This is a genomic window from Streptomyces lunaelactis, from assembly GCF_003054555.1.
GTDB classification, from domain to species: domain Bacteria; phylum Actinomycetota; class Actinomycetes; order Streptomycetales; family Streptomycetaceae; genus Streptomyces; species Streptomyces lunaelactis.
Genome location: NZ_CP026304.1, coordinates 115,344 through 346,029, shown reverse-complemented (window position 1 = coordinate 346,029; position 230,686 = coordinate 115,344). Strand labels below are relative to the sequence as shown.

The following is a 230,686-nucleotide window of genomic DNA, read 5'->3' as shown; positions in this document are numbered from 1 at the left end:
GCGACGTCACCGCTGGGCCCTTCGGGGTGTCAGCGGCGTTGACCGCCGCGCGCAGCGCCGCTTCGCTGTCCGCGCCTGGCCTGCCCTGGAGCACGTCGCGGAGCCTCGTCTCCGCCGGTGGGGGTGGGGGAGGAGAACCCGACCGCCACCGCAGCAGGTGCGGCGGTTGCGGCGGGTGCCGGAGCGCGCTGCCCGGCCCGCTCACTGCGCTCTAGTCGCCGCTCCGGTGCCGCTATGGCCGGCCGGGTGGTGGGTGCGGGCAGGCCGACGACGCGGGTGTGGGTCATGAGTTTCGCGCAGGCGGCGCACACTTCGGCGAGGTGCCACACGCATGCGACGGCCGGGTCGTGCCGCAGAACGAGCACGGTGCTGCCGGAACAGTGAACGCGCATGCCCTCGTGTGCGGCGCAACTCTGTGTCCAGCACTGGCAGGAGGCCCTCTCCCGCACCTGGGCGGCTTTGGCGTGGGAGGCGGCGTGCAGGGCGGCGAAGCGGCGCAGTGCGGCGACGTCCCGCGACCGCGGTGGCATGGTGCAGGCGCCTGTGGAGCAGGAGACGGTGGCTGTCCGGTCGGCGTGCCCGGTCAGCCGCACCGTCCAGGTACGGCCCGGCGTACGCCCGGTGGGGAGTTCGGTTGGGGTAGTGCTCACACGCAGCCATCCGTTCAAGGAGGTCGGGGGTCGACACATCATGACTTCCCCGCCAGGTGATCGTCAGCACCTGGCCGGGGCAGATGATCCGAGTCCCGCCTGGTGGCGCGCCGACCCGGGCCGCCTCCTGTCGTATGGCCCCATCCGCGCCCCGCGACCGGCTCCGCGGGGGGTGGGCTCAGGGTGAGCCGTCAGCAGGTGAGGACACCGGTCCGCATTGGCCGACCGGGCAGCGGGAGAAGAGGAATATGGTTGCCCGCGGCCAGAGCGCTGTACCGCGGGCACTGGCACTGTGCCAGATTCCGCGTGCCCGGCACCTCGCCTCCCGTGGAGCGGGGAGCCTTCCACGATGGTCCGTGGGTTGTCAGTGGTGGTCGGGACGCTTGTATGCGCTTGTGCGCGACGGCGGCTGAGGGGCCCTCGGTGTGGCTCGTATCGCCCGCCCAGCTCCGCGACTGGACCATCAGCAACTGAGCCCCTCGCGCCGCCGCATCAGGGTCGTTGTGCGTTCCGCAGCCGCTCGACCTGCCGGTTGACGAGATCGGCGCGGAAGGATGCGCTGCCGCCGATGTTCAGCTTCGTGAACGTCACGATGGTGTTCCCGGCCCGCACCACGGTGAACTGCTCGTTGCGGTCCCCGGGGTGTTCAGGGCCCATGGGGATGGTCTCGCGGAATCGCACGGCTTCGTCTCCGACCCCCGGGGCCTGTTCCATCGTCAGGGTTGCCTTGAACATCCCCACCCAGCCTGTGCCCTCGTACGAGCGGCAGGAGCCAGGTTGTCTGACCCGGGTGCCATGCTGTGCCGTCATGGACATCGAACACTTCTGGAACCTGATTGACCAAGCTCGCGGCAAAGCCGTCGACTCATCCGATGCCGACATCGCAAACCAGGCCACCGTACTGCTGGCCGCCCAGGAGCCCCAGCAGATCCTCGACGCCCAGCAGATCCTGTGGGATCTCATGGCCGCCTCCTATCAAGCCCCCCTCTGGGCTGCGGCTTACCTCATCAACGGCGGATGCTCCGACGACGGCTTCGACTATTTCCGCGGCTGGCTGATCACCCAAGGCCGCACAGCCTTCGAACAGGTCATCGCAGACACCGACCGTCTCGCCGACCTACCCGCAGTCCATGCGGCAGCGGTCGAGGGAATCGATCTGGAAGGCGAACAAACACTGAGCATCGCCTGGGACGCCTACGCGAGGGCAACCGGGACAGAACTCCCCAGCGACGCCTTCACCATCAACTACCCCAACCTCGATCCCGCCTGGGACTTCGACTTCGACGACCACAGCAGAATCGCCGCCCGACTGCCGCGGATCGCGGCGCTCTACCCAGAGTGATCGGCCAACCAGACACCTGGTACGCCCCACCCCCGGCCATGCTCATCGAGGACGGCCCCCGCGATTCACGGAACTCCGGTCGGAGCCGATGTCAAGGAGCCTCAACAACCTGCCTTCCGCAACCTGGACGCCCGACTCTCACCATCCGTGCCGCAAGGTACCCAGGGCCTCGGCGACGACGCGCACGCCGACGCCGAGGCTGAAGATGACCCCCAGATCCTCCTTGCATCGAACGCGCTGCCGAGGGGTTTGAAGTGGCCGGCGAGGGTGCTCTCTTCGAAGGACTCCAGGACATGCCACGGGGCACGGTGAGCGCGCCGTTCCACAGCCTGCGTTCCGAATGCGACTGCGTACGCGATGACGGCCGGCCACAACTCTGGAATCAGATAGTCCTTCGCCTCCCCCTGTCCGTCCTCCTCGGATTCCTCATCCTCGGCCAATACTCGCGGAGCGTGGCACGGTACAGGTCCTGGAGTCCGGGGTGGGCGCGCTCGACCGCGTCAACGACCGCGGCCAGCGAGGCGCCGGCGCCGAGCCCGTCCAGCGCCCATGGGCGCGAGACAGGAGGCAGCCAGATCCACAGCATGGCATCGCTCCAGTGCGCCCCAGGCGCCCACAACACACGCTTCCAAGCCTCGTTCACCACTGGCCCCAACTGTGCCGCTCCGGCGCATGCCAGCAGTGCCGCCACGGCTGCCCAACCCGCGGGAAGCGCCAGGTCCTGAAAGAGGAGTCCGTCGAACTCCACCGTCAGCTGCTCGGGGAACGCCCCGTTGACCAGGTCACCGGCGAACACACACGCCGGGCACACCCGCAGGGCCTCCGAGTCCGTCGCCATCAGCAGATGTCCCCTCGGGTAGGCATCCCCGCAGATCGCGCACTCGCCGTCACCCACCAGTGTGGCGACCAGCTGCGCCCGACCCTCGGCAAGCGCCGCCTCGACTTGCTCGACGATCGCCACAGGCTCCTCGGTCCCCAGTACCTGCAGGTAGACCGAGGGCTCAAGCAGGCTCGGGGCACTGAAGCCGATCGTGGGGACCTCGTACAGATCCGCCTCATCCGGGTCGCCGCTCCCGCAGCCACTGTGGTTGTGGCCGGGACGTCCGAGCAGTACCGCCGCCGGGCCAATCCACGAATTCCACAAACCCGACTCCGCGAACCTGCGCTCGGCATGGGTCGGCCACCCCGAGGCCGCGAACGCGGCGAGCATCCTCCGGTTCACGTCAGCCGTCAGCACCGGCCGCCGCTGCTCCTGCTTCGCCATCCGCTCGGCGCGGGCGTACTCACCCGGCGCCGCCACGGCCCGAACGTCCCGCTTGCGTGCACGATTACGCGTCATCCCTGATCCTCCCGGCGTACGCCCCCGTCACACACCACGGCAAGACACAGAGACGGCAGCATGCATCACGCGCGATTCGGAGAACCTTGTCCGGTCTGCCGGGACGACGTGGGCATCCAGGCGCGGAGGCTGGCAGACGCGACTGCCAACGCCAGCTTTAGCCCGTGACTGACCCGGAAGCGCAGAGACCGCCACACCCACGCTTCCCTCCGAGGAGGTAGCCTCACGGCCGAACCCGGCTGAGCACCTCTGTTCGGGGAACCTGGGAAGAGCCAGCACGGCAACTGACTCTGCTGCTCGTGGGGGTGACTGGCCCTCGGTTCCGCTTGGCTGATGCCAACCTTGTGGTATCCCCTTGATCCCCGGTGCGCTGGCCGGCAGGCCAGGGATGGGTTCGCTGCGGCCGACCAGCGGGAGAGAGGGAAACGGCAGCGAGCGCACACCAGGGTGCGCCGGGGACGGGTTCGTGCCCGAAGGTCTCTGTGTTCGTTATGGGGGTCCTTCACTCTGTCCGCTGTCCATTCTGGGACGCGACCGACTCGCATCGATAAGGACCCGCACCGACCTACGGCATAGGTCCTCCGATACTTCTTATCCGTTTCTTCTCACTTACCGTGACCACAGAGAGTACCTGCGGCTCGTATTGAGCCGAGAGGCACGCAAAATGGACGGCATGGACGGCACGCTGCACCTAGCCCACAGGGCGGGCCGACATCGGCACGGCGGTGGCTCACTGATCTCGCCGCACGCGCGCCGCCCGGAACGAATCGGCCAGCATCCACACGGGCGGGAGCAGCAGGAGAACGACAACTACGGTCCACACCCAGGCATGATCGCTCAGATACGGCACAACCGTGTCGCCGAGCCACGGGAAGAGATGGTCCCCTGCTGGCCGGATGAATCCGGCCAAGGCGAGCACCGCGACCGCCGCGACGGCCACGCTCGCGACAAGGGTTCTGATGTGTTTCGAAGGGGCGGTGACCGAGAGTAGGACGACACCCCCCAGCACTGCCGCGAGGCCAAGGAAGCCGATCAGCGTGAAGGTGCTGGTGGCGGCGATCGCGCCGGTGCCGATGAGGAGCAGCCCGGCGGCCAACGGCTTGCCGCCGATGGCTTCGGGGCGGAGTACCTGATGGGTGAGGACCAGGGTTCTGCTGACCGTGCCGAACAGCGGCCGGAACGACTTCCACTGCGCGGTCCCGTCCTCGACGGCGTTCGAGACCACCGCGGCGCTCTGCACGATGCTGCGGGTCAGCAACTTGGTGCCGCGCTCGTCGGCAAACGTCTCCTCCGAGATCTGGCAGGTGCCGAGGAGGTCGGCGGCGCGGTCCGGCGGAAGCGGTGTATTGCCCGCCGGGCCGTTGGTCGCTTCCTCGTACGCGGCGAGAAAGGTGATGGCGGTGTCGGCGGTCCCCAGCTTCGTATCGAGCTTGGCTTGCCGCGCTACGCAGCCCAGTTCCTCCGCGGCGATGAGCCGCTGCAATCCGCTCGCCAGCCACAGCGAGGTGACGGGGAGGCTGGCAGGTAGGTCTGAGGGGCTGCCGGTGGCCGCTGTGAGGAAGGCCAGTTCTGCTGGCTTCCCGTCGGGGAAGGGGGTGAGCACGCCGGCGGGGGGCTCTCGGCCCGCGATGTCCCGCAGCGTTTCCTCAAGGATCGCCATGAAGGAGTCCCCTAGGTCATTGGCGAGCCGCGCCAGCAGCCGCGGGGACAGCAGTACGTGAACGAGCCAGCCAGCTCCGTCCAGGCGCCCCCACATCCAGTCGTTGGCGCGCCATGACCTCTTGTAGAAGGCGCCGAAGTGGTGGAGCTGGAGCCCGGTGAGCTTCTCCTCGGCCAGGCTGCGCGTGTCGAGCAGGGTCCTGGTGTCGGCACTCATTTGGACGAGCTCCACCACCTGCCGGGCAGCCGGTTCGTCCGGGTACATGACTTGCTGCGCCGCCTGTAGATCGAACAGCCGTCGGGCTACTCGAGCGACGGTCTCGTCCGACAGCGAGGCTTCGGGGGCCGCATCGGTCAGGTAGACCAGGACTCCAGTGATGTCTGCGGCGGCCGCGCTGTCCGCTGGCAGGAGTTGCACGAGAAGTTTACGCGCTTGCAGGACGACATCCGCGAGCGCTCGCCACGCGTCCGCCGCCAGGGCCAGCTGCTTGTCCGCCGAGGGCAGCTGGCTGCAGACGGCCTTCTGCCATTCGCCCGATGCCACCAGCTGGGAGATCTCGTCTGCCGGCACCGTCGCGTCTGCTGGCAGTGTCTTGCCGGCGGCGAGCGCCTCGCTGAGCTGTTCGCGCAGGTTTGTCGCCGCCGAGTCTGCGGGCATCGCAACGTGCACCGGCTGCATCGCGTCGTGTACCTGCGCGATGAACGCTCCCAAGGACCTGCGGGCGTCAGGCTGGGGGTTCGCCGCGAAGCCGCCGCGTACAAGCCTCAGCACGGTGGCCTTGGCCCCATCGAGCGCTGGCCGACCGAACTGGGCCAGCCCGTTGAAGAGGTTGTCGCCAGCGAGATCACTCGGAAGACTCTCGGTGATCGCCGTGGCAGCCGCGGCGGTGAGCCTGTCGAGGTCGGCGCCGAAGCCGACGGGGCGGCCGTCCGCCGCGAGGCTGCCGTTCGAGGCAAGTTGGCGCAGTGTCTCGTTCGCGGCGGCACCGGCCAGTGTCTGGGCGCAGACGGCGCGGTATTCGGCGTCGAGTCCCCCTGCGGCCAGCTCTCCGTCCGGGCCGGCGAGAAGGGCCAGGCGGCTCTCGGCGCGCTGCCGGGTGCGGGCTCGTTCGTTGTGTGCGGTGAGAGCTTTCAGTTCGGCGGTGATGGACTGTGACTGGAGGGCGTTGACGTCCGCGAGCAGCGCGGGGCCCATGGCAGGGATGTCGTCCTGACTGGGAGGTGGGGCCGTCGAGGGGGCTGCCAGACCGGGGGACGGCACCACGTAGGCCAGAACCCTGCGCACCTCCTGGTGCGCGGGCCGCTCGAACACGGCCTGCAGCGCCGGGCCCAGCGGGCGGTTTGCCAGCAGCCCACCGTCCGCACAGAACTGGGTCCGGGTATCGGTGCCCACGTAGGGGAACATGTCCGGATGGCCGTCCACGCCCGCCTCGCCAATCGGCACGAACGCCGGCTCGAAGGCGCCGGGGAAGGACGCGCTGCTGCGGGCCGCAAGCGCGAGGGCATCCACCACCGCGTCGGAGCCGAGCTGGTGGGCGGTGAAGGTGAACAGGCCCTGATGGGTGGTGTCGCGGATTGCGGTGCCGTAGTCGTCTCTGAACGGGCTGTCCACGCCGGCAAGGAGCGTGGTTGTGATGAAAACACGCGTAGGGTCATCGTCCGCGGTGCCCGAGGCACCCGGGGCGGCCGGAGCACCGTTCACGAGTCCCCTCAGCGCGTCGCGCAGGCCTTTGAGTAGGACGCCGTCACCGTGCAGCAGGGACGGCGGGGCCTGTTCGGAGGGATCGCGCAGCAGGGACCTGAGCGAGCCCTCGTCGAGCCAGAGGTCGCGCAGCCCGCCAATATCGCGGCGCTGGACGTTCGCCAGTCCGAGGAACGCTGCGTTGATGCCGCCCGCGCTGGTGCCCGACAGTACGTCAATGCTGACGTCCAGCTGCAGGAGGTCGAGAAGCTGTTGGTACTTCGCCCTCACCTGCTGGTCCGTGGATGCGGCGGGTTCTTGCACATCTCGTCGACCCGCCCCGGCCAGGAGGTTCATCTCCCGAGCGACGCCGCCCATCCACACTGCCAGGCTCACCCCGCCAGTGAAGGTGGCGGCCAGCCGTAGCTCGGACCGTTCTTGAGGGCTCTCGCCCTGCTCGGTTGCGTCGTCCCTGCTCATGCTCCCATGGGATCTCTGACCAGCGGCGGTCGCACCTGGGGCGCGGCCACGTGAGCGGTTCGGGTCTCTCACCCACCGCGCCGGCCGAGGCCACGGTGCGCCGGGTTCTGCAGCGCATCGACGGCGACGCCCTGGACGCCGCGATCGGCACCTGGCTCGCCGCCCGCGACCCCGACAGCCCGCCAGTCGCACCGAGCAAGCCCGAGCGGCCCCGCCGCTCGCTGGCGGTGGACGGCAAGACCGTGCGCGGCGCCCGCCGCGCGGACGGCACCCAGGTCCACCTGCTCGCCGCGATGACCGGCGCAGGCCTGGTCACCGCGCAGCGCGAGGTGGACTCCAAGACCAACGAGATCACCGTCTTTCGGCCCCTCCTTGCCCCGCTCGACTTGACCGACACCGTGGTCACCTTCGACGCGCTGCACTCCCAAGTCGCCCACGCCCGCTTCCTGGTGGAGGACAAGCAGGCCCCCGCTGCTGGGCAAGACCCGCGCCACCGCCCACGGCCGCGACGAGATCCGCCGCGTCAAGACCTGCACCGCCACCCGCGGCCTCGCCTTCCCCCACGCCGTGCAAGCTGTGCAGATCGTGCGCCGCCGCCGCATCGTCACCACCGGCAAGGTCGCTCTGGAACGCGTCTACGCGGTCACCGACCTGACGGCCGACCAGGCCGACGCTCCCGAGATCGCGCACCGCGTCCGCGAGCACTGGGGCATCGAGAACAAGATCCACCATGTGCGCGACACCTCGTGGGCCGAGGACGCCTCCCGCGTGCGCACCGGCACCTCACCCCGGGCCATGGCCGGCCTGCGTAACCTCGCCCTTGGAGCCCTCCGCCTCGCCGGACATATCAGCATCGCCGCTGGCCTCCGGCACCACGCGCGGGACGCCACCCGACCTCTGGCCACCCTCGGCATCACGTGATCAAACCGAACATCCCCCTGAGCGACGCGATCCTGGGGTCAGACTGTGGAGTCGGTGATAAGTCCCGGTCGAAGACGAAACGGAGGGCTGCCGTAGCACTGATTGGGCGATATCGGGAGCCGTCCCCGCGGCGGACCCAGATTGTCACCGCCCCCGTATACGGTGTGGCCGTCCGCATCATTCGAAATCTTGTTCAAGGGAGAGGCGAAGCCGTGGAACCCTGGTTCAAGGGCATCGGCCCCGTCACGTTGTTCATCGAAGATCTGGTGGAGACGAAGAAGTTCTACGAGGACATCTTCGGCCTGACGGCGGTCTTCGAGGACGCGGACTCGGTCGTTTTCAACTTCGGCAACACCCTGGTCAACCTGCTGAAGTCTTCCCAGGCCAGTGAACTGGTTGAGCCCTCGAAGGTCGCGGGGCTCGAGGCCGGCGTGCGCTTCCAGATCACGATCGAGGTGGAGGACGTGGACGCAGTGTGCGAGAAACTCGCGGAACGCGGTGTGAAGCTCCTCAACGGTCCCCAGGACCGGCCCTGGGGCATCCGGACCGCCGCCTTCGCCGACCCGTCGGGCCACGTCTGGGAGATCGCCAAGTAATGGCCAACACCGAGATGATGACGCTGTTGGGCTTCCTGAACGGCAAGCGCAAGCACGTCCTGGGCATCCTCGAGGGCCTCGATGACGAAGCGCTTCGGCGCCCGGTGCTTCCGTCCGGCTGGACCTGCCTGGGCCTCGTGCACCATCTCGCCCTGGACGACGAGAAGTTCTGGTTCCGCGCCGTCGCGGCGGGCGAGCAGGCCGCGATCGATGAGATCCTGGGCTCCGAGGACGACGCTTGGAAGCCTGCGCCGGAGAAGTCGGCACAGGAGATCTTCGCCTTGTACCGCAAAGAGAGCGAGCTCTCTGACGCGATCCTCGCCGGTGCCGACCCGGACGCGCCCACGCCCTGGTGGCCGGACTTCTTCGACGGCTGGCGCTACGACAACCTCCGCGATGTCGTCCTGCACGTCATCACCGAGACCGCGACCCACGCCGGGCACCTCGACGCCGTCCGGGAGCTCATCGACGGAAAACAGCGGCTCGTCATCACCTGACCGCCGCCACTCCTAGCCACAGAGCCGAGGCAGGCGAGTGTGAAACAGGCCCGCGGGGGAGCAGGGCCAAGGCCCGCGGGACAGAATCACTGAACGACGCCGCCCTGGCTCCGGGATGGATGTGCGTACGGAGCCGACCTGCGCAGAGGCTTCGTGTGGGTCAGCATCTACATATGGAGTACTTCTCCGTCGAGGGCTCGTGGTGGCTGCCAGGGATAGACGCTCCCGACATCCCTGGAACCCTCACGTTCGATTCCGGGGGCTTGACCCTGGTTCTGCGTGGTGGATCCTTGGAGCCTTCCGACGCAGCATTCGGGGAACCGTTCGCAGTGCCGGTCGTGCATGGCCGAACCGGCGATCGGCAGCAAGTATCCCTGCTCGACGCAGACGGCCTTGCCCTGGGTATAGGCCCAGCGGTGAGGGAAGCCGATTACCGGGTGGACCTCGCCCTACTGGGATGCCACGCAGAGGGCAATGCGATTGTCCAGGCCGAAGCCGAGTTCGACTACCTCGATGCCTGGCTCGCCCCGTCGCCCATCCGGGAAGACGGTGGCGGCCCTGATCTCATCACTGTCCGCCCGGGCCGTACTGAGTTGGCATTTGCTGCGGTGGACAATGACAACGTCCAGCTCGTCGCCCGGGTCTGTGGCAAATGGAACGACGCCAGCGTGCATCTCGACCGCAGTTGCGCGTTCTCCGTCGGCTGCGCCCAGCCCGTGCGGTGGCAGGAGATCATCAACCGGCGTATCCGCCCCTTCCATGACCTTCTGACTTTCACGCTCGGACGCCCTGTGCGGATGACGGGACTCCGGTTGAAGCCCGACAGCGCGAGTGGCTCAACCACAAGGGGCTGTGAAGCGTACTTCGCTGCCGTACAACCCGCGGCAGGTTCAGCCGTTCGCTCCGTGAAGGGGGCGAACGCGCCCACTCTTCTGACTGCCGCGTCCGCGCCTATGGGTCTTGGGACTCTCCTCGAGCGATGGTTCGCCCTATGGAATGAGCTGCAAGAAGAGATGGCCTTGCTACTCGCACCGGATTACGCCCCTTTCATGTACAGCGTGCACAAGTTCCTCTGTACCTTCCAATGCGCCGAGTCCCTTGCCAAGAAGCGGTTCGACACTCGGGAGCTCGACACAGGAATCTACACGGAGCGCAAGCGCGCCGTCGAAGAGGTCATCACAGACCTCGACCACGAGACCGTTGCTTGGGCGAAGAGAAAGCTCGAAAGGAACGACAAGCTCCTCAAAGACCTAATCACAGAGCTCGTCCGGTCGACCGGCGCTGTGGGAGACGCAGTTTTCGCTGCAGTTCCAGACTTCGCCGCCGCCGTCACCCGCGCCCGCGCCGGCAGGGCGCACGGAGGTTCGGGGGCGGAGGCTGTTGAGTTGGTTAATCTCCACTGGCTTAGCGAAATCCTGCGATGGGTCATCCGGTCACGGCTACTGGCAGAGCTCGTTTTGACCGACATCGAGCGTCGCGTTCTGGAGCGGGAGCCGTTCCGATTCGCGGTCGAACAGGTGCAGCGCTAGGGGGTGTCTATAACGTCGTCGGGGCATACGGGCAGGTAGCGGGGTGGTGGCGCACTTTCGGGGGCTGGGGTGTGCGGGTCGCGCGCCCGGGAGAAGCTGCGACCGCTGGTGCCAGCGGTGAAGCCTGGTGGACGACCGGCCAAGGACGCGCGGCGGGAGATCGTCTTGCGCCGACTCGTAAGAACAGCCCGCTAACGATCTTCTCAGACGCTCTAACAGCACGATGAGACCGCTGCCAGTAGCTGGGCGACGAGATGGACAATGGATATGAAGCACCACCACAACCCGTCTTTCGAACGGGAGACGGTCAGTCCGTCTTCAGCAGGTGTCGCACGCCCGCCACAAGCGCGACGCCCAGGATCCACCCCAAAGTGATGTACACCAGGGAAATGACGAGATAGAGCCAACCCCATCCGACGCCAAGGCTTGGCAGCCAATAGCTCACGAGCCACAAGTTCAGCACTGGCATTAGGAGCGCTAGCGGATAAAGCCAGAAAATATAGCAAGGGTAGTCTGTAGTGCAATTATCTGCGATATAGGGATGGCCTTTATCCGGCGAGGTTCGAGTAGCATGCATGATGCCCATATCTTGGGCGAAGTAGAATACTAGGATTCCTACCCCCCAGAGGCCGAGCACCCAAATGAAGGGCCTGTACAGTTTGTAGCCGTAGCCAGTCATTGCGCCGATAAAGAAATTCCACGCCCGGGCAGGGCCCGCTAGCTCTCCTCGCATCCTACTGTCCTTATGCGAAGAGATGATAACCCTTCTAGCATCTTCCTCCTGGCCGATTTTTCGATAGTGGGAAGCGAGCTGCTGCCAGGGGAGAGGCGAGAAATGCGCTGTCCATTTAAGCCAGTCCACGCGTTTTTTGCAGGGCTCCTCGGTCAAATTCACGTAGGTGAAACCTGTCAGGTCGTACTTCCCGCCCATCGACTCCCTTACCACCGCTCCTCTCGCTTCCTTCCAGGCTCTTGCCCTGACATTCCAACGCCATCGCTTGCCAGCACTCGCTTTGAGCCTCTTTTTTTCCTCCCTTACCTTCTTTTTGGCCTGCTTTCTCTCTTGCCTCCTCTTCTGATCTTCTGGCAACCCAGGCCAACTGCCTCGGTTGTCATCCAAGGAGGTCGCGTAGGCGAACCCAAGGTCCACCAAGCCAACACAACGTAGAGGTTTCCATGTAAACGTGCCACCAACACGCATGCCGACTGCCTGAAATGCCGTGCCGGGAGTGTTGCAGCTGAGGAACGCATCCTGGCAGTTCAGGTTGCGATCGATGGATGCTCCCGATAGGGAAACTCCGCCAATTACTGCGGCTCGGGTAAGCAGCGTATCGCCCTTGCCAACCATTCCGGCCAGGTCCAATGCAGGTTCCTCCGGAGATTTCCGGGTACAGAAGAAGCCTCGGACGCAGTCAAGTTGGCGGCCCACAGTCGCTCGCGCGAGCCGAACCTGTCCCATGGCCACAAATCTCTGCCGCGTTTTCCCGGAAATATCATTATCGATAATGTCCTCATTTAAGAATACGCTCCCCTCCGTAGTCATTCCGTCAGCGTTGAGAGCGATTCCGCTCGGGCGAATGAAGCGGCCTCCTGTGCAGTTGAGTTCCCTACCAATCGACGCGCCGACGAGTCGCACTTCGCCGTCCGCCAAGAATGTTCCGTTCAGGAAGACATCTCCTCTTACTGCAAGGTCGTCAGCGTTTAGTGCATAGTCAGCGAGTTCGCTGTGGAATTTCCCGCCTGTACAATTGAGTTGCGTTTCTAGTTGGGCTCCCACAAGACGCACCTCGCCATGTGCTTTAAAGCCACGATCGAGGTAAATATCGTTTGCCTCGATTCGCTCCACGTCCAGAGCTCGGCCTCGAAGATTGGCCTCGGTCGGTGGCGTGCGGTTGTCGAACGTTGCGTCTGTGCAACGCAACTCGTCTCCGAGTCGGGCTCCCACCAGGGTCACGGCTCCAGTCGCCTTAAAGCCCTCATCGAGAAAGATGTCCCCGGCGACATGGAGGCCATCCGCGCGCAGCGCACACCCACCGGAATTCACCAGTGTCGCACTGGTTGCCCTGAGCGACTCGGCGTGCGCCCACTGCAAATTGACCTCACCTCGGTTGAAGATGCTGCCTCTGAAGATGATCTCGCCACTGACATGGAGATGCCGTCCGTTCAGGCATACAAGGTCATGCGCAGTGATTTCTGTCGCCGCACAGTTAAGATCTCCGCCAATCTGTGAGGATTCGAGGTCGACGTCATGCAGGGTGCTGCCAGTCAGTTGGAGAGAGCCGCCGATTCGTGATCTCCCGAGCGAGATAGCTTCTGCTACCCTGCAGTCTCGAATCACCAGGTCACTCGTGCTGATCAACTCCTCGCCCAGGAGAGCCAAAAACGCAGTGTTGTCGAAGACGATCGCTTGTGTGGTACGCAGACGGGTGAGGTTGACCGCCTTATTGAACTCACATGCGGAGAAAATTACTTGTCGGCCGATGTTCCTGCCGCGCAGGTCCAACTCTTCAGTGATCAAGGCATTCCGGAGATGAACTGGGGCATCCGGTTGCTGGCCAGGGATCTGACCAGTACAGAACGCACGTACGTCCACAGCGGAGATCGTTCCCTTATCGGCAGCCGTTTGCAGATCTACTACCTCGCCGGTGGCGATGCGCCTGCGGATCTCCGCCTCGTTCATTTCTGCCTGTCACCTCATACCGGGCCTCGGCAGGCACCAACCACGCGTGCCGATGGCTGGCCACTGCTCTGTAGAAGGAGGGCCCCGGCCTCACGGGAGAGATGACCGAGCTTTCGATTGAGCGCTCAGCCGAACGTCCGCCGTCAGCCGATGACCCATCTATGCCTCCTCAACTGTGAGGATTTCACCTAGCGAAGCCGAGCAGGGGAAACTCACCTCATCGGAGCACAAGCCAGCGTGTCGACTCCGCAGCGATGACGGTGTCGACGACTGCCGATCGGTGCGGGACCGCGCGAGAGAGCTGGGTTGTCGACGGAGCGGACCCAGGGAAGCTCTGCAGGGAGAAATGCCAACGCCCCTCCTGCAGTCCCTGCGCGGCGTTCCGCGACCCTCCCAGCACCTGATGAAGGGGTCTCCAGCCGCCACTACGAAGGATGGACCGGGCTCCGTCACACAGAGTTACGGCAAACGAGGCGTTCACTGCTCGCACCAGCCATTCCTTCAGTCCATCCCAGCGCAGTGGACAACTCACTCAGGCCCCGTTGAACATGTCCACACCCGGATAATGGCCGGCATCTGTTCCGATCCCCACTTCGTACGCCGGTCTGCTTGGTCTTCTGTGTCCAACGACCTGGCACCGGACCGGTGGTGGCGTGCGGGCACTGCCGGCGGCCTGGCTATTGCGATCATCGCAAGAAGTTGCGATGATCGCATCATGCATCAGATTCTCGAACTCGCCGCCGTGATCAACCCGATGCCCGCGCCGGGCAGCGTGAGGCCGGACGACTTCTTCGACGACGCGTGCGAACAGGTTGAGCAGCAGCGCAAGGACTACGCCGACAACCTCGAAGCCGTCAGCTTCGGCATGGAAGCCGATCCGCTCATCCTGGCCCTCGAACAGGCCCGGGCGGAGAAGACAGCGGCCGACGCCCGCATCCGCCGACTCCTCGCCTACGCCCGGGAGTTCCACGCATCCCGCCGCTACCCCCTCCACGAACTCGCCCAGGCCTCCGGCTACACGAACTCGGGGGTGCGCACCGCGTACACGGACGAGGTGGTCAGCCTGGTGAAGAGCCAGGTCAACCGGGATCCCAGGCGCGCGGCCGAGACCGCCGCCGACGAGGAGCAGTTGTGAACGGCAGCCCTCAGCCCCGGGGCGACAGATCGCACCAGGCGTTCACGCGAGGCCGCCTGCCGCAGAACTCTCATCTCCCGCCCTACCGACTCCTCGCGGACGACCTGCGGCGACAGATCCTCGACGGTCACCTCAAGCCCGGCGAACAACTGCCGCCCTCACGGGCCCTGCAGGATCAGTACCGGATTGCCAATATGACCGCCCGGTCCGCGGTGCGGATCCTGCGCGACGAAGGACTCGTCTACACAACGCACGGGCGGGGGTCGTTCGTCGCGGATCCCCTTCCCGCCCGGCCCGTTCCCGACCACACGCACCCGCACAGGAGGGATCCGGCACCCCGTATGCCCACGCAGGAGTACACCGAACTGTCCTGCCGCATCCAAGAGATCGCGGACCGGCAGAACACGCTGCTGCGCTATCTGCGGCAGGCGGGCAGCACCGACCGGCTTCATCCACACCTTGCCTGAACCAGAGGCGCCTCAGCGCTCGGCCGAGTGTGTGAAGGGACCCGCCGCAGCGCTTCAGAAGCTGTGCCAACGGTCTCCCACACGAAGCAAAAGATCGCCGTCGGGAGTCCCCCACTGCGACACTAGCCACGGTTCGAGTCATAGCCCCACCGAGCCCGACCGTCCTTGCCCATGAAGCATTTGGCGGGACGTCCATCCCCGGCAATGCCGAGAGCGCCGACAGGGGAGCATGCATATCCGAACTGGATGCCCATCTGGCCGTCGAAGTCCTGGTCGCCCGTCCCGCCGTTGTCATCTGGCTCCGCCTCTTCCTCTGTCTCCGGGGCGACGGGTTCTTCTGCTTCCTCCGTCTCTGAGGCGTCAGGTGGAGTAACAGACTCGGTCGCCGCTGCGGTGGGCCCTGACTCGGACGACAGCGAAGGTGCAGGCGACACAGCAGGCGGCGCGGTCTCATCCTGGTTCGATGGCTCGCTCTGTCCGAAAACCCCGGCTGCAACGAAGTAGACCACCGCCAGAGCGGTGACCAGCCAGACCGCGGCTGACACGCCACCGGTGCGGACACTCTCCGTGCGCGGAGTACGGACACCAGCCAGCACACTGCCGCCCAGCATCAACGTCAGCAGCACCATCCAGATGGCAACGCCGTTCCCCCCGCTGTAGCTGTAAGCCATCGCGCAGATCACCGTCACGAAGAAGACCGCCGCAAGGACGGCATCAGCGAAAGAACGCTGACGCACCGCCGTCCAGGCAAAAGGCGCCCAGGAGAAAATCCCTACCGACACCAGCGGCACAAGCACCCGGCCAACACAGCGACGTGCATAGCCCGGTATCGGCACACCTGTCAGCGGCGGCAGTGTAGACACGTTTCTCCCCGAGATCACTGCGGTCGGGGCGCGCTCCCCGCCAGCGCTTTTGCGCGTCAATGTAACGATGGCAGCAGACTTCTCACATGTCAGACGCCCATCTGTTACCCAACGAAGGACCCCGGCCACCGGGCGGTCCTGGTCCACCGGCTGGAACCTCCGCCGGGCGGCCCTGCCGCGCCCCATCGGAGATTTCACCGGCACCTCATGGCCCACGCCCCGCCAAAGGGCGCCCCGGCTACTCGTCCTCGTTCCAACCGCCGGCTTCGCATCCCGCGATCCTCCCGGGGCAGCCCGGCGGCGGCCAGAGAGAACTCATCGGCCCGATCAGCCCCGGCGGATAGACGTACATGCGGTCGCCGGCCTGCCGGATCGCCTCCAAGGAGCGGCGCATGTGCCGCTGTAAATGTCGTCGGGCTCGGCAGAGTCCACATCGGCCTCCGACGCCCACAGAGGGTCCCCTGCGCGACTAGCCTCCAACCCGGCGCCGCGGCGCCGGGTCCGCTCCGCCCGCGCCCAGGGATGGTCGGACAGCAGCCACTCACCTTCCAGCGGGTCGGCCAGGTCCAGGCAGGACAAGTCCGGCGCCGGGCCCCACTCGTGCAGCGGAGGTCCCTCGCCGGCATGCACGTCATCGGGATCGTTCAGGGTACTCATGGGTTCCAGTGTGACGGCACGCGCAGAGCGGGCTTCGTAGGACTCGGTTCGCTCTGCTGATGCGCGCGCTCCTGCAGGGGGCGCGGAGCTACCGGTGGCCCGACGTGAACGGCCCGGCAGGCTGGGGGAGTCCACCTGTCCAAGGCGTGCCCGGGCGGATGACCTGTTCCAGATGTCGTACGCTGCGCTCGGCCTCGCTGCGCACCTGTGAGGGAATACCGCCGAGCTCCGTGACGAGCTGGTCGTAGATCGGCGCTTCCTGCCACACCGTCAATCAGTCCTCTCGAATTGAGTGCCGCTCCCGCTGGTCCGGAAGCGGCTGCCGAGTGTAGGCCGGATCGACAAGCCCTGAGGTCTGTGGCCGAAGCGCGGACGACGCCAGAGCCACGACCAGTGGCCCACCTTCGAGTTCCTCGCCTCCGCACGCGAACCACCGGGACTGACCGGTACCGCCGAGCCACGGTGGCCTGGGCCGAGGGCAACGAGCCCCACTCCTGTTCTCTGGCCCGGCCCCACCCGGCGCAAAGCGCCTCCTCCGCAGGACGGTGTCAGAAGCTGTGTCACATCCTCTTTCTGCAGGTCATGGCATTGTGAGGCGTGGTCATAATCTTCTCTGCCGTTCGGCTGGGCGTCGATGGACGGGCAGTCGAATGCCAGCAGGTGGGCTTTCAGGCTGCTGTCGCGAGGGTGGGGGGCAGTGGGCGTCACGTACTCCGTCTGCCCCGGCGCATCTTGGCGATGCGGTGCCATAGTCCGCCTCTCTCGGCTGCGGGCGGCAGAGCGCGGGTGATTTCGGTCAGCGCCGCGGTCTCCTCGGTATTCTCACCGAGCCGTGCTGCTAGTGCCATCGCCTGTGCGTGGAGTTCGCGAGCCTCCTCGGTGTGCCCGACGGCGACGAAAGCGAGCCCGAGCCGTGCGAGGGCGTCGCAAAGGGCGTGCTCGTGCGTGACTGGGTCCTCGGCCGCGAGCCGCCGGAAGACCTCGACGCCCTCTTTGGCCTGTACGACGGCTTCTTCGAGGTGGCCGGTCGCCAGCAGCTGGGTGCTGAGATGGATCAGCAGATCGGCGAAGTCCTTCTCAAAGGCACCGGGTGCCGACAGGGCCTGCTGTCTGCGGATCTCCAAGGCCTCCCGCGCCGGGGCCACCCCATCCGCGTGGCGCCCGAGGTCCGTGAGCGCCAGGCTGAGATTGTGCAGGGCTCCCGCAAGCTCCACACCAGGATCCGTAAGGTCGCCGTCCTTGGTCCAGCGGCGACCGATGGTGATGGCCTCCTCGGCGACCACCCTGCACTTTTCCGGATCGCTTTCTTGATTGGCCAAGTTGGCGAGGGCCCGCCCCAGATCAGACTCGAATTCCGATTCCTCCTCAGCGAGCGCACGAAATCGCCGGATGGCCTCTTGGGTGACGGCCACCGCCTCCGCCTTGCGCCCGGCAAGGTTCAGGGTCACGCCGAGGTTGTTCTCCAAGCCGGCCACGATCCATACGGAGCCCAGATGCGCAGCGGCGGCCAGGGCCGCCTTCCCCACGGTGACGCCGTCGTCGAAGTACCGCCATAGGCGGAGCCGCCGCGAAAGACGGAACGCGATGCCCACCACGATCTCGGGGTGGCTCTCCGAAAAAGCCTCCGTTGCGGCAGTGAGGTTTGCACGTTCAGCCCTCAGCCAGTCAAGCGCCTCCCCCCGGCTCTGGAACCGCCCGCCGCTCTGATCCTCAGGTGAGTCCTTCAGCAACGTGGTCGCGGCTGCGAGGGTGGTCTCATAGTGCTCCAACAGCCGTTCGACCGGCTCAGCGACCACGCCGACGTCGTCCTGCTCCGCCAGCTCCGCCGCGTACAGCCGGATCAGGTCGTGCATCCGCCACCGCCCGGAGCCCACTGGCTGCTCTCTCAGCAGTGCCGTACGGGCCAGGCCCGCAAGGAGGCTCCTGACCGGGCGCCCGATCAGCGCTCCTGCCGAGTCGGTGGCCACATCGGGGCCGGGATTGAAGGCCAGCAGCCGGAAGAGAAGGGCTTGTTCGGGGTCCAAGCGGCGGTAGGAGCCTTCAAAGGCGGCCCGCACAGCCAGCGAGTGGCCGCCGTCGTCGTAGCGCAGGGCTCCCGTCGGCCGCGGGCGTCCTCCAGTTCGGCGGCCAGGGCGGCAGGAGAGAAACCTGGGTCTCCGGTCAGTCGGGCCGCGGCGATCTCCAGGGCGAGCGGGAGCCTGCCGCAGTGCCGTACGACCTCGTCCAGCGCTTCCGGCGCGAGCGAGGGCCGGGGGTCGTCCGGGCGGGCGAGGGTCAGCCTGTCGCAGATGAGTTCGCGGGCCGGGTCCGGGGCGAGTTCGCCGAGACTGAGCTGGCGGGCTTGGAGCGCTGTCAGGATGTGCCGGGAGGTCACGAGCACTCGGTGTTCCCTGCGGGCCGGGATGAGCGGTTCGACCTGGGCCGCCGTGGAGGCGTTGTCCGCCACCAGCAGCACGCGTCGGCCCTGGTCGGCCATGCGGGCCAGCTCGGAGCGGTAGACGGCCGCCTGCTCGTCCGTCGTGGGGGGCAGGTTCTCGTCCCGTACGCCGAGTGCCCTCAGCAGCTCGGCGAGTGCCCTGGCCGCCCGTGACCTGGCCTTCGGGGTCGTAGCCGCGGAGGTTCACGAACAGGACCCCGCCGGGGTACCAGTTGCGTACGACCGCTGCCTCGTGGGCGACATGGAGAGCGAGTGCGGTCTTGCCGATCCCCGCGAGTCCGGAGACGGCCGAGACCACAACTGCCGCGGGGCCCTGCCCTTCGGGATCGAGGAGTTCCAGCAGTTGTGCGGCCTCGACCGTGCGGCCGACGAGATGCGCGGGTGCGGCGGGCAGGGCGGCCGTGGCCCGCGGTACGGGGCCGGTGCCCGCGTCGGTGAGGTTGTACAGGTTTCCCATAATCTGCTGCACGTGGCTCGCGCCCTCGGCGCTAGCGTGCTGCCTCGGCTGTGTTTCCCCCGCCATCCCGCTACCGCCCGCCGGTCTGCTGATCGCCGCCGATCTGCGTAATGCGTGCAGTGCCCGACGATTCGGCCTGCTGCTCCACATCACCAGAGGGCGCGGAGGCCGTGCCACCTCGGCTGCCGCCGATCTGTGTGGTCCGTGAGGCCTCCGTCGCCGTCGCCCGCTGGACCACCACCCGGCCGCCGCCCCGCGTCTCGCGCCCGGCCCACCAGCCGAGCGGCGCGCCGACCGCACCTGCGGCGACCGTCGCGAACGCGGCGGCGACCGCCCAGCGTTCAGCCTCCGCACGCGGCAGCCAGCCGGAGAACACCGATCCGGCCAGCCACAGACCGACTCCGAAGGCCACGACCGGTGCCATCACAGCCACTGCCCACCGACCTGTTCGCGCCACAGCGGAACTCCCCTCGTGGTCCCCGTGGTTCAAGCGTTCCAGGCTCAGGCCGCCGTGGGAACACGGCACAGGCCCCCGGTTCTCCTCGCGAAACTCCGGGGCCCTGCCCTCGCGTCAGCGGCTACGCGCTCAGGAGTCGTTGTCTTTCCGGTCATGACCGTTGGGTTTCCGCTGGTCAGGAGTGAACTCGGCGTTGGTGCGGGAGCGTTGGGGCGTCGGGTTACTTCTTGATCGGTGGGGGTGGCTGGTGCCGTCGGTGCTGGGTCTGCTGGAGGCGAAGGAGTCGGCCGCGCGGGAGGCGGTCGAACGGGCGCGGGAGGAAGCCGCAAGGATCGCGGCCGTGCTCGAAGAGGCCGAGCGAGTACTCGAACGGCTGGTCATCGCCCGTGAAGCGGTGGTGGAGGTGCTGGCCGAGCCGGGTGGTCGGGCTGTGGACGTGGTGAAGGAGGCCGTGGTGGCCGCCGCGGTGACGGGATCACCGGTTCCCCGTCAGAGCGGGCAGCTGGCCAGGGCCGTCCTCGCGCCGGAATACCAGCGGGTCATCTCGGTGCTGGAGACCGAGGCCGCGGCGGGCCGGGACAAGGTGCGGGCCAGGGAACTCGCGGCGGCTCTGGGACTGGAAGCGGTGCCCGCGAAGATCGAGGGAGTGCGTTCGCGTGCGAAACGCCTGGCCGAGCGCGGGTGGATTGCCCGGCACCAGTCCGGGGAGTTCAGCATCCTGACGGTATGACGGTGCGGTTCAGGCTGCCAAAGACATCGCCGTCGTGGTCGCATGGGTGCGGCGGGCGAGGCGGCGGCTCATGAGCATGGCCATCGACCACAGGATCATGGACTCGCTGGTCGCGGGCAGCGTCTCGTAGTCGCGGACCAGCCGACGCGAACGCATCAGCCAGCTCAGTGACCTCTCGACCACCCACCGCCTCGGCAGCACCACGAAGCGCGGCTCGTCACTCCGCTTGACGATCTCCAGGACGATGTGGAGTTTCTCCCTCGCCCAGTCGACGAGCATGCCGGTGTAGCCGCCGTCCGCCCAGATCAGACGGAGCGAGCGGTGCGCGATGTGCACCCGCTCCAGCAGCGGCACGGCGGCTTCGCGGTCGCCGACGATCGCGGCGGTCACCGCGACCACCAGCAGCAGGCCGAGGCAGTCCGTGATGACGTGCCGTTTGCGGCCCGGCACCTTCTTCCCGCCGTCAAAGCCGCGTGAGGCAGCGGGCACCGAACTGGCCGCCCGCACCGACTGCGAGTCGATGATCCCCGCCGTCGGCTCGGCCGCCCGGCCCTCGCTGACGCGAACCCTGGCCCGCAGCCGGTCGTGGAACTCCACGTCCAGGCCCTGGTGGCGCCAGCGGCGGAAGAATGCGTAAACCCGGTCCCAGGGCGGGAAGTCGGCAGGAACCGAGCGCCACTTGACGCCGTTGTCGACGACATAGCGCACCGCGTCGAGCATCTGCCGGTGGCAGTAGCCCTCCGGCCGCCCGCCCCGGCCCTCCAGCCAGGCCGGCACCGGCAGCAGCACCCGAACCTCGGCCCACTCCGCGTCCGTCATATCCGACGGATAACACCGCACCCGATCCGGCTGATCCGCCGCGTTCCCGTACGCGTGCGCGAGGCAATCGCACGACACGACGGGCGAGTTGAACTCCGGGCCCTCAACCGCATACAACTGCGACAAGCAGGGCCTCCTGGCGATCGGTGAGACTTCAACACCTTCCGAATCGCCACGAGGCCCTGTCCTCATGCATGAGCCACCCCAAGATCATTCGATCAGGACCCTTGTTCGATCCCCAAGCTCGATGACCGGTATGAATACGGCTTCTGAGATTCCGCCCGTGATGTCGCATGGCGGCTGGGCTTCTGACCTGGGGTCATTGCCGACCGCCAGACGACACCACGCGGAGATCATCAGTAACCCTGGCGTGTCCGGGCCCTGCGGCAGGTTGCGACCCTCGGCCGTCCGCAGGACGACCGCTACGCGCATCGTCAACCTTGACGGCGGGGAGCTTGATGCGGTTGCGATCCTCGGCCGCCCCGAAGGACGACCGCCACCACACGGTCCACACCGTGTCGCCCGGTGCGGCGAGCCGATTGCGATCCTCGGTCGCCCCAGAGGCGACCGCCACCCCTGACTTGTGGCTGCGTGCGGTCTCGTGCGCTGCTGTTGCGATCCTCGATCGCCCCGAAAGGCGACCGCCAAATGTGATGCTGGGAGGCGGCTGGCCGGGAAATCAGTGGTTGCGATCCTCGGCCGTCCCGGAGGACGACCGCCACTTGCCGATCTCGACGCAATGCAGGTAGCTGCGGTGGTTGCGATCCTCTGTCGCCCCGGAAGGCGACCGCCACGCGCAGCTCCCGCGCGCAGTGCTTCTTTCAGGTCGAGTTGCGACCCTCGGTTGCCCGCGGAAGGCGACCGACACCAGTCTTCTGAGCCTGCAGGGCCCCGGCGATACCGACGTTGCGATCCTCGGTCACCCCGGGAGGGAACCACCACGGCACGAAGGCCGTGCTGCTGCTGGCACTGTCCACGCTGTTGCGATTCTCGATCGCCCGGAAGCGCGACCGCCACGGCTACCGCTGGTGCTGCGCTTACGGCTATCGGTGTCCAATTGCGATCCTCGGCCACCCCGGAAGGCGACCGCCGCGCTGGCCCGTGTGACCCAGAAGGCCGGGGAGACGGCGTTGCGATCCTCGGTCGCCCCGAAGGATAACCGCCACGTTCACGTACCAGGGTTAAGGAACTCTTCGATCTCGTTGCGATCCTCAGTGGCCCGCAGCGACCGCCATGATCAACCCGAACACCTCCGCTGGGTCGCGAAGCTGTTGCGATCCTTTTCGCCCTGGAAGGCGATCGCCACGTACTACACGATGTGGTGGGGCGAAACGGACCCGTTGCGACCCTCGGTCGTCCGGGAAGGGGACCGCCACTTCTAGACCTTGGCAACAAACCCGTCCATGTCGCCGTTGCGATCCTCGGTCACCCCAGAAGACGACCGCCACGGGCCGACCGTAGAGCCGGTCTGTGCGGAAGTGGTTGCGATCCTCGGTCACCCCAGAGGACAACCGCCAAGTTCCTGGTGGATGAGCAGCCGTCCCTCCATTTTGCGGTTGCGATTCTCGGCCGTCCCGGAAGACGACCGCCACTGGACATGCGCCGCTCGAACTGGCCGAATTGTTCTTCGTTGCGATTCTCGGCCGCCCCGAAGGACGGCTGCCATGCGTAGGCCGTGTTGATCAGCGTTGTCGGCGCAGAGGTTGCGATCCTCGGCCGCCCCCGGAGAACGACCGCCACATGCAGGAGTTTCGGCTTGCAAGCCTAGACGTCGGGGTTGCGGTTCTCGATCGCCCCGAGAGGCGACCGCCACTTCAAGTCGACAGACCTGAAGGTCACGGCTGCGGCGTTGCCATCCTCGAACGCCCCCGAAGGCGACCGCCACACCGGCAGCGCCGGCACGCACACGATGACCACGGTGTTGCGATCCTCGGTCGCCCCCCAGAGGCAACCGCCACACGCAGGCGTTTCGGCTCGTAAGCGTAGACGTCGGGGTTGCGATCCTCGGTCGCCCCGAAGGGCGACCGCCACCTCGGTGGTCTGGTTCATACCGGTGTCGCTGCCGACGTTGCGATCCTCGATCGCCCCGGAAGACGACCGCCACCTTCAAATCGCCGTTGTCGTCGATCTCCCGACGCGGTTGCGATCTTCGGCGGCCCCGAAGGGCGACCGCCACCACGTCGTGGCCATCGGCTCCGAAGGCCGCCTGAAGTTGCGATCCTCGGACACCCCAGAAGGCGACCGCCGCTCCCGGCCCATCACATGGGAGACCAGAGTGTCGATGTTGCGATCCTCGATCGCCCCGGAGGGTGACCGCCGCCCGCTCGATGAAGCGAAGGGTGGTCTGGTCGTTTTGGTTGCGATCCTCGGTCGCCCCGCAGGGCGACCGCCATACGTTGACCACGGGTCGTGTCGCGATCCTCGGTCGCCCCGAAAGGCGACCCGGCCACGATCGAGTCGACGATCGCGTGCCGGGGCGTCCGGGGTGTTGCGATCCTCGGCCTCCCCGGAGAACGACCACCACCAGGACCGAGGCCGTCACCAGCCGGTCGAGAATCTGGTTGCGATCCTCGGTCACCCCGAAGGGCGACCGCTACCGACTCTGCCACGACCAGCGGCAGGTTGCGATCCTCGGCCGCGAGAGAGGGCGGCCGCCATTGCCGTTGGCCGTGATGATGACCGTCGGGTCCAGCTGGTTGCGATCCTCGGTCGCCCGCGGAAGGCGACCGACACCAGTCTTCTGAGCCTGCAGGGCCCCGGCGATACCGACGTTGCGATCCTCGGCCGCCTCGAAAGGCGACCGCCACGCCGCTTTCCAGGTCCGGGTCGACCGCCATGATGCAGTTGCGATCCTCGGTCGCCCTGGAGGGCGACCGCCACATCGGCGCGGCCTTCGCCAGCTCGTCCAGCCACGTCACGTTGCGGTCCTCGGTCACCCCGGAAGGCGACTGCCACTCGCCGTCCGCAGGATGGAGGTAGCGCACTCGCGGCAGTTGCGATCCTCGATCGCCCCACAGGGCGACCGCCACTTCGAGAGCTGATCCACCGTCCACGCGGCTCCTTTGGCATTGCGACCCTCGGTCGCCCCTGAGGGTGACCGCCACTTCGAGCCCGTGTTGCGCACCGCATATGAGCCCTGGTTGCGATCCTCGGTAGCCCGGAAGGCGACCGCCGCAGCCTGGGCACCACCGCTCGTGACAGCGGTCAGTTCGTTGCGATCCTCTGCCGTCCCGCAGGGCGACCGCCACGTCCTCCCACACCTCAATCGGTCCGTCTTCATCGTGGTTGCGATCCTCGGTCGTCACGGAGGACGACCGCTACTTGGGCGGCGGCGGCGCCTGCGGGGCGCATGACGGCGCTGCGATTCTCGGCAGTCCTGGCAGACGACTTCAACTGATGTCTCCCCGAGGATTCGGCGAATCTTCTAGCCGATGACCTTGGTCAGGGTGATGCCGTCGGGGAGGTCGTTGTCATCCGGGATGTCGACTTGGTATTCGTCGAAGGTGCGGACGGCTGAAGTGCCGGTTGCCTTGATGTGGATGCGGTCGAGGAGCTGGTGCGCGGGGGCTTTGCCGTAGGCGTCGTCGTGGGTGAAGACGTACAGGCCGCGCAGGGTGAGTTCGCCGCGGGCGGAGGCCCTGTCGTGTTCGAACATGAGGGTGAAGGCGCGCCAGAAGGTTTCGAGGTCGGCTTCGGTGACGCCTGTGCGGGTGGCGAGGGGTGCGGAGAAGTGGCCGGTGCCGAGGTAGAGGCCGTAGGGGACGATGTGCTTGTTGCCCATTTCGGTGGCCTTGCCCTTGTCGACGTCGGCCTGGGTTGTCGGGGTGACTCGGGTGATGGCGATTTCTTGTACGAGGACTGGGTCGATGGTGCGGGAGAAGGTGAGCTGCATGGGGCCTTGGACGCGGCCGGCGGTCTTGCGTCCCTCGCCCTTTTTGGCTTCTTTGCCGGTGGTCATGACGGCGCCGAACATGCGTACGTCGTAGAAGTTGGAGCACATCCAGGTTCGGGCGTCGGTTTCGGTGGCTGCTCCGCCTTCGTGGTAGGCGCGTTCGTGCTGGGCGTTGAGGGCGACTCCGGATTCCACGTAGATCTCGTAGCCGGGTGTTCCTTCTTTGAGGAGGGTGACGGTGTTGCGGATCTTCCTTTTGAGGGCGACGTCGGTGACGAGGCCTTGTCCGGTGACGCTGTCGGTGCGGGGCATGCCGCCGGCGTCGGGATCACCGTTGGGGTTTCCGTCGCGTACGTCGAACAGGAAGGCGAAGTCGTGCTTCTTGGTCGGGTCGAGGTGCGGGTTGGTCATGGTGTGCTCCTGCGATGTGGGTGTCAGGCGGCGGTGTCGTCGGTGTCCTGGGTGGTGGTCTCGGTGTCGTTGGCGAGGGCGAGGGTGGCGGCTTCGTCGTCCGTGAGGCGTTTGCCGACTGCTTGGGCCTCGGCGTAGATGCGGGCCTGGGCGAAGTCGTCGGCCCGCTGGTGCTCGTAGCCCAGGACGAATGAGGCCTGCTGGGGCAGGGTCAGGGCGGTGGGGATCTCGTTGTCGAGCAGGCCGAACAGGTCACCGAGGCGGCGCTCGAGGGCGGTCGCGATGGTGGGCTTGCGGCGGCGGATCTGGCCGAGGTGGTTGTTGGCGCCGGCGCGCAGGTTCGGCAGGATTGTGCCGGGGCTGGTCATCATGACCGCGAAGAACTTGTCGCGGATGGTGGCGTTGACCTTGCGGTCGGCGGTGCGCCCGGCTGTGTACTGGATGGCTTCGAGTGCGGCGAACAGGCGTCCGCAGACGTAGCCGGGGTTGGTGTTGTCGCGGTTGAGACCGGGCATGGCGGATTCCTCGGACTGGTGGGTGCGGGTGAGGGCGAGTCGCAGTAGCGCGGTGCGGGCGGGGTCGCTGTGGCGGTCGGCCCGGATGCGTTGCAGCAGCCGCGGCAGGATCCAGGCTGGCGGGGGAGTGCCGTGGAGGGCCGCGGTGTAGAGGGCGGCTTCCAGACCGTGGGGGATGGTGGCGACGACGTATTTGTCGGTGCGTTTGTCCCAGCGGGCCCCGGCCAGGGATAGGCGCCAGACGGAGTAGAAGCGGTCCTCGCCCTTCCAGCCGTCAAAGGTGCGGTGATCGTCGAACCAGTGCCCCAGGCGTACTTCAAGGTCCTTCAGCGGCACGTCGATCCAGTCCCTGACCACGGTCCGCCCGGCGTTCATGCCCAGGGTGAGGGCGTGGAACTGGTTGGTGTCGGCGTGCTTGAGGGCTGCCTTGCCGGCTTTTGGCCTGTGGGCTGCTTCCATGAGGCGCAGGACGGTCTCCGGCTGGGGGTTGTCCAGCGGTTCCAGCGGTCCGGTGGCGACTGGTTCCCGGGTCCACCAGACGGTGGCGAAGTCGGGGCCCTTGTGCCGGTGGGCGGGGTCGGACAGCAGGGAGTTGAGCGCATTGACGGCCGAGGAGCCGCACGGCTCGCAGACCGGGGTGGAGCCCAGTCCGCTGGTGATGCTGGCGCGGCCCTGCGCGGCGGTGTTGACGGAGACCAGTGCGGTGCCGTTGACGTCGTTGCCCGGCGGGATGCTGCCCTTCTTGATGGTGTCGGGGAAGGCGTCCAGGAGTGTGCGCTCCTGTCCGCACACCAGGCAGCACCCGGTTCGGCCTTTGCGGCCTTTCAGTGCGCGTACGCGGTCGGCCCAGAAGGCGGTGGCGGAATTCAGCTCATGCGCCCACTGTCCGTTGTGGACGAGGGCGACCAGGTCCCCGGAGGTGATGTCGTCCGGCAGCGGATATTTCTTGCGCAGGAATTCCAGGACCGCGGAGGCCACCGGGTCGTCGGGCACTGCGGCCGCCCACTCACTCACCAGGCCTGAGAAGGCGGCGTGGTAGGTCGCTGCCTTGGCCGCGTCCTTCTCGGTGACTTCGCCTGTCGTCGGATCCTGGCGGGGGACGCCGAGGACGTACTCCGCGCTGTCCGCGAGCAGGTAGGGCGTGACTGCGCTGGTGCGGTGCATGTGGGGAACCGGCCGGATGATGCCCGTCGGCTGCTTCTCCCCCCGGGGCACCCGGGGCGGGCGGACCATGTCGATCGAGACGACGCCGTCCGGGAACAGGGTGATGGCCCAGACGATCTGCTTGTGCCGGTAGTAGGCCGGCGGCGCGTCCGGGCGCTGCCGGTCGTAGGCGGCGAGCTGGTCAAGGAGCATGTCATGCTCCCCTGCGCCAGGTCCCCGAGGGCATGGCGACCTCGTTCGGCCCCAGCGGGTCGGTGACCTCGATGACGCCGCTGATCATGCTGGCGCGGAAGAACCGGTATCGCTCGCCCTGGTCCGTGTACTGGATGGAGTGAAGCATCACCCCGAGTTCCTCGTCCCGTTTGATCGGCTGACCGGGCACTGGTGCGGAGCCGACCGGGCCGAACGAGGCGGAGAACTCGCGGGTGCCGAGAAACGGCTGGCTGAAGCACGCCCCGCGCTCCACGCGGCGCCGCAGCTGCTCGCGGTACTTCGCCTCCGGGCCGTCGGCGTGCTTCTTGAGACGGACCTGGGCGTGCACACGGTAGGCGACATTCCGTAACGCCATGGTGGCCCGCTGGTCCCGGTCCCGCTCCACGTCGTAGCGGAGGGTGCGGTCAGCCTGCAGCTTGCGGACCTGATCCGGATTGACTACGGACTTGACCTCGTTGCGGCGTACGGCCGTCCACTCGATGGGGGCGAGGACCTCGATCTGCGTGATCTGGTATTCGAACTCGGGCTTCCAGAAAATCGCCTGCAGCACCCCGTTGAGTGCAGAGGGCGTGGCGACCGGGTAACTCACCCGCTCCACCTTCAGCTCCGGACGCGTGAAGCAGGCCAGCGGACCCCACACCTCGACAGCCAGAGGCGGATGCGGGAAAGCAGGACTAGCCACGGATGTACTCCCCTCCAAGAATGGGTTTGCGAACTGCGTGATGCGGCACGCCCCCACCCGCATTGCGGGGTGGGGTGCCGTGCAGGAAATCCTCGGCCGCCTTCGAAGGCGGACCGCCAGCTGCTACCACCGCGATCTCGGTGGAGGCTCCATTGCGAAACTCAGCCCGCGCACAGGCGGACTGCCGGGCCCGACATATCTCAGTCGAGGCTCCAAAGAACGTACACCTCAGGGAGTTCACCAAAGGGCAACTCCCTCTGTTTTCAGGGAACATGAGGACAGATTGGCAGGCACCACTGACAATGCCCCCAAGTTCCTGCCTCGCTGGGAAGCACGATCCCGGTGAGCTGCGCGTTTTTAGGCTGGCGGCTCGATACCGCGCCGGGGGTGGTACGGGCCGGCCCACTCGATAAGCTCGCCCGCGATCGTCCCGGCGCGCCCTTCGAGAAGGGCGGTGTCGGCCTCCTTGCGGGGGATGCTCGCGGTGTGCGGCTGCAGGATGCGCAGTGTCTCGACCCCTGCTGGCTCGCCGCTGCGCAGGAGGTCCACGGCGGCGCGGACCGTCTCGCGCTCGTCAGGCGGAAGATCCGGTCGGAGGACGACCACCGTGGCCATCCGGTCATCGATCATCTGGAACTCTCCTGCGACAGCTGGGAAGTTGAGGTCCGTGCGGAGCTTCTCGATCGGCTCGCCCAGGCCGCCCGTGGAGTCCGTGGTGCTCGCTCCGGCCCGTGAGCGGTAGCGGGCCTTGTAGTAGGCGGCGAGCGCGCCGAGATCGTCGGGGTCGGCGGCACGGGGTCCGAAGCGCCCTCGCGCTTCTCCCAGCGCGCGCCGGTACTCGTCGGAAAAGGGCTGGCCGGCGTCGGTGGCGGAGAAGACGACAGTGGTACCGAAGGGCAGACGGCCGTTCCTGTTGCAGCGGCCGGCGGCTTGCTGAATCGACTCCGGCAGGGTCCACGCCCGGTACACCCGGGGAAAGTCGAGATCAACGCCAGCTTCGATCAGAGAGGTGGACACCACCTGTACATCGTGGCCGTCCGCGAGCTGCTCCCTGATCTTCTCGATCGTCTCGCGGCGATGGCCAGCGGTCATGCGGGTGGACAGATGAAACGCCCGATGGCCGAGTGACCGGTGCACCGCATTGGCGTCTTTGGTGGTGTTCACGATCACCAGCACCTGGCGATGCCGGGCTGCATCCGCGGCGACGCCGGCCAACGTGACGCCTCTTCGCCACTCGTAGCGGACACGCCGCAGCGTGTTGAACAGCGGCCCGGGGTCATCGACTACGGACCGCTGCGGCAGGCCGGCGAACGCGCTGATGGCCCAGAACTCCGGCTGCGTCGCCGACGACAGCAGCACGGTCACACCGAAGCGCTCAACAAGAGTGCGCAGTGCCGAGAGGATCGGAACCAGAAGATGATCAGGGAGAGCCTGCACCTCATCCAGCACGATGACCGACCCGGCCAGGCGGTGCAACTTCCGCATCCGCGACGGGGTGCGGGCGAACAGCGACTCGAAGAGCTGAACGGTCGTGGTGATGACGAAAGGGGCATCCCAGTTCTCCGCAGCAAGCCTGGCCCAGCCATGCCCGAGGTCCGCTGAGCTCTGGTGCTCCAGTACGTCCGGCAGCCCGCGCTCGGGGTCGAGCATCCGGCGGTAGTCGGCGGCGTTCTGCTCAGTGATGGAAACGAACGGCACCGCGACGATGACACGGCGGTGCCCATGCTTCTGGGCGTGCCGCAGAGCGAACCCGGCCGCCGCATACGTCTTACCGCCGCCGGTCGGGATGTGGAGGCGATAGATGTCCGGATCCCCCTCCCCGGCCAGCAGCGCCTGCTGGTAGATGTCCTCCCGCACGGCATCGAGGGGCGTGGATCTGCGGCGCGCCAGGGATGCCTTGCGCCGCTGCTCGAACCGCTCGGCGAGCGCATCCATGTCGGCGTCCGCGCGCAGGCGCACCGGTCGGCCGGAGAAGTGCGCCGCCGTGTCCAGGAAGTCGGCGTCCACCAAGGCCGAATACGTCATGCGGATCAGAAGTTCCAGATCCGCTACCGACCCATCGGCCACCCAGCCGGGAAGCGCCACAGGTGCCGTGCGCAAAACCTCCGGAACCACGGCGGACACCTTGGTTATGGCCTCATCGACGTACGCGGGCAAATCCTTCTGCAGGCCGCGCACCACCAGGCGCAGGTCCTCCTTGGCCGGCAGCCCGCCGTGATGCCCCTCGATGACACCGGAGAACTCCCACGGCATCACCCGGGCGGCCAGGTATACCCCTGCGGCCTTGTGGTCGACGCCTACACGTCCGCCCGTCAACTCGGCACGGCACAGTCCCTGCTGCCACGCGCAGTACCCCTTACCCACGTCATGTACCAGGCCGAGGTACCCAGCTAGCTCTCCGGTACCGAACATGTCAGCAAAATGGCGCGCGAGCGCGGCCGTACCCCGCAGGTGATCAGTCAGTGCATGACGCTGGCCCCGTCGATTGGCACTATGGCCGAACAGATCGTCACTCATGCGTCCGCAGCGTAGAGTTAGGCACTGACAACCACGGGTGACCTTCGCCTCACAGGCGGCAGGCGAGGATCGCAGCTCCAGATCGATGCGTCCAAGGAGCCGTGTACGCCATTGACAAGATCATGGAGCGGCGGTTGTTCTCTGGGACCGGCCGAGGATCGCAACCGCGGTGGATTACGTCGGTCCTTCAGCCACCCATACATGGCAGTCGTCCTCAGGGACGGCCGGGGATCGCAACTTGTACTGGTCGCTGCCATGAGCCGGGCGGTACTGCGGAGCGTCGGCGGCCCTGAGACGTGGCGTAGACGAAGTGGCCTGCATCCGCCCTGTCAGCAGGGGGGATCCCTCATAGCCGAGGACAAGAGCGAGGGGATACCTGCCTGGTGCCGGGCTCTTTGAATGCCGAGCATGGAAGGATGCCGAACACCTATCGCCCGATCCTCATGGATAACAGGGATGAGACGGCCACCGAAGCGGCTGCACTCAGCCCTTTTCGAGCCGTAGCCGTCACCACGGTAGCTGTGGGCTGCGTGGCCTTCGCGTTGTACGCCGTGTCGCTGTCAGTAGGAAGAGCGCCATGGCCATGGTGGATGCAGATCCCCATTCAAGGTGCTGGCATGCTCGCGCTGGTGGCCGGATTCGTCATGCTGTTCCGGCGACCGGGCCTAAGCCGCACCGGCGCATTGCTGGTGGCATTCGGATTGACCTGGTATATCGGCGATCTGCAATTTAGCGAACATCAGGCCTTATACGCCGCTGGCTTTTGTCTATTCTTTTTTAACGCCGCGGTTATGGCGCAGATCGTCTTGTGCTTTCCCTCGGGCCGGTTTCGGGATCCCATCGCGACCATAGTCGTTCTTAGCCTCTATAGCATCATTCTGATCAGCCAGACCGCTCGATACTTGGTCGAAGAATCGCCTCCGCCGCAGGTCTGGGGCGACCCCAAGGCGGGCACGTACTCACCGTGGGCTACTGTCGGGACGCTAGCCGGGATGATTCTCTGCAGCGCCGTTCTCGTGCTGCTGATTCGGCGTTGGCGGTCAGAGAGTCCACCGATGCGCAGAAGCGCCATTCCGGTCCGGTTCTTCGCCACCCTGGCGGCTGTGATCGTTAGCGGCTTCCTGATTGTTGCACTGACACACGCAGCTGCCCGACTGAACCACGTCCTGCTTTTCGGATATGCCACGGCTGTGCTTCTTGTTCCCCTTGCCAGTCAGGTTGACGCACTTCGGGTATGGGTTGGCCGGGCTAACGCTTTCGAAAAGCTTGCTGATTTCGAGGAGGTGGCAAGCGAGGGTTATCGGGAGCTCCTCGCCAAGTGGCTCGGCGACCCGGAAATTGAGATTCATCCATGGCTGCCTGACGAGAAGCGGTACGCAAATTCGGCTGGCGAGACTGTCGAACTGCCTACAGATCCGGGTCGCAGCGTGACATTTTTGGAATGGAAGGGTCGCCGAATTGGCGCACTCTTTCACGATTCCTCGCTGGATGGCGCTCGGCAGCTGAAGTCAGTAGCGGCTGTGACGAGAATTGTTCTCGAGAAGGAAGCCCTTCAAGCACGGCTGCGCAGCAGCCGAAACCTGCTGATCGACCTCGAGATAGAACACCGTAAAGAACTCCAGAGCGCGCTTCATGACGGCGGACAAGACGAGGTTATCGGGATTCGGTTCGCTCTCCATGATCTGATAAGTGAACTTGGACAACAGGCGGAGTCCAGCACGGTCGGGCTGATACAAGACGGTATAGCTAGGTCCGAGCGCTTGCAGGACCAAATCAAGGAGGTTGCGTTTGAGCTGTACCCGCCGGCGCTCGACTACGGTTTGAAAGCTGGCGTCGTGTCGCTTTTTGACAAGTTGCGGCTCCCCCCAAAAGATCTGACGATCCCGGAAACACGCTGGCCAAAGCGAGTCGAACACGTCGCTTACCGGGTTATCAGCGAGGCGATACGCAACGCCAGAACTCACGCACGTGCCAACACAATTCGGGTCAAGGTCACGCATGAGACCGATTGGCTCATAGTTGAAGTAATCGATGATGGCGTGGGGGGTGCTAACTCAGCTGAAGTGCGGGGATTGGGCAGTCAGCGAGCACTTCATCTAGTGAATGTACTTGAGGGGAAACTTACCATCGACAGCCCACATGGCGTGGGCACACATGTGAAGGCGGAACTCCCGTGCACATTATGATTTCCGACGATGCCCCGCTTTTCCATGATTTGCTTGCGCCTCGTCTGCGGCAGCGCGGGGTTGAAGTGAGTCAGGCCAGGTCGATTACCGAGACTAAGGCACAGCTTGAGCAGGGCTTGGCTCCCGATGTAATCCTGCTGGACATGGACTTTTCGATCGCCGGAGAGGGATCATTCGCTGGACTTACAGCAGCGCGGAGTATCCGTCGGGGGTACCCCAAAATTGCTTTGCTCGCCATGTCGAAACACGATGAATTGCGCATCGCGTTAGAAATGATGAACATCGGGCAACAGGGCGGCCGTATTGGCTACCTCCTCAAGGACAAACTAGAGGGAGTCACACAGTTACTGGATTTCGCTCGTACGGTGCATGCTGGTGGCATCTGTATTGACGCGCAGCTGAAAGGTTTAGCAGCCCGCGGAGGGAAGCTGACTGCCACGCAAAAAAGGGTCGTAGATCTGATTGCGCGGGGGTACACGAACAAAGCAATCGCCGAGCGACTTCTAATCTCTGAAGGAACAGTCGAAAGGCACATTGCAGCGATCAGAAGGGCTTACGGGCTCCCTTCCCCCGAAGAAGAGCGGAAATTGCAAATGAACATCCGCGTGCTGATCGTGCGCGCGTACCTAAATGACATCATGGGTCACAACGATCACGGCCCGGAGTAAAACTGGGGGGCATCCCACATCCAGGTCGCCATGTGCAGGGGTTCCCCCATATTCACGTGGGAGGTACCTGAGTCACTATCGAATTAACCCGCTTCACCCGTGCTGACCCGAAGAGAAATTTGAGGGAAAGAGCTGCGACGGGCGTGGCGCCCAGCGGGTCCCGATTGCTCGCGAGCCGCAGTATGACTGCTCTAGAGCGTCTGCCATCGATCCACCTCGTTGATTTGGAGGGCACGACATGCGTATATCCGCGCCGGGCTCATTTTCACGTTTCTTCTGTGCCTTGGGAGTGTGCCTGGCGCTTCTGGTCGTGGGGGCCTGCACAAATGAGAAACCCGAACCGCCGGCACCGGATCCGGTGACCACCGCGCCGACGACTACGGAACCCGTACCGGACCCCACGACTACGGAACCCGTACCGGACCCCACGACTACGGAACCCGTACCGGACCCCACGACCACGGAACCCGTACCGGACCCCACGACCACAGAACCCGAACCGGACCCCACCACCACAGGTCCGCAACCGTCCGTGCCCGAGAGCGTTGTGGGCTCCTGGTGCGGCGGCCAGAACGACGCACCCGGCGGGCACTGGACCTACGTCTTTTCAGGCGACGGGAGCGTCGCCGCAAAGAACAGAGAGGGTGGCTTCTCTGGGTATGTCGTTACCCAAGGGGATGTCATGATCTTTTATGTGGAGGGCAGTGAGCCGTTCGAATCGACATGGTCGGTGAGCTACGAGGAAGCCCTCGGCACCAATCTACTTTTCCTCGACGACTACAGCTATGTCCCGGGAGGGTGTGACTCGTAGCATTTGGGGCCCCAGAGATCCTTGATCTCCTGGGGCCTCGGTCCTGCGCAACGCGCAGGCACCAGGGATGGGCGATGGGTGCCCCGCTGCGCGAGCGAGGCGACGAACTCGTGCGAGCTAGCCTCGCCGTTTCACTTGGGGACGGCTGGCTTTGGGGCGGAAACGCGAAAGTGCCTTCCTGACCTGGGACGATGAACCTTGCTGAGGGGTTCTGTCGGTCCAGGCGGAGGGCACTTTCTACGTGCAGGCTATCGGGTTGCGTCCCAAGGTCCAGGTCAGTGCCGATGGTTCGGGGGTGGTCGGTCACGCCGGGGCACGGTTGCTGGCTGATCTCGCTGATGCCACCGGGCTCACCGCCGCGTACTCCACCGCGCTCAGGCCGCTTCGGCCGCGCGGGACCGGGCATGATCCGGGCCGGATCGCCACCGACCTGGCGGTGATGCTGGCCGATGGCGGCGAGGCCATTGCGGATCTAGCCGTACTGCGGGACCAGGCAGGGGTGTTCGGTTCCGTTGCCTCGACACCGACGGCCTGGCGGCTGCTCGCCGACACCGATGAGAGAGCACTGTCTTCTCTGCGCTCGGCCCGTGCCCAAGCCCGGGAAGTCGCCTGGCTGCAGGCCGCCGAGCAAAGCGAGGGCATTCCCGCAGCCCGGGCCGCGGGACGCATTCTGCCCGGGCTGATCCTGGACCTCGACGCCACGCTGGTCACCTGCCACACCGAGAAAGAGCAGGCCGCACCCACCTATAAAGGCGGCTTCGGCTTCCACCCGCTGCTGTGCTTCCTCGCCAACACCGGCGAGGCACTGTCCGGCCGGCTGCGGCCCGGGAACGCCGGCGCCAACACCGCCACCGACCACATCACGGTGCTCGACCAGGCGCTCGCGCAGATCCCCGACGCCCACCGGCACGGCACCGACATCCTCGTCCGCACCGACAGCGCCGGATCCGCGAAAGCCTTCCTGGCACACGTCCGCGACGTGCGGAAACGAGGAATCCGTACCTTCTTCTCGGTCGGATACGCCATCACCGAGCCGGTCCGCCGCACTGTCCGGGCCATGCCCGACCGCCTCTGGCATCCTGCCCTGGACCAGGACGGGACTCTGCGTGATGGCGCCGAGGTCGCCGAGCTGACCGGCATGGTCGATCTGGACGGCTATCCGGCCGGCACCCGCATCATCGTGCGCCGAGAGCGGCCGCACCCCGGGGCCCAGCTGTCCCATGTTCGATCAGGACGAGGGTCTGCGCCATCAGGTGTTCCTCACCGACACGCCGTATTCCGGGGGCGGCTCCGCCCAGTTCCTGGAGGTCCGCCACCGCGGGCATGCCACCGTCGAGGACCACATCCGGTGCGGCAAGACCACCGGATTCGGTCGGCGTCAACGCCGTCTGGCTCGAACTCAGCCTCGCGGCGATCGATCTGCTGGCCTGGACCCGTGTCCTGCTACTGGACAGCGAACTCGCCACTGCCGAGCCGAAGAAGCTCCGCTACCGGCTGCTGCACGTCGCCGCCCGCCTCACCCGCGGCGGCCGACGCCTGCGCTTGCGAATATCGGCGACCTGGCCCTGGAGACACGAACTGGCCACGGCCTTCCATCGCCTCGCCGCACTGCCCCGACCCGCCGGCTGACCGGCAAACCCTCGTCCGCCCACGACCCGAAGGACCCCGGAGAACCCGACCACCGCGCCGGGCCTCCACCCTGCCCAAGTGCCGAAATCGCCTCGGCCACCCAACAGTTCGTGATCAGCGACGCCGCCTCATCCCAACCGAAACGGCGAGGCTAGTGCGGATCAAGGTGGATCGCCCGGTGTGGGGTCCTTCTGGGTGGCCGCGCCTTGAAACCTTCCGCAGCAGGACGCCAGCGTCGAGGAGTCGGCGAAGAACGTGCCGCAAGGCGCGCGGCTTGCTGGAATCACCTGGGACAGGCTCGCGCCAAGCGGCGCAGAAGGTTTAGAAAAGCGTCACCGATGCTTGGCGTGTGCCCAAAGGCGCAGTTGCGCGCCTACCTACTGAACAGGGGCCATCCCGTTTCCAGGTCGCCAGCATCAGGCTTCCCCCCATATTCCGACGGGAGGCATCTGAGTGAGGATCGAATCAGCCCGCTTCGTCTGTGCGGGGACTCGAAGAGAGAAAGGTCCACGATGAGCTACCAGTACACGGGCCAGATGGCCCCGCCGCCCCCGCCCCCGCCGGCGTACACCGGCCAGATGGTCAACAACGTTCGTCCGGTCGGTGCCGCCAGCGGCACAGCCGCAGCCGTCGCGCAGACGGCAGCTGTCATGGCGGGACGGCAGGTCCTCATGGCTCTGTGGCGAGCCGCGACTCGCTAGTGAAAGGCGGCCTGGCGAACGAAGGCAGGCATCATTAGGAGGAGGCCGGTCAGGGCTGACATAGCCCTGACCGGCCTGTCTATGCCCCGTTATGCCGGGTGGTCAGCCAGCGAAGGTAGGCGTCGACCATCTGGCGGGCTGACAAGGGCGCTCTAGCCCTCGTGATTATCATTCATCGGCCACCTCCGCCCACTTCTCCTTGGCCCGCGAGCCCGAGGCGCTGTTCGGTGAGGACCCGCCGCTCCGGCCAGGGATCTCATGAGGCGGATGAGCTAGGCGATCGCGTCGGGCTCTCGGACGGACCGGTGCGGCCGCATGTACCAGCCGGGGCGTGGGTTTTGGAGGTAGTGGGCGTCGGCGAGGCGCTGGGCGTTGGAGAACTACTGGCAGTGGGGGAGGGATCCTCGGAGGGTGTGGCTGAGGTCGGCGTGGACCAGGCGGGGGAGGGCCAGCCCGACCAACGCGAGCCGGTGGGGAAGATGATCTGCGGTTCGTGGGCCACTGTCACCTGTTCCGTGGTACCGACGGGCTGGAGAGAGGCCCGAGGGGTGACCGGCGCGGCAGGGTGGGCGCGGGTAGGCCGGCAGGAGCTGGAGGGCTGCCCGGTGAGGGAGTCCGCAGCCAGCGTGATGGCCAGGCCCATCCCGGCCACCCCCACCCCGGCCAGGGTGACCAGAGGGCGCCACGCTAGGCGAGGAGATATAACACCGCCGCCCCACCGCGACGACGTCCTGTCAGTGTGAGCGCGTGCGGGGGTGTGCAGCTCCTCGGTGTCCTGCAGTGCCTGTACGTGCAGTTGCTCGGCCTCCGCTTTCGCCCGCTGCAGCAGCTGGTCGGCATCGTGCTGGGCCTGGGCGCGCAGGCGCTCCGCCTCTGCTTCCGCGCTGGCGCGTAGGCGGGCGGCTTCCTCGTGCGTAGTTGCGCGGACGTCCTCGGCTTCCCGCAGGGCCTGGTCGAGCATGTCCTGCACGGTTGTGCGTACGCGCGTCCACGGGGCGTGGGCCTGCCGCTGCAGGAACTTCACGTGCTGCCACTGGCTGCGCCATTGGCCCATGAGCTCCGGGCGGGCCGGGGTGTCTGTCAGTGGAGGCTGCGGGTTGCTGACCACCCGGACGAATTCCAGCAGCGCCTCCAGGGAGGGAAATCGCTTGCCGGACAGTGCCTCGTTGAGGCCGGCCTTGGTCAGCCTCGGCCGGTCGGATGCCTTGACGAGTGTGGCGTAGGACGGCGCGCCGTACGCGATGTGGAGTCGGTTCAGCTCAATGGTGAACTCGCGCCATGCTTCCTCGTACGCGGCGATGGCGGCCGCGTCCTCCGGCTCCACCTGAGGATCGCCGTATGTCACCGGATCACACTCCCTGTTGTGAAATGCCACGTTAGAGGGTCCGGTGTCTGAACGTCCGCGGATTGGGTCGAACGTTCCTGAACGCCTTGGGCCGTTCAGTGTTGCGCCGGTTCGCACAGGCTGGTGACCTGCGGCGTCCGGGTCTATGCGGGGCCGTACGGATCACTAGGTGCCCGGGGGCGTGCGGCGGTCTGCTGGAGGCATGGCTGACATCGACACAACCTCCCAGACGCCCGAGCCCGAACTGCCCCCCGCCCCCCAGGGGCCGGCGCTGCCGCCCGAGCCGGCGCGGCATCAAGTACTGGACGTGGTGGTCCTGGTTGCCCTGCTCGGCGTGTGTGCAGGGGTGTACCGCGCGGTCGGGAACGCCGGCTTCTCCGTGATCATCGGAGCAGTTGCCGGGCTGTACGGCACCTGGCGCATGCGGCGCTGACCGGGCAGGGTCGCTTCCGGTTGGACCCGTTGGCCCCAACGGACTCAACGTCAGGGAAGGGGGCGGCAGGCTTGGCGTTGACGCCTCAGCGCACCCGACGCCTTCGGTGACGGCGCTCTCTCCACTGGCCGCCGCGCCCGGGGTCATCGTCGGGTGCGCCAGGTGGCGAAAAGGCCGACGCCGGTGCTGACGACGATTGAGAAGCCGGCGGGCCCGGTGAAGTGGAACAGTGCGGCGGACAGGCCCAGGAGCCCGAGGAGTGCGCACAGTTCGAGGCCGGGCCGGTGGCCGGGCTGGGGCTGCGGACGGCGGGTTGTGGTCGAGCGGTTCTTGGCGGTCATGGTCTGCCCCCATTGCGGTGGTGGTCGAGCACCTGGTGCGGTGCTGCGTCTCCTTCCACGCTGGGGGTGCGGCGAGGGCACTCGACTCGATTCCCTGCGAAGACGCCGGATATTGACAGGCCAGTCCGGACAAACGCTGCCCGGCCCGTCACGATCTGACAGATCCTGGTGTTCTGCCGGAGTGGATGGAGGGGGCGGCGCTTGTCCATCAGGATCACCATGCCGACGGAGGAGCAGCTGGCGCCCGGGCCGCTGCGCGATCTGATCAGTGGACTGCACCGCCTCTACCTGGACGCGGGAACACCTGCGTCACGGCAGATCAGTTCCGCCATCGAGAAGGACGGCGGTGCCCGCGGTGCGCCGAGTCACGAGACGGTCAGCGCCATCCTGCGCCGGCCGACCCAGGTGCCGCGGTGGGAGAACATTCAGTCGATGGTCCGTACCCTGGCCGCCTGGTCTCATCGCCGGCCCGACGTCGATGCCGAGGTCAGTCGCTTCCACCAGCTGTGGCAGACCGCCGAACTCGCCCCCGCCGCCGAAGCAGACACCGCTCCGCCCTGGCTCACTGATCCCTCCGCCTACGCGAGGCCGCTGCCCAAGGCCATGGACGCCGTATCCGAGCCACACCGCATCGTCGCACTGCTCGAGCAGATGGACAACGAGGCCCAGGACCACCTGCTGCCGCCCCTCGCGGCTGCTTTGTGGAGGCCTGAGCGGTCCGCCACGTACTGCATCGAAGTGATGGACGAGTTCAGCGGCAAGGGCCGCCCGCGACTGGCCCGGACCGTCCTGGCCGCCGGAGCTCTCTCCCGCCAGTTCCTCAGCCTTTCCCTGGAGCTGCGGGCGCGGGGGCGGGACGAAGCCGATGAGGTCCTCGACATCGCGCACCGGCACATGCCCCTCCTGCAGGTCTGGGAATACGGAGTGGCACTGACAACCGTCAGTCAGGGCACCGTCGATACCAGCCGGGCCCGCCCGCGCTTCGAAGACATGACCAGACACCGGCCCCCGTCAGAAATCGTCGAGCTGCTGAAGACGCACGAGCTCCAGAGACCGCCCCTTGGCCGCCAGGAACTCGCCGACACCCTCCTGACGGCCATCGCCGCCACCTATGGCGAAGAGCAGCTCCTCGACCTCACCGAGCTGATGCGTGATGCCGGACTCGCCGTCTTCGTCAGCCGCTTGTGGCGGAGCATCGCCGAGGAACGCAAACCGCTCGCCCCTCTGCTGCTCGCCCTGCGCGAGACCGGACGGTCCTGGGAATCCACCGCCGTACTCCGGCGCCTCGTTCCCGAGCTACCCACCCCCCGCTACCGTGCCGACACCACCTCGCGGGCGACCCGGATGCAAGGGGTTTTAGAGGAGCTGCCGAAAGCGGGCCTGTACGAGGAGATGGAAGCCCTCCTCCAGATCATCGCGGGATACGTCCGCTCCCTCGATTCCCCTGACGACGGCTACTTGGCCCTACTGAATGCCTTCAGGCTCTGACCCGCTGGCCCTGACCGCGGCCGCCGGAGCCGCTACGCCGCGTGGGGTCCTGAGTCGTCGACGATCGGCAGCATCCAGCAGGGCTCAGATCTGTTGGTCGTTGCTGTGGCGGCCGAGGCCGCGGCCGAAGCGTTCGGAGATGGCCGGCATCAGGCTTTCGCCGTCGGCTGGGCGGTCCAGGCCGAAGACGTAGCCGGGGAAGTCCAGGTTCTTCTGCACCGCCCAGATCCCGTCGTGGTCCTGGGGCGGAAGAATGCGCACCGGGTCGCCGACGGCGACCCAGCCGATCGGCACCATCGAGTCGGCGGGCAGCACGGTGCGCAGATGCACGATGCCGTTGATCCGCACCTCGGAGCGGGCCCCGATCCGTGCTCCGTTGAAGACGCGGCTGCCGGTGGCCAGAAAGACCTCGACCTCGACCCGGCAGCCGGTCAAGTAGGAGGTGGGGCCCACCAGGACCTGCCGTCCCAGAATCAGCGGATCCCGTCGGGTACCGCGCAGGACCGCGTTCTCCATCACGATGCTGCCCTCGCCCAGTTCCACTGGCCCGCCCTCGGCGGTGAGCACCGCACCGAACAGGACCCGGCACCCGGCCCCGACCCGCACGTCCCCGCACAGCGTGGCGGTCGGAGCAACGTAGGCCGTGGGGTGGACGGTCGGCGAACAACCTTCATGAGCAATCAGCATGGCCGTGATCATGCCGCGCCGCACATCATCCCTCCAGGCAAGACCCGCGCCGGGCCCGGCCGAGTACCCGCCAGACGCCACCGAGCCGTACGCCACGACCTGGCTGAGCTGAACCGGACCGGCCACCGCCAGGGAAACGCGCGAGGAAGGCCCACCTGCGCCCCACAGGTCGGTTGTGAGTGTCCTGATCTGGGGCTCACCCGTTTGTGTGACGAGGGCGCTGGACGTGAGCGGGAGGCGTTCAGGGGAGGGTCGAGGGCGCTCGATTTCGCCCAACTCCGTTGTGACATGTGTCACTTCAGACGCCGGGCTTGGTGGGTGGCCCGTGCGCGGGTGCTCGTTGGCCCTGTTCAGGGGGACTTCGTGAACAAGAGTGCGACTGTCGAAATTACGTAGCGTTCCTGTGCGTGATCACCGGGTCATTTTTTCGTCGGCGTGATGAGTGATCGGACGTCGTTCTCGACATCGTGGTGTTCAGGGCCAACTGGCCCCCCGGTTCGGGCTCGTTGCCGTGCCGCCCTCAACGACGAGGAACTGCGATGACTACTGGACGCCGGAGGCCCGAGTGAGCGACGACGACGTCGTGGGGGACGTCTCGCCCCAGGGCGGATATGCCCAGCCGGTGCGTACCCCGCTGCCGTTGCCCCTGGACTACGAGGGCTTCTACCTCGGCCACCAGGAGTTCTTCCACGCCTTCGCCGAGATCCATCTCGGCAGCCGCCGCGCGGCCGAGGAGGTGGTCCATCAGGTGTTCCTGGAGATCCTTGCGGGCTGGGAGCAGCTGCTGCAGGAGGACGATCTGGAGCAGCAGACCCTCACGGTCCTGCACCGCCATGTAACCCGCCGTCTCGAGCGCGAGGGCCGCACACCGGCATTCGTCATCAACGGACCGATAGCCCAGAACCTGCGCGCGGTCCGCAACGAGCTGGAGCTCAGGGACGGCACCAGCGGGCTGTACGAGGCCATCGCGGAGCTGCCGCCCCGGCAGTTCAACGTGATCGTGCTGCGACACCTTCTGGGCTACAAGACGGCCCGGATCGCCAGGTTCATGGGCCTGGACGTACGCACCGTCGATTACCACGGCCGCAAGGGCAGGGAACGGCTGCGCGTCCTGCTGAAGCTGCCCGCGTCGCCGGGCAAGAACAAGAAAGGGGGAGGGAAGTGACCTCCACGATCGATGAACTGCTCGCTGACGCCGTCATCCCGACCTCATCCCCGGCCGCCTTCGACGTCGGAGCCGCGCTGCGCCGGCTGGCCGCTGACGCGGCACAGGCCGGGCCGCCGCCGGACATGGCCCGGGCCGCTCAGGCCGGCCAGCGCCTGGCCGTGGTCTCCCGCTGGATCCTCAACGGGCCCGGCGCCGCCGCCCATGTGGACCGGCTTGCCGACGGCCCGCAGGCCACCACCGTCGATGAGGCCCAGCTGGACGAAGAAGGCGCCGCCGTCTTCGCCTGCCTGCTGTATCTGACCGGACACCCGGAGAGCGCCCAGTTCTGGTGGCAGCTCGCCGCCGGAGCCGGTCACCGGGCAGCGGCGTACTGCCTGCACCTGCACCACCTCGCGCTGGGAGAGATGCGGGAGGCCAAGCACTGGCGGCACCAGGTCACGAGCTCCGTGATCGACGCCGACGCGCTGGACGAGAACTTCCTCACCATGCTGGAGGTAGTCGCGCGCTACGTACGCCAGAACGGCTCGACGGCGAGTCCTCCCACCGGAGGCCTTGAGATGGAGATCGACCGGCTGGCGGAGGACGGCAAGAACTCCTGCATCATCGTCCGCCGGCCCGACCGGCGCCTGGCCGACCGCCTCCACGACTTCACCCGCCGCTGACCATCCGTCACAAAGCAAAGGAGCCCCGGCTCCGACCCTGGTTCCTAGGCCTCCGGTCGGAAGGGCTCCTCGCGCGACGCCCCCTGAAGACAAGGACATCTGACATGAACCATAGCCCGGCTCGCCCGCTCTGGCGCAAGACCACCGACACCGTACGCCGACTGTTCCGCTGGGCTGCCCGGCGCCGCCGTACCGCCACCGGGCTCCTGCTGCGCGGCGCGTGCTACGGCGCGGGCACCGGAGCCGTGAGCATCCTCGCCGTCTGGGTGGAACGGCACCTCTAAGGCCATGCGTTGCCCGCCCCGCCCCTGCGCCCGCGGCGGGGCCGGGCGGGGAGCTTCCGCCCGGAGACGGTAGGAACGCACCGAGCGGCACCGCGGGCGTTGGCAGCGCCCAGCCGATTCCGCCGCCCGCGCGGGTCGCCGGGGATCAAGACGCAGGTCTGATCGAGGGGCGAGGCTCGCTCTGGCTGCCAGAGCCATAGGGCCGGGCAGCCAGAGAGGGCCACGATGTCAGCCTTCGTCGAAGACGAGGTCCTCCGGCTCGCGGGTCATCCTGACCTCGGTGGCGTTGATTACCTCGACGACGAGGTCGAGGCCGGTGGTGAAGTGGCCGTCGGACAGGACGGTGAACTTGTCGGCCTTCTGCGCGAGGAAAGCGCGGAAACCGCCGAGGTCGGGGTCGCCATTATTGAGGACGATGTACTCGGCCAGGCGGCGGAAGAACTTCGGCAGGACGACATCAGGGGTGATGGTGGGGGCTGCGGCGGCTTGGGCACCGTCTGTGGTCTTATCGTCCGGCCACAGCCCCTCGCCATCCTTGCGTGCCTTTTGGGCGACGGCGGTTAGCTCCTGGCGCAGGTCGGGGAAGAGGGTGCGGTAGAAGAGCGGGTAGGCGAGGCCGACGGCGAGGAGGTGGTGGTTGACTGTCTTCTTCAGCTCCTTGACCTTTGCATCGATCGACTCTCCGCTGCGCTTGGCGTGCTGGCCCTTGCCGACCAACGCGACGCAGCGGCCGTGGGGGTCCGCGCCCCGGGTCAGGATGTAGCCGGGGGCCTGCTGGGGGGTGGACGAGGTGACGGTCCCGTCGGGCTTGCGCTGCACCTGGGTGAAACCGAGCCAGCTCAACAGCTCGTCCGCGGCCCTGTCGGCGAACTCCTTCGGCTGGTGCAGCTCCTGCCCGCCGGACGGGGGACGGTAATGGGTTTCGAGGGTGTCGATCCCCTCCAAACGCAAGTTGGCGCCGCCGGTACTGTTGCGGCGTACCGGACGCCCGGGGACCAGGTCCCAGTGGTCGGGGTTGTTGGGGTGGAAGCGGACCGTGTCGCCGTCCGGGCGGGTCCCGGCAATCCGGAAGACGCCCTCGATGAGCAGCATGGGCATGGGTGGACTCCTTCGCTGAAGCGGCCACTCTGTGACCACGGAACGGGATGTCAGAGCCGACAATTCACGCTACGTCACAACATGAGCTCACATAGTGACGAAACTCTGAATGCAGCCGGCAGCGGAGGCGCTCGCTGAAGCCGGAGATCGTGGCGATCGTGATCAGCCGCTGGCGGAGTCGGATCCGCGACCTGCGGGCCGCGCCGCCCCCCTCCCGGCCTCCCCCCACGGGAGGGCCGACGTCACTGGACGTAACGGTGTACGTCGTGGCGAGCGGCAAACACCAGGCACAGATCCACGGCACAGGGCCGTGATTGGAATCAGTCGCGTGACGGGTACGGGTACGTACCCGTACCCTGGCGGGATGGGAAGGAGCACGACGATGTCCGATGCCAACGTCCGTATCCCCGAGGAAGCCAAGGACCGGCTCGCCGCGATCGCAGCCGCTGAGGGTCTGTCGCTGCGCGCGTATCTCGCCCGTCTCGCCGAGACGCTGCTGACTCCGGCCGAGCGGGCGGAGCGGGCGGAGAAGGTCCTGGCCGCGTTGAAGGAATGGAACGGCTACGCGCCGACCGCTGCCGAGGAGCGGGACCTGGACAGCGAGCTGGACCGGCGCCTGGCCCAGGTGACCGCCCGGTGAGCGACGCCATGCACATCGTCCTGGACGACACCGCGATGGCCGCGGCCGGCCAGGGCAACGTCCTCGCCTCCCGCCTCATCCACCGCGCCCACGCCGAAGCGGATTGGTTCCTGTACGCCCCGGCGTGCGCGTTAGTCGAAGCCGATCGCGCCCGGCCCGGCACGGCCGAGCACCTGGCCTCCCTCCCCGGCATCACTGTCCTCGACCTGGACCTGGCCGCCGCCCTGGCCCTCGCGCGACAGGAGACCTGGGCCGCGGCACACAGCCAGTACGCGGCGCAGCCCACCCCGGACCGTCCCGACGGAGCGATCATCGCCACCACCGCCCCGCACCGGTGGGCAGGGGAACCGGTCCGCGTACTGGACCTCAACCCGTGATTTCCGTGAACAGAGAGGCTGCGCCATCTTGAAGTGGCTGGTCAGCAGGGGTGGTGTGACCCGGTTTCGGGCTGCTCCTACTGGTCGCGGGCGGCAGTCTGGGGTGTAGATCGTCTGGCAGGGCGGTTTTGCCGATGAGTTCACCGTCCTCGAACGGTCTACCCAGCGACACGACCGTTCTCGACAGGAGTGCCATGTCCACCATCCAGCCAGTGATCATCACTGCCGACCAGGACGTCTTGCTCGGCTTCTATACGAAATTGTTCGGCGCCGAGGAGATCTTTCGGGTACCGGCGGAAGGCCCGGCCTTCTACCTCGGCTTGCGCATCGGCGACACCGACCTCGGGCTGGTGGCCAAGACGAACCCGGGGACCGGGGCGGCACCGCGGATCCTGCTCAGCATCGGTGTCGACGACGTCGACGAGATGCTCGGCCGGGTGACGGCGCTGGGCGGCTCGGTCCGCGGCGGCCCCAACGACATGCCGTGGGGACAGCGCGTCGCCCACATCCAGGACCCCGACGGCAACCCGGTGAACCTCACCCAGTCGATCCCGGCTCAGTGACGCTGTTCCGGTTGCTTGTGCTGGTCGTGGGCTGCCTGCGGTATGGATCAATTGCCTGTAGTGGCCTCGATGTTCGTCAGTACGAGCAGCGCGCGAAGCAGGTGGGTGGCGCGAGCCGGGTCAGTGCGGAGCTTGGTGAGGATCCGCCAGTTCTTCAGATGGACGAAGCCGCGTTCGACCGGGGCGCGTCCGGCGGCCAGGATGCGGTTGGCCTCCCTTTCGGCGGGTGCGAGTCCGAGGGAGCCATCTACGCGTCAGGACACGACGTCCATACGGTGAGCTGGGCCGTTCACAGTGCAGTGTGCAGGCGATCGCGTCGTGTGGTCACCAGGGCGCGCCACCGCTGGCGGGTGGGCCGTTCTCCGTCGAGCCACTGCGCCCGCGAGGGTGCGTCGGCGGGGAGCGAAAGGTCGGCCATGAAGTGGGCGATGTCGACGTAGTACGCGTAGTCGCCGCTGCGGGTGAGGTCGTTCAGGCGGGTGATCGAGGCGGACACTGAGTGGTCGGCGCCCAGGACGGCGTAGTGGAAGCACAGGGCGAGTTCGAGGATGGGCTCGGCGACGGTGACGCCGGCGAGGCCGATTTCGGTGCGCAGCAGCTCGGCGCGGTCTTCGATGTCCTGGGTGGTGCCGGCGTCGCGGATGAGCGCGGCGATGCGGACGGTCGCGCTGGTCACGCGCAGGACGAGCCCGGTCAGCAGTTGTTCGGCCAGTTCGATTTCGTCGGCGGCTTGGTCGGGACTCATGAAGGCGAGGGCGAAAGCGCGTTGGGCCTGGGAGGTGGCGCGTTCGCCGGCGATGCCGTGTTCCTCGGCTTCGGTGCGAGCGGTTTCATACGCAGCGGCTGCTTGATGCATGTCGCCGTGCGGCCACCAGATGTCTCCGCGTACGCGATGGTGGCGGCCGTCCCAGCTGAGCGTATCGGCGGTGGCGAGGGCGGTGGGGAAGTCACCGGCGAGGCGGGCCAGGTGTGCCAGGCCGCGGCGGGCGCGAGGCGCGAGGCGTCCACCACGGTCAGCGACGTACTGCATTCCGTGCCGCGAGTCTTCGGAGCGGCCAAGATCACGGTGGGCTTTGGCCCGGTAGTAGACGGCCATCTCATGCAGCTCGTCCGGCAACTGGCCGGTGTCGATCACGGCACTGAGCCGCTGCACGGTGCGGCTGCGGTGCTCGTGCTGTCGACGGGCGAGGGCGTTGAGCAGCTCAGCCAGGGCGTCAGCAGCCGTGTGTACTCCCGCCGCCTGGCCGGTGTGTGTGGGCTGGACGAGGGGTTCCCAGATTGAGTCGCTTACGTAGGCGAAGGCGGCGTCGGTGAGCCAGCTGAGGTCGAGAGGGAAGTCGCGGGCGAGGGGCAGCCCTTGGCGCAGGCAGCCGACCAGCAGCGGCCGACCGCTGCCTGCAGCCCACTGCCGGCCGAGGGCGGTGAAGGCGCGTTCGGCGGCCGCGGCCCAGTCGTCCGGTGACCAGCGGTCGTCCGTGGGGTCTTGGACGGTGCGGAGCATGGAGCGGATTCGGGCGTGCAGGTGGTAGCGCCACAGGCCGAAGGGGTTCTCCAGGACGAAGGGCCGCTCCACGAGACGGAGTGCGGGCGCCTGGTGGGTAAGGCCCGCGGCCCGGGTTGCCAGGTCCAGGTCGAAGGCGTCGAACAGCGCGATGGCGCGCAGGACGTGCCGCTCTTCGGGGGTGAGGTCGGAGAGGGTGCCGGCGATGCGACTACGCAGGTCCTCGCTGATGAGAGGCTGTCCGTCCCGCGTGAGGCGACGGGTGAGGTAGTTCTCGCAGTCCTCACGGCTGAAGTCGCCGATCAGGATCTGCCGGCCGAGCGCCGCACCCGACGAGGGGCGCGGCACCGGGTTGTCGTGGGCGGCCAGGCCGGGCCAGGCCGCCGGCCCCGTCCAGTCGAGCTGGCCCTGGATGCCTTCATCGGCCCATTGCAGCCGGGAGCGGCCGGTGACAATGAAAAACGCGTTCGGCATGAGCCACACCACGCGTTGAAGGAGACGCTCGAAGTCGCGGTGCGTGCGGTCGCCGGTGTCCTCGAAGGTGTCCAGCAGGATCACCGGCACGATCTTCTCGTCGGCGGGGAGCTGGGCGAGCTCCCAGGCCACCAGGTGCGGGTAGTACGAGAGGCTGTCCAGGTCAGGCTCGGCCTCCAGCAAGTCGGCCAAACGCGTGCAGCCGGCGAGGGCGCGTACGGTTTGGCGGCGATCGCGCAGGGCACGCACCAGCGAGCCGGTCACCTGGCCGACGACAGAGCCGACCGTGCCGGGCAGCAGCAGCGCCTGGGCGACGTCGGACAACGCGGACTGCATCTGCTGCGGCAGCGCCTTGCCGAACCGGGCCGCGAGGCCGCCGCGGCGCAGATACTCCTCCAGCGGTTCGCCCGGATGCTGGTGCTCCCAATATCTGCGCAGGGCGACATCGAAGGCGGGCAGCGGGCGCCCCAGTTCGGCGAGGGCGAGCCGGATGGTGAGGATGACGCGTTCGAAGTCGGTGCCGACAGAGCGGGAGAGGTCGATCCGTACGGGAAGGATCGACGGCCGGTCGGGCCAGGTGGGCTCGCCCCACTGGGCGGGACGCTGCTCAGTCTTGGCGAGAGCGGCCTCCAGCTTGCGCGACAAGGTTGATTTCCCGATGCCGCCCACGCCATAGAAGACGAGAACGTTACGCCTGGGCGCTTCGACGTCTTCGACGTTGAAGCCGGGTGCGGCGATGTGCCGCAGGTGCTCGGTGAGCGCGGCCGCGACCGTCTGCCACTGGCCCTGCCGGTTCGTGAACGCCTCGTCTGCGGACAGCTGCCGGTCGTTCGAGCCGAACAACGCGCGAAGATCCAGACCAGCCACAGCGTCCCCCCTGATGATCACCTGGCACCAACCTACGCCGGAAGTGTGGCCGCTGGCCGCGCAGTTGGCCCAGACGGCAAGGAGCCGACAGACCGGCGGAAGCGCTCCGGAAAGCGGCGGCAGGTGCTGCGTCGGTCGGCGGGAAAGCCCCGGCTACACCGAGGAGCAGAGGGCCGACGTGGAGCGGCTGCGTACGCAGTGCCGCGAGCTGTCCATCACTGTGGCCACCCACCCGCACCGGGCCCAGGGCGAGACCGGCGAGGCCCGCACCCATGCACACCCCGGCAGGCCGCCGGGCATAGGAGACGGACGCGGTTGGTCCCAGAGAGCCCGCGGGAGGGTCAAGGTGATCGTTTCTGCGGTGAACTTCGTGACCCGGGAGGGTGAGCGCGCGCGGTCTGGGGGGTGTGGAGCGGTGCGGGGCGCGCTACCTGTATCCGTGTGATGACAACCATGACGCGTTCCGCGGTAGCCGCAGTCCTTGCTCTGGTGCCGTTGAGTCTGCCGTCGTCGGCTCAGGCCACCGGTACGGTGATGAAGCCCGGCACAGGTACGACAACCTCCGCCGTGCGTGCGGTGGGCTGCCCCGATGGCTACGTCTGCATTTACCCGGACATCAACTTCGGAGGGCAGCCCTGGGTCCGTCGGGCGGCTGACGGAAGTGTGAAGGACCTGCCCTCACAGATCCGCGACGACGGCAGCTCCATCAGGAACAACTCAGGCAAGACCGCCCGCGTCTACGAGAAGCGCAATCACCACGGACGGTGGGTTTGTGTGACCCGCAGCGGCGGCTCCATCCACGACCTGCGCTCCTACAACCTCAACGACCAGACCCGCTCACTGAAGATCAACAACAACGACTGCGGCTGAACACCGGCACAGTTCCTTCCAGTTGGGCTGCGGTACGGACGTCACCCCTGACACGGTGAGCGACGGCTACGCGGAAGGCGGGCGGTGCCCGACGTGTGAGCGAGTCCACCGCGAACTCCAGGCGGAACGAGCAGCCGCGGAGGACCCTGCCCGCAGCAACGGGATCCTCGCCCGTCTGCGCGCTCGCACCGCAGATCAATAGCGACGTGGGGCGCGCGCGATGAAACCCCGGGATCTCGGTGAGCAGCACGCGCCAATATGTTGGACCGATGGCATCGATCAAGCAGTTCCAAGTCACCTTCGACTGCGCAGAACCTGAGCGCCTCGCTCGTTTCTGGTGCGAGGTGTTGGGATACGTCGTACCGCCGCCACCGGAGGGGTTTGCCACTTGGGACGATTTCAAGCGCTCGCAGCCACCTGAGCAGCGGGACTCATGGTTCGCCTGCTGTGATCCCTCAGGTGTGGGCCCGCGACTGTACTTCCAGCGCGTCCCCGAAGGGAAGGCCGCCAAGAACCGGCTGCATCTTGATGTGCGGGTCGGCACCGGACTCGTGGGTAAAGAGCGCCTCGCCGCACTTGAGGCCGAATGCGCACGACTGGTCCCGCTCGGCGCGGTACACGTGCGAACGCTGTATGACGGCAATGATTCGTGCATCCCGATGAAGGACATCGAGGGCAACGAGTTCTGTATCGACTGAGAGCCGCGAGCGTGTCCTCCCAGATCAACTGAGACGGCACCGGGCAACCGTGCGTCCGGCACCAGATCCACTGAGATTTCCAGTGTCACAGCGTCTCAGTTCTTCTGGTCGCTGCAGGTCACAGGCATCACCAGGGACCAGACCATCTGAGACGGGACATGACTCGCTCACCTGGGTCTGGCCGCAGCCCGGGCGGCTGCGGCTCCAGCGCGTCGCAGAGCCGGTCAGCGAGCCCAGGCGCGCAACTGGGCGGCGACCTCGCGCAGGGCGAGGGTGCCGTTTCGAAGGCCTGTAACCAGTTGGGTCATGCCCCCGGCGGGCGGTTTGACGGGCTCGCCGGACTCGCGCAGGTAGCGGATGGCGAGAGCGCTGCCGACAAGACCGTTGTAGTCGGTCAGCGGGGTGGTAGCCACGAACATCTGCAGCAGGACCGCGGCGCGGACCGGGGTTTCGAGGTAGAAGGGTTCGCCAGCGTGCAGCTCGTAGGCGTGCCGGTACACGGCGGCGGCGAGAGCGCCCCAGTCGTCGATGCCGACTTCGCGACCGGTGTTCTCCTCGAACTGCTGGAGGGATTCCTCGATCCAGCGGGCATCCACGCGGAGAATCAACGCTTACCCGCCTCGAAGGTCTCCTCGAACTCGACGAGCAGGTCGGTCATGTCGTCGACCAGTCCGGACACGAAGGCGTCGCGCTGCGGGTCGACCTCGCTCTCGACGATGCCGGAGACGTACGCCTGGATGGTGACGCCGCGGCGCTTGGCCCGCGCGGTGAGGAGCTCGTGCGTGCGGGCCCCGACCCGGACGTTCAGCTGTTTCTTCTCAGTCTCCATACCCGCAGCCTAGCAATTGCTAGCACATTGGGGGAGGGGTTCGCCAGCCCTGGGGCTTTGGGCACAGATCACTTTGCGTCCTCGATTCGCTGGGCGCGGGCGCGCGCGCTCTGGGCGCCGCTTCGTGCTTCGCGGGCCTTGCGGACGGCATCCGAGACGCTGCGACGGGCCTGATCCAGTGCGCTGCGTGCCTGGCGTTTCTGTTCCTGGGCGGCTTTTACCTCCTCGGCGAGGGCGGCGGTCCGCGCTTCTGCTGCCTGGAGCTGTTTCTCGGCCTGCTCCTGCGCTGATTCGGCTTGCTGGAGTTCTTCCTCCCGGTCGCGAGCCTGCTGTTCGGCACTCTCTGCGTCCTTTCGGGCCTGGGCGACCTTCTGTTGCCGCTCCGCCTCGCGCCGCTGCTCCTTGGCGCTGCGGTCCAGGCCGGCGACAGCGTCTCGGTCGTCCTGACCGGCCGGGGGGCCGGATAGTGCCGAGGGCGGGGCGGGGGCCGCTCGTTGCGGGGCGCCGCTGACCGCGGCCGCGGTGAAGCCGACCGGGGGAGTGAGCGGCTTGACGAGTCGGCCGGAAGCCCATTCTTGGGCTGCCTGCGGATCGGCCAGGACCGCGTGCAGGGTCACTTCGATCTCGTGCTGCACTTCTTCACTGACCGGATGTCCGGCGTCGGCTGCCAGCTGCCGGGCTTGGCGAGCGAGCGCGCCGATCAGGCGGTGCTGCTGGCTGGACAGTTCACGCAGCTGCTCCGGGTCGAGTTCCTGGTGGGCTTCTCGCAGGCCTTCGCCGAGGCGGAGCAGGCCGGCGACGGCGTCGGGCTGACCACGTACGAGCAGATTGCTGGCCCATGCGGACAGTGTCGGGCGCCTCAGCGCGCCGATCCGCCTGGCCAGGTCCCGGTCTCCGGCTTTGCGGGCGGCGGCCGCATGCTGGCTGCGGGCGTCGATGAAGTCCTCGGGCGCCAGCCCGTACACCTCGTCTGCGATGTTCTCCAGATCCACAGCTCACCCAGCACCCTTCACTCCGACAGAGACGAGTTTGCACTCCTTGCCCGGGTAATTCCCTTATATGAGTCTTGCTCCTCCGGTGGAGTCGATGCTGGCCCGTGCGGTGCCGCGTCTGCCCGGGCCCGCCGCCCTGCCGGGCGGCATCGTGTTCGAGCCGAAGTACGACGGATTCCGGCTGCTGGTGTTCGCCGGTGCGGACGGCAGAGTGTTCCTGCAGTCGCGCAATGGGCGTGACCTCACGGGAGCGTTCCCGGAGATCGCTGACGCCGCCGCGGCGCTGGGCGAAGACGTCGTAGCACGGCCTTCTGTGGGGAGATGGTCAGCCGGTCGACGCCTTGTTGAACGCCAGCAGGTTCGGCGTGCCCTCTGGCAGACATCCGGCGTCTTCGCGGACAGCGCCTGTTGGGCGAGAGCTGTACGCCTTGTCACCGCTGACGTGACCGGGCCGGGTGCGGAGCTGCTCGCCCCGCGGGCGAATACTGCAACTCTCGAGTACCGACACTCCACCAGTGCACCCGCAACACCGCTGAAGCGGTCATCGGCGCGGTCACCGGCAGCGTCATTCGACCGGAGACCGTCCTGCTCGGCCGCTACACCACCGACGGGCACTTCCTCCTGGTCGCCCGCAGCACACCGCTGGCGCCGCGGCTTCGTGCGGAGCTCGGCGGTGGCCTGCTCACCCCCGCAGGCGCCGACCACCCCTGGCACGACGTGCACTTCACTTCGCACTGGGGCAGCCGCGAACCGCTCGCCTTCACCCCCGTCGCGCCCCAGCTCGTCGCCGAATTTCACGGTGACACCGCTGTCGATCGCGGCCGCTGGCGCCACCCCGTCAATCTCCACAGGCTCCGTATCGACCTCACCCCCGACGACGTCCCGCTGTATGGCGCGGAACGGCCCTCCGTCGACCCGGACCAGCCGGCAGCGGAATGACGCCCGGCTGCGTCAACAGCGCCTGCCGTGCTTTCCCCCGTCCGTGGGGTCTCACGTGCGCCACGGTCGCCGCAGAGGGCATCACGCGTTACCCTTCTCGAACAGAAGTTCGAAGTCGCTTTTCGGTGTAATTCGCACGAAAATAGACAAGTGGGGGTAGTGGTGTTCGGAGGCGTGGCATGGCGGGTTTTACCCACGTGCACGTCGCGTCCGGCTACTCCGCCCGGTACGGGCCTCCCACCCCGAGGACCTGGTCGCGCGGGCGGCCGAGCGCGGCATGAGCGCGCTGGCGCTGACCGACCGGGACACCGTCACCGGCGCCGTGCGCTTCGCCAAGGCCGCCATGGAGCACGGCATCCGCCCCATATTCGGCGTCGACCTGGCCGTCGCCCCCCTGGCCGCAGTCCGAGCGCAGCGCCGCCGTACCCCCGTGCGCGGCGGAGCCCACGTGCTGGAGCGGCCGCTGCGCATCGTGCTGCTCGCCGAGAACAAGGCCGGCTGGGCGCGGCTGTGCCGCCTGACCTCCGCAGCCCACCAGCAGCAGCACGGCCAGCCGCCCGTCCTGTCCTGGGAGGCGCTGGGTGAACACGGGAACGACGGGCTGATCGCGCTGCTCGGGCCGGTCTCCGAACCGGTCCGCGCCCTGTCCGCGGGACGGCCGGACATCGCCGAGCAGCTGCTCGCCCCGTGGCGGGAGATTTTCGCTGACCGGCTGAGGCTGGCAGCGGTGTGGCACGGCCAATCCGGCACCGGGCCGGGCTCGCTGCGTCTGGCCGCCCGCACCCTGACGTTTGCCGACCAGGCCGGTGTCCCGGCCGTGCTGACCAATGCCGCCCGGTACGCCGATCCGGGCCAACACCGGCTCGCTGATGTCCTGGACGCCGCCCGGCTGCTGCGCCCGATCGACCGGCGCGTGCTTGATTCGGGGGAGCGCTGGCTCAAGGACCCGGCCGTCATGGCCGAGGCAGCCTTGCGGATTGCCGAAGCCGCCGGCCTGGGGGAGCAGCGTGCCCTGCGCCTGCTCGCCGACACCGAAACAACAGCGGGCCAGTGTGTGCTCGATCCCGTCGCGGACCTGGGCCTGGGCACCCCCCACTTCCCTGAACCGGAGATGGTCGGCGCCGGCGGCGGTCCGGGGGAGGCATCCCGGCTGCTGCGTGAGCGGTGCGAGGCGGGCATGGTCCGCCGCGGCCTCGACCACGAGCCCGCGGCCCGCCGGCGCCTGGAGGAAGAACTCGCCGTCATTGCCCAGCTGAAGTACGACACCTACTTCCTGACCGTCGCCCAAGTCGTGGCCGACGTCCGGGAGATGGGGATCCGGGTCGCCGCCCGCGGCTCCGGCGCGGGCAGCATGGTCAATCACGCGCTGATGATCGCCACCGCGAACCCGCTCGATCACTGGCTGCTCTTTGAGCGGTTCCTGTCGGTGCGCCGCGCGTCGCTGCCCGACATCGACATCGACGTCGAGTCCGCCCGCAGGCTGGAGGTCTACGACAAGATCATTGACCGGTTCGGGCTGGAGCGCGTCGCGGTCACCGGCATGCCGGAGACCTACCGGGCCCGGCACGCGCTGCGCGACACCGGCCTCGCGCTCGGTATCGCGCCCGCGGACGTGGACCGGATCGCCAAATCGTTCCCTCACATCCGGGCCTGCGACATCACCGCCGCCCTCGCCGAACTGCCCGAACTGAAACAACTTGCCAGCGAGGCGGCACCGTTCCAGCTCATGTTCGAGCTCGCCGAAGGCCTCGATGCACTGCCCCGCGGTATCGCCATGCACCCCTGCGGCGTGATCCTCACGAACGCATCGCTGCTGGACCGGCTGCCCGTGCAACCCACCCCCGGCGGCTATCCGATGGTCCAGGCCGACAAGGAAGAAGTGGATTCTCTGGGGGTCGAAGCAGTTGCCGTGGAATGAGCCTCACGTTGATGCAGCTCAGCGACTTGTTAGGTGAGTCTAGGCATCACGACACCTGTGGTGCTATCGCTCGATCCGGTGGTTCGCCGTGTAGTGACCGAGATCTTGGCGGTTCCCGGCGGCCGAAGGCGCCCGGGAACCGCGTGGCTGTGATTGGGCAGCTCAGATCGGGCAGTGCCCAGCCGCGATCAAGGCCGGTGGTTCAGGGCCCGGGTCAACTCACGGTTCGCCCCTCGCGCCGCCTCCAGCTCTTCCGTTCGCTCGTCGAGTTCGCCTTGCCTGGCGGCAACCTCCTGTTCAAGTAGGGCGATGCGGCGTTGGAGATGGTCGATGTCGACGGGTGCTCCGAGGCCGGATTCGGCCCAGACGGCGTTGCCGAGCTGGGAGGACAGGCGGCTCTCCAGCTGCCGGACCCGTGTCGCGAGGCGCCTGTTGCGTTCCCGTGCGTTCGCAAGGTCGGTCTGGAGCGAGGCCCTGCTGACCGCCGCCATCCGACCCTCCTCGGCGGGAGTGTTGGCGGCGGCGTGGATGCGTTCGAGCAGGTCGCGGTGGCGATAGAGGAAGGTGCGGTCAACTCGAGCGGCTCTGGCGAGACCGGAGACGGTGATGTCTCCACCGCTCTTGAGGGTGGCGTCGATGGCTTTGAGGACGCGTTCCCGGCGGCGGGCCGAGTCAGCACGCTTTCCCTCGATCATGGGGTTGGTCATCCCGCGGGCCTTTCGGGGCGGAGATCCTCGGGCGGCCCGACGCGGGGCAAGCCGAGCGAGACGACCCGGCGGGTGCGGCGAACTACGGTGACGGCTTCCTTGATCTGAATCCGGTCCTCCTCGGTGAGATCCTCCAAGTCTTCCCGGACTCGCTTGACCAGGCGGCGAACGCGGGCGATCTCCTCGTCGGAGGGCATGGCCTCGGCCTTCGCCCATGAGTCCGCGGCGAATGCGGCGAGGCGTTCGCGGCCTCGGAGGAGATCGGCGAGGTATGCCTCAAGGTCGGGGAGGTAGGAGACGTCCGTGCGGAAGTGATCGCAGCCGACGCAGCGGAATCGGACGGGGCAGTCGTGCCCGCCAGCCTGGACGTTGGTGGGTTCGGTGCAGAGCCCGTAGGGCACCTGGACCTCCCCGATGGCTCGGCGGGCATGCTCGGAGTCGAGCAGAAACTGCGCCTTCCGCCAGACGCGGCTGCCGTTCCGGTCGAATTGCATCGCGGTGACCCGCTCCACGGCCTCACGTTTGCGCGTCTCGCTGACCCGGTAGTACTGCTGAGTGGTCGTCAGTTGACGATGGTCCATGAGGGACTGCAGGGCATCGGGAGCGACGCCGGCGTCAGCGTGCCGCTGAGCGTAGGTGTGCCGGAAGGCGTAAGGGAAGATCTTCGCCTTGTCAAAGGGCAGCATCTTGGTGACCTGGCGACCCTTGACCGTGACCACCGTGGGAACCAGGAACTCGGGCAGCGAACCCACCCAGGCTCGATGACGGGTGGCGAGCCACTCCGGGCCGATCGGTTTGGTGCCTGTCGCGTTGGTCAGGACGGACGGCAGCAGCTTGAGCGAGTCGGTCGGGGTGTTCGGAAATCGTGCCCGTACTCGTTCCTGCTGGGCCACGATCACGGCGCCGGTCTCGCCGCTGATGGGCAGGCGACGGGCTTTCCGCGCCGACTTGTGGTTGTCGTAGACCAGTGTCAGCTTGCCGTCGTCGTCCCGCTCGAGGCAGTCGAAAGGAAGCCGACAGATCTCAGAAGGGCGGCGGCCGGTGTCGATGATCAGCTCGACGGCGGTGCGGATCTCGGGGGCTCCCGTGGGTTCGAGGCTGTCGAGGTGCTGGCAGAGCTGGGCCATGACCTCGGGCGGCAGGTCGCGGCCGGCCTCGTTGTCCTCGGGGTCGTCAGGCACGTCCTCGGGCCGCAAGGCGAAGGTCTCGCAGATCCCGTGCAAGGGCTGATCACGCTGGATCAGGCCCAGGGTCCGCATCCGGCTCAGCAACTGCCGGGCGGATCGGACCACACGGACGTGCGCGTATCCGCTGATCTCGCCTTGCTCGCTCAGGAACCGCAGGCGGTTCAGAAAGATTGTCACGTCATCGCGTGCGACAGCACGAACGTCCTCGCCGTGATCGGGCCGGTTCAACCGCAGGCTGTCCGAAAGCTGGACGATGGCGTTGATGTGGGCCTGGACGGCTGTTCGGCTCTTGCCTCGCCTCTTGGGAATGTCGTCCAGGGCCCAGGCCTTCGTGGCCTCACGCAGCCAGAATTGGCTGATCTTGTCGAAGTAGACGTTGCCGTCCAGGCCGAACGCATAGCCGGACCAGATGTCTTTGTGCCGCTCGGTCTCGGGAGTCAGGCCGAAGCGCCCGAGGTGCTTGAGGATGCCCTTGGCGACACCTGCCGTTGTGTGGTTGATGTGACTCAGATCGAGTTCGGTGAGCGTGGTGATCTGCTGCGAACGGGCCAGGTCGCAGAACGGCCGCAGGATGTAGTCCTTCTGCATCACGCCCTCGTTCACGCGTTCCTGCAGGCCGTAGAGAATCTCGTGCACCACCCGGTCGGGTAGTCCGCGCAGACTGATCACGCCGCACTCAGAGATCGCATTCGTGGTCCGCCGCCAGTGATCCTCGTCGCCCAGAGTTCCCCTGCGGATTTCATACCGCCGGCGCTGAGCATGAGCGGTGCAGTAGCCGGTCGGACTCTGCCGTTGCCGGTAACACGCGGCGACCTGACACGGCCCGAAAGCCTCCAACGGGACGACCTCGGGATGCTGTACGAACTCTTCGATCGGGATCTTGTAGATCCTCCTCTGCTGATAGAGGTGAGCGTCGCAGAGCGCGGTGGCCTGGCCCTTGCTGGGGCGGGCGCACTGAGGAACCTTGCAGTCGACTTCGCCAATGGCCCTCCAGAGCCGCTTCGCGGTCCCGGCGAACTCCTCGATGCCCTGTCCGCTCTTCTCCCACCGCCTCAAGCAGCCGACGCAGAGGCCCTGCTGAAACTCGTAATAGACCATCTTGTTGCAGCCCTCGACCAGGCACTCCGGCGCGCTGAACTGCGGATGGTCGCGCGGGATGAACAGCAGCCGGATTTCCGGATCCCAACTCATGAGCTGCAGGAACTCCGGGCTGATGGCCTCGAGCAAAGGATCGGCGATCTCGTCCGGCTGGGAGGCGGCGATGGGGTGGATGATGGTCACCGGTTTTCGCCCCCGAACTGCAGACGGGGAGAGGGCACCCGCTCGATGGCATCCCGGAGTCGGGTGCGACTCGGATGCAGATACGGCCTTGGCGAGTTGGGATTCTTCTGGCCGAGGAGGGCCTGGACCTCGTCCAGGCTGCCGCCGGCGTCCACGACGTTGCTGGCCATCGTGTGCCGGCACATCCGCGGCGTGACCATCCGGCCCAGACCGGCCCGGCGGGACAACGACTCGCAGAGCTCGCCGATCGCGTCCGTGGTCACCGGCTCGCCGTATGGCGGGCGGAAGAGGTTGACCAACAGGAAGTCGCTGTCGCAGGAAGGCAGTTGCTCAAAGCATTCCAGCGCGTATTGGTCGAAAGCCTGCACCACGAGGAAGTCCACCGGCATCGCCCAGGTCTTCTTCGACTTCGACCAAGCGCCGTTCTCGTTCTGCCGCCGGGCGACGTGGACGTGGGCGCCCTCGATGTCACAGCCCAGTGATTGGGACTCCATCATCAGATGCGGGTCGCTGCGGCGCAGGCCTGCGACCTGCCCCGGGCGCAGGCCGACGCGTGAGAGGAGCAGCAGCGTCAGCCGGTCGCGCGCGGAACGGCATGCCAGGAACATCGCCACGACCTCCTCGTCGCTGGCGCGGTCGATGTCCGTCTCCGGTTCCTGGACCCGGTGGCGAGCGCGCAGCCGAGGTCGCATGTCACCGCTCTCGCCCTGAGCCTCGCCGGGCAGATCGCGGGAATCGCCGACCTCGTAGATCTGCTCCAGCACCCAGCCCGGCACCATCTTGTTCGTCACGCCGTAGAACAGGAACATCCGCACCGCGGTCAGGACTTTGTTGATCCGGATCTCGCCCCGGGCGGGCCTCGCCCCCGGCCCTGGTAGGACGGCCGAGGGTTTACCGCCGTGGGCTGGAGTCCACTTCAGCCAGAGCATGAACAGCCCCATCTCCCGGGCCGCAGTCCTCCAGTCCCTGCCCGTGGCCATGCACCATCGCAGAAACAGGCAAACTCCCTCGGCATACGCCTTAGTTGTTGTCTCCGCTCGTCCCCTCGCCAGGCGGATCTCCCTCAGGAACTGGTCGGCTTCCCTGACCACCTCAGCTCTCGTCGACCACAGTCCAGTACCGGGTGCCCGACGGCAGCACCACACGAAATGCCCGTACCCTCACTCTGCCTCCACGGCTCGATCGCAACGATCTGCCGCAGAGCCACACCCCCTGAGACCCGTTGCAGTAGTCCCAACGAGAGGGCCTACGCAACGTCACACCACTGCCCTTGAACCCCCAGAGAACGTCGAAGACCTCGGCCTGATCAAACTGGATGTCCTCGGGGTGCGGATGCAGTCCGCGATGGCCCACGCCACCGCCGAAATCCAGCGCACCACCGGCACGACCATCGACCTGGATGACCCGCAGCAGGTCCCGCTGGACGACTACTTCGCCTTCAAAATGATCCAGGACTCCGACACCCTGGGCCTGTTCCAGCTCGATTCTGCGTCAAGTCCAGGCGTGTTGCTTTGAAATGCTCGTTAACCGGGATGCCCTCGGCTGAAGGGTGTGGTTCCTAGAGAGTGCGGTCGACTCAGCCGGCTTACCTCGCAGCGCCCCACCTACCTGTGTCTACGGTGCAGTGCTGGACCGACGTCGTCGAGGGCGAATGATCATCCATCGTTGTTCTTGACCGCTTTGTCCTGTGACAACGCAGACCATCGCGCTGCATGCCCCTGGGCATGGGCATGGCCCTCAGCGCCTATCGCGAGTGCACGGTCATCGTGAAGTTCGAACAGCACCGGGTGATCGCGGACCTGGTCGGGCTCAACAAGATCCGCTTCGCCGGTTCCGCCGGCAAGGGGGATCGATCAGATCGCGCAGCGGCTGAAAACGCGGGCTGTGCCGTCGACGAGGAGGGCACTGGCGCCGGAGGATTCGGTTCACAGGGCTCGGCGTGTACGGGAGAAAGCCGATAAAGTGCACGATTGAAGGTGGTGGGGGACATGAGTGATCCGAACGCTGACGGCCAGGGGGGCGACAGCATCCCGTTGTTGCCCGAGATCGCGGACGATCCGCTCGCGGACGAGACCTGGCAGGAGCTGCCCACCCAACAGAAGCTGAGGCTGCGCCTTCCACGACGTCCGGCCTTGGAGGACGAGGAGGATGTCCTCGCAGTACGTGCGGACGAGGATCCCCCCGGCATGCCGGAAAACGCGGGTGAGTGACGACGCCACCGCGGCCAAGGTGTTCGCGGAGTACATCGAGAAGTTGCTGGCGGCGGAGAACGAGCAGCGCGCCTCTCTCCAAGCACGAGGTGCTGCGGTCATCACCGCTTCAGGCACGCTGGTCACGCTGACGCTTGGCTTGGCCGTGCTGGTCACGAATCAGGGAAAGGCCACGATTCCGAACGCGGCGCGTGTCCTTCTGCTCTTCGCCATGGCGGGTTTCCTCGTTGCCGCTGTTCTGGCGATTCTCGTCAACACCCCTCGCCGTCAGACGATCCTCGATCCCGTTGCGGTGCAGCGGGAGGTGCGCCGCCGCTGGAACCAGACGGAGAGCACAGGACTTGCCAAGGTGACCGCCGACCGGCTGACGTGGCTGGCTCGACTGCAGAGGAGTAACGATGTCCGCGCGGTAATCCTGATGGCCGCGGTAACGGCTCAGGTCGTCGCGGTGACTCTCGTGGGCGCTGCGGCCGCGGTCATCCTCTGGTAGCGCCGCTCCGTAGGAGGAAGGCTCGGAAGGATTGATTCAGCCGGCTCCCGCTAGGACGAACGGGCCGAAGAAGAAGGGCCACTGCCCGGGGCGCACCAGCGCACGGATCGTCGGGTCGTATATTGCCGACAGGAGGTTGGAGCGCAGAGCGGAGGCCAACGCAGTCCCGTCTCGGTAGTGATCGCGCACTGTGCCGGCGAACACGTGCCGGGCCGTCTCGTAGGGCAGCGGCCAGCGTGCGGCCAGTACATTGGCCGCTCCCGCGTAGAATAGAGCGTTTACCATTCCTCGCAGCTCGTGCATCGGACCCGCCGCGACCTGGCCCACACTGCACGCACTGATGACGACGACGGCGCCGGGCCGCAGCCGGATTTCACCGCTGTAGAAGTCGTCGGCCTGCAGCGCTCCGCCACCACCGTCGAACTCGATCCGCCAGTCAAAACCGAGCTCGTGATCCCCGACGCGCCCTGGGGTCGACGTTTCTCCGTGCGAGGCCACGTACAACAGGCTGATTCGTTCGTTGAGCTCGGCGAGTTGATCGCGGTGTCGCACCACTGTGGAGGGGAAGGGTAAAGCCTTCCGCACGGTCTCGACCTCCTCCTCCAGGTCGGCGTCCCCCTGTTTGAGGAGAAGGGCGGCGAATGGTGCGCTTTCGTCTCGGCTCTTGCCGCGGGCGTAGACGAACGAAGCTGCACTGGGCGCGGTGACCACGCCGTCGACGAACACGCGGGTGATCGGCAGCATGGCTGCACGCACGACGACGAGGTCGATGGGCATGCTGTGAATCAGTCCGTCAGGCAGGGCGACCAGGCGCCGGTATCGAGGGTCGCGCGCGGCGTCCCGCAAAGCGTCGGGAATGGCGCATGCCCCGAGCTGCTGTACCAGGTCTGGCAGGTCACCCAGCGGAGGTGGACGACGTGGGGCACCGACTCCGCGTCGGGCGGTGATGTCTTCGATCTGACGCTCCCATTCCCGCAGCAGTTCCCTGACTGGCGCGAGAGGAAGCCTCTGGGACCCGAGCAGCCGGTCGGCATCTCCTACGAGCGTGATCAGTTCGTTTCGTTCCTGGCGGATGTACCAGGACGCGAAGAGCTCATGGGGCCCGAGATGAGGGCGGAGTGCTTCGCTCATCCATCTGCGCTCGACAGCAGGTCGATCAGTTCTGTGTCGGCGGTTAGGCCGCTTACTTCGTAGGTCACCGTGTCGACACTCGCGAGCAGCTCACGATCGTGACTGAGCGGGATACGAAGAGTGGTCCGCAACGGGCCAAGGTCAGTGGCCACCTCGCGCACCGGTCTGCTGTTTTCATGGCGCCAGTCGTGACCCCAGTCGACGTAGACAAGACTCTCCGAATACACCACGCTCTGCAGCGCGACAGCGGCATGCCAGTCAGGTGCTTCCCGCCGGGCCTGCTCCATACGGTCGGTGTCGAGGCCGTACCGCTCGGTCAGCATGAATGGGCCGGGGAGGTACTCCTTGCGGTGGATGGCGTCGGTCATCAGCCGTGCCTTGCTCAACTCCGTGACGGTCAGGAGCTTTTCCAGACGATCCGACTCGTCGATCCAGTCGCCGGATATAGACAGGAGGTCCACCGCCAGGTCGAGTGACCGGGCGCCTCGTTCCAGCCAAGCCACTTTGGAGCGTGGGTCGTACAGCCCGCTGAGCACCCTTTTCCACAGGGTGATTGCCTGCTCTACTAGGGCAAGCGCCGCGGCGGGACGCCCCTGGGCGGCACGCCCGTGGGCCAACTCGGTCAGGAGGTGCCACCGGGCCATAGGCCGCAGTTCGTTTTCCAAGCAGGCCGCGCCGATGGCCCCGGCCCGCTCCAAGTCGTCGTCGCCACCTGACCCGACCAGGAGGGCGATGAGCCGACGGAGTACCAGGGAACCCAGCCACAGTTCCTGCCTGCCGTAATCGAGGACCACCTGGTACAGCGCTTTTGCCTCCCCGGTGGCGCCGGCGGCTTCCGCGAGCCTGCCCAGCACTGCCACCGCCGTGACCAGGGCCTGGTGCTCGTCGTGCGCCGCAGAACCGCCGTCGGTCGGCCTGCTGGCCAGGACCCGCCGCCAAGCTGTCGTATCGGCGGCATACGGCGGGCGTCCGAGGAGCAGCCCGCGAGCCGCTGTAGCGGGAGACCAGTCACCGAACTCGGCGAGCAGCGCGACCGCTTCTTCCTCTCGTGGCCGCAGCCAGACGGCCAGCAGCCGGGACATCCAGTGGAGGGCCGCACCCAACCGGGTTTCCACCCGGGTCGCGTCGTCGGCCGCCCTGCCGAACGCCTCCAGCGCCTCGTAGGTCTTCCCGAGGTCCGCCAGGTGCAAGGCTGCGAAATGCTCGGCGTGAACCGCTTCCAAGAGCCCGTCTGCTTCCTGCACCACAGGCGGGTCGATGCCCAGCTCCGAGAGCAGGGCAGCCATGAGGTCGGCGTGCTCGGAAGGCGCAGGCATGTCTTCCCTGCGGCCGCGGGTGGCCACGTTGAGCTGCAACTCGACCAGGTAGTCGATCTGACCGAACGCCGCAGCGCTGCCCAGAAGGAACCTCTTCAGGGCCGGTCCGGAGATCCTCCCGCGCACATAGGACTTCACCCAGTAGGCCCGCACGTACTCGAAGCTGAGGGCCGTCTCTCCGGCGTGCAGCTGGCAGCGCGCCATCTCACGTAATACCGACAGCAAGTACCACTCGACGGACATCTCAGCGGCGAGGATCGCTTCGCGCAGAAGATCCCTGGCCTCGTCGATACGGCCCTCATCCGTCAGATGCCTGCCGAGCAGCATCAACGGGAAGCCACGGTTGTCCGCGGACAGCTCGGCGGCCTGGCGGCGCAGAAAGGCCTCGCCCGCCTCCCGGCCCTCGAAGGCTAGGACGGCTGCATGACGGTGACCGAGCTGTGCCACGGCCTCCAGATCGTCCCGGGAGCACGTCAGGACCGGAGCCATGTGATCGTAGAGGTCCTGACACACGTCCCTCCGCGCGGTGCGCGCGTGGAGGAGGAAATCGGCGAGTGCTCCGAGACCGTCTGGGCGGTCGCCTGGCCACAGCGTCGTGACTGCATCCAGCAGTTGATGGAAATCACCGTGGCTCAGCAACCGATGCAGCTGGTGGAGCCGCTGTTGCGAGAGTGCCATCGTGCGGACCTCCGGTCGGCCAGGCCAGGATTCACAGTAGGGTGACACACCATGGGAGCCGGGTGAACCCGCGCACACCGGCGCGTGAGGGGCGTGTGCAGCAATCCGAGGAGCGCGTGAGCGGCTGCTCCGCCCAACGGCAGGCTGGCTCCCTTCCCGCTCCTGGTACGGCAGTGCGGACAGGCTGTAGACCGCCAGGCCTCGGACGGCAGAGCCCAGATGCCGCCCCAGAGCGCCCGGGGCGAGCAAAGCCCGCTGAACCGGCGCGACCTGCTGCAGATCACCGAGCTCCACCGCCAGCAGCGTCCGACCCTGGGTTAGCGATCCAAGGGCCGGTGCTGGACGGGCAGAACTCGAACGACGCCGTGGCTGCCAGCTGCCTCGCGCAGTTGCTGGTTCCCCACCTCCAGGACGTGTACGACCCGCACCAGCTGCTGGACGTCCGTGCGTAGCCGGTCGCGCTCGGCGCGCAGGCGGGTGACCTTCTTCTGTAGTTCGTCGTTGGTCCGCTTCAGGTCGTCGGCGACCTTCGGCCGCGTATCCTGCATCCGCACCAGGGCGTAGAACAGGTCCTTCAGGCCGGTGTGCTTGTGGGTGAGCTTATTGCGCTTGAGGCCCGCCTCCTGGGCAAGGGACTTGATCGTCAGCTGGCCGTCCGAGCGCAGCGGAGTGCCCACCAGCAGACGGATCATCGCGTCGGTGATCGCCTCAACCTCAGCAGTATCGCCGGGGCGCGACGGACTCGCCGCCGCGGCGGCCATCGCGAGTACACGGCCAACCGTCTCGGCGATACCCGCAGCGGCCGGCGCCGCGGGTGCTTCCGTGCCGTCGGCCTGCTCGCCGGCGGCCGGGGAGTCGTCCTGGACTGTCGTCATGTGCTGTCCTTGCCGGCCGTCCGCCCTGCTGCGGCCTCATGCACCTGAATGATCTTCTCTGTGCTAGCGCGGCAGAGCTCGAGCCGGCGCCGTATCGGGTGGGGCAGGTGTGGGTCGTCGCAGTCGGTGTCGATCTGGGCGAGCTGCTCGCGGGCCCGCTGGATGTGGGTGTCGGTGCGGGAGATGTTCGCGCAGGCGGGGTTGCAGCGGTTCCAGTTCGGGGTGTGCATGGACGGCTTCGTGCCCTTGGCCAGGTTGGGATCGCACAGCGCCTTGTAGGGATCGAGGTTGCAGGTCAGTAGAGCCTCGGGGTCCTCGAAGATCTGCAGCCGGGGGTTGTTCCGCAGCGCCTTCATCTGGCCCTTGGTGGCGAATCCGCCCGCATAACGGGCGGTGAACTCGGCCGCGGCGGCGATGTAGCGGTCGGTGGCCGGCCCGCTGATGCCTTCTCCAGCGGATAGCCGGTCGCTGGCTTCCGCCAGCGCGTCCGCCCGGGCCAGGGTCTTCTCGAAGTCGAGGATCTCCAGCATGTCGGCCTTGGTGCGCCCGCCGTACGATTCGGCCAGGGAGCTTCCGACATGTCCGTACTGCAGGCCGAGGGCGATGCGGCCGCCGGGACGGCGGTAGATGAACCAGGCCACGGTGCGGCGCAGTCGGCGCAGGGTGATCGGTCCGTGAGGATCGGCCGGGATCAGCTCGTGCGGGCGGGCGAGCCGGGTGGCGGTCGCGTTCGCCCAGTCGATGAAGGACTTGATGCGTCCGATGAAACGGTTCGGGTTCAGCCCCTCGGCGCGAATCTCGGCCGGGGCGGGCGCGAGGGTGCGGACAGTCATCGACCGGGGGAACAGCAGGCGGTCGTCGTGGAGTTGCTCCAGGACCTTCACGGCGCGGTCGACGAGTTCGATGACCGTCCAGGGCTCGGGGCGGATCTCGCCTCCGGGCAGGGTATTGCCGTCTTCATCAGTGACGCCCTTGAAGTGCCGGCCTGTAATGCGGTACCGGACGGTTCCGTCCTCGCGCACCTCCTGGTTGGAACAGCCGCGTTCGAGATGGAGGACTTCCTCGGGACGCATCCCTGACAAGTAGCCGATGGTCAGCAGCGCGGCCACCATCAGATGGCCCGCGAGCGACTGGGCCTCGGTGAAGGCGATGGCCTTCGCCCAGACCTCGCCGTCGATCCGGCCGGTCACGTCGACCGGGAGTGCCGCCCCATCGGCGACGGGCAGGCCGCCGAGGTCCGGGCCCAGCTCGAGCAGGCCCATCTCGACGTGGTGGCGGGTCACGCCTAACTGCCCGGCGAGGAAGGAGATATTGATCAGCGGCCGCTCGCCTGCCGCGCTGGCCCGCCAGTGGTTCCCCAGGCGCTGGCCCGTGCTGCCGATGTACGCCGGGAGCGTCCCGCCGCTCGCCTTCAGGTGCTGCAGGTGGGCGCGGACGAGCGTCAGCCCGTCCGCCGATCCGGCGTTGCTGGGCCGGATGTTCACCTTGAGTCGGCGCCAGGCCCAGTGGGCGTCGATGATGTCCCGCGCGAGGTCGAGGACCAGGCGCAGCGCCCAGACCAGGAGCGGGGACATGGTGGCCGGGTGGATGACGACCTCCCGGTTCTCGCCCCTGTCCCGGCTGAAGTCGTCCCCGAGGAAGTCGATGATGGCCGCGCCCGGATCTTCCCACGGCGGCATCACCAGCCGGTCCTCGGGCAGCAGGTGCGGCGCGTATGCCCACACGCGGGTCAAGGCGAATAGCTGCCGGCCGCCGCCGCTGGCTCCGCTTCACCGCCCGATGGCCCTGGACCGACGTCATCGGGCTACGTCGACGTAGTCGGAGTCAACCCGCCGCCAGGATCGAGCGTCGACCTCCGAGTTATGGCGCGCCGAGCGATTCTTCTTAACGAATTCCTCCGGCGAGCGGGGATAAAAGTTGAGCGCGGCAGAAAGGATGTAGATGACGGGGTCGTCAACGCCTTCTTGACAATTCCAAAATACCGGAGTGGGACTAGGTCGATGGAGGCGATCGTAGACATGAGCAGGCTCCACAAGGGAGGACGCTTCGGCAGGTCCTCATTGCCTCCCGAAACCCAACTTGAACTTCACGTTGAGGCGTCAGATTTCCTTCGTATCGCGAGAGGACATCGTCAAGAGCGCCGTTTCAGATGGGGTTCAGGCAGTGGAAGATGATCACGCGCCGTAACTATGAGTAGCCGAGTCGCGCACAAGGCCGCGGAGCCTTCGTTCCTGAACTGCGCGAAGAGATTGCCGACTCACCGCTGACTCTCCGCCTCAACGTCGTCTCGGCACCGGGCGAGATGGCTTCCGCAGCATCGACGCCTTCCGTCGACTCAACATCGGCTTTGACGATCACGTCAATGCCGCTGGTCAGCTGCAGGACCCGATCACGCCGGTTTGGTCGCGGGGGACGACCCGCAGCGGGGCGGGCGGTGTGGAGGGCTGGTCTGGCCCCGTCACGGTCTGCCGTAGGTGCTGGATCGCGCCGTACTGGGCGGCGAGCCGTGACAGCGCCGCCGGGGAAGAGCCATGGAGATGGGGCCAGGGAGAGTGATTGACTCCTCGAATCGACACGCATGAAGCCTCAGACCAACCCGAGCTTGGACGCCGTTGAGATCGAGCTTGCCGCGGATCCACGCACCACGAAGGACAATTCCACGCGGGTCCAGTTCAGTGGTACGGCGCCCGAGGAGCAGGTCCCTCTACGCGCCCGGCCTCTGGCCGAGCAAGCGCCGCCAGGCCCAGCTCCTCGTCCGAGGCGGCCATCACCGTGTCGATGGTGCCCTTGGCCAGCTCGTCGGCGAGCTCCAGCACCTTCTTGTTCAGCTCCCGCAGCTCGGCCATCTGCTCGTTCAGGGCCGTTAGCTTCTGGCGCCGCGACGGGCTGAGGTCCGGGAGCTGGCCCCACGCCTCCGCCTGCTCCTCGAACAGAGTCAGGTCACCGGCCTGCTCGGTGTAGACCCGCTTGATCCGCGCAACATCGGTGTCCGCCAAGACATGCGGCTTGGTCCGGGCCTCTTCCAACGCCTCGGCGTTCTCCCGCACATCGACCAGCCACCGCCGGGTGTGCTCGACGAAGAACTCCATCTTGCTGATGGGGTGCCAAATCCGCTCGGGCATCGCGCGGTCCCTCTCGTACGACAACAGACCCAGCGACACTAACCGCCCACAGCAGCCAGCCGCCCAGGTTCACCCCAAGACCCCCGATCGTCCGCCTGACGTGCTAGACGACCAAGATCAAGTGCTTAACGCCAACGGCTGTACGGATGGTCCAACCGCCGCCAATTGCATCAGACGCGAATTCGCGACGGTATGCGAACCGGCCTGCGTGGGGGTGTCAACCGCGCCGCGATCCCGTGGAGTTGTGCGCCTGCGTTACCGGTGACGATAGCGGCCGGCAGGACCTTGACGCCACTCACCCGAGGGGCTGACCTGCGGGTTCTCTGAGGGTTCGCATAGGATGCGGTTTTCTCGCATCTGATGCGAGTCACGGAGAGTCAGATGCGGCTTGAGCTGGAACTTCCGCCAGATCCGGCCCACGGTCGACTTCGACAGACCACTGTGCTCGGCCATCGATTTGCGCGACCAGTGGGTAGCGTTCTTGGGAAGCTGCTCCAGCGTCGTGACCACGACCGCTTCCACCTCATCGACGCCGATGGTGGGCGGCCGGCCCGGCCGGGGCTCATCCACGAGGCCGTCCAGGCGGTCGGCGAGGAACCGCCGCCGCCATTTGCGGACCGTGTCGGCACTCACCCGCAGGTCCCGGGCGACAGCGACGATCGGTGGCACCTCCGGCCCCGCGCACGCCAGCACAATGCGTGCGCGCAGAGCCAGGGACTGGGCCGATGTGGCCCGACGCGTCCACCGCTCCAACATCGCCCGCTCATCAGCGGACAGCAGCATCGGTTCCAGCTTCGGGCCTCGACGAGGAACTGACGCACCAGCAGCAGAAGTCACACCACAACTAACGATCAACTACTGGCGCAGGACATATAGGAGAGCCCCGCCAGTAAGTACCAAGCCCGGGTTACATGATTCTGGTCTGCCGGGAAGCAGGCGCCCAGCGAACCTGCTGTCCCACCGGGCGGTGCGGCCGATCCTGGGGCGACAACGGGCCTGGACTTCATTTCGACGCTCGCCGTCATAGGTTGAGGGCGTCCCTCACCCCGGGCACGGCCACCGCGTGGAACATCTCGTCGAGCTCTGTCGGCCGGTACTGCAGGCCGTCATCAATCCACCAGGTCAGCAGCGACGCGAACCCGCCGGCGACGAACGGCACGACCGTGGCGAGCGGTACCCGGGTCGGATGCCGCGCCGGCAGCCGCCGGGACAGCTCCTCGCGGGCGAGGTCGGCGACCATCTCGTCGAACCACCGCCGCAACAGCGGGCCACCCCGCCGCCCCACCAGGAGCGGGCTGAGGTGGCGGTTATCGTAGGCGTGCTCCAGCAGGGGCAGGCTGAAGGCGAAGAACCGGCCGGTGCCGGCGGGCCGGGCGGTACCCGCCTCGCGCAGCTCGTCCTGCAAGGTCTCGACGCCGTGGCGGAGCAGGTCCTCCTTGTCGGTGAAGTGGGCGTAGAACGTGGTGCGGCCGACATCGGCCCGCTCGATGATGTCCCGCACCGTGACGGACTCATACCCCTTCTCCATCATGAGCTGCACCAGCGCGAAGTGCAGCGCCTGCCTGGTCTTGCGTACCCGCCTGTCCGGACCCGTTGCCATGTGCGTTTCCCGTCTCTGACCGAACATTTCGCTGCCGGCTGTTTCGTTTCGAACAGCTCGGCTCGCTTTGACGGTTGCCCTGCCCTGGCAACTCGCGATTACGTAGGAGCCGAACACCTTGTTCGGTTTCAAACCTATCGTTCGGAAACGGTACGGGGCCAGGCTTCGGCTCGCCTCACATAGAAATGCCGTTCGCAGCCGGCCGGTTCGGGGCACGGGCACAGCTTCTCGGCCCTCGCCGCCGCTTCTTCTGGAGGTACCACCACATGCGCGACACAACGTTGCCCGCGTCCGGCACCGGGGGTGTCGATCCCGGCACCCAGGCAATCCGGGTGCGCGGCATCGTCAAGGAATACAACCTCTCCTCGGGTGCCTTCACCGCACTCGCGGGCGTCGACTTGGACATCGAGGCCGGCGAGTTCGTCGCCATTGTCGGGCGGTCGGGCAGCGGGAAGACCACGCTGCTCAACCTCCTCGCCGGCATCGATCGGCCGACCTCCGGGGAGATCAGCGTCGCCGGCACGGCCGTCCACGCGCTGCGCGAGGCCGAGCTCGCGGCCTGGCGCGGGCGGACGGTAGGCCTGGTCTTCCAGTTCTTCCAGTTGCTGCCGACTCTCACGGTCGCCGAGAACGTGATGATCCCCATGGACTTCTGCCGCACGTTCCCCGCCGGGGAGCGGCGCGGGCGCGCACTCGCCCTGCTGGAGCGCATGGGCATCGCCGAGCAGGCCGACAAACTGCCCTCTGCTCTCTCCGGCGGCCAGCAGCAGCGGGCCGCCATCGCCCGGGCGCTCGCCAACGACCCGCCGATCCTGCTGGCCGACGAACCGACCGGCAATCTCGACTCGCAAACCGGCGACGCGATGCTGCAGTTGTTCACCGACCTCACCGCCGAGGGCCGGACCATCGTGATGGTCACCCACGAACGCGACGTCAGCCGGTACATCAGCCGCGAGATCACGCTGGCCGACGGCCGGGTCGCGGGCGCCGGTGCGAGTGCCGCCGGGGTGACGGCATGACCCGGCTACGCTGGCGCAAGGTCGCGCGGGACCTGTGGAACGCCCGTACCCGTACCGCCATGATGATCCTCGCCATCGCGGTCAGCCTCACCGCGGTCGGCGCCGTCCTGGGCGCCCGCACCATCGTGTTGCGGGAGATCGACCGCAACTACCTGGGCACCCACCCGGCGTCGGCGACCCTGCACCTGTCGGGCAAGCCCGACGCGGCAGCCGTCGCCGACGTCCTGGACCAGCCCGACATCGCCGACGCGACCGTGCGCGGCTCGGTGAAGGCCAGGGTCCGCGTCGACGGCCGCTGGGAGCAGTTCATGCTCTGGGTCGTCGCGCCCGACGACCCGATGCGCATCAGCAGCTTCACCGTCGAACAGGGGGACTGGCCCACGCCGGCCGCCGAGATGCTGCTCGAACGCAGCTCCCTGAGTTACTTCGGCGTGGCCAACGGAGGCAGCCTGGAGGTGCAGACCCCGAACGGCAAGCCCCAGCGCGTCACCGTGACCGGGTCGGTGCACGACCCGAGCCTGGCTCCCTCGGAGCAGGAGACCGTCGGTTATGGATACCTCACCGAGGCGGCGCTGCAGCGCCTGGGGGAGAACGTCGCGCTCGACGAGCTGAAGCTCGTGGTCGGCCCGGACGCCGCTCACCCGACGCGCAGCGCCGAGGAGATCGAACAGGCCGCCGGGCGGGCCGGTGCCGTACTCGCCGAACGCGGCCTGCGCGTCACCGCGATCGAGGTGCCGCCGCCCTACCGCCATCCGCACCAGTCGCAGATGGAGTCCGTCACCACTCTGCTGCTCGTCTTCGCCGGGCTTTCGGTCGTGCTCAGCGCCATCCTGGTGGCGACGATGCTTGGAGGGCTCCTCGCCCAGCAGATACGCCAGATCGGGATGATGAAGGCGGTCGGTGCGCGTACCCGCCAGATCCTGCAGCTGTATCTGCTCATGGCCCTGCTCATCGCAGCGGCCGCCACCGCCCTGTCGATCGTGCCGAGCCTGCTGACCGGGCGCTACCTCGCCGGGGTCATTGCGGAACTCCTCAACATCGACCTGGTCAGCGTCGCGGTCCCCGCCTGGGTCTTCACCGTCCAGCTACTCGCAGGCCTCGGCGTCCCGCTGCTCGTCGCACTCGTGCCGCTGGTACGGGGCAGCCGCGTCACCGTGCGGCAGGCCATCGACGACCACGGCACCGGGACGGGGGACGGCTCCGTACGGGGCACCCGGTTCACGGCATGGCTGGGGTCGCAGCGCGGCATCGACCGGTCGCTGGTGATGGCATCGCGCAACACAATGCGGCGCAAGGGGCGGTTCGCGCTCAACCTCACCCTGCTCGCCGTCGGCGGCGGTCTCTTCATCACCGGCCTGAATACGGCCGGCGCATGGACCGCACTGGTCAACGAGGGGCAGGCCAACCGCCACTACGACCTGGAGGTCAAGCTCAACGAGCCGGTATCCGCCGCCACGCTCGACGGACTGCTGCGCCCACTGCCCGGCGTCGCCGATGTGGAGGCGGTCGCCTCGTGGAAGACCGCGATGACCGGCACGGACGGCCTCGACGTCAGCCACACCTACCCCGACGGCGGGCATGGCAGCTTCAGCATCACGGCCGCCCCGCCGGACAGCCCCATGCTCACCCTGCCCGTCATCGAAGGACGGTGGCTGCGGCCGGATGACACCGACGCGGTCGTGCTCAACCAGCTCGTCCCGATATACCAGGACATCGAGGTCGGTGACGAGGTCTCACTCACCGTCGCCGACCGGCCCTCCACCTGGCGCGTGGTGGGGCTGGTCTCCAACTTCGGCACCCACGGCACGGCGTACGTCACGCCGGACGGCATGGAACGGGCCGTCCCGGTGCCCGGACAGGCCTCGCTGATCCGGGTCGCCACCGAGGGTCACGACGACGACGCCCGCCGGGCCGCGCTGACCCAGATCGAACGCACGCTCGCGACGGAAGGGGTGAATGTCGCCTCGGCCGTGCCTGTTGACCAGCTGGAGACAGCGCTGGACGGGCATGTGGCCGTGCTCATCGCCATCCTGCTCGCCCTGGCCGCCGCCATGGGCGTGGTGGGTTTGCTCGGCCTCGGCTCCAGCATGAGCACCAGCGTTGTCGAGCGGACCCGGGAGTTCGCCGTGCTCAGCGCCGTCGGGGCCACGCCGGGCGCGGTACGCCGGATCGTCGTCAGTGAGGGCGTGCTGGTCGCGGCGATGAGCGTGGCCATCGCCGTCGTCGTCGCGCTACCACTGACGCGGGTGCTCGGCGACTTCGTCGGCGATCAGGCCTTCCATCTGCCCCTGCCCTTCAACCTGTCAGGCCCGGCCGTGTTGCTGTGGCTGACCCTCGTCCTGGTCGGGGCAGCCGCGGCCACCATGGCTGCGGCGTGGCGCGCCGGCCGGCTGACCGTCCGTGAAGCCCTGTCCGCAGTCTGAAAGGACCGCTGTGAAGAAGATCCTTCTTATCGTGCTCGCCCTGGCCGCCATCATGTTCATCATCCACGTGAGCATCAACGGGCTCCCCGTACTCGACTCGCTCAACCCGCACGGGTAGGCACCATAGGCTCGTAGCGGCACTGCCCGGCCCGGCCCGGAGGGCGCCGGGCCGGGCTCGGGTGGTTGTCCGCGAGTGCCATCGCCCGCGGGGAGTGTCACAAGCTGCTGCGACATCCCGTAGGACCTGTCGTAGCTCCAGCCCCCGGGCACAAGCCCGATACGGACGCACTCGCCTGCGTGCACCACTTCACATGGCGTCTCGGCGTCCTGGACGACCTGCGCCGCCGGGTGCAGCGGTTCTCCTCCGGCGACTGCGACAGAACCATCTCGTCCAACGCTCCAGTGCGGCGGGCGTACTCCCCACGACCGGCCGGGCGGGCTGCGGCCGGTCGCCAGCGCGTCCTGGTGATGCCGACGCCCTCGGTATCACCACGTCACCACGACCAAGATCGCCGGCGAGTCCCGGAGAGACCTGAAGCCGATACGCCCCCAGCGACCACACACGGTCACCAGAGGCTGGACCCCACGGAGAACTGGCGACAGTTAAATACGCGAGCCTGCCAGTACCGAGGCGGGTCCACACGGCACTGGTGACGCTCCGCGGCTCGGGCACAGGCCACCTCAGATCAGGCGATCTCACCTCCGGCTGGCAGATCATCCAGGGCAGCAACCCAGCCGCATGATCCCCACAGGAGGCAACCGCATCCACAGCTATTGACGACTACTCCCCGGTGCCACCCGGCCCGCAGCGCCGGCCGGGTCGGAGCGAAAACGCCACGCTCCCAGCGAGGACCCGCAGCTGCCATAGCGTCAGCCACCTCGTAGATATCAGCCCGACGCCCGGGCGCGCACCGATGCACGGCGCGCACCGGATCGGGCTCACCGGGATCATTTGGTGGAAGAGTCACCATCCCGGAAGAGTCCGAGAACCTTGGCAACCACGAGTGCGCCGAGGCCGAGGGTGTAGATGACTCCCGGGCCGGCATCCGGGTCGAGCGCGCTGCGCATGGCGGCGAAGTGTCCGCCGAGGGCGCCTTGTTCGAAGGATTCCAGGACATGCCAGGGCGCCCGGTCGGCCGGCCGCTCCAGAGCTTGGGTTCCGAAGGCGACGGCGTAGGCGATGACGGCCGGCCACAGCTGGGGGACCAGGTAATCCTCCGCCTTCTCGCCCTCCTCGAGGAGCTCTTCGCGGACTACGGTGCGGTACAGGTCCTGCAGGCCGGGGTGCGCACGGTCGACGGCCTCGACGACCGCGGCCAGACTCGCTCCGGGGCCGAGCCCGGCCAGAGCCAGCGGGCGGGAGTGCGGCGGCAGCCAGATCCACAGCTTCCCCGGATCGCTCCAGTGCGCCGCGGGCACCCACACTGCCCGTTGAAAGGCTTCGTCCAGCACATCACCAAACCGCGGGCCGCCCGCGATGGCAAGCAGCGCCATGACGGCGGCCCACCCGGCGGGAACGGCCAGATCCTTGTAGGCGAGCAGGTCGAATTCCAGGGCGAGCCCGACGGGGGACCCGGTTGTCAGCAGTTCGCCGTCGAAGACGCAGGCCGGACACACGCGCATCTGTTCCGCCACGGGTGTCCTCAGCAGATGGCGTGCTGGATAAGGGTCGCCACAGATCGCGCACGCGCTGTCGTTGACGAGCAAGGCAATCTCGCGCGCCCTCCCGTCGGCGAGTGCCGCGCCCAGTCGCTGGACCATGGCGGCAGGTTCCTCAGTCCCAGGAACCGTCACAGACACCGGCCGGGTCTGGCTACCTGTGCAGAAGCTGACCTCGGGCACGTCCTGCAGATCTGCCTCGTCCGGATCATCCGGGTCGCGGGAACCGGTACGGCCGGGCTGGTAGCCGGGGCGCAGAATCGTTCCCGAGGCCGGCCCGACCTTGGAGTGCCACACTCCGTCCCACGGCCGCGTTTCGCCTGTGGCGGGCCAGCCGGCGGCCCGGAAGGCGGCAAGCATCCTCTGGTGCACGTCGGCGGTGAGCACCGGCCGCTGCTGTTCGGCCTTCATGATTCGTTCGGTGCGGGCGTATTCACCCGGCGGTGCGACGGCCCGTACGTCATTCTTGCGGGCGCGGTTGCGCGTCATCCCTGTTCCTCTCGGCGTACGCCCACGTCACACGCCGCGTCGAGTCACAGAGCGGCACGGCTGCACCAGGCGCGATTCGGGGAACCTTGTCCGGATCACCCCGGCGACGTGGGCGTCGGGGCACGGAGGCGGGCAGGCGCTTCTGCCACGTCAATCGTAGCGACACCGCGCGTCCGTAACACCCCATAAGACCGCATCCAGAACGCCAACAGCCGTGGCACAGCTGCCCGCTGTTCTCGCACGGGTGACGCCCGGGGCAGCGACGCCCCGGGTTCACGGCCGCCGCCGTACGCTCCCCGTACTACGTGAAGGACCCGGGGGAGGGGCAGCGGTGAAGCGGGAACGGGCTACGGCCATGGTCAGCGAAATGCTCCAGCGTCTGGACGAGGGCGGCAGTTGGCCGCTGGACTTGGTCGACGCGGTGTATGTGTTCGGCTCCTACGCCCGCGGCGCGCGCGACGTCGACGTGGCCGTCGACTACCGCCACGCTCACCCCGGATCGGCCGCACTGACTGGGTGCGGCTTCGCCGCTGAGGCTACGACGGGAACCGCCGCAAGGGGTGAGGTTTCCTCGGCGGGGCCTACTCCCCGACTGTGGTGTCGCGGACCGCGCTCAGCCGACGGGCAGCAAAGTCGCTCCCGAGCTGCGGCTACGTGAGCAGGCTGGGCTGCTCAGGACGGTTCATGACAGTGCAGTTTCCGTCCACCCGTCAGATCTTTCGCCTGTCCTGGGGGAAGGAAACACTGTGATCACCGGGGCAGTTCACCGGAGATAACCAGGCAGGGTCGACTTCTCAAGTCTGATGTCTGCCTGTCGATGAGCGGCAACGGCAGGGGTGGAGGCAGGTGTGACTCGCAAGCACTTCGATGCGGCGGCGCAACACTGAATCCAGCACGACTGTCCGGCTCGACCGACAGATGTGAAATGGCGGCGAGAAGGCTGTAGGCAGCAGCCCTGACCTTGTGTATCTCCGGTGGGCAGAGTCCTCGCGCGCACCGACGGTAGTAGTCCCTTAATTCACCGAGTGGCTTCTTTGGCATGCCCGCTCGGCGTCTTCTCTCAATCCTCGGCGCCCGTCGCGTTGGCGCTTTTAATCCGAATTGGTGATGACATGACGCTGTCTATGGAATTTGTTTCAGCTGATACCAGTGCCCATCAGTTGGCCTTTTGGCGACATGCCCTGGCCGGTGTGGAGCCACTTGAATTCCCGACAGACCGCCCTCGCCCCATTGCACATCCCGGCGCCAGTGATGCCATCAGCTTCACGGTTCCCGCAGTGACGGCTGAAGGGCTGCGGACACTGGCCTCCATGCACAGGGCATCGCTGTTCATGGCGGGCCTGGCTGGTTTGCAGGCGGTGCTGTCGCGGTGGTCGCGTCAGGACGACATCGCGGTCGGCACCCCCGTCGTCACCCGGTCCGGCGAGGAGTTCGTTAACACCCTCGTCATGCGTTCCGACTTGTCGTCGAATCCGTCCTTTGACACGCTCCTGGGCCAGGTGCGGGAGACAGCGCTGAGCGCGTACGCCCACCAGGATCTTCCGTTCGAGCGGATCGTCGAGGACCTGGCCCCGGCGCGTGACCTGTCGCGCAACGCGCTCTTCCAGGTGATGTTCGAGCTGCATGAGGGCACGCTGGGTGCAGTGGACGGGGTTCGGCTCCTGGGGGCCGACAGCTGCGATTTGTCGCTGACGCTGACGCAGGGTGCTGACGACGGGTTCGCCGGTGAGATCGTGTATGCGTCGGAGCTGTTCGACCGGGCGACGGTGGAGCGCCTGGCCGGCCACTACGCCAACCTCCTGAGTGCGGCTGTCGCCGAGCCGGCGCGGCCGGTCGGTGAGCTCGACCTTCTCGGTGTTCAGGAGAGGGAACAGCTGCTGGTCACCTTCAACGACACCACCGTCCCGTATGTGGACAACACAACGGTTCAGGCTCTGGTGGAGGAGCAGGTCGAGCGGACTCCGGATGCGCCGGCGGTGGTGTTCGGGGTATCGGAGCTGTCGTACGGCGAGCTGAATGCTCGGGCGAATCAGCTGGCGCATCATCTGATCGACCGAGGCATCAAGGCCGAGGATCTGGTCACGGTGTGTGTGGACCGCGGTCCCGACATGATCGTGGCCCTTCTTGGAGTCATGAAGGCCGGTGCCGCGTATGTGCCGCTGGACCCGGACTACCCGGCGGCGCGTCTGGAGTTCATGCTCAACGACACCCGGGCCCCCCTTGTCATCACCCAGGCCCACCTGGCCGACCGGCTCCCCGAGACCGCAGCCCAGCTGCTGATCGACGCCGACTGGGCAACGGTCGCGACGCAGCCCGGCACCAATCCGGCGCCCCAGTCCGGACCGCAGGATCTGGCGTACATCATCTACACCTCCGGTTCCACCGGCACCCCCAAGGGTGTGATGGTGCAGCATCAGGCGATCTGCCGCCTGATCGACAACAACTGGTTCGCCGACATCACCGCCACCGACGTCGTCGCCCAGACCTGCAACTTCTGCTTCGACGTGTTCACCTTCGAGTGCTGGGGAGCCCTCACGGCCGGCGCCACGCTGGCCATCGTGACGAAGGAAGCGCTGGTCGACACCCCGCTCCTGGCATCCACCCTTCGTGACTACAACGTCTCGACGATGTGGCTGACGGCTCCGCTGTTCAACCACCATGTTTCGGAGTGCCCGGACCTCGTCGCCGGGATGAAGACCGTGATGTACGGCGGTGACGCCGTGGAGCGTTCGGTCGCTGACGCACTGCTGGCCGGGCCGTTCGCCCCGAAGAACCTCGTCAACGGCTACGGGCCCACTGAGGCGACGGTGTTCGCCACTTGCTACGTCGTGGACCCTGACGGGCCGCAGATCACCTCGATGCCGATCGGCAAGCCGATCGCGAACACCGAGGCGTTGGTCATGGACCGGTTCGGCGGTCTGGCACCTGTGGGCGTTCCCGGCGAGCTGTGGGTCGGCGGGCCCGGCGTGGCCTGCGGCTACTGGAATCGTCCCGAACTGACCGCAGAGCGCTTCGTACCGCATCCGTTCGCCGGCAATCCGGCTGAGAAGGCGTACCGGACAGGTGACCTGGTGCGGTGGCTGCCGGATGGAGACATCGAGTTCCTGGGCCGTATCGACCAGCAGGTCAAGCTCCGCGGTCTGCGGATCGAACTCGGCGAGATAGAAGCGGCCCTCGCCGCTCACGAGGATGTCGCCAATGTCACCGTCGTGGTCCGTGAGGGCACCCCTGGCGACAAGTACCTGGTCGGCTACTGCGTCCCGGCCGCTGGCCGCGAGCTGACCGCTGCCGGGCTGCGATCCCGGCTGCGGGAGAGTTTGCCCGACTACATGGTCCCCAGCTGGTTCGTTTTCCTGGACGCTCTGCCGCTGACCCCGAACGGCAAGGTGGACCGCCGCGCGCTCCCCGAGCCCGACGGTGCCTGCCAGGGATCAGACGGCGAGTACGTCGCCCCGCGCAACGAGACCGAGCGGATCATCGCCGACATCTGGAGGGAAGTACTCGGCCTCGACCAGGTCGGTGTCCACGACGACTTCTTCCACCTCGGCGGACATTCCCTGCACGCAGTGCAGATGGTCTCTCGGGTGGCCAGGAAGCTGAACGGCGAGCTGACCGTACGAGACATGTTCAACGCCCCGACCATTGCCCTGCTCGCCGAAGTTCTCGCCTCCGGCGAGAGCGGTGCTGTCATGCCTCTGGTTCCCCGCAACGACTGCTCCACTGTGCTTCCGCTGTCGTTTGCCCAGCAGCGGTTGTGGTTCCTGGACCAGTTGGAGCCTGGGAGCGCGGAATATGTGATCCCGTTCGGGTTCGAGGTGAAGGGCGCTCTGGACCTGGCCGCGCTGGAGACGGCGTTCTCGGGTCTGGTGGCTCGGCACGAAGTGCTGCGGACCCGGTTCGTGACGGGCGCCGACGGTGAGCCGGTCCAGATCGTCGACGGGCCGTGGCAGGTGAAGGCTGAGATCGCGGATCTGGCCCGTGTGGCGGACCCGGTGGAGCGCGAAGCGGCTGCCCGCGAAGTGCTCGATGTGAAGGCCGGCGAAGCCTTCGACCTGACCAGTGGTCGACTGCTGCGGACCGCGGTGGTCCGTCTCGAGGAGCGGCGGCACCTGCTGATGGTGGCGATCCACCACATCGTGGCGGACGGGTGGTCGGTGTCGGTGCTCGCTGATGAACTGCGGGAGTTGTACGCCGCGGCGATCGAGAACCGTGAGGCCGATCTGCCGAGTCTGGTGGTCCAGTACGGTGACTTCGCGCTCTGGCAGCGCCAGTGGCTGACTCCCGACAGCGAGGAGCGTCAGCTTGACTACTGGCGCCAGAACCTCGCCGGTGTGGAGGCGCTGGAGCTGCCGGCCGACCGTCCCCGTCCGTCCGTGCGTTCCGGTGCCGGCGACGCGGTCATCTTCACCATCCCCACCACGACGGCGGAGGGGCTGCGGAAACTGGCTTCTCAGCAGAGCGCCTCGCTGTTCATGGCGGGTCTGGCCGGCTTCCAGGCGGTGCTGTCGCGGTGGTCGCGTCAGGACGACATCGCGGTCGGTACGCCGATCGCGGGCCGTAACCGGGCCGAGGTCGAAGACCTGGTCGGGTTCTTCGTGAACACCCTGGTCATGCGTTCCGACCTGGCATCGAACCCGTCGTTCGAGGCATTGCTGGGTCAGGTACGGGAGACCGCGCTGGGTGCGTACGCCCATCAGGATCTGCCCTTCGAGCGGATCGTCGAAGACCTCGCCCCCGAGCGGGACCTGTCCCGCAACGCTCTGTTCCAGGTCATGTTTGCTCTGCAGAACGTCCCCGACGGTACCTGGACCCTGCCGGGCCTCACCCTCGACACCATCGAGGTCGCCACCCACGCTTCGAAGTTCGATCTGACCCTGTTCCTGACCGAGCAGTCCGACGGTTCCCTCGAAGCCGAGATCGTCTACTCCACTGAGCTCTTCGACCGGACCACGGTGCAGCGTCTGGCCGGCCACTACGCCAACCTCCTGGGTGCGGCCATCGCCGACCCGGCCCGACCGGTCGGTGAGCTCGACCTCCTCAGCGAGCAGGAACGGGAAGAGCTGCTGGTCGGCTTCAACGACACCACCGTCCCCTACCAGGAGGGGATGACGATTCAGGCTCTCGTGGAGGAGCAGGTCGTGCGGACTCCGGACGCCCCGGCGGTGGTGTTCGGTGATGTGGATCTGTCGTATGCGGAGCTGAATGCTCGGGCGAATCAGCTGGCGCATCACCTGATGGGCCGCGGTATCGGTGCCGAGGATCTGGTCACGGTGTGTGTGGACCGTGGTCCCGACATGATCGTGGCTCTGCTGGGTGTCATGAAGGCGGGCGCCGCGTACGTTCCGCTGGACCCGGACTATCCGGCGGCCCGTCTGGAGTTCATGCTCAATGACACCCGGGCCCCCCTCGTCATCACCCAGGCCCACCTGGCCGACCGGCTCCCCGAGACCGCAGCCCAGCTGCTGATCGACACCGACTGGGTGACCGTCGCCACCCAGCCCGACACCAACCCGACGCCCCAGTCCGGCCCCGACAACCTCGCCTACATCATCTACACCTCCGGATCCACCGGCACCCCCAAGGGTGTCATGATCCAACACCAGGGCGTGGTGAACTACCTGCGCTTCCTGACCGGCACGGTTTTCAGCGGTCAGAACCCGGGGCAGCTGCTCCAGACGGTCTCCATTTCCTACGACGCGTCCGTCCGAGAGATCTTCGGCGGCCTCGCGTCCGGCGCTCTGCTCAGGATCATGCCGACCGGCTCCATGGGTGACCCCAAGACCTATCTGGAGGTCGCCGAGTCCACTGCCGTACGGAAGATCTTCAGCTGCGTACCCAGCGCCTATCTCGCGCTCGTCCAGACCGCCGCTGAATACGAGATCGACCTCAGCCTCGACACAGTGCTCCTCAGTGGTGAAAGCCCCACGCTGCTGGCAAGTGAGCAGGCGCGTGTGCACGCATCGGCGAAGGAGGTCATCAACCACTACGGCCCCACCGAAACCACCATGACCGCCGTCTTCCACCGGCATCACAGGATCACCGACGGAAACGTAGCCGGTCGGCCGATCGCGAACGTGCAGGCCCTGGTGATGGACCGGTTCGGCGGTCTGGCGCCGGTGGGTGTCCCTGGCGAGCTCTGGATCGGCGGGCCCGGTGTGGCCCGCGGCTATTGGAACCAGCCCGACCTCACTGAAGCGTGCTTCGTACCGCACCCGTTCTCACAGGACCCCGATGCCCGGGTCTATCGGACGGGGGACCTGGTGCGGTGGCTGCCGGACGGAAACATTGACTTCCTCGGCCGCATCGACCGGCAGGTGAAGCTGCGCGGCCTGCGTATCGAGCTCGGCGAGATAGAAGCAGGTCTTGCCGCACACGAGGACGTCGCGAACGTCACCGTGATCGTCCGCGAGGACACCCCGGGTGACAAGCGCCTGGTCGGCTACTGCGTCCCGGCCGCCGGCCGCGAACTGAGCATCGCCGACCTGCGGGCCCGGCTGCGGGAGAGCCTGCCCGCCTACATGGTCCCGGCGTGGTTCGTCTTCCTGGACGCCCTGCCGCTGACGCCGAACGGCAAGGTGGACCGCCGCGCACTGCCGCAGCCCGACGGCTCGCGCCCGGGGGCCGACGCCGACTATGTCGCCCCGCGCAACGAGACCGAGCGGATCATCGCCGGCATCTGGAGCGAGGTCCTCGGCCTCGACCGGATCGGCGTCCACGACAACTTCTTCCACCTCGGCGGGCACTCCCTGTACGCGGTGCAGGCGATCTTGCGCGTGGCCAAGAAGCTGAACGTCGAGCTGACCGTCAGGGACATGTTCATCTCCCCGACCATCGCGCAGATGGGCGAGGCCGTCGCGGCGGGGAAGCCCGCGGCCGATGAACTTCCCGTGCTTCCTCGCCGCGACGGGGCCGTGGTGCCGCTGTCGTTCGCTCAGCGCCGGCTGTGGTTCCTGGAGCAGTTGGAGCCGGGGAGCGCGGAGTACGTGATCCCGCTCGGGTTCGAAGTGGAAGGCCCCCTGGATCTGGCTGCACTGGAGGCAGCGTTCTCGGGTCTGGTGGCTCGGCATGAGGTGCTGCGGACCCGGTTCGTGACGGGCTCTGACGGTGAGCCGGTCCAGATCGTCGACGAGCCGTGGCGGGTGGCGACTGAGGTCGTGGATCTGGCCGGTGTGGCAGATTCGGCGGAGCGGGAAGCGGCCGCGCGGGGAGTCCTGGACGCGAAGGCGGGTGAGGCCTTCGATCTGACCAGTGGCCGCCTGCTGCGCGCCACGGTCGTCCGCCTTGCTCGTGAGCATCACCTGCTGCTGCTCACCATCCACCACATCGTGGCGGACGGCTGGTCGGTGTCCGTACTCACGGACGAACTGCGCGAGTTCTACACCGCCGCCATCGAGAACCGACCGGCGGCTCTCGATGAACTGGCAGTTCAGTACGGTGACTTCGCGCTCTGGCAGCGCGAGTGGATGACTCCCGAGAGGGAGGAGCGCCAGCTCGGCTACTGGCGTCAGAACTTGGTCGGCATCGAACCCCTTGAACTGCCCACCGACCGTCCCCGCCCGCTCGTGCGCTCCAGTGATGGTGACGCTTTCACCTTCACCGTGCCCGCCGACACTGCGGAAGGACTGCGCAAGCTCGCCTCCGTGCACGGCGCCTCGCTGTTCATGGCCGGGCTGGCCGGCTTCCAGGCCCTGCTGTCGCGCTGGTCCCGCCAGGACGACATCGCGGTGGGCACGCCGATCGCAGGACGGAACCGGGCCGAGATCGAGAATCTCGTCGGGTTCTTCGTCAACACCCTCGTCATGCGTGCCGACCTGGCGTCGAATCCGTCCTTTGACGCCCTTCTGGGTCAGGTGCGGGAGACCGCGCTGGGCGCCTACGCCCATCAGGACCTTCCCTTCGAGCGGATAGTGGAAGACTTCGCCCCTGAACGCGACCTGTCGCGCAACGCCCTCTTCCAGGTCATGTTCGAGCTGCGTGAAAGCACCCTGGGCACCGCGGACTTCGTCACCAACGGCGCGCGCTGGATCTCAGACGAAACGGTGATCTCGGAGGCGGCCAAGTTCGACCTCTCCCTGACGCTCACACCAGGTGCTGACGGCGGCTTCGCCGGAGAGATCGTGTACGCGTCGGAGCTCTTCGACCGGGCGACGGTGGAAAGGCTGGCTGGCCACTACACCAACCTCCTCGGCGCGGTCGTCGCCGACCCGGCGCGGCCGGTCGGTGAGCTCGACCTTCTCAGCGTGCCGGAGCGGGAGCGGCTGCTGGTCACCTTCAACGACACCACTGTCCCGTACCAGGACGACATCACCATCCACGAGCTGTTCGAGCAGCAGGTCGCCCGCACACCGGAGGCCATCGCGATCCTCTGCGAAGGCACGCAGCTCAATTACGCCGAGCTGAATGCTCGGGCGAATCACCTGGCGCATCACCTGATCGACCGCGGTATCGGTGTCGAGGATCTGGTCACGGTGTGTGTGGACCGCGGTCCCGACATGATCGTGGCTCTGCTGGGTGTCATGAAGGCGGGCGCCGCGTACGTTCCGCTGGACCCGGACTATCCGGCGGCCCGTCTGGAGTTCATGCTCAGCGACACCCGGGCCCCGCTCGTCATTACCCAGGCCCACCTTGCCGACCGGCTCCCCGGTAGTGCTGCCCAGCTGCTGATCGACACCGACTGGGAGACGATCGCCACCCAGCGCGACACCAACCCGACGCCCCAGGCCGGCCCCGACAACCTCGCCTACATCATCTACACCTCCGGATCCACCGGCACCCCCAAGGGCGTCATGATCCAACACAGGTCGATGAGCAACAGGCTGCAGGAAATGCGTAGCCGGTACGGGATTACGGATACCGATCGCGTCCTCCAGTTCGCCTCGGTGACCTTCGATGCAGCGGCAGAGCAGATCTTCCCCACCCTGATCTCCGGTGCACGGCTGGTCATGCGCGGCACGGAGGGCTGGAGCCCCGCCTCCATCATCAACACGATCAACTCCGGGGGCGTGACCATCGGCGAGTTGACCCCCGCCCTGTGGGAACAGGTCATCCCGCACCTCGGCAACGCGCGGACGCTCACCCGCGACTTCCGGCTCCTTGTGCTGGGTGGTGAGCAGGTACCCGCCGCCGCAGTGGAGCAATGGTTCCAGCACACCTCCGTACCGATCTACAACACCTACGGTCCGACCGAGACGACGATCACCGCGACGTCGAGCCTGATCACCAGGCCGCGCAACGTCATCTTGATCGGGTCGCCGATCGCGAATACCGAGGTGTTCGTGATGGATCGGTTCGGTGGTCTGGCTCCGATGGGTGTGCCGGGGGAGCTGTGGATCGGTGGTGAGGGCGTGGCCCGCGGCTACTGGAACCGGCCCGAGCTGACCGAGGAGCGCTTCGTACCGCACCCGTTCTCCGACGACCCGGACGCCCGCGTGTACCGCACCGGTGACCTTGTGCGCTGGCTGCCCGAGGGGAACCTGGAGTTCCTGGGCCGTATCGACCAGCAGGTCAAGCTCCGCGGTCTGCGGATCGAACTCGGCGAGATCGAGGCCGCCCTCTCCACCCACGAGGACGTCGCCGCGGCCACCGTGATCGTCCGTGAGGACACTCCCGGCGACAAGCGTCTGGTCGGCTACTGCGTTCCGGCCGCCGGCCGCGAACTGACCGTCGCCGACCTGCGGGCCCGACTGCGCACCAGCTTGCCCGACTACATGATCCCCAACTGGTTCGTCTTCCTCGACACACTCCCCCTGACCCCGAGCGGAAAGGTGGACCGCCGCGCGCTGCCGGAGCCGGAGGGCGACCGCCCCGATGTGGACGGGGACTACGTCGCTCCCCGTACAGAGGTGGAGCAGATCATCGCCGGCATCTGGAGCGAGGTCCTCGGCCTCGACCGGATCGGCGTCCACGACAACTTCTTCCACCTCGGCGGGCACTCGCTCCTCGCAACCCGGGTGATCAACCAGATCGATTTGCTGACCGGTCTGGAAGTCAGCCTCAAGAAGTTCTTCCTCACCCCAAGCGTCGCGGAAATCAGCACGCACGTCCTTGAGCTGCTTGCGCTCGAAGAGTCCACCGCTTCCGACACGACTTCACTCTGATCAGGTAAGGGAGAATTCCGATGAGTAACGCCGCAGGCAGCAGCCTTGAGTCGCGCCTTCTCGCCCGGATGAACAAGCGCACGGTGGACGACCGCATCAAGCGCGTCGGGTCCCCGAACGGCAAGCCTCTCTCGTTTGCCCAGCAGCGGTTGTGGTTCCTGGATCAGTTGGAGCCTGGGAGTGCGGAGTATGTGATCCCGTTCGGGTTCGAGGTGAAGGGTGCTCTGGACCTGGCCGCGCTGGAGGCGGCGTTGTCGGGTCTGGTGGCCCGGCACGAGGTGCTGCGGACCCGGTTCGTCACGGGCGCTGACGGCGAGCCGGTCCAGATCGTCGACGGGCCGTGGCAGGTAGCCGTAGAGGTCATGAATCTGGCCGGTGCGTCGGACCCGGCGGAGCGCGAAGCCGCCGCGCGTGCAGTGCTCGATGTGAAGGCGGGCAAGGCCTTCGACCTGACCAGTGGCCGCCTACTGCGGGCCACGGCCGTCCGCCTTGCTGATGAGCATCACCTGCTGCTGCTCACCATCCACCACATCGTGGCGGACGGCTGGTCGGTGTCCGTACTCACGGACGAACTGCGTGAGTTCTACACCGCGGCTGTTGAGAGCCGCCCGGCAGTCCTTGGTGAGCTGCCGATTCAGTACGGTGACTTCGCGCTTTGGCAGCACGGGTGGCTGACTCCGGAGAGGGAGGAGCGTCAGCTGGGCTACTGGCGCCAGAATCTTGCTGGTGTGGAGCCGCTGGAGCTGCCCACGGACCGGCCGAGGCCGCTGGTTCGTTCCGGTGCCGGCGACGCGGTCACCTTCACCCTTGACGCGGATGTTGCTCAGGGCCTGCAGAAGATTGCGTCGGCTCAAGGAGCCTCGCTGTTCATGGCGGGTCTTGCTGGTTTCCAGGCGGTGCTGTCGCGGTGGTCGCGTCAGGATGACATCGCGGTCGGTACGCCGATCGCGGGCCGTAACCGGGCCGAGGTCGAAGACCTGGTCGGGTTCTTCGTGAACACCCTGGTCATGCGTTCCGACCTGTCGTCGAACCCGTCGTTCGAGGCGCTGCTGGGTCAGGCGCGGGAGACCGCGCTGGGTGCCTATGCGCATCAGGATCTGCCCTTCGAGCGGATCGTCGAAGACCTCGCCCCCGAGCGGGACCTGTCCCGCAACGCTCTGTTCCAGGTCATGTTTGCTCTGCAGAACGTCCCCGACGGTAACTGGACCCTGCCGGGCCTCACCCTCGACACGATCGAGGTTGCCACCCACGCTTCGAAGTTCGATCTGACCCTGTTCCTGACCGAGCAGTCCGACGGTTCCCTCGAAGCCGAGATCGTCTACTCCACTGAGCTCTTCGACCGGACCACGGTGCAGCGTCTGGCCGGCCACTACGCCAACCTCCTGGGTGCGGCCATCGCCGACCCGGCCCGACCGGTCGGTGAGCTCGACCTCCTCAGCGTGCAGGAGCGGGAACAGCTGCTGGTCGGCTTCAACGACACCACCGTCCCCTACCACGACGCCGTCACTGTCCATGAGCTGTTCGAGCAGCAGACTGACCGCACCCCGGACACTGTCGCCCTCACCTGTGAAGGCACCCAGATCAGCTACGGCGAGCTGAATGCTCGGGCGAATCAGCTGGCGCATCATCTGATCGACCGAGGCATCAAGGCCGAGGATCTGGTCACGGTGTGTGTGGACCGTGGACCGGACATGATCGTGGCCCTCCTCGGAGTCATGAAGGCCGGTGCCGCGTATGTGCCGCTGGACCCGGACTACCCGGCGGCGCGCCTGGAGTTCATGCTCAACGACACCCGGGCCCCCCTTGTCATCACCCAGGCCCACCTGGCCGACCGGCTCCCCGAGACCGCAGCCCAGCTGCTGATCGACGCCGACTGGGCAACGGTCGCGACGCAGCCCGGCACCAATCCGGCGCCCCAGTCCGGACCGCAGGATCTGGCGTACATCATCTACACCTCCGGTTCCACCGGCACCCCCAAGGGTGTGATGGTGCAGCATCAGGCGATCTGCCGCCTGATCGACAACAACTGGTTCGCCGACATCACCGCCACCGACGTCGTCGCCCAATCGGCCAACTTCGCCTTCGATGCCTTCACCCTGGAATGCTGGGGTGCACTGACTGCTGGTGCGGCGCTGGCGATTCTCCAAAAGGAGACCGTCCTCGACCCGGAGCGTCTGCGCAGCGAGATTCGGTCGCAGTCCATCTCGACGATGTGGCTGACGGCTCCGCTGTTCAACCAGCACGTGTCGGAGTGCCCGGACCTGCTGGCCGGGATGAAGACCGTGCTGTACGGCGGTGACGCCGTGGAGCGTTCGGTCGCCGACAACCTGATGGCCGGGCCGTTCGCGCCGGAGAATCTGGTCAACGGGTACGGTCCCACCGAGACCACGGTGTTCGCCACCTGCTACCTCGTGGACCCTGACGGGCCGCAGATCACCTCGATGCCGATCGGCAAGCCGATCGCGAACACCGAGGCCTTCGTGATGGACCGGTTCGGCGGCCTGGCACCAGTGGGCGTTCCCGGCGAGCTGTGGATCGGCGGGCCCGGCGTGGCTCACGGTTACTGGAACCGCCCCGAACTGACTGCGGAGCGCTTCGTCTCCTACCCCTTCTCCAGTGATTCGGGTGAGAAGGCGTACCGGACGGGCGACCTTGTGCGCTGGCTGCCGGACGGAAACATCGAGTTCCTCGGCCGCGTCGACCAGCAGGTCAAGCTCCGCGGTCTGCGGATCGAACTCGGCGAGATAGAAGCAGCCCTCGCCGCCCACGAAGACATAGCCAATGTCACCGTGGTCGTCCGTGAGGACACCCCCGGCGACAAGCGCCTGGTCGGCTACTGCGTCCCGGCCGCAGGCAGCGAACTGAGCATCGCCGACCTGCGAACCCGGCTGCGGGAGAGCCTGCCCGACTACATGATCCCCAACTGGTTCGTCTTCCTCGCCGGCCTCCCCTTCACTCCGAACGGCAAGGTGGACCGCCGCGCGCTCCCGGAGCCCGACGGCGCCCGCCAGGCAGCCGACAGGAACTACACCGCCCCCCGTACCGAGAACGAGCGGGTCATCGCCGACATCTGGAGTGACGTACTCGGCATCGACCAGGTGGGTATCCACGACGACTTCTTCCAGCTGGGCGGGCACTCGCTCCTGGCAACCCGACTCATCTCGCGCATCAACAAGGCGCTCGGTACGACCGCCACCGTCCGGCAGCTCTTCGAAGCGCGGACTGTGGCAGCCTTGGCCGCCGACCCGGTGTCGGGAGCGCAGCAGGAGACCGCGATCGGTCCGCGTCCCGCAGGCGTGGCCGTGGTGCCGCTGTCGTTTGCTCAGCGGCGCCTGTGGTTCTTGGATCAGTTGGAGCCTGGGAGTGCGGAGTATGTGATCCCGTTCGGGTTCGAGGTGAAGGGCGTCCTGGACGTGGCCGCGCTGGAGGCGGCGTTCTCGGGTCTGGTGGCTCGGCATGAGGTGCTGCGGACCCGGTTCGTCACGGGCGCTGACGGTGAGCCGGTCCAGGCCATCGATGAACCTTGGCAGGTGCGGAGTGAGCTGATCGACCTGCGTCACATCGCTGACCAGACCGAACGCGAGACCCTGGCCCGCGCCACGCTCGACGCCAATGCATGCCGGCCCTTCGACCTGACCAGCGGCCGCCTGCTGCGGGCCACACTCGTCCAGCTCGCCGATGGGCATCATCTGCTGATGGTGGCGATCCACCACATCGTGGCGGACGGCTGGTCGGTGTCCGTACTCACTGATGAGCTGCGTGAGTTCTACACCGCAGCTGTTGAGAGCCGCCCGGCAGTCCTCGGTGAACTGGGGATTCAGTACGGTGACTTCGCGTTTTGGCAGCACGGGTGGCTGACTCCGGAGAGGGAGGAGCGTCAGCTGGGCTACTGGCGCCAGAATCTTGCTGGTGTGGAGCCGCTGGAGCTGCCCACGGACCGGCCGAGGCCGCTGGCTCGTTCCGGTGCCGGTGACGCGGTCACCTTCACCCTTGACGCGGATGTAGCTCTGGGCCTGCAGAAGATTGCGTCGGCTCAAGGAGCCTCGCTGTTCATGGCGGGTCTGGCCGGCTTCCAGGCGGTGCTGTCGCGGTGGTCGCGTCAGGACGACATCGCGGTCGGTACGCCGATCGCGGGCCGTAACCGGGCCGAGGTCGAAGACCTGGTCGGGTTCTTCGTGAACACCCTGGTCATGCGTTCCGACCTGGCATCGAACCCGTCGTTCGAGGCGCTGCTGGGTCAGGTACGGGAGACCGCGCTGGGCGCGTACGCCCATCAGGATCTACCCTTCGAGCGGATCGTCGAAGACCTCGCCCCCGAGCGGGACCTGTCCCGCAACGCTCTGTTCCAGGTCATGTTTGCTCTGCAGAACGTTCCCGACGGTAACTGGACCCTGCCGGGCCTCACCCTCGACACCATCGAAGTCCGAGGGGAGACACCGAACTTCGATCTCGTCTGCCTTCTCGACGCTGATGAAGCCTCCGGTTCCGTCGAGGGCCGGATCCTGTTCTCGCCCGAGCTGTTTGACCGGGCCACGGTGCAGCGCCTAGCCAGCCATTACGTTCAGCTCCTCAACGCGGCCGTAGCGGATCCGGCCCGACCTGTGGGCGAGCTCGACATGCTGACCGGACGGGAGCAGGAGCAGCTGCTGGTGGACTTCAACGGCACCGCCGTCCCCTATCAGGACGCCATCACCGTCCACGAGCTGTTCGAGCAGCAGACCGCCCGGACTCCGGACGCGATCGCGATCCTCTGCGAGGACACCGAGCTCACCTATGCGGAGCTGAATGCTCGGGCGAATCAGCTGGCGCATCACCTGATGGGCCGCGGTATCGGTGTCGAGGATCTGGTCACGGTGTGTGTGGACCGTGGTCCCGACATGATCGTGGCTCTGCTGGGTGTCATGAAGGCGGGTGCCGCGTATGTGCCGCTGGACCCGGACTACCCGGCGTCGCGCCTGGAGTTCATGCTCAATGACACCCGGGCTCCCCTTGTCATCACCAAGGCCCACCTGGCCGACCGGCTCCCCGAGACCGCAGCCCAGCTGCTGATCGACACCGACTGGGAGACGGTCGCCACCCAGCCCGACACCAACCCGACGCCCCAGTCCGGCCCCGACAACCTCGCCTACATCATCTACACCTCCGGATCCACCGGCACCCCCAAGGGCGTCATGATCCAACACCAGGGCGCGGTCAGCATGGCGGAACACCTGCCCCGGGACCTTCGCCTGGACTCCGACAGCCGGGTGCTGCAGTTCGCGTCGCCGAGCTTCGACGCCTCCATGTACGAGGTGTTCACCACCTGGGGCGCCGGCGCGACCCTCGTCCTCGCCCCGCGCGAGAACCTCTTCCCGGGCAAGCCCTTGGAGACGACCGTGGCCCGCCACGCCGTCACCGCGATCACGATGTCCCCGTCCCTGCTCTCCAGCGTCTCCACCGAGGCACTTGAAGGCGTACGGACCATCGTGGTCGCCGGAGAGGCGTGCCCTCCGGACACCCTCGCCACCTGGTCCCCAGGACGGGTGTTCATCAACGCCTACGGCCCGAGCGAGGACACCGTATGCAGCACGCTCTACGAGTACACACACAGCCGTGACCGCGTCTTGATCGGGTCGCCGATCGCGAATACCGAGGTGTTCGTGATGGATCGGTTCGGTGGTCTGGCTCCGATGGGTGTGCCGGGGGAGCTGTGGATCGGTGGTGAGGGCGTGGCCCGCGGCTACTGGAACCGGCCCGAGCTGACCGAGGAGCGCTTCGTACCGCACCCGTTCTCCGACAACCCGGACGCCCGCGTGTACCGCACCGGTGACCTTGTGCGCTGGCTGCCCGAGGGGAACCTGGAGTTCCTGGGCCGTATCGACCAGCAGGTCAAGCTCCGCGGTCTGCGGATCGAACTCGGCGAGATCGAGGCCGCCCTCTCCACCCACGAGGACGTCGCCGCGGCCACCGTGATCGTCCGTGAGGACACCCCCGGCGACAAGCGTCTGGTCGGCTACTGCGTTCCGGCCGCCGGCCGCGAACTGACCGTCGCCGACCTGCGGGCCCGACTGCGCACCAGCTTGCCCAACTACATGATCCCCAACTGGTTCGTCTTCCTCGACACTCTCCCCTCCACGCCCAACGGCAAGATCGACCGGAAGGCACTTCCAGAACCGGAGGGCCGCCCTGACATGGACGGCGAGTACGTCGCCCCGCGCACCGAGACCGAGCGCATCATCGCCGACGTCTGGAGCGAGGTCCTCGGCCTCGACCGGATCGGCGTCCATGACGACTTCTTCCAGCTGGGAGGGCATTCGCTGCGCGCCGTGCGGCTGGCGACGCGTCTGCAGGACGCCGGGTACGCGCTGTCGGTAAGGGCGGTTATGCAACATCCCACCGTGGCGGAGGCGGCCGCACTGCTCTCCCAGTCAGGCACGATCTCGCGGTCCCTCGCCTTTGAACTGGCCACCCAGAAGCCCGGCAGCCGAGACGAGCAGGCCGGCCCCGAGGGTGCTGGGCGGTATCTGTTCTGCATCCACCCCAGCGGGGGAAGCGCGCACTGGTTCGCGACGTTGGCCGGACAACTGGCAGGCACGTACCGGACGTACGGCATCCAGGCGCCCGGTATGGAGCCGGACGAGGAGCCCGTCGTCGGTGTTGAGGCGCTGGCCGCGCGCTACTGGGAGGAGATCAGAGCAGTCCAGCCGCAGGGCCCCTACCACCTTCTCGGTTGGTCGCTGGGCGCCGTCATCGCACACGAGATGGCCCGTCAGGCACCCGAAGAGACGGAGCACGTCTATCTCGTTGAGCCGCCGGTCGTCGAACCGCGCGTCCGGCAGCGGCTGATGGGCTACGTCGCGGACTATCGGCACGCCGTTGCCTTGTGGGAGAAGGGCCGGCAGGAGACGGGTGCCGAGCGTGAGCGGACCGAGATGGCCCTGCGTAACCTTGCCGGCAACCTTGAGGTACCGGACGAGTCCGCCAGCCTGGACGAATGGCTGCCCTACGCCACGCTCGGCGGCCTCCTGGAGTCGGTGGCGGCCTACGAGCCGTCGGCCTCCTCGGCGGCCTGCACCCTCGTCATCAGCGACGAGGTGCTCCTCAGCGGTCATGGCTCGAACGCGAGCGACGGCACGTACGAGGAGTACACCGCCCACTGGAGCAACCTCTATCCCGTCGGCTTGCGGCAGGCGGAAACACCAGGGACACACCTGGACATGCTGACGGCCCCCGAAGCCGTCCAGGTCCTCGCCCAGACGATCATCAGCGGCTCGATGCAGAACGCGAGGTGGCAGGCATGAACATTCCGACCTTCCAAGACGTCCAGGCTGCCCGACAGCGCATCGTCCCCGTGGTCCGCCGGACACCGATCTGGCGCATACCCGGCACCCGCGTCCTGCTCAAGCGGGAAGACCTGCAGAAGTCCGGATCCTTCAAACTGCGGGGTGTCACCAACGCTTTCGCGGTCGCAGCTCCGTCCAGAGTGGTCACAGCCTCCTCCGGAAACCACGGCAAGGCCGTAGCGATGCTGGCGCGTGCCACCAAGGTCCCGGCCACGGTCGTCATGACCTCGCAGTCGGCGCCGGAGAAGGTCGAGCGGATCCGCTCGATGGGTGCCCACGTCTGCTTCGTGGAGGGAGGCGTAGCGGAGAGGAACCGCCTGGCCGAGCTCGTCGCCGCCGAGCAGAACGCGACGCTGATTCCTTCTTCCGACCACTTCGACGTCATCGCTGGCCAGGGCACCACGGGGCTCGAAATCGCCGACCAGACCTCGAAGATCGAAGCCATCTACGTTCCCGTCGGCGGAGGCGGACTACTCGCCGGGATGTGTCTGGCCAGGACAGCTTGGCACGATGCACCCTCCGTCATCGGCGTGGAACCCGAGTCGGCTCAGCGATACGCCCTGTCCGTGGCCGCCGGAAGGCCCGTATCCGTCCCGCCGTCCACGACCATCGCCGATGGGCTGCGTGGGCAGGCCCCGGGCCGAATCACTCTGCCGATCATCGCCGGCGGGGTCGACCGCCTCACGGCGGTGGACGACAACGAGACCATCGAGGCCATGTCCCTTCTCCGCCTCTACGGCATCGTGGCTGAACCCAGCTCCGCGGCAGCGGTCGCTGCTGCTCTCAAGGCTCATCACACACGGGACGTCGTCGTCGTGCTGACAGGCGGCAACATCTCTCCCGCACGGTTCGATGAACTGCTCTTGCACGGGGCCCGCCAGCACGCTCTGGCCAGCGTCTAACTCCTAACACAGGAGAGCCATGGCCGGCCCTACCTCTGCCCCTGACATGCTTGCGTTGCAAGGAGTGCAATGACCGCCACATGCCTGAGCCGTGAAGTGCTCACGCCTCGCACCTACCGAGAAGACCACCTCGCCGAGCTGGTCCAGCCGACTGCCGAACCGCGCGTGTGGCTCGTGAACCTCACTATCGGCACCGCGGAGCCGGACCCCCTGTCCTTGTTGGACGCGAAGGAGCGAGCCAAGGCCACGACCTTCCGCTCGCCCCTGGACCGAGCCCACTACACGGCCTCTCACGTCGCCCTGCGCCGCATCCTGGGAGCCCACCTCGGCCGTGCGCCACAGGACGTACGGCTTACCCAGGCCGACTGCCCTGTGTGCGACGGTGGACACGGTAGGCCTGTCGTTGCGGGCAGTTCCCTGCAGTTCTCCCTCTCCAGGCGTGCCGGATACTGCTTGATCGCCCTGGCCCGCACATCCGTCGGCGCTGACCTGGAGCTCGCCCCGGCAATTGAAGTCGCCGACGAGCTCGCCACCACCCTGCATCCCTTGGAACGGGCCGCGCTCGAGATGGCATCACCCGACAAACGCGCAGCCGCTTTCGCGCGCATATGGGCGCGGAAGGAGGCGTACCTCAAAGGGCTCGGTACCGGACTGGCCTTGGGCGCCTCACACGACTACGTCGGGGAGGATGCGGAAGTCCCGAACTGGCGTTTCTACGACGTCGCGGCACCTGCAGGGCTGGCTGCCGCACTCGCGATCAAAGAGCCCGCCTGAGCAAGCGCAAGAGCTCCTGGCAGGGAAGGGATTCGCAAGAGGCCCGTCCCGCCAGGAACTCCGGCCGGCTGTCGTCCAAGCGCGGCCCGAGTCGGTGAAGAGGCTCTCACTCCTCGCCGGTCAGCCAGCCTTTGGCCACGGCCCTCGTGCCTGCCTGAAATCGGCTTCGTGCCCCAAGCTTCTCCATCAGGTCCGCAGCGATACGGCGGGCAGTGCGGGGCGAGACGCCGAGTCGCTTGGCGACCGCGTCATCGGTGAAGCCTTGGCCCAGGAGCCGGAGGGTTTCCGCCTCCTGGGGGGAGAGGCCGCGGTCATCCTCCCGCTCGCGTGAGCCCGCCGCCCCCATGGGCATGGCAGGTTCCCAGATGGTGTCGAAGAGCGCGCACAGGGCAGTGACGGTCCCACTCGCGCTGAGCACCAAGGCGCCGGCGCGACTGTCGTCTTCGTCGGTCGGGACGATCGCCACCCGCCGGTCGAGGATCATCAGTCGAATCGGTAGTGACGCAGTGGTGCGGACCTCGCCGTTCAGCTCCGCCAGCCAGTTCGCGTATGCCACAGTCGCCTGGCTGTTGCGGACGCTGTCGAGATACAGGGTCCGCATCCGCACACCGCGCTCCAGCAGTGCCTGGTCCTGAGGCTTGGCCGCTTCCATGCTCGCTGCACTCTGTGCTCCACCAGGCGCGAGTGTCATGACCTCCGTTCGCACATCATGAACCAGTCGACCGATCCGCTCCCGGATCTCCTCGATGCCATCGAGGCGCTCGATGCCGTCGATCTGTTTAGGAGGTCGGGCCACTGTGAAATCGGCAGCCAATTGTGCAGCCGCCAGGCGAATCTGCTCGATCCGCTGCTGCTCGACCGCCAGACGCTCCTGCTGACGGGCGATGACGGCCTGGATGCCCACCTCGGGGTCCACAGCCCGAAAACAGTCAGGTTGGTCGACAGATGGCCGGACCAGAGCCATTTCGCTCAGTTTGTCCAACGCCAAACGCAGCTCGGCGTCCGGCAAGCCGAGTCTCTCGCGCAGTAACTCAAGCTCAGCTTGCGGGTGTGCAAGTACCGCGCGGTAAACGGTCTCGCAGGCCTCATCCAGTCCCAGAGCTTCCAACATTCGGGCCTCCCCCAGCCGGTGATCAAGTTGTATCCAAGCATGCGCTGATCGGTCAGCGGACAGGCGTTGGTGAAAAGGTCCGAACTCCGGACGGTCCGCGCACGCACATGGCCGGTTTCTGCATTGGCATAAACGGTCCCGTATTGCCCACTGTTGCCCATTCCGGTCCTCCGTCAGAGTGGAGGCATGCGCCTGATTCACGTGCGAATTCAGTTCCCTGGGGGGCTCGGCTCGCCCGAGTGGCTCAGACGAGCCTTCCTCTCCCATGCCGGACCGGAGCAGAAGGTCGACCACATCAGCATCCACCCTGGTGACGAGGGGGAGCTGACGGTGGGGTTCTTCGTCACCGCCGCCTCCTTGATCGAGGCTGAAGCGATCTCGTACACCGTGGCACACAGGGCATTGAGTCACGAACCCGCGCTGCAACACGCCCGCATCACTAGCTACTCGGCCGCTATGGTCCCCGACCTGTTCGATCGGATGCTCGACGAGGCGCAGACGGGTGGACGGAATATGCGAAGGCCGGATGAGGTCAGCCGCGAGGGCTAGTCGGCAGAACCGGCGGCGGCGAGACTTGTGAATGTCAGCGAGGAACAGCCCAGAGCGCCACTCGGGTTAACGACGCAGACAACCCCACCAGCCGCTTCCTTAGGAGAGCTCTGCCATGTCTCAGCCCCGCCTGCGCCTCGCTCCGAAGTTTGGCGCGATCCTTGCGCTCGTCGCCCTCCCGGCCTTCGGTATCGCCGCCGCTTCCACGCAGCACAGCAGCACCATGGCAGCCGTGGCCAGCACCACCACAACCACCACCGATGTGCCCGAAACCGCTTCCGCGCCGACCCCCACTCCCACCCCCACGAAGGACACCACTGGCTGGGACTAGTACCCCTCAGCAGCCAGTATGCTCCCGGAACACCGAAGATCGTGTAATCACACCCGTAGATTTCATGGCGGTCCCAGGCGCTGGCGTGAACGACTCCCAGTCGCCGCTTACGCCGCCTCGCGGCCCTGCATCGCAGCCCGGACCGTCGATGCCACGCGGATTTAAGCGATGGCTCCGCCCGAGGCACCCCCAATACGCCCGCGGATGTCATGCCACCCTCTACTTGCCTGAGTTCCCTACGCCCAAGGAGAAGAGGACCTGCGATGGCGGATGTCACCAGTGCGCTGCAGACGGAAAGGTCTGCGGCCAAGCCTGCGCACAAAGACGGCACGGTTCTGCGTTGGCTTGCCGCCTACACCCTCTCCGTCCTCGGTGACAGCATCTACTTCATGGCTCTGGGCTGGGCGGCCAACCAGATCGCCGGCCCCGCCGAAGTCGGGTTGATCGTGGCGTCGGGAGCCGTCCCGAGAGCCTTGCTCATGCTCGGCGGTGGAGTGATCGCCGATCGTCTTGGACCACGTCGAGTCGTTATCGGTAGCGACACAGTGCGCTTCCTTGTCATCGCTGCCGCAGCGGCGGCGATCGCACTCACACCTGGCCACGTTTGGCTGCTGATCACCGTGGCCCTCATTTTCGGTGCGGTAGACGCTCTGTTCATGCCTGCCGTCGGAGCACTCCCGCCCCGGATTTCCACGCCGGACCAGCTGGTCCGCATCCAGGGCATGCGTGCACTCGCCGTCCGCGGCGGCAACACCATGGGCCCGCCGCTCGCGGGCTTCGCCATGGGCATCAGCGGGCCGGAAGCAGCGTTCGCGCTCGCCAGTTCCCTGTTCGGGATATCCCTCCTGCTGCTCCTCACCGTCCACATGAAGCCCCTCCAGGGCACAGGAGACGCCGAGGACGCGCCCCGTGGGACCAGCGCCCGACATGACTTGGTCGAGGGCCTCGTCTTCATCCGCCGTCACAAGCTGATCGGCCCTCTGGTCCTCGCAGCAGCCCTGAGCGAGCTGGGATTCGCTGGCCCTCTCAACATCGGTCTCGTCTTCCTCACCACAGAACGCAACTGGGGAGCTGGCGGGATGGGTTGGATCGTCGCCGGTTTCGGCATTGGGGCAGCAGCCAGTGCTCTCCTGCTCACCGTCCTGGGGCGCCTACCGAAGGCCGGCTACTTCCTCATCTCGACCACACTGGTGACCTCTGCCTGTGTGGCCGCTTTTCCTGCCGCTCCGGCGCTGGGCTTCACGGTGGCCCTCGCGGCGCTGGCCGGATTGGCGGGCGGCATCGCCGGCGGCCTGGCACAGGCCCTGATCCAGGCGGCCACAGATCACGCTTACTTGGGGCGGGTCACAGCTGTGACCAGTCTGACCGCCCTCGGGCTCGCACCCCTGACCTACCCGGCCTTCGGCGCTCTCGTCAGCTTCGGCGGCGTCGCCACAGCCTTTGCCGCCGGCGGCATTCTGAGTGCTATCGGCATGATCGTGTGCATCGCCTCTCCAACGATTCGCAAAGCCGAACTCGCCTGAGGTAACCCTTTCCCGGAACCCCCGTACGAATGTAGGAGTTCGGGGCGTTCCGACTATCGTCACCAGATGCCTGAAGCACCCGAGAAGTTCAACACCGCAATGACCGCCTGGCAGGAATGGCAGGAAGCCCCCTGGGGCCTTCTGCGCTACGCGATCGCCGAGGCGAACCTGGCCCGTCATCTCGACCGCCTGGATGGTGGGCCGTTGCGGATACTCGACCTTGTCGGCGGCGACGGGGGCGACGCCCTGTGAGCCACTCGAATATCTCCAGCCTCGCCTGACTCATGGTCACGAACAGCTTCTTGTGCATCGTTTCTCGCTTCAGTCCCTGCCAGAGGCTTTCGGCCAGGGCGTTGTCGTAGCTCGAGCCGACTCTGCCCATGCTTCTGCGGATGCCGTACTCGTCGCTGACCTGCGCGAACGCGGCCGAGGTGTATTGCGATCCGCGATCCGCATGGAAGATCACCCCGGTCACGTTCCCGCCCCGGGTGGCGACCGCGGCCCGCAGGGCGTCTGTGACCAGCTCGGTGCGCATATGGCTGGCCATGGACCAGCCGATCACCCGGCGTGAACAGATGTCGACGACGCAGGCGAGATAGAGCCATGAGGCTCCGACCTGCACGTATGTAATGTCGCCGCACCATTTCTCGTCCAGGCTGTCGGCGGTGAAGTTGCGCCTCACCAGGTCCGGTGCCGGTGGTGCGAGCCGGTCCGGGATCGTGGTCCGCTTCTTCCGCCGCAGGTGGCGGCCGACGATGGCGTGCTTGCGCATCAGCCGCGCGACGCGCTTGCGGTTGACCGTGTGGCCGAAGCCCCGCAGTTCCGCGTGGATGCGCAACGCGCCGTAGTTCCCGCGGTGTTCGGTGTGGATCTCGCGGATCTCCTCGACCAGGGCGTCCTCGTCGGCCTGGCGGGCGGCCCGCGCGTCCGCGCCGGCGATCCACCGGTAGTAGCCCGAGCGGGAGACTTCCAGCACCCGGCATATCCGCTTGATGCCGAAGTCCTCGGCGTGGGCGGAGATGAAGTCCCAAGCGGCGGTCTTCACTTCATCTCCCGGGCGAAATACGCCGCTGCCCGGCGCAGGATCTCCCGCTCCAGCTGCCATTCCTTCTCCGCCTTGGCCAGACGCGCGTTCTCCGCACGAAGCCGGGCCAACTCGCCCTGCGTGCCGTCCAGTTCGGGGCCACTGCCGGTCGCGGAACCATCGGCATCGCGCACCCAGGTGCGGAGCGTCTCGGGATTGACGTTCAGATCGGCCGCGACGTCCTTGAACGTCCGCCTGCCCGCCGAGGCCCGCCACAACGCGATCGCGTCGGACCGGAACTCCGCACTGTACTTCGAGGGCCTTGCCACGTAGATCTACACCTTCCAGGACCAAGAAGATCCATTGTCAGGTGTCCACACCACGGGGGTCGCCTCATCTTCCACGGGACAGCTCTGAGGCACTCGGCTACCCGGGGATCCCGCGCGTGAACGTGAAGGTCAGGCTCGACGACCCCGCCAGCTCCCCACCGGACCCCAGCAGGGAGATCTGCCCCTTCGCACTGACCTCGGCGCTGATCGTGACCTCATTGAGCTGAAACTCGCCGCAGTTCACCGAGAGTCCGGCAATGATCGAACGCATCGAATCAAGGAACCCGGTGACCCGATGCTGGAAGACGTCGACGGGAATCTCGGCCCGGCCGACACGCCATTCCTGGGGACGCTTCAACCAGGAGCGATCGTCGCTGTCCTCCAGCCCAAGCACCCGTACGACGTCGGGGCTCTTCGCTACATCGGCCTGCGGCTCGCCAGGGTTTGGCTCGTCAATTTGTTGAGACATGAACTTCCTCCGTCAGCTCGGGACAGACATGAAGTTGTGGGTCTACATAGGCGGCGTACGCGATGCCGAGCGGATTCCCGTATGTGTGCAACAGGCTGCTACGGGCTTCGAACACCGACCGACCGAGCGGCAGTCGGCGTAGCAGAAACCGTTCGTACAGGGCCTTGGAGAATTCCGCTGCCAGCGCGTCCGGCACTTCGATCTCGCTGCCGATGAAGCCGCGGTTTCCGTTCATCAGGAAGAGATAGGGAAACGAGAGGGCACTGGTCGCGTGCATGCGTGCCGCACCACAGGCGTTCATGACCACGAGCGGCATCTCACAGCTGTCCTGGCCGGGGCGGGACCTCAGCCCATACAGGTCTTCCCCGATAGCGCGGAGCTTCACCCGTAGCTCCTGGCCACCGCCGCTCAGCTCGATCGCGTTGTCGAGGGGGCTGTTGAGAGTCGCGTAGCAGTGGCAGGCGAAGTGCAGAATCTGGTCGGGGATGTTCCGGAGCTCACCGGCAAGCGAGCGTCGAGGATCGAAGATCTGCTCCGCCAGAGTGGCCGCCGCAGTGTCGCCGTAGGGGTACGGCCCGTCGACTTCCACCCGGTGCGCTGCCGCGGAGGTGAACCAGCCGAGCTCCTTCCGGGCGCCCTCAAGCTGATCATGCTGAAGAAAACGCAGGGGCAGCCGCCCGCCCGGCGTGGCTTCCAGGCACAGGCCCGAGGGGATCGGAGCGGACAGCAGCATCGAGCGCTTGACCATGCAGGAGAAGCCGACCAGGTTGCGGCATTCGACGATGAATTCCGCACGATTTCGGGGTTTGTTCGGATACCCCTGGAAGAGCGGAAGTAGTTCGAGGGGGAGGAAGGTGTCCTTGTCGCCGATGCACTCCACGAGCGGTGGAGGCAGGTCCGGGTTGCGGCCGTAGGGCAGCGCCCTGTTCCAGAAGGTCTCGAGCCCCTGGATGACGTCGCCCTGAAGGCCAAACAGGAGGAAGCCAAGCCCTGTGCCGATCCGGTGCAGGACGTCGAAGACCTCGGGAACGTCCCGATCGTCCACCTCCAGATCTGGTAGCACGTCCTTGAGCTCCAGCAGGCCTGCGTCGAGCTGGCGCCGCGCTTCGTCCATGACCCCCTGTTGGGCCAGGGCCATCGTGAGGGTCGGCGTGCCGTTGCGGGCATGGAAGACGATATGTGTGCTCTCGGCACGGTGCACACGCACGGTGACGTCAGCGTCCAGGCTTCCGGTCATCCGGAGACCTCCCCGATGTCGGCTGGGGCGGCGGCCCTGACCGCGATGGACACGGCGATCACCTGGAGGAGCCGGCCGCTCTGATAGAGCTGGAACCACACCTCGTGACGGCCCTCTTCGTCCGGCATCTGGAAGCGAAAGACCGTCTGTGCCTCCTTCTGGGTCCGCAGGGTCTGTCGCTGTGGACTGGGAGTGAGCGTCGGACTGTCCACCATGGCTTCGAAGTCGACGGTCGGCACATCTCTGCCCCCTTCGACATGCACTGGTTCAAGGGCGAAGAACTGCCGGTCGGGGGCAGTCTGCTGGGTGGAAGCCGCACCCCGCGCACGGGGGTCACGTACCACGAAGAGGACCAGGCCGAAGCGCTGCCCAGGAGACGCGACGACGGCCGTGCCATAAGCCGCCCCGCCAGTCGGCCGGGTGTCCGCCGCCCCGTCCGCCGCGTGTCCGTGACCGGTGTCGAGCTGGAGTGCGAAATAACCGGTGAAGTTCGCCAACGGCGGCCCGATGACGGATTCCTCGATCCCCTCGCGCAGCGCCTGCCGCAGCTCCTGGACCGAGCTCTCCTGCAGGTCAGCCACCTGGCGCCCGAGACGCTCACCGACCGACTTCGAGGTGTGCTGAGCGACCTCCTGTGCGAGCCTGCCCAGATCCTTCTTGCCGAGGCGCCCGGGAGTGAGGCGCTGGGCCAAGGCCTCGTGCTCGTCCCGCAGCACCTCGCAGACCTCCCGAAGCACCCGCTCGGATACCTCGGACACCAGGCTCTCGCGGCTGACGGCGGACACCTCGACGGCAGCAGCGGTCTCTGCGGCGCCGGACCAGACGAGCGGCCGGTCGTATCCCCCATGTCCCTCCAGTACGTCGCTGAGCGTGATCAGCTCGGCATTGCTGCCCGGCGGGGGCAGCCGCACCGCTTCGGCCAGATCGAAGCGGTACACCTCCACGGCGCTCACGCGGTGCTCGTAGGCCTCCACGATCCGCCGCCGACCCAGTGCCAGCGCGGCCAGGGCGATCAGGAACGGGCCGATGAACAGCATCGCCAAGCCACCGCCGCCGGGTTGAGACCGGGCGACGACACCAGCCGCGAACACCCAACTCAACCCGGTGCAGACGGCACTGGCGGCCGTGACGCGCAGCAGCGCGACATCCCGGCTCCTACGGTGCGCCTCACGCTTCACCTCGAGCGAGGCGACCAGTTCGATCCGCGGCCACACCCTGTCGACGACCAGGCCAGTGGTGAGCGCAGCCTCGACAGCGGCCTCATTGCCAGCGGCGGGCGAGAACGGACGGACCAGACGACTGAGAATTCCGGTAGCCCGTGCCGCAGGGCGATAGCGGTCGAACTCCACCCTGATCTGTTCCTGGTCGCGCCACGACCGCTCTTGTTCGAACCGTGCCCGCTCCCGGTGCAGGGCCTCCCGCTCCCCGTCGTGCGGTGACTGCGCGTCCAGCTCGCGCTCGCGCAAGTACCGCTCGTGCTCCCGCAAGTACCGCTCCCGCTCCGACCACTCGCTGTCACGGTACGGGGCGTGCCGTGCCGGCTCCCTCCGCCGCACGTAATGAGCAGCCGCCTCCACAAGGCGCGGCACACACCCCGGGCGCAGCCAGCCGAGAACCAGCCCTTGAAGCATCAACAACACCGCGACCGCGATCGCCAGTTCGGCCACGCCGACCAGCACATCGGCAAACCCGGTGCCTGGACGTCCGGCGCTGTCGAGCACCGCCCACACGACAGAGCCCAGCGGAACGACCAGGCCAGCGGCGCGCGCCCACAGCGGGACCATGCCTCCGGGAGGAGGTCCGATGGGTTCCGGACCGCTCCTGCGCAGGCCTCGGGACCAGGTCAGGTCGGGCCAGGAATCCAGCATCCACAGGCCGACGAGTATCCCGATCAGCCAGAGCCCTCCGACAAGCCCTGCGGCGACGGAATGACCGTCGACTGCGAGCTTGGCCGCGGCCGCGCCCAGGCCTGCCGTGAAGAGCAAGGTCAGCCCCCAGCCGGGCCAGCCGTCCAGGTCGTCCGCACCGCACAAGCGGTAGGTGAGCGTGATCAGGCCGAGGGTGGCTGGCCCGGCAATGAGCCCCGCGACCAGTGGCTGGTCATCTGCCGCCAGGCGGACAAACAGCCAGCCAAAGGCTGCGCCCGAGAGAGCGACGCCGACCACAACGACGGCTAGCTCGTGATCTTCCATCCTGCTGTCCCGGATGACCAGGCCTGTCCAGAACACCAGGACCACAAGCGCCACACCGCCCGCGAGCCACGCCGGCCCTGGTCGGCCGTCGACGGCGAAGACGACTGCGAGCCAGACGAGGCCGACCTCCGAGAACCCTGCCAGCACTTCGAAGATCACGCCCTTCCGAAGGCCCGAAGTGCGTGGGGCGGTCAGCGCCAGCCCGACGTGCAACACCGCATATCCGCTGGCCGCGGCCCCTGTGGCGGCGGCCATCAGTCCGAGGGCGAGGAGACCGATACTGCCGTCCGGCAGACTCCGCACAAGGAGCTGAACCGCTACCAGGCCAAGGACCGCAGTAACCACAAGGAGCGCGAGAGCGAAAGCGGCGTGTCGCAACTTCGATTCTGAGGTCATCCCAACCCCAATCAGGGGTCGCCCGTCTCCCATTCCACGGGCCGGGCGGACAGATTAACCATGGCGACAGTGGCACATGAGCCGTCGGCGACTCTGCGGCAGGCGATCAACTGACGCCAACCGGCGCTTAGACCCAACTACAACTCTGCGCCCCGACGGCCACACGAGCAACGCGTGGGGATCCCCCGACCCGCGTCTCACACGCAGCTGATGTGCAGGACCCTTGCCCTTGCCCATGCCCTTGCCCATGCCCGCATCGGCAAACTTGAGGGGCCACGAAGTTTCCGGACAGGGACCCAATAGGGTTGTCCTGAACAGGAAACGAGGAAGAAGTGGCGCCACTCAGCAAGTACTCGCCGGAGTTCCGCGAGGAAGCCGTCCAGATCGCGTTGAGGTCAAGCAAGACGATCTCCGAAGTCGCCCGGGAGCTTGAGCTGAACCCGGAGACGCTACGCGGCTGGGTCAAGAAGCACCAGAAGCAGCAGGAACCGGCTCCCGACGCGGAACTGACGGTGAACGAGCGGGCGCGTATGAAGGAACTCGAACGACGCAACCGCGAGCTGGAGATGGAAGTTACCTTCCTGAAAAAAGCCGCAGCGTACTTCGCGAAGGATCCCCGGTAGCAAGCAAGTACGAGTTCATCGACGAGATGCGGCTCGACACCGAGGAGTACGCATACAGCGTCGAGTTCATGTGCGGCCGACTCGGCGTATCCAGATCCGGCTACTACGACTGGCGATCCCGCCCGGAATCCGCGACGGCCCAACGGCGCGACGAACTGAAACTGCTCATCGAGAAAGCCTTCGACATGTCCGACGGCACCTACGGCCACCGGCGCATCCAGGCACAGCTGGACCGCTGGGACATCACCACCGGCCTGGAACTGGTCCGCCGGCTCATGCGCGAGCTGGGCCTTGAGCCCTGCCAGCCGCGGCCGAAGAGGTTCAGCCTCACCCAGGCCACAGTCGGCCAGGTGCCGGACCTCGTCGGCCGCAACTTCACCGCTGACACACCCGGCGAAAAACTCGTTGGCGACATTACCTACATCGCGACCGGGGAAGGCTGGCTGTACCTCGCAACGGTCATCGACTGCTGCACGAAGGAAGTCATCGGTTACGCGATGGACGACCACTACCAAACCCCACTGATATCCAGGGCGATCCGCAACGCGGCACGGAACAGGAACCTCTCGGCCGGCGCGATATTTCACTCCGACCGCGGAAGCAACTACATGTCAGCCGAATTCGGGAAGACGCTCGACCGGTTCGGGCTCCGCAGATCTTCCGGCCGCACCGGGATCTGTTTCGACAACGCCATGGCCGAATCATTCTTCGGCTCCCTGAAGAACGAGCGTGTATCAAGGGTGACTTACCTGACCCGCGAGGCCGCCCGGCAGGACATCACTCGCTACATCGAATTCTGGTACAATCGCAAACGCCTCCACTCGGCGGTGGGCTACCGCCCTCCACGCGAAGTCCACGCCGAATACGAGAAGTTGCGAATCGCCGCGTGAAATAGACGGTCAGACACCTGTCCGGAAAACGCGAGGCCCCTCAACTCCCCTTCGGGAACGCCCTATGGGCTATGACCGCGGTCCACTCGGGCACCGGCGGAAGACCTTCCGGACGCATGGACACCCACACCACCACCCACGGCCGGTGACGGGAGAACGACCGTGAGAGAGATCATCCCGGACCCGGACCACCTGACACTACGAATTCGGCAACAGAGTCGCGTCATCCCTCAACCCACCTGGTGCCTGGCTACGCTGGGCGGCCAGCTTCTGCTGGCCTGATCCGCTTTGGACATCGAAGACCAGGGCTTCAGCCCGGAAGGATGATGTCCATCATCGAGAGTACGGGGAAGAAGAAGCCGCGCCCTCGTCGCTCGCTCACTCCAGAGTTCAAGGTCGAGATCGTTGAGTTGCGCCGACGCAGCGACCGGTCCGTTGGCCAGATGGCCAAGGATTTCGACCCGACCGAGACCGCGGTGCGCTACTGGATCAAGTAGGCCGAGTTCGGCAGGGACGACTTCGACATCGACTTCGACCGCCGACAGGTGACCTGCCCCCAAGGCCAGGTTAGCCGCGGTTGGCACGGCCCCTACCCGACGTCCTCACCCACTGCGGCCCCACTGATCGTGGCGTGGTTCACCAAGGGCCAGTGCCGGTTCTCGATGGTCCACTGCGAGCGGACGATGGCCGCGAGGCGTTGTGGGGATGCCTGTCTGCTGGTCAGATCGGTGATCACGTAGACGTCGTCGGTACGAGGTGAACCCCCGCACCGACTGAGCCACGACTCGCCCCAAACCCTTCGTGCTGGCAAAAACGTCTCGTGCGTCGTGAATGCCCGGCGTACGGTCATATGTGTGAAGCCAAAGCAGCCGTTGCTCCCTTCCCTGGAAGAACTCCGCGCGGAGGCCGCCGTCAACGAGATCCTGGGAACACGACGGGTCGATTACGACGATCAAACCGAGAACGGCAAGGTGGACTTCCTTGTTGACTCTGCTGTCGGCAGCGCAGGGCCTCACGTCGCTCTGGAGGTGTCGTCCACCATCGATCCCGCCCGTCAGCGTCTGTGGCACGGCGTGGACCGCCACTACGCTCAGACGCGTTCCGATCTCCAGGGCGACTGGCAAGTTCAGTTCACCGCCGACACACAGTTGAAGCAGATCCGCGCCCGGCTGACGGCCCTGCTGCTCCGTTTGGAGTGCAGGAACGTGGACAAGATCGGTCTGAACGGCTGGGACGACAGCACACCAGCGGGAGAGCTTCCCACGGCGCAGCACGTTGGGGACCTTCAAGACCTTGCGAGGCTCAACGTCACACGCGCCGAGCGGATTCGCAGCGCCAGTGCAGCCGGTCGGATCATCCCCTTCGAGATGAACTTCGGGGTCGCCCGCAGCAACGCCAACACCATCACGCCCTGCCTCGACGGCTTCCTCGCCTCACAACAGGGCATGAACAAGGTGAGGAAGCTGGCCCGTCATCCCGACCGGGAGGGGCACCTCTTCATCTGGGCAGATCCATCCGACCTGAGCATCACCATGTCCCTGTCCCATGGGTTCCTGCCCACAGACAGCCCCAGAGTGCCGCCCACCGTGCACACCATCTGGCTCGGCTCGCTCCACGCCGATGCAGCCGTGTACCGATGGGATCGTTCAGGCTGGACCCTTCACACGGTGACGGCATGGACGTGCTCACCAGCCTCTGACGACACCTGCTGACGCTGCTGATTTGGGACCGCGCCCAACTCGTCACGGCTACAGACCGGCAGACAGACCGTCAGGACATGGTGCGTTCTGGGATGCTTGCTCGGTATGGATCCCAGAGGGTTGGCAAGGGGACGAATGGGCCTGCACATCTCGCGGATCGAGATTCGGAACTTCCGCAACTTCCATCACCTGGACATCGACAACTTTCCTGCCCAGGCGGTGATCGTTGGCGAGAACGGCGTGGGCAAGTCGAATCTGCTGGAGGCGATCCGTCTGGTGCTGGATCCCTCGCTGCCCGACTCCCGTCGCCTGCTGCGCGAGGAGGACATCTGGGAGGGCGACCCGGCAGGGCTGGCTGGCGGGGCCGAGGTGACCGTCGTCGTGGAACTTCAGGGGTACGACACAGATGACGACGCTAAGAGTGTCCTGTCCGCAGCCACCGTGGGCTACGACCCCTACACCGCCCGTCTGACCTACCGGTTCGCCCCCCGTGCCGAGGTCCAGCTCGCGGCCGGCCCGAGTGTGCAGATGACCGGGCGGCCCCTGACGGCGCACGACTACGACTTCGTCGTGTTCGGCGGCGAGAGCGAATCCAACGACGTCCGTGCGATCCGCCGCGAGGTGGCGCTGCGGGTCCTGCCGGCCTTGCGCGACGCGGAAGGCGACCTGCAGAACTGGCGTCGCAGCCCTTTGCGGGACCTTCTCGAGCGGCTTCCTCTGGACCCGGCCAACCTGAAGGAGACCGCCGCCGCGATCGCCGCCGCCGTGGACCAACTGGCGCAGGACGCCAACGTCGCGAAGCTGGAGGAGCACCTCTCCATCCGGCTGGGAGCCATGCTCGGCCCGCGCCTGGCCGTGGAGCCCACGCTCGGCTTCGCATCCTCAAAGCCCGACGAGCTCGTCCGCGCCGTCCAGCTGTTCATGGACACAGCCCGCCGTAGAGGCATCTCCGACGCGAGCCTGGGCAGCGCCAACGTCATCTACCTGGGCCTCCTGCTGGAAGCCCTCAGCCAGCAGCGCCTGGACGAGCAGTTCGTCGCGACTCTGGTCGCTGTCGAAGAACCCGAAGCGCACCTGCACGTCAGCCTCCAGCGGCACCTGTTCGGCTATCTGCTGCGCAGCGGTCCGTCCCTCGTTCTCACCACGCACAGCCCGCACATCGCCGCGGTCGCTCCCGTCCGCTCCTTCATCGTGCTGCGCGCCACTGATAACGGGACCGTCGGAGCGAGTACGGCGGCCCTCCCCGTCTCCGACGACGAGGCAGAGGACCTGGAGCGCTATCTCGACGTCAGCCGCGCTGAGGTCCTGTTCGCCTCCGCCGTGGTCCTGGTCGAAGGTCTGGCCGAGCTGTATGTTCTGCCGGCCCTTGCGGCCGCTGCGGGATTTGACCTCGACGCTTACGGGGCGATCGTCGCCAGCGTCCACGGCACCGACTTCAAGCCCTACCGGGCTCTCCTCGGTCCCAGCGGCCTGAGCACACCCCATGTGATCATCACAGATGGGGATGCCGCACCGGACAAGCGCGGCAGGCGCGAAGCCGGACTCCGACGCGGTGCGAAGCTCCACCCCGATCCCACGCAAAACGCCATGCTGCTGGACCGAATTGGGAATCTGCCCGCGTACGGGGGAGCCGGCTACAACGAGAGCCGTGCCCCTCTGGCCGACGGCCTGCAAACCGCCGGCGTGTACGTCGGAGCCCAGACCCTGGAGACCGACCTCTGCCGCATCCTCGGCGACGAGATCCTGCACGCCTTCCAGGACCTGAACAGCAATCCGACGGCGATCGTGGAGGTGAACGATGGCGTCATGAACGAGTCGAATCCGTTTGGGGTGGATCCCGAGACCCGGAAGAAGTTGCTCGACCGCATCTCCGATCTGGGTAAAGGCCGTTTCGCACAGCGCCTTGCCGCGCACATCAGCACGATCGACCTGCGCGCCCGCATCCGCGCGGTAGCCGGGATCACCGACGCATCCGCACCCCTGGATGCTCAGGTACTGAGCCAACTGGGCAGTGCCTCCTACCTGTTCCTGGCCTTGGATGACATCTCCCGCAAGACGCGGGAAACCTCACTCTTCGCACCCCTCCCGGACACCCACAGCGCCTCGCGGGGAACCGATGTTCCAGGTCAGTGACGCGCTGTTGAGCGAACTCGAAGATCTCCATCCCAGGCAGCGCGAGGCGGTACTGCACCCTGGCAACGTCGTTCTCAGAGCGGGACCGGGGAGCGGCAAGACTCGAACGCTCGTCGCCCGCACCGCCTACTTGCTGGAGACACAGATCTCAGCCTTCCGCGGCGTCGCCTGCGTCACCTACACCAACGCCGCCGCCGATGAGATCCGCCGCCGCGTTACCCAGCGCGGTGTGCGCGCCGAAGGACGGATCACCTGTACTACCGTCCACGCCTTCTGCCTGAACGAGATTCTGCGCGCGTTCGCCGCACTCACCCGCGAACCCGCACCGCAGGCAGGGCAGGTCCTCGGCGACACCGCCACGAAGGTGCTCCTGCAGCACTGCTTCGACGCGGTCGGCATCGCCGAGACCCTGGCCCAGTTCAGGACAGGAGAGGCCAGCAGAATCCGCCGCGCCAACGCATGCAACGAACCACTCGACGGCTTCGACCCGCGAGAAGTGGCGGCAGCCCGCCTCTACGAGGAGCAGCTCGTCGCCCGGGGAGAGATCGACTTCGAGGCCATGGTGACGCGGGCCCTGCGCATCGTGCGCGACAACGAACCCGTGAGAGACCTCCTGCACGCCCGCTTCCCACACCTCATCGTGGACGAGTACCAGGACCTTGGAGGTGTTCTCCACGAACTCGTCCTGGCCTTGCACGACCTGGCCGGCATCACCGTCTTTGCCGTCGGCGACACCGACCAGTCCGTCTACGGGTTCAGCGGCGCCGACGCCAAGTACCTCACCGCCCTGGCCAGCCGCGAAGATTTCCGCGACCTACCCCTGGAAGTGAACTACCGCAGCGGCCAGAACATCATCACCCATGCGGAGGCGGCCCTGGGGGAAAGCCGCGGGCGAAAGGCCCGCGACGGAGCATCTCCGGGAGAGGTCAACGCCGAAGTAGTCGAAGGAGGACTCGATGACCACGCACGAGTGGCCTGCGACCTCGCCGAGCAGGCAGAGCACCAGCAGGTGCGCCCCGAGCGGATCGCCATCCTCTATCCGCAACGCGGCCCCGTCCTCGACACCTTGCTGACCGAACTGTCCCGTCGGGGGATGGACTTCCTACACGAGCGCGACGACAAGCTCCCCGCCGGAACGCTCTCCCGGTTCATCCAACGCTGCGCCAGCTCCGCGGTGACGAACTACCAGATCCACGCTGCCTCCGCTGAGGACCGGCCCAGCATGCTACGCCGGGCGGAGGCGCCCCGGCTGGTCGCGCTCGAGCACGCCCTCAAGAAACTCCGCACGGAGGCTCAGTTGCCTCCCCCTGCCTCGCGCCTGACCCTGCTGAGGACCCTGCAGACCTGCCTTGACCCCCACTCGCTCTACCCGATGAGCGCACCGGCGCATGACTGGCTGCAGCAGCTACGCGACCGTCTCACACTGGATGAGATTGCTGAGCAGCACCCAGACAAGGACAACAGCACCAGCCTCGATGATTTTGCGCACCTGTGTCAGACCAAGGGCCTCCTGCTTCAGGACCTGGCACAAGGAGAGCAAGTGCTAGGCAAGATCCTGCTTACCACCTACCACTCAGCCAAGGGCCGGGAGTTCGACACAGTGATCCTCCCTGGGCTGCTCAACGGGATCATCCCACGACGCATCAACCATCGCGGGCTGTGGCGCGACCCGAACCCGAAGGAGCTCGCCGAGCAGCGACGCGCCTTCTACGTGGCCCTTACCCGAGCAGAATCGGCGCTTCACCTGATCTACGGCCCCGGGTACCACACGAAGAACGGATACTGGCGGCCGGATGGCCCCTCGGACTTCGTGATGGAGATGGCCAGCCGATTGCCATAGTGCGGAGCGTCGGTACCCGACCCGCTGCTGAGCCCGCCGCGGAATGAGGTCCTAGTCGTCCCGTGCAGGAGAATCGGGCGCCGGAATCTAAGGTGGAGCAAGGAGGCACCACCGGCCACGTGCGGCCACTCAGCGGGCTCAGGCTCTTTCCTCAGCATCAGTCCGGTACCGGGGCTTCCCAAGGCGATTCGATGGAGCCGTCCGGTGCCCAGCCATACCGCTGCAGCGCCTGCGCTTCGTCGCTTCGGTCGGCCTGGCGCAGTGTCTCGGCGGCTATCAGCAGGGCGGCGGTGTACCCGGCGTCGGCTTGTTCGTTCAGCCACGTCAGGGCTTCGTCGATTCGGCCAGCCTCCTGCAGCATTTCGGCTACCTCCCGAAGGTCGATGCTCGTGCCGACGTGGGCGATGCGTTGATACCAGATCATGGCTTCGTCGATTCGACCAGTTTCCCGCAGCATCTGTGCCGCATGGCGGGATGCCATCAAGTTCCCAGCGCTTGCTGCACGTTGATACCAGGTTAGGGCTTCATCGGTCCGGTCGGCCTGGCGCAGTGTCTCGGCGGCTATCAGCAGGGCCGTGGAGTTCCCGGCGTCGGCTTGTTCGTTCAGCCACGTCAGGGCTTCGTCGATGCGGTCGGCCTGGCGCAGTGTCTCGGCGGCTATCAGCAGGGCGGCGGTGTACCCGGCGTCGGCTCGTTCGTGTAGCCACGTCAGGGCTTCGTCGGTTCGGTCGGCTTGGCGCAGTGTCTCGGCCGCTACCCGAAGTGCGATGGAGTTGCTCCCGCCGACCCGGTCGTGCAGCCAAACCAAGACCTCATCCGTCCGGCCGGCTTCCCGCAGTAACTCGGCTACCACCCAAAAGGCCATCGTGTTCCCGGCATCTGCAGCCCGCTGATACTCCAGAATCGCTTCGCTCGTCTGTCCAGCTTCGCGCAACGTCTCTGCTGCCACCCAAAGTGCCATGGAGTCTCCGGTGCCGGCTGCCCGCTGGTACCAGGCCAGGGCCTCGTCGGCCTTGCCTGCCTCCCGCAGCATCTCGGCAACCGCCCGCGGAGCGTCGGAGTCTCCGGCGTCGGCTGCCCGCTGGTACCAGGCCAGGGCCTCGTCGGTCCGGCCGGCGTCCCGCAGCATCTCGGCCGCATGTCGCAGGCTCTCCCCGCTCAGGTCCGTGTTGGCTAGGGTGTCGGCCGCTCGCTGGTACCAGGCCAGGGCCTCATCCGTCCGGCCGGCGTCCCGCAGCATCTCGGCCGCCCCAAAGGGAAATGCCTTGTCGGCATCGCGCTCGTACCAGGCCAGGGCCTCGTCGGTCCGGCCTGCCTTCCCTAGCATCTCGGCCGCCGCCCGCAGAGCGGACGGGTTCCCCTCGTGGGCGTCGCGCTCGTACCAGGCCAGGGCCTCGTCGGTCCGGCCTGCCTCCCCTAGCATCTCGGCCGCCGCCCGAAGAGTGATGGTGTTGCCGGCGTCCGCAGCGCGCTGGTACCAGGCAAGTGCCTCGTCGGTCCGGCTCCCTCCCCGCAGCAGGTCGGCCGCCGCCCGCAGAGCGGACGGGTTCCCTTCGTGGGCGGCGGTGGTGTAGAAGCGAACGGCTGTGCACAGCAGACCCCGGTCGCGAGCTGCGTACGCGAAGCTGATGTGCTCACTGGGCGCGGCGTGGTCGATGAGCGCTTGCCAGAGGTGAGCCGGGACGCGGCTGACGTGGCGAGACGCGCGTGCGTGTTGCTCGAGATAGTCGGCGAGGCGATAGTGGGGCTGAGCAAAGGCGGTTTGCCCTTGACGGGGGCGTATGAGGCGTAGGGGCCCGAGGGCTCCGCGCAGAGGCTGGGTGGCGTAGGCGAGCGCCTCTTCCACCCAGTTGTCGGGCAGTAGATCCCATTGCGGATCGGTGAGGTAGCCCTCGGCGGCGGCTTCTAGGAGATCGAGAGGCAGAGCAGGGCGGTGGCCAAGGCGCCGTGTGTCCATGGCCGCCTCGATGAGAGCTCGCGCGGGCGCGGGGGCGGTGCGGTATCGCTCGATGAGAGCGGGAGCTCCAGCGAGGTACTGGGTGACGTGCCCCTGCTCGGCACGATCGGCAGCAAACGCGAGCCGCTGATCAAGAGCGGCCGCCTCCCACAACGGATCCAGGTCCTGACCGGTGAATGTCTCTGGGACGGCGATGCCCTTTCCAGAGAGTAAGTCTCGGGCTGCAGTGTGAGGACGCTGCCCGGCGAGGCCGGCAGGGGGCGAGGTGGTGAGAGTGGTCCAGTACTCAGGCCAGATGGTGCCCAGAACGAGGACCGGGGCTCGCTCCGGGTCGTTCAGCAAGGTGCGCAAACCGGCGGCGAGGCGTTCGCCTTGCGTCGCAGCGGGGGTGAGGAGGTAGTTCTGGGTCTCGTTCAGCCACACCACCGTGTGCGGTCCGACCCGTTCGAGGGCCTCCAGGGCGGCCTCGGGCCGACTGGGGTCATAGGGGTGCCACAACCGCCAGTGGTCCGGCACTGCTTGCACCGCTTCCCAGCAGGCACGGGTCTTTCCTGTTGAGGATCCGCCGACCAGCACCGCCAGCACACTTCGGCCCCCTACGGCCTGTTCCACCAGATCGCCCAACTGCTGATCATGGGCGCGCCGTACATAGGCCGTCAGCTCGGGCAGTCCATTCACGGGGAGTTTCCTCGTCGTACTTGATGCAATCGGCCGGTGCACCTCCAGTGCGAAGGGGTCCAGCTCCCTCACCGGCAGTCCCAGGGCCTCGACGGGATGCAGGCGTGCCTGGACCCACAGGCTGCACACCCGCGCTGTGGCGTCGTCCTCGCTCGCCTGCGCCCGCCGAGCCAGAACGACGGCGACAGCGACCGCATCGTCCCGATGGGCAGGCAACTCCGCAGATGTCAGGACGCGGCGGATGGTATCGCGGCTCGGTGCGCCGTCGAGGGCGTCGTCGTTTGCAATGTCTTCGGCTATCTCGTCCAGCGTCGGCGCGCCAGCCATCGAGTACAGCTCGTAGAGCAGGCTCTTCAGCTCGTGCAACCGGCCCGGTGCCACGCGCGGCCGTTTCACAGTCCGCGGCCGCCGCACCGGCCCCTCCCCCTTGTTGCGGCTCATCGCAATATCGTCGCGTATTCGCCCCATGGCCTCGCCCCGAACTGTCACAACGGCTACCTGTCGGCGCGACTGATTGCGACTGAGAGTTCCATGCCGAGCAACCCCCATCGTGGGAAGCAGGCCGGCCACCCACGCCGACCTCGACTCATGGAGGACCGATGCCCCGCACACAACGCAACCGCCGACAGCGCCTGGCCCTGGGGCGCACTGCCCTGGCAGGTTTCATCGCCGGCACCACGCGCGCCGTCATTGGCTGGCTGCTCGACCAACTCCGTGTCTAACCGGGCCCGGTCAGCGCACCCGGCTGTTCATCGCGTCTGTGGAACGGCCGCAGCTCTGTTCCTCGAGATCCCCGGCTTCCCTGCAATGGCTCTCACCTCTCCTCGAGCCCGAGAAGTCGACGGATCTCCGCTCAGTCCTTCGCGCGGGTCTGCAACCGGTACGTCATCGAGGTCAAACGACGCCTCACCTCGGCAACCCACGAAGCAGTCGAACGCGACTACGTCGCCCAGGCTGCCAACTACAACGCCACCGGACCGCCCTTCGGCATCCTCGCCATCGGCGACCACAGCGACCACCGCGGCGGCTACTCCGATCTTGAAGACCGCGTATGGATCATCCAGCACGCCAGATCACCCACCGAAGTACCCCGACTTATCGTCGCCGGTGTCCTGCCCATTGGCCGTCCCACCCCATCAGCCCTACGCGCAGACCGGACCAACGACAAGTAGGCCGCCTGAGGCTGGCCCCGCGGGCCTGCGGCAGCGCGGAGGCGGAGCGAGACGTGCGGATCTCAATCTCATCGATCCACGGTTCCATTAATCCCCGAGGCCGTAGTCGTTCAGGTCGCGGGCCCGAATCCACCAAGGCCGGGAGTCTGGCGGAGGTTTTCGGTCCGCTTCCTGTCGATCCGTAGACGCGGCGCCTGCGGGCGATCACGCTGGACGTGCCGGCCGACACCGTCCCCGGCGCGCCGGGGGACCTTGCGCGCCATCGGGTCGACGCGGCCCAGGGTGCGGGCGCTGGCCAATCGGCGGGATGATCCGGGGGTGGGCGTGCTCCAGACGCTGATCGCAGTCGCGCTGGGCGGTGCGCTGACCATCGCGAGCCAGGTCGTGATCAGTGTGCTGCGGACCAGGGACGAGCGTCGCCAAAAGCGCGAGGTGGCGGTGGCGATCCTGCGGGTGCATCAGTTCCATTTCTACACCGCGCAGCACCTGCTGAAGGAGTCGTTGGAGAGCGGCCGATGGTGGTCGCGGGAGCTCGAGTCCTTCCCGCTGGCCAGTGACCAGGACCTGCGGGAGGTGACGTTGCTGGTGCCGATCCCGGTGTGGCGCGCATACACCGCGGCGGTGCGGCGCCTCGCCGGGTGCACCCGACTGCGTGAGAGCGCCGGGGACCGGAACACGGTCAGCACCCCGCACCTGCAACTGCTGCTCGGCGCGTACGTGACCCTGGACCACGCCCGCCACGCCATGGCCCCGCTCAGCAGGGTCCACGCCGACCCCGTCCCGCTGGGAGTCCTCGCGCTGACCAGGCAGGAGATCGAGGACGCCGTGCGCCTACACGCCAGCAGGCAGGCGCCGCGCGAGCAGTGGGCCGCCCGGCTCGCACCACCCGCGTAGGAACAACGGGGCGGAGGCGATCCGTTCCTACGTGCACCCGCACGGGGTGGGCGCCGCCGGCCCGGCCCCCGGGTGGACCGCCAGCCCCACGACCCGCGACTTCAGGTTGAAATCAACCCAGTAACCCTGCGCGACCACTCCCCAAGATCTGTGCCAGAACGTGAGCCCGCGGCAGCAGGTGAGGATTCACCCTTTGACGTCTCTGGTCGTAAAGCAGGTGACCTGCGCTCCGGACGGGCCGAGCTGGACTAACCGCGGCTTGCGGCTACAGCCTCGGAGGAGCTGCTCATTCGGCGGTCCAGTACTCCTCGGGAAGCGCACGGACATGCAGGAACTGCATGTCAACCTGGGTGACGTGCTGTGCTGAGTGGACCAGACCGACCATCGTGGCCAGGCTTACCTGCTCGATCTTGACGGCCCCACGACGGGACGACCAGAGGTTCGCCGTGAGCTCTCCCTGATCAGCTCCGTCGAACTCGTAGGGGAGCGAGTGGGCCAGCTTGTTCCGCAAGGTGAAGAGTGCACGAAGCACGGGGAGGACGAAAGGGAAGTCATCGTCCCACCGTTCGGCTTCAAGGATTTCTTGGAGCAACCCGAGCTTGGCGTTGATGCTCAGCTGGCATATCGCCTTGCTCTGGAGGAGAAGAACCTCGTATGTGGAGCGCCCCAGTCGCGAGGCAATCAGGGTGTCCATCATCACCTCAGCCTGCACGGCCTGCCCGAGAAGCGCTTGCGCGGCAAGACTCACGCTGATGTCGTCAGGTAACCGCGTGACGAGCGCACGCAGCCTCAGTGGGTTCATGAGCGGAGTCTGGCAGGAACCTGCGTTTGCTCACCGGGAATTGTTAGTGCGTTGTGGCAAACCGGATCTTGTTCGAGCGGCAGCGGGTGATCATCTGGACGGAGGTTCGGGTGCGGTCGCGGGCATGAGAGAACGGGCCCCTTGGCAGTGACGCGGTTACGACACCAGCACGACCAAGGAAGCCCGTTGCCTGATCAGTTGAGCAGTATCTCTGCGCATGCGTCCACCGCGGTCACCCCTGGGTGTGACTGCTACGTGCACCGGTTCGGTTCGATCGCTCCGGGACGGCGGGCAGGCTGCTATCCCAGTGACATGACGGATGCGGAGTGGGCCGAGGTCCGCGCCGCGATGCCGGTGCCGGCGTGGCTCCTCAAGCTGGGCGGGCGTCCGGAGGCGTTTTGCCACCGCGAGATGCTTGACGCGGTGCGCTACCTCGTCGACAACGGCGTGAAGTGGACGGCTCTGCCGGTCGATTTCCCGTACTGGCGGGCGGTCTACGACTTCTTCCGCCGCTGGCGGTCCTACGACTACGTGCGTGAGCTGTACGAACGCCTGCGACGTTCGGCGAGGGAGCGCGCAGGCCGCAACGCCGAGCCCAGTGCGGGAATCATCGACAGTCAGTCGGTGGACGCCTCCGAGACCGTCGGCGAGGACAGTCGCGGATACGACGGCGGCAAGTCACGTGACGGGCGCAAGCGTCACATCCTGACCGACACGGAGGGCCTGCTCCTGGAGGTGACCGTGACCACGGCCGATGTGCACGACTCCAAGGCCGCCCCCGCACTGCTGGAGACGTTCATGGAGCAGCCGGGCCGGCTGCTGAAACTGGTGTGGGTCGACAGCGCCTACCAGGGTCCGGCGCTGGCGAAGGCGTTCGCCCGTCACGGAGTCCGGATCGAGGTCGTGCGCCGATCCGATGGACAACGCGGATTTGTCGTACTGGCCCGCAGGTGGGTCGTGGAGCGAACGCTGAGCTGGCTCTCCCGCTCACGCCGCCTCAACCGCGACCACGAACGCCGCCCCGATCACCACCAGCAGATGGTGTGGTGGGCAGCCACGATCAGGCTGTCGCGCCAGATGGCCGGCGATGCCCCGCGCTGGCCGGAGAAGCGTTCCGGCCGACGGCCCCGGGCGCGGGCATGAACCGTCCGTTCTTCTCCCGCAGCAGCCAGCCCCGCTTCTCCAGCGCGTAGGCACGGTGACGGATCTTCTCCACCTCGTTCTTGATCTCCGCCTCCCGGCCCACCACGCGCGTCAGCTCCACCCCGCTCACCGGCCCCGAAGCGGCCACCACCGCGGCGAACACCTCCCGATAGAGGCCGCTGAGCACCTCCTCACCCATGCCCGACCGCCACACCGGCGGCCGCTCGCCATACACCGCGCCGGAGCCGCTCGATCCCCCAGCGGCAGCCGCCTCACCACCAGACGGCACGGAAACCGGCGTATTCACCGCGCTCTCCTCGGCCAGCACCGACACGAGCTCCTCACGCCCCACCCGGGCCCGCTCGACTCGCTCCCGCGCGGCATCCACCTCCGCCTGAGCCTGCTCCAGGACCTCCGTCCAGGACCCCAGCTCCTGCCTCGCCCGCGCCTCACGCCGTTCCATCAACCCCAGCACCGACGGCATCGCACCCTCCTCGATCAACAACAAGCCGTCCGCTGCCTGGCCCCAACCCTCCGCGATCACGCCCTGCACACGAAGAAGCCCCTGCTCATCGAACACGGACTCCCTTTGCCACGACGCACTGAGACCTGTCATGCTCGGCAGGGAGCAGCTCTACTGCAGGTGGTGCGGACGGTGCCTGTCAGCCGATCCGCCCCGGCCTTGTCGGCGTGTGGCTTCAGCCTGCGCAGCTCCCGGCAGAGCCCCAGCGTAGGAAGTCTTCGCTTCCTTCACTACCGGTGACGGCGACCGCGTACTGCGCGTAGCGCCACTCTTTGCGGGCGTGGGACTCGGTGAGGACTGCTTGGCAGGCTACGTCGGAGGCGGTCTTTGCCCACTTTTCTCGCGTTGTCTGGTCCCATTCGGGCTTTTTGGCCCACACGTACATCACGGCCTCGTCGGGGGCGAAACCGACGGACATGTTGTGGTGGTCAAGCCAGTTGGGGTCGTTGCGGATGCGGGAGTTGCCCTGCCACGCGGAGATGACGCCGCTGGCCGTTTCTCCGGCCACACGGATCTCGTCGTTGTCCGTGCTGGGGATCTGCGCTTGCTCCAGGCCCAACTCGGTCGGCTGCCACCAGGAGTCCTGTCCCACACCGGGTGAGCTGCGGTCCTGGATGGACGCGGCGCATGCAGTGTTGGTGCGGAAGTTGTCCTCCCACACGATGCCGGGCCCGCCCTTGCGAGCCGTGTCCACCACCACGTACTTGCTGTAGGGGGAGTCGGGGTAGGAACGGACGAGGTCCTGCAAACCCAGGCAGACTGTCTCGGCGACCTCTTGCACCGCCACCGAGGGCAGTTCCTGGCCGCTTGTCGCGATGTACACCTCCCCCCTGGATTCATGGAAGGTGATGGTGCGGTCCATGTCTGGGTAGGCGACAGGGTCGAGCCAAGCCCCTGTCCCCATCGCGCCGGGGGCGTCGTTCTCGGCAGGGGTCCGGGCCGGCCGGGATTCCTTCCACGTGGCGAGGGACGCTTCTCCTGAATCGGCCTTCGTCGCACCGTTTTGGCCGTCGCTCCGGACAGCTGAGGGCGTGCCGCTCGCCATGTCCGCAGCCGGGCTGGGGCGGGAGGCAGAACCGGCTGTCGGGTTGCTCTTCTTGGGGGCGCTGTCTGTTTGGGAGAGGAGACCGCCGACGAGCGCCCCGCCCAGGGCAGCGGCGCCGATGAGCACGGCCCCGGTGCGGCCCTTGCGTCGCCTGGCGGATACTTGCCAAGACGGGTCATCCAGGGTGGGCATGTCCCACGCGGCGGCGACGAGATCGCCAACCATGGTCGGCTCCAGCCCGGCACCCTCGACAGGTATGACCTCTGTGGCCTGGGAGGCGAGGAGCAGCGAGCACTCCTCAGCGGCGGAGATGGCGCTGATCCGCTCCTCGGGATCCTTCGCCAGGGCCTTCTCCACGATCTCCTGCAGGTCTGCCGGAACACCGTCGAGGTCCGGGTCACCGGACATGACGCGGTAGGCGACCACGTCGGGGGCACCGGTCCCGAACAGGAGCCGTCCGGTGGCCGCGTAGGCGAGGAGAGCGCCCCAGGCGAACATGTCCCCGGCTGGTCCTGCGGTGCCGGTGCGGTAGTGCTCGGGGCTGATCCAGCCCGGTGTGCCGGTCATGACGCCGGTTCGGGTCACGCTGGTGCCGTCGGCGGCGTGGGCGATACCGAAGTCCAGCACGCGGGGTCCAGCCGGGGTGAGGATGACGTTCTGCGGTTTCACGTCCCGGTGCACGACACCTGCCTTGTGGATCGCGGCCAAGGCATGCGCGGTACCGGCCGCGAACGCATACAGCATGCCGCCCGTGAGCGGACCGTGTTCGGACAGGTGCTGGTTCAAGGTCGGGCCTGGGGCGTACTCGGTCGCCAGCCACGAGGCGGCGGCCTCGGGGTCGGCGGCCAGAAGCGGTATCAGGCAAGGGCCTTGCACCCGGGCGGAGAGCTGTACCTCACGGCGGAACCGGGCCCTGAACTCAGGATCCTCGGCCTGAGCGGCATGGATGACCTTGACCGCGACCCGCACCCCGGCCGGGTCGAGGCCCGCATGGACAGCCCCCATGCCGCCCGCACCGAGACGGCCGATGATCCGGTAGGGGCCGACCCTGGACGGGTCACCGGGACGGGCAGGCAAAACCCGACCGCCAGAGTCAGCAGCGCTCACAGAGACATCTTCCTTCTATACGGGTGAGTGCTCGGGGCTGGGCGGGCGCGCTGGTGCGCCTGCCCAGTCGTCAAGACGTTGGATGCTAACTGTGACCCGCCGGAGCAGCGTGGGCGTCTCGTGCGGCGGTGGCGGCGAAGACACCACCGCGATGAACGGCGGAATCCGGATATGGCCTGACCGGCGTCCGATGGCGAGCCTTTGGAGCGCAACTCAGCGTCGGCGTGGGGTAGTTACGACTACCATCGAATCTGATGTGCGCGGATAGCGAGGGGGAGTCCGGTGGCGCCGTATGTGACGCAGCATTTGCTGGTCCAGGGCGGGTACGAAGCCGGCCCGCACTCGCCGCTGCCCCAGGGAGCCCGGCAGAACGCGTCGGCGCTGGCAAGAGCCTTGACGGATCCGCTGGCGGCCGGTGTGAATCCCGAGACATGCCACACGATGGTCCCAGACTCCGCGACGGACGTACTCGGGCGAGTGGAAGAGATCTCGTCCTCCGACGACGGGTTACTGGTGTACTGGACCGGCCATTGCCGGTTAGCCAGGGACGGATCGCTGCAGTTAGCCCTGACGCCCGGATCCCGTGGTGCCCCCGCACACTGGCTGCCGGCCTATGACCTCGCGCGGGCGATGACACGGTCCGGGAGCCGAGACCAGGACCGTCTGCTGATCCTCGACACGTGTCTTGCTTCGGACGATCCGGGAAACGAGCCCTACAGCACCCGTGTGGTGCGGCGCGAGATCGACCGACTGAGCAGGGCGGGGGTCGCCGTCCTGTCGTCGGTCGGCGCCTCACCGCTCGGGTTCGCCGTCAACAGCCACGCTCCTTCGGTGTTCACTCAGCAACTGGCCTTACTCCTTCGGTCCTCTCCCGTCGCACACCACGAAGCGATGGCACTGCCCGGGCTGCACCGCCTGCTCGCCGCGTCTTTGCGTAGCAGCGGCTACCTGCGCCCGATGCTGCGCAACGCGAAACGGTTTCAGCGCCCGCTGGCGGCCTCCATCCAGACGAAGCGCGCTGCGGGGCCAGGAGAAGGGCTGCCGACACGCCGGCACGCGGCGATGGAGCTGGCGCTCTCCCGGTACGCCCTCGCCGTGGCCGGAAGCCCCCGAGCCCGTGCCAAGGACACCAGCTCCCACCAGTTCTACGACCCTGCCGCCGACGCGGCCACGGTGTATGACGCGCTGCTCGGCAGCCACTGCGGGTTCACCTCCCGCAGCACGTCCCTGCTCAGCGATCCCCCCTCGCGCCATGGGCTGCTCAGCGCGGTTGAGGACTTGACCGAGCAGGGCCAGAACCTGGTGCTGCTGTATATGGCCGGCCACGGCACGGTCCGCAGCTCCGGGCGCAAACTCGATCTCGCGGTGTACCTCGCTGACGACGAAACCGTCCTGGTCAGCGACCTCGTGAACGACCTCCGCAAAACGCACGCCGAGCGCGTGGTGATGATGCTCGATGTCTGTTCCGTAAACCCCTCAACCGCGCTGTCTCGCCTGACACCAGGGTTCTTACATTCCGAGCAGCGCCCCGGTTTCAGCAGACTGATGGTCGAGTGGCTGAACACCGCAAGCCAACGGCGACGAAGCCAAGAAAGCGGTCTGGAGACCCGGGGGCAGCAGGACAACTGCCTCGTACGATGGGGGCCAGAGTGGGCACTGGATACTGCGATGCGCGAGACACCGCAGTGGCTCTTCGACTTTCCCGGCGCGGCGATTCGGTGCCTCGACGACTCAGGCCCCATGGAGCACTGGATGCGCCTGCTGCGCAACAGTACCGGCCTCCTCCCGCGTCCCGGGTCGATCCTGTCATCGATCTGGGACAGCCCCCTGTCGGACGAGCCTGGCTGGACCTCGCCGGGGCCGGACCTCGAGGAGAGACCGGTAAGGCAGAGCACTGTGCCGCAGACTCGGGGGCGCACCTCCCGTGCTGATGCGCCCGCAGCCGTACCCGCCGCGCCTCCCGCTGCCACACGCACGGCTTCCGAGGGCGGTGCCCCGCGCCGCACGGTGCACCGCCGCCACCGCGCGCAGCTGCGGGTCGCGGACGGGTCACTGCCGCTGCGCGTGGGCCGGCACTTCCGGGTGACGTTCAACTACCAGCCGCTGGATGAGGAGTGGAGGGTGCGTCCCGGCGTTGATGCCTCTGAGACGTCCCCACTGGACATCACCCTGCGCATCGGCGCCGGCAGCGCGAAGGTCAACCCGTCGGTCATTCACACCCGGCTCACCGACGACAGCGGTACACCGCCGGAAGACTTCAGGATCACCCCCCGCTCCCAGGACCCGGTGACCCTGCGCATCGACGTCGTGCGCAGCGCGGACGGCGCGGTGATCCAGCAGATCAAGAGCGTTCTGGCGGTGTCCGGTGGGGACGGTGCGGATCACTGACCATGGCAAGTGACATCGAACTCGACTTCACCCTGGAAAGCGACTCGTTCGGAGAGCTGGCGCGGCTGCCGCGCTCGCTGCCCGGAGCGCTGCAGCCCCGCTCCATTTTCCTCAACTTCGACGACGCGCACGACGGCACCTTCCGGGTGAGCGCCTACGGCCCCGCACTGCCCTACGACGGCAACGCGCAGCTGAGCGGATTACTGAGGCTGAGCCGGGAAGACATATCCGCGGCCGTGGGCAGACTCCACGAGCGGTGGCTGCAGGCGGTCGTGTGGCACGAGCACGCACCCCGGCAGTACACCTACGAAAGCCTGCCCGTCCAAACGCTGGGACCAGAGAGGGCCAGTGTGTTGCTCGACGAGGTGGGCAAGGAACTCGCTGTGGCCGGTGACGCCCTGTACCGGTTGCTCTTCCACGGCGGCGACCAGGGGCTGACCCGCCTGGAGAAGGCCCTTTCGAAAGCGTTACGCAGCGGCCCACAGACCATCACCGTCACCTCTGCGGACCTGTTCGTGCCCTGGGGCATGCTCTACCTGCCCCCCGCCCCCGACACGCGCCTGCTGCGCGCCGGCACAGCCGCCGAATGGCCGGGGTTCCTCGGCTACACCCACCTCATCGAGCACTGTCTGGGCCCGGTCGACGACTACACCCCCTTCATCAGCCACGGCGCCGAACGGCCCAAGGCCGGACTCCACTTCGACCTGCGCCTGCAAAAACCAGACGACCAGGAGGACGGCTGCCCGCTGCGGCCGGTCCGCAACATCGTGGAAACCCACGCAGACCCCGCCGAGCGGACCACCAAAGCGGAGACAGCCGAAGCTCTCACCGAACCGGACTGCGCCGACCACATCCTCGTCTTCGCCGGCCACGGCACAGGCAAACGCCCCGGCCGCAGAGGCGACGAACAGGCCCAGGTCACCCTCAGCGACAACAAACCAATCTATGCCTCCGACCTGCAACAATGGGCATCACACCGAGACATACGGCTCCCCGACCCCTTATGTTTCATGATGGTCTGCGAAGGCGGCCGCGCCGGAATGTATCTCCATGAGGGGCTGGCGCGCCCGCTGTTCAACCTCGGTGTCGGCTGCCTAATCGGCCCCCAAGTCGAAGTCAACACGTCCTTCGGCAGCAAGTTCGCCTGCCGGTTCTTCGAAGAGTTCTTCAAGGGAGAGTGCGCAGCCCCCGTGGCGCGCCACCTCACCCAAGAGTTCATCCTTCAGCACGCCACCCCGCTGGGCCTGGTGTTCACCCTCGTCCGCGGCATCGACAACTGTTTAGTCGACGAAGCAGAGAGCGAACGACGACCGTGAATGCCAACGTTGACCTGATCGACCTTGACGCCCAGGGGCGGCTGCTCCACCCCCGCAGCCGCACTCCCGTCCCCCCCGACGACATCCCCGCGGTCCTGGAAAGCCATCTGCGACTACGCGAGGACACCACCGACATCTTCCTCTACGTCCACGGCTGGCGGACCAGCGCGCTGGAAGCCCAGGACGATGCACAGACCCTGTTCGACCTGGTGGAAAGCGTGATGGCGCAGCAGCCTCACGCCTACCCGCGGATCCATGGCTTCCGGCCGCAGTACGTCGGCGTGCGCTGGCCCTCGCGCAGCTCCCCGCTGCCCTGGGGCTACCGGACCATCCGCGACCGGACCGCCACGATGTCCCTCACCGGCCAAGTGCCCCGGGTCCTGGGCGCGGTTCTCGGCTACTTCAATGCGCACCGCGAACTGCCCGAGCCCGGCCCCGATGTCCTCGCCGGCGCCTACGGGCAATACCTCCACTGCGTCGGCCACTCGTTCGGCAGCCGGTTCCTGCTCCACGGCATTCTGGAAGCAACCGTGCGCCTGGCCCACGGGGGACCCGACACCTTGTCCTGGTCCTGGAGGGACCGCGCCTACCCCTGGACCCTCGACAGCCTGACCCTCTTCCAGGCCGCATTGCCCGCGGACTCCTTCCTCCACAGGCCTTATGCCAACATTCTCGGCGCGAACGTGCTCAACGCACCTGTCGCCATGACGTTTTCACCCGCCGACACGGCCCTGGGGTTCTGGCACCGCCGCACCGAGAAACGGCAAGATGCCATCGGCTACCTCGGCGCGACCGGTCCCGCCGAACACCTCCAGGAGCTGCCGCTACACGAGGTGAAGGCGCCCTACGACTTTCCGCGAGACGTACGACTGCTCAACGTCAACGCCAGCCACCGCTTTCTGGACGGCAGCCGGCTCACCGGCGGAGCCCACTCCGACTTCTACCACCCCGAATCGGCCCACCTGCTCCTCTCACTCGCCGACGCCGCCCGCTGACCGCGCTCCAAGGTGCGGGCGGTGAGGGCGTGGATCCGCACAGCGCAGGGCGAATCTGCGTCGCTCATGGGGTCGGTCAGCGAACGTCCCGCGTCTGCCAGCCGGGACTTTGGACAGACCGGGAAGGGCGTCCATGCCGAGGTGTTCGGGGAGTAGTGCTTTGAGGCCGCGGCTGTCGATGAGTTCCATGCGGCCGGTGCGCGGGGCGAAGCCATGGCTGTTTCCCCAACCAGGCAGTGGTGATGAGGATGCCTTTGGCTGCGGCTCTGCCGTGCATGACGCCGACCAGCGCACGGACGGCTTCGGTGGGCACGTTGTTGCGGGTGTGTTTGGCCTGGATGATGCACAGGCCGCCGATGATGGGTCCTCGTTGGCTAACGTCCACGCCGTCGTCGCAGGAGGCTTGTGTGACCCAGGCTTTGAGTCCGTTCTCCCCGAACAACCGGCGAATGAGGCGCTCGAAGGCGATGGGGTCGAGAGCGACGAGTCTGGCCGACTGTCGAGGCCTGCGACGACGTCGACCTCAGGGGCGAACGGGACAACCCTGGGCATCTTCGTATGCTGACCGCCGTGGGTAGATCAGCTCTTGTCAAGATGCACGAAATACCCGGGGATTCTATCTTGGATGTGAACCTGCGATCGCTCCAAGGAGTCTCTGTATTCGGGGGCACATATGTCTTGGTGGAGAGAAAATCCGGGGCAATGGCTCCGAACCAAGGTCCCAAGGCCCTGCATGGGCGGATACTGGTGGCTGTGTGGGTTCGTACTCATGACGCTCGTGGCCCTTTGGGGCGTGGCGGCATTTTGGCGAAATTCCGGAAACGGGAAAGACCACTTCTGGCTGACGGCACTATGGATTCTGAATCCTTTTCGTTTCTTCATCATTGGAATTGCCGCCGTTGGGGCTGTCTACTGCTTTCGCAGATTCAAGATTAGTCGCAGGATAGTAACTCCTGGCCCAATTGCTGTCCCCACGTTCAGCAGCGGGAATGCTGACCCGGAGATTGAAGTGGACAACTTGACAACCGCCTTTCGGGAGGCTCTGGCTGAAGTTAGCTTGGAAGCACCTTCCCCGATTCCTGGAGGGGCACAGCAGATCGACTTTGTGGAGGTCTTGCGCAGTCCCACGCTGGACGCAGGTAGCGCGCCTGCCAGCGTGGCAACCATTCTGGGCAACCTCCTGAGCGCGACCCACGTCAGTTACTCCTATCAAGTCAATGGTGCGCTTTATAGGAGCACGGAAAACGGCTGCAGTGTAACGGTTCAGGTCATCATACTGCCTAAATGGGCTAGTCAATCAATCACGTGCACAGAGCCGAAATTCGAGGATGCGATACAGCGTGCCGCGTGCGAGGTCTGCGCCTTCATTCTCCCGTTGACGAAGCTGGTTGAAAAACCTCCCTGGGCAGCCTGGCGCAGTCTGGCCATCCCGCACGGATTGTTCAGTGATATACAGGAGGCACAGAAGCACAAGTTCTCCAGACGCTACGATGAGGCTCTTGGGAAGTACTTCGATGCGATGGAGCAAGACCCTCACAACCCATTCATCCGGCTCGAGGTCGGCCTTATCCAGGAACAGCTTGGTCTGCATCTCGATGCACTCATGACGTATGAGGGTGTCATTAAACTAGGGTTGAATAAAGATCTGGGGCGCCTAGCGTGGGTAAAAGGGACGCCAGCCTATTTTCGCAAAAATGGTGCCCACAAAGAGTGGAAGGCTCGCTGGCTCAAGTCGATCTCGGCCGTTCTCTCGACCTTGTCGGCGATCTCCTTGACGCGTGCTCGACGCGGGTCCTGGCCGGGGAAGTGCTCCTCCGTCAAGGCCACCAATTGGGGAAGCATCGCCTTGACGTCCGCGGCGGACGCCAGCCAGATGATGAGGTTCTGGGCGGCGTCGACGTGCGACTGAGCCACTCCGAGATGCGCCGCTCCCCTCATGGCCGGGTGAGCGGAGTGCTCGAGGGCTTTACGGGCTTCTGACAGCTCGTGGAGTGCCTTCTCCCTGAATGTCGGCGCAACCTCGGACTGCTCAGGCTCAGCAGCCGCGCGCTGGGCTAGGACATCGAGGATCGCCTCCAGCTCGCTGATCCTTGCCCGGAGTCCCTCTTTCTGTTCCCACGGGCCCAGTTCAGCGGCAGCCCATCTGCGCTTTCCCAGCCACCCACGCTCTTCAGCCATGCCCTGACTATGGCCCGCAAGACTTCTGCCGGCTGCTTGACACGCAGCCTGTGACTCCGGTCCATGCCGATGCGCGATATCCATTTGGAGCCGCAGCACCGCGCACTGCTCGCAGACGAGAGTCTCTACTGAGGGGCCTCGCGTTTTCCGGACAGGTGTCTGACCGTCTATTTCACGCGGCGATTCGCAACTTCTCGTATTCGGCGTGGACTTCGCGTGGAGGGCGGTAACCCACCGCCGAGTGGAGGCGTTTGCGATTATACCAGAATTCGATGTAGCGAGTGATGTCCTGCCGGGCGGCCTCGCGGGTCAGGTAAGTCACCCTTGATACACGCTCGTTCTTCAGGGAGCCGAAGAATGATTCGGCCATGGCGTTGTCGAAACAGATCCCGGTGCGGCCGGAAGATCTGCGGAGCCCGAACCGGTCGAGCGTCTTCCCGAATTCGGCTGACATGTAGTTGCTTCCGCGGTCGGAGTGAAATATCGCGCCGGCCGAGAGGTTCCTGTTCCGTGCCGCGTTGCGGATCGCCCTGGATATCAGTGGGTTTGGTAGTGGTCGTCCATCGCGTAACCGATGACTTCCTTCGTGCAGCAGTCGATGACCGTTGCGAGGTACAGCCAGCCTTCCCCGGTCGCGATGTAGGTAATGTCGCCGACGAGTTTTTCGCCGGGTGTGTCAGCGGTGAAGTTGCGGCCGACGAGGTCCGGCACCTGGCCGACTGTGGCCTGGGTGAGGCTGAACCTCTTCGGCCGCGGCTGGCAGGGCTCAAGGCCCAGCTCGCGCATGAGCCGGCGGACCAGTTCCAGGCCGGTGGTGATGTCCCAGCGGTCCAGCTGTGCCTGGATGCGCCGGTGGCCGTAGGTGCCGTCGGACATGTCGAAGGCTTTCTCGATGAGCAGTTTCAGTTCGTCGCGCCGTTGGGCCGTCGCGGATTCCGGGCGGGATCGCCAGTCGTAGTAGCCGGATCTGGATACGCCGAGTCGGCCGCACATGAACTCGACGCTGTATGCGTACTCCTCGGTGTCGAGCCGCATCTCGTCGATGAACTCGTACTTGCTTGCTACCGGGGATCCTTCGCGAAGTACGCTGCGGCTTTTTTCAGGAAGGTAACTTCCATCTCCAGCTCGCGGTTGCGTCGTTCGAGTTCCTTCAGACGCGCCCGCTCGTTCACCGTCAGTTCCGCGTCGGGAGCCGGTTCCTGCTGCTTCTGGTGCTTCTTGACCCAGCCGCGTAGCGTCTCCGGGTTCAGCTCAAGCTCCCGGGCGACTTCGGAGATCGTCTTGCTTGACCTCAACGCGATCTGGACGGCTTCCTCGCGGAACTCCGGCGAGTACTTGCTGGGTGGCGCCACTTCTTCCTCGTTTCCTGTTCAGGACAACCCTATTGGGTCCCTGTCCGGAAACTTCGTGGCCCCTCAAGATCCGTACTCGCGGAAGTGCTCGGCAACGGTCGAAGCTGGGTGGACGAAGTATCCGTGCTCGACATCAGGCATGGAAACTTCACAAATCACCCAGTAGAGGGTGGTTAGGTCGGACGGGATCGGAGTCAGATCCACGAGTGCATCCGTCGCCCCGTGGCTCTCATCCGTTGCGAGGATGACGGCGTTCTCGCCAGGTGGGAAACCATGCGTCTTCAGAAACGACGACATCAAAGCCCCGAGCTCTGCAGAAGTCTGCTCGCACCAGCCTCGCACCCACTCTGAGTCGAGCCGCTCACCAGGCACGTTCATCCTCCTCGGCACACCTCCAGCTCGGTGTTCGCGAGCCTCGAAGAACCTATCGAAGGACACGTCACGGACGTGTTTGTCCGGTCTCGTTGAATCTGCTCCGGGGCCAACCCGGTGACCTGGGCGGAGCAGTTGGAGTGAGACGGTCCACTTCGGGGCCGTGTCATCGAACCTGCTCCGTCCGGGCCGTTCTCGTCGTCCGTCTCATCGAACCTGCTCCATTCCGGCTGTCCTGCTCCGCGCGGTCGTTGTCGTCTGCCACGACAACGTCAGTGGGCTCTGCCGTCAAACGTCAGTCACGCTGCCCTGTGTCAGAAGACATCGAAGCGTCGCGGACCATGCGGAAGCTGTGGAGGACGTCTTCGGTGAGCCTGTCGCAGATCTCGGCGGCAACCGCCCGGGCCTGCCGATCGTCCTGAGCTGCATGACCACGCCGCCATTACCCTCGCCTTCCGCCCCGCACTGGCCGCACTGTGGTGAGGGTGCGGCCACGGCCGATCCGGTCGGCTGCCTTGGCCGGCAGGTTCCAGGAGAGTCGCTCTGCCTGGCACACCTCGCACCCGCCGCCCGGGCCAGATACCTGGCGACGCTGTCCCCGGGCAGTGACATCGACCACCGCGGCACCACTTTCGCCGAGTCCCTGCTGTCCCAGCTTCTCGCCGCTCTCCGCGATCCGACTTCCCACCGCCCCCACCTCGGCAGCGCCCAGTTCCACGACGTGACGTTCTCCGCCGACGCTTGGTTCCACGGCGTGACGTTCTCCGCCGACGCGGGGTTCTCCCGCGCGACGTTCTCTGGCCCCGCCCGGTTCGACCGCGCGACGTTCTCCGGCACCGCCCAGTTCGACCGCGCGACGTTCTCAGACACCGCTTGGTTCGATGGCGCGAGGTTCTCCGGCCCCGCCCGGTTCGACCGCGCGAGGTTCTCCGGCCCCGCTTCACGACCACCGGCTCCTCCTCGCCGTCGCCGTCGATCTCCTCACTGTGGCCGCGCGGCACCGGCCGGTGGGCGCCTTCCCGCTCCACCCACTGCGCGAGGGCCAGCACGCCACGCTGGAACGCCACCCCGTCCCCACCCTGAACCTCGATAGGGGAGTGTTCACGACAGCGCGATGACTAGCGTGGCGGCCGTCCGGCCAGCACCAGAGACGCGAAAGAACCCTGTGCGAAATCCCTTCGCTCGGGGTGCTCTTGGCGTCTTACAGTGAAGGTCGCCGGGTGGAGCAGGTCGGTAGCTCGCTGGGCTCATAACCCAGAGGTCTTCTCTGAACTAACTAGGGGTCCCGGTGGACCGGGGCCCCGCGGCGCGGGCCACGACGAGGAGGAAGAGTCCGCAGGCCGACACGAGCAGCCATCCCGGACGGGTCTCGGCGGCGAGGCTGACGGGGCCGGCGCCCGCGACCAGGCCGCCGGCGACGGCGATGCCGACCGCCGCACCGACCTGGCGCGCGGTGGAGGTGATCGCCCCCGCCACTCCGGCCCGGGACGGCGGCAGACCGCTGACCGCGGTGTTGGTCAGGGGGGCGTTGGCGAAGCCGAACCCGATGCCGATCAGCAGGAAGGCGAGGAGGATCAGCGACACGCTCGTGTCCTGGTCCAGGTTTACCAGGCACAGACCACCGGCCGCGGTGAATCCGCCCGCGAGGATCAGCGGACGGCGCGGTCCGAGACGACCCACCAGGGTGCCGGACCAGGGCGCGCACAGAGTGGCCCCGAGCGCCATGGGCAGGGTCGCGGCGCCGGTCGCGAGCGGTGTCCAGCCACGGGTGTGCTGGAGGTAGAAGGTGTTGAGCAGGAGGGTCACGTTCAGCGCGACGAATACCGCCGTCGCGCCGAGCACCGCCGTGACGAACGGCGGTCGGCGGAAGAGGCCGAGGTCCATCAGGGGTTCGCCGCGGCGCAGCTCGACGAGGACGAAGCCGGCCGTGGCCGCCGCGGTCAGGGCGTAACCGGCAAGGGCCGCGGGCGACGTCCAGCCGATGCGGGGTCCTTCGATGAGGATTCCGACAGAGAGGCAGAGGACCACGGTGAGGAGCACCTGGCCGGGCAGGTCGAGGCGCCGGGCGCGCTCCCCGCGGGACTCCGGCACGAACACGGCGACCAGGACGAGAGCGGCGACGACCACCGGCGCGTTGATCCAGAACACCGACCGCCAGCCGAACGCGGCGATGAGCGCCCCGCCGGTGACCGGGCCCGCCGCCATGCTGAGCCCGAAGACCGAGGCCCACACCCCGATCGCGCGGGCCCGTTCCCGTGGGTCGGGCATCGCGTTCACCACGATCGCCAGGGCTACCGGACTCAGCATCGAGGCCCCGATCCCCTGGACGGCCCGGGCGGCGACGAGCACGCCGAGGGACGGGGCGAGGGCGCACGCGAGGGACGTCAGGCCGAAGACGAGCAGTCCGCACTGGAAGACCCGACGGCGCCCGAAACGGTCCGCGAGGGCGCCGGAGACGATGAGCAGGCTGGCCATGACCACGGTGTAGGCGTCGACGACCCACTCGAGACCACGCGTGCCCACATCGAGGCCTCGCCCGATCTCGGGCAGCCCCACGTTGACGATGGTGGTGTCCACACCGACCAGGAACATGCTGAGCGCGCAGACCGCCAGCACCGTCCAGCGCCGGCGCGCGCTCAGCGGGGAGGGTGGAGCGGCAAGGGATTTCGTGAGCACGGGAGTTCCCCCTTCGACGAGATCGGACGCCGCCCAGAGTCGGGCGGGGGGAGGGCCCAGGACCAGGAACTTTGCGAAGACCGCAAAATGGCCGTATGGACGCCGAACTCGCGGAACTCCTCGACAGCATCGGGCCACGGCTGCGCGCCCTGCGGCGCGACCGCGGCCTCACCCTCGAAACCCTCGCGGAGGACACCGGGATCTCCGTGAGCACGCTGTCGCGCCTGGAGTCGGGCCGGCGGCGTCCGACGCTCGACCTCCTCATTCCGCTCGCCAGGGCGCACCGCGTCGCGCTGGACCAGCTGGTGGCGGCCCCGGCCACCGGTGATCCGCGGGTCCACCTGACACCGCGGAGCCGGGAGCGGGGAAGCGTCCTCGTCCCGCTGACGCAGTACCCGGGCCGGGTCCAGGTCTTCAAGCAGGTCCTCGCGTACCGCGAACCGAGACTGGTGACCCACTCCGGTTACGAATGGCTCTACGTGCTCGCCGGGGAGCTCCGCCTCATCCTCGGGGAGCGCGAGGTCACCCTCCGGCCGGGCGAGGTGGCCGAGTTCGACACCGGCGAACCGCACTGGTTCGGCCCCGCCGGCCGCGAAGCGGTGGAGATCCTGCACCTGTTCGGCCCCCACGGGGACCAGGCCGTCATCCGTACCGGCCAGACGACGAGCGGCTGAGGGGAGCGCCCCGGCGGGGGGGCGTAGCAGGCCCGTTCCCAGCAGTACTGGGACTTGTCCGGCCGACCAGTCGAAGCAGGCACGTGATCGACCGGACACGTCCTAGAAGGCTTCGCCCGTCCAAGCCTTCTAGCGATCTGGCGATCGCCCCCGTGTCGTGTGACACGGGGGCAGAGCGCGGTCCCGTCAGGCTGTGTTGGTGGCGAAGCTGGTGCGGACAGCAACCTGACTGAAGCTCGGGATCCCCATGAACACCGGCGATCGGCACTGGATTGACCACCGGCCCGGCGCCGAACCGCGCATGAAACGCATAGAAGCCGCTGATTACGCTGAGACTGTGGTTGATCGTGCTCGGTGCGTACCCCTCCCGGAGCGATGGCTTGCCAGTCTTGAGATTCACCGACCCCGGAGGTGGAGATGCGCCGTTCCGCTTGCGGAGCCGCTGCGGGTTGCGCGCTTCCCGCAGCCATCCGACCAGCGCCGCGACCTCGGCCTCCGTGGCCCTGTCCCAGGAGATTTGCAGAAACCAGAGCAGCCGGTGCCACCGCAACAGCCCGAACCCGTAGCTTCGGCAGGTCAGCGGGCTGACGTCCCCCAGCTTCAGATCCCTCAGGTAGGCACTGACCGGCTCGACCTCGCAGCCGTCAGCGTCCACCAGGACGAACGGAAGGTCTCTCGTCGTCCCGGCGGCCACGGCGCCGACTTCGGGAAGCGAGCGCTTCCCCTCCATCAGGGCACGTCGTACGTCGTCCACCACACCACACTCCTGGAAAGGCCAGGCGATCCGCCCGGTTCACGATCGGGACATGGTGCAGTTAACAGGTCGCCACCACCGCAGCAGGTCGTTCCCGTACGAGTACAGCGTGGTCGCGGGGCTGTCGGCGGCGAGCAGGTCCTTGAAGTAGATCGCGACCGGTTCGACACGCTGCCCCACGGGATCGATCAACCGATACGGCTCCCACGCGTCTCCTGTCTCCTCCAACCGTCCGATCTCGGGCAGTACAAAGTTCTTCAGATCCCGTTCAAGGGCAGTTGTTCCACTCACCGCCGGAACTTAACAGAAGGCCCTCTGACCTGCGAAAACGTGCGAGTTGGTTCGGTCAATACACCGCAGGTTCGAATCCTGCCGCCCTTGCCGCTACAGCTCGACGAGGACGATCCCGTCCACCTTCTCGACGATCTCGGGCGGCGGGTTCCCGGCAAGGGATCGTTCTACGTAGTCCGGCAGCTCTGTGCACAGTCCTCGGAGAGTGTGCTCGAAGTACGGCACGGTGAAGTGTCCGCGCAGATCGGGCACTTCGCGGAAGACGCTCGCGGTACCCGAGTCGACCGGCGTCGCCCCTACCGCAATGGCGAATTGCCCCATCGCCATGCGGCCCACGATGTCGAAGATGTGACGGGCTACCTTTCGTGCGCCGACCTGGTCCGTGTCGAGGAACTCGCGCAGCCGGGGATCGGCGTCGCCCAGGTCGAGCGCACGGTAGAGGTTGCTCCTGCCGTAGGCGCCGGGTGCGGTGACTTCGATCAGCGGCTTCGCCCACTGGCAGAACACCTCAACTGCGCTGCGGTCCGGTTGCCACGGCGCTGGCTCGGCGAACGGGATCTCCCGCTCCGCCACCAGCGCCGGTACCAGCGTCACCGCTGCCCCGTCCCGCTCCCCGCATGGTGTGCGGCCCGCGTGCGGCGACGTGCAACCCATTTGGGCCCGATAGTCCCGGTCACCGGCGTACAGCATGAACCCGGCCGGGATCCGGAGAACGTCGGCGGTTTCGAACAGGCTCCGCAGCTGTTCTCCGGTGTTGCGGGGGTGTTGGAAGCCGATCCGCCACTTCCTGCCGTTGCGCTTGATGCTCTTCGCCTGGATAAGACAGCCGTAGCACTCGCCAGAGCGGTCCACCCACCACCAGATGTAGTCCGCGCCGACGCGGCCCTCCTGCTGCTTGTTGAACCGCGCGTACCTCACTTCGGGCACGACGGACAAGCACAGCCGCTGGGTGATGTACTCCTCCTCCCACCCTCCCTCAAGGGCGAGGAGCTGGCTCATCTCCTTCTCCACCTGCGCGGTTGCCCGAAGGAACGCCTCGTGCACGGCGGAGAATCCGCCCGCTCTCATGTCATCCGTCATGCTGCTCCCCGACCCGCGTCTACTCCAGACCGAACTGGTTGACGATGCCCGCGCGCAGCTCCTCGGCCACGCTGCGGAGCACGTCCGCGTCCGCGGTCGCCGGAATCTCCGACGTGGCCGGCAGCAGGCGCGGTGGCCGCCGAGCGTGGTCCGGAATGGTGACGAAGCTGCCCATCTCCGTGGTCACGGCCACGAAAGGTTGGCGGTAGTCGGGCGGTGCGACAACGAGGGCCGTCACGTCCGAGGCACTGTCGTCCAGCAGGGCTCGGCGGAACTCGGCTGCGAGAGCCACCGCGTCGAACGCAGCTGAGGTCACCACGTCGATGCGTACCGGGCAGGTGATGTTGGTCCCCTCGAGGCGTTCGAGGGCCTTCCAGGACAAGTCGGCTGCCAGCACGGTCGTTCCGTCGTGGTGGAGCTCGACGTACACCGGACGGCCGCTGATGCTGTCGGAGGCCGTGAGGGTGTTACTGATGACCCACCGGCGCAGCCCACGGCGGGGTGTGGGGTTGACCGATCGGAGGACCGGCGCCATGGCGCTGGCATTGCCCTTTAGCTCAACGGATGTGCGCAGCCCGGCTTCGACGACGTGCAGGGCGGCGCTGCGGTCGAGCGGCGGGACCATCCGGGGCAGCGGGCGCTGTGGCCTGGAGGCGATGACGATCCAGACGGCCTGGGACGCGTGCAGGCCGATGTCGGCCGCGTACCGCAGGTGTTCCTGCAGTTCCGCCTCTGCGCCCGCCTGGCGGGCGAAGCGGTCCTGGTAGGCCCGGGCGATCAGATGCTCGGGCATCCAGTCCGTGTGGGAGCCGTCGCGGTAGGGCGCTACGGCAGCCTGCTGGGCCTTGTCCTTGGCGGCGGTGCCGTAGACCAGGTGCGGCGCCGTCTCGCTGGCCGGCACGTCGACGAGGAGGACACTCTGGCTGGCGTCGTCGGACGTCAGCGTCAGGAACGAGAGTCCGGAGACGTACGGCTGGACGTGGTTGCGGACCCACTGCCCCAGCTGCTGCTCGTTGACCTGCTGCGGGTTGATGCCGGTCATCCGCACATCGTTGCTGACGCCGTAGATGAGAAGTCCGCCGCGCGTATTCGCCATCGCGGCCACGTCCTTGGCGAACTCATTCCAGCGGCCGTCCTGGGGCGGCTGCGGGAGAGCTTCCTTCCAGTCGAGGTCGTCGGTTTCCTCGAGACGATCCGCGACGGCCTTGGCCACCATGTCGAAGGTGATCGCGCCGGGCGGAACGCCCAGATGCGCGTGCAGTCGAGTCCAAGAGCGAGCCATCGCCTCAGCTTAGGGAGGGCAGGCTGGCGAGTCTGCCGAACATACGTCCTGGGCTGTTGTCGGCACCCCTGGCCGCGCTCCCGCAACCGAACGCAACCGACCTAGCCATGTCGGTCGGAGCGCAGACACCAGGTCCCTGCCAGCAAGATCAATCGCAGCGTTATCCGCTGAACCGCTGGTACTACCGACGCTCCGTGCACCAGATTCACCGAGCCCGCGGAAAACATGAAGCAGACGCCGCCGAAGAGCGTGTCCGGGCGCTGGCCGGCTGAGCCGTGGTGGTAGGCCACTTCGGCACTGGTGAGCCATTCGCGGGCAGTGTTCAGGTTCTCCGCCTCGCCTCGAACGAACTCCAGGGCCCGGTGCGGCAGCACTCCGGCCGCGGTGAGCAATGCGCCATGGAGTCTGTCCAGTGCGGCGTACCGCTCGTCGAATGCTCGACCACGTTCGATGCGAACGCGGTCGCCAACTGACCGGTCTGGACGCCGAAGGCCGGGTCCGAGAAGTTCTCCATGAACGAGGCCGGCCGCAGGATCGTCGCGGGGATGCCGATCGCGAGTATGTGCTTTTCGATCTCCCACTTGCTTTCGAAAGCGCGGACCCCAGCGCTGCGTTCGGCACCCGCGACCGACGCGTAGACCAGATGCTCCACTCCTCCGGCCAGCGCCGCATCTGCCACGTTCCTGCCCCGCCGGACCTCCTCCTCGAAGCCGACCGGTTGTATCCCGAGCGCGCCTTGCTGCACGCTGAAGACGCCGTAAGCGCCCTTGACGGCGGCATCGAGTGACGCCCTGTCGTCCAGGTCGCCCGCCACGATCTCGGCGCCGGCAGCGGCGAGTGCGTGGGCGGCCCGGCCGGCGGGGTCGCGGGTGAGCGCCCGCACGCTCCAACCGTCCGCCAAGAGCCGCCTCGCGGCCGCACCACCCTGATTGCCCGTTGCCCCTGTCACCAAGATGGTCATGCTGGTCCTTTCGGACATGACATCTCCTGCCTTGAATCGTTCGGTGCCTGCCGGGTCAGTGGGTGAAGGCGGCGCCGATGGCGTGGCTGTCCTCGTACATGCGGTAGTTGTGGATCTTTCCGTCGGCCACGGTGAAGTGCAGTGCGAAGTGGTTCGTGAAGGTCTTGCCGGTGGCCAGCACACCGAAGCGGTTGTGGCCGATGACGACGGCTTCCCCTCCCTCGACCACGGTCGTGTGGATGAGGTACTCCTGTGGGGGCGTCAGTACCTCGGGGAACGTCGCGAAGAACGCGGCGATCTCATCCTTCGAGTTGCGCGTACCAGCCCAGGGCACGTTGTCAGCCCCGCCGACGTGGAAGGACACGTCATCGGCGAACAGGTCGAGAACACCGGTCATATCGCCGGAACCGAACCGGGCGAAGAAAGTGTCGACGACCTCGCGGGTGGCGGTCGAGGCGTCGGTGGTGGTGCTGTTCATGGTGGGTCATCCGTTCTCTGCGATGCGATGAAGAGGGAAAAAAGGGGGGCGGGACTCGGCGTCATGCCACGGTCAGGACGATCTTTCCTGTGGTGCGACCGGCTTCTCCGAGCTCGTGGGCCCTGGCTACGTCCTCCAGGGGAAGCACCGCCTCGACTTCGACCTTCAGTCGGCCGCTGTCGACCAGGGACGCGATCTGACGCAGTCCGGCCTGGTCGGGCTCGACGAGCAGGAACACGGCGCGCACCCCGGCCGCTCGGGCCTGTTCGGCGGGGAACGTCGCGTCCAGCGGCAGGATCGAGACCAGCGTGCCGCCGGGCCGCAGGGTGCGCAGGGAGCGGGCCCAGTAGGCGCCGCCGATGGTGTCGAGGACGACGTCGACGTCGCGTACGACCTCCACGAAGTCCTGGCGGGTGTAGTCGACGAGTTCGTCGGCGCCGAGACCGCGCAGGAACGCGTGCTTGGCCTCGCGGGCGGTGCCGATGACGTGCGCGCCGCGTGACTTCGCGATCTGCACAGCGAGATGGCCGACCCCGCCGGCTGCGGCGTGGATCAGTACGCGCTGGCCGGGCTGGATGTCGGCGGTGTCGACCAGGGCCTGCCAAGCGGTGAGGGCGGCCAGCGGAACGGCCGCCGCCTGGATGTGGTCGAGCTGTTCGGGGCGGTGGACGAAGTGCCGGGCCGGGGCCGTGACGTACTCGGCGTAGGCGCCGGCGGGGTGCGGGAACCGCGGCATCCCGAACACCTGGTCGCCGGGCTGGAAGACGGTGACGCCGAGGCCGACGGACTCGACGACACCGGAGACGTCGAAACCCAGGGTGAACGGGGTCTTGGCCCCCGTGGAGAACACGCCTCGGGCCCGGGTCTTCCAGTCCGTCGGGTTGACTCCGGCTGCGTGGACGCGGACCAGGATCTCGGTCGGGCCGGGACTGGGCCTCTCGGTCTCGACGACCTTGAGTACCTCCGGGCCACCGGGCCGGTCCTGGCAGATGGCCCGCATTTTCAAGGGCGCCTCGTGGGTCATGGTGATGGCCTTCACAGGGGTGGGATCGGATGGTTCGTGCCGGTTCATCTGGGCACAGTCCAAGGCTGCCGGGCACGGGAAGGCCCAGGTAGTGGCCCGATGGTCAACACCTGAAAGGATCGGGTCATGCACCGCATCGGAGTTCTGGCCCTCGACGGGGTCGTCCCCTTCGAACTGGGCATCCCCGCCCGTATCTTCGGAGCGGCCCGCGACCTGACGGGGAACGCCCTCTACTCCGTGACCACGTGCAGCCTGGACGGCCGTCCGGTACGGGCAGAGGCCGACTACGAACTCTCCGTCGCACACGATGCGTCCGTGCTGGCCACCGTCGACACGGTGGTCATCCCGCCCTCCCACAGCCTGGGTCCGATCCGCGAGGAGGGCCGGCTCCCGGACGCGCTGCGAAGGGCTCTGGCCGCCGTGCGGCCCGGTACCCGGATGGTGGCGATCTGCACCGGCAGCTTCGTTCTGGCCGCGGCGGGCCTCCTCGATCACCGTCCCGCCACCACTCACTGGCGTGAGGCCGAGCGGCTGCAGCGGATGTTCACCCGGGTCCGAGTCGACCCCGACGTGCTGTTCGTCGACGACGGCGACGTCCTGACCTCGGCGGGCGTGGCCGCCGGCGTCGATCTGTGCCTTCACATCGTCCGACGCGACCACGGCAGTGAGGTCGCCAACGAAGTGGCGCGCGCCTGCGTCGTCCCGCCCTGGCGCGACGGCGGCCAGGCACAGTACATCCGCCGGCCCGTACCTGCCCCCACCGACAACGGCACGGCCCCCACCCGGTCCTGGGTCCTGGAGCGGCTTGCCGAACCCGTGACGCTGGCCGACATGGCCGCCCACGCCAAGGTCAGCGTACGTACCTTCACCCGCCGCTTCCGTGACGAAGTCGGCGCGAGCCCCGGTCAGTGGCTCGTACAGCAGCGGATCGAGCGGGCGCGGCACCTGCTGGAGACCACCGACTGGCCGATCGACACGGTGGCCGACCGCGCGGGCCTCGGCAGCGGCACCTCGCTGCGCCAGCACCTCCACGCCGCCATCGGCGTCGCTCCCCAGGCATACCGCCGCACCTTCCGCGCCGTGGGCCCGGATGTCCGACCGTAGGGGTTACCCGCTCCCACGGGCCGTCGATCGCCTATGCGCGTGAGTCAGCGACGCATCCGATCAACGACCCGATGGTCCAAGCGAATCGGCCTGCCCGCACGGGGGCGCGTGTGTGGCGCAGGTCAATCCCGACGAGAGCCGTTAGCCTCGCTGTTTCACTTGAGGTACGGCTGAGGGTCGGCCGGAAACGCGAAAGTGCCTTCCTGACCTGGGACGATGAACCTTGCTGAGGGGTTCTGTCGGTCCAAGCGGAGGGCACTTTCTACGTGCAGGCTATCTTGCGTCCCAGGGTTCATGTCAGTGCAGATGGTTCGGGGGTGGTCGGTCATGCCGGGGCACGGTTGCTGGCGGATCTTGCCGATGTCACGGGGCTGACCGCCGCGTACTCCACCGTGCTCCGGCCGCTTCGCCCGCGCGGGACCGGACATGATCCGGGCCGGATCGCCACCGATCTCGCGGTGATGCTCGCCGATGGCGGCGAGGCCATCACAGATCTGGCCGTACTGCGGGACCAGCACGAGGTGTTCGGCCCGGTCGCCTCGACACCGACGACCTGGCGGCTGCTCGCTGACGTTGACGAGCGGGCACTGGCTTCTCTGCGCTCGGCCCGCTCATCGGCTCGCGAGGTCGCCTGGCTGCAGGCCGCCGAGCGCGGTGAGGGCATACCCGCTGTCCGGGCGGCAGGGCAGGAACTGCCCGGTCTGGTGCTGGACCTCGACGCCACGCTGGTGGCCTGCCACTCCGAGAAGGAAGCGGCCGCACCCACCTACAAGGGCGGTTTCGGGTTCCACCCGCTGGTGTGCTTCCTGGCCAACACCGGCGAGGCGCTGTCCGGGCGGCTGCGGCCGGGGAACGCCGGCGCCAACACCGCCGCGGATCACATCCTGGTGCTTGACCAGGCCCTCGCGCAGATCCCCGACGCCCACCGGCACGGCACCGACATCCTGATCCGCACTGACAGCGCCGGTTCCGCGAAAGCCTTCCTCGCTCACGTCCGTGACATGCGGATGAGTGGAGTCCGTACCTTCTTCTCGGTCGGACACGCCGTCACCGAGCCAGTCCGCCGCGCGATCCGGACCCTGCCCGACCACCTCTGGCATCCCGCACTGGACCAGGACGGGACACTGCGTGCCGGCGCCGAGGTCGCCGAGCTGACCGGCATGGTCGATCTTGCCGCCTATCCGGACGGAACCCGCATCATCGTGCGCCGCGAGCGCCCGCACCCCGGAGCCCAGCTGTCTCTGTTCGATCAGGACGAGGGCCTGCGGCACCAGGTGTTCCTCACCGACACCCCATACTCCGGTGGTGGGTCCGCCCAGTTCCTGGAGGTCCGCCACCGCGGGCATGCCACCGTCGAAGACCACATCCGGTGCGGCAAGAACACCGGCCTCGGCCGCTCCCCCTCCCGCCACTTCGCGATCAACTCGGTCTGGCTCGAACTCAGCCTCGCGGCGATCGACCTGCTGGCCTGGATGCGCGTCCTGCTGCTGGACGGGGAGCTGGCGGCTGCCGAGCCGAAGAAGCTCCGCTACCGGCTGCTGCACGTCGCCGCCCGCCTCACCCGGGGTGGCCGGCGTCTGCGCTTGCGGATATCAGCGACCTGGCCCTGGAGACACGAACTGGCCACGGCCTTCCATCGCCTCGCCGCACTGCCCCGTCCCGCCGGCTGACCAGTGAACCCCTGACCACCCACGACCCGAAAGGCCTTGGAGAACCCGACCCCCGCGCCGGGATTCCACCATGCCCAAGCAACGAAGCCACCTGGCAACAGCCGATCAGCGACGTCTCCTCACCCCAACCGAAACGCCGAGGTTAGCTCACCGAATTGGCAGAGCCGCCCAGGCCCAGGGCATCGACGCCAACCAGCTGCGGTCGTGGCTCACTACCCTTCACCTCGACGCCTGGCGCAGCGAATTCGCGGCCACTCCCTTCGAAACGACCGAACTGTTGGAGTACGTCCGCAAGCGCCGACCCAGCATGATCGGCAGACTCCTCGAGGACGGCAACATCTCCCTGGAGGTCACCACCAGCAGCGAGGTGCCTGCCAACTCGGTGCCCGTTCAGCTCCGATTCACCGAAGGCCCCGCACCCGCGGCCCTGATCCTCGCATCCGGCGAGAACACCCTCGCCGTGATCCCAGCTGACGTCTATCCGGACGTCACCAGCGTCATCGACAGCGGTATCGACACCGACGCGACTCTCATCGGGAACTTGCTCACCCTCCGTCTGCCAACCTCCGATTGACACAGGCTCGGCGGCCGCAACATGAACGCGCCGCCCGCGCTGAGACCGCCCACGCACCTGCCTTCCGGGCACGTCCGTCTCCGGTGTCAGAACCGGAAACGGCACTGCCTTCCAACTGCGTTCCAGTTCATGCAGTCCTCGCTCAACGGATTGTCATGGCCGACGTGCAGCACGCCATCGAACGCTGGACAGTACCGGGCACGCCGCTCCGCCGCTGGACGTGAAGATCGCCTTCCCCCAAGAAGCTAGGACGAGTTCGACCAGCTGACGGCTCAAGCGGGCCGCGGGACACGAGACGCAGGCGCGGACGTTCGATATCCATCGCCGCGCGCCGCTGCCGTCTCGGTCGTAGCATGTGGAGAGTGACGACGATGCACCGCATCGCGGCGGTCTTTGGGGCCCGGCAGGGAAGCGGCTATCTCCTTACCCCGCGGCTCGTTCTCACCGCCGGCCACCTAATCCGCGAGGGTTGCAACGATCAACTTGCCATGACAAAGATGCCGATGAAGAGAGCCATGTAGAGCAGCAGGACTGCAGCCGCTACGGCCGCCACGATGAGGACGGCCTTCATCACTTTGCCGACGGGCCGATGGGCGCGGGCGGGTCCCGCAGGGACTTGGGGATAACGCTCGAGCTCACTCATGGAGCCATCCTGTTGATCGCGGCGGCGCCAGGCTACCCGTAGACGTACTCATGTGCGAGGTCACCTCCACACGCCCCGACGCGACTGGCCAGGTAGGAATCGGAATGGCCATCTACCGGTCGGCGTCACACTACCTCTCTCGCGGTTGCCTCGAAGCAGGCGAATAGAACATGACAGAACGCGCGAAAACCTGTCAAGAGCTGTTTATCCCGGGCGAGTTAGACTGCTTCCGCTAGATCCGCCCCCGCGTATGCGACGGGGAATTCACCCGCTCGGGCGCCAGATGCGACCGCTGACGCAGAAGGCACGACGGCGGGCCGCACAGATCTGTGCGGCCCGCCGTGTCGCTCTGTTCGGGTGGGATCTCCTGGCCTACGAAGTCCCGGGCGGATTGGGGGCAGATGAGGCCGTGCGCCCGGCGGACCAGTTGCCCAGGCGCCGCCATGGACGGGTCCGTCCGAGCAGATAGCCGGGCGCGAGGGCTGCAGCCGCGGCGAGGATGGTCACGTCGTTGCCTGTCACGTCCAGCGCATCCCGAGGGCCGACAGCTCCTCCACCCGCTCGGGCGACAGCTTGGCGGCCTTCACCCGCTGCTGGCTGACCCAGGCGCCCAGCCGCACGGTCTCCCCGTCGATGTTCTCGGTGTGGCTGCGGGGGACCTCCAGGTGCCCCTCGCGCTCCTGGTACTGGCTGGCGGCGGCCAGGTTCTGAGCCCACATCTCAGCCCGGGTGCGCTTGGCCGGCGCGACCGTGACGCCCAGCACGCTCGTGAGCATCCACTGCTGAGTCGCGGTCAGCTTGGCGAAGCCGGCGCGCTGGGCGGCGGCCCACTTGCCCAGGTCCTCGCCTTCCGCGATAGCCACACCGGCCTTGTCAGGCAACGTGCCGCCAGCCTTGGTGTGGAGCCAGGCAAGGCGGAAGGCGCGCTGCCAGTCGATACTCCACGTCGGGCACCAGCCGGGGTCGATGTCCTCCAGCGCATGCCTGCGCTCGTCGGGGAGGGGAGCAGTGCCGCCCTCCGGCTCGGGCAGTCCCTTGGCGCGGCAGCGTTCGAGCTCGGCGGCCCGTCGTGGAGCTGCCCGCTGGTTCTTCAGCCAGCGTCCCACCGGGTACTCGCCGACGACGGCGTCCACCGGTGCGGCCAGGCCGACTTCGTGTTCGTCGGCCCAGGCGGCCGCTGCGGCCAGGCCCTCTTCGAAGCCGGCGTCGAAGTGCGACCAGACCATGCCGAGGGCCTGGAGCTGGGCGGTGCGCTTGGCGTCCAAGCGGTCGGCGTTGTAGTGCCGGCGGCAGTCGGTGACCCAAACACCCAGCGGAGTCGGCGGGGGTGCGGTAGCCGTACGGCACGCGCAGGTCCTGGTGCTCCTTGGCGTAGCGCTGGGCGGCCTGGATGCCGCGCCGCCAGTGCACCCGCTCAGGGTTGAGGACCCACAGCTTGATGAACGCTGCCAGCTGGCGCGCGTCGCGCGGGGCGGATAACCGCAGCAGGTCCTTCGCGGGCCGGCTGACCGTCGCCGCTTTCTCGCCATCGGCCTCCTGGTCCAGGTCCTCGTCCCAGTCGCGGGTTTCGTCGCGGGGCTCGGGAACGCGGGTGCGCGAGGTGCTGGGCTCGGTCAGCTTCTCGATGCGGGCGTCGTGTGCGCGCAGCGCGGACAGCAGCTTGGCCAGCCCGTTGTACGCGGGGGAGGTGAGCATGGCGTCCGGCGCCTCGCCGGGGGCGAGGAAGGCCGGTACCACCAGGGTGGCGATCTTGCCTTCGCCCGGGTGCATACGCAGGGCGCGGCCTACGGCCTGGACCAGGTCGGGCATCGAGCCGCGGACATCCGCGAAGACGACGGCGTCGCATTCGCGGGTGTCGACTCCCTCGCCGAGCACCTTCACCGAGGCGACCAGCGACAGCGCGGCCTCCGTGCCGTTGTCGCTCGCGCCGACGGCGAACTGGCCGAGCACGCGCCGCCGGTGGGCCGGCTTGTGCTCACCGTGCAGCCACTCGGCCCACACCTCGCTCTCTGCGGGGTACAGGCCGTCGTCCTCGGCGTACAGCTCGCCCGCCTTGCCCGGCAGTTGGGCAAAGGCCTCGGCCTCGGCGACCCGTTGGTGGAAGGAGAGAACCCGCTTGAGCTCTTCCTTCGCCGACACCTTCGGTGTCGCGGCCTGCAGCGCACCCAGACGCTTGCCGCGGACCTCTTCGCTGCCGTCGCCGGCGGTGCGCAGCGCGCTGTTCAGCGCCGGGTCCCGCACGTCGGCAGCACCCCCGCCTCCAGTGCTAAACCAGCACCATGTAGGCCTGCGCGCCGCCCTTGCCCGGGCTGGGCTGGGAGGTAATCCGCACGCCTTGTATCTCAGGTCCATCATCCAGGGGGTGGTGCCGTTCCTGGTGGGCCCGGTTCATCATGGTTGGGTGCGGCCCGCACGCTTGGGGTGAGAGGGGAGTGGCGATGGCCCGGATGGTCAGCAGGCAGGACCTCGACGTGGAGGTGGACTTCTACGGCTGGTGCCTGCAGGACGTGGACGACTCGATGGTGCCCGTATCTTTTCCCGAGGGCTTCGAGCCGGGAGCGTTCCTGACCGGGCATGAGGGCCGGCTCGACTTCGCCAGTGCCGGCCACACCCACACCGCGGCGCTGGCAGCGGAGGTATGGGACGGCGCACCTGCGGCAGCCGGGCGCGGGGATGGCTGGGACGAGGTGGCCGAGAGCCGGATCTCGTGCTCCTCGGGGCAGCTGGCCGTGTGGGCGGTCGCAGCCGGCCCGATGCCGGCGTATGTGCAGCTGTCCGACCATAGCGCCGGATGGCGGGTACGGGCCCACTGCCGAGGCCGCGAGGCTGTTCGCGAGCTCGCCCGCGAGGGCGTCCCCGAGGGCGTGGAGCGCTACCTGGTCCAGTTCTGGCCCGACGACGCGTGAAAGAGGGGGAGGAGCCGGACGGCTCCTCCCCCCTTAATCTCAACCGGTCAGGAGCTGATCTTGACGAGGAAGCCGTCCTCCGGGCCGTCGATGATTCTGTTCCTTGTCAGGAACTGGCCGAGCATCCGGCCCGCGTTCTGGTTCTGCGTGGAGTCAACCGGTAGTACGGAGAAGTTCAGCTTCTCCGCGTGCGGGTCGTGGTCCGCCTGCGCGGCTCCCTCGTAGGTCGTTGCGAAGGGGTACTCGTCGCAGTCCTTGCCACCCTGGGTGTAGTCCGGGCCGAAGTATCTGCGGCAGTTGCTGAGCGCCTTGGCTCGGTTGTCCTTGCGGCGCTGCGCATCAAGGTAGAGGCGGTGCAGGGGTGCGTCGACGCTCTGTCCGGGGATCCTCTTGTCGCCGTTGGGCGGCTGCGTCGCTTTCGGGGTGGTGAACGCCTTCTTGATGTGGGCAGCCGCTCCGCGCTCGGGAGCGGTTGCCTTCGTGCTGTAGTGCAGCGTCGCGAGGTAGCTGAAGGATGCGCTGCCCTTGTTCGCGGGGGTGCTGCCGCCAGTGGGGTTGTTGAGGTACTTCGCGGCGTCCCAACGCGGCGCGAGCATAAACGGCTTGCCGATGCTGGGGGCGCCGATCCAGCCGGGCACGGCTGACGCGGTGATCACCGGCTGGTAAACGGCGAAGACGACATCGGCGGCGCCGGCACCTGTGCCCTGCCCCGGCGCGTAGCGCACCGTGTGGATGAAGTGGGCCGAAGGCATGGCCCGAAGCGCGTCAAAGCTCTTCGTCACGGGCAGGTTGCCGCCCTGCGTCTTCCGTGCGGAGGCCGGCCACACCTTGGGGATGGTGCCTTCGATCCTGTACATCTCCCGATCTGTGGGAATCGCGCCCACTTTCTTGAAACCGACCACGTCGTAGTCGAACTTCATCGTCCGGTCGGCTTCCTTGGGCACGGTGCCCCGGATGAACACCTTCGTCTCGCTGGTTCCCACCGGCGCGCCGTTCCTGCTCCATGTGGAGGTCATGCGGATGCCGGTGCAGACGGCGAAGCGTGACTTCACGTAGAACTTCTCGCCGCCAGGCCGGTCGATCTTCGCCTGGCACTCGGCGAGCGAGATCGACCGGGCCGGAGCGGGATATGAGACCGCTGCGGGCGCTGCCCTCTGCGCGCGAGAAACAGCGGGAGTCGCCGCGGCAGAGGCGGTTGCGGCGCGCGGCGCGTAGCCGGCCACGGGGCCCACCGTTTCCAGCGCCGTCATCCCGCCGCTCACCAGTTCGGCCTTCTCGCCGAGCACACCTATGGCGTCAGCCGTGACCGGCCCCTCCAGTTCGGCGATGCCGAGTGGCAGGACATAGGACACCCGCTCAAGGTCACCGTGGTCCTCGGCTGAAGCCGCTGGTGTCATCGCGGCCATCAGGACTGCTGTCGCGGCCAACGCCCCGTCGCGCAGCCGCCGCATACTCATACGCAATGTGCCCCCCCTGTTTGGTGGCCCCACCTATCAGCGGGTCAGGCTGATCAAGGCCAGTTCAGGAGAAGGCTCCCATCCCAAATATGAACGCACGAACGGATTTTGGGAACTGGCGGAAAACCGGATGCCCTCCCGTCCGATCCCCACGCCAACACCCGTGCACTTCACGCGGTACGTAGCCTCGATCACCGTCATCGTCTGGCCGTCCAAGCCGGAGAAAGCCCACCGCTGGTCCAGGGAGGCCATCACGTGCGGACGGTTTCCTCATCGGCTGCGGTGACATCCGGCAGCGCCAGGCCGGGATCCTGGACGTGCTGCTCGTCGACTTCCGAACACCCGCGAAGACGCCAGCGCCGCATTCACGGATGTCGACTCCCTCGCCGAGGACCTTCACGAACGCGACCAGCGACAGCACGGCCTCGTCGCCGGTCTCGGTCTCGCCAGCAGCGAACTGGCCGAGCACGCGCCGCCGGTGGGCGCGCCTTGCACTCGCCGTGCAGAGGTGTGAGTCGCGGATTAGGTGAGGGGAGTGGCGCGGACGCGACGGCTGGCCCGGTTCCCAGGGTGGGCATTGTTCCCGCGACGTGCCGTCACAACGTAGACAGAGGAGTACAAGTGGGCGACATCCGGCAGGGGATAGCCAACGAGGTCACCGGCCTGCAACGCAACATCTCCGCCGCGCTGAGAAAGCTCGAGGGGTAGCCAACACGTTGAAGCCGAAGGGGCGGTATTTCGTGTGCAGGTTGAAGCGGCGGGGCGGCATCGCCCGTCAGGTGTTGGAGCTCTTGGGCTGGTGGCGCGTTGGTGGGGATAGGCTGCCGGGGTGGCTGGTGATGAGACCGTTCGTGTGTCGGGCACCGTGTCGGTGGACCGGTCGATCTTCGGGTTGGATGAGCTGCGGCGGGAGGGCGAGGAGCCGCGTGCGTTCTGGACGGATCTGCCAATGGAGGGCCCGCCGTTGGTGGTGGGGGCCGGTGTTGCGAGGGTGCTGAGCAAGGCGCAGTCGCACGATGTCTCCGTTGCGGTGGAGGTGCGCTCCGGGCGGCCGGAGGGTCCCGGCGAGGGGTTCGAGCTGCTCGGCTCGTGGCGGTATCAGACGGGCAGCGGGGAGCAGATGGTCTGCACTATGGACGGTCCGGCGCTGACCTTCCGGTTGCGTGAGGACAGCGGCTATGTGCTGCAGGTGTGGTGCCGGGGCGGGGACACCGCGGCGGCACGGTTCGAGGAGCTGATGGGGCAGGTGTTCCCCATTACCGATCTGGAGGAGTATCTGTTCGTGTTCACGCCGGACGGTTAGACGCGCATCGGAGGGCTCCCGGGATCCGGGAGCCCTCCGATGTGTGGCCTGGGAGCTAGCGGACCGAGATGGCGTAGGCGTCGCCGTCGAGAATGCGGTCCTGGCCGTACCAGGCGCTGAGCCTGGCGCCCGCGGTGGAGTTGTCGGGCTGGGGAACGTAGCGGACGGAGAAGTTGCCGTCGCCCTTGCCGGCGCCCTCCTTCGTCGAAGCGAAGGGGAATTCGTCGCACTGCTGGCCCGGCTTGCTGGCGAGGCCGGCGCAGGCCCGGTCCTTGGCGGACCGGTTCTTCGCGGCGACGTCCGCGGAGGCGGCGTTGAAGCCGGGGAAGTTGCGGTGGATGGGCTGGTCACCGCTCCAGATGTTCCCGGGGATGTCCTTGTCGGTCTTCTGGGGGTAAGTCAGCTGCGGGGCATGGAGGGCATCGAAGACGTGCTCGGCGACGGCCTTGACCGATGCGTCCAACCGGCTGTAGTAGAAGCTCGGCATTACGCCCCAGAAGATGGCGCCCTGCGTGCCGTACTGGGCGAGATACGCGGCGGAGTCATGCCGTCCACCGATGGCGGGTCCCAGGCTCCACGGAGTCTCCCCACGGGGACTGTTGACCTTGTAGTTTGTCCGGGACTGGCAGTGGGCTGTCTTGTCGATCCGTGCCTGGTTTCCGGCACTTGCGGTGGAGGTCACGTTGTAGCGGGTCACCGCCCCTTTCCAGGCGAGAACGCTGTCGGTCCGGGAGGGGCCGTCCGGATTGACGACCCCGACGGTGCACGGTGTGCTTGCGGTCGGCGAGAGGGTCATCGTGGCGCCGGCGCCGGCATAGACGCCGGTCGCGGTCACATTGGTGTACTTGAGGTTGATGCCGTAGGTGCGCCGGTTTCTCGAGCCCTCGCCCACCTCGGTCTCCAGGAATCGGACCTGGCCTTCCACCTGACCGCTCCCATTGAGCTTGGTCGCGGTGTTGTAGCCCCAGCGACAGAAGTTGAAGTGGTCGACGACGTGCCCGGGCAGCCTGCCGCCCTGGGGGTCCGCGTTGCACTTCGCCCAGTCGATGATGCCGGGTGCGTTGACGAGTCTGGTGGCCGCGGCCGGCCCGGTACCGTCTGCGCTGTAGGTCTGCCCGTTCTTCCTTGCGATCTCGGCTGCCTTCTCTGCGGTCGTCGGCTCCGGCGCGGCCGGACCAGCGGTGAGCCCGCCGGTGACGTCGGCGGGCTCACCACTGCGGTCTGCGTAGTCGGAGTACCGGGCGCCCACCGGCACCAAGGGCGCGGCCTCGGCAGAGCGTGTCCAGATCACTTCACCCGCTCCCTGAGCACCGGCCGGCTGCGTGGCGGCCACGGCGTTGGGAGCGAGCAGTGTCGCCAGCACCCCCAGGGTGCCGACCGCCGCCCATGCCGTACGTCTCATCGTCATGTTCCCCCCAGTTGTCGCGCGCAAGGTGGTCGCCCATGTGCGTTAGGTGATCAACAGGGGGTGACGCTACCCAACAACCGTATAAATGTTCGGGACTTGAGGGGCATCTGTCTCAAAAGAGGCGCGGTCGCCAGGCAGGGAATCCTATGGCCCCATCGCGGAAATCTGTTAGGGGCATGACAGTGGCGCCGTTGCATACCCGGAACTTCCCCAGGCCACCCGCCCGGGGATCATGGAGCTGCTGGAAGTGGAGGGAAGAGTTCGCACTAGGTCCAATTGGCTGCATTCCGATGTCGGGCCCCAAGCCGTCGGCACCGGAGAAGCGGATCTCACGCTCGTCGGCCGTGTAGCCGTAGCGGAGGCCGGAGCGCATCTCCAGCCGGGTGACCCTGACGGGCTCGCCGGTCGGCGTCCGTCGATCCCCAGCGGGCCAGATGCGGCCGTCGGACTGCTTCACATAGACCTCGAAGGTAGCCGTGACGCCCTTCAGCGTCTGCCACTTGGGCTCGGCGACACGCTCGGTCTCCGCGGCCGGCTCCTCGCGCAGCTCGCCGATCGCGTCCGTGGCCTCGGTCAGGGTGTCGAAGAAGCCGACGATGTTCTTGCGGGTGCCGGCCTTCGGCGACCAGGCGGCGAAGCGGCCGCGGGTGGGGATGGCGCCCTGCTCGTCGAAGACGACGCCGAGGACGTCGGTGCCGCCGGCGGCGGGAAGGACCATGTGCTTGTTCGGGTCCAGCTCGTCGGCCTCGGTCCGGGTGCTGATGCGGGCCCTCCTATGCGAGGTTCTGCGCGGAACCTTTCCGCATACCCGGCCACCGGCTTCGACGAGGTGGTGCTGGCCTGCAAACCACACGGTGGCGAGGAGCGAGGCGGGATTGGGATCAGGCCCACTGTTCATCCCAAGGTCGTTAGAGTTGGCACATGCCGAACGCTGCCATAATCACCCTGGTCGCCCTAGCAGCCGCGGGCTGTGCAGTGTTGGCAACACTCTTGATCCTCCGTCGGCGTCGGTTCGACGTCATCACGGCGCCCGTAGACGGGAACCTTCAACCGAAGGCGCCGTTGGGCATGACCGGCATGGTGTCGGAGGAGTGGAGACCATCGCCCGTACCCGTCGTCGACTCCCAGGTCTTGGTCTTGCCGGGAACCAGCGACGATGAGGTGTACGCGTTCGGCGCGCGCGAGAATCTGGACGTGTTCGGCACGACGGTGATCCAGACGCCAATGCAGCTCGGATCATGGGCCACTCAGGCTAAGGCTGCCGTGGACGGCGTACAGGCGTACCAGCAGATGGTCGGATGCATCGTGCGGGTCGACCCGGAGATGGCGGGCGCTATTCGCGCGGGCCGTGCGGCGAAGGACAAGGCGGGAGAGGTCCTCGCCCTCGTTCGAAACAGCAAGGGCAGGTTCGAGCATGTTGCGCGCCTCAAGGGCGTAGGTGGGCTCGCCGCAGCAGCGTCGATGACGAACGCTCTCTCCGCGATGGCGCTCCAGGCTCAGCTCGATCGGATCGAGAAGCAGCTCACGACCATTTCCGAACAGGTGGGAAGCGTCCAGCGACAGCAGCTCCGCGAATGGAACTCGGAGGCTCGCGCCGCGCAGCTCCAACTTGCGGAGGTCTACCGAACCGCGAGGAGCGCCGAGACCCTCTCGGAGATGAACTGGCGACAGATCGAGTCGAGCGGGATTCTGCTCCGGCAACACCTGCTCCACGACATCGACAGACTTCGCGAGGCGATCACAACACTCGAGGACGTAGCGCGCGATCGAACTCTGCGAGGTCGTGAACGGAGATTGACCGACTCGGTTGAGGTCCTTCTCGCTTCGGGCGCAGCACTTGAGGACTCATCGCGGTCCTGGGTCCAGTTCTCCACTCTGCGGCTGTGGCGGATGACCGTTGTCGACGATCCAACGCTGGAGTCTTACCGCGAGGAGTTGGCGGCGTACATCGCCCGGCAGGCTACGACCCTCGACCCGCTGATCGCGCGGGCTGATGCCGCGATAAGCCAGGTCGCGGACTTCCGATGGTGGCATCTCGCGCGGAATCCGATCGCCGGTCGGCGACTGCCAGCCAAGGTCGAGGCTGCGTTGGTCGCGGTGAGAGGCGTCGACTGGGCACCACTTCGCCTGGAACAACCACACCGGAGGCTCGAAACTCCGCAGCGTGCCCTCGACGCCTCAGCCAGATAGGTCCGATAGCACAGTTGAACAAGCCCATCAGGCGACACCAACACCCCTCGTTCCTCAGTGCCGGCAACACGGCCGCCGCGATGCTCGCGGGCCTGACGGGAGCGGCGGTCAGTGCACCGGTGCTGCACAGGATGATCGGCCGCTGAACGAGTAGCAAGGAGAGACCCCGAGCCATGCGCATGCGGTCCGGGGCCTCCTGCTGAGAGCTTCCGGATACGGCGTCAGTATCGACCGTTTGCCACGTTGATTGCCGACACGGGTTCCCGACAGTGCCCACTTGCGGCTTCTTCGCGCCAGCGTGGAGTGTCGACAGACCCTCGTTTCTCGCCACTTTGAGGAACAGGGCCGTGCAGCGTGCTCACGCCAGTGCACTGACCAGCGCGGGAGTCTCTACCTTGCAGCCCATCCACGGATAGGAGCCCCGGGCGGATGCTGGCGGAACCGCTCGTGCTGCTGCTCCTGGTACTCGTCGCCGCTGGTCAGCATCCCTCGGTGGTGGGGTAGCGGTAGCAGTACCCGGCCGACGGCGGTTGAGGGGGGTCGCCGAGACCTGCCAGCCACACGCTGAAAATCAGCGCGCCTAGCCACAGAGACAGGCAGACACAGACGCGCGTCGACAGCGGAAGCGCGTCCCACCGCTGGCGCCGTGTGCTCCCGTTCCGCCGGTGCTCGCCCCCTCCTGGGGCTGCCTGATGCCCTTTGCTGCCCCCATGGTCGGCCTGTTCCGCGAGCCGCCACTGCTCCCGTTCCCGCGCGCGTTCTGCCGCCTCCTCGGCCCGTTCCGGTTCGCGTTCTCGTTCTTCGGGGGTGCGCCACCTCTGGACGGTTCCGCCGGGCTGTTGTCTGCTCACGCTCGCCGATGGATGTCCGGCCGTACGTGCGTGCCTGCGTACGGCCTCGCCGGTCGTTTCCCCCTCGTTCTGGGGTACCGGTCCGCCGCACGCCGCACACGTCCATCCGTCCACTCGTGATCCCCCTCAATGTGGTCCTGGTGCTCATCCTGCACACCGGTCATGCCCGCGCGGTGCCGAGGGTGGCCAGTGCCGCGGCCCGCGCGAACTGCTCGGCCTGGCCGCTCTCTACCCGCACACCCCGCGCCGCCCACCGGTCGTGCTCATGCCGGAGCTGCGGCCAGGTGCGCGGCGTTCGCGGCGACGCCGTACTTTGCACCGTGGGTCACGGATAGGAGTCCTGGGCCGAGAGTCCCGCGTCGACCGACACAATGAACTCTTATGACTACGTGGTTGTTGCCGATCTTGACCGCCCTCTTGGGGTTCGGCAGTGCTTGGGGCTTGGCGGCCTACACCGGGAGGCAGGAGCGTCACAAGGAACAGCGCGAGCACATCCTCGCCATGCGACAAAAGCTGATCGAACTCCGAGGGCTATGGGGGGAGGCGCGCAGCGACTCCCAGCCCTTGGTGGATGGACTTATCGGTGATGCTGGCCTCCTGCGTGATGCAAAGCTGCGCAAGCACGTGAGCGAAGACGTGAGCAACATCAACAATGGGATGTTCAGGGACGATGCCGACCTCGTGCCGCAGCAGGCAACGTTCGCCTCGTTGCATCGTGCCGGTCGATTCCTGCACCGGGCGACACCGGACGGCGCTTACACGGTGTAGAAGTCAGTGCACAACCGGTTGGTGAGCCGTCGCTCAGCTTGCCGCTGGACGGCCGACAAGTCCGAGCAGCCGCTCCAGGGCAGGAGAGCCCGCGGAGATCTCGACCGCCGGGGCGAACGCAGTCCTTGGCCGGTCGTCGGACGGTGCTCCGGTCGGGATCAGCGCCGCGACCTTGAGTGAGTAGCGGACGAGGTCGGCGCCCGGATCGTAGGCAACACCGATGGTCTGAGCGACGTCCCAACCGTGGACTACGCAGTCGAGCACATGCATACCGAGCGCGACCCGGCCGGGAAAGAACCCGAACTCCCTGATCTGGAGCGAATGGTCCAGGACATCCTCGGCGAACGCCTTGGTCATGGCGTCGGCCGAGTCGAGGTACGCCTGGTAAGGATCCCCACCCAGGTTGCCCTGGTCCCAGGCCCGGATGTCACCGGTGACGCCTGCTGCGGCGGCTGCGAAGCCGAGGTTCTCGCTCACTTGGTGGCGGAGCAGGCCGTGCAGTGTCCAGTCGGCACACGGCGTTGGAAGACGAAGCTGGTCCGGGCCAATCTGCGCGATCACCGCTCCCAAGGTGGCGAGGGCACGGCGGTCCAGTTCTCTGATATCCACGGCCGCGACGTTAGCCTTGCCCCCGTTTTTGGGCCACACATTTCTGAGAAGCTGTTGTCTTTCCGGAGTTGAGGACTGCGTTTTCGCTGGTCGGGCGTAGGGTCGGCGGTCCCGTGGGAGTAGTGGCCTGTCGTGCTGTCGCTGCCCGGGAGGTCGTGGATGCCGTCGGTGGTTGGGCTGTTGGAACAGCGTGAGCTGGGTGCTCGCCGTCGCGTGGACGAGCTGCGGGAGGAGGCCGACCGCGTCCAGGCCGAGTTGGCCGTGGCCGAGCGGGAATCGAAGGAGTGGGCCATCGCTCGCTCGCGGGTCGGCGAGGTGCTTGCCCCGGCGGACGAACCCGTGCAGGACCACGCCCGGGCCGACCGGACCGCGCAGGCCGCCGAGGAGCGGACCGGAGAGACCGGGCAGGTGCCGGAGGCGGCGAAGGCGAAGTCGCAGGTGCCGGTGTGGCGTGAGGGGCTGGACAGGTCGGTGCTGTCGGTGGACTACCAGCGCATCCTGGAAGTGCTCGCGGACCGGTGCCGGCTCGGTCAAGGGCCGCTGACCTGCCAGGAGATGGCCGCCTTGTTCGGCATGGACGTGGTGCCGGCGCGGGTGGAGGCGCTGCGGTCGAAGGCGAAACGACTGGTCGCGCGCGGCTGGCTGGCCGAGCCCGCGCCGGGCCGGTTCACGCCTGCTGCGGGCGTGAGCGGGCAAGGCGGCGGGTCATGAGCAGGGTCATCGACCAGTAGACCATCGCCTCGGCGCTGGTGGTACGCCGCTCGTAGTCGCGGGCCAGGCGGCGGGTGCGCATCAGCCACGCGAAGAGGCGCTTGACGATCCACCGCTTGGGCAGCACCACGAAGCCGCGCATGTCGTCGCTGCGTTTGACGATGGCCAGGACCACCGCGAGGAAGGTGAAGCAGTACTCGATGAGGTTGCCGGTGTAGCCGCCGTCGGCCCAGACCAGGGCGAGGCGGTGATGCGCGTCGGCCACCTGCTCAAGCAGCACCCGGGCGGCGGCGCGGTCGCCGACATCCGCGGCGGTGACCATCACCCCGAGCAGCAGGCCGAGGGTGTCGACCACGACGTGCCGCTTGCGCCCGTTGACCAGCTTCCCGCCGTCGAACCCGCGACTGTCCGCACCGACAACAGCGTCCGCCTTCACCGACTGTGAGTCGATCACTCCGGCCGTCGGCTCCGCGTCGCGGCCCACCTTCTCGCGGACCTGCCTACGTAGCCGGTCGTGGAACTCCTTGACCAGGCCATGGTCGCGCCAGCGGCGGAAGAACGCGTATACCCGGTCCCATGGCGGGAAGTCGGCCGGCATCGCCCGCCACTTGATGCCGTTGTCAACGAGGTAGCGGATCGCATCGAGTACAGCCCGGTGGCAGTACGCCTCCGGCCGGCCGCCGCGACCGCGCATCCAGCCCGGCACCGGCAGCAACGGCCGGACGGCCGCCCACTCCGCGTCCGTCATGTCCGTCGGGTAGCGCGGCTGCCGCAACCCGTTGTCGGCGGCGTTTCCGAACCGGTGAGCCAGGCAGTCACACTCCCAGGTGACCGAGCTGGACTGTACGGCCGTCGGCACGGAAGACTGCTGCATCAGGGCCTCCTGCTGCTCGGTGATTCGACACCAACGAGCTGTTCAGGAGGCCCTGTCCGTATGCATCAAGCGCCCCACGATCACCCAATCGGGACTCCCGTTCGACGCGCATCTCTCAAGATCGGAAAGACAACAACTACTGAGGCGCCTCGGCCTGTCCCGATGCCTGTCGGGGGGCGAACGTTGCCTGAAGCGCACCAAGTTTTGGCTAGTCGAGCACGGCGGCGACGGCTTCGATCTCTACGAGCTGGTCGTCGTAGCCGAGCACGGTGACTCCGATCAGGGTGCTGGGGACGTCGTGGTCACCGAACGCGTCCCGGACTACCTCCCAGGCGGCCACCAGATCTGCCCGGCTGGTTGACGCGACGAGCACTCGGGTGCTGATGACGGCCTCGACCGATGCACCAGCCTCGGTCAGCGCAATCCACATGTTCTCAACGGCTTTCGCTGCCTGCCCCGCGTAGTCCCCGATAGCTGCCGTGGACCCGTCTTCGTTCAGCGGGCATGCCCCGGCGAGGAAGATCAAACGTGATTCGGCCGGCGCGGTGGCCGCGTACGCGTACTCGGCGACGTCAGACAGCGAGCTGGAACGAATCAGGGTGATGGCACGGGCCACAGCAGTTCCCTTCGGTGCGTGTGAGAGCAGTCATGCTCTCAGGTGCCGACACACCACGCCGCATCAATTACCTGCCGGCGAAGCCGCATCAGGCAACATTCGCCCTGTCCTGTGGCCAGATGGCGACCCCATCCTGCCGTAATACCAGACCAATCCGACGGGGCTGACCGGCTGCGTTCGATGCAGCGATGCGGCACCCCTGAGCCTGGCAGCTGAGACGACAGTGCCCAGGTGGTGGCCGTGGCTGCCACCATGGCGGCATGACCATCGACCTGCTTCCTGCGACGGGCGTACGGCTGCCCGGCCCGCTGCCCGAACTGGTCTTCGGCATGTCCGAGCAGTACGCCCGTCGCGTCCTGGCGCCGCATGCGGCGCTGTCGGACGCTTTCGTCTGCGGGACCGATTGGGCGGTTGGTTTCGACTTGCCCGGATGTTCGATCACCCTGTCGGCCTCCGACGGAGGCGGCCTTTCGATCATTTCGCTGTCGCGGCGGCCGGTCGACGAGCGAGTGGCATGCCCGGTTGCGTTCCAGGGCGTCGACGTCTTCCGGTGGTCGGCAGCCGAGATCATCGAGGCGCTTCACGAGCAAGGCGAGACGGTACAGGAGCATCACTCCGGCAGCGTATGGATCGGCAACCTGCACCTCTCTCCTACTCTCGGACACCAAATGACGGCTTCCACGAGGAAGAAGCCGCGCACAGCGCCGCCGTACGTCTTCGGCTTTGTCTGCCTTTACGGGCCGGGCATGCTGTCACGAGACCGCCGACCGTAAGAACACCCGCGTCTCGGTCCCGGCGCAATACACGGAATGCCGGGACGGCGAAGAAGGATGTGGGCCATGAGCGTCGACGAAATCGGGCCCCAGCCATGAACAGCCCTCGCCCGGCAAACGACGGCCAACGTCGAGGCATCACCCAGCTCAGCTGGTCTCAACCGACGCGGGGGTTAGCTCGTACGCGGGTGGACGGACGAGGCTGTACCTCGACATTGCCAGTGGGCGCGGCACGTGGTCGAGTCCACGCTGACCACGGTCCAGTCGATCCGGCAGGACCTCCTGTGAGACTCCCTGGGCCCGGCGGGCCGATACTGGTGGCGTGTACAGCGCGCCGCGAGTGGACATCCCGGGGCCGAACGTCGGCTCAGCGCCGCGCGAGCAGGTCGCCGCGGCGGCTACGACCTTGCCGCGCGGCGTGGTCAACGAGTCGGTCCGCGTTCGGGCCGCCGCCGCGTTGCGGCCCTATGTGGCCTGGTACACCGGCTACCGGCAGGACGGCTTCCCGGCCACACTGCACCGGGGGATGCCCTCGCCCTACCTGACGCTGATCTTCACGCTCGACGACCTGCTCACAGTGGCCGGCCACCCTGATCCCCGACAGGCACCGGGAAATTACGACACCCTGCTCGGCGGCCTGCACACGTCACCGGCGCTGATCACCCACCAGGGCCGGCAGTCGGGCATCCAGATCGCGCTCCACCCGCTCGGTGCGCGGGCGCTGCTCGGCCTGCCGGCCGGTGAACTGGCCAACACCAATCTCCCCGCAGACGCCGTCCTGGGCCGCCTGTGCGGTGAGCTCCAGGCACGGCTGCAGGCGGCCGACAGCTGGCCGGAGCGCTTCGCCGTGCTGGACAAGCTGCTGCTCCGGGCGACCCGCCCCTACGGAGGCGTTCCGCCCGAGGTCGCCCGCGCCTGGCAGCTGCTGATCCGCACCGGCGGTGCCGTACCGGTGTCGGCACTGGCGGACGAAGTCGGCTGGAGCGGACGCCATCTGGCGGACCGCTTCCGCCGGGAGACCGGGCTCACGCCGAAGGCCGCCGCGAGGGTAGTCCGATTCGACCGCGCCCGCAGACTGCTGGCAGCCGATGCCGGTCGGTCGGAGCCTCCCCGGCTCGCCGACGTGGCCGCGGAGTGCGGCTACTTCGACCAGGCACACCTCGCGCGTGAGTTCCGCTCCCTGGCCGGCTGCGCCCCCAGCAGGTGGCTGGCCGAGGAGTTCCGAAACGTCCAAGCCCCCAGCAGCGGACCAGCACAGGATTGGCTGCAGCAAGAGCCCAACCAGTACTGAAGGACTGGCCGAGGAGCCCTGGTGGACATGGACGACACAACACCGGCACCGCAGGTGTGGCCCACCCTGCGGGCCCACGACGCCCGCGCGCTGATCCGGTTTCTGATCGACGCGTTCGGATTCGAGGAGACCGTGGTCCACGGGGCGGGTGACCGAGTCGACCACGCCCAACTGTCCTGGCCGGAAGGCGGCGGGATCATGCTCGGCTCGGCGAAGCAGGACGGCGAGGACGACGCCTGGCCGCTGCGCCCATGGGGAACAACGTCGTTCGGTGGCATTACACGAACGAGGATTACGTGGATTTCAAGAGGGTCAACGGCGCGTACTATGCCCACTTCAACGGTGCCTGGAGGAGTGCCTCGTACACCTCGGCGTCCGGTTGCTGACACCGACGCGGGACACGCTCCGCGGGCGTCCAGGCCTCAAGAACAACCGAATTCACGCGGAGAACTGACGCATCCGGACGGCATACGTGGGTGCGGGAACCGCTAAAACAGCCGCAACGTCCAACGCTTCGTACACAGCCTCAGCTTATTACGCCGCGGTCGCGGCACGGGCCGACGTGCACCTCTCCAATCCCGCTCTCACTCACAGATGGGAACTCGATGCGTCACAGCATGCGCCGATCCGCAACCATTCTCGCGCTCGCGGGCGCTGTAGCGGCCGGAACGATCAGCACCGCAAGCGCCTCGCCCAACGCGCCCGAGATCAGATACGGAATGACCGGATTCAAGGTCTACTGCGTCCAGGTCGGCATCAGCTATCACCAACGATCAGATGCCTGGACCTCGCAGGACGGGCAGTTCGGAAATCACACCCTGAGCCAGGTCAAGAACTTCCAGGGGGACCTGGGGCTGTCCGTCGACGGCAAGGTCGGCAAAAACACCGGCAGCGAGGTTCTCTGGGGGATCGAGCACGCCAAGGTCGAGAAGAATGGACCCTGGGCAACGCCCTGGGGCGTATCGATCGACAACTGCTACCAGGTCGTGCCGAGCCACTTCTGAGCCGGACCCCGCTCACGGAGGCTGTCCCCTGAGCTCGGTGACCGGCGCTGACCCCAGCTCTGCTTTCCGATCGACGTTGAAGCGGTGCTCGGTTAGCCGCCACATGGCTGTCTCCAGATGGTGTTCATCGAACAGACTCCGGTACCAGGGGAGTAGCACGTACGCCTCCACGCTGACGTCCAGTCGATCGTGCTCCCAGAGCGTCGTGAAACCTTCCGGCGCGCGTGTCCGCGAAGGAGCTGTCGAGCTGCCGCCACGCCACCGAGTTCCCCCAGCATCTGTGCGAACCTCGTTGCGTTGTAGCCGATCTCGCGCTTGAGGCGATCGACGCCGGCAACCATGTCTGCGTGAAACCTGCGGTCCGCTTCCGTCGACATCATTGCTCTCTCTCAGTCATGACGAATCCTTCAGAGGCGGCTGGCGTTGTGACCGATGGGCCGCGACGTTGCCACTCCCTGAGCTCGAGTTTCGTAGCCACCATCAACGCTTGGTGACCGGAGCGATGGCCTTCCCCCAAGAGCTGTCAGGCGATCGGATCCAGCGACCTGAGTACCGCGAGCAAGCCCCGGACGGGGGAGAGTTCCTCGTCCGGGATTGGGTCGGGGCTGAAGTGCATGAGCTTGTTGCGGAATTTGGTGCACGTTCGCAGGGCGGCCAGAACGAGCCCTTGGTCAGCATCCCATTTCAGGGCACCCCAATGCTCCTCGGGCTCAAGGACGTGTGAGTATTCACCGAGAGTAAGATCGTCGGCCGCCTGCACCTTCTTCTGCCGGTGCGGCAGCAGCCTGGATCGGATGGCGTCGAGAGTGAGGGTTCCTCGCTCCAGCGCCTGATTGAGTAGGCGCCGCAGGCGCTGCTCCAGCTCTTCCAGCAGAACGAAGGGCTCGACGCGGGCGCCGAACTGGTCGGTGAGATCCGCCGTCGTGACAATGCCGGTGATCTTGTGCCGGTCGTCGCGTATGAAGGCGTATCCGTGCTTGTGGATCTGGGGGATCCAGCCGAGCAGTTCAGCCTGGCTGTGGATGTCCAGCGGCTGGACGACGACGTCAGACAAGCTGAGGGAGTTCCCGGACATCCGAGCCTTACCTATCGACTCCCAGGTGATCGCACCGCGCAGCCGAGCATCCCCATCCAAAACCGGTAGTTGCGAGAAGTCGTGAAAGACCATCTTGGTGATCGCGTGCCGCAGCGTGTCCTCGGGGCGCACGGATACCACTTGGCAGTCCGCCGAAGCCACATGGGCGATGCGGTAGGTGAGCGGAGCCTGCTCGGCTGCCTCGTCCGGCACGTCGCCGGCGGTGAGCAACGGTTGGTCGGGGCCCGGCTCTGCGCCAACGCGAAGGAGCGCGACCTGACTGTCGAAACCGAGTGCAGTGATCGGCGGGGCGGCCGTGAGGCCCTTCTCGCCCAGATCCGCCTCGATCTGGCCGACGACGGTGGAACTGCGGCGAGTCGCGCCCCACGCATTCAGCAAGTTCCGCACAGTGATGGTCAAGGGCGCGTCGGCTGGGGCATCGACGGCTGCCTCCAGCAGTTTGACCGAGGTGGCAAAGATGGGGCTGTCGGGCGCGGTGTCGCCGGGGCCAGGGTCCGTCCCCTTGTCGACCGGCGCTGCGACGCGGTTGGCAGCGTCGTACCGGCGGAGCTCGAAGATGGTGAGAAGAGAACCCATGCTGTCGAGCAGGTCCTGCTGCACCGCAGTGCGGTTCAAGTCCGTCCGCAGCCACTCGACGGAGCGCGTGTGCTGCAATCCCGGGGCGGCGTCGGGGTCGAACTTGAAGGAGCCCGCGATACGCCCCAGCGCCAGCTGCCGTGAGCGACGTGGAAGGACGACCAGGTCACCCTGCGACATGTCGTGACGGAAGCGCGACAGCTGCCCCGCCCAGTTGCCGATTACGCGTGGGCTGTAGCCCGCGTCCGCGTACGTCTGCTCCAAAGCAGCGCGAATGGCTCCGCGGTCGGTGGCTGCAGTGATGTCGCCGAGTTCGGGCCATCCGGCGGCGACGATGCCTCGACTCAGCTCCGGTTCTTCGCGCTCGCCGTTACTGCCTGCCCTGACGACCCATGCGCGCATTTTCAGCCCCCAGCCCACGCAGCGTTTCCGGATCGTATCCAACTGGAGGGTCTCCGCGTGGCGCGACGAGCGGATCCGAGCAGTGAGCCCGCAGCCGCCGCCTGAGTGCCGCCGGCGGGCGGGCACCGGGGCCGCCGCGCGTCTTCGTGAGCCGAGCTGATCCGGCAGGTACGGGGTTGCGGCGCTAACCCTCGCTCACAGCAGCGTGGTTCAGGCACGTCCGACCGACGGATATCCCCCGCGGCGCTGGCCAGGCATCACCGCAACCCCTTTGAGGGAAGCTTGTCATGTACCCCTCACGTTCCCGGGTGGCTGGCCCCGGCCCCTGAGCAGCAGCCGCAGCCTTCTTCGAATCCGCTCGCTCCGCCAAGGCCGACACCGCAAGCCTTGCCTTCCGTGACGGCGACGTCGTCACCTGCCCCGCCGGGAACCGGTGGCAACGCCACACCGGCCTATGGGTCATTCCCGGGAAGCCGCACCAGCTGCGCCTGGCCGACCACACCGTGCACGCCTGGTGGTCGAGCCGCTTCGAACCCGGCAGCAACTTCTCCTACACCCCCCGCTCCGCCTCCACCCGCTGACCCTCAGCCGTCCTGCTCGCCACAGCGACCTCTCTCGCTCCGCTCACCGGGAGCCAGAGATCCCGCCGCCCCGACACTGCGCACACCCACCGCCGCCGTCGGCCGCACCTGCAGCCGGGCGGCACACAGCGAGAGGACACAACCACCATGCAGAGGAGCGCCATCGTCAACCTGGGGCGCGCTGCACTGTGCGCGTTCCGCCACAGCAGCCGCAACCACGCAACACCGGTACTCCTCGTCGAGGTCCACCGCCTGTGGCGACACGGGCGCCAAGAGCCGTGGAAACCTTCCGCAGATACCAGGTGCACCCACGATCGGTGGGGAGCCTGGGCAGTCGGGTATCTCGTCGTCACCAGTCGCAAGAACGACTACGCCTCCACTACGCCCCGGCTATTGACCAGCTGCGAAACCTCGACCTGCCCGATCTCCCAAGCGATCCACAACAGGCAGCCGCCGCCCTGGCGGCCTTCGCCGCCACCCTGCCCAGCCACCTCGCGCTCAGAACCGTCAACAGCCGGGACCTCATCGCCGACTGGGAGACGTACGCCAGCCGCGTCCGCGCCGATACCGAAGCCGTCGAGCGGCTCCGCGTCAAACTCGACGCCCAGGACAACCGGCGCGGCGCCGTACACGTAAGCACCCCCATCGAGCCCGCCGCCCCCAAGGAGAAGCCGGGCGACCTGCCGCTGGCGAAGAAGACTGCCGATGAGCTGTTCGCCTACCTCCTCGCGGAGGCCGACGAATGGGAGGCCGGAACCGCCGACCAGGTGCACGGCAGGAACGACCCCGACGCCCTGGACTACCTCCTCACCCACGGACCGCTGCGCGACCACGAGACCAAGACGCTGGTCACCGCGATCCGACTCCTTGACCCCGACCGCTTCGGACCTGCCACCTGACCCGACAGACTTCCCTGCTCCCACCACGGCCCCGCCCCGTCCGCCAAGGACAGAACGGGGCCGCGCGTCATCCCCCCGTCTCCACCGGTTGCGGACCTAACCACCCGCACCGCCACCGTTCCATGCGGCCGGGCCGGAGCCCCAGGACCCCGCTCCCTGCTCCGGTCTGGCACCCGATAGGCGCCGCTGACCGGCGCGGCTTCCCGCCACCGAACCCTGAAGGGCCATCCCCCGTGGACATCACGCAGTTGAGCCGAGCCGCCCGCGCCGCCGTTGCCCCGTATGAGAGCGACGGCCGGTCCGTCGTAACCCTCACGACACTCACCACCAACCAGCCTCCCGGCTGGTTGGTGTACGACACGGAATCCGTAACCGCCCGGTTCTGCGACGGGAGCCAGGCCACGATCGATCTGGACCGCACGCCCTTCGCTGAAGCGCTGGAAACGTACGCCGACCAGCAGGCCGCCATCTACGGATTCCTGGGCGCACTGACGCTGCGCCTGGTCCCCGAGCCCGACGGCCGGCCAGCTGTCCCGCTCGACGCGCGTACCGCGCTGTTTGTCATCTCCATCCATGCCCGCGCCGCAGCTCACCGCCCTGGTCTGCCAGTCAACGCCGTGCTCACGCTCCAAGATCTGGCCTACGAGACCAACGACACGGCCCGCCACGGCAGTCACTACCGCGCGGGCAGCCTGGAGACACCCCGCGCCCTGGCCGTGGTCGAGAAATACCAGCGGACAGCGGCCACCTACGGGCTGCCCATCGCCCGGGAGGCCACCGCCCAGTTCCTCCGGCACACCGCCCGACTGGCCCTGCGCACCATCGCCTACGCCGACCGCCCCTTCCCGGACCTCATCGAGCTGCCCGCCGGGCACTTCGGCACCACTCCCACCTGGCTCACTCACAGGACCACGACCCGCTACGCCGACGGCACCACCCGCGACGACATCTCCTACCCGCCCCCCGCGCTCGACGCCGTCCTGAATGCCCTGGCAGCGCTGGAAACCCCCGCCGCCGGGGACCGGCTCATCCTGGACCTGACCGCCACACCCCTGGAAAACGACCCCATCCCCAAAGGCCACTCGGTCTACGACACCATGCCCGGCGAGCCCTTCACCGCCGACCAGCTCAGCCACGCCTCCGCCGTGCTCGGCGCCGACGCCTACGTCGTCCAGCTCCGCAGCGGCGGCGCCTGGCACCTGCCCAACCACGACGACCAGGCCGCCCTGGACCAGGGCCAAGCCGCCTGCGCCCTGCGCCGACTGCGGGACAACCCCAACCTGAGCACCGCCCGCTTCAGCCGCGACACCGACGGCACGGTCTACGGCTCCAACGGCAAGCGGGCCGTCCGCTACATCCCCACTACCCTCATCCCCGACTACAGCGACGCTCACTGCCCCGGCTGCCACACCCCCTATGTCACCAACGGCGACGGCCCCTGCGGCAGCTGAACCCGCCGCCAACCCGCCCGGCCCGCGCCAACATCAGCCCGGGCCGGGCCGAGCATGTGCTGCCCACCGGCCGACTGCTGCGCGCTCCCGCCCACCGCGCCATCGTCGGCTCCGGAGGTGAGCAGCGACACCGCACCTCGCGTAACGCCCCGGCACCCCAACCGAGCGCCCCGTCGTACCGCGCCACCCGCCGCCCGGCCCGCAGCTCCCCTCCACAGCCCGCACCCGCCCCACCACCTCACGGCTCGTTTCGGGCGCAGTCGCGCGTCGGCGAGCTGTCGACGGTGCAGGCCCATTGCCCTGCACCGTCCAACGGCCTTCAGCAGCCAGCCAGTTGCGCGGCTAGCCGGCTGCCCGGCCACGGTGGGTCTCGCCGGGCCAGAGCCGCAGACGCCCGGACACCACAGCGAGCCGGTCCCGCCCGACGGCTCCGCCCGGCCCGCACCGGAGCCAGGCGCCCCTGAAAGGGCACAGCGCCCCGACCCGCGACTCACACCACGGAGACACACCGATGACCACACTCACCCTGATCCGCGATGCGCTGACCGCCGCCGGATACACCTCGAAGACCGCGACATCTGCTCCCCGTTCCCCGCGCTGGCCCTGAACTTCGGCTACCTGCCCGGCGAAATCCGGATCAGCGACGCCACCGGCCACACCACGAGCCCCGGGGACCACCCGGGCCTGTGGGCCCGCTACTACCCAGCCCCCGACAACACCGCCGTCCGACACGACGTCTGCCGCTCGCAGCTCACCGACGTCACCGCCGACACCGACCAACTGCTCACCGCGCTCGCCGGCCTCATCACCCCGGCCAGCCCGCAGCTCGCCGCCCAACTGAACGACTACCGCAGCCGCCTCACCCACGTCCTCGGCGAGCGAGAGCGATGGAAGAACACCGCCGTCCTGGCCACCTTCGACACCAACACCACCAAACTGCGCCACACCCTGGAGCGCATCACCATCTCCGCCATCGTTGACAACGCCCGGCCCTGCAACAACTGACCCCATCCCGGGCCCGGGCGGCACGAGCCCCGGCCCGGGCCGCCGCCGCCACGCACCAAGCGACCGCCACCCGGACCGAAGACCCGCATCCGTCGTCGACCAGCAGGGCCCAGAACCACACCGCGCAGACAGCCGGCAAACGCAACCGGCTCCCCGGGCCTCGCCCGCTCCCGGGTACGCGGGCCGTCCCGTCCGCGCATGAACGAGCCCACTCACAGGCGTAGTTGCGCAGCTTGATACCTGCTGGCGCACCGTTCCCCCGCCGGACCGAGAGCACACGCCCCGCCACCGCACCCATACCGGCCACCAATCCACGACGAAAGGAACCCTCAGCCATGAACTCCCCGACCGCCACCGACAGCCGCCCGACAGTCCTCGCCCCCCGTACGCTCACTCGGCTGACGCCCGCAGACTGCACCGCCACCCAATGGGACAGCAGCACACAGAAGGCCAACGCCGCCAACGGGCTCCTGTCCTTCATCGAGAGCGGCCTCCACCCCGAACAGTTCACCCAGCAGCTCTACCGCACCTGCTCTCAACACCTGTTCGGACACATCGCGCACTTCGACCGGCACGGCTTCGCCGACACCTGGTTCGCCACCACGGACAGCAAAGCAGCCTTCATCGAGCACGCCCTGAACGCGGGCTCCTACGGCGACCCCACGCACACCTGGTCGGACGTGGAGCAGCACATCCAGACCGCGCTCGAAGCCCACCCGCACCTCCTGAACCCCGCCACCTGGCCCGGTGTCGAGCACCCCCACCCGTGCCCCTCGTGCTCCTGCACCCCCTGACCAACTGCACCCCACGTATAGCCAGCACCCGCGCGCAGTTGCGGCCCTAGCCACCTCCCTGGCCACAGTGCGCACACCCGGCAGTAGATCCAGACGCGCGCACCGGGCTCAAGGCTCCCAGCGCCTTCGCCGACCGGCGAGGCGCACCGTGAAGAGATAGAGGACCGACCCCCATGACTGACACCGTTCCTTCCGGCCCGTTTGTTGGGCGACGCTGAAAATGCCGACGGCTGCGGCACTGAGGGTGCCGATGAGTGAGAACGGGATCGCCCCGCTGAGGGGGTCTCAGCGGGGCGATTGTCGGCGACGTGCCGCGGTGGTCGGCAAGGTGCCGGATGGGTTCAGTCGAGGACTTCGGTGACGGCGGACTGGGCGGCTTTCTCGTCGACGAGGGACTTGCCTGCGGCGAACGTGGCGACGAGGGATTGCAGGCAGAGGTTGTTGACCGCGCGGGGGAAGCCTCGGGATGTCGTGTGGATCAGGGTGACGGCGTCGTCGGTGAACAGCTGGTCGCTGCGGCCGGCGAGTCCGAGGTGGTGCTTGATGTAGCTGGCGGTCTCGGTGGAGGTCATTCCGGGCATCGTGTAGCGCAGAGCGGTCCGCTGTTCGAGGGCGGCCAGGACGGCGAGTTTCATGGTCCGTCGCAGGGTCGGCTGGCCGACCAGCAGGCAGGACAGCGGCGAGTCCTGGTCCATGGCCGTGTTGGTCAGCATCCGGATGGCTTCGAGCTGTTCGTAGTTGAGTAGGTGGGCTTCGTCCATGACCAGCACGGGGGTGCGGCCGCGTTCTTCGCGTTCGGCAGCCAGCGCCAGACCGGTCTGTGCGGTGAGCCGGGAGCCGAGGTGGGAGGGTTGCTGGCCGAACGCGGTCACGATCGCTTCATGGATGCCGCGGACCCCGATCATGGGGTTGGGCAGGTAGATGACGGTGTGTTTCGACGGGTCGATTCCATGAATGACCGTGCGGATGGCGACGGTCTTGCCGGCGCCGACCTCGCCGGTGACCACGCCGATGGAGCGTTCGGTGATGCACCAGGTGATGCGGGCGACGGCTTCGTTGTGGGATGCGTGGCGGTGCAGCATGCCGGGGGCGAGGTCCCGGCCGAAGGGCGTGCGGCTGAATCCGTAGTGGGCCTGGAGCTTCTCAATCACGCTGGTCCTCCGTGGAGTTGGCGGTCATTCGCCGGTCAGGTCGGCGAGGTCGACGGCGGGCGGCATCGGCTCGCTCAGCGCGGCGTAGTTGACCTTGTCGGCGAGCTCGGCCTTGTGGGCGGTGTCGATCAGGCCGAGGTAGTCGATGCCGGTGGTCGGACGGGGTTCCTCGGCGGGAGTCTCTGGCCGGGCTTTGGGATGGGAGTGGCGGCTGACTTGGTAGGGCAGCGCGGTTCCGGCGTCCTGGCCGTTCGCACGGACCCGCAGGAAGGACAGGTCGAAGGGGTCGAAGACCAACTCGACGCGCTGGCCGACCAGCAGCGGGTCGACCTGGTAGCGGTTTCCGTGCAGGGAAACCAGCGCGGTCTTGGACACGGTGCGGCGCTCGGACCAGCGGAAGGCTTCTGCGAGGTCGGCGGGGTTGGGGACCTGGAGTGGGCGGTCACCCATCCAACGGGCCAGCGGGGCGGCTCCCGTCTCGGAGTGGACCCGGCGGTGGTAGACGTTCTCGGTCCAGGCCGTGAACAGCCGGTTCATCTCCAGCAGGCTGTCGATCTGCCGTCCGGCCTGGCCGTCGCCGGAGGCGATCTCGACGACGAATTCGCTGTTCACGGTGCGGAAGAACCGCTCAATCTTGCCCCTGCCCTGCGGCCGTCCCGGGGTGGAGTGCACGAGTTTGATGCCGAGTTTCGCGCAGGCTCTCAGCAGCCACGAGTCCACGAACGCGGAGCCGTTGTCGACGTAGATGTAGCGCGGGACACCGCGCGCGGCCAGAGCCGGCCTCAGGGCCGCGGCCAGGCGGACGGTGTCCTCCGCAAATCCCCAGCGGTGCCCCATCACGGCCCGCGAGTGATCGTCCACGAACGCGAACAGGTACGTTTTTCGGCCGGCGACCATCGGCCCGTGCAGGGCGTCCCCGGTCCACAACTCGTTCGGGCCATCGGCCTCGAACCGTCCGAACACCGCTGAGGCGGCGGGAGCCTTGAGCGCGTCCAGTCCCTCGCGGACGATCATCCGCTGGATGGTGCGTTCGTCAGGCGCCCACCCCCGCTGAGCACCGATGATCCGGCGGATCTGCGCGGCCGACCGCGACGGGTTCTCCTTCTTCAGTGCCGCTGCCAGGTCCAGGATCTCCTGCGGCGTGCGGGGCCGGGACTGGCGCGGCGAAGGCACCAGGGCCTCGAACCCGGCCCGTTTCCACTCGTAGATCCAGCGGTCCAGGGTCCACCGGGTGATCCGCACCGGGCGGCCGTCCGGGTCGACATGAACCATCGAAGCCAACTCCCGCACCAAAGCGCCGCGTTGGCGTCGCGACAGCGTCGGGTCGGCCGCCTCCCTGATCAGCATGTAGCGGAACAGGCCGATCGCCTGAGCCCGCTCCAGCCGTGTCTGGTCTTCCTGACCTGGCACCTGATCACCAGCCCTCTCACGCAGCGTGAACACACACGCGTGACGGTGACAGCCCGTGTCGGCGTGGCGTCAGAGTGGACTGGTGTTGATCGTTTCCAGGGGCCAGGACGGCGCCAGCAGTATCCCGCCGGAGACCGCGCAGGCCACCAGCCAGGGCGACACCTTGCCGACCTGCGGCCACCGGGACGCGACCGACCACCAGGCCCCGACCACCGCGCTGACTGCGTCCGCGAACGCCGTTCGGGCCGGCCCCGGAGCAGCCGGGTCAACGCCGGTATCCACCAGCAACACGGTGAAGAACCGGCGGACCCGCTCCGCCTGCGAAGCGAACCTGCGCAGCCACCCGCGAACCGTCTCGACCGGGCGGCCCAGCCTCTCAGCGATCACCCGGGCCCCCGTCCCGGTCGCCTTCGCCGCCAGGGCCGACCCGATCACCTCTGCCAGATCCGCCCGTCTGACCAGCGCGAACACCGGAAGGAGCACATGCGACATGTCGCAGCCCACGCACCTCGTCCGCCGGGGACGGAGCACCACCGGCCCGCCGGAGGCATCACGCAGTACGCGCGAACGTGCCCACCCCCACGGCCGCAACACGCCCGCACATCCCGGACATACCAACTCGCCCCGCATCAGCCGAACTTCGACCCGCGCCGGGTCAGCCTCTACCGTGAGCACAGCGCCTCCGCGCGCTACACGGCCCTCCCGGCGCTCGGCCAAGAGATACCGGGAGGGCCTTCGCATGCCCTTCGTCGGCAAGGTGCCGCCCCAAATCTGCACCTCTTCGTCGGCAGGCACGCTTACCGATCATGTCGGCACCAAGCTGCCCAAACTGCCGCACTCGTAGGCATTTTCAATGACGTCTAACACCCGTTCCCGATCGATGCCGAGACGGACAAGCCCACCTTCTACAAGGCCAGCGAGGGCGACCGCGGGCTGACATTGCTGGCCCACTACGTGAAGTTTGCCGACGACGAGACATACCAGGGCGAAAACGGATGGCAGGAGTTCAACAACCACTCCGCTGCGCAGTGCGCCATTCCCGGGCAGGGTGCGGGGTGTTGCGTCGCTAACTGCCCACCCGGCCACGGTCGTTCCTGCCGGGCTGCACCCGCGCGTCCCTCCTCCCGCGCCCCGGTGCGGTCGGCACCCCCGCCCCGCGTCGGCTCGCCGTCGGTCCGGGGGACCAACCCGCTCTGGATACCCAAGGAAAGACCCATGACCGAACAGCCCGTACCCAGCCAGTCCACCACCACGTGGATATGTCCGCTGCACCCGTTCGGACACCGCTGGGACGATACGGCCCTGACCTGCTCCCTGTGCGGGACGCAGCGCACCGCCAGCGACGCCGTGGTTTCGCTCCTGTCCGGCCTGACCGGCTGGGACACAGCGCGCGCCGAGCAGCTGGTCGGGCAAGGGCGCGCCGAATTGCTGAACGAGACCGCGGATGCGCTCACCGGCCGGCACTGCTCGCCTGAGAGCGTCAGCGTCGTACGCCGCCTGGTTGACGAGCGTCTGTGCGGTGACTGCAAGGGGTACGGCCAGGTCTTTGAGATCGCTGACAACGGCGGCGTGTGTGCGACATCCCGCGAGTTCCCCTGAGCCCCGCTGAGCTCCTGCCCCCGTGGCCAGGGGTTCTTCCTCCTTCGAGTGGTCTGCGGCCTTGTGACGTAACTTCGGGATTCTTGAAGCGTTCTCACCTCGTCCGGCCGATCCGCAGTCGGGCCGAAGGCGAGGAGGCTCGGGTTGGCGGCGCTGGCAGTCGTACGGGACCTGCGTGAGCACTGGGCGCCCGCGTCGGCGGAGGAGCTGGAGCGGTTCGAGACGGACGTGCTGTCCGGGTTCGTCCTGGCGAGGGCCTCGGCGGGCCTGGCGGACGGCACCATCCGCGGGGACGTCGGGCACCTGGAGCAGATCAGGACCTGGTTCGGCCGGCCGCTGTGGGGCATGGAGCCCGCCGACGCCGACGCGTACTTCGGGAAGGTCCTGCGGAACTCACCGAGCGGCACCCGCTTGGCCAGGTCGCAGGCGCTGACCACGTACTTCATGTTCCTGGAGCTTCGGCACAAGGTCGAACTCCACCGCATGACCGGCCGCGTGGTCGAGTGCCCGATCGACGAGATGAACCGGCCGCGCGGGGCCAAGGATGCCCAGCTGCGGATCCCGCCGAGCGAGCCGGAGGTCGGGGTCCTGTTCACCGGCTGGGGCAGCGAGCTGGCGACCTGCCGGAAGTTCGCCCCGACCGCCCGGAACTACACCGCGGCGAAGCTGATGTCCCAGGTCGGCCTCCGGGTGAGCGAGGTGTGCAAGCTCGACCTGGACGACATCAAGTGGGACCTGGGCCGCTTCGGCAAGCTCCACGTCCGCCACGGCAAGGGCGCCCGCGGCTCCGGGCCGCGCGAGCGGATGGTGCCGCTGATCAACGGCGCCGACCGGACACTGCGGTGGTTCATCGAGGACGTGTGGGGCCAGTTCGACGATGACCACACCCGCCCCGGCGCCCCGCTGTTCCCCTCCGAGCGCAAGAACGCCGACGGCTCCTCGCGCCGGGTGGGCGACGACGCCCTGCGCGGCGGGCTCAAGGGCGCGGCCAAGATGCATCTGTCGGGGTGGGGCGAGCGGCTGACGCCGCATGTCCTGCGGCATTTCTGCGCGTCCCAACTCTATGAGAACGGCCTGGACTTGCTTGCAATTCAGGAGGTTTTAGGACATTCCTGGATCGCTACGACGATGCGATACGTCCACGTCCAGCAGACCCGGGTCGAGGACGCCTGGGCCGCCGGGACCGAGCGGGCCGCGAAGCGGCTGGAAGGGCTCATCCGATGAGGTGGAACCTGCGGCTGACGGCCGCGAACAAGAATATCTGGAAGGCGTCCGAGCTCCAACGGGGCCTGGCCGAGCACGGGTTGGTGATCTCGGCGGGGAAGATGTCCGGGTTGTGGTCCGGCCAGCCGGTCTCCCTCAAGCTGGAGGACCTGGACGTCATCTGTGTCGTCCTCGGCTGCGAGATCGGCGACCTGCTGATCCCCGAGCCGGACAAGGTCATCCGTCCCGGTGAGGAGACCGGCCAGCAGGCTGCCGCGTCAGCGGCTGGCTCGGCGGTGGCCCCGGCAGTCGTGCCCAAGCGTCGTGACGGCCGTTCCCTGCCGCCGGCATGAGGGCGAAAGCCCGGCGTCGGGGCCTGTCGGGGCCGGCCAGCTGCGAGAGTTGTCTGGCCTGGGGCCGAGTCCAGCGCCCGTTCGTCCGCGGGCTTTGCCAAGCCTGCTACCTGTTCGCCCGTGACCACACGGTCGGCCGGTGCCGGGGTTGCCGGCGGCTGCAGCCCGTCCGCAAGGAGTACTGCCGATTGTGCTGGGGCCAGGCCCGCGCCGACGCTCGGGCGACCGGTGGACTGCACGGGGCTGCCACGGCCGTGCACTTTCTGGACGGTGTCGGGCGCCATCAGCAGCTCTTCTTCGCCGACATGCTGTCGATGCGTGGCGCCCGCACGACTCCGCCCCGGCGTTATGACCGCCGAGGGGCACCGCGCAAGCCTCCGCCGCCGCCTGCGGCGCGACCGTACTCCCGATGGATCCAGCCGGTGCTGTTCGACGGGGCCCGCCGCGACTACCACCGTTTCGACCCAGGGCGGGCGGACACCACCACCAGCGGCTGGCTGGCCTGGGCTCGGCACCTCGCGCACGGCCTGGCCGAGGCCCGCGGCTGGCCCAGGGCAGTACGCCAGGACGTGGACCGGGCACTGGTCATGCTGCTGTCTGAGTACGCCGAGGGAGACATGATCCGGCACTCGGAGATCTTCTCCCCGCTGAGAGCACTGAACCTGAGCATCGAGCGCACCACCGAGGTCCTTCAGGCGATGGAGATCTTCCTGAACGACCGGCGTCCGCCCTTCGAGGACTGGCTGGAGGCGAAACTCGACGGGATAGCCCCGGGCATCCGGCGGGAGACCGAGAAGTGGGCCCGGACCCTGCACGATGGCGGCCCGCGCACCCTCGCCCGCGACCCAGACACGGTGAGGATCTACCTCACGGCGATTCGCCCGGCCCTGCTGGAGTGGTCGGCCGGCCACGACCACGTGCGTGAGGTGACCCGCGACGAAGTCTTGGCCCACGTCAAGACGCTCCAGGGACGGGACCGCCACCAGGCATTGGTCGCTCTGCGGTCGCTGTTCGCCTGGGCCAAGAAGAACGGCGTCATCTTCCGCAACCCGACCTCCCGGATCAAGGTCGGCCAGGCCGCCGCCCCCGTGCTGCAGCCGCTGCTGCCGCATCAGGTGGCCCGCTCTGCCGAGGTGGTCACTTCGCCCGCCGGCCGCCTGGCCGTCGCCCTCGCCGCAGTCCATGCGGTCCGGCCCGGGGCGATCCGCGCCCTGCAACTCGACGATGCCGACCTGGGCAACCGCCGGATCACCGTCGCCGGACGCACCCATCCGCTGGACGACCTCACCCAGCAGCTTCTGCTGGCCTGGCTGGAGCACCGGCGCCGCCGCTGGCCGAGCACCGCCAACCCGCACCTGATCATCAACATGAACACCGCGCTGGAGACAGACCCGGTCAGCAGTTGGTGGATCGAGCGCGAACTGCGCGGCCAGAGAGCCACATTGGACCGGCTCCGCATCGACCGGCAACTTGAGGAGGCCCTCGTCCACGGGCCCGATCCACTCCACCTCGCCGAAGTCTTCGGCATGGACGAGAAGACCGCGATCCGCTACGCGGACTCCGCCCGCGCTCTCCTGGAGCAGTCCGTCGAATCCGAATCGCCTGAGTTCCCGCGAACCCGAGGGTCCATCCCCCGGAATCCGGGCAACGGACCCTCGGGTTCGCGCTGAAGAACCTTCAGTTCGCCTGAACTCGCGGGAGTCGTGGGGTCCCGCCAGTAATGCTGCTGGATTGAACGCTAACCTCGGGCTTTCACGAGTGGGTCTGTCTGACTGGCACCGGCGAGAACGGCTAGCTGTACTGGCCGGTTCGAGGCCACCCGCGGCACCCAGACCGTGAACGTCGTGTCACGTCCGCGCTGGCCGGGGAGCTGCCCACGGTGTCCGTGAACGAGATGCTGGAGGGCTGGCGTGCGGCGGGTCTGCCCGTTGAGCCGTGCGGGTGACGGACAGTGCGCAGATTGGTTGAATTGGGACGCCGGTCTATCGACGCACGGTGTATTGTCCGGTCACCGAGAGCGACCAGGGGCGTCATGAGAGTATCCGCCGCACAGCACCGCAGCAACGCGTGGCGCTGCCCATGAGCCTGCCCGCCTACCGGCTCCACGGCCAGTTCTTGGAGCTCTGCGACTGCTACACGATCTGCCCGTGCTGGGTCGGTCAGCCGCCCGACGACGGCTGGTGCACTGGGGCGTTCTGCTGGTCGGTCGAGGAAGGAACGATCGGCGACGTCGATGTCGCGGGGCGGTCGGTGGTCAGCGTCTCGTTCCATGCGGGACACCGCGACGACGGCGGGCAGGAGGTCACGCTGTTCGTCGACGACGGCGCCGACGACGCGCAGTTCACCGCGCTCGCGTCGACGTTCACCGGGGGCTATGGCGGGCCACTCCGCGAGCTCGGCCGACTGATGGGCGTGCTCCGCGAGGCGACCCGCGCGCCGATCAGCCTGACCACTCAGGACGACCACCTGTCGGTCACCGTCGGGCGGATGGTCAGCGGCGCCGGGTCGGTCATGCGCGGCGGCGACGGTGCGGTCACCGAGCTGCGCAGTGGCCGGCTGAGCGAGGTGCTCGGCCCGCGCGCCGAAGTGGGCAGCACGTCGACGTTCCGCATCGACCTCGGCGGGCAGGCGTCCTCGGTGCAGGTGGCGGGCCGGGCGGCGATGCGCGGCCCGTTCCGGTATGAGAGCCGGGGCGAGCTGTGACCGCGGTCGGCGCGGCGGCGCGCTCGCGCCCCACGGTCGCTGTCGTCACCGGCGCGGTCGTCGCGGCGGTCGGGTTGCTGCTGTGGCAGCTCTCACCGACGCAGTCGCTGCTCGGGCACGACCTCGCCGCGGGCTGGGCGGGAGTCGGCTGGTTCGCCGTCAGTTGGCTGCTGATGACGGTCGCGACGATGCTGCCCACGTCGCTGCCGCTGCTGCGGGCGTTCACCCGGCTGCTCGGTGACCGGCGCGACGCCGGCCGGCTGGTCGCCACCGTTGTCGCCGGGTACCTGACACTGTGGACGGTCGCCGGGCTCGGGCTGGCCGCGGTCGACAGCGGCGTGCACGCGCTCGTCGGCCGCACCCCGTACGCCTGGGTGGTGCTGCCCCTCACCCTGCTGGTCGCCGGGGCCTACCAGCTCTCCGGCACGTCCGCGCGGTGCCTGACGGCGTGCCGTTCGCCGTTCAGCTTCCTCGCCCGGCGCTGGTCGGGCCGGCGTCCGGTGGGCGCCGAGGCGGCCCTGGTCGGCCTGGACTACGGACTCTCCTGCCTCGGCTGCTGCGCCGCGCTGATGCTGGTGATGTTCGCGGTCGGGATGTCGAGTCCCTTGTTGATGATTGCGCTCGGCGGCGTGGCCGCGCTGCACAAGCACGCGCCGTGGGGCGCGGCGCTGGCGCGGGTCACCGGCGTCGCGCTGATCATGGCCGCGATCGTGGTCGGCGCGGCGCACCTCGCTGGCGGCGCCGGACATGGGGCCCACTGATGGCGGCCGACACCGACGGCTCGTGGCGGCCGCCGCAGCCGGTGCCGTTCAATCCGGGCGAGAAGCTGCGCGACAAGAGCGGCCACAACCCGGTTCCCGACGAGCGCGGTATGTTCGTCATCCACGCGGTGCACATGCACACCGGAAAAGTGCTCTGGTTCTGCGGGCACGCGGAGTTCCTCGACTACCCGCTCGTGGCCTACGTGTTCGATCCCCGCAAGCCGACCGCGCCGGCGGTCCGCAAGCCGTTCCCCAACGGCGCGGACCTGTTCTGCTGCTTCTGCGTGCAGCTCGCCGACGGCCGGATCCTGGTCGTGGGCGGCTCGCAGCCCGACCACCTCTCGGGCGCGAGCTTCAATCCGGTGACCGACTACCGAGGCAGCGCCGGGTCCTCCACGATCGTCATCTTCGACCCGCGCAAAGAGGTGTGGGAGAAGCCAGACCCGAGCCACAAGCTGCTCCAGGGTCGCTGGTATCCGACCGCGGTCATGCTGGGCGACGGCAGCGTGATCGTCGTCTCCGGCCGGCGCGAGCGTGCGGTCTTCACCGGTCCCGGCACGTGGCCGGACGCCCGGCTGACCGAGTGGGTCACCAACCGCGGCATCGCCGACGTCGTCGAGCACCTCAGACCGCCGAAGTACCAGCCGGAGAAGGTGACCAACGCCAACCGCCCGATCCCGATCTACCCGGGCATCCACCTCGCCCCCGACGACCGGCTCTACACCACTCACACCACGTGGGGTCAGGAGATCGCCGAGCCGCCTACCCTCTCGCTGACCATCGTGCCGCCCCCCTCGGGTGCGCCGAAGGGCACCGCCGCCACCGGCACCTGGACCGAGTACGTGCTCCCGACGGCCAAAGCCAAGCAGCCTGAGCGGGAAGAGGGCATGAGTGTGATGCTGCCGGTGGTGCTAAACCCGGCGACCAAGGCGCGTGACCCGAACTCGGTCGGCAAGTTCCTGGTGGTGGGCGGCGGCTTCGCCGTCGACTCGAGCGACGTGTCGCTGGTGCGCCGCGCGGTCGCCACCCCGGCGCCGCCGTGGACGATCACCACGCCGGAGGGGCGCGGCCCGCTTGCCTTCCACCGGCAAAAGATCGCCACCCCGCAGCCGGTCGAGATCCTCGACACCAGCCTGGTCGGCGCGCCGCGGTGGAAGGCCGTGCCCGGCCTGCCCCATCCGCGCGTCAACGGCCACTGCGTGCTGCTGCCCGACGCCACCGTGCTCATTCTCGGCGGCCATGACGCGTACAAGTGGTACGCCAGGGCCAACAGCCCGCTGGCCACAGCGAAAGGCGTGCCGCGTACCAACCCGACGCTGCCGGTGGAGATCCATACCCCCGGCTCCGGGTTCCACGTCGGGGCGCCGATGGCGCACCCGCGGATGTACCACTCGATCGCGATGCTGCTCGCCGACGGCTCAGTGATCGTCGCGGGCGGCGCCGACCCCAACGAGCACGAGCCGTCACTCGCCTATCCGCGCACCTTCAACGGGCGCACCTACCTGGGTACGTCGCGCCTGCTGTTCGATGCCGCCACCGGCGACACCGCGCTCAACCTGGACACCGATCCGTCGGTCTACCTGGCGCCCTTCGCCACGATGCCGGTGGGCACCAAGGTGATCATCGACCGCGGCCCTCACGAGATCAGGGCCACCCTCGCCGGGCTGCGGCCGCTGTTGCCGTCCATCTCGGCGTCCCTCATCCTCGACATCGACACCCCGCTGCCGCGCGACATCCCCGACGGGACGCGGGTCGACTTCGAGCCTGCGGCCGGCGGCACCCCGATCCCGCGGGTCAACGAGTGGTTCACGAACACTGCCGTCACGCCGGCGGTGGACCGCCATGAGGCCTTTACGAATCCGCTCAACCGCAAGGACTACGAGGTCTACCAGCCGCCGTACTTCCACAAGGCGGGCAGCCGACCGGTGCTCCCGCCGCTGAAGGCCGGCGAGGTCCAGGTCCGGTACGGGTCGACGTTCACGGTGCGGACCCCCGACGCGGCCCGGATCACCCGGGTGGCGATCATGCGCCCGGCCGCAGTGACCCACCACACCGACACCGAGCAGCGCTTCATCGAGCTGCCGTTCACGACCAACGGCAGCACCTCGCTGTCGATCACGATGGTGCCCGGCACCGACAGCTCGCTCGTGCCGCCCGGCTACTACATGCTGTGGATCCTCGCCGGGTCGCTGCCGTGCGTCGAGGCGCGCTTCATCCAGGTCACCGGCGCGCCCGCGCTGCGCTCGCCGACGGTGCCGGTCGAGGCGGCGCCGCCGGTCGAGGCGGCGCCGCCGGTCCCACCACCGCCCACGCCACCGCCCACGACTCCGCCTCCGCCGCCGGAAGACGCCGAGTCGACCTGCCCGCTCACCGCAGCCGCCACGACGATGACCGCCCTGAGCCAGCTCGCCTATCTGCGGCTGATGCGGGCCGAGCTGTCGGCGTCGCGGGCCGGCCGGCGCCTCCTCGCGGCGGTCAACCCCGCCTACTACGCCCTCGGTACGCCATTGGCGCGCCGGCTCGCGACCCGGGCCCGCTGGCGTGCCGCCGTACGCGCGGTGGCGTTGCGGCCGCTCACCGCCGCGGTCCGTGCCGCGGACGCGCTGTCCGGGCGAGGCGGTGCCGCGGTGCGCGGCCGCCGGCTGGCCGGGGCACTCTGTCTGGTCGGTGTCGGCGGCGTGCTGCTCAGCCCGGTAGTCGCCCTCGCCGGCGCGGTGCACGTGGCGGTCCATCGGGGAGCCGGGTCCGACGACGGGGGAGGCGGCCATGGCTGAGCCCGGCACACTGGAACGCCTGGCGCTGATGCTCGGCTCGGCGCTCGCCGACCTCGGCGACGAGTTCGGCGGCGACGACCCGCTCGCCGTGCTCACCGACCTCGGCCTGTGGATCCCGCCCGACCTGGTGTCGCCGGCGCTGCGCAGTGCCGTCGGCTCCTGCGCCGCGTCCGCGCAGGAGCTGCCCGACCTGGTCGGCGAGCTGCTCGAGGCGATTGAGGCCGACGTCGGCGGTCTGGAGCTGGCCGCGAAGTCGGCGCCGCTGGTGGTCGAGCTGGTCGGCGTGATCCGCTCCTTCGACACGATCGCCCGCGAGGTCGGCAGCATCAACCTCGGCGTCCTCCCTGGTGCTCTGGAGCAGTTCGTCAGCGAGCTGCCCAAGCGGCTGCTGGACCGGGTCGTCGCCCGCTACCTGACCGACAATCAACCGATCGTGTCCGGCGTGCTGACCGCGCTCGGCGTGCTGGGCACGACGGTGGTCAACCCCGCGTCCACCGATCCCGTGCTGCCCGAGACCACGGTGCGGTTCGTCGACTTCGCCCGGATCGGCGAGTTCTTCTCCTCGCCCGAGACGGCGTTCAGCTCCCTGTTCGGCTGGGGCACGCCGGCGTTCGACGGCGCCCTGCTCATCGACCTGCTCTACGAGCTGCTCACCTCCCTCGGTCTGCCCGTGGCCTCGGGCATCGACCCCGGGCCGCCCGAGCGGCCGTTCATCGAGTTCTTCCTCGCGGCGCTGATCCCCACGGACCCCACGGTCACGCCGCCCGGCCTCGACCTGATCGCCAAGTTCGGCCTGGCCGACGGAACCGACCTCGTGGTGCCCGTCAGTGGCGACTTCCTGCTCGGCTTCAGCGCCGCCGGGGCGGTCGCCGCGTCCACCGGCATCCGCCTCCAGCCGCCGGCCAACCTCTCGGTGATCCCGCCGGAGGGCACGGTGCAGGGCACGCTCAAGGCCGGGCTCGACAAGATGCCCGCGCCAGGCCGGGAGGCGGTGATCTTGCTCGGCGTGGCCGGCGCCACGGAGCTCAGCGCGAAGCGGATCGGGATCCGCCTGACCACCTCCTTCGCCTGGGACGCCGACGCCGGGCGGGCCAACGGCGACGTAGGCATCGAGGGCGCCATCGAGGGCGGCGAGCTGTCCATCTCCCTCGCCGACGCCGACGGGTTCATCGGCAGCGTGATGGCGGGCTTCGAGCTGAGGGCCCGGTTCGACCTCGGCTTCGGCTGGCGGGCCGGCTCGGCCGGCTCCGGTGTCTACTTCACCGGCAGCGGCGGGCTCGACGTTCAGATCCCCGCGCACATCCAGCTCGGTCCGATCGAGATCAAAAACCTCACGTTCCGGGTCGGCATCGAGACGGCCGGGTTCCCGGTCGGGCTCATGGCCACGATCAAGGCCGCGCTCGGACCGCTGCAGGCCGTCGTCGAAAGCATCGGGGTCGAGGCCGTCCTTGGCCTGCCACCCGGCGGCGAGGGCAACCTGGGCCCGATCGACCTCGGGTTCCGGTTCAAGCCGCCCAACGGCATCGGCCTCTCGCTCGACGTCGGCGTCGTCAAGGGCGGCGGCTACCTGTTCATCGACACCGAGAAGGGTGAGTACGCCGGCGCCCTGGAGCTGGTCATCGCCGAGTTCCTGGCGGTGGCGGCGATCGGTCTGATCACCACCCGCAACCCGGACGGCTCGCCCGGGTTCTCGATGCTGATCATCATCACCGCGCAGTTCCCCGGGGGTATCCAGCTCGGCTACGGCTTCACCCTGCTCGGCGTCGGCGGACTCCTTGGCATCAACCGGACGATGAACCTGCAGGCGCTGATGGAGGGCGTCCGCACCGGCGCGGTGGAATCGGTGATGTTCCCCCGCGACGTCGTGGCCAACGCGCCACGGATCCTCAGCGACCTGCGCGCCTTCTTCCCGGCCAAGCAGAACACGTTCCTGATCGGCCCGATGATCAAGATCGGCTGGGGCAGCCCGACGCTGATCAGCGCCTCCGTCGGCGTGATCATCGAGATCCCGGGCAACGTCGCCATCGTCGGCGTGCTGAAGGTCGCGCTGCCCACCCCCGACGAGCCGCTGGTGCAGCTCCAGGTCAACTTCGCCGGCACAGTCGAGTTCGACCGCAAGCGGCTGTACTTCTTCGCCTCGCTGTTCGACTCCCGGATTCTGTTCCTGACCATCGCCGGGGAGATGGGCCTGCTGGTGGCCTGGGGCGACCAGCCCGAGTTCGTGGTCAGCGTCGGCGGCTTCCACCCCAGCTTCGATCCGCCCCCGCTGCCGTTCCCGAGCCCGCAGCGGATCACGATCAGCATCCTCGACGAGGACTGGGGCCGGATCCGGATCACCAACTACTTCGCCATCACCAGCAATACCGCGCAGTTCGGCGCGGCCGCGGAGCTGTACTTCCGGTTCAGCGGAATCAGCATCGAGGGGCACATCGGCTTCGACGCGCTGTTCCGGTTCTCGCCGTTCTACTTCGTCGTCGAGATCTCCGCGTCGGTGTCGCTGAAGGTCTTCGGCCTCGGCGTCTTCAGCATCCACCTGCACTTCGCACTGGAGGGGACGTCGCCGTGGCGGGCCCGCGGCGAGGGCTCGATCTCGTTCTTCTTCTTCGACGTATCCGCCGACTTCGACGAGACCTGGGGCGAGCCGAAGCACACCGAGCTGGACCCGGTCAACGTGCTGCCGCTGCTGCGCACCGAGCTGGAGAAGGCCGAGTCGTGGCGGGCGTTCCCCCCGCCGGGCACCAGCCTGCTCGTGTCGCTGCGCAGCCTGCCCGACTCCGGATCCGCGGCGCTCGCGCTGCACCCGGTCGGCGTGCTGGAGGTGCGGCAGCGCGCCGTGCCGCTGGACATCGGCATCGCCAAGGTCGGCAGCAACCGGGCCAGCGACGCGACCCGCTTCACCCTCACCGTGCAGGGCACCGCGTTGCGCGCGGGCAACGACGTCACCGAGCCGTTCGCCATGGCGCAGTTCCTGGAGCTGGACGACGCGGCCAAGCTGTCCCGGCCGTCGTTCGAGCGCCAGCACGCGGGGATGGAGCTGGTGCCGACCGGCGCGGGCGCCCAGTCCGCGCGGATGGCCCGGCGGGTCGTCCGCTTCGAAGAGGTCACCATCGACGACCAGTTCCGCCGCCGCCAGCGCCGCTTCCGGCCCATCGCCGGTGGCTTGTTCGCCCACTTCGTCGCCGGCGCCAGCATCGCCGGTTCGCCGGTCTCCGCCGCCGTCGCGCAGTTGCTCAACCCGCACCACGACGCGGTGGCGGTCACCGACGCCGGCTTCGTCGTCGCCTCCACCGCGGACAACCGCGCCACGACGCAGGTCTTCGGCAGCGAGGCGGCTGCGCGGGAGTGGCTCGACGGGGTGGTCGCAGGCGACCCGAGCCGGGCCGGCACGGTCCACGTCATCCCCACGTACGAGGCGGCCACCGCATGAGCGACATCGGCACCTATTCGTTCCTGCCGTGGCTGCGGCGGGGAGTCGCCAACCTGATCACCGCCGCGCCCGGCGGCGCGACCCGGGCGAGCATCGGCGTCGACCTGACGCTCACCGGCGACGCGGTGGGCGGCGGCACGACCACGCTGCCGGTGCACCGCGACGTCGAGCTCTACGGGCCCGGCGACGTGATCGGCCTGGACGCCCGCTCGATCGTACGCACCGAGCCGCGCGCTGGGATCACCGACTTCGAGCCCAACTACCTGCCGTTCGTCGAGTTCTACGACGAGGACCTGCCATGGCGCTACACCCCGGCGCCACCGGACGGGTCGAAGCGCCTGCGGCCCTGGCTGGCGCTGGTCGTGCTGGCCGACGACGAGTTCACCGAGGGCACTGCCACCGGGAAGCCGTTGCCGTTCGTGATCGTCGGCGACTCCGGCGTGTTCCCCGCCGCCGGCGAGCTGTGGGCCTGGGCTCACGTCCACGTCAACGGGGGGCTCGACGCGGCCGGCGAGGTGGTGTCCGACGACATGGCCCAGGTGCTGCCGCGGTTCGACGAGGTCGTCGGCGCGAACCCGGACCTCGGGCTGTCGCGGCTGCTCTGCCCGCGGCGCCTGCGGCCCAACACCGCCTACCACGCGTTCGTCATGCCCGCCTTCGAGAGCGGCCGACTGGCCGGGCTCGGTCTCGACCCGGGCGCGACGCCGGCCGCCATGCAGCCGGCCTGGGGCGACTACGCCAACCGCGGCGAACCCCCGCATTACTGCTACTACCACCGCTGGCAGTTCCGGACCGGCACCGTCGGCGACTTCGAGTACCTGGTCCGCCTGCTCAAGCCCCGCCGGATGGACCCACACGTCGGCCAGCGCGACATGGACGTCCGCAAGCCGCTGCCCGGCCTGCCCGGCATCGACGTGCCCGGCCTCGGTGGCATGCTGCGCCTCGGCGGGGCGCTGCGGGTCCCCCAGATCAACCTCGACGAGTTGGCGCAGGCGGAAGCGGAGCGCTACGAGAACTGGGACACCCCGTTCCCGCACCCGTTCCAGAGGGCTCTGGCCGACCTCGTCGAGCTGGGCGACGACTACGCCGCGGGCGACGCCGCGGACCCGGATCCGGTGGTCACCCCACCGCTGTACGGCCGGTGGCACGCCCAGACCAGCCGCCTGCTGGAGGCGACGGCGCCCCAGCTGACCGGCAACTGGGTGCACGAGCTCAACCTCGACCCCCGCTTCCGCGCCACCGCCGGGTTCGGAACGGCGGTCGTGCAGGACAACCAGGAGACCTACCTGGCGGCCGCCTGGGACCAGGTCGGCGCGGTGCAGGCGGCCAACAAGCGGATCCGCCTCGGCCAGCTCGCCCGGGAGGTGGCCGCCAGCATCCACCGCCGCCATCTCGCCGCCCAGGTGGCCGCTGACCCCGGCCGGGTGCTGGCGATCACCGCGCCGGTGCATCCGCGGATCGTCCACAGCGGAGTGACCGTGGCTCACGGCCTCGCGGCGAGCCTGGTCGCCAAGGGGCCGCTGAGCGCGGCGATGCGGCGGATCAGCCGCCCGGGTTCGACCGTGGTGCGGGCCCTGACCCGCCGCGGCGATCCACCCCGCCGCCTGCTGGCCGCCATCGCCGCGCAGAAGGCCACCGCCGCCCGGCCGAAAACGGCGCCGCCGGGCGTACCCACCTCCGCGGTCGTCCTACGGGCCCTCAGCCGTCATCGCGACACGGCCGCCTTCCAACTCGCACTCGACGAACGCAAGCCGGAGCTGGTCACCGAGCTGCCGCGGTACGAGCGCTTCACGCTGAGCGACCCCGGCAAGGACGTGCCCACCATGGACCCGACAGCGACCGACAGCCGGGTCGGCGCCCGGTACAAAACCGGCATCCGGGGCAACGCCGAGCTGATCCGCGCCTCGGCGGAGGCCGGGGTGGAGCCGGGGCGGCCCGGCATCGCGGTCGACGGCCTGGCCAAGGCGGCACTGGGCCTCGTCGACCCGGACGTCACCGTGCCCCGCCGGGTGCTCGCCGGGTTGACCATCCCGGCGCGGTTCCGGCCGGTGGTCGTGGCCTCGTTCCGCGAGGTCATGGCCTACCCGGAGATCGACCTGCCGATGTACCGGCCGCTCGCCGACAAGTCGTCTGAGCTGTTCCTGCCCAACCTCAACCTCATCCCGCCCGACAGCATCAGCATGCTGGAGACCAACCAGCGGTTCATCGAGGCGTACCTGGTCGGTCTCAACCATGAGATGGCGCGCGAGCTGCTCTGGCGCGAGTACCCCACCGACCAGCAGGGCAGCTACTTCCGGCAGTTCTGGGACCCCTCGCATCAGCTCCCGGTCCCGGGCGAGACCGGCGCGGCACGCCGGGAGCGGCTGCGTGACATCCCGCCGCTGCACCAGTGGCCGCTCACCTCGACGCTCGGGGAGCACGACCATCGCGAGTTGGGCAGCGGCACCGGCGGCCGGGACGAAGTGGTCCTGGTGATCCGGGGCGACCTGCTCAAGCGCTTCCCCACGGCAGTGATCTACGCGCAGAAGGCGAAGTGGCGGCGCACCGCGGACGGCGCCATCGACCCGGGCGCCGAACGGGAGCTCGACGACCTCACGTCGGCCGAGGAGCTGGACCCGCCGCTGAGCAAGCTGCGCATGCCGCTGTTCGGCGCCAAGGTCGAGCCGGACATCTCCTTCCTCGGCTTCGACCTCACCGCTGAGGAGGCCCGCGGCCAGGACCCGTCGGTGCCCGACCCCGACGCCGGTTGGTTCTTCGTGCTGCGCGAGCGGCCGGGGGAGCCCCGCTTCGGTCTCGACATCGCGCGTGACGGCAACCTCAACGTGTGGAACGACCTCGCCTGGGACGACGTCGCGCCGGGCGTGCCGTTCATCCCGGCCGGGCCCACCGCGGCGACCCGCCACCTGGCCGAGCCGACCGGCGCCGACGCCGAGAAGCACGACCAGTGGACGGAGGACCGCTTCCTGCACTGGGGTCCGGACCTCAACGCGTCCGAGGTGGCCTACATCCTTTACCAGGCACCGGTGCTCGTGGCCGTGCACGCGGGGGAGCTGATCGGCCATGAATGACCCCCGCCCCGCCTACCGCCGCATGCGCGAACGCGCCGCAGAGGCCGCCGACCTGCGCGCCGAGGTCGCCGCAGCCGACGCCCGGCTGACCCGCGTGCGGCGCGCCCGCGACGCCGCGGCCCGGCGGGTCGACCCGCGGCTCGCCCGGCCGCCACGGTCGCTGGCCGAGCTCGACGACGCCCTCGTGTCGGCCACATCCGCGCTGGCCGAGCTGCGGGAGAAGCTGCGGCGGGCGGAGAGCCGGCTGGCCGGCGAGGTCCGCGGCCTCGCCGAGGTGTCCGACCCGCGCAATGCCATCGGTGGCCTCGACGGCCGGACGCCGCTGCTGCTGATGCCGCTGCGGATCGAGACCCGCTTCACCCCCACGGAACTGTGGGTGCGGATCTATCCGGACCAGTGGGCGGTCGACGGGTTCGAAGACCGGCTCAGCGACACGGAAGTGGTCAACGCGACCCGGTTCTGGGCCTCGATCTTCCGGGCCGGGGGCGACGATGGCATGCGCCGCGCCGCGTGGCGGTCCCTGGTGGCCGGCAGCGGCAGCGGCCGCGCGGGCTGGATCATCGACCGGTTCGCCCCGCTGGACCCGACCGCCGAACCGGTCCGGACGAGCGCCGACGAGGTGATCCTGGTGGTCGCCGGCGACCTGACGCTGAGCGCGGCGGAGCGCACCGCCGTCGCGCGGTACTGGGAGCAGGTGTGGCGCGCCGGCGGCGACCCGAAGGGTGCCTTCGCGACCGCGCTGCGCCGCGCCGTGGGCGACGCCCGGGCCGACGCCGTGCTCGGCGTGCCGCCATCCGCGTTCGACGAGCGGCCCGCAGGCGTGGACCCCGAGCAGGCGGAGGTGACGGTCGCCTTCTGCGAGCTGCCGTCGCTCGCCGGCGCCGACACCAAACCGTCCGCCTGGACCCGGGCGGCGCGGGCCAACCTGCTGCCGGACCGGATCGTGCTGATCGGCCTTCGCTCCGGGCGACCGGTGTTGGAGTTCCTCGGCAATCAGATCCCGCCGTCGCTGGTCGTCGGCCCCGACCCGGCGGCCGGGCCGGACGACCAGTTCCGCATCGAGAACGGCGAACTGGTGGTGCCCGACGAGCTGCGCTGGATGGTCGACTTCGGCGCTGCGGTCGACGTCGGCATGGCGATGCGGGTCGAGCTGCGGCCGGGCATGGAGAACGGGTTCGACCGGCTCTTCGCGGTCGGCATCCGGGCCGGCTCGACCCCGGCCGAAGATCAGGCGGAGCTGGAGGAGCTGCTCGCCCACCACCACCGCGGCCGGTCCGGGATGTCGATCCTTGCCCAGGGCACGCCGACCAACAACACCGAGGGCGTGCCGTCCGGGTTCAGCCGGCTCGACGACCCCGACCTCAGCTACGACCGCTACCTGGGTGCCGGGTCGCGGCTGGTCGACGAGCCGCGCTGGGCGACCAAACAGGACGGTCAGTGGCTGGCCGAGTGCCTCGGCGTCGACCCGGCGGTGTTCGCCGCGGTCGCCGGCGCCGCCGGAACCGACCAGGCCGAGGCGCGCGCGATGAACACCGCGCTGTGGCCGGCCACCTGGGGCTACTTCCTCGAGTCGATGATGCATCCGCTGCTCGGCGACGACGACGTGACGCGTACCCGGGGCTTCTTCCTCGACTACGTCAGCGGCCGCGGCCGGGTGCCGGCGCTGCGCCTCGGCCGTCAGCCGTACGGCATCGTGCCCGCCACAGCGTTCGGCCGGCTGCGGTTCGGCACCGGCGCCCCCGGCGACCCGGCGAGGCCGCCTGACCTGCCGGTGCTGACCACTCTGGGCAAGATGCTCGCCGTGGTCACCAGCGACCTGGCCACGCTCACCGAGGCGGTGCCGCACGCGTACGCCCCCGGCGACCCGCACCAGACGCTGCTCGACATCGTGGCGCTGCACCCCGCGTCGGTGGAGTTCCACCAGCGCTACGCCGAGTCGATCGCCGACATCTTCAACCGGTTCCGCTTCGACAACCTGGGCCGGCAGTTCTTCGACGCGTGGGACGCGTTCGGTCACCTCGTTACCGGGCGCCAGTTGCTGGCCCGCCTGGGGTACGCCGGCAACGACGCGCCGGACATCCTCGGCAAGCTGTTCCACACCGCCCAGCACAAACTGAAGGGGCCGATCGTCGACGACCGCCCGTTGTCGGAGGAGGCAGCGGTCCGCGCGTACTGCGACGACGGGCGCAACTACCTGCGGTGGCTGGCCGACGCGGGCCGTTCGTCACTGGAGGAGCTGCGCCAGGAAACCGGGTTCACCGGCGACCGTGAGCCGACAGCCCTGCTCTACATCCTGCTCCGCCACGCCCTGCTGCTGTCCTGGTGGGACGCGGCCGTCCGGCTCCGGCAGGACGCCGGTCTGCTCTCCGGCGCCGGGCTGCTTGCAGCCCGGCGGGAACCGTCCTTCGTGCACGTGGCCGACGCCCAGGGCACTGAGAGCCGGTGGAACGCCTTGTACGACGGGGCGGCGGCCATCACCGGCGACAATCTCCGCCCGCTGCACGAGGTCATTCCCGCGTTGCTCGACAAGCCGGCCGCCGCCCGTCTCCGCGAGGTGACCGACGCGATCGACGCCCTGTCCGGCCTACCGACCGCCCGGCTCGAACGGCTCCAAGCCGAACACCTCGACTGCTGCAGCCACCGAGTCGACGCCTGGCGGCTGGGTCTGGTGACCCGCCGACTGCTCGACATGCGCGGCCTCGCGCCCGGCGACGGCACCGGCGATCCACGCCCGGACCCGCGGCGCGGCGTCCACGTCGGCGCCTACGGGTGGCTGCACGACGTGCGACCGGAACGCAGGACGGTCCAACCGGTGAAGCTGCCCGACGAGCTCAAGCCCGCGTTCGGCGCTGGACCCACGCCGGTGCGGGACAGCGCCAACGGCGGCTTCGTCCACGCGCCGTCGTTGAACCACGCCGCAACGGCGGCGATCCTGCGCAGCGGCTTCATGGCCAACGCCACCCCCGACCATCCTGACACGATGGCGCTCAACCTCAGCTCCGAAAGGATGCGGCTGGCCACGTCGGTGCTCCAGGGCCTGCGCAACGGGCAGCCGCTCGGCAACCTGCTGGGCTACCGGTTCGAGCGCGGGCTGCACGACCGGCACGGTCTGGCGGAGGTGGACGCGTTCATCCACCCGCTCCGGCTTGCGTTCCCGCTCACCGGCGACCGGGACGGCCGGATGTGCGTCGACGGCCTGGAGCTGGTCCGGCACGTGCGCACCGGCAACTCCGGTTACCCGTTCGGGCGCGCCGACCTGCCGGCCGCCTCGGCCGCGCAGCGGCAAGCCATCGACCTGGAGGTGGAGCGGCTGCTCGACGTGCACGACGCGATCGCCGACCTGGTGCTGGCCGAGGGCGTACACCAGGCGGTGCTCGGCAACACCGACCGGGCGGCGTCCACACTCGACACCATCGGGCGCGGCGGTTTCCCGCCCGAGCCCGCCGTGCTGGAGACCCCGCGGCGGGGCAGCACGCTGACCCACCGGGTGGCGATCCACCTGCGCGCCGGACTGGACCATCTCGCGTCCCCGTTGGACGGGCTGGCGATGACGCCGCGGGCGATCGCGGAGCCGGGGGTCAACGAGCTGGTCGCCGCGATGCTGCCGCCACCCGCAGACGTCGTGGTCCGGGTCCGCTGGACCGATCCCGACGGCACCGACCGCGATCGGCTGGTCAGCCAGGCGGAGCTGGGGCTGCAGCCGATCGACCTGCTCTACCTGGTCCGTCTGGAGTCGCAGGCCGCGCTCGGCGAGCTCGACGAGCGGATCCTGCGGTACGTGGCCGGCGAGGCGGGGCTGCGGCCCGACGCGGCGCCGACCGTGCACTTCACCGAGCGCGTACCGGGGAAGGTGACGTTCTTCGAGATCGCGCCCCTGGTCGGCCACCTGCGCACGGTGGCGACCACCAGCCGGACCCTGCGGGCCACCGACGTGCTCCGCGCCGGCGAGGCGCATTCCACCGCCGACGCGCTTCCGCACGCCGACCGGGCCCGCGTCGCGGAGGTGGCGGCGCGGCTCGACAGCCATCTGGGCGGGCTGCGGAGCCTGCGCACCGAGATCGACACGGCGCTGGCCGACCCGGTGGCCCTGCGCGCCGCCGTCGACGACCTAGTCGACCGGGCCGGCGCGGCGCTGGTCGGATCCGGCCGATTCGGCCTGCCGAGCGGGGGAACGGGCCAGCTCGCGGCGAGACGGGCCGTCCTCTTCGACGACCTGCTGGCGGCCGTGGCGACCCGGGCGGAACGCTGGCGGGCCCGGCTGGCCCGCGCCGACGCCGCGCTCGCCCGCGACAGCGCGCTGCCGTCGACGGCCACCGACGCCGAGCGCGTCGCCGTGCTGCTCCGAGCCGACCGCGAGGTCCGCGACGCACCGACCAACCCGGTGCCCGCCGCGGCCGCGCCGTTCCGCGCGGCGATCGAGACGCAGCGGTCGGCCTTCGCCGACCGGCTCGCCGGGTTCGAGGCGGTGGCCGGCTCGACGACCGGGCTCGCCGACGCGCTGGCGGCGGTCGCGCTGCTGCCGGTAGACGCGTTCGACGCCGAACCGTTCCCGATCGACGGGTTCGCGGAACGGGCGGTCGCCCTCGGCCGCGACACATCGCGCGCGCTCGACTTCGTGATCACGGAGGCGGAGACCCGGAGCGACGCCGCGGCGGGCCACCTAGCCGCCCACGACCTCGCCGCGCCGGGCCGGCCACGGGTCGACGCGCTGGCGGCCGCGGTTGCCGCACTGCTTGGCCCGGACGCGGTGTTCGTGCCCGAATTCGACATCCCCACAGCGCAGGCCGACGAGTGGGAGGCGGCTCTGCAATGGAGCCGCTCCGGCGGGCTGCTGGCCGGGTTGCCGACCCGGCCGTTCCCGGTCGACGACTGGCTGCACGGCGTCGCCCGGGTACGCGGCCCGGTGCGCTCCTGGGAGCAGGCGACGCTGCTGGCGAGCGCGTTCAACCGGCCCGAGCCGGAGCTGACGCCGAGCCAGTTCCCGCACGTCAGCGAGCCCTGGCTGGCGCTCGACTGGCCGCCTGGCACCACGCTCACCGGCGATCGGCTGCTCTACACCGCCCACTACCCGGCCGCGTTCGACAAACGGGCGGCCCAGGCCGGGCTGCTGCTCGACGAGTGGGTCGAGGTCGTGCCCGGTGACACGGCGACCACCGGCATCGTGTTCCACCACGACAGCCCGAACTCCGAACCGCCGCAGGCGATGCTGCTCGTCGTGCCACCCGACGCGACCGCAGGCTGGCTCTGGGACGACCTTGTCGCCGCGCTGAACGACACGCTCGACCTGGCGCGGCAGCGGGCCCTCGAACCGGCCGCCATCGCCCAGACCGCGTACGCCACCTTCCTGCCGGCGACCGTCTCCGAGGCGACAGTGCGCGGCCTCGGCATCTCCGCCAACCTCGCCGTCAACAACGGCCTGTACCGGATCCTGCGAGCCGACGATGCCTAATCCACTGTTGATCCGTAACCTCCGGGCTGAGCTCGCCGAGCGGCAGCGGCCGTCGGTGACGATCTGGAACCGGGTCGAGGGCCGGCCACGGTCGGTCGAATTCGACCGGGCGTTGCGGGCCGAGGTCCGCGACGCGCTGTGGATGCTGACCCGCCAGTGGCAGATGGGCGAGTTCCACGGCGACGACGCCGGGTCGCCGGTGCTGGCCAAGGTGCAGGTGGCGCAGGCCGCCCTGACGACGTTCCAGGCCCGCGACGCGACCCCGGTCGCCTTCGATGGCAGCCAGCCGCTGGAGGCGGTGGTCGAGCGGCGGCCGCTCGACCACCTCACCGCCGGCGGCCTGGGCGCCGCCGACCTGCGGATGATGCTCGGGCGGCGGTTCCTCAAGCGGATCCCGCCGGTCTACCGGCAGTCCTTCGTGGAGCGCTACGCGTTCGTCGCGCCCGACCCGACCGACGAGGACGACACCGAGCGGGTCGCCCACCTGGAGGTGTACGCGCTGCTCCAGTCGCTGGCCGGCCGTGCGATGGACGGTTACCGCCTCTACCAGCACCTGACGGCGAGCCCATCGAACACGCCGCTGACCGGCATCGCGGTGGCGGAGGCCGACAAGCCGGGCATCGTCGAGGCCGGCGTGGAGCTGGTCGGCTGGTTCGACGCGATGTTCGAGCGCCCGGCCTGGCAGTCGGCGTGGGACCCTGCCCACCTGGAGCACCAGTTCGCCGTCACCGCGAACGTCGCCGACGGTGCCAAGCGCCTCGTCGCCGAGGAGTACCCGGGCGGCCGACTGGACTGGACCGCGTTCTCCGTCGACCCGGCGGGCGGGCGTGGATCCGGCAAGCTCGCCGAACCGTCGACCACGATCCCGACGGCGACCCGCTTCAACGGCATGCCCGACAAGCGCTGGTGGGCGTTCGAGGACGGGCGCACCAACCTCGGCGACGTCAGCGCCGACACCACCGACCTCGCCCGCCTGCTGTTCCTCGAGTTCGCGCTCGCCTACGGCAACGATTGGTTCACGATCCCGTACGAGCTACCGGTGGGCTCCCTCGCCACGGTGGCCGGGCTCGCCGTGACCAACGTGTTCGGCGAGCGGCTGTGGATCGAACCCGCAGGCCGGGGCGTCGACGACGACTGGCGACGCTGGTCGATGTTCACACTCGACGTCGCCGGGACCGGCCGTGAGCCGGCCGACACGTCGCTGTTCCTGCCGCCGACCCTGCCGCAGTCGACCGGCGGGCCGCCGCTGGAGGACGTCGTGTTCACGCGCGACGAGGTGGCCAACCTCGTCTGGGGCGTTGAGCGTGTCGTGCCACTCGCGTCCGGGGTGGGCAAGCGGGGGTCCGAGGCCGCCGAGGAGACCCTGGCCCACCGCCGGCGACTCGAGGGCGTGCCGCCGGGCGCCCCGGTCACCGGCGACGCCGCGGCGCCGATCTCCTACCGGGCGATGACCACGGTGCCGGAGAACTGGGTCCCGTTCGTTGTCATGCACGTCCCGGGCGACGTGCGGGCGACGCAGCTCCAGCGGGGCGCGATGTTGCGCTTGATGGAGGGCGTGCCGCCCGGCGCCCGGGTCCGGCCGCGCACCACGCTGCTGCGGGTCGGGCTCGACCAGGAGACGGCGGTGCCCTACCACGTGTTCGAGGAGGAGGTGCCGCGCGCCGGCACCCAGGTCTCGTTGGCCTACCAGCGCACCCGGTGGCGCGACGGCCGGGTGCTTGTCTGGCTCGCCGCGACCCGCGAAACCGGCCGCGGCGAGGCGTCCAGCGGGCTGGCGTTCGACCAGCTCCTCCCCACACCTCCGGCGCCCTAAGCGGTCTCGGTGATGTGGGCTGTGGTTCGGGTATGGGACGGGCAGGGAGGGGCTGCCTCATGCCGAAGATCCTGCGTGTGGAGTTGACGTCTGATCAGGAATGCGAGGTGCGTGAGCGTTTGCGGGCGCGTGATCTCGCGTCGGGTACCAGACTGCGTCTGGACTGCATCCGGCTGATGGGGAAGACCTTGTGGCACTCCGCCCGGTGAAGGGCTTCGAGCTGGCTCGCCAGCTCCTGCCGGGCGGTCGAAGTGCGGGCGCATTCGCGGCGGCAGCTCCATCGGTGGCTTCCAGACGGCACCAACTTGCGTGGCTGAGTGGCGACTTGACCCCGGTGGAACAGCACGACCTGCAACTGGTGCAGGTGGTTCACCCACTGCTTGGAGGCGTTGTCCCGGTAGTTCTGCACTGACGGGTAGAAGCGGCGCAGGTCCTCGCAATCGCTGAACAGCCGGACAGCTTCGAGCGCTCCGGCGATGTGTTCCTCGGTGATGTGTTCCGCCCGCGAGAGGCCGGCGTTCGTCGTCGATCGCCTTCGCCTCCAGGTGGCGCATCACCGCGGTGAGCATCGCCGTGCGCTTGGGCTCCGGGGTCCGCTCCAGCTTCGGCGCCTTCGTACCCAGCCCGTACCGGGCCAGCGCGGACAGCCGGTTCGGCGGGATCTGCTCCAGCTTCAGACGGCCCAGCTGGAAGGCGGCGATGTCCTCGACCCGCTGCAACGCGCCCTTCATCGCGGTACCCGTGGTCCGCGTCGGGGGCTGACGCATCCGCTCCAGCTCCGAGTACCGCCTGCCCTCCGGCGTCTTCAGCGTGGCGACCAAGTCGCAAGGCAGCGCCGCATCCGCCCGCCAGGCGGCCCTCGCGACCGTGGTGTGCAGCCGCTTCTCCGCGATGGCGCGGACCTCGGAAACCTGCCGGGCCAGCACGCTCACCCCCGGCAGCAGGACCCGGTGCCGACGCAGCCAGCCCACCGCATGATCGAACAGCGCCTTCGGCCCCTCGGCGTGCGCTGTCCACGCCCGGCCGTGCAGGAACGCCCGGAACTTTCCGGCCCTGGGCATAGTCCTCAAACTGGTGGTAGCCGTACGCGACCCGGATCTCCCACGCGTGGTCGTACACCGTCTGCCGCCGGTCCGTGTACCGCTTCACACACGAGGGGTCCTCGATGCCCAGCTGCCCGGCCAGGTGCTCCACCACCGGCCACGGCACATCCAGCGGGTCCTCGCCCAGGAACAGGCCCACGTACCGCACCGTGCACATCTGGAGGGCGAATCCGAGTTGGTGATGTTGCGTACGCCGCAGCGCGATCAGATCCCGGTCCACGTCGTCCAGGAAGAAGAACCGCTCCAGCTCGGGCCGCGTCGGCTCCTCACACTGCACCGGATCCGCCACAGCACCCTGACACACGACGCCGAGGGCGGCTCCTCCACGCCGATGCTGCTGGCCCGCTCCCGCCACGCCTCCGTCCGCTCCCTGGAGCGGTACGCCCGCCCGGCATCGACGCGGTCGCCCGACACGTAGCCGAACGCGACCCCGCCGCTCGACGGAAGCGCTGACGCCTCCAAGATCAACTATTGGCGGCTTCTGGGCTCACCTCGGAACCGGCGCGCTTCGTTTATTCCCTTGACGATGCGGAGACCCAATTCAGCCGACACTGCGCGGCCACGAACATGGATGCCCCACCTAGCGGCCGCGGAGCCAGCGGCTCGACCGCTCTCCTTTCGGCAATCCAACCGCCGAAGCCTGCGACTGCTCCACCGATGCCCATCAGAGCCAACATTCCCGGATCCATCATCGCTGAGCCGACCGCAGTGCTCACACTCACAACGGTCATGGCGAATCCACCTCGGGCCCAGTGCTTTCGTCGACCACCCCGCTGCACGACCTGGCGCTCTTCAGTGATGAGTTGTTGTAGACGCTCGTCAGCAAGTCGGATCGATGCCGCGTCGAGCGTGCTCTGCCCCAGCCCTGCTCCAGGGGTCTGCAAAGGGCCCACGAACTCGCGCATCCACTCGTGATACGCCGTACGAGCTCGCCGGAAGTCAGGGTCACGCACCAGCTCCATGGCTTCACGTAGGGGTCGGAAGTCATGGCCTTCATCCCCACTTGGGATCAAGAAAGGCCGTGCCAAGGCAATGAGCGCTTGAGCCGCGGGCTCCTCCCTAGAGGGCCCGGCCTCCGGCCGAAGCTCGTCACGGCACTCGACTTCGGAGGGGAATGCTGCCACTGCTTCAATCACGCCAGGCAGTTCGTCGTCCGTAGCAAGGATCTGACGGGTGCCCCAGAAGGCGTCCATGCTCGTGATCGTCTCCGCAACTTCTCTCCGGGACAGTGCGTTTCGCCACCTGTTGTCGTCCCAGGGGGCTTCCCAAACCAGCCGTGCTCCATCTGCGCCTTCGTGGTGCTGGCTGCCGAGGAGAGCACGTATCCGGTCGAGCCTCTCAGGGTCCCACCCCTCGCCGGGCATATTGGGATTCGGCTGCCGCCACCGGGCACGCTCGGCGTCCGTGGCCGGGACAGGAATGACGAGCCGGTCGAAGAGGAGGAGCTCGCGTGCGAACGCGTTTGCACGGCAATGGTCGTTGACGGCGAAAGTACCCCAAAGCTCGGCCATGCCCCCAGGGTAGTGAGGTCGATCGAGACACCGCGGCCTCATGAAGGATCGAACAGCCCGGACCTTCCCCACGCTGCCTCTTCTGTGAGGTGATCAGGAGAACATGATCCACCCAGAGAGCGCCGCACCAGCCACCGCGATGGCGCAGTGCAACGCAATCCACACCATGAACCGCCCCGGGTTCGGTGGAGATCTCAGTTGGTGGCTGTGAGCTGGGGTTTCGTGGTTGCTCGGTAGTAGTTGGCTTCGTATTCGACGGGCGGGATGTGCCCTATCTCACCGTGGAGTCGGCGGTGGTTGTACCAGTCGACCCACTCGGCGGTGGCGAGCTCGACGTGTGAGAGCGTCTTCCACGGCCGCTGGGGCTTGATGACTTCTGTCTTGAACAGGCCGATCGTCGACTCCATGAGCGCGTTGTCGTACGCGTCGCCGACCGAGCCGATGGAGGCCGCGATCTGGGCCGCGTCCAGGTGTTCGGCCAGCCGGAATGACGTGTATTGAGAACCCGCGTCGGAGTGATGAATCAGCTGGCCAGGCGCCGGTGGGCGGCCCTCGCGATCGCGCTGCCACAGACCCATGTCCAGGGCGTCCAGGACGAGTTGGGTCTCTTTCGACAGCGAGGCGGACCAGCCGACGATGCGACGGGAGAAGGTGTCCACGACGAAGGCGACATAGACGACGCCGGCCCAGGCGGCCACGTGGGTGAAGTCGGCGACCCAGGTCCGGTTCGGGGCCGGGGCGACGAAGTCGCGGTCGACGCGGTCCGGGGCCCTGGCGGCGGTCGGGTCCGGGAGGGTGGTGATGACCTTCTTGCCGCGGACCGCGCCGGCGATGCCGATCTCACGCATGAGGCGCTCGATCGTGCAGCGGGCCACAGCATGGCCCTGCCGGTTCAGCTCGCGCCAGACCTTTCTCGCGCCATAGACGCGGTAGTTGGACGTGTAGACCTCCTGGATCAGCTCCTTGAGTTCCTCGTCCCGCACGGCTCGCGGCGAGGGAGTCGCTTGTCGTTTCTTGCAGGCGTAGTAGGTGGAGGGCGATCTTGCAGCCGTGCTGGGTCAACGTGCGGCAGATCGGCTCGACGCCGCCGAAGCGGTCCCGGTGCTCGTCGATGAACGTTACGAGCGAGGCAGTGGCCGGTCGAGCTCGGCCGCGAAGAAACTCGCCGCGGCCTTCAAGATCTCATTCGCGCGCTTGAGTTCGGCGATCTCCTTCTTCATCGCCTTGATCTGCGCGGACTCCTCGCTCGTCGCCCCCGGCAGGGTCCCGGAGTCGATCTGGTCCTGGCGGACCCACTTGCGCAGTGTCTCGCGTGAGCCGATGCCCAGCTTGGCCATCACCGCGTTGATCGCGGCTGACTCTGTCGGATAGTCACCGCGGACCTCGGCGACCATGCGCACCGCGCGCTTGCGCAGCTCAGGGGGATAGGAGGAGGGACGTGCCATGACTCTGATCCTTACACGGAATCGAGTCTCCATTCGAACCGGGGCGGTTCATGAACAGCTTCCCCGGGATCGGACCGCTGACGGGTGCACGCGTCCTGGCCGAGATCGGTGATGACCGCTCGCGCTTTGCCGACGCCCGAGCGCTCAAGGCGTATGCCGGCTCGGCACCGGTCACCATCGCCAGCGGCAAGAGCCACGTCGTGCGCCACCGCCGGGTGAAGAACCAGCGCCTTGCCGCCGCAGGCTACGTATGGATCTTCGGAGCCTTGCCCTCGCCTCAAGTCAAAGCCGAATACGACCGACGTCGAGCCCTCGGGGACCGGCATACCGCCGCCATGCGCAACGTCTTCAACCGCCTTCTGGGCGGTCTTCATCACTGCCTGCAGAGCGGGCAGAAGTTCGATCCAGACAAGGCATTCCCTACCGCCTCAGCGGCATCGGTGGCCCTCGCGGCTTGACTTCTTAGCAAGCTCGGATGTCTGTGGATCGGCCTCGGGTTGGACGCGAAGGGCGTACCTTCCCGGGTGATCGATAGGTCACCGAGTAGACCGACGTTGCACCGTCGGTTGGGAAGGCACGCCCATGCTCAGCGTAGTCAACAACGACGGCTCCACGCCGGACGGTTCTTTGATCGACGAGATCGTGCGGGAGGGCGCGCGGCGGATGCTCGCCGCGGCTCTGGAGGCCGAGGTCGACGCCTACATAGCCGAGCTCGCCGGCGAGAGGGACGACCGGGGGCGCCGGCTGGTGGTCCGCAACGGCCACCACCAGCCGCGGATGGTCACCACCGCGGCGGGGTCGGTCGAGGTGAAGGTCCCGCGGGTCAACGACTGCCGGATTGATGTGACCACCGGCGAGCGCAAGCGGTTTTCCTCGGCGATCGTGCCGCCCTGGGCCCGGAAGTCCCCGAAGATCAGCGAGGTGCTGCCGCTGCTCTACCTGCACGGACTGTCGTCTGGGGACTTCGTGCCTGCGCTGGAGCAGTTCCTCGGCAGCTCGGCCGGGCTCTCCCCGGCCACCGTGACCCGGCTGACCACGCAATGGCAGGCTGACCACAAAGCCTTCGGCGAGCGCGGCCTGTCGGAGTCCGACTATGTCTACGTCTGGGCCGACGGCATCCACCTCAAGATCCGCCTCGCCGAGGCGAAGTCGTGCGTGCTCGTGCTGATGGGCGTGCGCGCCGACGGCACCAAGGAACTGATAGCCATGGCCGACGGCTACCGCGAATCAGCCAACTCGTGGGCTGATCTGCTGCGTGATTGCGAGCGCCGGGGCATGCGCGCCCCCGTCCTCGCGGTCGGCGACGGCGCGCTGGGCTTCTGGAAGGCGATCGCCGAGGTATTCCCCGAGACTCGGCATCAGCGGTGCTGGGTTCACAAGATCGCAAACGTGTCCAACGCGCTGCCGAAGTCCGCCCAGCCCGGCGCGAAGAAGGCCCTGCAGGAGATCTACAACGCGGAGGACCGCGAGCACGCGCACAAGGCCATCGCGGCGTTCGAGAAGTCCCACGGCGCCAAGTTCCCCAAGGCCGTCAAGAAGATCACCGACGACACCGACGAACTGCTGGCGTTCTACAACTTCCCCGCCGAGCACTGGATCCACCTGCGCACCACGAACCCCATCGAGTCGACCTTCTCCACCGTCCGCCTGCGGACCAAGGTCACCCGAGGCGCCGGCAGCGCGCCGCCGCCCTGGCCATGGTGTTCAAGCTCGTCGAGTCCGCCCAGGCCCGATGGCGGGCCGTGAACGCACCCCACCTCGTCGCCCTCGTTCGGGCCGGAGCTTGCTTCGAACGCGGTCGGCTCGTCGAACGCCCCGAGGCTCACGCAGCCTGAACCACCTCAACTGATCGACTGCTCTTGACTTACGCCTCGTCAGGCCGATGGGTTTGCCTGCTGCCTGAAGTCTTCCCCTGTGACCTTCCCGCCCCTACAGGGCGGGACGCGGAGCATCCCCACATCATGGAGGAGAGATGGAGGCCAGAATGAGCAATCCGATTCGGCTGTACATGTCGATGTCGCTCGACGGCTACGTCGCCGGTCCGGACGATCGACCGGGCCAGGAGCTCGGACGTGCCGGTGGACGTCTTTTCAACTGGCTCGACGACCGGGAATCCGACGGTCCCAGCGGACAGGTTTATCGCGAGGCGTTGGCGACCGGCGCGGTAATCTCCGGCCGTCGGACTTTCGAACTCGCCGGGCGTTGGCAGGGCGACCATCACGACGGTGTACCGATCTTCGTCCTCACCCACCATGTGGACGACGGGGACGTGCCACCCGGCCACGCGCGATTCGTCACCGACGTCGAGGACTGCGCCCGTCAGGCTCGCGCGGCCGCCGGGGACCGGCCAGTGATGGTCCATGGGGCGGGCGCGGCCCAAGCGCTCCTCCGAGCCGGGCAAGTGGACGAGATGGAGATCCACCTGGTTCAGGTCCTCCTCGGGGACGGCCGGCGGCTGTTCGACCACCTCGGTGGTGATCACATCGAACTCGACCTCGTGCGACGGCTCGAGGACCGAGACGTCACGCACCTCCGCTACCGGGTCCGTCGACCCGAGGAGACCGCATGAAGACGCTCTTCGTCGCCTACCGCGTCACCGACCTGGACCGCTCGCTCGATTTCTACACCGGCTTGGGCTACATCGAGCTGGGCAGGGTCGACGGCGGCGACGGGAGTCGCCTCGTGATCCTCAAGTTCCCCGGCGAAACGGCGGCCTCGCTCGAACTGGTCCACCGTCCCGTCGGCGGACGCGTCGACGTGGGCAGCGGTTTCGACCACCTCGCGATCCAGGTGGACACACTGGCCGCCACCCTGGAGCGGCTGACCGACGCCGGCCTGGAGCCGGGACCTGTCCAGTACCCGGGCGGCCCTCGCGGCCCGAAGACGTCGTGGCTCACCGACCCGGATGGCTACCGGATCGAGTTGGTGGAGTGGCCACCCGGACACCCCGACGGCATCACCGCTGCGGACTTCTCCTGAGCGGTCCGGTGAGCGGAGTGACGAAGCTTCGCTCTTCTTTGGGGGGACGCGGCGCAACGAGAGGCGACATCCCCACCCCATCCACAGGTCTTGACAATTACTCGGTCTTTGTGCACGTGCCGGGACTCGGGGTCGACAGTGGAGACCATCCGGTCGTGGGCGGTCCCCTGGGTGATGCGCCAGCGTCCGTCCCGGCCGTCGGAGTCCTCGGCGGGCTCGACGTCCTGGCCTGCGACCAGGGCCAGGATGCCGACCGCGTTCGCGGCCTTCTCACCCAGTTCCTGCTCGGGTAGATGCCCCAGCAGCCGCAGCGCGTCGCCGACCAGGCCGGCCCGTGCCTCGGGGTCGTTCCAGGCGATCTTCGGTTTGCCTGGGTCGGTGTAGTCGTGGGCGGTGCACTGCCCCGCGGCCACTTCGGCGGCGCCGGGGACCTCGCGGATCACCGCCCGGACGGCGGCGATGATCTGGGTGACGGTGTCCTGGGTGGCCACCGCGTCGTCCAGCACGGTGGAATCCAGCGCCCGCCGGTGCTTGCCCTTGAGGACACCGGTGGCCTTGACGACCTCCCGCACCGCCTCGAAGACACGGTCCGGCCGGGCAGAGCGGGCCAGCCGACGGCGGAAGTAGGCCAGCAGCGACGGATCGAATGCCATGTCCTTCAGACCGAGCCCGCACGCGGCTTTCCACCGCAGGTCACAGCGCAGTTCCTGGACCGTCTCGAAGTCCGACATGCCGTGCAGGGCCTGCAGAGTGATCGCCGCGGCCAGGATTTGCGGCGGCATGGACGGACGCCCGTTCGCCGACGGATACATGTCCGCGAACATCACCGCCGGGAACAGCGCACCCCGATGCTCGGCCAGGAACGCGAACACACTCCCCGCCGGGATCAACTCCCGGCAGGTCTCCCACACATCAGGCCCGACCGTCTCCCCGACCCACTCACCCTGCACCACAACAACGAGTCTGGCCCCGCCACTCACGCGACGGGGGCAGAACCCAACATCTTCATCAGTCTTCTAGGGCGCCACGTGGCCCAGCGCCGCCTCCGTCCCGGCGATGAGCTCGACGAGGTAGTCGCGGGCGCCGCGCGGCCGGGTGAGCGCTGCCGCCTGTCCGGACCAGAGGTTGACGTACTCGGCCAGACCGCGTTCCGCGGCCGCTGTGCGCAGCGGGCGGGTGAGTGTGTACTGGAGCGGATAGTGCGCCAGTTCGTTCTCGTACGCCAGCGCCTCACGCGTGAAGCGGTTGGGGATGGCCCGCGCGAGCCGCCCCGAGAAAGCACGGGTCAGTACAGTCGTATGCGCGTCGGGGCCCTGCAGCGCGGCCCGGTGAATGGCGCTCGCGCCTGACTCCTCGGTCGCCAGGAAGCCGGTGCCGATCTGCACTCCGTCCGCCCCCAGTGTCAGCGCGGCGGCGATTCCCCGGCCGTCGGCGATGCCGCCGGCGGCCACGACCGGGATCGACACGGCCTGCGCGACCTGCGGGACAAGGGAGAAGGTCCCGACGAGGGACTCGTTCACGGGGCGCAGGAACGAGCCGCGGTGCCCTCCCGCGTCACTGCCCGAGGCGACGACGGCGTCCATGCCCGCCGCCTCGATCGCGAGGGCCTCCTCGACGGTGGTCGCCGTACCGACGGTCCGGATGCCCCGGCGTCGGGCCTCGTCAAGCACGCGGGCCTCGGGAATGCCCATCACGAAGCTGATCACCGGCGGCTCCGCCGCGAGCAGCGCGTCGATCTGCTCCGCGAAGGCCGGGGCGGGCGGTGGCTCCTCCAACTGGCCGGTCGGCAGCCCGAGTTCCTCGAACCACGGGCGCAGGAGCCCGGCGTACCGGGCCATCCGGTCACGGTCGGGCGGTGCCGCGGCTTCGTCGGGGTGCGGGACCCAGAGGTTGACCGCGAAGGGCCGGGCGGTGGCCTTTCGTAGCTCGCCCACGAGCTCGCCGATCCCGTCCGGGGTGAGGATGTGTCCTCCGTACGAGCCGAGCCCGCCGCCCTCGGAGACGGCGGAGGCGAGCGCCACGGACGACAGCCCGCCGCCGAACGGGCCCTGCACGACGGGAACTTCGAGGCCCAGCAGCTCGGCGAGCCGGCCGCGGGCCCAAGAGCGCTTCCCGTTGGTCATGACGGTCTTCCCTTCAGGACATGGAGAGCTCTCGGGGCATTCAGGGGATTGAGGGCGTTCACAGCGCGAGGGCGAGCGCCGTGCGGCCCGACACCTGCTCGAGTGCGGTCTCGGCCACCCGGCGCCCGAGGTGCTCGGCGGTCCGCAGATCCGCCCCGGACGGGGCGTCGTCCGGACCGAGGTCGGACGGCGACTGGGCCATCGCGCCGAGGAAGCCGCCGAGGCGGTTGAGGTCCTCGGGGGTTCCGCTCGTGGAGTACTCACCGCCGGGCGGCAGGCCCAGCGAGACCCAGTTCATGCCGTGCTGCGCGGCGAAGAGCGCGAGAGAGACCAGGACGTTCAGCTTGTCGCCGTTGACGCTTGCGGAGTTGGTGAAGCCGGCGGCGAGCTTTCCGGCCCAGCCCTGCTTCATCCAGACCGGGGCGCTGGCCTCGGCGAATGCCTGGAAGACGGCGGACTGGCTGCCCATGTAGGTCGGTGTACCGAAGACGATCGCATCGGCGGCGGCCAGCGTCTCCCACAGCCGGTCGTCCACGACGGCCACGTCACACAGCTCGGCCTGGGCTCCGGGCACCGACCCGGCTCCGGCAGCGACCGCACGAGCCTGGCGGGCGGTGTGGCCGTAGCCGCTGTGGAAGGCAACGGCGATCGTGATGTTTTTGGGCATGTCGAAGTCCTCGCAGGTCATGGTGTCGGCGGGGTTTCCCACCCTCTGCCGAGGACAGTAGGCGACCGGTCAACTAAAAACCACCCTGATAGTTGACCACCCGTATACTCATCGGCATGGGACGGACGAGCACGGCACGGGAACGACTGCTGGACGCGGCCTGCGGCCTGATGCTGAGCCGCGGTTACGGCACGATCGGCGTCGCCGAGATCTGTGCTCGCGCGGACGTGAGGAAGGGCAGCTTCTACCACTTCTTCGAGTCGAAGCAGGCCCTGACGATCGAGACGATCAACGCCCACTGGGCGGCCCAGCGGCCCGGCTGGGTGGCGACCCTGCGCAGCGACGGGTCGGCGGAGGACCAGCTGGAACGGCTCTTCCTCGACCAGGCTGCCGCCCAGCGCACGGCGAAGACAGAGGGCGGCGCGGTCAACGGCTGCCTGTTCGGCAATCTGGCGCTGGAGCTGAGCACCCAGGACGCGGTCGTCCAGACCCGGCTGACGGAGATCTTCGACGAGCAGATCGACCTGGTCCACGCCACGCTGGCGGACGCGGCGGAACAGGGCACGATCCCCGCCCCGGCCGCGACCCGCGACACCGCCCGCGCGGTACTCGCCCAGCTGGAAGGCATGGTCATGTTCGCGAAGCTGGCGAATGACCCGTCCGTGCTGGACGGGCTGTGGGCGCAGACCTCCCGGCTACTGCGGAGCTAGGCACACGCCCTAGCCGGCCGCCCGCGTCCGGCGTCACGACGCGCGAACCCACCGGGGGTTGCCATGCAGCGTGCCCCGGCACGGAGCACGGAGACCGTCACAACCGCGCGTCTTCCACAGCTGCGTTCGGACCCTTCGGCTGGGCGCATACCTGCCCGTCGGCGGCGGTCGGCTTGCGGAGCAGGAGCAGTGCCGCGTCGTCGTGGAGGCGGCCGCCGACGTGGGCCAGCAGTTCGTCGTGGAGACCGGCAAGCGTGCGGGACGGCTCGTCCGACACGTGGTGCGCCACCCGCTCGGCGAGCGGGTAGAACTCGCGGCCGTGGTTGCGGGCCTCGGTGACGCCGTCGGTGTAGAGGAGCAGTTGGTCGCCGTCGGCGAAGGGCAGGACCTGGAGAGTCGGGGTCTCGCCGGAGAGGGCACGCAGCCCGAGCGGCGGAGCCGGATGCGTCGGCTCGACGGGCAGGACGGTGGAATCACGGACCAGAAGCGGCGGGGCGTGTCCGCAGTTGACCACCTCCATGCGCCCGGACTCGGGGTACCCGGCGACGACCGCTGTGACGAAGTCGTCGGCACCCAGGTTGCGCGCCAGGCTCCGCTCGATCCTTCCGACGACGTCAAGGAGGTCCGGCTCGTCGTAGGCGGCCTCGCGGAAGACACCGAGGACCAGAGCGGCGGTGCCCACCGCGGGCAGGCCCTTGCCGCGCACGTCGCCGACGATCATCCTGACCCCGTACTCGGTGGGCACCAGCGCGTACAGGTCCCCGCCGATGCGCGCCTCCGCCGCGGCGGCGCTGTACCGGACGGCCACCTGGAACTCGCCGACCGTCGCCGGTACGGGCTTGAGGAGCGCGTGCTGCGCGGCCTCGGCGACCGAGCGGACGGCCGCCAGTACCCGTTCGCGGCGTACACGCAACGCACTGGCCAGGGCGCTCGCCAGCGTCACAGCGCCCAGCGAGGACAGCACGATCGCCTGCTCGCGGCCCGGCGCACCGCCCCTGGCTCCGAGTGCGGCGCCCAGCGCCACGGCGAGGATGCCGATCCGGAGGACTCCCCGCGGCCTGCTGGTGGCGGCGGCCAGCGCGGGCCCGACGGCGAGCACCGGCAGCCAGCTCAGTCCGGCTCCGCCGATGAGGGCGACCAGGGCGACGGCGCAGACGATCAGTACGGGCACGACGGCGGCCAGGCGCGCGGCGGTGAGCCGTCGTAGGTGCCGCTTCATGAGCCGGCGGTCGCGCTGATGATCCCGGGCGTGGCTCATGTTCTCTGCCGCAACTCTCCTGACTCACGGCGCGCACGCCTGAATGTCCGTTTCCTCCATAGAACAGGCAGCTGAGCGGAAGCCGCAAGGACTGGATTTTCAGATAGTGAGCGAAAGACCCCTGGTCACGCGGCTCGCGGTCGGCAGCAGTCGGGCCCGGACTTCTTCGAGCCGCGCCCGGGCGTCTTCGATACGGGAGATCCGGTCGGCCCGGAGGGAGACACCCAGCGAGCCGAGCGTGTTCCCGCTGTACACGGGCACGGCGACGCAGACCGTGCCGAGGGAGTACTCCTCCATGTCCATGGCGCCGGGGGCGTTGGGAGATGTGTCGAGTCGCCGGAGGAGTTCGGAGGGGCTGGTGATGGTGCGGGGCGTGAGGTCGGCGAGGGTGTGCCGGGAGAGGTACTCGTTGCGGGAGTCGTCGTCCAGCTCGCGCAGTACGGACTTGCCCAGCGCCGTGGCGTGCCCGGCGTCCTCGAATCCCACCCAGAGGTCGACCCGTGGTGCCCGGGGGCCGTCGACGATGTCGGCGACCCGGATCTCGCCCTCCTCGTAGAAGGTCAGGTACGTGGCGGCCGAGAGTTCGTCCCGCAGAGCGGCCAGCGTGGGACGGACACGGGTGAGCAGCCCCTGTCCGCGGCTCCCGGTGTGCAGCCTGCGCAGCTTGTCCCCGATGACGAACGCACCGTCGTCCAGCTTCCGCAGATAACCGTCGTGGGTCAGGGTCCGCAGCAGGTGGTACGTGGTGGCCAGGGGCAGCCCTGCCTCGCGTGCCAGCTGCTTCGCCGGGGCGCCGCCCTCGTGAGCCCCTGCTGCTTCCATCAAGCGGAAGGCCCGCTGCACGGATCTGATGAGCGTGGGGCCGTCCTGAGCACCCATGCACACAAGCTTGCGCCCGGGACACGGCACCAGCAAGGCATCAGCACGGCACCTCGCGATCAACGGGTTCTTGACATAGAGCGCGCTCCAAGACCCAGACTCCTGCTCAGTACGAGGGGAGGAACGCCCATGCGATACCGCACCATCGGCCAGAACCCGGGCACCCGGCGCGAGGTGAGCGTGCTGAGTCTCGGCGCGATGCTCTTCGGGACAGTCACCGACGAAGCGACGTCGTTCGCGATTCTCGACCGGTACGTCGAAGCCGGCGGGACCTTCATCGGCACCTCCAACAACTACGCGTTCTGGGTCAACGGCACCCAGGGCGGGGAGAGCGAGGCACTGCTCGGCCGCTGGCGCCGCAGCTGGGGGATCGGTGACGAGGTCACGATCGCCAGCAAGCTCGGCGGGCGGCCGCTCGCGCCGTCCACCGCTTTCAGCAAGAACATCGAGGGCCTGTCGGCCACGGTGATCCGCGAGTCCGCCGAGCGCAGCCGGGAACGGCTCGGTGTCGAGACGCTGGATCTGCTGTACGCGCATGTCCAGGACGACGCCGTGCCACTGCAGGAGGTCGTCGAGTCCTTCGCCGGGCTGGTCGCCGACGACACCGTCGGTCTCCTCGGCGTGAGCAACCACTGGGCGTGGCGGGTCGAGCGGGCCCGTTCGCTGGCGGCGGCGGCCGGACTGCCCGGCTTCGAGGTGCTGCAGTACCACCACAGCTATCTGCGGCGCCGCACCGACCGGCCGACGCTGCGCTCCCCCGACGGCGAGATCGGCGTGGTCTCCGGAGACCTGCTCAGCTATCTGCGGGCCGAGCCCGGGCTGGCGCTCGTCGCCTACTCGCCGCTGCTGGCCGGGAGTTACGTACGCGAGGACAAGCCCCTGGACGCAGGCTTCGACCACGCGGGCACGCCCGTACGGCTCGCGGCGCTGCGCGATGTGGCCAAGGAGAGCGGGGCCACCGTCAACCAGGTCGTGCTGGCCTGGCTGATCGGGAGCGAGATCCCGGTGATCCCGCTGGTCGGGGCGTCGTCGGTGGCGCAGCTGGACGAGAGTCTGGCCGCGGTGGACCTGGAGCTGACGGCGGAGCAGCGGGCAAAGCTCGACGCGGCCGTGTGCGTCGTGTGAGTCGTGTGAGGAGACAGGCCGTCGGACCCGGGCCGGGTCCGACGGCCTCCATGAGTCAGACGGCGACCGGCTGCTCCGCCTCATGCAGCAGGCCGACCAGCGAGCTGCGTGCGCGGGCCAACCGTGAGCGGACCGTGCCCACGGGGCAGCCGCTGACGAGGGCGGCCTCGGCGTAGGGCAGTCCCAGCAACTGCGTGAGGACAAAGGCCTCCCGGCGCTCGTCGGGCAGCGTGGCCAGGAGTTCGGCGAGGGCTATGCCGTCGTCGAAGCCGGGCAGGTTACGGGACTGGGCGCGCTCGGCGGCGGACTGCCAGTCGTCCGTGTCCGCGAGGCGGGGGCGGGCCGCGGTGTGCCGGAGGCTGTCGATCACGGCGCGCCGGGCTATGGAGAGCAGCCAGGTACGGGCCGACGAGCGGCCTTCGAAACGGTGCAGGCTGCCGAGCGCCCGCAGGAAGGTGTCCTGGGTCAGATCGTCGGCGGCCTGCGGGTCGGCGCTGAGGTAGGCCACGTACCGGCGTACGTCGCGGTGCAGGGCGCGTACGAATCGCTCGACGGCCAAGGGATCACCGCCACGTGCGTCGAGCGCCCATCCGGTGATCGCGTCGTCGGTCGAACATCGCGTCGTGCGGGGCACGATCGAGGTCAGGGCAGAGTTCATTGCCTGATGTCCTTCTCGGAATCCGGGAATCCGGAGCCGCGCGCGGGCGGGTCCGGTGAGTCGTACGGCCGCGCGCACAGGGCGCAGCCGATGCCCGAGCGCCTTGGGGTGAGCCCCACGGCGGCATCGGGGAACCGGCTGTCAGCTGACAGCGGTCCCGGTGGGCGGACCCCGAGTGGTGAAGGCGTGAGCGAGCAGCAACTGCCGTGGCGTACGCGCGCGGCGGTTGCGGCGAACGCGGATACGCGGCGGACGGTGCGGCAGTGCGGGGACGCGGACCAGCAGACACAGCGGGGCGACGAGCCGGTCGGCGAGCGCGCGCAGGATCCGGAACGCCGCGCGTTCGCCATACGCGAGCCAGAGGCCGCTCAGCAGCGCGGCCAGCAGGTGGGCCGCGAGCATTCCGGTCGACGACGTCATGCCGCCGCCGGTCATGTCGTGCGCCGTCGATGCCATGGACTGCATGGGGTGGTGGTGATGCATCGGCGGCATGGGCGAAGCGGCCGTCTGAGCGGTCTGGGCCAACGAGAACGCGGTGTGCAGTGCGGTCTGCGCGGCCACGGCGAACACGACGACCGGGAGCAGGGTGCGTTCCCGCCCGGACAGGCACCAGGCCGCGGCACCGGTGATCACCGCTCCGGCGCCCACCGTCCACCAGGGGACGCCCGATTCCGACATCAGTACGTGGCCGATGACCGCGAGCAGCACACAGACGGCCGCGAACACCGCAGCCCGTACCGCGCGCACACCCCGTCCGACAGTCATGGCGGGGCTCATCCTCGCATCCGGCTCGCGTTCATCAAGGGTGGGTACGGAAGTTCCCGAGCCGCGCTCAAGCTCCGGCAAGTGATTCAAGCCACAGAAAATCGCGGGAACTTGAGGCCCTTTCCGTACGACTCCCTGCCACGACCCGGGTGACCTCCCGGGCGGCGAAGGGACGGAGACGCACGGGTGGGGACGGAGCACGGGACGGAGCAGAAGGAAGCGGCCGCGGCCACAGGTGTGCCCCGTCCGGCGCGTGCGCCGACCGCGTTGCTGACCTGCGCGATGGCGTTCTCGATGATGCAGTTGTTCCTGCTCGGGGCGCTGGGTCCGCGGCTCGTGGACGAACTGGACGTGTCGCCGACCCTGCTGGGTCTGACCACGACCGTCGGCTTCGGCGCGGCCGCCGTGCTCTCGCCGGTCGGCGGCCGCGTGGTGGACCGCGTGGGGCCGCGCCGCTGTCTGGTCGCGCTGCTTCTCGTCTCCGCCGTGGCACTTGCCCTCATCGGATCGGCGCCCGGCGCGGGTCTGCTGCTGGCGGCGGTCGCGCTCGGCGGGCTGCCGCAGGCACTGGCCAACCCGGCCACCAACAAGGCGATCCTGGCCACCGTCCCGCCCGAACGCCGCGGCTCGGTGACCGGGATGAAGCAGTCCGGCGTACAGCTCGGGGCCTTCGCCGCCGGGCTGCCGCTCGCGGCGCTCGCCGGGGTCGCGGGCTGGCGGGGCGCGGTGTGGACGGCGGCGGGGGCCGCGGTGGTGGCGGCCGCCTGGGCTGCGCGGGCACTGCCCCGGGATCCGCGCGCGGCCGCGCAAGGGTGGGCCGCGGGCGCGCTCATCACTCGTACCGCGGGGTGCGATCGCCTGGCTCGCGGTGTTCTCGCTGCTGCTCGGCTGCGGGATCGCCTCGGTCAAGACGTATCTCGCGCTGTACGGCACACAGCGACTCGGCCTCGGCCCCACGGCCGCCGGTGCGCTTGTCGCCGTCCTGGGGGTCGCGGGCGTCGCGGGCCGGGTCGGCTGGTCGAAGGTGGCCGGGCAGCCCGGGCGTGCCGTATGGCTGCCCGGCGGGCTGGCCGCGGGGGCGGTGGGGGCCGCGCTGCTGCTGGCCGCCGCGTCCTTCGCCCACCCGCTCGGATGGGTCGCGGCGGTCGCCGTCGGCGTCTTCGCGGTCGCCGCCAACGCGGTGTCGATGGTGCTCGTCAAGCAGCGCGCGGCGCCGGGGCGGGCGGGGCAGGACTCGGCGCTGGTCTCGGCGGGGGTCTTCGCCGGATTCGCCGTCGGGCCGCCGCTGTTCGGGCTGCTGGCGGAGTCGGGGCGGTACAAGACGGGGTGGCTGCTGGTCGCCGGAGAGTTCGCGGGGGCGTGTGCGGTGGCGGTGTGGTGGGCGGTACGGGACCGGGGCGGGGTGAAACGGTGAGCGCGCCCGGTTGGGCCGCGCCGGAGTGGGCCGCGCCCGCGCTCGGCAGGATCCTCGACCGGGTCGCCGTCACACAGGCCGAAGTCGGCGACCGCTTCCCGCTGTTCGCGGACCCCGACAACGGGCGCTGGACGACCACCGGGCGCGGTTCCTGGACCGGCGGGTTCTGGGCCGGGCTGCTGTGGCTGCGCGCCCGCTACACCGGTGAGGCCTCCGACCGGCGGGCCGCCGCCGCGTGCACGGCGCGCCTCGCCGACTGGGTGGACGCCGACACCGCCGCGCGCGGGCTGATCCTCTGGTACGGGACCGCGCTCGCTGATGACGAGGCGTCTGTACGGCTGCATGGACGGGCAGCCCGCGCCTGTCTGAAGTCCTGCGACCCCGAACTGGGCCTCGTCCCCTGGGGTTCGGCCTTCGGCGGCCCCCGTCTGCTGGCCCGCGCCGACGCGGTGCCGGGGATGGTTCCGCTGCTCGCGACGGCGGACGCGGGGGCGGCCGAGAGCCACCTGTGGACGCACCTCGAACTGTGCCGGGGAAACGGGGCGTCGCGCTTTGAGGTGAACTGGATTTTGTAGCGGCCCTGAAGCCAGGCATGATCGCCTCGGCGGATGGGAGAACACAGGTCCGATGCCTGCACCACGGAAGGCCGCCCGGCCTGCCCGAACGGATCGCAGTCCTCGCCGCGACGGAATACCGTCCACACCGCCGACGGCGGCCGGACAGTCCGGCCATGACGCGCCGTGCTTTGTCTATCTCCCCTTCCATGAGGAGTTGCAGGGTGACCATGCGGGCCACCTGGACAGCCCGAGTTCTCCCCGCTTCACGGTGACCGTGGCAAGGGTATGACGACCCTTGCTGCTATCCCGCCGCGGACGGCCGTCCCCGTCCGCGGACCGCGACCCCTTTGAGCGCAGAACATTGACGTCAGGGCACATTCCACTGGCCGGTATCTGTCGAGTATCCGCTGTTCATCGCGAACTGAACCTTGGCGATCTTGGAGGCCTTCGGAACCTCGAAGATGATGAACCCCAGGCCGGTGTCGCCTGGCCCGATGGTGACGCTTCCGGGGAAATTTGGACCTGCGGTTGTCTCCTCGAACGTCGCGTCGAACTGCTGGCCTTGGGTGTCCACGACCTTCGCACCGTTGCTCGGAGAGTCTTTGTAGACCGCAGTCCCGGTGTTCTTCAGCCGGAACTGGACCGCCACGAACCGCATGCCCGCCTCGGGACTGGAGAACTCGTTCTTGGCACCCGCCGGATCGACCACCCTCACAACGGTGACGGCGAGTTTCTCGCCGTTCCCGGTGCCGGTGAGGTCGAGGGTGTTCCCCACGGTGGCGGAGGGGGCCCGGGACGGCGTGGGGCTCTGTGCGGCACTCGGCCGCTCCGTAGCGGGCGACTCCTGCGCCGGTGTACTCGCCGGCGTGGTGGTGACCTTCTCATCCCCGGAGCAGGCCACCGCTGCGGCCAGCAGCCCGGAGAGTACGAGGGCGAGCACACGTCGCATCGAACCTCCCCTAGGACTAATGCGCCTGGTAGAGCGCGGAAAGTAGAGGCAGATCAATAGTCCGCCTCACTGCGGGCTTGCGCATACGGAGCAGTGTGAGGTCGACGTTGACCTTCACGCTGATGGAGTACGGAGGGCTTCGGCGGCCGCCTGGAATGCCGCTCCCTTGGCTGGCCAGGAGGCGAGCCGCGCGGTGACGGACTGCTCGTCGCCCCAGGGGCCTGGTCGTCGGCGAGACGGCGGCAAGGCAACGACGGCCTGTCCTAGCAGATTCTTCGGGTGATCACCCGCATCCCCGGCACAGCGATCGCACACTCGTCGAGGTCGCGGCCGGGATGCGCGATCAGGCGACGAATTCTACCGGCGCCCCCTCCGGGTCGATACACCCCTGTCGATCTTCCACACAAGCGCGCTGGTCGGCGTTGTCCAGCCTCCACTGCTCGATCTCCGAAAGCTTCTGCAGCAGACGGTCGGTGCCGGCCGTTGTCAGGGGGTAGAGGCGCATCTTCGGTGGCTGATGCCGGGGACAGCAATCGTCCACTGCCGAGAAGGCGAACTGCACGCGGAAGAGACCAGCCAGCCCTGTGACCTGCCGCGATGGGCGGGCGCGGGGCGCTGACCTGCGCGAATGGTCTTTCGGCTGTTTCACGCTCGTGCGCGTTGGTGCAGCTGGAAGTCCCAGAAAAGTCCCAGAGGACTCCCACTGCCGACGGCCACTCTTTCGGCTCTATGCAGAGTGTGGGGGTGCGGTGTGGGCTGGTGACTGTGCATCCGAGGTCTGCCTTGAACGAACGGCAACTTGCGCTTCTCGAACGGCTCGCGGTGAGTGAAGAACCCGGAGCCTGGGCCCCCGGCGATTGGCGCTCGGCCTATGCCCTGCGCGACCGTGGGCTTTTGCGGGTCAGGAGAGGTAACGGGGATGTCCATGCGGAGGTCACCGAGGCTGGCCGGTTCTACCTTCGGCATGGTCATCATCCCGACGACCCGGCGTTTGCAGACGGCGGTAGCCAGGCGGTGTCCGCCGAGGGATGACGCGTCGGTGGTCCCGGTCCCCACGCGACTGAGTTCCCTCCATCCGGCTGTGGCTGCGCTCAGGGACGATGACGGGCGGCTGGTGATTCCGCCCGTGCTCCGTCGCCGGTCACTCCTGATGCTGCAGGCCCTGGCTGCCGCGGCGGTGCGGCGAGGGCACGAGGTGAGGGAAGGCCGGTCGTATTACTCGCGGCGCGAGGGCGGAGTGGACGTGGTCGTCGACGGCTTCGCATACATAGTCACTGTTAAGCAGGAGTTCCCACAGTCCACGAATGCGGAGCGTTCCGCGCGTCTCGTTGTCGAACTTGAACACGGCCGGTCCAGCAGGCCCGGTCGCTGGCGAGATCGGAAGGGCAGGGTGCTTGAGGACACCCTGGGCGTGATTCTCGGGGAGATCGAGGCGCGAGTGCTGGAGGACGCTCAGCACAGAGAGAGCGAGGAGCGGGCCAGGGAAGAGCGTGAGGTCCGCTGGCGGGCGGCCATGGTGAAGGCAAAGGAACGAGCGGTTCGGGATCAACTCGCCGAGGTGCTTCGCGAAGAGGTAAGGCGCTGGCGGGAGGCTGCTGCATTGGGTGAGTACTGCGACGCCTTGGAACGTCGTCTTGCCGAGTTGGGCAGCGCTCCGACTGAGTCGGATCTGGCTGCCCCCCGACGCTGGCTGGAGTGGGCACGTGGCTACGTGCGGGCGCTCGACCCTTTGGACCAGCCTCGGGGGATGCCGACTCTGCGTGATCCGACACCAGAGGAGCTGAGGTCGTATCTGCAGGGATGGAGTCCTTACGGGCCCGAACGGCAGACTGGACGATGAAACGCGGCGCGAGCAGCCCCGCCGACTGGACCGGTTTCCGATGACCCACCATGTGGAATGCGTCGCGATCCTTGAGCCTGCCGCAAAGGGCGCCTGACCTGCGTTTTCTCCAGTGTGCATTATGGGCGTTGTGTGCGTTACGGGCCATATCTTGACGCTGAAGCGACGCTCGTGACGCTCGTTCTGATGGGTCGTCACCTCGCTTGAGGTGCAGGTCAGGCGTCCGAGCAGGACGGGTTTCGCAGAGGGACCTGCCGGAAACACGCTCGTCCGCTGTCCAGAGGATGCTGGCCGTAGGTGGGGGTGGCGAGGTGACGAGCTACTGGATGGTGGCGAGCATGCCGAAGGCAGAGCCACTGAGGGTCGACATCCCCACGGGGGATGTGATCGGACCTGCCGAAGGGAACGCGGACGGGTCTCTGCCCCTCAGTAGGAGTTGGAGCCGTAGGGGCTCCAGCCCTGCGCTTGCCCGGCGGAACCGTGCGGCGGCACGCGGCCGGCTGATCTGCATCGCCCCCGCCGACCAGGGAGTCCCGTTACGCGCCGCCGGGCCGAGCAGCCCACCGTAGCCCCGCGACGCCGGAGCTAGGCTGGAGTGCAGGTATGCGAAGGGGAAGATTGCCGATGTGTACTGAGCGTGGCCTGGATAGGAACACGACCCGCGACTTCTTGACGAGGCAAGCCAGGCAGTGCGAAGTCCGTGCCGATGAGGCGGATGCCAAGGGGCGGCCTGGGAAGGCAGCGAAGCTGCGGGCCACGGCTGACCGTTGCCACGCTTCCGCCGAGAGGACTTGAGCGGATCCGGAACGCCGACAGCGGACCGCAGTGCGGTGAACGAGCGGCCGTGGGGCCCCATTGCTCGATGTCCTTCCGGCCCGCCCCTCGCGCCTTGCGAAGGAGGGCTGGGATACCGGCCGTGCCCGCCGGACTGACATCGACACCGAGGGCGGTGTGGCCGGACGTCCAGCATCAGCCGACGGTCCGTACGGCGTAGGAACAGCGGGCCACGGCCGGAGCGAACAGCGTTGGTGTAACGGCTGGTGTGCCAGGGGCTGGGCTCGTGGCTTTGCGGCGCGGTTGTGCTCATAGCGCCGCGGCGCCCCTCAGTTGCGGGCCCTTGCCGACGCCTCGTTCGCGTGAGGGCCAGGACTGTCCCCTGGGGTCACAGACCGACTGCTCGCCCGGGCCACCAGTCGGCCGCTGGCGGTCGTACATCCGCCGCGTCTGTCGTAGGGAAGATTTTTGGTTCGGTCACGTCACGAGGATGCGGGCGTGCGGGGTGAGGGCTCGATCCCACATTTGGTCACCCTTGGCGGGCGTGATGGGGAGCGAGTTGCCCTTGTCCGGGCGGGATCCTCCAGGACAGTCGGTCGGCGTCAGAGGCGGGAGGAGTCGACCTGGACAAATACCCTCAATCCCTGGTAGCGGGGTCTACTGTTCGGCGTTGGGCGGTGGCCTGCCGTTCCGTGAACCGCACAAGGAATCCAATGGGCGACACGCACGGCAAGGACAAGCCTTCCCAGCCAGATGGGCCGGCCGCGAGCGCAGACGAGCCGGGTCGCCGCGGCGCCGACGAGACGTCTGCGCAGCAACGGGATGCGGCGAAGGTGCGTCCGGGCGGGGTGAGCGGCACCGCGTCGTCTGCCGGGCGCGAGGAATCTGGCAGCCGGGGTCGCGGTCCGTCCGCGGGAGAGCCGCCCAACGGGCGCGAAAGAGACAACCGCTCTCCGGCGACTCCGGCGGCTGGTTCGAGCCCGAAGGTGTCGAGGGCGCGGGTTGCGAAGATGCTGCGGCTGGGCCCACCGGTCGGTCCGTCCCGGCCGGGTTTTTGGCGTAGTCCTCTGCGGGGGCCGTGGCTGACGTCGGTTTTCGGCTCGGTTCTGCTCGTCGGTGTCCCGGTGTTGTTCGTGACCGGGCTGCTCTCCTACGCCGCCTACAATCCGGATCTTGCGGGCAATGACCAGACGCCGGAGAGGGGGTGGTTGGGGGCGGTTTCCATCAATGGTTGCGAATCACCTGGTCAATGGGCCTGTAAGGCAGTCTCTCATGGCCTCGACCGGGGTCTTGTCCCCGAGGACGATGCGAGGTCGGCGGTTGAGTTGGCGGGCGACGGCGCGAAGATCTTGTGCGGTGTGGACGGACAGGTCGGTGCCCTTGGGAAAGTACTGCCGCAGCAGACCGTTCATGTTCTCGTTGGTGCCGCGCTGCCAGGGCGAGTGAGGGTCGCAGAAGTAGATCCGGAAGCCGGTGAGGGCCTCGATGTCCTGGTGGAGCGTCAGTTCGCGTCCCTGGTCCCAGGTGAGGGTTCTCCTCATCTGGGGCGGGATGTGTGCGGTCTGGGCAATCAGCGCGTTGCGGACCTGCGGGGCCTTCCAGCCGCCGGGCAGATGGATCAGTTGGACGTAGCGGGTGGTGCGCTCGACCAGGGTGCCGATCGCCGAGCCCTGTCCGCGGCCGATGATGAGGTCGCCTTCCCAATGCCCGGGAGATTTACGGTCGTTGACCTCGACGGGGCGCTGGTGGATCAGCGTCATGTTCTTGATCTTGTTCAGGGTGGGCACGCCGCGACGCTGCTTCTTGCGTCGGGTTCGGCCGGTACGGAGCTTGGCGTCGCGACGGCCGAGGAGGCCGGCGAACAGGGCCCGGTAGATCGTCTCCGGGCATGCCCGCGTCGATGTGTCGTGGGCGTGCTCGCGGGCCAGGTGGCGCGAGATCTGCTGCGGTGACCACTTCTCAGTGAGCTTCTCGCGCACGAACGTTCGCAGCTGCTCGCCGGCCCGGATCTTCTCTTCCTTGGGACGCTTACGTCGTAGGAGGGCCTGATTGTGCGCCCACCAGGGGTTGTAGCGGCCGTCCGGCTTGCTGTTCCGCTTGATTTCCCGGTAGACGCTCTGGAAGCTCTTCCCGATCGAGGCAGCGATCCGCTTCACGCTCTGGCCGGTGTGCAGGCCGTCGGCGATCGCGATGCGGTCGTCTTGGGTGAGGAAGCGCGGCGATATCGGGCCGGGGTCAGGAACGATCATGCTTCCAGCATCGATGAACCACAGCGAGCCGCAGCTCGTGGACACCCCGACATAGCGGGCGGCAGCCGCACCTCGGTATCCCTGGTGTAGCAGCTCGAAGTACCTCTTCTTCACCGCGGTCGGCACTCTGTTGGGGGCGTACCTCGGCATGCGGACACTCTCCTTCCGGAGCGTTCGCAACCACCGATAGAACTCAAGGGGCTTCTATCTGTTCGCCTGGCCAACCGATCCGTACTGGCTGTTCCGCCTCAACCAGGGCGTGCATGTCACGCTCGGCATCGTGCTGATCCCGGTGTTGCTGGCGAAGCTGTGGTCGGTGATTCCCCGGCTGTTCGCCTGGCCGCCTGTGAGGTCACTCAGTCAGGCGCTCGAACGGCTGTCGCTGCTGCTGCTCGTGGGCGGGGTGTTGTTCGAGTTCGCCACTGGTGTGCTCAATGTCCAGCTGGACTACATCTTTCCCGGCTCCTTCTACGTCCTGCATTTCTACGGGGCCTGGCTGTTCATCGGCGCCTTCGTCGTGCATATCGCCTTCCGTATTCCCCTGGTGATCCGGACACTGCGCAGCGGGGGCCTCCGTGACGAGCTGCGGACGCCGGCCGGCCGCACGCAGGGAGCACCGGCGGACGAGACGGGGTTGGTGACCCCGAACCCGGCCCCGCCGACGATGTCGCGTCGGGGTGCTCTGGGCATGGTGGGTGCGGGCTCCCTGGTACTGCTCGCGGTGACGGCCGGGCAGAGCATCGGCGGTTCCCTCAGATCCACTGCCCTGCTGGCTCCGCACGGCCAGGAACCCGGGCCGGGTCCGAACGGGTTCCAGATCAACAAGACCGCGGCGGGTGTGGGAATCCGTGCCCGCGACATCGGGCCCGGCTGGCGGCTAGTCGTACGGGGTGGGGGCCGCGAAAGGATTTTCACCCGCGAGCAGGTGCTGGCGTTGCCGCAACAGAGTGCGGCGCTGCCCATCGCCTGCGTGGAGGGGTGGTCCACCGACGACCAGGAGTGGAGCGGGGTGCGGCTGGCCGATCTGGCCGCAGTCGTCGGTTTCGCGGACCGAGCGCCGGGTGTGTTCGTCGAATCCGCCCAGCGCAGTGGGGCCTTCCGTTCGGCCATGCTGCGCGACAACCAGGTCCGCGACGCGCGCTCGCTGCTGGCGCTGCGCGTCAACGGAGCCGTCCTGTCGCCGGATCACGGGTACCCGGCTCGGGTCATCGTTCCGGCCAACCCAGGTGTCCACAACACCAAATGGGTCACCCGGCTGACCTTCGGGGAGGGCGCATGAGTGGTTTCCGGGCGCGCTACGGGGCCTCGCCCCTGCACCTGCTGCTGGTGCTGTGCTCCTTTGCCCTGACCGGGTATGCGGGAATCCGGCTGCTGGACGGGGACCAACCGTGGATGGTCGTGGTGTGGTTCGTCGGAGCAGCTCTCCTGCACGACCTGGTCCTGCTCCCCCTCTATACGCTCACCGACCGCGCCGCCCAGACCGTCCTTGGCCGCCCCTCAGAACCTGCCGCTCAGGGCGACGGCAACCCGCCGATGCGGGGATGGATCAACTACGTCCGGGTGCCGGTCTTCCTGTCCGGTGTCCTGCTCCTGACCTACTTTCCCCTGATCCTGGGACAGGTGGAAATCTTCACCGCGTACACCGGCCTTCCCGACGACGTGTTTCTCGGCCGCTGGCTACTGATCACCGCCGTACTGTTCGGCCTCTCCGCTCTCCTGCTGCTGGCCCACATGTGGAATTCCCGCCCGGCGAAGGGGGCGCCGGAGCCGAACCGGAAATCCGCACCCTGACCCTCGATTCAGTGGGGGCGGTGCGTTCAGGTGCTCCAAATGCGAGTTGGCCCACAGCGCCGGCCGATGCCCCGGTGCGTATCGGCGCGTCCGGGAAGCAGGTCGTCACCCTGACCGTGTCGGACTTCTACGTGCCACTGAGTTCACCGCGAAGTCCGGCGTGCCCACCACGCTGGTGCTGCGCGGCAAGGACTCGGGCGGCTGCGCCCGGGCGTTCACCATCCCCGAAGGTCCAAAAAGACCGTCGAGCGCAACGGTGATACCGAGGTCGACCTGGGCACCGCAAGTCCGGGACGCCGCGTTTCTCGTGCGGCCTGCTCGTCGACGATGAGCTGGAGGACCTCCCTGGGCTCTGCGGCCGCCACGGCAGTGCTGCCCGGACCTCGGTCCGGGCCGAGGAGGCCGTTCGTTCCAGCTTCGCGCGCACCTCCTTTCCCAGCACCACCTGCATCGCTTGCGCCCGCGCCATCCCGACCACCCCTGCGCCCCACCGACAGGAGTGGATCATGACGGACGCCGGCGGGAGCAGGCCCGATGGGCGCCATGCTGAAGAACCCGCCGGAGTCGATGCCGCACCACCTGCGCCAGCGCCTGAACGAGCACGCCCGCTCGCGCTGGCCGCAGCTGACCCGTGTCGACGTGCGCTTTCGGGCCGGATTTGCCGACGTCGCGGGGACGTTGCCCAGCGGGCAGAGCCTGCCGTTGGGCCGTCTGCGCTTCGCCGGGTCATGCACACCTGGGGCTTCGCCATCGACCTCGCCAAGCGACGGCCACCAGGACGCTTCTACCTGACTGGCAGAGCGATCAGTCGTAGAAGGCCGGGGAGCGACGGGCCTCATCGTGCTCCGGTCGTGGGCTCCGTGTGGGAACTCGCGGGCTCTGTTCGCCGAGGCAGGCGGCCCTTCGCCGCCAGTTTGCGCAGTCGGTGTTCTTCTCTGTCCGCCCACTGGCGCACCCGGTCGGGATCGAGCGCCGTGCCGTGGCCCACGTGCAGTCTGGTCGGCTTCAGCGCGAGCATCTCGCGCAGGCTGGCCAGGTTGCGCAGCGGGTCGTCGTGGAAGGGCGGGTTGGCGGGCCTGCCGGTGATGAGGCCCATGAAGGAGTTGGCCACCAGGTCGCCGGCGACGAGGTCGCCTGCGTCGGTGAGGACGGACACCGAGCCGGCGGTGTGCCCCGGAGTGGGCATGATGCGAGCCTCGACTCCGTAGTCGGACAGACTCATCTCTCCCCGTACGAGCACATCGGGTTCGACTCGTTCCACGGTGACGTGCATGGCTTTGCTTCTGTTCATCAGGCGTCCCATCGTCCCGGTCGGCAGGTACGGCCGGCGGGAACGGCCGGTGCTGTACGGGCCGAGGTCGGCGACATGGCCCGCGACCGGCGCACCGGTGAGCCGGTGCAGTTCGGTCGCGGAGCCGAAGTGGTCGATGTGACCGTGCGTCAGAACGATCAGAGCGATGTCCTGGGGATCCACTCCGTGCTGGGCTACCTGGTCGTAGATCCTGCGGCCGTTTCCCGGTGTCCCCGCGTCGACGATGACAGCGCGTCGGCCCAGCACCAGGTACGTATTGATCGCGTGCTTTCCCAGGACGGGCATGGCAATGATCTTCGTATGGGACATGGTTCCTCCAAAGTGCCTCCGCCTCGGCTCGGGCGTGGCTTCTGTGGGTCGAGGCGCGCGAAAGTCCGGCGCGCCGCCCGGCCCCGGCACCCGGTACGGCCCGGTCGTGTCGAGGATCGACGGAGTGATCCGTCAGTCGCCTGTGGTGCGTTCAGTCCTCGAACGGTGCGGCAGCGATCAGGTCCAGGAAACCGGCGTGCCGGATCAGCAGGGCGATCCGCGAGTCTGGCTTGGCAGCCGCCTGCCGGCGTACTGCGTCGGTCACGAAAGCGGCGAACCCCTGGCGGGGGTGGAGTTCGAGCACGTCGGTGAGGAGGCCGGGCGGCAGCTGGTCCAGGCGCAACCCCATGACGTCCGCTGCGGCGCCCAGGTGGACCGCGGCCACCTCCGGCCGGGGGTCGTCGGCAGTGGTGATTTCCATGTGCAGGGCGATCGCGTCCCGGACCAGTCCGACCAGATCGGGCCGGGCTCCGCGGGAGTGCAACTCCTGCTCGGCCAGCCGGGCTCCGTGCAGCTCGAACGGGGTCTGGGGGTCGTCATACGCCTCGGTGAGTGCCAGATCGTGCAGGGCCGAGGCGATGAACAGCGCCTCGGCGTCGAAGGCGCGCCGTTGTCCCTCGAGGAAGGCCGAACCGAAACGGTAGGTGCGGTGACAGTGGGCCACCAGCGTCGGGGGGCTCGCGGCGCACAGCATCTGGTCGGCGGCGCGGGCGAGCGGCGAGTCGGGGAACGAGGACAGCGGCATGGGACTCTCTCTGCGGGTCATGGGGCCGGGATCTGGTCGGGCAGGGGGAGAGGGCCGTCAGGGAACGCGCCGACGGTGTCGGCAGCGGGCGGGGACCGGAAGCGGCGCCGGTATTCGGCCGGAGTGGTGACGAGCCGCCGCCGGAAGGCCCGGTGCAGGGTCTCCACGGAGCCGAGGCCGCTCGCGGTTGCCACATCGGGCAGACTGCGGTCGGTCTCTTCCAGGAGGCGGCGCGCGGTCTCCACCCGGACCGCTTCGATGTACGAGGCGGGCGTGCTTCCGGTGCGCTGCCGGAACAGCCGGGCGAGGTGGCGCACGCTCAGGTGCATCCGCTCGGCGAGTGTCTCGATCGACAGGTCATCGGCGGGATGGTCGGCGATCCACAGGCGTAGCTCATCGATCCGGTCGCCCGAGGGTGCGTGGATAGAGAGCGGCACGCTGAACTGGCTCTGCCCGCCGGAACGTTTCACGTACATGACCATCATGCGGGCGGTGGCGAGCGCCAGAGCCTGGCCATGGTCCTCGGCGACCATGGCCAGGGCCATGTCCATCCCCGAGGTGACACCCGCACAGGTCCACACCTGCCCGGCCCGGATGAAGATCGGATCCGGGTCGACGGCGATCTGCGGGTAATCGGCGGCGAGCCGCTCGGCGGTGAGCCAGTGCGTGGTGGCAGACAGTCCGTCCAGGAGCCCCGCCGCGGCCAGCAGATGCGCACCCGCGCAGACCGAGGCGGTCCGGCGGGCCTGGGGGGCCGCCGTACGCAGCCACTCGACGACAGCAGCGTCGGTCACCGGTTCGACGCCACCGTCGACCAGGTTGATCGCACCCGACACGAGCAGGGTGTCCACCTGCCCGCCCACCTCCTCCAGGGCCACGTCGGCCACCAGTCGGACCCCACTGGAGGTGGGCAGTTCGCCGGCCCGAGTCGCCGCGATCTCCACCCGGTAGCCGGGACGGTCTGCCCCGGCGATGCCCGAGGCGACGGAGAAGACCTCGGCCGGACCGGTGACATCCAGGAGTTCCACGCCGGGAAAGGCGACGATGACGACTCTGCGTGATGCGGGCATGCCGCCATGGTTCCCCGCCTGTCACTGCGGCCGCAATGACCAGTTTCTGTCAGATCCGGCCACGGGAACTGCCGCACGCCACGGGCGTCGCCCTACCCGAACCCCGATCAGCCAACGATGCGCCCACAGCACGTGGGGCGGCGACATCGCCATCAAACCGTTCCAGGTGTTGGCGGGGTCCCTTCACGGCCTGGCCCTCGAGTGCCACGGCGATTGCGTCGAGGGCGCTGAGCGGGATGACTGGGCCGAGTTCTCCCCCGACCGTCTCGGCTTCTATCACCCCTGGAACGGCCTGTACGACACCTGATCCTCAGCTCAGATACGCCCTGTCGACGGTCCCACCGAAGCGGGTGGTAACCCCCATCACCGGACGCACACCCTCAACCAATCAACGCGGTGCAGCACTAGCCACCCAATCCGGTGACCATGAACGCTGACCGGGTTGGGTGATTCGCCGGACCAGTGCAGGCTTGGAGCACGACCTTTTCTTGGGTGGCACGAGCTTTTCTCGGATCTACGTGTCGATGCGGGCGAGGCCCGTTCGTAGTGGGGTGAGGCAGGAAGTGCCTGCCCATCACGAGGAGCATCACCATGACGCACTACCTGTTGTCCGTCCACAGCGTCGAGGGCGAGGCCCGCCCCCCGATGACCGACGAGGAGATGCAGCAGTCCCACAAGCAGGTCGGCATCATCGAGCAGGAGATGAAGTCGCTCGGCGCCTGGGTTTTCTCCGGCCGCCTGCACGCACCCGACACTGCCACCGTCGTGCGCATGTCCGACGGCAAGGTGCTGACCACGGACGGCCCCTTCGCGGAGTCGAGGGAACACCTCGGCGGCTTCTACATCATCGAGGCCGAGGACCTCGACGCCGCGGTCGCCTGGGCGTCGAAGGTCACCGAGGCCATCAACGCGCCGATCGAGGTCCGTCCCTTCGCGGGCTTCGCGGCGTAGCCGGGAGACTGACCTTGCCGGTCATCGACGAGGCCGCGGCCGGCCGGATCTTCCGCGAGGAATCCGGCCGATCTGTGGCTGCCCTGATCCGCGTCTTCGGCGATATCGACGTCGCCGAGGATGCGGTGCAGGAGGCGTTCGCCGTCGCCCTGCGCACCTGGCCGGGCAGTGGCCTGCCGCCCAACCCGGGCGGCTGGATCACGACGACCGCCCGCAGGCGTGCCATCGACCGGCTGCGCCGCGAATCGCGTGAACGGGAACTGCTCAGCGAGGCAGCGGTGCTCGCGCCCGGCGGCTACGACGATTGCGGCATGTCCGAGGAGGCGGGGCCCGTGCTGGACGACCGGCTTCGCCTCATCTTTACCTGCTGCCACCCGGCGCTCTCCACGGAAGCACAGGTGGCTCTCACCCTCCGACTGCTCGGCGGCCTGTCGACCGTGGAGGTCGCACGATCCTTCCTGGTGGCCGAAGCGACGATGGCGCAACGTCTGGTGCGTGCCAAGCACAAGATCAAGGCCGCCCGGATCCCCTATCGCGTGCCGGAGGATCACGAGCTGCCCGACCGCCTGCCGCCTGTGCTGGCCGTGGTCTACCTCGTCTACAACGCCGAACTGACGGGCCCGGCCGAAAGGGGTCTGTGCTCGGAGGCGATCCGGCTGGCACGGATCCTGGCGACGCTCATGCCCGACGAGCCGGAGGTGGACGGCCTGCTGGCGCTGTTGCTCCTGACCGAGTCCCGTCGCGCCTCGCGCAGGCGGCCCGACGGCTCCCTGGTGCTGCTTGGCGAGCAGGACCGCAGGCTATGGGATGGGGCCCTGATCGAGGAGGGCCAAGCGATCGTCCGCCGGTGCCTTCGCCGCGACCGACCCGGTCCGTATCAGCTCCAGGCCGCCATCAACGCCGTACATGCGGACGCCGCGACCTTCGAGCAGACCGACTGGTCGCAGATCGTCGCCCTGTACGACCAGTTGCTCGCGGTCGCTCCCACACCGGTCGTGGCCCTCAACCGCGCCATCGCCATCGCCATCGGTGAGGTGCAGGGCCCCTGCGCCGCGCTGGCTCTGGTGGACGAGTTGGACCTGGACAATTACCACCCGTTCCACGCCACGCGAGCTGATCTGCTTCAACGACTGGGCCGGAACAGCGAGGCCGCGGCCGCCTATGAGCGTGCGGCCGCCCTGGCGCCGACGGACGCCGAGCGGGACTTCCTCAGGCTCGGTGGCCGAGCTTCGCGCTGAGCGAAACTGTGACTTCGCGTATCCGTAGTTCCCGCGGTGTTCGGTGTGGATCCCGCGGATCTCCTCGACCAGGGCGTCCTCCGCGGCCTGCCGCTCGTTCCGCGCGCCGGCGCCGGCAATCCACCGGTAGTAGCCCGAGCGGGAGACTTCCAGTACCCGGCATATTCGCTTGATGCCGAACCTCTCGGCGTGGGCGGAGATGAAGTCCCAAGCGGCGGCCTTCACTTCATCTCCCGGGCGAAATACGCCGCTCCCCGGCGCAGGATCTCGCGTTCCAGCTGCCATTCCTTCTCCGCCTTGGCCAGTCGGGCATTCTCCACGCGCAGCCGGGCCAGCGCGCCCTCAGTGCCCTGCGACGCGGCGGCGGAGGCCGGGCGGCCGTCGGCGTCACGCACCCAGGTACGGAGCGTTTCCGGGTTGACGTTCAGATCGGCCGCGACGTCCTTGAACGTCCGCCTGCCGGCCGAAGCCCGCCACAACGCGATCGCGTCGGACCGGAACTCCGGACTGTACTTCGAGGGCCTTGCCACGTAGATCTACACCTTCCTGGACCATCAAGATCCATTGTCAGGTGTGTCCACACCACGGGGATCACCTCAGTAGCGGACACGGCCGGGAATCGCGCCGGGTCTTCCAGCCCGGTAAGCCCGTCCAGCGCCCGAAGCATCGTCTCCCGCACCATGTCGTCGACAACCGCGTGCCCGTTCAAGGCCCCCTACGACGTTGTAGACGAGTGGAGCGCCTCGGCCAGCGCCGTCCTCGGTGGACCGTCATGGACAGGGCATCGATGGTAGGCGGGCCCGGACGTCCGGTTCGTAGGGGCGCTGGGGGCCGCCCTGCGCGGGATCGGGCGAGACACGTCCGGCGCCGGGCCGATGAGGTACTCATTTCCCGGCCCCTCTACTCCTCGGTGGGACCGAGGTCCGGTGTATCCCGCAGGTCGACGGTGCGGGTCCGGTGGGCGGCGTGCAGTTCGAGCAGGACGATCTCGTTGGTGCCCGGGCGCAGGACCGGCGCGGGGACGTACAGGGACCGCTGGGGGCCGCGGGACCAGTAGCGGCCGAGGTGGAAGCCGTTGACCCAGGCGTTGCCCTTCGTCCAGCTCCTGAGGTGGAGGAAGGTGTCGGCTGTCTCGGTGACGTCGAAGGTGCCGCGGTGGAAGGCGGGCCCCGTCGGTGTCGTCGTGGTGGCGGCGAACGGGAGCCCCGCGAGGGAGGTCAGAGGCAGGGGCCGACTGGTCCACCCGGTGAGTTCCGTGCCGTCCAGCAGGACCTTGCCGGGCAGGCCCTTGCGGTCGTGGATGCCGGGCCCGTAGTTGACGCGTCCCTGGTTCTCCACGAGCAGGCTGAGGACGGTGCCCGCGCGGGGCACGGTGAAGGCGATGGCCCGCTCGTGGTTCTCTCGCTCCAGAACCCCGACGGGCTGGCCGTCGAGGAAGACCTGGGCGCGGTCGCGGACCTGCTCCAGTTCCAGCAGGACGGGGCCGGCGGCCGGCAGGGCGGTCTCGTACAGGACGAAGCCGAAGTCCTGCTTGAGCTCTTCCATCGTCAACGGCCGCTCGGACGCGACGGCGACACCCAGTGCGGGAGCGCACGCGAGCAGGGAGGCGCTCTCGGTCAACGGGACCGCGGGCAGCGCCAACTTCGCGGCACGGCCGGGCACGGGTTCTGCAGGCACTGGCGCGTACTTCGCTATGACCTCGCGGAAGGCGGTGAACTTCTCCGCGCGGATCACGCGGGTCGGGCACCTCGGCCAGCCGCTCCAGCAGGCCCGGCACTTCTGCGAGTGCGAGCCGTGGACGATCGCGGAGTTGGTCAAGAGCGGGCGGGATCGGTGACGATGCGTCGGCAGGCACGGTCTTCCACTCGGATCACGGGGCGTAGAGAACTCCATGATCTCGGGAGCCCGTGCCTGTCACGTTCCCAGATGGCCGGCGAGTTGGCGGATCGTCACGAACTGGACCTCCTGCAACTACGCCGACGCCCTGCCCCACCCGCACGCCAGGGTTGAGTCGGCCGATCAGGGGTAGATACCGCGATTTTGCGTACTCCCTTCGAGCAAGGCGTTACCGATAAAGGGCGAACCGGCACAATGAGGGTGCAGTGCGGGTGGTGGAAGGCGAATCGACGGGAGAGTGGTGCATGCCTTTTCGGAGGAGTAAGGCGCAGCTGAAGGCCCGGGCCGGGCAGGCGGCGGCCAGTGGATACCGTGCGGCGGACGGGCGGCTGCCTGTCAGCGAGCTGGCCAGGCAGTTGTTGCGCAAAGCCTTTCCCGACCACTGGTCCTTTCTCCTCGGCGAGATCGCCCTTTACTCCTTTGTGGTGCTGCTCCTAACCGGCGTGTATCTCACCCTGTTCTTCGACCCGAGCATGATGGAGAGCGTCTATACCGGTTCCTATGTGCCCCTTCAGGGCGAGAGGATGACCCAGGCGTACGCCACCACCCTCAACATCAGCTTCGCCGTGCGAGGAGGCTTGCTGATCCGTCAGATCCACCACTGGGCGGCACTGGTGTTCCTCGCCGCGATTGCCGTCCATATGCTGCGGATCTTCTTCACCGGCGCCTTCCGCAAACCGCGGGAGGCCAATTGGATCGTGGGCGTCACACTGTTCGTGCTCGCGCTCCTCGAAGGATTCGCAGGCTACTCGCTGCCCGACGACCTGCTGTCCGGTACGGGCCTGAGGACGGCTGCCACCATCATGGGGTCGATCCCGGTCGTCGGAACGTACCTGGAGCTGTTCGTGTTCGGAGGAGAGTTCCCGGGCAATGTCGTCATCCCGCGTCTGTACATCGTGCATGTCCTGCTCGTGCCCGGCCTGATGGTGGCGCTGATCACCGCTCACCTCATCCTGGTGGTCTATCTCAAACACACCCACTGGGCGGCCCAGGGGAAGATCAACAAGAATGCCGTCGGTTCGCCGGCCTTCCCTCAGTTCACCGCCAAGACCACCGGTTTCTTCTTTGCGGTGTTCGGCGTACTGACCTTGCTGGGCGCGCTCGCCCAGATCAATCCCGTATGGAACTACGGCCCCTACCGCGCCGACCTGGTCTCCGGTAACGCACAGCCGGACTGGTATGTCGGGTTCCTGGAGGGCGCGCTCCGGCTGATGCCGCCGTGGGAGACCAATATCGCGGGCCACACCATCATGTGGAATGTGTTCATTCCGGCGATCGTGCTGCCCGGCGTCGTCTTCACGGTGCTGTTCCTCTATCCCTTCTTCGAGAAGTGGGTGACGGGCGATCGCAGGGAACACCATCTGTGCGACCGGCCGCGCAACCGGTCGACCCGTACGGGGCTCGGCGTGGCGGCCATCGTCTTCTACGCCGTTCTCCTGGTCGCCGGCGGCGATGACGTCGTCGCGTTCTCCTTCCGGATTTCGATCGAGGCCATGACCTGGATCCTCAGAATCGCGCTGATCGTCGCCCCGCTCCTGGCCTTCGCGGTGACCAAGCGCCTCTGCCTGGCCCTTCAGATGCGGGACCGCCGCCGGCTGACCGAGGGCGAGGAAACCGGTCAGGTGACCCAGTCGGCGTACGGCGCCCTCTCGGAAGGCCACCGCGGCCTGAGCCCGACGGCCCGCTACCGCCTGCTGATGCGTGATGTGCCGACGCCCCTGGAGCTCCCCGTGGAGGGCCCGATCTCGCGTCGGCGACGGCTGAGGACCGTGCTGAGCGGCTGGTACTACGGGGACATCGTGGAGCTGCCCGCCACGGAAGAGCAACGGTCTCTGATCGCGGAACGGAGCGCGCCGCCGGAGCCGGCCGGCGAGCGCCAGGACTGAAGAGCCGCCCCTCAGCCCTGCGGACGGGCGTACTGGAGGACCAGTCCGAACACCCCCGCCAGCAGCACGCCCAGGCCGATCAGGAAGAGCCACAGACCGAACACCACCCCGAGGGCCGCCAGGGCCGACCCCGCGGCGGTCAGCACCGGCCAGGCGCTGTGCGGAGGGAAGAAGTCCACCGGACCGGATCGCTCATGGATTTCCCCGTCCCCGCGGTCCTCGGGGCGCAGTCCCTTCCTCCGGTAGTTGGTGGCGAAGAAGAACGTAACCAGCAACGCCATGAGGAACGAGACGGTGAGGGCCGCCGTACCGGCTGGATCCTTGGACCACACGGCGTAGAGAACATCGGTCACGAGAAAGAATCCCGCGACTCCGGCGAAGAGGATGGCCTCGGTCTTCATTCGCCCGTCTCCTCTGGAGTGCCCGGAGTGGTTGGGGACCCGCCTCGGCCGAGGCTCGGTTTCTCCTTCTCCAGTGTCTCCGGGTGGTTCAGGTCGAAGGCCGGCGAGTCGGAACGTACCCGGGGCAGAGTAAGGAAATTGTGCCTTGGGGGTGGACAGGAGGTCGCCCACTCCAAGGAGCGGCCGAACCCCCAGGGATCGTTCGCCTCGACTTTCGGTGCGTAACGGCTGGTGCGCCACACGTTGTACAGGAATGGCAGTGTCGACAGGCCCAGCAGAAAGGAGCCGATGGACGAGATCGTATTGAGGAGGGTGAAGCCGTCCGCCGCGAGATAGTCGGCATAGCGGCGAGGCATTCCGGACTGCCCCAGCCAGTGTTGGACCAGGAAGGTCGTCTGAAAGCCGAAGAACAAGGTCCAGAAGTGGATACGCCCGAGGCGTTCGTCGAGCATGCGTCCCGTCCACTTGGGCCACCAGAAATAGAACCCGCCGAACATCGCGAAGACCACCGTTCCGAAGAGTACGTAATGGAGGTGGGCGACGATGAAGTACGAGTCGGTGAGGTGGAAGTCCAGCGGGGGCGAGGCGATCAGCACCCCGCTGAGGCCGCCTAGGAGAAACGTGACGAGGAAGCCCACCGCCCAGAGCATGGGTGTCTCGAAGGAGATACTGCCGTGCCACATGGTGCCGATCCAGTTGAAGAACTTTACCCCCGTGGGCACGGCGATGATGAACGACATGGCGGCAAAGAACGGCAGGAGGACGGCTCCCGTCGCGAACATGTGATGGGCCCAGACGACCGCTGAGAGCATGGTGATGGCGATCGTGGCCATGACCATGCCGAAATACCCGAACATGGGCTTTCGGCTGAACGTAGGAATGATCTCACTCACCACTCCGAAGAACGGCAACGCGACGATATAGACCTCGGGGTGGCCGAAGAACCAGAACATGTGCTGCCACAGCAGCGCGCCGCCGTTGGCGGAGTCGTAGATATGGGACCCGAACTTCCGGTCGGCTTCGAGGGCGAGCAGCGCGGCGGCGAGCACTGGGAACGCGAGCAGCGCGAGGATCGAGGTGAAGAGAATATTCCAAGTGAAGATCGGCAGCCGGAACATGGTCATTCCCGGGGCGCGCAGACAGACGATCGTGGCGATGAAGTTGACCGATGCCAGGGTTGTACTGATCCCGGACAGCACCAGGCCCATGGTCCACAGGTCTCCGCCGGCGCCGGGCGAGAAGACCGCGCTGTTCAGCGGGGCGTAGGCGAACCAGCCGAAGTGGGCCGCGCCGCCCGGGACGACGAATCCGGACACCACGATGATTCCGCCGAAGAGGAAGAGCCAGTAGGTGAGCGCGTTGAGTCGTGGGAAGGCAACGTCGGGCGCGCCGATCTGCAGCGGCATGATGGCGTTCGCGAAGCCGCCGAACATTGGCGTGGCGAACAGCAGCATCATGACGGTGCCGTGGATGGTGAACAACTGGTTGTACTGTTCGGCGCTGACGACCTGCATGCCGGGCCGGGCCAGCTCCGCTCGCATGACCATGGCCATCACCCCGCCCAGCAGGAAGAACCCGAACGCGGTGACCATGTAGAGATTGCCGATGACCTTGTGGTCCGTGGTCGTCAGCCAGCCCATGAGCCTGACGCCGGCGCTGATGCGCCTGTTGGTCACCGGCTCGGCCGCTGCGGCTTCATGCTGGTCCAGCGCCATTGGTTCTCCATCCCGTCTCTGGTGACTCGATGGTGGAGCCTTCCACCACGGACGGACGTACGACTGGCCGTACGACTGGCGGTGGCGCCCCGAATTTCACCGGTTCACCGGCGCACCGAACGGCGTCCGAGTGTCCCGCTGCGTCCTGAATCCCAGTCGGTCATGAGGATCTGCAGCGAGGACTGCAGACGGGGCGTGAGGGGGCTGCAGGACGCCCTGCCCGAAGGATCCGCGTCGCGGCTTGAGCAGAGTTCGACCCCCATTCAGCGAGCGCGGCAGCCGCGGCCGCAGAGCTGCGGAGGTCGAGCAGGATAGTGTCCGGGACGGGTAACCCGGCGCGCTCCAGCCTCAGGTGCGCCCGGTGCTTGTCCAGTCCGGTCATGAAGCGGACTTCCGGATGTCCTGGCCGTGCATGAACTCGACGCCGGAAAGGTCTGCCAGAACCTTCAATTTATCCCCCGAAGACCGTCGCTCACATCCGCAGCCACTTCCGCCAGGCGGCGCCCTTCCTGTCCCAGGGCTTCGGCGTAGTTGCAGGAGGTCCAGTTCGTGACGATCCGCCAACTCGGCGGCCATCTGGGAACGTGACAGGCACGGGCTCCCAAGATCATGGAGTTCTCTACGCCCCGTGATCCGAGTGGAAGACCGTGCCTGCCGACGCATCGTCACCGATCCCGCCCGCTCTCGCCACGTCGAACGCGGGAAGCGGCCGACCCAGCTCGGCCAGCGCGAGCCGGATCGTCAGCACGACATGTTCGAAATCCGTTCCCGCAGAGCGGGCGAGGTCGATCCGCACCGGCAGGAGCCGTTCGCTGGGCCAGGTGGGCTGGGCCCACTGGGTGGGCCGTTGTTCGCTGTTGGCAAGGGTGGCCTCGACCTTGCGGGACAGTGTCGTCTTGCCGATGCCGCCGACACCGTGGAAGACGATCACGTTGCGCCGCGGTGCTTCGAGGTCCTCGACGTCGAAAGCTGGGTCGGCGACGTGCCGCAGGTGTTCCGTCAATGTGCCCGCGACGGCTTGCCTCTGCGCCTGCCGGTTGGTGAACGCCTCTTCCGCAGTGAGCCCGCGGTCGTTCGAGCTGAACAGCGCCCTCAGATCCCGACCCGTCACGCCATCCCCCCGAAATGATCAACGACCGTCAACACACGCCCGAGTGTGCCGGTTTACCGAACCTTCCCCCGACCCAGCCCGTCGCTGACTCATTCCCGGCCACGCCTGCCGCACCAGTGCGGCGGCAGGGGAGCCGGGGGCGCGTTGCCGGGCCATTTCCGGGCGCCGGACAATGACCAGATTGTTCCAACAACGAAGGTGGTCCTACCGTGCACGCCCCTGACAACCCCGCAGGCGCCTCCCCCGAACCGACGCCCGCAGACCGGGGCGGGCCCCAAGAAGCCAGCTACGAGGGCGCGCTCGAAACCGTGGGACGGGTGCTCGCCTGGTACAACGAGCAGATCCTGAAGGAGCGCAGGGCACCCGTACCCGACGAGGACCGTCTGGAGCGGCTGCAGGCGGAGCGGCAGGCGTGCGCCGCCGACAAGCGGGCGCTGGAGGACGCCGGCCCCGAGGAGGTGTCCCGGATCGCGGCCGACTACGACGCGCGTTTCAGGGAGCTCACTGGGCAATAGCCGGATGCCGGTCGCTGCACCGGGAGGGGCAGCGACGCCAGCGCTGCGGGACGGGCAAGCGGGCGCGGCTGCAGTTGCATGGGCATCAGCGGCCGGGCCAGCTGTGCGATCTCCATCAACTCGGTCCGGTACTGCGGCAACGCCGAACGCAGCTGCCTCTGGACGGCGAAGAACTGAGCGGCCTCCTGCGGCGTGTACGGTCGCTGCTGCTCGTCCACCAAGGCCTGAGCGGCGCCGACCGGACGCTCCCACTGCCCGTCGGCGCTGCGCTCGCTGCGGTAGACCGCGGTCCCATCCCTCCGCATGACCACCACGGAATCGACCAGCGAGCCATGCTCAGCAGCCACGGCCGCGTCGGCGACCGCGCGGAAGCACACGTCGTGACCGGAAGCGGTGGTGAACCGGGCCGGGAGACCTTTCCGGCTCACCTCGGCGTAGTGGGCGGCAGTGCCCTGACGGCTGTCCGCCGCCCGCACGCCCAGGAGGACGAGCTCGACCCGGTAGCCAGCCTGATGGGACGCGGCGGCGCTGGACAGGAACTGGGCGGCGCTTCCCGGTGCGATCTCGATGACCAGATCGCCGCGCCGCGCACGGACGTACGCCTCAGCCTGTTGCTGCCATGCCTGGTAGTCGGCCCGGATCCGGGCGCCCGCCGTGGAGGCCAATACCCCACCCCGCCCGAACCCCGGCGGCTGTACAAAGGAACGCGGGTACCACCGTGTTGGTGAGCTCGTTGCCGGCCGGGACTCCGTGGGGGACCTCGTACCCTCCCCCGGCCGACCACTTGGGCGCGGGAAACCCTGATGGTTCGTCGCTCTCCGGGGCGCGCAGCCACCGTTCACCACGGTGAGGGCACCGTCCATGCATCGCGTGTTGGTGAAGCCGCCACCTTGCCCGAGTCGGAGCAGCCGCCATACCCTCGGCCAGGTGAGTCACAACGGGCGCTGAGACAGGGCCGGTTGGAAGTTCTCCACGCCCTGAGAAGCTGTCCCATACTGCGGTCGCCTGCGACCGAAGACGATTAGTGGAGAACTGCAGATGAGCCACAGCCGACGAATCACCGCTTCCTGTGCGACGTTCGTGCTGGCGGCGGCCTCGCTTCTCGCCACCGCTCCGGCGGCCGAGGCGTCTCCGGGTATCTGCTACCTGACGTCCTACGACAACCCGTACATCCCCGGTCGTGAGCAATACGTGGTGCCCGAGTACGACCTCAGGTACGGGATGAATGACTACTGCGTGGCAGGTCTGCAGAGACAGATCAACAGGCGCTACGGCAATCCACTCACCGTTGACGGCATCTACGGCCCCCGCACCCGGGACTGGGTCAAGCGAATACAGCGCGACTTCTCCTGGTGCGCGGGAGGCGTCGACGGCGTGGCGGGGCGCAACACCATAAGCTGTTTCGAGCACGTGACGGGCTGGTCCGAGTTTTAGTCTGCCAGCGTGACGCTGGCGAACGCCGCGCCCACTCCCGCCGCCACGCTCGCGACCACTTTCACAGCCGCATAGAACGTCGCGCCGTCCTCGACCAGCCGCAGCGTCTCGTACGAGAACGTCGAGTACGTGGTCAACGCCCCGCACAACCCGATGCCGACGAACAGCGCAACCTGCGAGGAGGCGGCTCCGGCCGTGACCGCACCGGTCACCAGCCCCAGTACCAGGCAGCCCACCACGTTCACGGTGAAGGTGCCCCAGGGGAAGACCGAGTCGTGCTTCGCCTGCACCGCCCGGTCGGTCAGAAAC

Annotated in this window: 173 protein-coding genes and 17 pseudogenes (1 of these 190 running past the window's edge); 100 read left to right on the top strand and 90 right to left on the bottom strand. The window is 67.9% G+C overall.

Annotated elements, in window-relative coordinates:
* Nucleotides 1-29 precede the first annotated feature (29 nt).
* Complete coding sequence (locus tag SLUN_RS01525) at nucleotides 30-650, bottom strand: hypothetical protein (protein WP_108146818.1); 621 nt, start codon at nucleotides 648-650, stop codon at nucleotides 30-32.
* Nucleotides 651-1,142: 492 nt separating this feature from the next.
* Complete coding sequence (locus SLUN_RS01520) at nucleotides 1,143-1,460, bottom strand: hypothetical protein (RefSeq protein WP_159100136.1); 318 nt, start codon at nucleotides 1,458-1,460, stop codon at nucleotides 1,143-1,145.
* Between SLUN_RS01520 and SLUN_RS01515 the strand changes: the two genes are divergently transcribed.
* Nucleotides 1,459-1,992, top strand: coding sequence for a DUF4240 domain-containing protein (locus SLUN_RS01515; protein WP_108146816.1), 534 nt, complete (start codon nucleotides 1,459-1,461; stop codon nucleotides 1,990-1,992). The genes SLUN_RS01520 and SLUN_RS01515 overlap by 2 nt on opposite strands.
* A gap of 382 nt (nucleotides 1,993-2,374) precedes the next feature.
* Here the strand turns inward: SLUN_RS01515 and SLUN_RS01510 are convergent, their stop codons facing one another.
* Together SLUN_RS01510 and SLUN_RS01505 are read right to left on the bottom strand one after the other, a co-directional pair.
* Entirely contained in the window at nucleotides 2,375-3,331 is a 957-nt protein-coding gene (locus SLUN_RS01510; RefSeq protein ID WP_159100135.1) for a hypothetical protein, read from the bottom strand.
* Nucleotides 3,332-4,061: 730 nt separating this feature from the next.
* Nucleotides 4,062-7,151, bottom strand: coding sequence for a patatin-like protein (locus tag SLUN_RS01505; RefSeq protein WP_108146814.1), 3,090 nt, complete (start codon nucleotides 7,149-7,151; stop codon nucleotides 4,062-4,064).
* A 50-nt stretch (nucleotides 7,152-7,201) separates the two neighbouring features.
* Between SLUN_RS01505 and SLUN_RS42240 the strand changes: the two are divergent.
* The 4 genes and pseudogenes from SLUN_RS42240 (at nucleotide 7,202) to SLUN_RS01485 (ending at nucleotide 10,694) form a co-directional block, all read left to right on the top strand.
* Nucleotides 7,202-8,072, top strand: a pseudogene (locus SLUN_RS42240) (ISAs1 family transposase).
* Between the two features lie 212 nt (nucleotides 8,073-8,284).
* Entirely contained in the window at nucleotides 8,285-8,668 is a 384-nt protein-coding gene (locus SLUN_RS01495; protein ID WP_108146813.1) for a VOC family protein, read from the top strand.
* Complete coding sequence (locus SLUN_RS01490) at nucleotides 8,668-9,165, top strand: DinB family protein (RefSeq protein WP_108146812.1); 498 nt, start codon at nucleotides 8,668-8,670, stop codon at nucleotides 9,163-9,165. Before SLUN_RS01495 ends, SLUN_RS01490 begins: the two co-directional genes overlap by 1 nt.
* A 173-nt stretch (nucleotides 9,166-9,338) precedes the next feature.
* Nucleotides 9,339-10,694: an ApeA N-terminal domain 1-containing protein gene (locus SLUN_RS01485; RefSeq protein ID WP_108146811.1), complete on the top strand. Its 1,356-nt coding sequence runs from the start codon at nucleotides 9,339-9,341 to the stop codon at nucleotides 10,692-10,694.
* A gap of 307 nt (nucleotides 10,695-11,001) precedes the next feature.
* On the opposite strand, the gene SLUN_RS39205 is transcribed toward SLUN_RS01485, so the two are convergent.
* Nucleotides 11,002-13,374: a hypothetical protein gene (locus SLUN_RS39205; RefSeq protein ID WP_159100134.1), complete on the bottom strand. Its 2,373-nt coding sequence runs from the start codon at nucleotides 13,372-13,374 to the stop codon at nucleotides 11,002-11,004.
* Nucleotides 13,375-14,089: 715 nt separating this feature from the next.
* On the opposite strand from SLUN_RS39205, the gene SLUN_RS01475 reads away from it, so the two are divergent.
* Nucleotides 14,090-14,509 (top strand): hypothetical protein, encoded by a 420-nt coding sequence (locus SLUN_RS01475; protein ID WP_108146809.1) that lies wholly within the window; start codon nucleotides 14,090-14,092, stop codon nucleotides 14,507-14,509.
* The gene (locus SLUN_RS01470; protein WP_108146808.1) at nucleotides 14,506-14,976 is read left to right on the top strand and encodes a GntR family transcriptional regulator; all 471 of its coding nucleotides are present in this window, start codon (nucleotides 14,506-14,508) and stop codon (nucleotides 14,974-14,976) included. The genes SLUN_RS01475 and SLUN_RS01470 overlap by 4 nt, the downstream gene beginning before the upstream one ends.
* Nucleotides 14,977-15,098: 122 nt before the next feature.
* Here the strand turns inward: SLUN_RS01470 and SLUN_RS01465 are convergent, their stop codons facing one another.
* The 4 genes from SLUN_RS01465 to SLUN_RS01450 form a co-directional block, all read right to left on the bottom strand.
* Nucleotides 15,099-15,839, bottom strand: a complete 741-nt coding sequence (locus SLUN_RS01465) for a hypothetical protein (RefSeq protein ID WP_159100133.1) — start codon at nucleotides 15,837-15,839, stop codon at nucleotides 15,099-15,101.
* Between the two features lie 1,361 nt (nucleotides 15,840-17,200).
* Nucleotides 17,201-18,349, bottom strand: a complete 1,149-nt coding sequence (locus SLUN_RS39200; RefSeq protein WP_159100132.1) for a tetratricopeptide repeat protein — start codon at nucleotides 18,347-18,349, stop codon at nucleotides 17,201-17,203.
* An 86-nt stretch (nucleotides 18,350-18,435) separates the two neighbouring features.
* Nucleotides 18,436-18,972: a hypothetical protein gene (locus tag SLUN_RS39195; protein WP_159100131.1), complete on the bottom strand. Its 537-nt coding sequence runs from the start codon at nucleotides 18,970-18,972 to the stop codon at nucleotides 18,436-18,438.
* 488 nt (nucleotides 18,973-19,460) lie between these two features.
* A complete protein-coding gene (locus SLUN_RS01450; protein ID WP_159100130.1) occupies nucleotides 19,461-19,814 on the bottom strand; it encodes a hypothetical protein in 354 nt (117 codons plus the stop codon).
* 280 nt (nucleotides 19,815-20,094) lie between these two features.
* Here SLUN_RS01450 and SLUN_RS01445 point away from each other — a divergent pair, with 280 nt between their 5' ends.
* Nucleotides 20,095-20,577 (top strand): hypothetical protein, encoded by a 483-nt coding sequence (locus SLUN_RS01445; protein WP_159100129.1) that lies wholly within the window; start codon nucleotides 20,095-20,097, stop codon nucleotides 20,575-20,577.
* Nucleotides 20,578-20,586: 9 nt separating this feature from the next.
* On the opposite strand, the gene SLUN_RS01440 is transcribed toward SLUN_RS01445, so the two are convergent.
* The 5 genes from SLUN_RS01440 to SLUN_RS01420 form a co-directional block, all read right to left on the bottom strand.
* Nucleotides 20,587-21,396, bottom strand: a complete 810-nt coding sequence (locus tag SLUN_RS01440) for an IS5 family transposase (protein WP_108146802.1) — start codon at nucleotides 21,394-21,396, stop codon at nucleotides 20,587-20,589.
* 3,424 nt (nucleotides 21,397-24,820) lie between these two features.
* Nucleotides 24,821-25,699: a type I-C CRISPR-associated protein Cas7/Csd2 gene (gene cas7c, locus SLUN_RS01435; protein WP_108146801.1), complete on the bottom strand. Its 879-nt coding sequence runs from the start codon at nucleotides 25,697-25,699 to the stop codon at nucleotides 24,821-24,823.
* Nucleotides 25,700-25,722: 23 nt separating this feature from the next.
* Nucleotides 25,723-27,570 (bottom strand): type I-C CRISPR-associated protein Cas8c/Csd1, encoded by a 1,848-nt coding sequence (cas8c, locus tag SLUN_RS01430; protein ID WP_108146800.1) that lies wholly within the window; start codon nucleotides 27,568-27,570, stop codon nucleotides 25,723-25,725.
* Between the two features lies 1 nt (nucleotide 27,571).
* On the bottom strand, nucleotides 27,572-28,273 hold the full coding sequence (gene cas5c, locus SLUN_RS01425; RefSeq protein WP_257153619.1) for a type I-C CRISPR-associated protein Cas5c: 702 nt from the start codon (nucleotides 28,271-28,273) through the stop codon (nucleotides 27,572-27,574).
* 357 nt (nucleotides 28,274-28,630) lie between these two features.
* Entirely contained in the window at nucleotides 28,631-30,790 is a 2,160-nt protein-coding gene (locus SLUN_RS01420) for a CRISPR-associated endonuclease Cas3'' (protein ID WP_108146798.1), read from the bottom strand.
* A 416-nt stretch (nucleotides 30,791-31,206) separates the two neighbouring features.
* On the opposite strand from SLUN_RS01420, the gene SLUN_RS39190 reads away from it, so the two are divergent.
* From SLUN_RS39190 to SLUN_RS01395, 5 genes and pseudogenes are all read left to right on the top strand, one after another.
* Complete coding sequence (locus SLUN_RS39190; protein ID WP_159100128.1) at nucleotides 31,207-32,976, top strand: ATP-binding protein; 1,770 nt, start codon at nucleotides 31,207-31,209, stop codon at nucleotides 32,974-32,976.
* Nucleotides 32,973-33,644: a LuxR C-terminal-related transcriptional regulator gene (locus SLUN_RS01410; protein ID WP_159100127.1), complete on the top strand. Its 672-nt coding sequence runs from the start codon at nucleotides 32,973-32,975 to the stop codon at nucleotides 33,642-33,644. Before SLUN_RS39190 ends, SLUN_RS01410 begins: the two co-directional genes overlap by 4 nt.
* A 532-nt stretch (nucleotides 33,645-34,176) precedes the next feature.
* On the top strand, nucleotides 34,177-34,455 hold the full coding sequence (locus SLUN_RS39185) for a hypothetical protein (RefSeq protein ID WP_159100126.1): 279 nt from the start codon (nucleotides 34,177-34,179) through the stop codon (nucleotides 34,453-34,455).
* A gap of 241 nt (nucleotides 34,456-34,696) precedes the next feature.
* Nucleotides 34,697-36,084: pseudogene (locus SLUN_RS01400) on the top strand (IS1380 family transposase).
* A 512-nt stretch (nucleotides 36,085-36,596) separates the two neighbouring features.
* Nucleotides 36,597-36,785, top strand: a complete 189-nt coding sequence (locus tag SLUN_RS01395; protein ID WP_108146794.1) for a hypothetical protein — start codon at nucleotides 36,597-36,599, stop codon at nucleotides 36,783-36,785.
* A 256-nt stretch (nucleotides 36,786-37,041) separates the two neighbouring features.
* On the opposite strand, the gene SLUN_RS01390 is transcribed toward SLUN_RS01395, so the two are convergent.
* A complete protein-coding gene (locus tag SLUN_RS01390; RefSeq protein ID WP_108146793.1) occupies nucleotides 37,042-38,130 on the bottom strand; it encodes a hypothetical protein in 1,089 nt (362 codons plus the stop codon).
* Nucleotides 38,131-38,332: 202 nt separating this feature from the next.
* Here SLUN_RS01390 and SLUN_RS01385 point away from each other — a divergent pair, with 202 nt between their 5' ends.
* Complete coding sequence (locus SLUN_RS01385; RefSeq protein WP_108146792.1) at nucleotides 38,333-38,563, top strand: hypothetical protein; 231 nt, start codon at nucleotides 38,333-38,335, stop codon at nucleotides 38,561-38,563.
* Between the two features lie 143 nt (nucleotides 38,564-38,706).
* Here SLUN_RS01385 and SLUN_RS01380 read toward each other — a convergent pair whose 3' ends face one another.
* Nucleotides 38,707-38,904 carry a hypothetical protein gene (locus SLUN_RS01380; RefSeq protein ID WP_108146791.1) on the bottom strand — a complete coding sequence of 66 codons (198 nt, stop codon included), beginning with the start codon at nucleotides 38,902-38,904 and terminating at the stop codon, nucleotides 38,707-38,709.
* Between the two features lie 201 nt (nucleotides 38,905-39,105).
* Between SLUN_RS01380 and SLUN_RS01375 the strand changes: the two genes are divergently transcribed.
* Nucleotides 39,106-40,392: a hypothetical protein gene (locus SLUN_RS01375; RefSeq protein ID WP_108146790.1), complete on the top strand. Its 1,287-nt coding sequence runs from the start codon at nucleotides 39,106-39,108 to the stop codon at nucleotides 40,390-40,392.
* A gap of 84 nt (nucleotides 40,393-40,476) precedes the next feature.
* Here SLUN_RS01375 and SLUN_RS01370 read toward each other — a convergent pair whose 3' ends face one another.
* A complete protein-coding gene (locus SLUN_RS01370) occupies nucleotides 40,477-41,079 on the bottom strand; it encodes a gamma carbonic anhydrase family protein (protein ID WP_108154443.1) in 603 nt (200 codons plus the stop codon).
* A 565-nt stretch (nucleotides 41,080-41,644) separates the two neighbouring features.
* Between SLUN_RS01370 and SLUN_RS01365 the strand changes: the two genes are divergently transcribed.
* The 3 genes from SLUN_RS01365 to SLUN_RS01355 all read left to right on the top strand — a co-directional run bounded on the left by SLUN_RS01365 (nucleotide 41,645) and on the right by SLUN_RS01355 (nucleotide 43,193).
* Nucleotides 41,645-42,244, top strand: coding sequence for a sigma-70 family RNA polymerase sigma factor (locus SLUN_RS01365; protein WP_108146789.1), 600 nt, complete (start codon nucleotides 41,645-41,647; stop codon nucleotides 42,242-42,244).
* Entirely contained in the window at nucleotides 42,241-42,909 is a 669-nt protein-coding gene (locus SLUN_RS01360) for a hypothetical protein (protein WP_108146788.1), read from the top strand. The genes SLUN_RS01365 and SLUN_RS01360 overlap by 4 nt, the downstream gene beginning before the upstream one ends.
* A 104-nt stretch (nucleotides 42,910-43,013) precedes the next feature.
* A complete protein-coding gene (locus tag SLUN_RS01355) occupies nucleotides 43,014-43,193 on the top strand; it encodes a hypothetical protein (protein ID WP_108146787.1) in 180 nt (59 codons plus the stop codon).
* Between the two features lie 228 nt (nucleotides 43,194-43,421).
* Here the strand turns inward: SLUN_RS01355 and SLUN_RS01350 are convergent, their stop codons facing one another.
* A complete protein-coding gene (locus tag SLUN_RS01350) occupies nucleotides 43,422-44,291 on the bottom strand; it encodes a thermonuclease family protein (RefSeq protein ID WP_108146786.1) in 870 nt (289 codons plus the stop codon).
* Between the two features lie 382 nt (nucleotides 44,292-44,673).
* Between SLUN_RS01350 and SLUN_RS01345 the strand changes: the two genes are divergently transcribed.
* From SLUN_RS01345 to SLUN_RS01335, 3 genes are all read left to right on the top strand, one after another.
* Nucleotides 44,674-44,931, top strand: coding sequence for a hypothetical protein (locus SLUN_RS01345; protein WP_108146785.1), 258 nt, complete (start codon nucleotides 44,674-44,676; stop codon nucleotides 44,929-44,931).
* A gap of 8 nt (nucleotides 44,932-44,939) precedes the next feature.
* Nucleotides 44,940-45,308 (top strand): PIN domain-containing protein, encoded by a 369-nt coding sequence (locus SLUN_RS01340; RefSeq protein WP_108154442.1) that lies wholly within the window; start codon nucleotides 44,940-44,942, stop codon nucleotides 45,306-45,308.
* 194 nt (nucleotides 45,309-45,502) lie between these two features.
* On the top strand, nucleotides 45,503-45,871 hold the full coding sequence (locus SLUN_RS01335; protein WP_108146784.1) for a VOC family protein: 369 nt from the start codon (nucleotides 45,503-45,505) through the stop codon (nucleotides 45,869-45,871).
* Between the two features lie 47 nt (nucleotides 45,872-45,918).
* On the opposite strand, the pseudogene SLUN_RS01330 reads toward SLUN_RS01335, so the two are convergent.
* Both SLUN_RS01330 and SLUN_RS01325 read right to left on the bottom strand, forming a co-directional pair.
* Nucleotides 45,919-46,092, bottom strand: a pseudogene (locus SLUN_RS01330) (transposase family protein); the annotation flags it as partial.
* 68 nt (nucleotides 46,093-46,160) lie between these two features.
* Complete coding sequence (locus SLUN_RS01325; protein ID WP_108154441.1) at nucleotides 46,161-48,713, bottom strand: ATP/GTP-binding protein; 2,553 nt, start codon at nucleotides 48,711-48,713, stop codon at nucleotides 46,161-46,163.
* A 13-nt stretch (nucleotides 48,714-48,726) separates the two neighbouring features.
* On the opposite strand from SLUN_RS01325, the gene SLUN_RS42670 reads away from it, so the two are divergent.
* The 3 genes from SLUN_RS42670 to SLUN_RS01315 all read left to right on the top strand — a co-directional run bounded on the left by SLUN_RS42670 (nucleotide 48,727) and on the right by SLUN_RS01315 (nucleotide 50,281).
* On the top strand, nucleotides 48,727-49,158 hold the full coding sequence (locus SLUN_RS42670; RefSeq protein ID WP_503461796.1) for a DUF8825 domain-containing protein: 432 nt from the start codon (nucleotides 48,727-48,729) through the stop codon (nucleotides 49,156-49,158).
* A gap of 8 nt (nucleotides 49,159-49,166) precedes the next feature.
* Nucleotides 49,167-49,583, top strand: a complete 417-nt coding sequence (locus SLUN_RS01320) for a peptidase inhibitor family I36 protein (RefSeq protein WP_254710252.1) — start codon at nucleotides 49,167-49,169, stop codon at nucleotides 49,581-49,583.
* Between the two features lie 269 nt (nucleotides 49,584-49,852).
* Nucleotides 49,853-50,281: a VOC family protein gene (locus SLUN_RS01315; protein ID WP_108146782.1), complete on the top strand. Its 429-nt coding sequence runs from the start codon at nucleotides 49,853-49,855 to the stop codon at nucleotides 50,279-50,281.
* Between the two features lie 224 nt (nucleotides 50,282-50,505).
* On the opposite strand, the gene SLUN_RS01310 is transcribed toward SLUN_RS01315, so the two are convergent.
* The 3 genes from SLUN_RS01310 to SLUN_RS01300 all read right to left on the bottom strand — a co-directional run bounded on the left by SLUN_RS01310 (nucleotide 50,506) and on the right by SLUN_RS01300 (nucleotide 52,102).
* Entirely contained in the window at nucleotides 50,506-50,877 is a 372-nt protein-coding gene (locus SLUN_RS01310; protein ID WP_108146781.1) for a hypothetical protein, read from the bottom strand.
* An 8-nt stretch (nucleotides 50,878-50,885) separates the two neighbouring features.
* Complete coding sequence (locus SLUN_RS01305; RefSeq protein ID WP_108146780.1) at nucleotides 50,886-51,110, bottom strand: hypothetical protein; 225 nt, start codon at nucleotides 51,108-51,110, stop codon at nucleotides 50,886-50,888.
* A 68-nt stretch (nucleotides 51,111-51,178) separates the two neighbouring features.
* Nucleotides 51,179-52,102 carry a hypothetical protein gene (locus SLUN_RS01300; protein WP_108146779.1) on the bottom strand — a complete coding sequence of 308 codons (924 nt, stop codon included), beginning with the start codon at nucleotides 52,100-52,102 and terminating at the stop codon, nucleotides 51,179-51,181.
* Nucleotides 52,103-52,169: 67 nt separating this feature from the next.
* On the opposite strand from SLUN_RS01300, the pseudogene SLUN_RS40680 reads away from it, so the two are divergent.
* The 3 genes and pseudogenes from SLUN_RS40680 to SLUN_RS01290 all read left to right on the top strand — a co-directional run.
* Nucleotides 52,170-52,325: pseudogene (locus tag SLUN_RS40680) on the top strand (DNA ligase); the annotation flags it as partial.
* A gap of 494 nt (nucleotides 52,326-52,819) precedes the next feature.
* Nucleotides 52,820-53,041: a hypothetical protein gene (locus SLUN_RS40670; RefSeq protein WP_175308625.1), complete on the top strand. Its 222-nt coding sequence runs from the start codon at nucleotides 52,820-52,822 to the stop codon at nucleotides 53,039-53,041.
* A 179-nt stretch (nucleotides 53,042-53,220) separates the two neighbouring features.
* Nucleotides 53,221-54,935 (top strand): annotated as a pseudogene (locus tag SLUN_RS01290) (PHP domain-containing protein); the annotation flags it as partial.
* A 212-nt stretch (nucleotides 54,936-55,147) separates the two neighbouring features.
* Here the strand turns inward: SLUN_RS01290 and SLUN_RS01285 are convergent.
* The 3 genes from SLUN_RS01285 to SLUN_RS01275 are packed head-to-tail and all read right to left on the bottom strand — an operon-like array spanning nucleotide 55,148 to nucleotide 59,063.
* On the bottom strand, nucleotides 55,148-55,666 hold the full coding sequence (locus SLUN_RS01285) for a DUF6262 family protein (RefSeq protein WP_108146778.1): 519 nt from the start codon (nucleotides 55,664-55,666) through the stop codon (nucleotides 55,148-55,150).
* Entirely contained in the window at nucleotides 55,663-58,134 is a 2,472-nt protein-coding gene (locus SLUN_RS40435) for a tyrosine-type recombinase/integrase (protein WP_217505891.1), read from the bottom strand. Before SLUN_RS40435 ends, SLUN_RS01285 begins: the two co-directional genes overlap by 4 nt.
* Nucleotides 58,131-59,063, bottom strand: coding sequence for a tyrosine-type recombinase/integrase (locus tag SLUN_RS01275; protein WP_254710232.1), 933 nt, complete (start codon nucleotides 59,061-59,063; stop codon nucleotides 58,131-58,133). Before SLUN_RS01275 ends, SLUN_RS40435 begins: the two co-directional genes overlap by 4 nt.
* 298 nt (nucleotides 59,064-59,361) lie before the next feature.
* Between SLUN_RS01275 and SLUN_RS01270 the strand changes: the two are divergent.
* The 4 genes and pseudogenes from SLUN_RS01270 to SLUN_RS01255 all read left to right on the top strand — a co-directional run.
* A pseudogene (locus SLUN_RS01270) lies at nucleotides 59,362-59,643 on the top strand (hypothetical protein); the annotation flags it as partial.
* Nucleotides 59,644-59,858: 215 nt separating this feature from the next.
* Nucleotides 59,859-60,095, top strand: coding sequence for a hypothetical protein (locus SLUN_RS01265; protein ID WP_159100125.1), 237 nt, complete (start codon nucleotides 59,859-59,861; stop codon nucleotides 60,093-60,095).
* A 27-nt stretch (nucleotides 60,096-60,122) separates the two neighbouring features.
* Nucleotides 60,123-60,344: a hypothetical protein gene (locus SLUN_RS01260; protein ID WP_108146776.1), complete on the top strand. Its 222-nt coding sequence runs from the start codon at nucleotides 60,123-60,125 to the stop codon at nucleotides 60,342-60,344.
* Nucleotides 60,337-60,834: a hypothetical protein gene (locus SLUN_RS01255; protein ID WP_108146775.1), complete on the top strand. Its 498-nt coding sequence runs from the start codon at nucleotides 60,337-60,339 to the stop codon at nucleotides 60,832-60,834. The genes SLUN_RS01260 and SLUN_RS01255 overlap by 8 nt, the downstream gene beginning before the upstream one ends.
* 36 nt (nucleotides 60,835-60,870) lie before the next feature.
* On the opposite strand, the gene SLUN_RS01250 is transcribed toward SLUN_RS01255, so the two are convergent.
* The 7 genes from SLUN_RS01250 to SLUN_RS01220 all read right to left on the bottom strand — a co-directional run bounded on the left by SLUN_RS01250 (nucleotide 60,871) and on the right by SLUN_RS01220 (nucleotide 69,556).
* On the bottom strand, nucleotides 60,871-61,965 hold the full coding sequence (locus SLUN_RS01250; RefSeq protein WP_108146774.1) for a CHAT domain-containing protein: 1,095 nt from the start codon (nucleotides 61,963-61,965) through the stop codon (nucleotides 60,871-60,873).
* A complete protein-coding gene (locus tag SLUN_RS01245) occupies nucleotides 61,962-63,959 on the bottom strand; it encodes a hypothetical protein (protein ID WP_108146773.1) in 1,998 nt (665 codons plus the stop codon). Before SLUN_RS01245 ends, SLUN_RS01250 begins: the two co-directional genes overlap by 4 nt.
* A 317-nt stretch (nucleotides 63,960-64,276) precedes the next feature.
* Nucleotides 64,277-64,834 carry a hypothetical protein gene (locus SLUN_RS01240; protein WP_217625798.1) on the bottom strand — a complete coding sequence of 186 codons (558 nt, stop codon included), beginning with the start codon at nucleotides 64,832-64,834 and terminating at the stop codon, nucleotides 64,277-64,279.
* Complete coding sequence (locus tag SLUN_RS01235) at nucleotides 64,831-66,567, bottom strand: hypothetical protein (RefSeq protein WP_108146772.1); 1,737 nt, start codon at nucleotides 66,565-66,567, stop codon at nucleotides 64,831-64,833. The genes SLUN_RS01240 and SLUN_RS01235 overlap by 4 nt, the downstream gene beginning before the upstream one ends.
* Before the next feature lie 939 nt (nucleotides 66,568-67,506).
* Nucleotides 67,507-67,956, bottom strand: coding sequence for a hypothetical protein (locus SLUN_RS01230; RefSeq protein ID WP_108146771.1), 450 nt, complete (start codon nucleotides 67,954-67,956; stop codon nucleotides 67,507-67,509).
* A gap of 255 nt (nucleotides 67,957-68,211) precedes the next feature.
* Nucleotides 68,212-68,739: a helix-turn-helix domain-containing protein gene (locus SLUN_RS01225; protein WP_217503704.1), complete on the bottom strand. Its 528-nt coding sequence runs from the start codon at nucleotides 68,737-68,739 to the stop codon at nucleotides 68,212-68,214.
* 238 nt (nucleotides 68,740-68,977) lie between these two features.
* Complete coding sequence (locus SLUN_RS01220; protein WP_108146770.1) at nucleotides 68,978-69,556, bottom strand: TetR/AcrR family transcriptional regulator; 579 nt, start codon at nucleotides 69,554-69,556, stop codon at nucleotides 68,978-68,980.
* Between the two features lie 266 nt (nucleotides 69,557-69,822).
* Between SLUN_RS01220 and SLUN_RS01215 the strand changes: the two genes are divergently transcribed.
* Nucleotides 69,823-70,575 carry an ABC transporter ATP-binding protein gene (locus tag SLUN_RS01215; protein WP_108146769.1) on the top strand — a complete coding sequence of 251 codons (753 nt, stop codon included), beginning with the start codon at nucleotides 69,823-69,825 and terminating at the stop codon, nucleotides 70,573-70,575.
* On the top strand, nucleotides 70,572-72,998 hold the full coding sequence (locus tag SLUN_RS01210) for an ABC transporter permease (protein ID WP_108146768.1): 2,427 nt from the start codon (nucleotides 70,572-70,574) through the stop codon (nucleotides 72,996-72,998). The genes SLUN_RS01215 and SLUN_RS01210 overlap by 4 nt, the downstream gene beginning before the upstream one ends.
* 948 nt (nucleotides 72,999-73,946) lie before the next feature.
* Here the strand turns inward: SLUN_RS01210 and SLUN_RS01200 are convergent.
* Nucleotides 73,947-75,146 (bottom strand): hypothetical protein, encoded by a 1,200-nt coding sequence (locus tag SLUN_RS01200; protein ID WP_108146766.1) that lies wholly within the window; start codon nucleotides 75,144-75,146, stop codon nucleotides 73,947-73,949.
* A 1,025-nt stretch (nucleotides 75,147-76,171) separates the two neighbouring features.
* On the opposite strand from SLUN_RS01200, the gene SLUN_RS01195 reads away from it, so the two are divergent.
* The 4 genes from SLUN_RS01195 (at nucleotide 76,172) to SLUN_RS01180 (ending at nucleotide 94,241) form a co-directional block, all read left to right on the top strand.
* Entirely contained in the window at nucleotides 76,172-85,243 is a 9,072-nt protein-coding gene (locus SLUN_RS01195) for a non-ribosomal peptide synthetase (protein WP_159100124.1), read from the top strand.
* Between the two features lie 20 nt (nucleotides 85,244-85,263).
* Nucleotides 85,264-92,523 carry a non-ribosomal peptide synthetase gene (locus tag SLUN_RS01190; protein WP_108146764.1) on the top strand — a complete coding sequence of 2,420 codons (7,260 nt, stop codon included), beginning with the start codon at nucleotides 85,264-85,266 and terminating at the stop codon, nucleotides 92,521-92,523.
* The gene (locus SLUN_RS01185; RefSeq protein ID WP_108146763.1) at nucleotides 92,520-93,467 is read left to right on the top strand and encodes a threonine ammonia-lyase; all 948 of its coding nucleotides are present in this window, start codon (nucleotides 92,520-92,522) and stop codon (nucleotides 93,465-93,467) included. The genes SLUN_RS01190 and SLUN_RS01185 overlap by 4 nt, the downstream gene beginning before the upstream one ends.
* A gap of 69 nt (nucleotides 93,468-93,536) precedes the next feature.
* Entirely contained in the window at nucleotides 93,537-94,241 is a 705-nt protein-coding gene (locus SLUN_RS01180) for a 4'-phosphopantetheinyl transferase family protein (RefSeq protein ID WP_108146762.1), read from the top strand.
* A gap of 106 nt (nucleotides 94,242-94,347) precedes the next feature.
* On the opposite strand, the gene SLUN_RS01175 is transcribed toward SLUN_RS01180, so the two are convergent.
* Nucleotides 94,348-95,352, bottom strand: a complete 1,005-nt coding sequence (locus SLUN_RS01175; RefSeq protein ID WP_108146761.1) for a helix-turn-helix transcriptional regulator — start codon at nucleotides 95,350-95,352, stop codon at nucleotides 94,348-94,350.
* Nucleotides 95,353-95,538: 186 nt separating this feature from the next.
* On the opposite strand from SLUN_RS01175, the gene SLUN_RS01170 reads away from it, so the two are divergent.
* The 3 genes from SLUN_RS01170 to SLUN_RS01160 all read left to right on the top strand — a co-directional run bounded on the left by SLUN_RS01170 (nucleotide 95,539) and on the right by SLUN_RS01160 (nucleotide 97,755).
* Nucleotides 95,539-95,901: a hypothetical protein gene (locus SLUN_RS01170; RefSeq protein ID WP_108146760.1), complete on the top strand. Its 363-nt coding sequence runs from the start codon at nucleotides 95,539-95,541 to the stop codon at nucleotides 95,899-95,901.
* Nucleotides 95,902-96,016: 115 nt separating this feature from the next.
* Nucleotides 96,017-96,232, top strand: coding sequence for a hypothetical protein (locus SLUN_RS01165; RefSeq protein ID WP_108146759.1), 216 nt, complete (start codon nucleotides 96,017-96,019; stop codon nucleotides 96,230-96,232).
* Between the two features lie 263 nt (nucleotides 96,233-96,495).
* Complete coding sequence (locus tag SLUN_RS01160; RefSeq protein WP_108146758.1) at nucleotides 96,496-97,755, top strand: MFS transporter; 1,260 nt, start codon at nucleotides 96,496-96,498, stop codon at nucleotides 97,753-97,755.
* Nucleotides 97,756-97,981: 226 nt separating this feature from the next.
* Here the strand turns inward: SLUN_RS01160 and SLUN_RS40665 are convergent.
* The 4 genes and pseudogenes from SLUN_RS40665 to SLUN_RS01130 all read right to left on the bottom strand — a co-directional run.
* Nucleotides 97,982-99,108: pseudogene (locus SLUN_RS40665) on the bottom strand (IS3 family transposase); the annotation flags it as partial.
* Between the two features lie 97 nt (nucleotides 99,109-99,205).
* Nucleotides 99,206-99,577: a Pepco domain-containing protein gene (locus tag SLUN_RS01140; RefSeq protein WP_159100121.1), complete on the bottom strand. Its 372-nt coding sequence runs from the start codon at nucleotides 99,575-99,577 to the stop codon at nucleotides 99,206-99,208.
* A complete protein-coding gene (locus SLUN_RS01135) occupies nucleotides 99,561-100,814 on the bottom strand; it encodes a CHAT domain-containing protein (protein ID WP_108146755.1) in 1,254 nt (417 codons plus the stop codon). The genes SLUN_RS01140 and SLUN_RS01135 overlap by 17 nt, the downstream gene beginning before the upstream one ends.
* A complete protein-coding gene (locus SLUN_RS01130) occupies nucleotides 100,811-103,261 on the bottom strand; it encodes a DUF2339 domain-containing protein (protein ID WP_159100120.1) in 2,451 nt (816 codons plus the stop codon). Before SLUN_RS01130 ends, SLUN_RS01135 begins: the two co-directional genes overlap by 4 nt.
* 473 nt (nucleotides 103,262-103,734) lie before the next feature.
* Between SLUN_RS01130 and SLUN_RS01125 the strand changes: the two genes are divergently transcribed.
* A protein-coding gene (locus SLUN_RS01125; RefSeq protein WP_108146753.1) for an IS3 family transposase occupies nucleotides 103,735-104,915 on the top strand; the annotation gives its coding sequence in 2 pieces (ribosomal slippage) (nucleotides 103,735-103,999 and nucleotides 103,999-104,915; 1,182 coding nt in all).
* Between the two features lie 323 nt (nucleotides 104,916-105,238).
* Entirely contained in the window at nucleotides 105,239-105,412 is a 174-nt protein-coding gene (locus SLUN_RS01120) for a hypothetical protein (RefSeq protein ID WP_108146752.1), read from the top strand.
* A 92-nt stretch (nucleotides 105,413-105,504) separates the two neighbouring features.
* Here the strand turns inward: SLUN_RS01120 and SLUN_RS01115 are convergent, their stop codons facing one another.
* Entirely contained in the window at nucleotides 105,505-105,651 is a 147-nt protein-coding gene (locus SLUN_RS01115; protein WP_170146518.1) for a hypothetical protein, read from the bottom strand.
* Between the two features lie 118 nt (nucleotides 105,652-105,769).
* Here SLUN_RS01115 and SLUN_RS01110 point away from each other — a divergent pair, with 118 nt between their 5' ends.
* The 3 genes from SLUN_RS01110 (at nucleotide 105,770) to SLUN_RS01100 (ending at nucleotide 110,588) form a co-directional block, all read left to right on the top strand.
* The gene (locus tag SLUN_RS01110) at nucleotides 105,770-106,627 is read left to right on the top strand and encodes a hypothetical protein (protein WP_159100118.1); all 858 of its coding nucleotides are present in this window, start codon (nucleotides 105,770-105,772) and stop codon (nucleotides 106,625-106,627) included.
* 123 nt (nucleotides 106,628-106,750) lie between these two features.
* Nucleotides 106,751-108,748, top strand: coding sequence for an AAA family ATPase (locus SLUN_RS01105; RefSeq protein ID WP_159100117.1), 1,998 nt, complete (start codon nucleotides 106,751-106,753; stop codon nucleotides 108,746-108,748).
* A complete protein-coding gene (locus SLUN_RS01100; RefSeq protein ID WP_159100116.1) occupies nucleotides 108,732-110,588 on the top strand; it encodes an ATP-dependent helicase in 1,857 nt (618 codons plus the stop codon). The genes SLUN_RS01105 and SLUN_RS01100 overlap by 17 nt, the downstream gene beginning before the upstream one ends.
* Nucleotides 110,589-110,745: 157 nt before the next feature.
* Here SLUN_RS01100 and SLUN_RS01095 read toward each other — a convergent pair whose 3' ends face one another.
* Nucleotides 110,746-113,664, bottom strand: coding sequence for a tetratricopeptide repeat protein (locus SLUN_RS01095; RefSeq protein ID WP_159100115.1), 2,919 nt, complete (start codon nucleotides 113,662-113,664; stop codon nucleotides 110,746-110,748).
* 158 nt (nucleotides 113,665-113,822) lie between these two features.
* Between SLUN_RS01095 and SLUN_RS40660 the strand changes: the two genes are divergently transcribed.
* Both SLUN_RS40660 and SLUN_RS01090 read left to right on the top strand, forming a co-directional pair.
* Nucleotides 113,823-113,945 carry a hypothetical protein gene (locus SLUN_RS40660; protein WP_257153618.1) on the top strand — a complete coding sequence of 41 codons (123 nt, stop codon included), beginning with the start codon at nucleotides 113,823-113,825 and terminating at the stop codon, nucleotides 113,943-113,945.
* Nucleotides 113,946-114,713: 768 nt separating this feature from the next.
* Nucleotides 114,714-115,289, top strand: coding sequence for a hypothetical protein (locus SLUN_RS01090; protein ID WP_108146746.1), 576 nt, complete (start codon nucleotides 114,714-114,716; stop codon nucleotides 115,287-115,289).
* Nucleotides 115,290-115,575: 286 nt separating this feature from the next.
* On the opposite strand, the gene SLUN_RS01085 is transcribed toward SLUN_RS01090, so the two are convergent.
* Nucleotides 115,576-116,091 carry a hypothetical protein gene (locus tag SLUN_RS01085; RefSeq protein ID WP_108146745.1) on the bottom strand — a complete coding sequence of 172 codons (516 nt, stop codon included), beginning with the start codon at nucleotides 116,089-116,091 and terminating at the stop codon, nucleotides 115,576-115,578.
* 312 nt (nucleotides 116,092-116,403) lie between these two features.
* Here SLUN_RS01085 and SLUN_RS01080 point away from each other — a divergent pair, with 312 nt between their 5' ends.
* The gene (locus SLUN_RS01080; RefSeq protein WP_254710161.1) at nucleotides 116,404-117,234 is read left to right on the top strand and encodes an IS5 family transposase; all 831 of its coding nucleotides are present in this window, start codon (nucleotides 116,404-116,406) and stop codon (nucleotides 117,232-117,234) included.
* Here the strand turns inward: SLUN_RS01080 and SLUN_RS01075 are convergent.
* Nucleotides 117,152-117,814, bottom strand: coding sequence for a BAR domain-containing protein (locus tag SLUN_RS01075; protein ID WP_257153617.1), 663 nt, complete (start codon nucleotides 117,812-117,814; stop codon nucleotides 117,152-117,154). The two genes, SLUN_RS01080 and SLUN_RS01075, sit on opposite strands and share 83 nt — an antisense overlap.
* 118 nt (nucleotides 117,815-117,932) lie before the next feature.
* Nucleotides 117,933-119,879, bottom strand: a complete 1,947-nt coding sequence (locus SLUN_RS01070) for a serine/threonine-protein kinase (RefSeq protein ID WP_217505680.1) — start codon at nucleotides 119,877-119,879, stop codon at nucleotides 117,933-117,935.
* 312 nt (nucleotides 119,880-120,191) lie between these two features.
* Between SLUN_RS01070 and SLUN_RS01065 the strand changes: the two genes are divergently transcribed.
* The 3 genes from SLUN_RS01065 to SLUN_RS01055 are packed head-to-tail and all read left to right on the top strand — an operon-like array spanning nucleotide 120,192 to nucleotide 124,608.
* Nucleotides 120,192-122,297, top strand: coding sequence for a caspase family protein (locus SLUN_RS01065; RefSeq protein WP_108146742.1), 2,106 nt, complete (start codon nucleotides 120,192-120,194; stop codon nucleotides 122,295-122,297).
* Between the two features lie 2 nt (nucleotides 122,298-122,299).
* Nucleotides 122,300-123,613 carry a CHAT domain-containing protein gene (locus tag SLUN_RS01060; RefSeq protein ID WP_108146741.1) on the top strand — a complete coding sequence of 438 codons (1,314 nt, stop codon included), beginning with the start codon at nucleotides 122,300-122,302 and terminating at the stop codon, nucleotides 123,611-123,613.
* Nucleotides 123,610-124,608: a hypothetical protein gene (locus tag SLUN_RS01055; RefSeq protein ID WP_108146740.1), complete on the top strand. Its 999-nt coding sequence runs from the start codon at nucleotides 123,610-123,612 to the stop codon at nucleotides 124,606-124,608. Before SLUN_RS01060 ends, SLUN_RS01055 begins: the two co-directional genes overlap by 4 nt.
* Nucleotides 124,609-124,684: 76 nt before the next feature.
* Here SLUN_RS01055 and SLUN_RS42235 read toward each other — a convergent pair whose 3' ends face one another.
* The gene (locus tag SLUN_RS42235; RefSeq protein WP_159100114.1) at nucleotides 124,685-125,050 is read right to left on the bottom strand and encodes a restriction endonuclease; all 366 of its coding nucleotides are present in this window, start codon (nucleotides 125,048-125,050) and stop codon (nucleotides 124,685-124,687) included.
* Between the two features lie 327 nt (nucleotides 125,051-125,377).
* Between SLUN_RS42235 and SLUN_RS39180 the strand changes: the two genes are divergently transcribed.
* A complete protein-coding gene (locus SLUN_RS39180) occupies nucleotides 125,378-126,517 on the top strand; it encodes a hypothetical protein (RefSeq protein ID WP_159100113.1) in 1,140 nt (379 codons plus the stop codon).
* A gap of 441 nt (nucleotides 126,518-126,958) precedes the next feature.
* Here the strand turns inward: SLUN_RS39180 and SLUN_RS01040 are convergent.
* Together SLUN_RS01040 and SLUN_RS01035 are read right to left on the bottom strand one after the other, a co-directional pair.
* A pseudogene (locus SLUN_RS01040) lies at nucleotides 126,959-128,138 on the bottom strand (IS3 family transposase).
* A 63-nt stretch (nucleotides 128,139-128,201) separates the two neighbouring features.
* Nucleotides 128,202-128,516, bottom strand: coding sequence for a hypothetical protein (locus SLUN_RS01035; protein ID WP_108146737.1), 315 nt, complete (start codon nucleotides 128,514-128,516; stop codon nucleotides 128,202-128,204).
* Between the two features lie 421 nt (nucleotides 128,517-128,937).
* Here SLUN_RS01035 and SLUN_RS01030 point away from each other — a divergent pair, with 421 nt between their 5' ends.
* A complete protein-coding gene (locus SLUN_RS01030; RefSeq protein WP_108154437.1) occupies nucleotides 128,938-129,603 on the top strand; it encodes a pentapeptide repeat-containing protein in 666 nt (221 codons plus the stop codon).
* A gap of 179 nt (nucleotides 129,604-129,782) precedes the next feature.
* On the opposite strand, the gene SLUN_RS01025 is transcribed toward SLUN_RS01030, so the two are convergent.
* Nucleotides 129,783-131,186 carry an MFS transporter gene (locus tag SLUN_RS01025; RefSeq protein ID WP_108146736.1) on the bottom strand — a complete coding sequence of 468 codons (1,404 nt, stop codon included), beginning with the start codon at nucleotides 131,184-131,186 and terminating at the stop codon, nucleotides 129,783-129,785.
* 95 nt (nucleotides 131,187-131,281) lie between these two features.
* Here SLUN_RS01025 and SLUN_RS01020 point away from each other — a divergent pair, with 95 nt between their 5' ends.
* Nucleotides 131,282-131,860 carry a helix-turn-helix transcriptional regulator gene (locus tag SLUN_RS01020; RefSeq protein WP_108146735.1) on the top strand — a complete coding sequence of 193 codons (579 nt, stop codon included), beginning with the start codon at nucleotides 131,282-131,284 and terminating at the stop codon, nucleotides 131,858-131,860.
* 793 nt (nucleotides 131,861-132,653) lie between these two features.
* On the opposite strand, the gene SLUN_RS39175 is transcribed toward SLUN_RS01020, so the two are convergent.
* The 6 genes from SLUN_RS39175 to SLUN_RS00990 all read right to left on the bottom strand — a co-directional run bounded on the left by SLUN_RS39175 (nucleotide 132,654) and on the right by SLUN_RS00990 (nucleotide 137,730).
* Nucleotides 132,654-132,905 (bottom strand): hypothetical protein, encoded by a 252-nt coding sequence (locus SLUN_RS39175; protein WP_159100112.1) that lies wholly within the window; start codon nucleotides 132,903-132,905, stop codon nucleotides 132,654-132,656.
* A 93-nt stretch (nucleotides 132,906-132,998) separates the two neighbouring features.
* Nucleotides 132,999-133,985, bottom strand: coding sequence for a DUF6615 family protein (locus tag SLUN_RS01010; RefSeq protein ID WP_108146734.1), 987 nt, complete (start codon nucleotides 133,983-133,985; stop codon nucleotides 132,999-133,001).
* A 19-nt stretch (nucleotides 133,986-134,004) separates the two neighbouring features.
* Entirely contained in the window at nucleotides 134,005-135,267 is a 1,263-nt protein-coding gene (locus SLUN_RS01005; RefSeq protein WP_108146733.1) for an AlbA family DNA-binding domain-containing protein, read from the bottom strand.
* 322 nt (nucleotides 135,268-135,589) lie between these two features.
* Nucleotides 135,590-136,228: an NmrA family NAD(P)-binding protein gene (locus SLUN_RS01000; protein ID WP_246340749.1), complete on the bottom strand. Its 639-nt coding sequence runs from the start codon at nucleotides 136,226-136,228 to the stop codon at nucleotides 135,590-135,592.
* A 55-nt stretch (nucleotides 136,229-136,283) separates the two neighbouring features.
* Nucleotides 136,284-136,706, bottom strand: a complete 423-nt coding sequence (locus SLUN_RS00995; RefSeq protein ID WP_108146731.1) for a nuclear transport factor 2 family protein — start codon at nucleotides 136,704-136,706, stop codon at nucleotides 136,284-136,286.
* 61 nt (nucleotides 136,707-136,767) lie between these two features.
* Nucleotides 136,768-137,730, bottom strand: coding sequence for an NADP-dependent oxidoreductase (locus tag SLUN_RS00990; RefSeq protein WP_108154436.1), 963 nt, complete (start codon nucleotides 137,728-137,730; stop codon nucleotides 136,768-136,770).
* A gap of 126 nt (nucleotides 137,731-137,856) precedes the next feature.
* Between SLUN_RS00990 and SLUN_RS00985 the strand changes: the two genes are divergently transcribed.
* The 3 genes from SLUN_RS00985 to SLUN_RS39170 all read left to right on the top strand — a co-directional run bounded on the left by SLUN_RS00985 (nucleotide 137,857) and on the right by SLUN_RS39170 (nucleotide 141,078).
* Nucleotides 137,857-138,834 carry a GlxA family transcriptional regulator gene (locus SLUN_RS00985; protein WP_108146730.1) on the top strand — a complete coding sequence of 326 codons (978 nt, stop codon included), beginning with the start codon at nucleotides 137,857-137,859 and terminating at the stop codon, nucleotides 138,832-138,834.
* Between the two features lie 236 nt (nucleotides 138,835-139,070).
* Complete coding sequence (locus SLUN_RS00980; RefSeq protein ID WP_108146729.1) at nucleotides 139,071-140,504, top strand: IS1380 family transposase; 1,434 nt, start codon at nucleotides 139,071-139,073, stop codon at nucleotides 140,502-140,504.
* A gap of 70 nt (nucleotides 140,505-140,574) precedes the next feature.
* Nucleotides 140,575-141,078 (top strand): hypothetical protein, encoded by a 504-nt coding sequence (locus tag SLUN_RS39170; RefSeq protein WP_159100111.1) that lies wholly within the window; start codon nucleotides 140,575-140,577, stop codon nucleotides 141,076-141,078.
* A 478-nt stretch (nucleotides 141,079-141,556) separates the two neighbouring features.
* On the opposite strand, the gene SLUN_RS39165 is transcribed toward SLUN_RS39170, so the two are convergent.
* The 3 genes and pseudogenes from SLUN_RS39165 to SLUN_RS40645 form a co-directional block, all read right to left on the bottom strand.
* Nucleotides 141,557-141,721, bottom strand: coding sequence for a hypothetical protein (locus tag SLUN_RS39165; protein ID WP_159100110.1), 165 nt, complete (start codon nucleotides 141,719-141,721; stop codon nucleotides 141,557-141,559).
* A 518-nt stretch (nucleotides 141,722-142,239) separates the two neighbouring features.
* Nucleotides 142,240-143,250 (bottom strand): helicase associated domain-containing protein, encoded by a 1,011-nt coding sequence (locus tag SLUN_RS42665; protein ID WP_503461795.1) that lies wholly within the window; start codon nucleotides 143,248-143,250, stop codon nucleotides 142,240-142,242.
* 298 nt (nucleotides 143,251-143,548) lie between these two features.
* Nucleotides 143,549-144,073 (bottom strand): annotated as a pseudogene (locus tag SLUN_RS40645) (hypothetical protein); the annotation flags it as partial.
* Nucleotides 144,074-144,159: 86 nt separating this feature from the next.
* Here SLUN_RS40645 and SLUN_RS00965 point away from each other — a divergent pair.
* On the top strand, nucleotides 144,160-144,627 hold the full coding sequence (locus SLUN_RS00965) for a hypothetical protein (protein ID WP_108146727.1): 468 nt from the start codon (nucleotides 144,160-144,162) through the stop codon (nucleotides 144,625-144,627).
* Between the two features lie 47 nt (nucleotides 144,628-144,674).
* Here SLUN_RS00965 and SLUN_RS40640 read toward each other — a convergent pair whose 3' ends face one another.
* Entirely contained in the window at nucleotides 144,675-146,084 is a 1,410-nt protein-coding gene (locus tag SLUN_RS40640) for a NucA/NucB deoxyribonuclease domain-containing protein (RefSeq protein WP_254710002.1), read from the bottom strand.
* An 829-nt stretch (nucleotides 146,085-146,913) separates the two neighbouring features.
* Here SLUN_RS40640 and SLUN_RS00950 point away from each other — a divergent pair.
* Nucleotides 146,914-147,387, top strand: a complete 474-nt coding sequence (locus SLUN_RS00950; RefSeq protein ID WP_159100109.1) for a Haze protective factor 1 — start codon at nucleotides 146,914-146,916, stop codon at nucleotides 147,385-147,387.
* Between the two features lie 55 nt (nucleotides 147,388-147,442).
* On the opposite strand, the gene SLUN_RS00945 is transcribed toward SLUN_RS00950, so the two are convergent.
* Entirely contained in the window at nucleotides 147,443-148,789 is a 1,347-nt protein-coding gene (locus SLUN_RS00945) for a NucA/NucB deoxyribonuclease domain-containing protein (RefSeq protein WP_159100108.1), read from the bottom strand.
* Between the two features lie 118 nt (nucleotides 148,790-148,907).
* Complete coding sequence (locus SLUN_RS00940; protein WP_159100107.1) at nucleotides 148,908-149,693, bottom strand: hypothetical protein; 786 nt, start codon at nucleotides 149,691-149,693, stop codon at nucleotides 148,908-148,910.
* Between the two features lie 23 nt (nucleotides 149,694-149,716).
* Here SLUN_RS00940 and SLUN_RS00935 point away from each other — a divergent pair, with 23 nt between their 5' ends.
* Complete coding sequence (locus SLUN_RS00935) at nucleotides 149,717-150,985, top strand: hypothetical protein (protein ID WP_159100106.1); 1,269 nt, start codon at nucleotides 149,717-149,719, stop codon at nucleotides 150,983-150,985.
* 1,232 nt (nucleotides 150,986-152,217) lie between these two features.
* Nucleotides 152,218-152,604, top strand: coding sequence for a hypothetical protein (locus SLUN_RS00930; protein WP_108146721.1), 387 nt, complete (start codon nucleotides 152,218-152,220; stop codon nucleotides 152,602-152,604).
* A gap of 33 nt (nucleotides 152,605-152,637) precedes the next feature.
* Here the strand turns inward: SLUN_RS00930 and SLUN_RS00925 are convergent, their stop codons facing one another.
* A complete protein-coding gene (locus SLUN_RS00925) occupies nucleotides 152,638-153,213 on the bottom strand; it encodes a TIGR03086 family metal-binding protein (protein WP_108146720.1) in 576 nt (191 codons plus the stop codon).
* A gap of 159 nt (nucleotides 153,214-153,372) precedes the next feature.
* On the opposite strand from SLUN_RS00925, the gene SLUN_RS00920 reads away from it, so the two are divergent.
* Nucleotides 153,373-153,924 carry a hypothetical protein gene (locus SLUN_RS00920; protein WP_108146719.1) on the top strand — a complete coding sequence of 184 codons (552 nt, stop codon included), beginning with the start codon at nucleotides 153,373-153,375 and terminating at the stop codon, nucleotides 153,922-153,924.
* Here the strand turns inward: SLUN_RS00920 and SLUN_RS00915 are convergent.
* Nucleotides 153,881-154,672, bottom strand: coding sequence for an IS5 family transposase (locus tag SLUN_RS00915; RefSeq protein ID WP_246340798.1), 792 nt, complete (start codon nucleotides 154,670-154,672; stop codon nucleotides 153,881-153,883). The two genes, SLUN_RS00920 and SLUN_RS00915, sit on opposite strands and share 44 nt — an antisense overlap.
* A gap of 334 nt (nucleotides 154,673-155,006) precedes the next feature.
* A complete protein-coding gene (locus SLUN_RS00910) occupies nucleotides 155,007-155,414 on the bottom strand; it encodes a RidA family protein (protein ID WP_108146718.1) in 408 nt (135 codons plus the stop codon).
* 260 nt (nucleotides 155,415-155,674) lie between these two features.
* On the opposite strand from SLUN_RS00910, the gene SLUN_RS00905 reads away from it, so the two are divergent.
* The 3 genes from SLUN_RS00905 to SLUN_RS00890 all read left to right on the top strand — a co-directional run bounded on the left by SLUN_RS00905 (nucleotide 155,675) and on the right by SLUN_RS00890 (nucleotide 158,482).
* Nucleotides 155,675-156,187, top strand: a complete 513-nt coding sequence (locus SLUN_RS00905) for a hypothetical protein (RefSeq protein ID WP_108146717.1) — start codon at nucleotides 155,675-155,677, stop codon at nucleotides 156,185-156,187.
* 322 nt (nucleotides 156,188-156,509) lie between these two features.
* On the top strand, nucleotides 156,510-157,478 hold the full coding sequence (locus SLUN_RS00900) for an AraC family transcriptional regulator (protein ID WP_306610646.1): 969 nt from the start codon (nucleotides 156,510-156,512) through the stop codon (nucleotides 157,476-157,478).
* Nucleotides 157,479-158,095: 617 nt separating this feature from the next.
* On the top strand, nucleotides 158,096-158,482 hold the full coding sequence (locus tag SLUN_RS00890; RefSeq protein WP_159100105.1) for a peptidoglycan-binding domain-containing protein: 387 nt from the start codon (nucleotides 158,096-158,098) through the stop codon (nucleotides 158,480-158,482).
* A gap of 523 nt (nucleotides 158,483-159,005) precedes the next feature.
* Here SLUN_RS00890 and SLUN_RS00880 read toward each other — a convergent pair.
* Entirely contained in the window at nucleotides 159,006-160,598 is a 1,593-nt protein-coding gene (locus tag SLUN_RS00880; protein WP_159100104.1) for a DUF8426 domain-containing protein, read from the bottom strand.
* Nucleotides 160,599-161,454: 856 nt separating this feature from the next.
* On the opposite strand from SLUN_RS00880, the gene SLUN_RS00875 reads away from it, so the two are divergent.
* The 4 genes from SLUN_RS00875 (at nucleotide 161,455) to SLUN_RS00860 (ending at nucleotide 165,286) form a co-directional block, all read left to right on the top strand.
* The gene (locus SLUN_RS00875) at nucleotides 161,455-162,036 is read left to right on the top strand and encodes a hypothetical protein (RefSeq protein ID WP_108146714.1); all 582 of its coding nucleotides are present in this window, start codon (nucleotides 161,455-161,457) and stop codon (nucleotides 162,034-162,036) included.
* A 233-nt stretch (nucleotides 162,037-162,269) separates the two neighbouring features.
* Nucleotides 162,270-163,487: a hypothetical protein gene (locus SLUN_RS00870; protein WP_108146713.1), complete on the top strand. Its 1,218-nt coding sequence runs from the start codon at nucleotides 162,270-162,272 to the stop codon at nucleotides 163,485-163,487.
* Nucleotides 163,488-163,850: 363 nt separating this feature from the next.
* Nucleotides 163,851-164,492, top strand: a complete 642-nt coding sequence (locus tag SLUN_RS00865; protein WP_108146712.1) for a hypothetical protein — start codon at nucleotides 163,851-163,853, stop codon at nucleotides 164,490-164,492.
* Nucleotides 164,493-164,827: 335 nt separating this feature from the next.
* Nucleotides 164,828-165,286 carry a hypothetical protein gene (locus SLUN_RS00860; protein WP_108146711.1) on the top strand — a complete coding sequence of 153 codons (459 nt, stop codon included), beginning with the start codon at nucleotides 164,828-164,830 and terminating at the stop codon, nucleotides 165,284-165,286.
* 341 nt (nucleotides 165,287-165,627) lie between these two features.
* On the opposite strand, the gene SLUN_RS00855 is transcribed toward SLUN_RS00860, so the two are convergent.
* From SLUN_RS00855 to SLUN_RS00845, 3 genes are all read right to left on the bottom strand, one after another.
* Complete coding sequence (locus SLUN_RS00855; RefSeq protein WP_108146710.1) at nucleotides 165,628-166,437, bottom strand: ExeA family protein; 810 nt, start codon at nucleotides 166,435-166,437, stop codon at nucleotides 165,628-165,630.
* A gap of 24 nt (nucleotides 166,438-166,461) precedes the next feature.
* Complete coding sequence (locus SLUN_RS00850) at nucleotides 166,462-167,847, bottom strand: DDE-type integrase/transposase/recombinase (RefSeq protein ID WP_108146709.1); 1,386 nt, start codon at nucleotides 167,845-167,847, stop codon at nucleotides 166,462-166,464.
* Between the two features lie 69 nt (nucleotides 167,848-167,916).
* Entirely contained in the window at nucleotides 167,917-168,339 is a 423-nt protein-coding gene (locus tag SLUN_RS00845; RefSeq protein ID WP_217505409.1) for a hypothetical protein, read from the bottom strand.
* A 723-nt stretch (nucleotides 168,340-169,062) separates the two neighbouring features.
* Here SLUN_RS00845 and SLUN_RS00840 point away from each other — a divergent pair.
* From SLUN_RS00840 to SLUN_RS00790, 11 genes are all read left to right on the top strand, one after another.
* A complete protein-coding gene (locus SLUN_RS00840) occupies nucleotides 169,063-169,446 on the top strand; it encodes a hypothetical protein (RefSeq protein ID WP_108146708.1) in 384 nt (127 codons plus the stop codon).
* A gap of 144 nt (nucleotides 169,447-169,590) precedes the next feature.
* Nucleotides 169,591-170,670, top strand: coding sequence for a tyrosine-type recombinase/integrase (locus SLUN_RS00835; protein WP_108146707.1), 1,080 nt, complete (start codon nucleotides 169,591-169,593; stop codon nucleotides 170,668-170,670).
* Nucleotides 170,667-171,002, top strand: a complete 336-nt coding sequence (locus tag SLUN_RS00830) for a helix-turn-helix domain-containing protein (protein WP_108146706.1) — start codon at nucleotides 170,667-170,669, stop codon at nucleotides 171,000-171,002. The genes SLUN_RS00835 and SLUN_RS00830 overlap by 4 nt, the downstream gene beginning before the upstream one ends.
* Before the next feature lie 422 nt (nucleotides 171,003-171,424).
* Nucleotides 171,425-172,672: a site-specific integrase gene (locus SLUN_RS00825; protein WP_217505410.1), complete on the top strand. Its 1,248-nt coding sequence runs from the start codon at nucleotides 171,425-171,427 to the stop codon at nucleotides 172,670-172,672.
* A gap of 409 nt (nucleotides 172,673-173,081) precedes the next feature.
* A complete protein-coding gene (locus SLUN_RS00820; protein ID WP_159100103.1) occupies nucleotides 173,082-173,705 on the top strand; it encodes a DUF1326 domain-containing protein in 624 nt (207 codons plus the stop codon).
* Entirely contained in the window at nucleotides 173,702-174,466 is a 765-nt protein-coding gene (locus SLUN_RS00815) for a DUF2182 domain-containing protein (RefSeq protein ID WP_108146703.1), read from the top strand. Before SLUN_RS00820 ends, SLUN_RS00815 begins: the two co-directional genes overlap by 4 nt.
* Nucleotides 174,466-177,240 (top strand): DUF1929 domain-containing protein, encoded by a 2,775-nt coding sequence (locus tag SLUN_RS00810; RefSeq protein WP_108146702.1) that lies wholly within the window; start codon nucleotides 174,466-174,468, stop codon nucleotides 177,238-177,240. Before SLUN_RS00815 ends, SLUN_RS00810 begins: the two co-directional genes overlap by 1 nt.
* Entirely contained in the window at nucleotides 177,233-180,667 is a 3,435-nt protein-coding gene (locus SLUN_RS00805) for a DUF6603 domain-containing protein (protein ID WP_108146701.1), read from the top strand. Before SLUN_RS00810 ends, SLUN_RS00805 begins: the two co-directional genes overlap by 8 nt.
* Nucleotides 180,664-183,735 (top strand): hypothetical protein, encoded by a 3,072-nt coding sequence (locus tag SLUN_RS00800; protein WP_108146700.1) that lies wholly within the window; start codon nucleotides 180,664-180,666, stop codon nucleotides 183,733-183,735. Before SLUN_RS00805 ends, SLUN_RS00800 begins: the two co-directional genes overlap by 4 nt.
* On the top strand, nucleotides 183,728-189,184 hold the full coding sequence (locus SLUN_RS00795; RefSeq protein ID WP_159100102.1) for a hypothetical protein: 5,457 nt from the start codon (nucleotides 183,728-183,730) through the stop codon (nucleotides 189,182-189,184). The genes SLUN_RS00800 and SLUN_RS00795 overlap by 8 nt, the downstream gene beginning before the upstream one ends.
* Before the next feature lie 7 nt (nucleotides 189,185-189,191).
* Nucleotides 189,192-190,997 (top strand): hypothetical protein, encoded by a 1,806-nt coding sequence (locus tag SLUN_RS00790; RefSeq protein WP_254710043.1) that lies wholly within the window; start codon nucleotides 189,192-189,194, stop codon nucleotides 190,995-190,997.
* Nucleotides 190,998-191,518: 521 nt separating this feature from the next.
* Here SLUN_RS00790 and SLUN_RS42230 read toward each other — a convergent pair.
* From SLUN_RS42230 to SLUN_RS00770, 3 genes and pseudogenes are all read right to left on the bottom strand, one after another.
* A pseudogene (locus SLUN_RS42230) lies at nucleotides 191,519-192,404 on the bottom strand (DUF4158 domain-containing protein); the annotation flags it as partial.
* A gap of 208 nt (nucleotides 192,405-192,612) precedes the next feature.
* On the bottom strand, nucleotides 192,613-193,611 hold the full coding sequence (locus SLUN_RS39160) for a hypothetical protein (protein WP_159100101.1): 999 nt from the start codon (nucleotides 193,609-193,611) through the stop codon (nucleotides 192,613-192,615).
* Nucleotides 193,612-193,805: 194 nt separating this feature from the next.
* Nucleotides 193,806-195,056 (bottom strand): annotated as a pseudogene (locus tag SLUN_RS00770) (IS3 family transposase).
* A gap of 56 nt (nucleotides 195,057-195,112) precedes the next feature.
* On the opposite strand from SLUN_RS00770, the pseudogene SLUN_RS00765 reads away from it, so the two are divergent.
* The 4 genes and pseudogenes from SLUN_RS00765 to SLUN_RS00750 form a co-directional block, all read left to right on the top strand.
* Nucleotides 195,113-195,514 (top strand): annotated as a pseudogene (locus SLUN_RS00765) (transposase); the annotation flags it as partial.
* Nucleotides 195,515-195,638: 124 nt separating this feature from the next.
* Nucleotides 195,639-196,891, top strand: a pseudogene (locus tag SLUN_RS00760) (IS256 family transposase).
* A 149-nt stretch (nucleotides 196,892-197,040) separates the two neighbouring features.
* Nucleotides 197,041-197,625, top strand: a complete 585-nt coding sequence (locus SLUN_RS00755) for a dihydrofolate reductase family protein (RefSeq protein WP_108146697.1) — start codon at nucleotides 197,041-197,043, stop codon at nucleotides 197,623-197,625.
* On the top strand, nucleotides 197,622-198,035 hold the full coding sequence (locus tag SLUN_RS00750) for a VOC family protein (RefSeq protein WP_108146696.1): 414 nt from the start codon (nucleotides 197,622-197,624) through the stop codon (nucleotides 198,033-198,035). Before SLUN_RS00755 ends, SLUN_RS00750 begins: the two co-directional genes overlap by 4 nt.
* A 107-nt stretch (nucleotides 198,036-198,142) precedes the next feature.
* Here the strand turns inward: SLUN_RS00750 and SLUN_RS00745 are convergent.
* The 3 genes and pseudogenes from SLUN_RS00745 to SLUN_RS00735 form a co-directional block, all read right to left on the bottom strand.
* Nucleotides 198,143-198,946 (bottom strand): annotated as a pseudogene (locus SLUN_RS00745) (transposase); the annotation flags it as partial.
* A 105-nt stretch (nucleotides 198,947-199,051) separates the two neighbouring features.
* Entirely contained in the window at nucleotides 199,052-200,158 is a 1,107-nt protein-coding gene (locus SLUN_RS00740; protein WP_108146695.1) for an NAD(P)H-dependent flavin oxidoreductase, read from the bottom strand.
* A 58-nt stretch (nucleotides 200,159-200,216) separates the two neighbouring features.
* Entirely contained in the window at nucleotides 200,217-200,825 is a 609-nt protein-coding gene (locus SLUN_RS00735; RefSeq protein WP_108154431.1) for a flavodoxin family protein, read from the bottom strand.
* A gap of 116 nt (nucleotides 200,826-200,941) precedes the next feature.
* On the opposite strand from SLUN_RS00735, the gene SLUN_RS00730 reads away from it, so the two are divergent.
* Entirely contained in the window at nucleotides 200,942-201,535 is a 594-nt protein-coding gene (locus tag SLUN_RS00730) for a TetR/AcrR family transcriptional regulator (RefSeq protein WP_108154430.1), read from the top strand.
* Between the two features lie 97 nt (nucleotides 201,536-201,632).
* On the opposite strand, the gene SLUN_RS00725 is transcribed toward SLUN_RS00730, so the two are convergent.
* Entirely contained in the window at nucleotides 201,633-202,754 is a 1,122-nt protein-coding gene (locus SLUN_RS00725) for a PP2C family protein-serine/threonine phosphatase (RefSeq protein ID WP_108154429.1), read from the bottom strand.
* 138 nt (nucleotides 202,755-202,892) lie between these two features.
* Complete coding sequence (locus SLUN_RS00720) at nucleotides 202,893-203,672, bottom strand: IclR family transcriptional regulator (protein WP_108146694.1); 780 nt, start codon at nucleotides 203,670-203,672, stop codon at nucleotides 202,893-202,895.
* 129 nt (nucleotides 203,673-203,801) lie between these two features.
* Between SLUN_RS00720 and SLUN_RS00715 the strand changes: the two genes are divergently transcribed.
* Nucleotides 203,802-204,797: an aldo/keto reductase gene (locus SLUN_RS00715; RefSeq protein ID WP_108146693.1), complete on the top strand. Its 996-nt coding sequence runs from the start codon at nucleotides 203,802-203,804 to the stop codon at nucleotides 204,795-204,797.
* A gap of 55 nt (nucleotides 204,798-204,852) precedes the next feature.
* Here the strand turns inward: SLUN_RS00715 and SLUN_RS00710 are convergent, their stop codons facing one another.
* Entirely contained in the window at nucleotides 204,853-205,455 is a 603-nt protein-coding gene (locus SLUN_RS00710) for a sigma-70 family RNA polymerase sigma factor (protein WP_108146692.1), read from the bottom strand.
* Nucleotides 205,456-205,596: 141 nt separating this feature from the next.
* Nucleotides 205,597-206,220, bottom strand: coding sequence for a hypothetical protein (locus SLUN_RS00705; protein WP_108146691.1), 624 nt, complete (start codon nucleotides 206,218-206,220; stop codon nucleotides 205,597-205,599).
* A gap of 282 nt (nucleotides 206,221-206,502) precedes the next feature.
* Between SLUN_RS00705 and SLUN_RS40615 the strand changes: the two are divergent.
* From SLUN_RS40615 to SLUN_RS00695, 3 genes and pseudogenes are all read left to right on the top strand, one after another.
* Nucleotides 206,503-206,973: pseudogene (locus tag SLUN_RS40615) on the top strand (MFS transporter); the annotation flags it as partial.
* 115 nt (nucleotides 206,974-207,088) lie between these two features.
* Nucleotides 207,089-207,634 (top strand): MFS transporter, encoded by a 546-nt coding sequence (locus SLUN_RS40610; RefSeq protein ID WP_257153962.1) that lies wholly within the window; start codon nucleotides 207,089-207,091, stop codon nucleotides 207,632-207,634.
* A complete protein-coding gene (locus tag SLUN_RS00695) occupies nucleotides 207,631-208,209 on the top strand; it encodes a hypothetical protein (RefSeq protein WP_254711069.1) in 579 nt (192 codons plus the stop codon). The genes SLUN_RS40610 and SLUN_RS00695 overlap by 4 nt, the downstream gene beginning before the upstream one ends.
* A 349-nt stretch (nucleotides 208,210-208,558) precedes the next feature.
* Here SLUN_RS00695 and SLUN_RS00690 read toward each other — a convergent pair whose 3' ends face one another.
* A complete protein-coding gene (locus tag SLUN_RS00690; protein WP_108146690.1) occupies nucleotides 208,559-209,140 on the bottom strand; it encodes a DUF4352 domain-containing protein in 582 nt (193 codons plus the stop codon).
* Nucleotides 209,141-209,483: 343 nt separating this feature from the next.
* Nucleotides 209,484-209,702, bottom strand: coding sequence for a hypothetical protein (locus SLUN_RS39155; RefSeq protein ID WP_159100100.1), 219 nt, complete (start codon nucleotides 209,700-209,702; stop codon nucleotides 209,484-209,486).
* Nucleotides 209,703-210,104: 402 nt separating this feature from the next.
* Between SLUN_RS39155 and SLUN_RS00685 the strand changes: the two genes are divergently transcribed.
* Both SLUN_RS00685 and SLUN_RS40605 read left to right on the top strand, forming a co-directional pair.
* Nucleotides 210,105-210,980 (top strand): hypothetical protein, encoded by an 876-nt coding sequence (locus SLUN_RS00685; protein WP_254710035.1) that lies wholly within the window; start codon nucleotides 210,105-210,107, stop codon nucleotides 210,978-210,980.
* Nucleotides 210,981-212,740: 1,760 nt separating this feature from the next.
* A pseudogene (locus tag SLUN_RS40605) lies at nucleotides 212,741-212,968 on the top strand (molybdopterin-dependent oxidoreductase); the annotation flags it as partial.
* Nucleotides 212,969-212,992: 24 nt separating this feature from the next.
* Here SLUN_RS40605 and SLUN_RS00675 read toward each other — a convergent pair.
* Complete coding sequence (locus SLUN_RS00675) at nucleotides 212,993-214,153, bottom strand: IS30 family transposase (protein ID WP_108146689.1); 1,161 nt, start codon at nucleotides 214,151-214,153, stop codon at nucleotides 212,993-212,995.
* Nucleotides 214,154-214,202: 49 nt separating this feature from the next.
* Here SLUN_RS00675 and SLUN_RS00670 point away from each other — a divergent pair.
* From SLUN_RS00670 to SLUN_RS00660, 3 genes and pseudogenes are all read left to right on the top strand, one after another.
* A pseudogene (locus tag SLUN_RS00670) lies at nucleotides 214,203-215,282 on the top strand (molybdopterin-dependent oxidoreductase); the annotation flags it as partial.
* Nucleotides 215,279-215,794: a hypothetical protein gene (locus tag SLUN_RS00665; protein ID WP_108146687.1), complete on the top strand. Its 516-nt coding sequence runs from the start codon at nucleotides 215,279-215,281 to the stop codon at nucleotides 215,792-215,794. The pseudogene SLUN_RS00670 and the gene SLUN_RS00665, both read left to right, overlap by 4 nt.
* Nucleotides 215,795-216,328: 534 nt before the next feature.
* Nucleotides 216,329-216,586, top strand: coding sequence for a hypothetical protein (locus SLUN_RS00660; RefSeq protein WP_108146686.1), 258 nt, complete (start codon nucleotides 216,329-216,331; stop codon nucleotides 216,584-216,586).
* 43 nt (nucleotides 216,587-216,629) lie between these two features.
* Here the strand turns inward: SLUN_RS00660 and SLUN_RS00655 are convergent, their stop codons facing one another.
* From SLUN_RS00655 to SLUN_RS00645, 3 genes are all read right to left on the bottom strand, one after another.
* The gene (locus tag SLUN_RS00655; RefSeq protein WP_108146685.1) at nucleotides 216,630-217,415 is read right to left on the bottom strand and encodes an MBL fold metallo-hydrolase; all 786 of its coding nucleotides are present in this window, start codon (nucleotides 217,413-217,415) and stop codon (nucleotides 216,630-216,632) included.
* 151 nt (nucleotides 217,416-217,566) lie between these two features.
* Nucleotides 217,567-218,181, bottom strand: coding sequence for an HD domain-containing protein (locus SLUN_RS00650; RefSeq protein WP_254711068.1), 615 nt, complete (start codon nucleotides 218,179-218,181; stop codon nucleotides 217,567-217,569).
* The gene (locus SLUN_RS00645) at nucleotides 218,178-219,230 is read right to left on the bottom strand and encodes a GlxA family transcriptional regulator (RefSeq protein ID WP_108146683.1); all 1,053 of its coding nucleotides are present in this window, start codon (nucleotides 219,228-219,230) and stop codon (nucleotides 218,178-218,180) included. The genes SLUN_RS00650 and SLUN_RS00645 overlap by 4 nt, the downstream gene beginning before the upstream one ends.
* A gap of 169 nt (nucleotides 219,231-219,399) precedes the next feature.
* Between SLUN_RS00645 and SLUN_RS39150 the strand changes: the two genes are divergently transcribed.
* The 3 genes from SLUN_RS39150 (at nucleotide 219,400) to SLUN_RS00635 (ending at nucleotide 221,419) form a co-directional block, all read left to right on the top strand.
* Complete coding sequence (locus SLUN_RS39150) at nucleotides 219,400-219,537, top strand: hypothetical protein (RefSeq protein WP_159100099.1); 138 nt, start codon at nucleotides 219,400-219,402, stop codon at nucleotides 219,535-219,537.
* Between the two features lie 284 nt (nucleotides 219,538-219,821).
* Entirely contained in the window at nucleotides 219,822-220,181 is a 360-nt protein-coding gene (locus tag SLUN_RS00640; protein ID WP_108146682.1) for a YciI family protein, read from the top strand.
* A gap of 14 nt (nucleotides 220,182-220,195) precedes the next feature.
* Complete coding sequence (locus SLUN_RS00635; protein ID WP_108146681.1) at nucleotides 220,196-221,419, top strand: RNA polymerase sigma factor; 1,224 nt, start codon at nucleotides 220,196-220,198, stop codon at nucleotides 221,417-221,419.
* A 221-nt stretch (nucleotides 221,420-221,640) separates the two neighbouring features.
* Here the strand turns inward: SLUN_RS00635 and SLUN_RS00630 are convergent, their stop codons facing one another.
* Together SLUN_RS00630 and SLUN_RS00620 are read right to left on the bottom strand one after the other, a co-directional pair.
* Nucleotides 221,641-221,949, bottom strand: a complete 309-nt coding sequence (locus SLUN_RS00630; RefSeq protein ID WP_159100098.1) for a transposase — start codon at nucleotides 221,947-221,949, stop codon at nucleotides 221,641-221,643.
* 370 nt (nucleotides 221,950-222,319) lie between these two features.
* Nucleotides 222,320-223,237, bottom strand: coding sequence for a glycoside hydrolase family 35 protein (locus SLUN_RS00620; RefSeq protein WP_175303076.1), 918 nt, complete (start codon nucleotides 223,235-223,237; stop codon nucleotides 222,320-222,322).
* Between the two features lie 323 nt (nucleotides 223,238-223,560).
* On the opposite strand from SLUN_RS00620, the gene qcrB reads away from it, so the two are divergent.
* Nucleotides 223,561-225,201 carry a cytochrome bc1 complex cytochrome b subunit gene (gene qcrB / locus SLUN_RS00610; protein WP_108146678.1) on the top strand — a complete coding sequence of 547 codons (1,641 nt, stop codon included), beginning with the start codon at nucleotides 223,561-223,563 and terminating at the stop codon, nucleotides 225,199-225,201.
* Nucleotides 225,202-225,212: 11 nt separating this feature from the next.
* Here qcrB and ctaF read toward each other — a convergent pair whose 3' ends face one another.
* The 3 genes from ctaF to SLUN_RS00595 all read right to left on the bottom strand — a co-directional run bounded on the left by ctaF (nucleotide 225,213) and on the right by SLUN_RS00595 (nucleotide 228,428).
* Nucleotides 225,213-225,602, bottom strand: coding sequence for an aa3-type cytochrome oxidase subunit IV (ctaF, locus tag SLUN_RS00605; protein ID WP_108146677.1), 390 nt, complete (start codon nucleotides 225,600-225,602; stop codon nucleotides 225,213-225,215).
* Nucleotides 225,599-227,317 (bottom strand): aa3-type cytochrome oxidase subunit I, encoded by a 1,719-nt coding sequence (gene ctaD / locus SLUN_RS00600; protein WP_108146676.1) that lies wholly within the window; start codon nucleotides 227,315-227,317, stop codon nucleotides 225,599-225,601. Before ctaD ends, ctaF begins: the two co-directional genes overlap by 4 nt.
* 619 nt (nucleotides 227,318-227,936) lie before the next feature.
* Nucleotides 227,937-228,428 (bottom strand): hypothetical protein, encoded by a 492-nt coding sequence (locus tag SLUN_RS00595; protein WP_306610643.1) that lies wholly within the window; start codon nucleotides 228,426-228,428, stop codon nucleotides 227,937-227,939.
* A gap of 209 nt (nucleotides 228,429-228,637) precedes the next feature.
* Between SLUN_RS00595 and SLUN_RS00590 the strand changes: the two genes are divergently transcribed.
* Nucleotides 228,638-228,943: a hypothetical protein gene (locus SLUN_RS00590; RefSeq protein WP_108146675.1), complete on the top strand. Its 306-nt coding sequence runs from the start codon at nucleotides 228,638-228,640 to the stop codon at nucleotides 228,941-228,943.
* On the opposite strand, the gene SLUN_RS00585 is transcribed toward SLUN_RS00590, so the two are convergent.
* Entirely contained in the window at nucleotides 228,907-229,608 is a 702-nt protein-coding gene (locus tag SLUN_RS00585) for a zeta toxin family protein (RefSeq protein WP_254710034.1), read from the bottom strand. The genes SLUN_RS00590 and SLUN_RS00585 overlap by 37 nt on opposite strands.
* A gap of 373 nt (nucleotides 229,609-229,981) precedes the next feature.
* Between SLUN_RS00585 and SLUN_RS00580 the strand changes: the two genes are divergently transcribed.
* A complete protein-coding gene (locus SLUN_RS00580; RefSeq protein ID WP_108146673.1) occupies nucleotides 229,982-230,377 on the top strand; it encodes a peptidoglycan-binding domain-containing protein in 396 nt (131 codons plus the stop codon).
* On the opposite strand, the gene crcB is transcribed toward SLUN_RS00580, so the two are convergent.
* Nucleotides 230,374-230,686, bottom strand: the 3' portion of a protein-coding gene (crcB, locus tag SLUN_RS00575) for a fluoride efflux transporter CrcB (RefSeq protein ID WP_108146672.1). The gene runs 59 nt beyond the window's last position; 313 of the gene's 372 nt are visible here — the last part of the coding sequence; its start codon lies beyond the right edge, outside the window; it ends in the stop codon at nucleotides 230,374-230,376. The two genes, SLUN_RS00580 and crcB, sit on opposite strands and share 4 nt — an antisense overlap.

Bases quoted from the DNA above. Each gene is read 5' to 3' on its own strand.
- SLUN_RS01005 (WP_108146733.1), bottom strand. From the start codon at position 135,267: ATGGCTCGCTCTTGGACTCGACTGCACGCGCATCTGGGCGTTCCGCCC.
- SLUN_RS00685 (WP_254710035.1), top strand. From the start codon at position 210,105: ATGGTCATCATCCCGACGACCCGGCGTTTGCAGACGGCGGTAGCCAGG.
- SLUN_RS00755 (WP_108146697.1), top strand. From the start codon at position 197,041: ATGAGCAATCCGATTCGGCTGTACATGTCGATGTCGCTCGACGGCTAC.
- SLUN_RS01320 (WP_254710252.1), top strand. From the start codon at position 49,167: ATGACGCGTTCCGCGGTAGCCGCAGTCCTTGCTCTGGTGCCGTTGAGT.
- SLUN_RS00860 (WP_108146711.1), top strand. From the start codon at position 164,828: ATGAACTCCCCGACCGCCACCGACAGCCGCCCGACAGTCCTCGCCCCC.
- SLUN_RS42665 (WP_503461795.1), bottom strand. From the start codon at position 143,250: ATGGCGAGAAAGCGGCGACGGTCAGCCGGCCCGCGAAGGACCTGCTGC.
- SLUN_RS01305 (WP_108146780.1), bottom strand. From the start codon at position 51,110: ATGGAGACTGAGAAGAAACAGCTGAACGTCCGGGTCGGGGCCCGCACG.
- SLUN_RS00830 (WP_108146706.1), top strand. From the start codon at position 170,667: ATGAGGTGGAACCTGCGGCTGACGGCCGCGAACAAGAATATCTGGAAG.
- SLUN_RS00845 (WP_217505409.1), bottom strand. From the start codon at position 168,339: ATGTCGCATGTGCTCCTTCCGGTGTTCGCGCTGGTCAGACGGGCGGAT.
- SLUN_RS39160 (WP_159100101.1), bottom strand. From the start codon at position 193,611: ATGGCCGAGCTTTGGGGTACTTTCGCCGTCAACGACCATTGCCGTGCA.
- SLUN_RS00935 (WP_159100106.1), top strand. From the start codon at position 149,717: ATGCCGAACGCTGCCATAATCACCCTGGTCGCCCTAGCAGCCGCGGGC.
- SLUN_RS01030 (WP_108154437.1), top strand. From the start codon at position 128,938: ATGACCACGCCGCCATTACCCTCGCCTTCCGCCCCGCACTGGCCGCAC.
- SLUN_RS00740 (WP_108146695.1), bottom strand. From the start codon at position 200,158: ATGACCAACGGGAAGCGCTCTTGGGCCCGCGGCCGGCTCGCCGAGCTG.
- SLUN_RS00965 (WP_108146727.1), top strand. From the start codon at position 144,160: ATGGCCCGGATGGTCAGCAGGCAGGACCTCGACGTGGAGGTGGACTTC.
- SLUN_RS01340 (WP_108154442.1), top strand. From the start codon at position 44,940: ATGCACATCGTCCTGGACGACACCGCGATGGCCGCGGCCGGCCAGGGC.
- SLUN_RS00580 (WP_108146673.1), top strand. From the start codon at position 229,982: ATGAGCCACAGCCGACGAATCACCGCTTCCTGTGCGACGTTCGTGCTG.
- ctaD (WP_108146676.1), bottom strand. From the start codon at position 227,317: ATGGCGCTGGACCAGCATGAAGCCGCAGCGGCCGAGCCGGTGACCAAC.
- SLUN_RS00810 (WP_108146702.1), top strand. From the start codon at position 174,466: ATGGCGGCCGACACCGACGGCTCGTGGCGGCCGCCGCAGCCGGTGCCG.
- SLUN_RS01315 (WP_108146782.1), top strand. From the start codon at position 49,853: ATGGCATCGATCAAGCAGTTCCAAGTCACCTTCGACTGCGCAGAACCT.
- SLUN_RS00840 (WP_108146708.1), top strand. From the start codon at position 169,063: ATGACCGAACAGCCCGTACCCAGCCAGTCCACCACCACGTGGATATGT.
- SLUN_RS01020 (WP_108146735.1), top strand. From the start codon at position 131,282: ATGGACGCCGAACTCGCGGAACTCCTCGACAGCATCGGGCCACGGCTG.
- SLUN_RS01350 (WP_108146786.1), bottom strand. From the start codon at position 44,291: ATGCCCATGCTGCTCATCGAGGGCGTCTTCCGGATTGCCGGGACCCGC.
- SLUN_RS00995 (WP_108146731.1), bottom strand. From the start codon at position 136,706: ATGAACAGCACCACCACCGACGCCTCGACCGCCACCCGCGAGGTCGTC.
- SLUN_RS00645 (WP_108146683.1), bottom strand. From the start codon at position 219,230: ATGCCCGCATCACGCAGAGTCGTCATCGTCGCCTTTCCCGGCGTGGAA.
- SLUN_RS00725 (WP_108154429.1), bottom strand. From the start codon at position 202,754: ATGAAGCGGCACCTACGACGGCTCACCGCCGCGCGCCTGGCCGCCGTC.
- SLUN_RS01175 (WP_108146761.1), bottom strand. From the start codon at position 95,352: ATGTTGGAAGCTCTGGGACTGGATGAGGCCTGCGAGACCGTTTACCGC.
- SLUN_RS00735 (WP_108154431.1), bottom strand. From the start codon at position 200,825: ATGCCCAAAAACATCACGATCGCCGTTGCCTTCCACAGCGGCTACGGC.
- SLUN_RS01285 (WP_108146778.1), bottom strand. From the start codon at position 55,666: ATGACCAACCCCATGATCGAGGGAAAGCGTGCTGACTCGGCCCGCCGC.
- SLUN_RS01095 (WP_159100115.1), bottom strand. From the start codon at position 113,664: ATGAGCCGCAACAAGGGGGAGGGGCCGGTGCGGCGGCCGCGGACTGTG.
- SLUN_RS01135 (WP_108146755.1), bottom strand. From the start codon at position 100,814: ATGACCGGAAGCCTGGACGCTGACGTCACCGTGCGTGTGCACCGTGCC.
- SLUN_RS01450 (WP_159100130.1), bottom strand. From the start codon at position 19,814: ATGGCACCGGTCGTGGCCTTCGGAGTCGGTCTGTGGCTGGCCGGATCG.
- ctaF (WP_108146677.1), bottom strand. From the start codon at position 225,602: ATGAAGACCGAGGCCATCCTCTTCGCCGGAGTCGCGGGATTCTTTCTC.
- SLUN_RS00750 (WP_108146696.1), top strand. From the start codon at position 197,622: ATGAAGACGCTCTTCGTCGCCTACCGCGTCACCGACCTGGACCGCTCG.
- SLUN_RS01345 (WP_108146785.1), top strand. From the start codon at position 44,674: ATGTCCGATGCCAACGTCCGTATCCCCGAGGAAGCCAAGGACCGGCTC.
- SLUN_RS00945 (WP_159100108.1), bottom strand. From the start codon at position 148,789: ATGAGACGTACGGCATGGGCGGCGGTCGGCACCCTGGGGGTGCTGGCG.
- SLUN_RS39170 (WP_159100111.1), top strand. From the start codon at position 140,575: ATGCCCAAGCAACGAAGCCACCTGGCAACAGCCGATCAGCGACGTCTC.
- SLUN_RS01485 (WP_108146811.1), top strand. From the start codon at position 9,339: ATGGAGTACTTCTCCGTCGAGGGCTCGTGGTGGCTGCCAGGGATAGAC.
- SLUN_RS00915 (WP_246340798.1), bottom strand. From the start codon at position 154,672: ATGACGGACGCGGAGTGGGCGGCCGTCCGGCCGTTGCTGCCGGTGCCG.
- SLUN_RS00675 (WP_108146689.1), bottom strand. From the start codon at position 214,153: ATGCCGAGGTACGCCCCCAACAGAGTGCCGACCGCGGTGAAGAAGAGG.
- SLUN_RS00715 (WP_108146693.1), top strand. From the start codon at position 203,802: ATGCGATACCGCACCATCGGCCAGAACCCGGGCACCCGGCGCGAGGTG.
- SLUN_RS00805 (WP_108146701.1), top strand. From the start codon at position 177,233: ATGGCTGAGCCCGGCACACTGGAACGCCTGGCGCTGATGCTCGGCTCG.
- cas7c (WP_108146801.1), bottom strand. From the start codon at position 25,699: ATGACCAACCCGCACCTCGACCCGACCAAGAAGCACGACTTCGCCTTC.
- SLUN_RS00920 (WP_108146719.1), top strand. From the start codon at position 153,373: ATGCCGTCGGTGGTTGGGCTGTTGGAACAGCGTGAGCTGGGTGCTCGC.
- SLUN_RS39195 (WP_159100131.1), bottom strand. From the start codon at position 18,972: ATGGCCGACCAGGGCCGACGCGTGCTGCTGGTGGCGGACAACGCCTCC.
- SLUN_RS01035 (WP_108146737.1), bottom strand. From the start codon at position 128,516: ATGAACGTGCCTGGTGAGCGGCTCGACTCAGAGTGGGTGCGAGGCTGG.
- SLUN_RS00665 (WP_108146687.1), top strand. From the start codon at position 215,279: ATGAGTGGTTTCCGGGCGCGCTACGGGGCCTCGCCCCTGCACCTGCTG.
- SLUN_RS01130 (WP_159100120.1), bottom strand. From the start codon at position 103,261: ATGGCCGCCGCCACAGGGGCCGCGGCCAGCGGATATGCGGTGTTGCAC.
- SLUN_RS01265 (WP_159100125.1), top strand. From the start codon at position 59,859: ATGGGCATGGCCCTCAGCGCCTATCGCGAGTGCACGGTCATCGTGAAG.
- SLUN_RS00795 (WP_159100102.1), top strand. From the start codon at position 183,728: ATGAATGACCCCCGCCCCGCCTACCGCCGCATGCGCGAACGCGCCGCA.
- SLUN_RS00985 (WP_108146730.1), top strand. From the start codon at position 137,857: ATGCACCGCATCGGAGTTCTGGCCCTCGACGGGGTCGTCCCCTTCGAA.
- SLUN_RS00940 (WP_159100107.1), bottom strand. From the start codon at position 149,693: ATGAACAGTGGGCCTGATCCCAATCCCGCCTCGCTCCTCGCCACCGTG.
- SLUN_RS00650 (WP_254711068.1), bottom strand. From the start codon at position 218,181: ATGACCCGCAGAGAGAGTCCCATGCCGCTGTCCTCGTTCCCCGACTCG.
- SLUN_RS01170 (WP_108146760.1), top strand. From the start codon at position 95,539: ATGCGCCTGATTCACGTGCGAATTCAGTTCCCTGGGGGGCTCGGCTCG.
- SLUN_RS00800 (WP_108146700.1), top strand. From the start codon at position 180,664: ATGAGCGACATCGGCACCTATTCGTTCCTGCCGTGGCTGCGGCGGGGA.
- SLUN_RS01180 (WP_108146762.1), top strand. From the start codon at position 93,537: ATGACCGCCACATGCCTGAGCCGTGAAGTGCTCACGCCTCGCACCTAC.
- SLUN_RS00820 (WP_159100103.1), top strand. From the start codon at position 173,082: ATGAGCCTGCCCGCCTACCGGCTCCACGGCCAGTTCTTGGAGCTCTGC.
- SLUN_RS01520 (WP_159100136.1), bottom strand. From the start codon at position 1,460: ATGACGGCACAGCATGGCACCCGGGTCAGACAACCTGGCTCCTGCCGC.
- SLUN_RS01275 (WP_254710232.1), bottom strand. From the start codon at position 59,063: ATGCTCTGGCTGAAGTGGACTCCAGCCCACGGCGGTAAACCCTCGGCC.
- SLUN_RS01475 (WP_108146809.1), top strand. From the start codon at position 14,090: ATGCATCAGATTCTCGAACTCGCCGCCGTGATCAACCCGATGCCCGCG.
- SLUN_RS01160 (WP_108146758.1), top strand. From the start codon at position 96,496: ATGGCGGATGTCACCAGTGCGCTGCAGACGGAAAGGTCTGCGGCCAAG.
- SLUN_RS40660 (WP_257153618.1), top strand. From the start codon at position 113,823: ATGCCCCGCACACAACGCAACCGCCGACAGCGCCTGGCCCTGGGGCGC.
- SLUN_RS00660 (WP_108146686.1), top strand. From the start codon at position 216,329: ATGGGCGCCATGCTGAAGAACCCGCCGGAGTCGATGCCGCACCACCTG.
- SLUN_RS01385 (WP_108146792.1), top strand. From the start codon at position 38,333: ATGGCTGACATCGACACAACCTCCCAGACGCCCGAGCCCGAACTGCCC.
- SLUN_RS01440 (WP_108146802.1), bottom strand. From the start codon at position 21,396: ATGACGGACGCGGAGTGGGCCGAGGTTCGGGTGCTGCTGCCGGTGCCG.
- SLUN_RS39205 (WP_159100134.1), bottom strand. From the start codon at position 13,374: ATGAACGAGGCGGAGATCCGCAGGCGCATCGCCACCGGCGAGGTAGTA.
- SLUN_RS01225 (WP_217503704.1), bottom strand. From the start codon at position 68,739: ATGCTGCTGTCCGCTGATGAGCGGGCGATGTTGGAGCGGTGGACGCGT.
- SLUN_RS00730 (WP_108154430.1), top strand. From the start codon at position 200,942: ATGGGACGGACGAGCACGGCACGGGAACGACTGCTGGACGCGGCCTGC.
- SLUN_RS01085 (WP_108146745.1), bottom strand. From the start codon at position 116,091: ATGAACCCACTGAGGCTGCGTGCGCTCGTCACGCGGTTACCTGACGAC.
- SLUN_RS01395 (WP_108146794.1), top strand. From the start codon at position 36,597: ATGAGCTACCAGTACACGGGCCAGATGGCCCCGCCGCCCCCGCCCCCG.
- SLUN_RS01190 (WP_108146764.1), top strand. From the start codon at position 85,264: ATGAGTAACGCCGCAGGCAGCAGCCTTGAGTCGCGCCTTCTCGCCCGG.
- SLUN_RS01250 (WP_108146774.1), bottom strand. From the start codon at position 61,965: ATGAGCGAAGCACTCCGCCCTCATCTCGGGCCCCATGAGCTCTTCGCG.
- SLUN_RS01105 (WP_159100117.1), top strand. From the start codon at position 106,751: ATGGGCCTGCACATCTCGCGGATCGAGATTCGGAACTTCCGCAACTTC.
- SLUN_RS39180 (WP_159100113.1), top strand. From the start codon at position 125,378: ATGACGCTCGTGGCCCTTTGGGGCGTGGCGGCATTTTGGCGAAATTCC.
- SLUN_RS00640 (WP_108146682.1), top strand. From the start codon at position 219,822: ATGACGCACTACCTGTTGTCCGTCCACAGCGTCGAGGGCGAGGCCCGC.
- SLUN_RS00710 (WP_108146692.1), bottom strand. From the start codon at position 205,455: ATGAACTCTGCCCTGACCTCGATCGTGCCCCGCACGACGCGATGTTCG.
- SLUN_RS01230 (WP_108146771.1), bottom strand. From the start codon at position 67,956: ATGCCCGAGCGGATTTGGCACCCCATCAGCAAGATGGAGTTCTTCGTC.
- SLUN_RS01120 (WP_108146752.1), top strand. From the start codon at position 105,239: ATGATGTCCATCATCGAGAGTACGGGGAAGAAGAAGCCGCGCCCTCGT.
- SLUN_RS01140 (WP_159100121.1), bottom strand. From the start codon at position 99,577: ATGTCTCAACAAATTGACGAGCCAAACCCTGGCGAGCCGCAGGCCGAT.
- cas8c (WP_108146800.1), bottom strand. From the start codon at position 27,570: ATGCTCCTTGACCAGCTCGCCGCCTACGACCGGCAGCGCCCGGACGCG.
- SLUN_RS01080 (WP_254710161.1), top strand. From the start codon at position 116,404: ATGACGGATGCGGAGTGGGCCGAGGTCCGCGCCGCGATGCCGGTGCCG.
- SLUN_RS01220 (WP_108146770.1), bottom strand. From the start codon at position 69,556: ATGGCAACGGGTCCGGACAGGCGGGTACGCAAGACCAGGCAGGCGCTG.
- SLUN_RS00655 (WP_108146685.1), bottom strand. From the start codon at position 217,415: ATGTCCCATACGAAGATCATTGCCATGCCCGTCCTGGGAAAGCACGCG.
- SLUN_RS01245 (WP_108146773.1), bottom strand. From the start codon at position 63,959: ATGGCACTCTCGCAACAGCGGCTCCACCAGCTGCATCGGTTGCTGAGC.
- SLUN_RS01410 (WP_159100127.1), top strand. From the start codon at position 32,973: ATGATTTCCGACGATGCCCCGCTTTTCCATGATTTGCTTGCGCCTCGT.
- SLUN_RS01060 (WP_108146741.1), top strand. From the start codon at position 122,300: ATGGCAAGTGACATCGAACTCGACTTCACCCTGGAAAGCGACTCGTTC.
- SLUN_RS01000 (WP_246340749.1), bottom strand. From the start codon at position 136,228: ATGACCATCTTGGTGACAGGGGCAACGGGCAATCAGGGTGGTGCGGCC.
- SLUN_RS01355 (WP_108146787.1), top strand. From the start codon at position 43,014: ATGAACCATAGCCCGGCTCGCCCGCTCTGGCGCAAGACCACCGACACC.
- SLUN_RS00905 (WP_108146717.1), top strand. From the start codon at position 155,675: ATGACCATCGACCTGCTTCCTGCGACGGGCGTACGGCTGCCCGGCCCG.
- SLUN_RS39190 (WP_159100128.1), top strand. From the start codon at position 31,207: ATGCCGAACACCTATCGCCCGATCCTCATGGATAACAGGGATGAGACG.
- qcrB (WP_108146678.1), top strand. From the start codon at position 223,561: ATGCCTTTTCGGAGGAGTAAGGCGCAGCTGAAGGCCCGGGCCGGGCAG.
- SLUN_RS40640 (WP_254710002.1), bottom strand. From the start codon at position 146,084: ATGAGTATGCGGCGGCTGCGCGACGGGGCGTTGGCCGCGACAGCAGTC.
- SLUN_RS01215 (WP_108146769.1), top strand. From the start codon at position 69,823: ATGCGCGACACAACGTTGCCCGCGTCCGGCACCGGGGGTGTCGATCCC.
- SLUN_RS01260 (WP_108146776.1), top strand. From the start codon at position 60,123: ATGAGTGATCCGAACGCTGACGGCCAGGGGGGCGACAGCATCCCGTTG.
- SLUN_RS01420 (WP_108146798.1), bottom strand. From the start codon at position 30,790: ATGAGTGACGATCTGTTCGGCCATAGTGCCAATCGACGGGGCCAGCGT.
- SLUN_RS00720 (WP_108146694.1), bottom strand. From the start codon at position 203,672: ATGGGTGCTCAGGACGGCCCCACGCTCATCAGATCCGTGCAGCGGGCC.
- SLUN_RS01100 (WP_159100116.1), top strand. From the start codon at position 108,732: ATGTTCCAGGTCAGTGACGCGCTGTTGAGCGAACTCGAAGATCTCCAT.
- SLUN_RS42670 (WP_503461796.1), top strand. From the start codon at position 48,727: ATGATCACCTGGCACCAACCTACGCCGGAAGTGTGGCCGCTGGCCGCG.
- SLUN_RS00690 (WP_108146690.1), bottom strand. From the start codon at position 209,140: ATGCGACGTGTGCTCGCCCTCGTACTCTCCGGGCTGCTGGCCGCAGCG.
- SLUN_RS01380 (WP_108146791.1), bottom strand. From the start codon at position 38,904: ATGACCGCCAAGAACCGCTCGACCACAACCCGCCGTCCGCAGCCCCAG.
- SLUN_RS01165 (WP_108146759.1), top strand. From the start codon at position 96,017: ATGTCTCAGCCCCGCCTGCGCCTCGCTCCGAAGTTTGGCGCGATCCTT.
- SLUN_RS01370 (WP_108154443.1), bottom strand. From the start codon at position 41,079: ATGCTGATTGCTCATGAAGGTTGTTCGCCGACCGTCCACCCCACGGCC.
- SLUN_RS39165 (WP_159100110.1), bottom strand. From the start codon at position 141,721: ATGAGTGAGCTCGAGCGTTATCCCCAAGTCCCTGCGGGACCCGCCCGC.
- SLUN_RS01010 (WP_108146734.1), bottom strand. From the start codon at position 133,985: ATGACGGATGACATGAGAGCGGGCGGATTCTCCGCCGTGCACGAGGCG.
- SLUN_RS00890 (WP_159100105.1), top strand. From the start codon at position 158,096: ATGCGCCGATCCGCAACCATTCTCGCGCTCGCGGGCGCTGTAGCGGCC.
- SLUN_RS01210 (WP_108146768.1), top strand. From the start codon at position 70,572: ATGACCCGGCTACGCTGGCGCAAGGTCGCGCGGGACCTGTGGAACGCC.
- SLUN_RS00705 (WP_108146691.1), bottom strand. From the start codon at position 206,220: ATGACTGTCGGACGGGGTGTGCGCGCGGTACGGGCTGCGGTGTTCGCG.
- SLUN_RS01505 (WP_108146814.1), bottom strand. From the start codon at position 7,151: ATGAGCAGGGACGACGCAACCGAGCAGGGCGAGAGCCCTCAAGAACGG.
- SLUN_RS00990 (WP_108154436.1), bottom strand. From the start codon at position 137,730: ATGACCCACGAGGCGCCCTTGAAAATGCGGGCCATCTGCCAGGACCGG.
- SLUN_RS01200 (WP_108146766.1), bottom strand. From the start codon at position 75,146: ATGACGCGCAACCGCGCCCGCAAGAATGACGTACGGGCCGTCGCACCG.
- SLUN_RS01240 (WP_217625798.1), bottom strand. From the start codon at position 64,834: ATGACGACAGTCCAGGACGACTCCCCGGCCGCCGGCGAGCAGGCCGAC.
- SLUN_RS01185 (WP_108146763.1), top strand. From the start codon at position 92,520: ATGAACATTCCGACCTTCCAAGACGTCCAGGCTGCCCGACAGCGCATC.
- SLUN_RS01490 (WP_108146812.1), top strand. From the start codon at position 8,668: ATGGCCAACACCGAGATGATGACGCTGTTGGGCTTCCTGAACGGCAAG.
- SLUN_RS01335 (WP_108146784.1), top strand. From the start codon at position 45,503: ATGTCCACCATCCAGCCAGTGATCATCACTGCCGACCAGGACGTCTTG.
- SLUN_RS01515 (WP_108146816.1), top strand. From the start codon at position 1,459: ATGGACATCGAACACTTCTGGAACCTGATTGACCAAGCTCGCGGCAAA.
- SLUN_RS00930 (WP_108146721.1), top strand. From the start codon at position 152,218: ATGACTACGTGGTTGTTGCCGATCTTGACCGCCCTCTTGGGGTTCGGC.
- SLUN_RS01510 (WP_159100135.1), bottom strand. From the start codon at position 3,331: ATGACGCGTAATCGTGCACGCAAGCGGGACGTTCGGGCCGTGGCGGCG.
- SLUN_RS39200 (WP_159100132.1), bottom strand. From the start codon at position 18,349: ATGCACGACCTGATCCGGCTGTACGCGGCGGAGCTGGCGGAGCAGGAC.